This window comes from Streptomyces sp. NPDC020983 (assembly GCF_044333485.1).
GTDB lineage: Bacteria > Actinomycetota > Actinomycetes > Streptomycetales > Streptomycetaceae > Actinacidiphila.
In genome coordinates, this window is sequence record NZ_JBIRRA010000009.1 from 100,386 (window position 1) to 331,071 (window position 230,686).

Genomic DNA, 230,686 nt, shown 5'->3' on the forward strand with positions numbered 1-230,686 from the left:
GGCGGGGCCGGGGGTCCCCCGCGCCCCCGCACCCGCGTCCCCGCCCGCGCCCCCCCCGGCGCGGGGGGGGGCCGCCCCGGGGGTGCGCGGGGGGCCCCCCCCCCCGCAGCAGCCCGGGCCGGGCGGGGGGCGGCTACGGGCGGGGGTCCCGGTCGCGCGGGCGCCCGCGCGGGCGAGGGACCATGGAGGCGTGCCCGCTCAACCGCTGATCACCGTAGGCCACAGCAGCGCGGACCGTACCCGGCTGGCCGGCCTGCTGCTCGGCGCGCAGGTCACCAGCGTGGTGGACGTCCGTACCGCGCCGGGCAGCCGGCGCAATCCGGACATGGGCAGGGAGCAGCTCGCGCAGTGGCTGCCCGAGCGCGGCATCGGCTACCGCTGGGAGAAGGACCTCGGAGGTTTCCGGCGGCCCGCGGCCGACTCCCCCGACGTCGTGTGGCGCAACGACTCCTTCCGGGGCTACGCCGGATACACGCGCGATCCGCTCTTCCTCGCCGCCGTGGACCGCCTGCTGCCGCAGGCCGCCGAGCGGCGGACTGCGGTCATGTGCAGCGAGGCGGTGTGGTGGCGCTGCCACCGCCGGCTCATCGCGGACTTCGCCGTCCTGGTCAGGGGCGTCCCGGTGCTGCACCTGATGCCGGACGGACGCCTCGCCGGGCACCGCCCGACCCCGGGGGCGCGCGTGCGCGACGACGGCCTGCTCGTCTACGACGACACCTCTGCCTCCTCGCGTCCCTGACCCCCTCGCGGACGGCCGCGCGGGGCACCGGCCTGCGCGGACGGGCCCCGGCATCGGCGCCCCCGCCCCGCCGGCCGCGCCCCGCGGTGACGCACGTCATGTCAATGCGTGAACATATACCCGCTCGTGCAAGTATTATGGCGTCAGCCCGCGACGGGGCGGCCCTCCGCCCCGCGCCACGTCCGGCACTGCCGCACCCCCGGAGACCCGATGTCCAAGCTGTTCAAGCCCTTCACCCTGCGGTCGCTGACCGTGCGCAACCGCGCCTGGATGGCCCCCATGTGCCAGTACAGCGCCGCGCCCACGGGAGCGGGCACCGGCACCGTGAACGACTGGCACGTCACCCACCTCGCCGCACGGGCGGCCGGAGGCACCGGCCTGATCCTCGCCGAGGCCACGGCCGTCAGCCCCGAGGGCCGGATCACCCCGTACGACCTCGGCCTCTGGAACGACACCCAGGCCGACGCCTTCAGGCGGGTGACCGCGTTCCTCAAGGAGCAGGGCGCCGTGGCCGGCATCCAGCTCGCCCACGCCGGCCGCAAGGCGTCCACCGAGCGGCCCTGGGTGGACCGCGGCGCCCCGATCCCGGCTGACGCGCCGCTCGGATGGACGCCGGTCGGCCCGAGCCCCCTGCCCTTCTCGCCGGCGTCGACCGTGCCGGAGGAACTGACCGAGGACGGCATACGCCGGATCACCGGGGAGTTCGCCGACGCGGCGCGCAGGGCGCTCGCCGCCGGCTTCGAGGCCGTGGAGATCCACGGCGCGCACGGTTACCTGCTCCACCAGTTCCTCTCGCCGTACAGCAACCGCCGCACCGACGCCTACGGCGGCTCCTTCGAGAACCGGCTCCGCTTCCCGCTGGAGGTCGTCGAGGCGGTGCGTGCCGTGTGGCCGCAGGACCTGCCGGTCCTCTTCCGGGTCTCGGCGACGGACTGGCTCAGCGAGAACGCGGAGGACGGCCGCGAGGGCTGGACGGCCGACGACACCGTGGCCCTCGCCAAGGAACTGCACGCCCGCGGGGTGGACCTCCTGGACGTCTCCACCGGCGGCAACGCCCCCGACGCCCGTGTCCCGGCGGCCCCCGGCTTCCAGGTCCCGTTCGCCGAGCGTGTCCGCGAGGAGACGGGCATGCCCGTCGCCGCGGTCGGCCTGATCACCGAACCCGCCCAGGCCGAGGAGATCGTGGCCTCCGGCCGCGCGGACGCGGTGCTGCTGGGCCGGCAGCTCCTGCGCGACCCGTACTGGGCGCGCCACGCAGCGGAGGAACTCGGCGCCGGGCCGTACGTGCCCCAGCCGTACCACCGCTCCTGACGCCCTTCCCGCACCGGTCCCGGAGGCGGGTACGCCGGCCCGGCCGGGAGGTGCTCGCTACGGGGGCGCGGCCGCGGCCGGCGGACGGACGCGTGTGGCCTCGTCCCAGAGGGAGCGGTCAGGGCCGTCCGGGGCGCCGTCGAAGTGCGGGTGACCGCGCAGCCACTCCTGCAGCCGGGCGCGTATCCGGGGGTCGGCCAGCACCTCGTCCGGAGTGCGGACCAGGTGGCGCACCTGTGCGCGGGCGCGGGCGACGTCCAGGTCGTCACGGGCACAGGCGGGCATGGCCGCGCCGAGGAGGGCGTCACCGGTCACCACGGGCGGGGGTGCACCCCGGACGCCGGCCCTGAGCCGTTCCCGGCCGGCCCGGTCGGCCGCCACCTGGGCGTCGAACCACGGCCGCAGACGGCCGAGCCGCCACCGGTGATAGGAGGTGGGCAGGTCGGGATCGCCCGGGTCGTGGTGGGCGACCCAGCGGGCGGCCCGCAGGGCGAGAGGGATGCCCTGGCCGAGGGTGGGGTTGGTGTGGACGGCGCTGTCGCCGATGCCGATCAGGCCGGTGACCTGCGGGCCGTGCCCGTCGACGAGCGCCGTCCACTGGTTGTTCAGCCCCGCCATGACGTGCACGGGGCTCACCGGCCGGTGGTCCCGGGACAGCCACTCCCGTCCGGCGGGGAAGACCTTCGCCGCCGAGTCGAACACCCGCGGATCCCGCAGCGCGCCGCGCGTGGGGTCCGCGACCGACACGGTGAGCGCCAGGGCGAAGTAGCCGTTGTCGGAGGGGAAGACCCCGCAGTTCGCGTAGGGGGCCGCCGTCCCGAGAACGAGGGGTTCCGCGTCCCGGGCGCCGGGCGGCAGCCGGTACCAGCGGCAGAAGTACGCGATGCCGGTCTCCTGGCTCTCGCGGTGCGCGGGCCGGGCTCCGGCACGCGCCAGCCAGCGCGGGACGGGCGAGCGGCGGCCCGCGGCGTCGATCACCAGGTCGGCGCGGATGTCCCCGGCCGCCGTGCGGACCCCGGTGACGCGGGGAACCACTCCCGGCGCGACGAGCAGCCCTTCGGCGGCGGCGCCCGTGCGCAGCCGGACCGCCGGTTCCGCGCGGACGGCCTGCCCGAGCGCCGCCTCCAGCACGATGCGCCGCGCCCTCAGGGTGACCAGGTCCTCGTCGCCCGCTGCGGCCGGGAAGGGCCCGAACCGGGCGAGTTCGTGCCGCTCCACCGCGCCGCGCCGGAGCATCTCCGCGTAGACGTCGGGGGCGACGTCGCGCAGGACGGCGCGCACCGGCCCGAGGAGGGAATGGGGCTGGAGGGCCTGCGGGCTCCTGGGGCGCCGCCAGTGGAGGAAGTCCGCGTCGAGGTCGGTGCCCGCGCTGCGCGGCTCCCGCTCCAGGACGGTCACCCGCCGCCCCCGCCGGGCCAGGAAGAGGGCTGCGGCCAGGCCGCTCGTCCCACCGCCCACCACGGCCACGTGCACTCCCGGGTCACCCCTCCCCTGTGACGGCGGCACACGCTACCGCACCCTGATGCCGCCTCGGGCCGGGCGGGGACCGAGCCGTGACCGGCCGGAGGGCGCGTGCCCGGCCGCCGCCACGGGGCGGGCCGGTCGAAACCATTGACGACTTAACCGGATAAGTGCTTCGATCGGCTGCGCTCGGTTCACCGGCGTACCGCCGGCCGTTCAGCGCTGCGCACGCGTCGGCGTGCCGTCACCGTTCACTCCAGCCGCAGGAGCCGCCCATGTCCGCGTCCCATCGTCCCCCGCCCGAGGGGACCGCCTCCCGGGTGTCCAGGCGGGCCGTGCTCGGCACCGCGGCGGGCGCCACCGTCCTGGCGGCCGCGGGCGCGACGCCCGCCGCCGCCCAGTCGCCGGCCGTGTCGCGGAAGGCGCCGCGCGGATTCGTGGCCGCCCGGGACGGGCGCTTCGAGGTCGCCGGCCGCCCCTTCCGCTTCGGCGGGACCAACTGCTACTACCTGCACCAGCAGTCGCACTACATGATCGACGCGGTACTCGGCGACGCCGCCGTCATGGGGCTGACCGTGGTCCGCGCATGGGCGTTCGCGGACGGCTCCGGCGGCTCGTACAAGCCGCTCCAGTCCGCGCCGCACGTGTACGACGACGCCGCCTTCGACTCGCTGGACTACGCCGTCCACCGCGCGGGCCGGCTCGGCATCCGGCTCGTGCTCCCGCTCGTCAACAACTGGCCCGACTACGGCGGCATGCAGCAGTACGTGCAGTGGTTCCTCGGCCTCCCCGACGACTCGTACGGCGACGGGACGAACCACGACCGCTTCTACACCGACGCCCGGATCCGGGAGTGCTACATGGCCTACGCCGAGCACGTGACCCGGCACGTCAACCGGTACACCGGGGTGCGCTACCGCGACGACCCGACGATCATGGCCTTCGAGCTCGCGAACGAGCCCCGGTGCCGCAGCGACACGTCCGGCCGGACCCTGCTGGCGTGGGCCGCGGAGATGAGCGCGCACGTCAAACGGCTGGCCCCGCGCCAGCTCGTGGCCGTCGGGGACGAGGGCTTCTACGGCGAGGCCGGCAACGCCGACTACCCCTACTCCGACTACGAGGGCGTCCGGTGGGAGCAGCTGGTCGCCCTGCCGGCGGTGGACTACGGCACGGTGCACCTGTATCCGCAGGGCTGGGGCGAGAACCCCGGCAGCAGGCCGGGCACGGACCCGGTGCAGTGGGGCACGAAGTGGATCACCGACCACCTCGCGGACGGGCGGGCGCTGCGCAAGCCCGTCGTCCTGGAGGAGTTCGGCCTGTCCGTGGACCCGGCACGGGGCGTGGCCGACGAGGCGGCCAGGCTCGCGGGGTACACGGCGTGGACCGACGCGGTGCTCGACGGCGGAGGCGCCGGGGACCAGTTCTGGATCCTCACGTCCCGCGTGGACGACGGTTCCTTCTACCCCGACTACGACGGCTACCGGATCACGTGGAACGCCGATCCAGGGAACCCCGCCCGTGCCTCCGCCGCTCTTTCGCCGCGCACGCGAAGGCCATGGCCGCCCGCGCCTGACGGCGACGGCGGCGAGGACGTCCGGGTGCCGCCGCGAGCCGTGGCGGCACCCGGGAACCCGCCCGTGAATGAACCGCTTAAGTTGCCGTGGGCTCCTCCTCGTAGCGCTGTTCGGTCCAGATGACCTTTCCCCGGGGTGTGTGGCGGGTGCCCCAGCGGTCGGTCATCTGCGAGACCAGGAAGAGACCGCGTCCGCCCTCGTCGGTGGTGCGCGCGTGGCGCAGGTGCGGGTAGGTGCTGCTGGCGTCGGACACCTCGCAGATCAGCGAGGTGCCGCGCAGCAGCCGCAGCCCGATCGGGCCGGAGGCGTGGCGGATGGCGTTGGTGACCAGCTCGCTGGTCACCAGCTCCGTGGTGCAGGCCAGCTCCCCGAGCTGCCAGTCCTCCAGTTGCGCGGCGACCTTCCCGCGGGCCTGCGCGACGGCCGCCGGGTCGGCGGGGATGTCCCACGAGGCGCACCGGTCGGCGCCCAGGACGCGGGTCCGCACCAGCAGCAGGGTCGCGTCGTCGACGGGCCGGGCGGGCAGCATCGCGTCCACCGTCCGCCGGCACAGCTCGTCGAGGGACCGCGTCCGCACCCCCAGCGCCCGGCGGAGCTGCTCGCGCCGGGCCTCCGTGCTGTCGTGCGCAGGCCGCAGGGCGAGCAGGCCGTCGGTGTAGAGCACGAGGACACTGCCCTCCGCCAGTTCCCGCCCCGTGCACTCGAACGGCAGCCCGCCCACCCCCAGAGCGGGCCCCGTCGGCATGTCGGGGAAGTCGACCGTTCCGTCCGGGCCGACCACCGCGGGCGGCGGATGGCCGGCGCCGGCCATGGCGCACTGCCGGGTCACCGGGTCGTAGACCACGTACAGGCAGGTGGCGCCCGAGGTGTCGGCGCGTCCCTCGCGGGCGTCCCGGCCGACCGAGTCGTCGAGGCGGGCCAGCAGCTCCTCGGGCGACAGGTCGAGGTCGGCGAGCGCCTGCACGGTGGTGCGCAGCCGTCCCATGGCCGCCACCGCGTCGATGCCGTGCCCGCGGACGTCGCCGACGACCAGCCCGACGCGGGTCCCGGACAGCGGGATGACGTCGAACCAGTCCCCGCCGACGTCGGTGAGCTTCTCGGCCGGGCGGTAGTGCGAGGCGACGTCCACGGCCTGCTGCTGCGGGGTGCCCGCCGGCAGCAGGTTGCGCTGGAGCGTGAGGGCCGCGTTGCGCTCGCGGGTGTAGCGGCGGGCGTTGTCGATCGAGACCGCGGCCCGGTCGACGAGTTCCACGGCGAGCCGCATGTCGTCGTCGCCGAACGGCTCGTCGCGGCGGCTGCGGTAGAAGCAGGCGATGCCGAGCGTCGCCCCCCGTGCGCGCACCGGGACCACCATGCCGGTGTGCAGCCCGAGGTCGGCGAAACGCGCTTCGCCGTCACCCGCGAGGTCCGTGGCCCACGCCGGGGAGTCCCGGTCCAGCCGGGCCTCGCGCCAGGACATCCCGCTGGTCAGGCTCTGCAGCGGCGGCGACCCGGGCCGGTAGGCAGCGGGGCCGCCGGTCCGTTCGGACCCCGCGCGGCGGTCGTCGTCCACGGCGCGGTGGCCGGCGCGGCGCAGCGTGGCGGCGTCGCCCTCCGCGAGCCTGCCGGACGTGGTCTCACCGCCCTCGATCGCGGTTTCCAGCAGGTCGACGGTGACGAGGTCGGCGAGCTCGGGCACGGCGACGTCGGCGAGCTCCTGCGCGGTCCGCAGGGCGTCGAGGGTGCGGCCGATGTAGCGGCCGGCGCGGTCGAGCAGGGCCAGGCGGAGCCGTGCCCGGTGCCGGGGGGTGACGTCGGTGGCGGTCCAGAGCACGCCCTCGGGGCGCCCCTCGTCGTCGTCGAGGCGCACGAAGGACAGGGAGAAGGCCCGCCGGCGCGCCGGGTCCGAGCGCGTGCGGCCGAGGTGCTCGTAGCCGGTCACCGGCACGCCCGTCTCCAGCACCTGGCGCATCCTCGCCTCCAGGGCGCGCGCGTCCGGGCCGGGGTCGATCTCCGCGGGCCGCCGGCCGATCTGCTCCTGCGCAGGCCCGGCGCCGAGTTCCGCCATCGCGGCGTTCATCCAGGTGCACCGCAGCCCGCGGTCCACGACGGCCAGGCCCACCGGGGCGTGCGCGACGAGGCGGTCCAGCGCCGGGGGGCCCGGGCCCGGCCCGGGCTCGTTCTCAGCGTCACGCGCCATGACCACCCCTTCGTCCGCGTAAGGTCCATTTTCACCACGTTCCCTTCCGGGAGCAATGGAGACGAATTCGTGCGGTATGTTCCGTAACCGGATCCGCGGTCCGATCTCACGGAGGGCGACCGACCACCCCATGTCCCTGATCATGCGCCGTGCCCTGGTCGTCTGGGCGGCGGCCGTCCTGGCCGCGTCCGGTCTCACCGGCTGCACAGCGCGGTCGCCGTCCGCCGCGCACACCCTCACCTACTGGGCGAGCAACCAGGCGCCGAGCCCGGAGCTCGACCGGAAGGTGCTGCGGCCCGAGCTCGACAAGTTCCAGCGGCAGACGGGGCTGCACGTGGTGCTGGAGGTCATCCCGTGGGCTGACCTGCTCAACCGCATCATCGCCGCCGCCGTCTCCGGGCACGGCCCCGACGTGGTCAACATCGGCAACACCTGGTCCGCCTCGCTGCAGGCCACCGAGGCCCTGGTGCCCTTCGACCGGGCCACCCTGGCGGCGGTGGGCGGCCGCGGCCACTTCCTGGCCACGTCGATGTCCTCCACCGGGGCCCCCGGCCGGCCGCCCGCGGCCGTGCCGCTGTACGGGCAGGCGTACGGCCTGTACTACAACAAGCGGCTCTTCGCCGGGGCCGGCCTGCGGCCCCCCGCCACCTGGCAGGAGCTGGTCGACGACGGCCGGCGGCTCACCGACGCCGGCCGCGGGCGCTACGGGCTCGCGGTGGTCGGGGCCAGCTACACCGAGGGCTCGCACTTCGCCTTCATCTTCGGCAGGCAACACGGGGCGGAACCGTTCGTGCACGGCGAGCCGCGGTTCGACAGCCCGGGGATGGTGGCCGGCGTCCAGCAGTACACCGACCTGGTCGCACGGGACCGGATCGTCGACCCCTCCAGTGTCGAGTTCGCGATCGACACGCCCTTCGTCGCCGATTTCACCTCCGGCAAGGCTGCGATGATCATGGCGCAGTCGAACGTGGACACCGCCATCCGGGCGAACGGCATGAAGCCGGCGGACTTCGGTGTCGAGCCGATCCCGCTGCCCGACCCGCTGCCGGCCGGCGGGCAGCGCATCAACAGCCACGTGGCGGGGATCAACATCGCCGTCTTCGCCGGTACCGGCAACCGCGACGGCTCGCTGAGCCTCGTGAGGTTCCTGACCTCCGTGCCGGAGCAGCGCATCCTCAACAAGGCCTTCGGCACGCTGCCGATCACGACGGACGACTACTCCGACCCCGCCTTCAACACCCCCGCCGCCAGGACCTTCAGGAGCGTCCTCGCGCACACGTCGGCCCCCATGCCGATGGTCCCGGAGGAGGCGCAGTTCGAGACGCTGGTGGGCAACGCGGTCGCCGCGCTGCTCGCGGACGCCGGCTCCGGCAAGGCGGTCGGGCGGGCGCAGGTGAAGGCGAAACTGTCCGAGGCCCAGAGCCAGATGGAGGGCCTCGGATGACGGGCGCCCGGCGCTCCCCCACCACCGCCGCGCGCGCCCGGCGGCAGGCCGCCGTACCGTACCTCTTCCTCCTGCCGGCGCTGCTGCTGGAGCTGCTCGTCCACGTGGTGCCGATGCTGGCCGGCATCGGCATGAGCCTGCTGCGGCTGACGCAGTTCTACATCCGCGACTGGACCAGGGCCCCCTTCGCGGGCCTGGCGCACTACCGCCTCGCGCTGGACTTCCACGGTCCGGTGGGTGCGGCCCTGCTGCGGTCGCTCGGGACGACGCTGCTCTACACGCTGGTCGTGGTGGCCGGGTCGTGGGGCGTCGGCTTCGCCGCCGCCGTGCTCGCGCAGGACGCCCGCCGCGGCCGCGGGGTGATCCGCGCGCTGTTCCTCGTGCCGTACGCGCTGCCGGTCTACGCGGCCGTCATCACCTGGTCGTTCATGCTGCAGCGGGACTCCGGCGCGGTGAACGCCGTCCTCGTGGACGGCCTGCACCTCACCGGCAGCCGGCCGTTCTGGCTCATCGGCAGCCACGCCTTCTGGTCCGTGTCCGCCGTCGCGGTCTGGCGGACGTGGCCGTTCGTCTTCCTCGTCGTCACGGCCGGGCTCCAGCCCATCCCCCGCGAGCTGTACGAGGCCGCCGCCCTGGACGGCGCGGGGATGCTGCGGCAGATCCGGTCGGTCACGCTGCCCTGGCTCGCACCGGTCAACGGGGTGCTGCTCGTGGTGCTGGCGCTGTGGAGCTTCAACGACTTCACGACGCCTTTCACCCTCTTCGGCGCCTCGCCGCCGCAGTCGGCCGACCTGCTGCCGGTGCACATCTACCAGGCGTCTTTCATCACCTTCAACTTCGGTCTGGGATCAGCGATGTCCGTCCTCGTCATGGTGTTCCTGGCGGCCGTCGCGGGCCTGGGCGCGCTCGCCCTGCTCGCCACCCGGCGCGTGCGCGCGGCCCGCCCGTTCGCGGCGGGGCACCGGCAGCCGTCGTGATCACCCCCCCGTGGTTCCGCTGGGTGCGGCGCGCCGGCCTCGCGGTGCTCGCGGCGGCCGTCCTCTTCCCGCTGTACGTGATGGCCGTGTCGTCGCTGAAGCCGCTGGGCGACGTCGAGGGCCCCTTCACCTGGTGGCCCTCGCACCTGACGGTGCAGCCCTACGCCGACATGTGGCGGACGGTGCCGCTGGCCGACTACTTCGTGAACAGCCTCGTGGTGTCGGTCGGCGCCGCGGCCGCCTCCGTGGTGGTCGCGCTGTTCGCGGCGTACGCGATCAGCCGCTACCGCTTCGCCGGACGCCGCACCTTCCTCGGGGCGATGCTGTTCACCCAGATCCTGCCGGGCATCCTGTTCCTGCTGCCGCTCTATCTGATCTACGTCAACATCCACCGCAGGTTCGGACTCCAGCTCTTCGCCACCCGCACCGGGCTCGTCATCACCTACCTCACCTTCTCGCTGCCCTTCGCCGTGTGGCTGCTCGCCGGCTACCTGGACTCGATCCCGCGGGAGCTGGACGAGGCCGCGATGGTCGACGGGGCCGGACCGCTCGGCGTGCTGCTGCGGGTGATCGTGCCGGTGGCGGCGCCTGGCGTGGCGGCGGTGAGCGTCTACACCTTCATGACCGCCTGGGGGGAGGTCCTCTTCGCGTCCGTCCTGACCGACGAGCACACCCGTACGCTCGCGGTGGGCCTGCGCGCGTACGCGGGCCAGTCCGACGTCTTCTGGAACCAGGTCATGGCCGCGTCCCTGCTGGTCAGCGCCCCGGTGGTGATCGGTTTCCTGGCGCTCCAGCGCTTCTTCGCCCAGGGGCTCACGGCGGGCGCCGTCCAGTGACGGACCGGCGGGCGCGCGGCGTCACGCCGAGGCCCGGCGCACCAGTTCCGTGCCGAGGACGACCTCGCGGCGCGCGCGGTCCGGGTCGGCGATCTCGTCCAGCAGCAGCCGGGCCATGGCGCGCCCCAGCTCCTCCGTGGGCTGCCGCACGCTGGTCAGCGGCGGATCGGTGCCCCTGGCCACCTCCGAATCGTCCCAGCCGATGACCGCCACGTCGTCCGGGACGGCACGGCCGGTCTCGCGCAGTACGCGCAGTGCCCCGGCCGCCATCACGTCCGAGGCCGCGAAGACACCGTCCACGTCCGGCCTGCGGCCCAGCAGCGCGGTCATGGCGGCCGTCCCGGACTCCTCGCCGAAGTCGCCCTCCTCCACGAGGTCGTCCTCGGCGGCGAATCCGGCCTCCTCCAGCGCTCGCCGGTAGCCCTCCAGCCGGGCCTGGGCACCCTGCTGGCCCAGATCCCCCGTGATGGTGGCGACGGTGTGGCACCCGCGGGAGAGCAGGAGATCGACGGCGTTGTGGGCGCCCCCGACGTTCTCCGCGTAGACGCAGCTGAGCGTCTCGCCGTCCGCGCGGCGGCCGCCCAGGACCGCCGGGATCCCCAGCCGCTCCAGCATCCCCGGAAGGGGGTCACGGGCCTGGACGGACAGCAGCAGCGCCCCGTCCAGCGGACAGCCTTCGAGATAACGCAGGAGCCGCGCACGTTCACGCTCCGTACGCACCACGACCAGCAGCACCTGGAGGTCGGTGGCCGAGAGCCCCTCCACCGCACCCTCGGTGATCGCGGCGAAGTAGGGTTCGGCGAACAGCCGCGCGTGCGGCTCCGGCGCGATCAGGGCCACCGCCCCGCTGCGCGGCCGGCCGTCCCGGGGCGCTTTCCGGGAGTGACCGGGCAGCGCCTCGGGCGCGGAGGGTCGTCCGGTCGTCCGGCCCATCGCCTACGCCTCCCTCCGGTAGGGCTGCCCCCCTCCATTCTGACCCCTGCGCGCTCCGGCGGTACCGGAGCGGGCGGGAGCCCCGGGAACAGGGCACGGCGGCGTCCCCGCGCAGGTGCCCCGGTCAGGCTCCGTCCCGCGTTCCGGGCCGGAAGAGGGGGCCGGGGCGCCGGGGCACGGCCGTCGACCCGCGCGGCCGTACGGTCGCGGCGGCGGGCGGGACGGGCTCCGGGCCGGCGCCCCCGATGACCCGCAGCAGGCTCCGGGCGGCCCGTACCCCGTAGTCGTGCAGGTGGTGACGCGCCACGGCCAGCGGCGGCCGGGTGATCCGGCACAGGGCGGAGTCGTCCCAGGCGACGATGCTCAGCCCGTCCGGTACGTGGACTCCCAGCTCCTTCGCGACGCCGAGAGCGGCGATCGCGGCCATCGTGCTCTCGTAGATCACGGCGGTGGGGGCCTTCGCTCCCAGGAGCAGCGTCCGGGTGACCCGCGCCAGGTCGCCGCCCGCGCCCTGGGCCACCGTGACGGCCTCCACGCCCAGCTCCGCGCAGATTCCGGAGAAGGCCTCCGTGCGCACCGTCGTGTGGCCGAGGAGGAGGGAGTCGTCCGCGGCCCAGGCGATGTGCCGGTGGCCCAGCGCGGCGAGGTGGCGCACGAGGGTGTCCATGCAGGCGTCGTCGCCGCTCCACACCGCCGGCAGTCCGCCGGTGAGGTGCGGGGGCCCGGCGACGACGACGGGCAGGGACAGTTCGCGCAGGAGCGGCAGGCGCTCGTCGTCGTGCCGCACGTCCACCACGATCGCGCCGGACACGCGTTGCTGGAGCCACCACCGCCGGTACACCTGCATCTCGTGCCGGACGCCGGTGGCCAGGCACAGTTCGAGCGCGTGGCCGGTCGTCGCGAGCCCCTCGCCGATCCCGGCGATGAAGTGCGTCCAGAACGGCTCGTGGCCCAGCTCCCGTGGCGACCGGGTGAGCACGAGGCCGACGGCCGTGTCGCGGACCCCGCGCAGAGCGCGGGCGGAGTGGTTCGGACTCCACCCGAGCTCCGCGGCCGCCGCCAGCACCCGCGCCCGCGTGGCCGCGGAGACCCCGGGCCTGCCGTTGACGCTGAGCGACACCGCGCTCCTGGAGACTTCCGCCCGCCGCGCGACGTCCTGGATCGTGACGGAGCGACGGCCCGGTGGGACGCTCACCGCGCCCGCCGGTCCGGCCCCGCGTTGACGCAGAACAGTGCCGCCCGCGCCGCGGCCTCGCCGGGCCGGTCCCACCCCGTGACCCGGAAGACGGCCTCCTCGCCGGGGAGCAGCGTGACCCGCCCGCGGTCGGCCACGGCGCCGGGAGCGAGCCGGTCGGCCTGGAGGACGAGATCGCGCAGGACGGTCGCGGCGGTCACGGTGATCCGCACGGCGCCGTCCTCCCCGCCGGCGGCGTCCGCCGCGGAGATCTCGACGGCGAAGCGCGCCTCGGGGTAGGCGAAGTCCTTGTCCGCGGCGGTGAACCGGACGGCCCTGAGGCCCTCGCAGTCCGCGACCCAGAACTCCTTGCCCGCGTCGGCGTCCTGGGTGAGCCGTCCGGGAAGGGGCAGGTGCACCACCGACCGCGCCGCCGCCTCGAACGGCAGCGTGGCACGCGCGGTGACCGTGCCGTCGGCGCGCACCCGTGCGACCTCGGCCCGCGCCGCCCACGGCCGCGCGCCCTGGTTGACGACCGTGAGCACCGCGCCGTCCGCGGTGTCGCGCAGGACGGTCAGGCGGTCGGCGTAGAGGCGCTGCAGCTCGTAGTAGAGGGGCTTCGGCCGGCCGTCGCCGTCGACGGCCGCCCAGGACGTCACCGGCCAGCAGTCGTTGAGCTGCCAGACGACGCTGCCCGCGCACAGCGGCCAGTGCGACCGCCAGTGCTCGATGCCGGCGGCGACGGCCCGGGCCTGGTTGAGCTGGGTGAGGTAGTGCCATGCGTCGAAGGAGGCCGGTTCGCCGAAGTACGGGGCGACGCCCCGGGCGAGCTTGCCGTTGCCGTCCTCGGCCTTCTGGTGGTGCAGCATGCCGGGCGAGTCCGGGGTGAGCGGCCGGTCGCTGACGGAGCGGAGCACGGTCTCGTAGGCGGGCGGGGCCTGCCAGCCGAACTCGGCGACGAAGCGCGGTACCACGGTGAGGTAGTCGGTGTAGGGGCGGCGGTTCCACTCCTCCCACAGGTGGGTGGTGCCGTGCGCGGGGTCGTTGGGGTGGATGTCCTCGCTGCCCGACCACGGCGACCCGGCCCAGTACGGCCGGGTGGGGTCGAGTTCGGCGACGATGCGCGGGAGCAGGTCGAGGTAGTAGCCGCGCCCCCAGGTGGCACCGGCCAGCGGCTCCTTCCAGTCCCAGTCCTCGTGGCCCCACAGGTTCTCGTTGTTGCCGTTCCACAGGACCAGGGAGGCGTGCGGCATGAGCCGGACGACGTTCTCGCGCGCCTCCGCCTCGATCTCGGCGGGCAGCGGCCCTTCCTCCGGGTAGGCGGCGCAGGCGAAGAGGAAGTCCTGCCAGACCATCAGTCCCAGTTCGTCGCAGGCGGCGTAGAAGGCCGCGTCCTCGTAGATCCCGCCGCCCCACACCCGGACCAGGTCGACGTTCGCTTTCCTGGCCTGCTCCAGGCGGGTCCGGTAGCGCTCCGGGGTGATCCGGGCGGGCAGGGCGTCGTCGGGGATCCAGTTCACACCGCGGGCGAAGACGGGGATCCCGTTGACCCGCAGCGTGAAGGCGCTCCCCGCCTCGTCCTCGGACGTGTCGAGTTCGACGGTCCGGAAGCCCACCCTGCGCCGCCAGCGGTCCAGGACCTCTCCGGTGCCGGCGTCCTCCAGCCTGACCTCCAGGTCGTGGAGGCGGGGAGCGCCGAGGGTGTGCGGCCACCACAGCTCCGGGCCGGGCACGTGCAGCGTGCCGGCGGCGGTGGACTCCCCCGCCGGGACGGCGATCTCGGCGCAGTGGTCCCCGACGGCGGTGACCAGGCGCAGGGGACGCCCTTCGCCCGCGCCGGTGCGTTCCAGCGTGACGCCGACCGTCACCCGTCCGTCGCCGTCACGCACCGTCACCTGCGGCCGGACCACCGCGAGCCGGGCGGTGCTCCAGCTCTCCACGCGTACGGGCCGCCACACACCGGCGGTCACCAGGGTCGGCCCCCAGTCCCAGCCGAAACTCGACGCCATCTTGCGCACGTAGTTGAACGGCTCGGGATAGGCGTTGGGGCGGGGTCCCAGTTCGTCGCGCAGGGTCTCGGCCGCGGTGTAGGCGGAGTCGAAGGTGACGACGAGGTCGGACGGCCCGGCCGCGAGGTCGGCGGTGACGTCGAAGCGGTAGGAGCGGTGCATGTTCGCCGTGCGCCCGAGGGTCCTGCCGCCCAGGCGGACCTCGGCGAAGGTGTCCAGGCCTTCGAACACCAGGTCCGTGCGCTCGTGGGAGCCGTCCGAGCCGTCGAGGCGGGTGGCGTACTGCCACGCGCTCCGCCCCACCCACGCCACGGCGTGCTCGTTGGCGTCCAGGTACGGGTCGGGCAGCACACCCGCCGCCAGCAGGTCGGTGTGCACGCAGCCCGGCACCTGCGCGGCGAACACCGTGTCCCGTACCGCCGCCACCGGCAGGCCGCCGTCCGCGGGCGGGGTGTGCATCCGCACCGACCAGGGATGCGGCAGGGCTGATTCGACCAGCATGAGGACTCCAAGGGAAACGACAGGGCGACGAAGGGCCCGGTGTCCGTCCCGCCGCGGGGCCGGGTTCCGCCGGTCCGTGGCGTCGCGCGGCTCCAGGGCCTGGGCAGGCGACAGCCCTCCGGAGGGGCGGCCGAAACGGCGCCGCACCGGCTGGCTGCGCGCCAATGTAATCGGGCGATTCATGGATGTCTATTAACCGGTCTAGTTATGCTGTCCCGGCAAGTGAAGCGGTCTAGACACACCAGCCGCGGACATGCCGGTGCGCCGGGCCGGCCGCCTGCCCGTACGCCGCCCCGGCACACCGCACCCGCATCCCGGAAAGGCCTCGCCATGCTCGGACACCCCCCGGACACGCACCGCGGCGGTCCGCTGACCGCCGCCCTGGACATAGGCGGCACCAAGATCTCCGCGGCACTGGTCGACCCCGGCGGGACGCTCACCGCCCGCGCCCAGCGGCCCACCCCGCGCACCGCGGGGGCGGAGGACGTCCGCTCCGCGGTCGTCGCCTGCCTGCGCGACCTCGCCCGCCACGAGGACTGGCAGCACGTCGGAGCCCTCGGGGTGTGCAGCGCCGGGCCGGTCGACCGCGCACGGGGCACCGCGAGCCCGGTGAACATCCCGGCCTGGCGGGAATATCCGCTGCTCACCGCGCTCTCCGAGCTCCCGGAGCTCTCCGGGCTGCCCACCCGGTTCGGTGGCGACGCGGTCGCGATGACGGCGGGCGAACACCGGTACGGCGCCGCCAGGGGGCACCGGAACGCCCTGTGCATGGTGGTCTCCACCGGCGTGGGGGCCGGCCTGGTCCTCGACGGGCAGGTGCGCCTGGGACCCACCGGCAACGCGGGCCACCTCGGCCACGTCACGGTGGACCTCGACGGCGAGCAGTGCCCGTGCGGCTCGTCCGGGTGCCTGGAGCGGCTGGCGTCCGGCGAGGCCATCACCCGCCGCGCGCTGCACTCGGGCTGGCGCCCGCCGGAGGGCGGGGCGCCCACCACGGCCGCGGTCGCGGAAGCGGCGCGCGCGGGAGACCCGCCGGCACGGGAAGCCTTCGACCGGGCGGCGCGCGCCCTGGCCGCCGGGATCGCCGGCTGCGCCACCTTGCTGGAACTGGAGGTCGCCGTACTCGGCGGCGGTGTCATGCAGGCCTCCGACCTGCTCCTTCCTCGCATCAGGCGCTACATGGAGCGCTACGCGCCGCTGCCCTTCGCCGAGCTCACCCTCACCACCGCGGCCCTCGGCTCCGACGCCGGCCTGGTGGGCGCGGCCGCCCTCGCGCGCGCGGACTAAAGCGGTCCAGTCACAATCTGCGCTGGTAGACGCTGGTCTACCGCCATGTGTCGATACAAGACATGTAACGGTTAGGTATCGAGGAAGATTCCGGGGCTTTACCCTCCGAAAATCTCATGCAAGTCTTCCCACCAACTAAAGCGCTTAAGCGCTGGGGTCAGGGGCCCGTGTGCGGGCGTGAACAGGAGAGATACATGCGCAGAAGAGTCCTGTCGGCGGTGGCTCTGGCGGCCTCCGTCGCAGTCGTGGGCACGGCGTGTTCGTCGTCGGGCGGGGGGTCGACGTCGAACGCCGCGGCGACGGCCGCGTCCGACCCCTCGACGGTCTCCGGGGACATCACGGTGCTGACGAACCGCACGGACCTCATCGGCGACGGCACGATGAAGAAGTACGCCGCGGAGTTCACGAAGGCCTACCCGAAGGTCCACGTCAAGTTCCAGGGCCTGACGGACTACGAGGGGGAGGTCAAGATCCGGATGAACACCAAGAACTACGGTGACGTCCTGCTGATCCCCGCCGCCGTCGCCCGTACGGACTACCCGAAGTTCTTCGCGCCGCTCGGCAGCTCCGCCGACCTCACCCGCACGTACGACTTCGTCGACTCCGGCACGGTGGGCGGCAAGGTGTACGGCCTGGTCTCCTTCGCCTCCGCCAACGGCTTCGTCTACAACAAGAAGGTCTGGGAGCAGGCGGGCGTCACCAAGTGGCCCACCACTCCGGACGAGTTCCTCGACGACCTGAAGCTGATCAAGTCCAAGACCGGCGCCACGCCCTACTACACCAACTACAAGGACGGCTGGCCGCTGACGGCCTGGACGAACATCGTCGGCTCGGCGAGCTGCGACCCGGAGGCCAACGACAAGCTCGCCATCCAGGACCCGTGGAAGGCCGGGAGCGACCTGCGGACCGGTGACACGCTGCTCTACGACATCGTGCACCGGAAGCTGTCCGAGGACGACCCGACCACCACCAACTGGGAGAACTCCAAGAACCTGCTGGCCACCGGGAAGGCCGCCACCATGTGGCTGGGCACCTGGTCGGTGCCGCAGATGCAGCAGGCCGCCGAGAAGGCCGGTGCCGACCCGGCCGACATCGGCTACATGCCCTTCCCCGAGCAGATCGACGGCAGGTACTGCCCGGTGGAGGCCCCGGACTACAAGTACGCGGTCAACATCCACTCCTCGCACAAGGCGGCGGCGCGGGCCTGGATCGACTGGGTCCTGAACAAGTCCGGGTACGCCACCTCGGTCTCCGGCATCTCCTCCGTCAAGGGCAGCGCGCTGCCCGAGATCCTCCAGCCCTTCCAGGCGGCCGGCGCCAAGATGGTCATCGAGAGCCAGGCGAAGACGCAGCAGGTCAACGACATCGACAAGGCAGCCGAGGTCGGACTGCAGACCCCGGACTACCGCCAGAAGCTCATCGACGCCGCCCGCGGCGCCGGCGGCGGAAGCCTCGACTCGATCCTTGCCGACCTGTCCGAGAAGTGGCGTTCGGGCCAGCAGACCGCCGGCCTGTGAGCCCGCAGGTGACCGCCGAACGGCGGCCACCGCGCGGTGACCCACGCACGCGGGGGACGGCCGGGCGCCGTCCCCCGCGCAGCACGCGTCCGAAGCAGCAAGGAGCAGCCACGCCCATGAGCGACACCCGTACCCTTTCCGGCCCGGCGTCCCCGGACGCCGCCCGTCCGCCCGGCCCGCCGCGCCGCCGGCGCGCGAAACCGAGCAGGCCCCGCGGCCCCTGGTCGGTGCGGCTGACCCCGTGGCTGTTCCTCGTGCTGCCGGTCGGCTTCCTGGTCGTCTTCACCTACGTCCCCATCGCGAACATGGTGAGCTACAGCTTCACCGACTGGGACGGCGTCAGCCCGGACAAGGCGTGGGTGGGGCTGAAGAACTACACCGAGATCTTCACCCGCCCCGAGCTCTTCCAGGTCTTCTACGTCAGCATCTACTACCTGGTCGCGTCGGTCCTCCAGCTCGCGGTGGCCATCTACTTCGCCACCGTCCTCAGCTTCAGCACCAGGCTGCGCAACCTGTTCAAGGGGATCCTGTTCTTCCCCTACCTCATCAACGGTGTCGCCATCGGTTTCGTCTTCCTCTACTTCTTCCAGTCGGGCGGCACCCTGGACACCGTCCTCTCAGCCTTCGGTGTCCACGGCAAGCACTACTGGCTCGGAAATCCCGACCTCGTCAACATCTCGCTCTCCGGGGTCTCCGTCTGGCGTTACACGGGCCTGAACTTCGTGCTCTTCCTCGGCGGTATCCAGTCGATTCCCGGCGAGTTGTACGAGGCGGCCGAACTGGACGGCGCGAACCGCTGGAACCAGTTCCGCTTCATCATCGCCCCGAGTCTCCGTCCCCTCATCGGCCTGAGCGCGATCCTCGCCATCTCCGGTTCGCTCGCGGTGTTCGAGATCCCGTACGTCATGACCGGCGGATCGGGGAAGAGCGAGACGTTCGTCATCCAGACGATCAAGATGAACTTCGAATTCAACAAGACCGGTCTGGCCTCGGCGATGGCCGTGGTCCTGCTCGGTTTCGTACTGCTGGTGACCTGGGTGCAGCGCATTCTGGTTCCCGAGGAGAGGTCCGATCCGGCATGAGCAACACCCGCCTTTCCGCCGACCGCGGCAGCCTGTCCGGGCGGGTCGCCGCTCCGGCACTGAAGTACCTGTCGCTCGTGCTCGCGTCCCTCGTGGTCCTGCTCCCGCTCACGGCCGTGCTCCTGACGTCACTGAAGACCCACAAGGAGATCGCCAACGGCAGCGGCGCCCTCACACCGCCGCACGACTGGTTCAACTTCTCCAACTACAGGACGGCGTTCGTCCAGGGGCACATGCTGCGGGGAATGGCCAACACCCTCTTCATCCTGGTGTTCTCGGTCGCCGGCAGCGTCCTGATCGGCTCCATGGCCGCCTACGCCATCGACCGCTACCGCTTCCGTTTCCGCGGGCCGATCCTGGCGGCGTTCCTCGTCGCCACCCTCGTTCCCTCGGTGACGACGCAGGTCGGCACCTTCCAGGTGATCAACACGTTCGGCCTCTTCGACACCCGCTGGGCGCCGATCCTGCTCTACACCGGCACGGACATCGTGTCCATCTACATATTCCTCCAGTTCATGCGGTCGATCCCGGTGTCGCTGGACGAGGCGGCGCGCATCGACGGCGCGTCCCCGCTGCGGATCTACTGGACCGTCATCATGCCGCTGCTCAAACCGGCCGTCGCGACCGTGGTGATCGTCAAGGGAATCCTGGTCTACAACGACTTCTACTACCCCTTCCTCTACATGCCCTCCGACGAACTCGGAACCATCTCCACGTCGCTGTACAGGTTCAAGGGACCCTTCGGCGCCGAATGGCAGGACATCTGCGCGGGAGCGGTCCTGGTCATCGTCCCCACGCTGGTGGTCTTCCTCTTCCTCCAGCGCTTCATCTACAACGGGCTCACCCAGGGCGCGACGAAATGAGCCGGCTGCCGGGCCGTGGGGGCCCGGCAGCCGGCTCGTCCGGCGGGCCGGTTCAGGACGCGGGCGGAGCGGTGGACTCCCGCGGCACCAGAACCGGCCCGACGGCGGGCCTGGACGCCGTGTCGCCCCCGGCGAGCACCTCGAACAGCAGCGCCGCGGCCTGGGCGCCGAACCGGAACACGTCGTGGCTCATCGCCGAGAGCCGGGGCCGGACCAGTTCGCACAGCTGCGAGTCGTCCCACGCCAGCAGCGAAAGGTCGGCGGGAACGGCGAGGCGCATCTCCGTCGCCACGCCGAGCCCCGCCACGGCCATGATGTCGTTGTCGTAGACGATCGCCGTCGGCCGCCGGACGGACGTCAGCAGCGAGCGGGTGGCCCGCGACCCGTCGTCACCCGAGAAGTCGGTCGGCACCACCTTGGCGTCGTCGAGGCCCAGTTCATCCGCCGCGCCCAGGAACGCCCTCGTCCGGATGGCACTGTGCCCCAGTGCCTCCGGGCCGCCGACCCGCGCGATGCGGCGGTGCCCGAGGGCGGCGAGGTAGCGGACCGCCTCCGCTATGGCGACGCCGTCGTCGGTCCACACCGCCGGGAAGGGGCCGGCCAGCGTGGGGTGGCCCACGACCACGGCCGGCAGCCCGACGGCCGACAACGCCTCGACACGCGGGTCGTCGGCCTGCAGGTCGACCAGCAGGCTGCCGTCGACCCGGCGCCCCTGCCACCACTCCCGCTGCACCTTGACCTCGTCCTCGACGCTGTCGACGAGCCTGAGCAGCAGCGAGTAGCCCTCCTTGTGCAGCACCGACTCCACGCCCGCGATGAATTCCATGTAGAACGGCTCACGGCCGAGCATCGGGGCCGGCCGGGCCAGCACCAGCCCTACGGTGTGGACCTGCGCCGCCGACAGCGACACGGCCGCGGTGTTCGGCGTCCAGCCCAGCTCCCGGGCCACCCCCATGATCCGCTGACGCGTGGCGTCGGAGACACCGGACCTGTTGTTCAGAGCCAGCGACACCGCGGCTGACGACACCCCCGCCTCGCGTGCGACGTCGCGAATCGTCACCCTGCGTCCCATGTTCACTCGGCACCTTCCGCTGCGCGCATGGACCCCAGCCCATCCGGAATCAGGCTGATCACCGTCCTCGGACAAAACATAAGTCCCCACGTACCTGAATGTCCATAAACCGCTTGAGTTTTGCCGCGCCCACCACGGCGGAGTCGCGTACTCCCGCGCGGCCACGAGCGGGGCCGGCCCACGGCGTATCGCCTTACCGGGACAAACTGACCGAGATGGTCAGGCGGAGAATACGGAACCGAACAATACGCCCCGGCTGACACGGATGCCTGCGCGACCTCTTGACACACCCTCAACTCCCCGGCACCTTTCTCACACTTAACCGGTAAAGCTCAAAGAGCCGCCCCCGGCCGAGGATGGCGCGGGGCACCACCGGACCTTCCTCGTCGTGTCCATTTGTGCCTCAGAAGGAGCACGCACGACAGACAGCGCACGACGCACGACCCTGGCGGCCCTCGCCGCCGTTCTCACCGTTCTGGCCGCCGGACTCGTCCTCCTGACGACCACCGGCCTGGCCGGAGCAGCCACCGCGGCCTTCGCGCAGCGGTGCGGGACGCACTTCTGCGTCGGCGTCAGGACCGCCTACTTCGCCGGCGCCAACTCCTACGACCTGTTCACGTACGGCAGCGGCTCGGGCGACACCGAGACGCAGTACATGGACACGGCCGCGACCCGGCCGACAACACCGCCGGCGCCCCCCACCACCCCCGCAGGAACCTGCACCGTCCACTACGGGCCGGCCGACCGGGGCTCGTCCTTCAACGGTGACGTGACCGTCACCAACAACGCCTCGGCCCCGGGCACGAACGGGGTGCCCAGCACCTTCACGCTCAACGGCAGGGCCTGCGCGTCCGCGTAGCCGGTCGCAGGCGGGCGCTCCGCCCCCCGTTCCGCACCGGGGTCACTCCGGTGCGGAACGCGCCTTCACCGCCGGGCCCTCCCTCCGCGGCACGGGTCGGCTCCGCGAGCCGGACTCCGCCGCGGCCCGCGGTGCCGCGCCCTCGGGAACGCCCAGGTCCTGGCTTCCTATGACGGACAGCAGCTCCAGCTGCTCGGCCCCCCGGCTTCCGGGCGGCGCGGTGAACCACAGCAGGCGGTGGCGTCCGTCCTCGCTGAGCAGGTTGTAGCAGTCGAGTTCGATGACGCCGAGCGCGGGATGGACGATCTTCTTGCGGTCCGCACGGCGCACCGCGACGTCGTGGGTGTCCCAGAGGGCGGCGAACTCCCGGCTGCGGCGGCGCAGCGCGGCGACCGTCCTCGCGACCTCCGCGTCCCGGCCTCGCCGGGCGGCAGCCGCCTGGAGGTCGGACACGAAAACCCGGGAGTGGTGCGGGTGGTCCTCGGCCGGGTACCTCTCACGCGCCCGCGGGTCGGTGAACCACCGGTACACGAAGCTCGCCGCCGGGCCGCGCTGTGCCGGGGACTCGCCGAGCAGGTTCCGGGCCAGGTCGTTCTCCACCACGGTCTCGTGCAGATCGGTGATCACACGCGCGGGCGTGTCGGACAGCCGGTCCAGCAGTCCGAGGAGTGCGGGCTGCACATGGGCCGACGGTCCGTGCTGCGGCGGGGGAACCGGCCGTTCGGCCAGGTGGAACAGGTGGTCACGCTCGTCGGCGTTCAGGCGCAGGGCCCGGGCGAGCGCGGCCAGGGTCTGGGCCGAGGGCTGCACGCCGTTCTTCGTGCTGCCGCGTTCCAGCTCGGTGTAGTAGTCGGCGGACAGCCCTGCCAGCTGGGCGACCTCCTCGCGGCGCAGCCCGGGGACGCGCCGGCGCGGGCCCTGCGGGAGACCGGCCTCGGCGGGGCGGATGTGGTCGCGGCGTGTTCTGAGGAAGGCGCCGAGTTCGGGAAGGTTCACCCCCTCATGGTCGCTCGCGCGCCGGGCCGCAGCCAGGGGGTGGCAACCCCTGGGTGAACGCAGCCCTGGCTGCGGGCGGCGAACCGGCCGATCGTCGGGGACGCAGCAGGCCGACGGCGAGACCGCGGCCCCATCGCATCCACCACAGGAGCCGGTCATGTCCATCCCCCCTTCCCCCGACGGGACCACCGTCCCGCCCCGCGTCGCGATCGTCACCGGCGGCTCGCGCGGCATCGGCCGCCGGACCGTCGGCCGGCTGGCCGCAGACGGCTGCAGCGTCGTGGTCGGCTACGCCGGCAACCGGGCCGAGGCCGAAGCCGCCGTGAAGGAGGCCGTCGCCGGCGGCGTCCGGGCGATCGCGGTGCGCGCCGACGTCGCCGACGAGCACGCCGTCGCGGCCCTGTTCGACACGGCCGAAGCGGAATTCGGCGGTGTCGACGTCGTCGTGCACGCGGCCGGCCGGCTGCACACCGCGCCGGTCGCCGAGCTGGACCTGGCCGTTCTCGACGACCTGCACCGCACCAACGTGCGCGGCACCTTCGTCGTCGTCCAGCAGGCCGTCCGCCGGGTGCGCCCCGGCGGTGCGATCGTGACGTTCTCCACGTCCGTGGTGGGGCTGGCCCTCCCGAACTACGGCGCCTACTCCGCCGGCAAGGGTGCGGTCGAGGCGCTGACGCCGATCCTGGCCCGGGAGCTGCGGGGCCGGGACGTCACCGCCAACGCCGTCGCGCCCGGCCCCACGGCCACCGACCTGTTCCTGGACGGCAAGGACGAGGAGACCGTCGCCCGGCTGGCCGCGCAGCCCCCGCTGGAGCGGCTCGGTACCCCGTCCGACATCGCCGAGGTCGTCGCGTTCCTGGCCTCCCCGGCCGGCCACTGGATCAACGGGCAGGTGGTCCGCGCCAACGGCGGCATCGTGTGAACCGCCCGCAGCCACCGCGTCCGCAGCCCTCCGCAACACCCCACTGAGAGAAGGAAGAAGCAGTCATGCCGTTCGCGAACTTCAAGGTCCCCGAGAAGACCCTCACCCCGAAGCAGAAGGAGGAGATCGTCGCCCGCACCACCGAGCTGTACGTCGAGATCTACGGCGAGCGCGCCCGCGCCAACACCATGGTTCTGGTCGAAGAGGTCGCCGACGGCGGCTGGGGCGTCGCCGGCGACGTGCTGACTCTCGCCGTACTCGGCGAGGCGGCACCGACCGGCACCGGCGGCGCCTGACCGCGCCCGCCGGCCGGCGGGGACGGCCGTGGGACCGGGGCCGCCGACGGCCCCCGGCCGCCCCCGCCGCCCGCTCACCGCGTTCTTCCGCACCGGCGGCTGGAACACCTCCGGGGGCGGCCCGGGCGGCGAAGCGGCGCGTACCCGGACCGTGCGTGACCTCCGGCGGCCCCCGTCGGAGGTCACGGGGCCCGGCGGGTCACACGCTTTCGAGCAGCAGTTGCGAGCCCGCGGTGATGAGGCCGGGGACCTCGAAGTCCAGTTCCACCAGCGTCCGGGAGCCCGGCGGCAGCACGAAGGTGCCCAGCGGGCAGCGGGGGGCGGTGGGGCGGACGTAGACGGTGGTGAGCTGCGGCGTACCGCCGTCGACGGTCAGGGTCGCGGCCCCGTTCCAGGTGTCCCCGGGCACGTCGGTGGCGGCGGTGACGTTGGATCCGAAGGTCAGGGCCACCGTGCGCGTGCTCTGCGAGGGGTTCGCGAGCTGGAGCCGGACGGCGTAGCGCATTCCGTAGTTCCCCCAGCTGCGCTGCGAGGAGTCGGCCAGGGCCGCCACCGCCGGCACGGTCTGGTCGAGCGCGGCCACCTGGCGCTGGGTGGTGTTCACCGCCAGGCCGAGGAAGCTGCCGGCGGCGGGGACGTCGACGCCGACCAGGCCGGTGTCCCAGGTCGAGGCGGCGTAGACACCGGCCTCGCGGCCGTATGTCGTGTCGGTCTGCCGGGCGATGTTCCCGGGGGCCGCCGTCTCGTCGTGCTGGGTCGAGTTGATCGCGCCGTCGGTGTCGCCGTCGGCGGTGGCCGCCGTGTAGACGTAGACACCACCGCCCGTCGCGGTGACCTCCAGCAGGCCGTCGACGATGGACGAGGTGAGCGGGACGAGCGCCACCTGCGCCATGGCACCGGGGGCGAGGACGGTCGCGGGCAGGTAGGTCCGCACCGCGCCGGTCGCCCAGTCCTGGGAGGTCGCGTAGCAGGGGCCGGTCCCGGCCCGCTGGGTCGGGTCCTGCACCAGCGGCTTGTCGGCGTTGGTCCACACCGAGCCGCGCGCGGACACGGTCACCGGCGACGGTCCGGGGTTGGAGACGAGGACGTGCACGTACGCCGTCCGCCCGGTCCCGTTCTGGTGGTAGAGGTACACCGGGAACGTGCCGGTCAGCGGGTGGGCGGCTCCGCCGCGGTTGGCGGTGGTGCGGGCGCACTGGGCCAGCCAGCCCGTGCCGGTGAAGGTCTCCGGGTTGTTGGAGACGAACATCTGCGGGCCGCCGGCGGCGCCGGGCAGCTGCACCAGGTGGTCGCGGGGAACGGTGGGCCCGGGTGCGGACGGCACCCCGGAGGTCCAGGCGTCGGCACCGATCGCGGTGGTGACCTCCTGGTCGCCGGCCAGGCTCTGCACCGCCCGGCCTCCCCTCCGCGCCGACGAGTGGTCCGTACCACTTCGCGCCGCACTGGTCCCGGCAGCCACCAGCGGAAGTGCCGCACCAGCCATCAGCACACCTGCCGTTCGGCTCAGCAGGGCCCTGCGCGAGGGGGCGGCGTTGCTCAAGGGTTCCATGATGCTCCTGGTGAACGAGTAGTCCGGGCAAGAGGCGCGCCCGTCAGTCCAGTTGGATACCAGACTCGCAGCAGCACCGACAGTGGTAGGGATCAATTCGCGCTTCATTGCCACTGATCCCTTGACTAGCTGGGACTACCGATGAGAGCGTGCGGCAAGTGGTCGCTACCAGTTGGAGCGACATGACCGTGGACCTTGTGGTCTCCACTGTCCGAGGAGAGACATGCCCAGCAGCAGACGCCTGCCCCTTGCCGCCGTCGGGACCGTCGTGGCGCTGACCGCCACAGCCTGTGGCCTGGGGTCGGGCTCGTCGTCGCAGGACTCCGGCCCCGCCGCGGGCAGCGGAAAGGTCTCCGGCACGATCACGCTGGAGACGCTGCAGCTGAAGCCGACTTTCACCGACTACATGAACAAGGTGATCGCCTCCTACGAGAAGTCCCACCCGGGCACCAAGGTCAAGTGGGTGGACATCCCGTTCCAGGGCGCTCAGGAGAAGCTCACGACCGACGCGACGGCCGGCGCGCTGCCCGACGTGGTGAACCTCAACCCGCAGTTCGCCCAGGCGCTGGAGGCCAAGGGCCTGTTCGTCGACATGGACGCCGCCGCGGCCGGCGTCAAGTCCGAGTACGTGCCCGGCGCGTGGAGCGCCTTCACCGTGCCCGGCAGGTCCGGGGCGTACGCGATCCCGTGGTACCTGACCTCCGAGGTCACCATGTACAACAAGCAGCTGTTCAGCAAGGCGGGGCTGGACCCGGACACTCCGCCGTCGACGTTCGACGAACTGCTCGCCGACGGGCGCAAGCTCTCCGGGGCCGGGCACGGGTCGACCTACGGGCTGCACCCCGCGCTGGAGAACCGCTTCATCACCGACCTGGCCAAGCAGGGCGTGCCGCTGCTCGACGACTCCGGCACCAAGTGGACGTTCAACACCCCCGCGGCCGTCGCGTACCTGCAGAAGCTCGTCGACGCCTACAAGGGCGGGGTCTACCCGAAGGACTCGCTGACCCAGGACCACAGCAAGGAGACCGAGGCCTACCAGGCCGGCCGGATCGGGCTGTTCCCCTCGGGTCCCAACTTCCTGACCGTGGTCAAGCAGAACGCGCCGGCCGTCGCCGCCCAGACCGGGGTCGGCCCGCAGATCACCGGCTCCGACGGCACCACCAACATGTCCGTGATGGGTCTGCTGGTCCCCAAGAGCAGCAAGAACCGGACGACAGCGCTGAACTTCGCCGAGTTCCTCGGAAACGCCGAGAACCAGCTGGCCTTCAGCAAGATCGTGACGATCCTGCCGAGCACCCTGTCGTCCCTGAAGGACCCGTACTTCACCTCGGACGGCGACGGTTCGGTGGAGGCCCGGGCCCGCAAGATCTCGGCGGCCCAGATCGCCAAGGCCGAGAACCTCGTCCCCGTCCAGTACGACGCCCGTGTGACCGCGGCCGTCATCGGCAAGGTCCAGCTCGCCCTCCAGGGCAAGCTGTCCGCCAAGGACGCGCTGGACCAGGCAGTGGCCGCCGCCGACGCCATCACCTCGGCCGCCCGCTGACACCCGCCGCCCGTGCGCGACCGCCCCCGCCGCGCACGGGCGCCCTCCCCACGACACCGTGCACGCACGGTTCGGACCGCAGTCCCCCCAAGCCCCACCGGGTCAACCCAAGCCCGCACAAGCCCCACGAGCCCGACAAGGAGGCCCGCGTGACCGGCCGCCGCTGGTACGTACCCTGGCTTTTCCTCGCCCCGGCGCTGGCCATCGCTGTGGCCTTCTTCCTGGTCCCCTTCGCCAACACCGTGGTGCTGTCGTTCACCGACGCCAGCACGCTGGGCGGCGGCCGTTTCACCGGGCTCGCCAACTACCACCGGCTGTGGCACGACCCCCAGTTCTGGCAGTCGGTGCGCAACACCGCGCTGTACATCGTGGTGGTCGTGCCGTGCATGGTGGTGCTGCCGCTGCTGCTCGCGGTACTGGTGCAGCGGCGGGTCGCGGGCATCGGCTTCTTCCGTGCGGTGTTCTACTCGCCCGTGGTGGCGTCCATGGTGGTCGCCGGGCTCATCTGGTCGTGGCTGCTGTCCAGCGACGGCCTGGTCAACGCCGCGCTGCGCGGCCTGCACCTGGTGTCGGAGCCGGTGCCCTTCCTCACGGACTCGCGCTGGCTGCTGTTCAGCTCCATGGCGATGACCGTCTGGAAGGGCCTGGGCTACTACATGGTCATCTACCTCGCGGCCCTCGCCAACGTGCCGGCCTCGCTCCTGGAGGCCGCGCAGGTCGACGGGGCGGGCGCGGTGCGGCGCTTCCGCAGCGTCACCCTTCCACTGGTCCGGCCCACGATGGTGCTGGTGGCGACGCTGTCGGCGATCGCCTGCGCCAAGGTCTTCGCCGAGGTCTTCACCCTGAGCGACGGCAGCGCGGGCCCCGGCGGCCAGGCGCGCACCCTCGTCTACACCATCCGCGAGACGGGCCTCGGCCTCGGCGGCGAGGCCGGGTACGCCTCGGCCATGAGCCTGGTGCTCTTCCTGGGCACCCTCGGACTGTCGGTCGCCGTCACCCGGCTCAACACCCGGGAGGACCGGGCATGACCTCGCTGGACTCCCCCACCACCCGCCCGTCCCCGGGCGGCCCGCGGCGCGGCACCGGCCGCACCGCCCCCGCCCGGCCGGCCCGGGCGGACACCGCGCGGCGCCGGCGGCGAGCCGCCGGGCTCGCGGCGCGCTACGTGCTGCTGTGCTGCGTGCTCGCCCTGACCGTGGGCCCCTTCCTGTGGCAGCTGTCCACGTCGCTGAAGGGCGCCGGGGAACGGGTCTTCGGCTATCCGCCGCAGCTCCTGCCGCACCACCCCACCCTGCACCACTACACCGAGGTCCTGCACACCGTGCCGGTTCTCCACTACGCGGGCAACTCGCTGCTGGTGGCGCTCGGTTCGGTGATCACCAACTGCCTGTTCGGCTCGATGGCCGGATACGCGCTGGCACGGATGCGGTTCCGCGGACGCGGTATCGCCGTCGGCGTCTTCCTCGCCACCATGATCATCCCCTTCGAGAGCATCATGGTCTCGGAGTTCCTCGTGGCGAGGAACCTCCACCTGACGAACAGCCTCATCGGGGTGATGCTGCCGCTGGCCGCCTCCGGCCTGTCGGTGCTCCTGATGCGCAACGCCTTCAGCCGGCTCCCCCGTGAGGTCGAGGAGGCCGCGCTGCTGGACGGCGCGGGCGAGCTGCAGCGGTTCTTCCGCGTCGCCCTCCCCTCCGTCGGCGGCAGCCTGGCCGCGGTGGCGATCTTCAGCTTCGTCTTCGCCTGGGACGACTTCCTGTGGCCGCTGGTGGTCCTGTCCGACCCGGCCAAGTACACGCTGACGGTGGGCATCCAGTACCTGTCCGGCACCTTCACCGACGACCAGCGGGTGGTCGCCGCAGGCACGATGATGGCCGTCGTACCGCTGCTGGTGCTGTTCTTCGCCCTGCAGCGGTTCTTCTTCCGGGGCGTGGGTGAAGGAGCAGTCAAGGAATGACAGGGAACACCGAGCGGGAGCTTGCCACCGCCTCCGCGTCCGTACCGGCGCAGGTGCGTACCGTCCGCGAGCCGAAGCACGAGGTACTGCGCCGCAGGCTGCTCGACCTGGTCGAGGCGGCGGAGGCGCACCAGATGCTGCCGAGCGAGCGCGAGCTGATGCAGCGTTACGAGGTCAGCCGCGTCACCGTGCGCCGCGCCGTCGAGCGCCTGACCCAGGAAGGCCGGATCTACCGCGTGCAGGGTGCGGGCACCTTCGTCGCGGAGGCGGAGACCATCAGCAAGTCGCTGCGGCTGACGTCCTTCTCCGAGGACATCCGGGCCCGGCGCATGGTGCCCGCGGGAACCTTGCTGGTCATGGAGCGGGTGCCGGCCGACGTCGCCAACGCGCGGGACCTGTTCGTCGAGCCGGGGGCGCCCCTGGTGCACCTGGAACGGCTGCGGACCGCCGACGGCGTGCCGATGTGCCTGGAGAACGTGTGGCTCCCCGAGCACCTGGTGCCCGACCTGCTGGATGCCGGCGAGCCCGACTCGCTGTACGACGTGCTGGACCGCGTGGGCGCCGCGCCGGAGGCGGCCGACCAGACCGTACGGGCCACGGTCGTCGACGCGGCGCAGGCCCGGCTGCTGAAGGTCCCGCCGCAGTTCCCCGCCCTGCACGTCGAGCGGCTCACGCGCGACGCCCGCGGCCGCGCGGTCGAACGCGCCGTCAGCCTCTACCGGGCCGACCGGTACGACTTCCACTTCACCATCACCCGGGAACGGCATCCATGACATCCCCTCACCCCTCCTCCCCCGGCGAGGATCCCGGTGGCGCGCCCGTGCTGGCCGTGGACATCGGCGGCACCAAGACGACCGCCGCCGTGGTCACCGCCGGGCACCGGGTCACCGCGGCCGTGACGGAGCCGACCCCGGCCGAGGACGGCGGCCCGGCCGTCCTCGCCACGGCGCTGCGGCTGGCCCGGCAGGCGCTGGCGGAAGCCGCCGCGGTCCCGGTCGCCGTCGGCGTCGGGAGCGCCGGTGTCGTGGACGCGGCGGGCCGGACGGTCACCGCCGCCACGTCGGCGCTGCCCGGCTGGGCCGGTACGCCCGTCGCGGACGCCTTCGAGGGCGGGTTCGGCGTTCCGGCCACCGTCCTGGGCGACGTGCAGGCCTTCCTGGCCGGCGAACTGGCGGCGGGCGCGGCCCGCGGCTGCGGCAGCGCCGTCGCCGTCATGGCCGGGACCGGGATCGGCGGCGCGGTCGCGGTCGGCGGTGCGGTGGTGCGCGGGGCGCACGGTGCCGCTGGCCACCTGGGGCACGTCGGCGTCGGGGCCGCGGCCGGCCTGGTCTGCCCGTGCGGCGCCGCCGGCCACGTGGAGGCCGTCGCCTCCGGCCCCGCCATGGCCGTACGGGCCCGGGGTCTCCTCCCGGACCGGAGCATCGCCGGACTGCCGGACGTCTCGGCCCTCGCCCGCGCGGGGGTGGCGGAGGCACGCCAGGTCCTCTTCCAGGGCGGGGCCGCCCTCGGCGCCGCCGTCGCCGGCGTCGTGTCGGTCCTCGACCCCGAGGTGGTGGTACTGGGCGGCGGCGTACTGGCGTCCGGGCCGTGGTTCCCGCAGGCCGTCGCCGACGGCGTCCGGGCGCACACGCTGCCGTCGCTGGCCGGGGTGCGCGTGTCCGCTTCCTCGCTGGGCGGCGCCGCTGTGCTGGTCGGAGCCGCCGCCGAGGCGCGCCGGCCGGTCACCCGGCACCTCGCCCCGTCCGCGGGAGGCCGCTCATGAGCCCCGTCGCCGCCGGCACGGGCGCGGAACGCCCGCGCATCGCATTGCTGCCGCTGGACGAACGTCCCGCGTGCACCTCGCTGCCCCGGATGGTCGCCGCCGTCGCGGGCGTCGACCTCCTGCTACCGCCCGCCGGCACGCTGCCGTGCGTGCGGCGGCCGGGCGACCCGGAAGCGCTGGGCGCGTGGCTCGGCCGGCAGCCGGCGGACGCGGCCGTGGTGTCGCTGGAGATGCTCGGGTACGGGGGCCTGATCGCCTCGCGGACCTCGCCGGCCGACGCCGGGACGGTCGCCGCGCGCTGGCAGCCGCTGCGCGGCCTGAGCCGCCGCGGCACACCGGTGCACGCCGTCACGCTGGTCACCCGGACCCCCGACTCCGCCGACGCGATGGAGGAGCCGGACTACTGGGACCCTTACGGCCCCGCCCTGCACCGGCTCTCGGCCGCCCTCCACCGCGGCCTCACCCGGGACGGCGGACCGCGGCCCGGCACCGACGTCCCCGGCGAGGTGCGGGCCGACTTCCTCACCCGCAGGCTGCGCAACCACGCGCTCAACCTCGCCGCCCTGGAGCTGGCCGCCGACGGCACCGCCCGCTCCCTGGTGGTCGGGGCCGACGACACCGCCCCGCACGCACTGGCCACATGGGAGCTGGAGCACCTGAGGCACTGGACGTCGGTCGCGGGCCTGGCGGACAGGGTCTCCGTGCGGCCGGGGGCCGACGAGGCGTGCACGGTCCTGGTCGCCCGCACCGTACGCGACCTGCTCGGCACCGGACCGGTGCGGGTGGCGGTCGAGGCGGCCGACCCCGCGGGGCTGGCCCGGGTGGCGGCCTACGAGAACGTGCCCGTCGCGGACACCGCTGCCGGGCAGCTCCGGGCCGCGGGCGCGGTGCCGCTGCCGCCGGGCGGACCGGCCGGCGGGCGGGACGCCGTGCTGCTGATCCACACCCCGGCGCCCGGCGGCGACTGGGCCGTGAACCCGCCGGGCACCACGGACGCGCGGGCCGCCCGGGCGGTCGCCGACCGCGCGGTACGGCTGCTCGACGGCGGGGCGCGGGTCGCGGTCGCGGACTGCGCCCAGCCCAACGGCGCCGACCCGGCCCTGATCGCTGCGCTCGCCGAGGCGGGCGTGCTGGAGTGCCTGACGGCCTACGCGGGGTGGAACACCGCGGGGAACACGCTGGGCACGGTGGCCGCGCACCTGGTCGCAGCGGTCTGCGCCGAGCGTGCCGGGCGGCTGGACGCGTACGCCCACCAGCGGCTGCTGCTGCACCGGCTGCTGGAGGACTGGGGCTGGATGTCCGTGGCGCGCGGGCACACCCGTGCCGCCCTGGGCAGCGACCCCGCACGTCACGACCACGTCCCCGCCGGCCATCCGGCGCTGCGCGCCGCGGCGGCCGAACTGGCCGCGCTGCGCGGCCGGCTGCCCGCCTTCGGCGGGCTGGCGGTGGATCAGGCCTCGGTGCGCCTGCCCTGGCACCGCACCTTCGAAGTCGACTTCTCCCTCGTCCCCGGCGACCTGCCGCAGGAGCCCCAGCGATGACCTCTCCCTCCCCCCGGCGCACCGCCGCCGACGTCGCCGTGATCGGCGGCGGCCTCGGCGGGGTCTCCGCCGCCCTGGCCGCCTGCGCGGCGGGCCGCACCGTCGTCCTCACCACCGACCAGGACGTGCTCGGCGGGCAGATCACCACCCAGCTCGTCCCCGCGCTCGACGAGCACCCGCATGTCGAGCGCGGCGGGGTCTCGGCCTCCTACCGGCGGCTCCGCGAGGCCCTGCGGGCGCGCTACGGCGGCGTCGCCAACCCCGGCGGCGGATGGGTCAGCCGGCTGTGCTTCGAGCCCGCCGCCGCGGAGGCGGTCCTCGCGGACCTGCTCGCACCGCACGTGGCGGCGGGGCGGCTGACGGTCCTGACGGGCCTTCGCCCGGCCGCCGCACGGCGCGAGGCTGACCGCGTCGGCGAGGTCCGGCTGGAGCCGGTGGCGCGTTCCGGCGAGCCCCCTTCGGAGGGCTCCGTCCTGGTGAGCGCCGAGGTGTTCTGCGACGCCACCGAGACCGGGGAGCTGCTGCCGCTGGCCGGAGCGGCCTGGGTGGCCGGCTCCGAGGGGCGCGACGCCCACGGGGAGAGCCTGGCGCTGCCCGGCGGACCGCGGCCGTACGCCGTCCAGTCGTGCACGGTGGGCTTCACCGTCGAGCACCGGCCCGGCGAGGACCACACCGTGCCACGGCCCGAGGGGTACCTGCGCCGGCGGGACAGCCAGCCGTTCACCCTGGAGATCGACGGCTGGGACGGCCGGGCGCACCGCTACCGGATGTTCACCGAGGGGCCGGACGGCCACCCCCCGTTCTGGACCTACCGCCGGCTGCGCGAGGGCGGGGTGCTCGGCGGCCCCGACATCGCCCTGGTCAACTGGTCCGGCAACGACTACGCCGACAGCTCGCTGATCCACGAACCGCGCCGGGCGGCGGCGGAGGCCCGCACCCTGTCGCTGGCGTTCCTGCACTGGCTGCAGACCGAGTGCCCGCGCGACGACGGCAGCGGCCGCGGCTACCCGGGCCTGCGCCTGTCCCCCGAGGCCGCCGGCACCCCGGACGGGCTGGCCGCCGAACCGTACGTGCGCGAGTCGCGCCGCCTGGCCTCCCCCCGGCCGGTGCGCCAGCAGGACCTGCTGCCCGAGCCCGGCCGGGCGCGGGCGGCGAACATGCCCGACTCGTGCGGACCGGCCTTCTACCACATGGACCTGCACGCCCGGGTCGGACATCCCGGCTCGGCCTACGCGCCCACCGCGCCCTTCCAGATCCCGCTGTCGGCCCTGGTCGGCGAGCAGCCGGTGAACCTGGTGGCGGCGGCGAAGAACCTGGCCGCCACCCAGGTCGCCGCCTCGGCCTACCGCGTCCACCACGGCGAGTGGGCCGTCGGCGAGGCCGCGGGCACCCTCGCCGCGTACGCCGTGCGCCGCGGCCTGACCCCGCTCCGGGCCGCCACCGACCCGGCCGAAGTGACCGGGGTCCAGCGGGACCTGGTGCGCGCCGGGGTACCGCTGGCCTGGCTGCTGGACGTGCCGCCGGAGCACCCCGCGTTCGCGCACGCCCATCTGCTGGCCGTCGCCGGCGGCCTGGCGGGGACGCGTCTGGAGACCCTCGACGCCCAGCTCGCACGTCCCGTGGACGAGGCCGACGCCGCGGCCCTGACCGGCGCCGCCCGGCGGCTCGTACCCGGCCTCGAGCCGGCCCCGGTGGCCGTGGGCCGCACGTGGCCGGACGCGGTCACCGCGCTGGGTACGGCGGTCGACCGCGCACTCGACGTCAGCACCACACGCTGAGAAAGGCAATCTGTGCACCCCAACGAAGGATCACCGCCCCACCTCCCGGTCCCGGACCGCAAGTCCCTGGTGCCGGGTCTCGCCGGCAGGCTGGTGGTGTCCTGCCAGGCCCTGCCCGGTGAGCCGCTGCACGGCCCGGTCCACATGTCGGCCATGGCCCGGTCCGCGGTCATGGGCGGTGCGGCGGCCGTGCGCGTGAACGGCCCCGAGGACGTGGCCGCGGTGCGCGGTGCGGTGCGCGTGCCGGTCATCGGCCTGTGGAAGGACGGCGAGGAGGGCGTCTACATCACCCCGACGCTGCGCCACGCCCTGGCCGTCGCCGAGGCCGGTGCCGACATCGTCGCGCTGGACGCGACCGGCCGCCCGCGCGGCGACGGCCTGGACATCGCAGCCACGTTCGCGGCACTGCACGCCGCCGGGGTGCTGGTCATGGCGGACGTCTCGACCCTGGACGAGGGGCTGGCGGCGGCCGCGGCGGGCGCCGACCTGGTGGCGACGACGCTGTCCGGCTACACCGGGACGGGCGCGCCCCGCTCCGCGGCCGCCGGACCGGACCTGGACCTCGTCGCGTCGCTGGCGGCGCGGACCGGCACACCGGTGGCCGCCGAGGGCCGCATCACCACCCCCGAACAGGCCGCCGCCGTCCTCGCGGCCGGCGCCCACTGCGTCGTCGTCGGCGGCGCCATCACCCGACCCGCGGACCTGACCCGGCGGTTCGTCACCGCGCTGACCGCCCCTCGCACGGAGAGCCCCGCATGAGCACCACCGACACCCGCCCCGGCGCCGAGCACGCCGGCGCACCCGCCGTCACCTGCCACGTCCTCACCCATGTGCACTGGGACCGCGAGTGGTACCGCCCCTTCGAGGCGTTCCGCGCCCGGCTGGCCGAACTCGCCGAGCGGGTCTGCGACGAACTCGACGACGGCCGCATGGCGTCCTTCCACCTCGACGGACAGACCATCGTGCTGTCCGACGTGCAGGCGCTGCGCCCCGACCTCGCGGCACGGCTGCGCGCCCACGCCCGCGCCGGCCGGCTCACGCTCGGCCCCTGGCACGTCCTGGCCGACAACCAGCTGGTCTCGGGCGAGAACCTCATCCGCAACCTGCTCACCGCCCGCCGCTGGGGGGCGACGGCCGCGGGCCTGTCGTCCGTCGGCTACTGCCCCGACACCTTCGGCCACCCCGCCGACCTGCCGCGCATCCTCACCGGCTTCGGCATGGACACCGCCCTGGTGTGGCGCGGCGCGCCCGACGGCACGGCCCGCTTCCGGTGGCGCTCCCCCGACGGGTCGGAGGTCTTCGCCGTGAACCAGGGCTACCACGCGGCCGAGGTCCTGTGGCCGGAGCCGGACGGCGCGCAGGGCCGCGTTCTGCGCCTCAGGGAGTTCGCGCGCACCGAACGCGCCCGGCTTCCCGGGGGGCCGTGGCTGCTGATGAACGGCGGCGACCACCTGGCGCCGTCCGACCCGGTCGGCGCGCTGCGGGACCTCGCCGGGGTGGCGGCGGACGAGCGGATGACGCTGCGGCACAGCACCCTGGAGGAGTTCTTCGCCGCCGCGCGGGCCGGCGGCGAGGACGGCCTGCCGCTGGTCGAGGGCGCGCTGCGGCACCGGCCCGGCCGGCTGACGTTCATCCTGCCGGGCACGCTCTCGGCCCGCGCCTACCTCAAGCAGGCCAACGCCGAGGCCCAGATGCTCCTGGAGCAGCGCGCCGAACCGCTGGTCGCCCTGCACGCGCCGGACGACCCCGCGCTCGCCGCCGACCTGGGCCACGCCTGGGAGCTGCTGCTGCGCAACTCCCCGCACGACTCCATCTGCGGGTGCAGCGTGGACGAGGTGCACCGGGAGAACGTCACCCGCTTCGAGCGGGTGCGGGAGGCAGCCGGCCACGTGGTGCTGCGCGCCCTGGCCGCCGCCGGCCTCGACACCCGCCAGTACGGCGCCCCCGCCGAGCGCGAACTGCGCTTCGCCGTCCTCAACCCCCGCCCGCAGGAGGCCGGCGGACCGGTCACCGTCGAGGTACTGACCGCCCCGGGGACCCATCCGGCCGCCGTGCTCGACCCGGACGGCACGGAGATCCCCTTCGAGTCGGTACCTCTCGGCCCGGAGACCGCCTTCGAGGCGGACATCGACCTCATGCCCGACTCGCGGCCGGCCCTGCGGCACCGCCTGGCACTGATCGCCCACGGCGTGCCCGCCCTCGGCCACGCCGTCCACACCGTACGGCTCGCCGACGGCCCGGCCGAGGCGGCACTGCCGCACCCCGAACCGGACGCGCGCGTCCTGCCGCTCGCCGGTGGCGCCACCCTGACCGCCGCCGACGACGCCTCGCTGACGCTGCGCCTGCCGGACGGCACCGAACTGCCGGGCCTCGGGCGGCTCGTGGACGAGGGCGACCGCGGGGACACGTACAACTTCGACCCCGTGCCGGGCGACACCCCCGTCACGGCAGTCCTGCGCTCGGTGCGCCGCCACACCTCGCCGGTACGCACGCGCCTGGAACTCGGCGCCGAACTCACGCTGCCGCGCGGACTGAACACCGGGCGCGACGCCCGCAGCACCGAGGTGGCGACCGTCCCGGTCCGCATCACCGTCACCGCCTGGCGGGACCCGGCCGCGCCCCTGGAATGGGACATCCGCTTCGACAACACCGCCGACGACCACCGGCTGCGCCTGCACTTCCCCACCCCGTCGCCCACAGGGACCTGGACCGCCGACACCCACTTCAGCCTGCTCGACCACCCCGTCGGCCCGGACATGGGCCCGCTGCCCTCCGAGCCGGCGCACGAGGCGGAGTACGGCGCGGTGCCGGTGCAGACCGTCAGCGCGCTGGGCGAGGGCGCGGGGCGGGTCGCCGTCGCCGCCGCGGGACTGCACGAGCGGACCGGGCTGGGCGCCCCGCACACCGCCACCGGCAGCGAGGAACTCGCCGTCACACTGCTGCGATCGGTCGGCTGGCTCTCCCGCTTCGACCTGGCGGCCCGTACCACGGGGGCCGGCCCGATGCTCGCGACGCCGGAGGCGCAGTGCCGCGGCCCGCAGCACTTCCGGCTGCTGGTCTGCGCCGGGCGGCAGGCCGAGGGCGACGCCGGCCTCGTCCGGCTGGCCACCGCGGTCAAGGCCCCGCTGTACGCGGTGCCGCTGCGCCCCGGCACCGCGCCCGTGCCCCGGTCGCCGCAGCCGTTCACCGTCGCCGGCGCGCCGATCACCGCGCTCAAGCCGGCGGAGGACGGGCAGGGCCTGATCCTGCGCGTCTCCAACCCGACCCGCGAGGCGGTCACCGTACGCCTGGCGCTCGCGCCCGGCACGACGGCCCGGCCCGTACGGCTCGACGAGTCCGCCCTCCCCCACGCCGAGCCGGTGGGCTCCGAACTCCGCCTGGCGCCGTACGCTCTGGAGACCCTGCGGCTCCTTCCCCCGCCCGTCTCGGGCTGACGCCGGAGCGCCCGTGCCGGCCCCGCGGGCGCTGGGGGGAAGGCCGCGGAGAACCGCCGGTGCCCGCCGTCCCGGCAGACGGCGGGCACCGGACACCGTGACCGTCCCGGAGGAGACACATGCAGCGCCACGAGGAGGAAGCCGAGGCCCTGGAACTCCCGGCACGGCTGCGGCACGTCTACTGGATCGGCGGCGGGAGCGGGGCGGGCAAGTCCACCGTCGCCCGGCGGCTCGCCTCCCGCTTCGGCATGCGCCTCTACGCGACCGACGACGTGATGCGGGATCACGCGGGAAGGACCACTCCCGGTGAAGCCCCGCTCCTGCACGCCTTCATGGCGATGGACATGGACGAGCGCTGGGTGAACCGCTCCCCGGAGGTCATGCTCGAGACGTTCCACTGGTTCCGGGGCGAGGGCTTCGGCCTGATCGTCGAGGACCTGCTGCGGATGCCCGGGGACCGGGGCGTGATCGTCGAGGGCTTCCGGCTGCTCCCCCGCCTCGTGAAGCCCCTGCTCGCCGTTCCCGGGCACGCCGTCTGGCTCCTCCCCACACCGGACTTCCGCCGGGCCGCCGTCCGGAGCCGGTCCGCGCCGTCGGACGGCTTCGTACGGCGGACCAGCGATCCGGCGACGGCAGCCCGCAATCTCGCCGAACGCGACCGGATGTTCACCGAGCGCCTGGCGGGGGAGACAGAGCTCCTGCGCCTGCCCACCGTGAGGGTCGACACCACCGTGTCCGAGGACGCACTCTGCGCACGGGTGGCCGCGGCCTTCGGCCTCTGACCCGGCCGGGCGCGACCGGGCGGCCGGAACGGCCGTCGGGGGGGCGCCGAGGTTCCGTCCGGCGCGCCCACGTGGTTGCGCGGCCGGTCCGCGGTGCGCCGCCGCCCTCGGCCGGCGGGGACGTCACCGGCGGCACGGGCACACCACGCGCCGGTGCCCGGGCCGTGGGCGGTGCCCGCCGGGCCGGCGGGGACACCTCGCGGACGGTGGGCGTCAACGGCTGTTCACGGGGACCTCGTTCGGGGTGCCGAGCGTGTCTGCACCGGTGGAACGCGGCGGCGCCGCCGGGCCCTGCGCGGGCTCGGACCTCGCCAGCCACAGGCCGGTGAAGGCGGCAGCGGCCAAGGTGACGGCGCCGGCCACGGTGAAGGCGCTGGTGATGCCGGTCTCGAAGGAGGAGCCGCCGGACTGCCGGGTGCGGACGACGGCTCCGAGCACCGCCACACCGAGCACCGCGCCGATCTGGCGGGTGGTGCTGCTGATGCCGGAGGCGAGGCCGCCCTCCTGCGGGCTGACGGCCTGGATGGCGGCGCCGGTCAGGGGGGACAGGGCCAGGGCGAAGCCCGCGCCGGCGACCACCAGCCGCCACCACACGTTCCCGTAGCCGGTGTCGGCGTGCACCGCGCCCAGGGTGAGCAGCCCCAGGCCGGCGAGGGCCAGGCCGGTGGTGGTCACGATGCGGAAGCCGTAGCGGGCGGCGAGCCGGCCCGCGTACGGGCTGACGGCCACCATGGCGAGGGAGGTGGGGAGGGTCTGCAGGCCGGCGCGCAGGATCGAGCTGCCCTGGACGTAGACGAAGAACTGGGAGAAGAAGAACGACGAGCCCATGAGGGCGAACCCCACCACGGTCATGGCGGTGTTGGACACGGTGAACAGCCGCTGACGGAACAGCCGCAGCGGCAGCATCGGCGCGGAGCGGCGCGCTTCGACGGTGACGAAGGCGGCGAACAGGGCCGCTGCGGCGGTGAAGCCTCCCAGGATGAGCGGTGAGGTCCAGCCGCGGGCGCCGCCCTCGATCAGCCCGTAGGTCAGCGCCCCCACCGCCAGGACGGACAGCACCGTCCCCGGGACGTCGATCGCGGGGGCTTCCGGGTTGCGGGACTCCTCGAGGTGGCGCAGGCCGGCCAGCAGCAGGACGACGCCGACGGGCACGTTGACCAGGAAGATGGCGGGCCAGCCGAAGGCGTCGGTCAGCACGCCGCCCGCCACGGGGCCGGCGGCCAGGCCGATCCCGCTGAGCCCGGCCCACAGCCCGATCGCCCTGATGCGTTCCTGCGGTACGGGGTGGGCCGCGGCCAGCAGCGCCAGCGAGGCGGGGCTGAGCGCCGCGGCCCCGATCCCCTGCACCGCCCGTCCCGCGACCAGCCATCCGGCCGAGGGCGCGAGGCTGCACAGCGCGGACGCGGCGGTGAACACCACCACGCCGGCCAGGTACACCCGCTTGCGTCCGAACCGGTCGGCGAAGATGCCGCCGGACAGCAGGAGCATCGCGACGAGCAGGACGTACCCGTCGACGATCCACTGGAGGCCGGTCAGCCCGGTGTGCAGCCGGTGCTGCATGTCGGGCAGCGCCGCTCCGACGATCGTGTTGTCGAGCAGGACCATGAACTGGCCCAGGCAGGTCACCGTCAGCAGCGCGGTGCGGCCCGATCGGCCGCCTGCGGTCGCATGCGATGCGGTCATGGGGATTCCCCTCCCTCGGCGGCTCACCGGGCCGCGGTCGACGCGGGGGCGGTGCACACACCTGAACCTTTAACGCAGTCGTCGACTGCGTTAGGCGACTATAGGGAGAACCGCCCCACAAACGCAAGAGCCGACTGCGTTAAGGTGGCGGACATGAACGAGCAGCAGCGGGCCCGGCGGCCCGGCGGGCGCAGCGCGCGCGTCGCCGCGGAGGTGCACCGGGCCGTCACCGACCTGATCAGCGAGCGCGGCTACGGCAACTTCACCGTCGGCGAGGTCGCGGCGCGCGCGGGCGTGGCCGACAGCAGCATCTACCGCCGGTGGGGCGGCCTGGAGACCCTGCTCACCGACGTGGCGCTCACCCGCCTCAATGCGCGGTCGCCGATGCCCGACACCGGCAGCCTGGCCGGCGACCTGCACACCTACGCGGCCACCGTGGCCCGCGAGATCACCGGACCCGACGGTCTGGCGCTGGTACGCCTGGCCGTTGCGCTGTCGGGCAACGACCGGCGGGGCCTGCAGGCGCGCGACGACCTCCGCGACGAGCGCACCCGGCAGCTGCAGTCCATGCTCGACCGCTCGCGCGAACGCGGCGAGGACGCGCCCAGCGCGCTCGACGTGCTGGACCACATCCTGGCCCCGATGTACATCCGTGTCCTGTTCGGCATGGGCCCGCTCACCCCGGAGTACGTGAAGGGGCTCGTCGACCGGCTGCTGTGACCCGGCCCGGCCCCGCCCCGGATGCCGTACGAGGACGCCGCGAGGGGCGCAGGCGCCCCGGGAACGGTGGCCGCCCGGCCCCCGCGCACCCCGACGCCTGCGCCCCACTGTCCTCGCCGTACGCACCGCCGCCCGCGCCGCCGGGGACGGCGGCGTCCGCCTCCGGCCCCGGCGGCAGGGCCCGGCGGCCCTGCGGCGGTGCGGCTACTCCCGCAGGTAGGTCTCGCTGAAGCTGGTGCCGCCGGAGCCGAGCGCACCGGTCCGGGCCTCGTACGCGCCGTTCGACGGGTCGAGCGCGACCGGCCCGAAGGAGCCGAGGGAGCTTCCGTTGACGGTGGCCGAAGTGAAGTTGAGGGTGCCGAAGTTCGGGTAGGCCCCGGTCGGCGACTCGATGATGACCTCGGCGCTGACCCGCCGGGCCGAGAGGGACTTGGTGGTGCTGTAGGTCCAGCCGCGCGTGGAGTCGGTCAGCTTGAGGGTGTAGTTGTTGCTCCCCGCGTAGGTCACCAGCGCCGTGATGTGGTCGCCCGCCGAGACCGGGTACGAACTGACGCTCAGGTAGACCGGGTTCGCCGGGTACATCTCGTACCAGGCCTGGTGCACGGGCCTGCCGCTGGAGCAGTCGGTCGCCACACCCGTCTGCTCCACGGTCGACGAGCCGTACCCGTCGATGCCGACCCAGGGGGCGTAGAGGTCGTCGGTGGAGTTGCAGGTCGCGTTCGCCTCGGTCCAGCTCGCGGAGACCGAGGTGAAGCCGCTGCCCGTGGCGGCGTAACCGCCCCAGTTGTAGCCGTTGATGTTGTAGTGCAGGGGGCGGAAGGACAGCTCCGGTGCGGCCGCCGCGCCGGCCGGCACGGCGGGAGCGGCAAGGGTGGCCGCCGTCACCGCGACAGTGGCGGCGCGGGACAGGAATCTGCGCATGCTGGCTCCTTCGTGGGGTTCAGGATGCTCAAAACGCCACCCCCCGGGGCCTCTTGGGGAACGTGGGGCGGCAGTACAGCGTCACTGACCGGCATGCACCTGTCAATACGGCACATGATCTGCGGCGCGGCACACGGAAGGCGGGCAGCACCGCTCGGCGCGGCGGGGACAGGTGGCGTCCGCCGGGGAGGGGCCGGGACGGGGCATCCGGGCGCGGCGTCACGCGGGCGGGCGGAGCCGCGGCCGCGGGGCCGGCGCCGGGGTGGGCGGGCGGCGACCGCGAGGGGGGGCGCGGGAAGCCGCTCGCCGTCAGCGCAGGTGGACCAGGATCCGCCCGGGGTTGTCCGGGTCGACCTCGACGCGGGCGTAGAGCTTCTTCAGGTGCGCCTGCGCCAGCGTGGTCAGCACCCGCTGCCTGAGCGCGCCCGTCCCCTTCCCCGGGATGACCTGCAGCACGTCGACCCCGGTGGCGGCAGCCCTGAAGAGCGCCTGCCGCAGCGCGACGTCGAGGTCGCGGTTGTTGCGGAAGATCGGATGCAGATCCAGCGTGATCAGGGTGACCGCCTCCCACGGGTAGCCGTACGGACGCAGCGTACGGCAGGCGCCGCTCACCGGAACCCGGCCCGTGCCCGGCGGCGGCCGCCGCTTCCGGGACGGCCGGTTCGCGCTCCTTGCCCGCACGCGCCGCCGTGGCGAAACTGGCAGGAACATGACGACCCGTTGCGGACGGGCCGTCCCGTCCTTCTCGTGACGAAAGGACCACCATGAGCCCTGTGGCGCTGCACGTTCGCGACGCCGGCCCGCTGGACGTGGCCGTGGAGGAAGAAGAGATCCCCTTCGAGGACCAGGCCGACCCCGGCCGCGGTGTCGAGGCCTGCCTGCCCGAGCCCTTCCCGACCGCGACGACCCGCCTCGGCTGCGAATAGTCCCGGCATGACGGCCGGGACATCCCCGGCGGACGCGGGCGGGCCCGGGGCGCACGCCCCGGGGACGTCCGCGTCCGGCTCCCGGGAGGACGCCGGCTCCGGCTTCCCGGAGCGGCTCGCGGCGCTGCTCACCGGCAGCGGCCGGCGGCTCGTCCGCGACGGCCCGTGGCTCTGCCTGTTCGGCGGCGGCGACGGGCAACTCCCCGACCACGGCTGGAAGCTGCACGTCTCCGCCCGGGCGGGCGACCTCTCCCGGATCGCGGAGCTGGTCGTCCCGGTGCTGCTGCGGTACGCCTGCGACGCCAAGTTCGTTGCCGATGCCGGGGAGTTACGGGCGATGAACAGCGGAGAGCGGGATCCGGCGCTGGTCGGGAAGGCGGTCACCGTCTACCCGCGCCCGGCGGACGTGACGGCGCTGGGCGGCGAGCTCGCCGAGCTGCTGGCGGGCCGGCCGGCGCCCCGGGTGCTCAGCGACCGGCGGATCCGCCCCGACTCCCCCGTCTCCTACCGCTACGGCCCTTTCCGCACCACAGGCGCCGACGGCGCCGCGCTCACCATGACCGGCCCCGGCGGGGTGACCTTCCCCGGCCGCGCGGGCACCCGTTACCGCCGGCCGCCGTGGGCCACGGACCCGTTCCGGGCGGAGCCGCCGCGGCCGTCCCCCGCGGCCCGGCTGCTCGGCGGTCGCTACCGGCTCACGTCGGGCATCGCCCGCTCCCCGCACGGCGACGTCTACCGGGCCGTGGACACCGTCACCGGCGAGCCGGTGATCGTCAAACAGGCCAGGGCGTTCGCGGGCGAGGACGCCGACGGTGTCGACGCCCGCGGCCGGCTGCGGCACGAGCACGCCGTCCTCCTGACCCTGACCGGCCTGGACGGGGTACCCGCCGTCCGCGACCACTTCGGGCACGGCGGCGACGAGTACCTGGTCACCACCGACCGCGGCCCCCTCGACCTGCGCCGTGACGTGCTCGCCCACGGGCCGTACGAGCCCACGGATGCGCTGCCGGACGGCGGTGCCGCGACGGGCCGCGGAATCACCGCACTGGCCCGCCGCCTGCTCGCGGTGCTCGACGGTGTCCACGCCCGTGGCGTCGTGGTGGGCGACCTCAAGCCGTCCAACGTGGTGCTCGGCACGGACGGTGCGGTGTCCCTGGTGGACTTCGGGATCAGCGCGCTGCACGGCGAGCGGCCGGCCGGCGCGACGCCCGGCTACTCGATGCCGGCCCACCGCGCCGGGGGGCCGCCCCGGCCCGCCGACGACCACTACGCGCTCGGCGCGACGCTGCACTTCGCGCTGACCGGCATGGATCCGGTGGTGGTCGACCGGGACGACGCCGTCAACCGCGAACGCACCCTGGCCTGCCTGGCCGGTGCGCTCCCGGGCGCCGCGCACCGGCCGGCGCGTGAACTCGTCGCGGGGCTGACGGACCCCGACACCGTGCGGCGCACCGCCTGGGCACGGCGCCGGGGCGCACCTGAGCCGCCCGCCGCCGCCGGGCACACGCTCCCGGCCCCGCCGCGGATCACCCCCGGCCTGCTGGACGACCTGATCGCGCACACCGTCGAGACCTGCGTGGCCGCCGCCGCGGACCTTCCCGCCGCGGCGCGCTCCCGGGACGGTCGGCAGGGCTCCGGGACGACGCTCTACGACGGCGCGGCCGGCCTGGGCCTTGAGCTGCTCCACCACACCGGACATCCGGGCGTGCCGGAGGCGGTGGCGGAGCTGGCCCGCCGGACCGCCGGCGACCCGGACCTGCCGAAGCTGCCCGCCGGGCTGCACGTCGGCCGTACCGGCGTCGACCTCTTCCTCGAATCGGCCGCCGCGACGGCCGGCAGGAGCGCGGCCTTCGCAGCCCCGCGCGGGCAGCGCCCGTACGACAGCACCGGGGACCAGATCAGCGGCGCCGCGGGCACAGGGACCGGGCTGCTCGCACTGGCCCGACGCTCCTACGCCGCAGGGCGGGTCGCGGAGGGCGACGCGCGGACGGCCGCGGCGGGCGAGTGCGTACGGGCGCTGCCGGCAGCCCGGGGCCGGCAGGAGCGCGCCGTGCCGCCGGACTGCGCGGCGTCGTCCGAGGCGGCGTTCGCCTTCGGCTTCGCCCACGGCTCGGCGGGCGCCGTGCATTTCCTGTACGGCTACCACCGCCGCACCGGTGACCGGGCCGCCGGCGCCGCCGCCCGCCGCGGGCTCGACGAACTGGCCGCGCACACCCCGCGGTTGCTGGAACTGGCGGCCCGCCCCGAGGCGCACCGGCGGTACGGGTCCTGGTGCCGCGGGCTGGCCGGAATCGGAACGGTGCTGATCGAGGCGGGCGAGCACCACGCCGACCCGCTCCTGACCGGCCTGGGGGTGCGGTGTGCCCGGGCGTGCCACGCCCTGGCGCCCCGGATGAGCCCGGTGTCCCAGTGCTGCGGGCTGGCCGGTGTCGGTGAGCTGCTCGTCGACGCGGCGGCCGCGACCGGCGACGGCCGGCTGCACCGCGCCGCCGAGGAGGTGGCGGGGCTGATCCTGGCCCGCAGCGGCGGCACCCCGCGGCGTCCGGTCTTCCCCGACAACACGCTGACCGCGTCGGGACCGGGCTGGGCGACGGGCAGCGCGGGCGTGCTGTCCTTCCTGCGCCGGCTGCGCGACCACGGTGGCCCGCGGCTGTGGACCTAGGGCGTGTCCGCAAAGTCCCGCCTGGCACACGGCGCCTGGCACGCACGCTCGCTACGTTGTCGGGCTCGTCCGAGTAGGCCCACTACGAGGACGACCCTCCGCCTTGCGATCGCACGCACCAGACACCGTCTGCCCCGCCCTCCGGGCGGACGACGGGACTTTGCGGACACGCCCTAGCCGCCTCCGTCACACCGGCCGCACCCGTGTCCGGCGCCGGGTGACCCCGGGACGCGCCGCCAGGGCCGGGGCCCGGCCGCGCCGGGTGGGCGGGGGCCGCGTCTGCGCCCGCGCGGACTGCGGGACCGGCCGGGCGGCGGCGGTCGCGGCTGCCCGCCGGGATGCCCCTCCGGTCCCGCCCACGGCCTGCGCCTCCCTTCGCGGCCGGGCCACCGGGGGCGCGGGCCCGCAACGGGGGGCGGCCGCCGCCCCGGGCACCCCGGATCAGTCTGCTTCCGGCGGTACCAGCAGTTCGGCGGCCTCGGCGAAGTCCGTGGTCAGGGACGAGCTGCGGCCGGCGCTCCAGGCCAGGCAGACCCGGCCGGGCGCGATGTCCGTGACCGGACGGACCACCACGTCGGCGCGGGTGTAGAAGCCGGCGGTGGACAGCGGGATGACGCAGACGCCCGCCCCCGCCGCGACCAGTTCGAGCTTCTCCTCCACACTGTGGATCGGCGGCACCCCGGCGCGTCCGCCCTCGCGCAGCTCCACGGCCACGTCCCGCCACTCCGGTACCGCGTCGGGGTCCTGCAGCAGATGCTCCCCGGCCAGGTCGGCGACGGCGACGGCCGGCCTCCGGGCCAGCGGGTGGTCCGCGGGGAGCGCAACGACGCGCGGCTCGCTGAACAGCGGCCGGACCCGCAGACCCCGCTGGTCCAGGGGGAGGCGGACGATGCCGACGTCCGCACGGCCGTCGTGCAGGACCTCCGCCTGGTCGTGCCAGCCCGTCCGCAGCAGCCGGATCTCCAGACCGGGGTGGCGTCCGGTCATCGCCCGCACCGCCGGGGTCACGGTGATGCCCGGCATGAAGCCGATGGTGAAGGTGGGGGTGTCCGCGGCGGCGGCGACGGCCGCGCGGGCAACCGCCGCGGAGGCCGCCAGCAGCCGCGGGGCGTCCTGCAGCAGCTGCGCCCCGGCCGCCGTCAGCTCCGTCCCGCGCCGGTCCCGGCGGAAGAGCCGCACGCCCAGGTCGTCCTCCAGGGCCCGCATCTGCCGGGAGAGGGCCGGCTGGGCGATGTGCAGCCGCCCGGCGGCCCGCCCGAAGTGCAGTTCCTCGGCCACCGCCACGAAGTAGCGCAGTCTGCGCAGGTCCAGGTCCTGGTCCATGCCGGGGCCCCTCCGTTCCGTCCCGTCGCCGTGGCGGGCTGTGTTCTCCGTACCCGTCCTCCGTGGCGCTGCCACGGAGGACGGGACTCCGTTCACCCCCTGGCCAGCACGCCCGTGGGATCGGTGAAGGCCGGGGCCCAGCCGAGTTCGTCACGGGCGCGCTGCGGGGTGAGCTGCTGGTCCAGGGCGAAGGCGTCGGCGATCGGGCCCATGTCCGCACGTGCCTGCTCCAGCGTGAGGGACACGGTCCGGCCGTCCAGCCCCGCACCGTGGCTCAGCGCCTCCGCGACCTCCCGCGCGGTGGGGTTGCTTCCGCCCACTCCCGCGTAGACCGAACCGGGGCGGGCCCGCAGGGCCGCCACGTAGAGTCCGGCCAGGTCCTCGACGTGGACCAGGGCCCAGTGCTGCGTGCCGTCGCCGATGTAGGCGACGGCACCGGCCTCCAGGGCCGGCCGGACGAAGAAGATGTCGATGAGCCCGTTGCCGTCGCCGTACAGCAGGCCGGGGCGGATGACGACGGGCCGGCCGCCGCGGGAGGCACGTGCCAGGACGGCGTCCTCGACGGGGCGGCGCCAGGCGACCAGGGCCGGCGGGTCCCAGGGGGCGTCCTCGCCGACGACGCCGTGGGTGTCGCCGTACACCCAGGTGCCGCCGGTGTGGAGGTACGGGCCCGCGCCGATGCCGTCCTGCATGGCGGTGGCCGCGGCCAGGTCCTCCTCTCCCGTGCGTGCCTGCGCGAGGTGGACGACGGCCTCGGCCTGCGCGGCCGCGTCGTTGAGGACGGCCAGGTCGTCCAGGGCGCCGCGGACGGGGGTCGCCCCGAGGGCGCGCACCGCCCGCGCCGCGTTCTCGCTGCGGGCCAGCGCGTGCACGGTGTGGCCGTGGCGGTGCAGCGCCCGCAGGACCGCTGTGCCGAGGTAACCGGAGCCGCCGGTGACGAAGACCTTCATGAGTGTGGACCTTTCCTTTTCGCCGATCACCTCCACCCTCCTGCCGGGCACCCGTGCGCGTCCAAGACCTGTGCGCGGGCCTGTGATGCCGGTACGGCATCAGACCGGCGGGCCGCCGCAGCGGGCATTGGGCGGGCTTCGCGGGCCCGTGCCGTACCGGGGCCCCGTCCTTCCGCGGCCCCGGGCGGGGCGGGGAAAGACCCGTGCCCTCCTCCTGTTGACCGCCCCCGGCAGGCGGTGCTGGAGTCGGCACGTGGACAGCATCCCCGCCAACCGGCGGCTCTGGAACCGGATCAGCAGCGCCTACCAGCACGAGCACGACCCGCAGATCGGCGCCGCGCCCCGGCTGTGGGGCATGTACTCCATCCCCGACGCGCACCTGCACGCCCTGGGAGACGTCACCGGCAAGCGCGTGCTCGAACTCGGCTGCGGCGCCGGCCAGTGGTCCAGGGCGCTCGCCGCCGAGGGCGCCGCCGTCGTCGGGCTCGACCTGTCCGAGGCCCAACTCGCCGCAGCGGCCCGCGCGAGGGGATCGGCACGCTACCCGCTCGTGCAAGGCGCCGCCGAACACCTCCCCTTCGCCGCCGACAGCTTCGACCTGGTGTTCTGCGACTTCGGCGGGCTCAGCTGGGCGCCCCCGCACCTGGCCGTCCCGCAGGCCGCACGCGTCCTGGCCCGGGGCGGGCGCCTGGTGTTCAACGTCGCCAGCCCGTGGTTCGAGGCGTGCTACGACGAAGCCGCCGGCCGCGTGACCACGACCCTGCAGCGGGACTACTTCGGTCTGGACGCCGTCGACGAAACCGACGGCGCGACCAGCTACCAGCTCACCTACGGCGGCTGGGTCAGGGTCCTGCGCGGCGCGGGTCTCGTCATCGACGACCTCGTCGAGCCGCGGCCCGGCCCCGGAACGCCCAACGGCTACAACGAGACCGACCCACCCGACTGGGCACACCGCTGGCCGGCGGAACTGCTCTGGGTGACCCACAAGCCGTGAGGTCCTCCGGCCCGCACCCGTGTCCGCCACCGCGGATCCGCTATCCACCCGCGCCGATTACCACCGCGTCGCCCACCCGGACCGCGCCGGGCTCCAGCACGTCCAGGTACACGCCGAGGCAGGACAGCCGGCCGAGGCTGAGGACCGGGACCCGGTGCTCGCGGGCCACCGCGCGCATGATGCCGGAGTCGGCGGGCAGTTCGGCGTGGCCCAGGGCCGGAACCACACAGCGGGGCGTGGGCACCGTGACCTGGAACAGGGCCTCGCCGATCCGCAGCGTCGAGCCCGGCCAGGAGTCCTCGGGGAATCCGGGCCCGCCGGCGACGTCGACCACGAGGTTCGGCCGGAAGCGACGCGCGTCGAAGTCCCCCGCGGGGTGGATCCGGCGGAGCCGCCGCAGGCTCGCTGTGGTGACGAGGTGGACTCTGCCGTAGTCGAAGAAGGTGCCGGGGGCGACTCGCCCCGAGGTGATGGTGTCTCCGGTCTCGTCCACGCGTGCCTTGTCGCGCAGGACGTCCGGGACGCCGCCGTCGTACCGGGGAACGGCGCGTTCGAGCGTGCCGTGTTCCGGCGGGGCGTCCGACACGGACACCCGCCGGCCCAGCAGGTCGGACAGGCGCGCGTCCAGTTCCGCCGACCCGGCACGCAGGACGGAGCCGTCCGGCAGCTCCACCCGGGCCGTCGCGGGGCCGGTCAGCCGGCTCCGGCAGCGCAGCAGCCGCTCCCACTTGCGCGGGTGCTTGGCACTGCCGACGGCGCCCCCCTCGTCGAGCACCGCGAACACCCGGTCTCCGGACAGCCCCTCCTCCGTGACCCGCACGGACGTCAGTGCCTCGCCGAGCATGGATTTCACCGGATACCGGTGCAACGCTGCCACTGTTCCCATCGACCGATTATGCGATCTTGCTCCTTCGGCTGATCCACCGCATGAGCACCTCCGGTGGTGACGCATCGCGTTACCGGCGAAGAGATCGCCGCGGCGGAGCGGCCACGGGGGCGGTTCCCGTTGTCCGGGTCGCTGAGCGTCCGCCCGCGGCCGTGCGACGGACCGGTGAGCCCGCGTTGCACGCGGGAAGCACCGTCGGCCACCCGGCGCCCCGCCCGCCGCCGCACTCCGGGGCGAGACCCGCGGCGGCGACGCCCCCGCTAGCTCTGGGCCGCCCGGCCGACGGAGGTGACGTCCGGCGCGTCGGGAACCGCCCAACTGCACGCGCCCTGCGCGAGGCCGAAGGCGGCGGATTCCTCCAGGAACAGACTGTCGGCGTCGTTGTACTGCCCCACAGCTGTCGCGTAACCCCGGGCGTCCCTGGCCTCCGCGGCGGAGAGGGCGGCGGCCAGGAAATCACTCGCCGCGAAGTAGGAGTGCTTCATGGCCGTGAAGAGTTCGACGTCCTCGTCGGGCAGATCCGACGTGTTCAGACCTTCCCAGATGTAGTTGCGCGCGTCTCGTTCGACGAGAACGGACCGGTCGTAAGCGGCGAGAGCGCCGTAGTCGGCGCTCTTCGGCGGTACGGCACCTGACCGGTCCTTCGCGCACACGCTCTGCAAGGAATCGACGGCGCCGGCCGTGGCGGCGGCCGCCGCCCTGTCGCTCGCCGAGAAACGGTGCTGAAGATCCGCGAAAGTGCCGATACCGAAGAAGAAGGCCGCGAGCCCTACGTAGGTGCTCACCTTGCCGACCCAGTCGCTGCCCGATTTCTGCTGATCGCGTACGTAGGCGTCGATACGGGCGAGGCGGTCGCTGTCCGAATCGGCCCGCCGCTCTTCCGCGGCCGAGGCCGAGGCACTCGCCGTACCGCTCCCCGCCGGCCCGTCGGAGGGCCTCGCACCGTCACCCGCGCCCGCTGATGTCCCCTCGCCCATGCTTCCAGCCTTCCCGAGCCGCGCTCCCCCGCACAAGCCCCGCCCGCGCCGTGGCCCGCTGTCCCGCACCGCATGCCCCGGCACGGCGCCCGAGTCCCGCCTCGGGCCGGGAAGGTGACCGGACCGACCGCCTCGCCGCCCCGCATGACCTTCTCCGCCGCCGGGCTGCGTGCCGGTGGTTCCGAGGCCGGCGCCTTGTGCCCGGAGCGGGTCGCCCCGGAGGAAGTCCCCTCGGTGCCGCGGCACTTCGAGCACGCTGCCGTCCGCCTGCGCGCGTCCGGGTACCCGGCGTCCGGGGGCCGTGCGCCGGCCGCAGGGTGGTCCGCGCATCCGGCGTATGCAGGGGTCATGTGCCGCCGAACGCCGGTACGCTCATTGCGTCCTTGTCCGTACTTTGCCTGCTTCTGACGTTCCGTCCGCACGTTTCGGAGGAATTGGCAGTGAAGTCGACATGCTTTTCAGCCGAACAGCGACGGCCGTCGTCATGGCCGCGTCCAGTCGCGGCCCCCAGCCGATTCAGCGTCCCGACCTGAACGTGGAGGTTGTCGTTGCGAGTTCATGAGGTATTCCGGACCCGGTCCGGCGGTGTGGCGGCCGTGGTCGCAGCAGTCGCCGCCGTGCTTGCACTCTCGGTGGCGTCCACCGCACCGGTGGCCGCCGCGGGCACGTCCGCAGGCGCCGCGCACAGTGGGGCGGGGGCGGTGTCGAAGCCGTCACCCGGGCGTCAGGCGGCGCCCATGACCGACCCGGCCGCGTGGATGACCCTGGAGGCCGGTCCCAACACCGTGAACGGTCTGGTCCTGGCGGGCAGCCCGCCCCTGACCAGCACGCTCAGCGCCTACTCGTCCTTCGACGTCGGCCCGACCCTGTACTACATCCAGATCTGGGACCTCACCACCAACACCCGTGTGGCCTCCTGCGGGTGGGGCCAGACATGCTCGGTGAGCGTCACCCAGGGCTCCACCCCGAACACCCACCGCTACGTGGGGACCGTGGCGCAGGCCGCCACGGCCTACCCACCGACCGGCATCCAGGCGACGTCGAAGGCCACCTTCGTCACCTGGCAGTCGCACCTCGCCCCGTACTACAGCTTCACCTCCGTCACCGGACTGTCGTACAGCTTCCCCCCGTACGACAGCGCGTTCACGGTGAAGACCAACGTCGACGTCAGCTCCACGCCTTACTACATCGAGATCTTCGACGTGACGAAGGGCACGCTCGTGGCCGCCTGCGGTACGGGGACGCAGTGCACCGGCACCGTGTCGCACGCCGACAGCTTCGACGACCACGTCGCCTTCATCTCCCAGTACGGTTCGGCCCTGCTTCCGCCCGGCATCCAGGCCGTGTCCTCCAGCTTCTGAGGTCGTACCGACCGACACCGGCTCCGCTCCGCTCATCGGAGCTTCCCGGTCGTACACGCGGCCGCACGCGTACGACCGGGAAGCCGGGAGAAGTCTTCGGCCCGCCCCGACAGCCGCGGTGCCCGGTCCGTGAGGCTCCCGGGACCTGGCCGTAGCGCATTTCCTGTGGGTGCGTCCGACCGGGCGTCCGATACCCGTTCGACTCCCGTTGGGGTCCCGGTAATATGTTCGCACTCACGGCGATCGCCCTCTTCGGCCGGCGTCCGCCGGCAAAAGCGTGCCATCCGGCACGAAGAGTGCTCCGTGCGGCCGATATTCGACACATCGGCCAAAATTGATATCCAAGACATCGCGGACACCTTCGCGAACAAGCAGCAGACCAGCGGTCACCACGGGGCACCGGCCGGGTGCGGTGCTGTGGGGCACGGCGGGCGCCGTGGTCCTCGGATTCCTCGTCTCGCTGGAGATCACCGCGCGCCACTACGGTCTGCCCGGGCCTGTCACCAACCAGGCGCGCGAGGTGGTGTTCGCCCCCACCTCGGGGCCGCTGCTGTACGCCGGACTGGCACTGACGACGGTGGTGCTCACCTGGCGGCAGCGGTTCGTCGCGGTCGGCGCGGCGATCGGCATCGACATCGTTTTCTGCCTCGTACGGTGGGCGGCAGGCGCCGGGATGGCCTTCGGCAACGGCGCCCTGTGGGTGATCCTGGGCTGCGCGGTCATCGCCGTCACGCGCCGCGCCGGGCAGGAGCGCACCCTGCTGCTGAAGGGTGCCGGTCTGGGCCTGCTGCTGGTGACCGGCCACAAGACCGGCGACACCTGGTTGCTCATCACGTCGAAGACGCGCCCGATGGTGTTCGACCAGTACGTGGCGACCGCCGATCACGCGCTGGGCAACCCGTCATGGCTGGTGGGCCGGGCCGTGGCGGCCACCGGTCCGGTGGGCGGCCTCGTCCTGCACGTCGTCTACGGCCAGCTCCCGATGGCGGCGGCCCTCATCGCGCTGTACCAACTGCGCAACGTGGCGGTGGAGCGCCGCTTCCCGGGCCACCACCTGGTGCGTACGTTCCTGGTCATCGGCCTGCTCGGGCCGGCCGTCTACATGGTCTTCCCGGTGGTCGGCCCGGTCTTCGCGTTCGGCGCCGACGGCAGCCACTGGGCGGCGGCCAACCTGTGGCCGGACACGCCGACGCCCATCAGGCCCCCGCACCGGATGGCGTTCGACGGGATCACCCCGCGCAACTGCATGCCCAGCCTTCACACGGCATGGGCGACCACGCTCTTCATCCACTCGCGCAAGGGTCCGCGGTACGTGCGGGCCGCCGGGGCGTTCTGGCTGGTCGCCACGCTCGCGGCGACGCTGGGATTCGGTTACCACTACGGCGCGGACCTCGTCGCCGGCGTGGTGTTCGCACTCACCGTGGAGACGGCGATGCGCGCGCTCGGCCGCGGTTGGGACCGGCGGGCGTCGCGCCTGGTCGCCCACGGTGCGACGGTCTTCGTGGCGCTGCTGTTGTCCTACCGCTGCCTGCCGTTGGACATGGCCAGGCATCCGTGGGTGTTCGGACCGCTTCTCGTCCTGGCGCCGGCCTCGGTGGTCCTCCACTACGTGCGGACCACCAGGCGCTGGGACCCGGAACTCGCGGCGGAGCTGCCGCTGGAAACGCGACCGGCGGACCCGCGGCCCGAACTGGTCTGAGCCGCGCCCCGCCGGGCCATCCCAGCGCCTGCGGGACCACGGGAGGGCTGACCCGTCCGGCGCGTCCCAGCGAGGGTCGAGCGTTTCTCCCTCAGCTCTCTCCGGCACGGCCGGCGGCACGACGCCGGGCACGGCGGGTCAGACGTGGGGGGTGCCGGGGGGTGCGTGGGTGGCGATCCAGGCGTCCACGCGGGTCCATTGTGTGAGCAGCCACTCGCTGCGGGCTTCCCGTGTGCGGGGGATGTCGCCGGACCTGACGCGCCACCACTGGGCCTGCACCGGCTGGTGCAGGGGGATGCAGCTCCAGGCCGAGCGGACCGAGTCGATGACGTCCAGGCCGGAGTGCGCCACGAAGACCACGTCGGCGGCCGGTGCCGCCTCCAGGGCCGCGAGCACGCCCGCGTCGCGTGGCGGCAGGACGTAGTGCAGCCGCCCGGCTCGCGCGGCCCTCCGCAGGCGGCCGTGGCGGCGCAGGGTGTCCACCGCTCTGCGGTGGCGGCGCGGGGTGAAGTTGCCGCCTTCCGGGAAGAGGACGAGCGCGTCTCCCGGTCCGAGCGCCGCGGCCAGCGCGCCGATCGCCTCCTGGTCCCTGCCGTCCGGCGCGGGCAGGAAGCAGTGCGGGACCTCGCTGACCAGCAAGTCCAGGCACGGGTCCGCGCGCAGTGAGCCCTTGAGCACCGTGTACGGGCGCAGACCCGCCTCGCGGAGGAGCGCGTGGAGGACGAGGAAGGAGTCGCCGGGACCGGCGTGCCGGGCGAAGACCAGCAGCGGCGGGCCAGGCCGCTCCGGCGGTGCCGGTACCCGCGGGGTGATGCGCAGGTCGAGGCCGAACAGGGGGCGCGCCGCCGCGCGCAGGTACGTCAGCAGCCGGGTCAGCACCGCGTACGCGCCCGCGGCGCGTGCCTCGCGCGCGCCTCGGACGCCCGGCGGGTGGCGTACGTACAGCGCCGCCGCCGCGACCAGGCCCGCGCAGTCCGCCAGCAGGTAGAGGAGCAGGAAGCCGACGACGCGGGCGGGCCGGGCCGGTCTGCGGGCGGCGAGGGACACCGCACCGGCGAGGGCGGCGACGGCGAACAGCGCGGCCACGACCGGGATGAGCGCGAGCAGCAGCGGCACGGTGGTGGTGCGTCGCGCCACCGCGAGGGCCGCGGCACCCGCTCGCCGGCGCGTACCGGCCGCCGTACCGGTACGGCGGCCGGCTGCCGTGGGACCGGTGGCTGGTGGCGTGCTGCCCGCAGCGGCCGCCGGGCGCCTCCGGGGAGGGGCGGCGTCCCCAGCGGCCGCCGGGCGCCTCCCGGGAGGGGCGGCGTCCGCACCGGCCCCCGGGCGCTGGGTCCCAGGGGGCGTGCCGCCGGGGGCGCCTGGCACCCGCCGGGCCTCGGAGGGCGCCCCCTCCGCGCCCTCCGCCCCGGGAAACGCACCCGCGCCGCCCGCCGCCCGCCGAGCGCCCGGCACGGCCTCCGGCCCGGCCGCGACCTGCGTGCCCTCGGGGTCACGCCCCGCCGGCGCGCCCGGTGTCGGCGTGCCCTCGCGCGGGGACGTCACTGCGGCGGCTTTCCGCCGCCGGGGCCGGCGAGAGCGGCGTCCAGGTAGCGGGAGGACGCCGCGTACGCCGCCTCGATGCGCTGCGCCGTGCGGCCGAACGTGCGGTGGCGCAACTGTCCGAGGGGGCCGGGGGTCTCCTGCGCGGAGCCGCTGGGCAGGACGTGGACGGTCACACCGCCCGGCAGTTCCGCCATGTCACGGGCGAAACGGTGACGGCGGGCGATCTCGAAGGCGACGAGGGCGACCTCCCAGGGCAGCCGCGGCGGCCGCAGGGCGTGTTCGACCCGGCCCACCTGGAGGACGTAGACCTCCTGCGCTCCCAGGGCCACCGCCCGCGAGACGGGGATGCTGTTGACGAGTCCGCCGTCCACGAAGTGCTCGCCGTCCAGTTCGACGGGCGGCAGCAGGCCCGGTACGGCGCACGAGGCGAGGACCGCCTCGATGAGCGGACCGTCCTCGAACCAGTGCTCGGCGGCCTTCTCGATGCTGGCGGCCACGCACTGGAAGGGTACGGCCAGGTCCTCGACACGGCTGACGGGCAGGTGCGAGCGGAGCAGGTCGTCCAGCGGACCGGGTGCGTACAGGTGCGTGCCGCTGCGCACGGCGGTGGTGAGCCGGCCGAGCAGTGAGCCGGTGAACACGCCGGCCCGGCCGAGCCCGGTCCACAGGTCGGCGAGGCGGTCGATGGCCGCGGGCGCCGGCTCGGCGGCCACCGCCGCGCCGTTGATCGCGCCCACGGAGGTGCCGACGACCGCGTCGGGCCGGATCCCGGCGGCGAAGAGCGCCTTCAGCATGCCCACCTCGTGGGCGCCCAGCGCCCCGCCGCCACCCAGTACGAAAGCCCTTCTCGGCCCTCCGGCCGCTCCCTCGTCCATAGGTCCCCACTTGCCCCCGCCGGCCGCGTTCACGCCCGGGCGGCCCTGAAGTCCGCCCACCGGTTGCGGGGCAGGCCTGCCTTGGTGGTGCGCCCGGCCTCGACAGCGGTGCCGCCGGGACCGGAGGAGGACACACGCCGCCGGGATCGCTCATGCGTGCGAACCGATTCCCGGGGCAGATGCCTCCAGCCGGAGCAACCGCTCCGGCCGGTCCGCCGGGCGTCCCCGGCGGACTCCACCCGGAGAAGGGGATTCACCATGTACATCGGCCTGGGAACCGTCGTTCTGATCGTCATCGTCGTCGCCGTCGTGATGTTCCTGCGCCGCGGGTGACCCCGTCGCACCCGGCCGGCCCGTCGGTGTGGAGCCGGCCGGCCCCGCAACGGGAGGACGGCGTGGACGGACCCGCTCCCCGAACCGGCGGACGCCCCGGGGCCCGGTGGCCGCGGGGCGTCGGTGACCCGGAGGACGATGCGTGCTGAGCACCGGCCGGGCGTTCGCCGGGCCGATCCCGCTCCTCGCGTGGACGCCGGCGCCGGCGGGCGGAACGGTAGAGCGGCGGTTCCCGGCCCGCCGCCGCCCCGGCCCGCCGCCTACCGCGTGTCGGGTGCGTTGAAGCAGGCCGTGACCGTCTTCCCGTGGGCGCACGGATGGGCCTGCCAGGTGTCGGCCACGGCTTCGACGAGGAAGATGCCGCGCCCTCCCGCGGAGTCGTTGTCGGGCAGGCGTGGCCGGGGGAGTTCGGGCGAGTTGTCGTGGACGGTGACGTGCAGGCCCTGTCCGTCCCAGGCCAGCGTGAGCTGGGCATCACTGCGGGCGTGGACGTGGGCGTTGGTGACGAGTTCGGAGACGGTCAGGACCACGTCGTCGGCGGTCTCGGGCGCCGTCCGGGACCAGCCGAACGCGTCCAGGTGCCGGCGGGTCCAGTCGCGGGCCTCGCTGACCGGGGTGTCCATCGGCAGTGACCGCACCCAGCCCGCTGCGTAGAGGGACTGCCGGTGCTCTCTCTCCGGTTCTGCGCCCCGCGCATCGGACGGCTCGTGAAGGGCGTCGTTCTCCGGCATGGTGGCCCCTTTCCTTCTGCGGCCGGCCCGCGCCGCACGCGCGCGCCCGGGGTGTCCTGTTTCGCGCCTTCCCCGATCGGCCGTGCGCTCACCAGTTACCCGGGAGCGGGCGGAACCGGCGGCGGGCGGACCCGGGTCGGCGGCCGGGCTGAGCCGTCGGCCGGGAGCGTGCCGGAGGCCGTCACGACGGCGGAGTGTTCCGCCGGACCACCGGGGCAGGCCTGACGTATGGACCTTCAGGGCGGTCGCGCCTTCCCCTTCGGCGCCGAGTTCGACGGCACCGGTACGAATTTCGCACTCTTCTCCGAGGTCGCGGAGCGGGTGGAGCTGTGCCTCGTCGACGAGGACGGCACGGAGCGCCGGGTGGAACTGCCGGAGGTGGACGGCGCCGTCTGGCACGGCTACCTGCCCGGCGTCGGTCCCGGCCAGCGCTACGGTTACCGGGTGCACGGCCCGTTCGACCCGGCCGCCGGGCTGCGGTGCAACCCGGCGAAGCTCCTGCTGGATCCCTACGCCAAGGCGGTGGACGGCCAGATCGACGGCGACCCGTCGCTGTGCGGCCACCGGCCGGACGACCCCGGGGAACCGGACGGCCGCGACTCGCTCGGCCACGGGATGCTGGGGGTGGTGACGGACCCGCGGTCCTTCGACTGGGGCGACGACCGCCCGCCGCGGCGCTCGTACCACGATTCGGTGATCTACGAGGCGCACGTCAAGGGGATGACCGCGCTGCACCCGGACGTGCCGGAGGAGCTGCGCGGCACCTACGCGGGCCTGGCGCACCCGGCGGTGACGGAGCACCTGGTGGCCCTCGGGGTCACCGCGGTGGAGCTGATGCCGGTGCACCAGTTCACCCAGGACGGCTTCCTCGTCGACCGCGGTCTGTCGAACTACTGGGGCTACAACACCATCGGGTTCTTCGCCCCGCACAACGCCTACTCCCGCGGCGGCAGCCGGGGAGAGCAGGTGGACGAGTTCAAGGCCATGGTCAAGGCCCTCCACGCGGCCGGTCTCGAGGTGATCCTCGACGTCGTCTACAACCACACCGCCGAAGGAAACGAGCAGGGCCCGACGCTCTCCTTCCGCGGCATCGACAACCGGGCGTACTACCGCCTGGCGGAGGACGACCCGCGCCACCACGTCGACACCACCGGCACCGGCAACAGCCTGCTGATGCGCCACCCCAACGTGCTCCAGCTCATCATGGACAGCCTCCGCCACTGGGTCACCGAGATGCACGTCGACGGCTTCCGCTTCGACCTGGCCGCCACGCTGCTGCGCCAGTTCCACGAGGTCGACCGGCTCTCGGCGTTCCTCGACATCGTCCAGCAGGACCCGGTGATCGGCCGGGTCAAGCTCATCGCCGAGCCCTGGGACATCGGCGACGACGGCTACCAGGTCGGCAACTTCCCGCCGCTGTGGAGCGAGTGGAACGGCAAATACCGCGACACCGTCCGCAGCTTCTGGCGCGGTGACGAGGGGACGCTCGGCGAGCTGGCCGCACGCATCGCCGGTTCGCCCGACGTCTACGAGCACGACAGCCGGCGCCCCCGTGCGAGCGTCAACTTCGTCACGGCGCACGACGGTTTCACCCTGCGCGATCTGGTGACGTACACCGAGCGGCGCAACGGGGCCAACGGCGAGGACGGCGCCGACGGGGAGAGCGACAACCGCTCCTTCAACTGCGGAGCCGAGGGGCCGAGCGACGATCCCGCCGTCCGCGGGCTGCGGCTGCGCCAGCAGCGCAACATGCTCACCACCCTGCTGGTCTCGCAGGGCGTCCCGATGATCTCCCACGGCGACGAGCTGAGCCGCACCCAGGACGGCAACAACAACGTCTACTGCCAGGACAACGGCACCGCCTGGATGCACTGGGACCTGGACGAGGACCGGCGCTCCCTGCGCGACTTCACCGCCCGGCTGCTCGAACTGCGCCACGCCCACCCCGTACTGCGCCGCAGGCGGTTCCTGAGCGGCCCGACCGGCGACATCCCGGCGGAGCGCGCCGACGTCGCGTGGCTGCGGCCGGACGGCCGTCCCATGGCCGTGGAGGACTGGCGGCGCGGCGACGCCCACGCCCTCACCGTCCACCTCTGCGGCGACAGCGACATCGAACGGGCGCAGCGCGGCCCCTCCCCCGACGACTCCTTCCTGCTGCTGTTCAACGCCTACCACGAGCCGGTGGAATTCCGGCTGCCCACGGCGGGCTACGCCGGGAAGTGGCACTCCGTCGTCGACACCGCCGACCCCGCGGCCGCTCCCCGTGTCCGTGCGGCGGGGCAGTCCTTCGACCTGGCCGCCCACAGCATGCAGGTCCTGCGGGCTCCGCGCACCGGCTGAACCGGTACGAGGACGGAGGGCGCGGCGGCCACGGGTGCCCTCCGTCGCCCGCGTGGTGGTGGCGAGTGCCGGCGAAGATCGAGGGGATGCGGTCGAAGGCCGGGCGGCCGGCCGAGCGGGGCTGGCTGACCGCGACGCCCTCGGGCCGGTTCACACGGCGACGGCCCACCGGCTCCGGGGATGCGGTGTGTTCTGCGAGCGCCTCAGGGAACGATGTGGCCCGCGGCGCGGAACAGCTCGTACCACTCGGCCCGGGTGAGCGGCAGGTCGGAGCCCTGCGCGGCGCCTGCGACCCGCTCGGGGCTGGTGGTGCCGAGGACGACCTGCATCTGAGCGGGGTGGCGGGTGATCCACGCGGTCGCGATCGCGATGGCGGGGACGTCGTACTGGGCGGCGAGACGGTCGATGACGGCGTTGAGTTCGGGATAGTCCGGCGAGCCGAGGAAGACACCCGTGAAGAAGCCGGCCTGGAAGGGGGACCACGCCTGGACGGTGATGTCGTTCAGACGGCAGTAGTCGACGATCCCGCCGCCGTCGAGGGTGGCCGCCTGCTGCTCCGCGAGCATGTTCGCGGCGATCCCCTGGGCGACGATCGGCGCGTGGGTGACCGAGAGCTGGAGCTGGTTGGCCACGATGGGCTGGCGCACGTACCTGCGCAGCAGGTCGATCTGGTGCGGGGTGTGGTTCGAGACGCCGAAGGCGCGCACCTTGCCCGAGGACTCGAGCGCGTCGAAGGCGCGCGCGACCTCCTCGGGCTCGACGAGCGCGTCCGGGCGGTGCAGCAGCAGGATGTCGATGCGGTCGGTCCGCAGGGCCGCGAGCGAGCCCTCGACCGATTCGACGATGTGCTCGTAGGAGAAGTCGTAGTACCACCCGTCCGTCACGATCCCCGTCTTGGTCTGGATCGTGATCTCGTCGCGCTGCGAGGGGCTCAGCGCCATCGCCTCGGCGAAGCGGCGTTCGCAGGTGTGCAGCTCGCCGCCGTAGATGTCGGCGTGGTCGACGAAGTCGATACCCGCTTCGCGCCCGGTGCGGACGAGCTCCCGGATCTCCTCGTCGCTCTTGTCGGCGATACGCATCAGGCCGAGCACGACGTTGGGGGCGACGATGTCGGTACCGGGCAGGGTGAAGCTCTTCACGAGGGATTTCCCTTGCAGATGTCCAGGTCTGCACAGTACAAGCGGACATCCCCGCATCCTCGGGAGGGCTCGCGTCCATCAGGGGACATCCCGCGCCACCCCGGCCCGCCGCGTTCCGCCCGCCCCTCCCCCGCCCCTGCCCGCGCGCGGCGCCCGCGCCGCCGGTGGGGGCTGCGAGAAGGCGCGCGGGGAACGGTCCGAGGCCGTCCGTGAGCTGTCCGTCTCCACCACGTGGCTCCTGCCGAACGACAAGGCCCACGTGGACGGCGGATCGCGGGGCAGACACGGGCGCCCGCGTGGCCGAGCCGTACGGGCCGGAGCTGACGTTGCGCCAGAAGAACGCGAAGGCCTCCCGGCGACCACCGCCGGAGCCGACCGGCCCCACGCGTCGAGAGCCAGGGCAGATCTCCACCGCCCAGTCGAAGGCCGACGCCTTGCTGACCCTCGCCTTCCGGGCGAAGCGGTCGGTCGAGATCTACACGTTGAAGGACGAGGACGCCCACTTCCCCATCGACGCCGGACGGATCTGCCCCGACCTCTCGACCGACTCCTACAAGAGGGAGATCGACGACGTCAGGCTCGCGAGTGAGCTGACCTCGTCGTGGGGAGAGATACTCACCCTGGTCGACATGCAGACCGACTGCACGGACTACTTCGACGGGCCGCTCGACGCGGACTGGCTCAGGCGATCGTTCGAACTCGCCGACCCCCAGGTGGCCGAGCTGAAGTCGCAGCACCGCTTCACCTTCGCGATCGATCCGGTCGCCGACCTGCCGGACGACCGTGTCGAAACGAAGATCAAGAGCATCCGTCTGGCGCTCGTCGGAGCGTCTCACCCCGAGGACGAGATCTCGTGCGAGGTGCGCCACGAGGGGAAGTACCAGCAGCGCCGCCCCGACAGCAGCGTGACGACGCAGTGGCTGCTGCCGAAGGTCAGCACGCGCAGCGCCAAGACGGAGCCGCTGCCCCCCGCTGAGTTCGGCGACGACTCGCCCCTCGACGCCCCCAAGTCACTGGCGTTCTGGGGACGAGGCGTGGGCGGGGGCTGGCAGGTGACAATCCCCCAGCACGAGTTCGACACCGGACTCAACCTGGACGGGCTGGCGCAGATCCAGGTGTGGATCGGGTACCAGTTCCTCCACGGGTGACCCGGCCTCGGCTCCCCTCCGATCCCACCACGGCCCCGGCCACGGCCGTTCGCGCCCTGCGGGTGGGACGGCAGCCATCGGCACTGCAGCGGACATCGCCGCCGGCCGACCGGGGAATCCACCCCGAACCGGTGCGGCACCTGAACTCCGAGCACGTCAACGGAACGTGTGGGACCGCTGACCCGGACCGGGAGGGTCGAAGCTCACCCCGTTCTCGTCGAGTGCGTTGAAGAGGTCCCGGACCATCCAGACGCGCGTGAGCGTCCGGCGGGCGAGAGCACACAGACGATGCCCGTGCGCCTTCACGACGTCCCTACGGCCGTTCGGCCATGCCGGCCGGTAGCCCGCTGCCGTCTGGAGGCCGAGCCGCCGAGACCGGCTGCCGTCGGCGCCGCCGGGCAGACCCCGCGATGTCACGAAACCGTTGGCCAGGGCCGCTGCCCAACCAGTAGTCTCACCAGGCACATCGGCGTGTAGCTCAGTCAGAAGAGCACCGGGCTCCGGACCCGGAGGGCGCGGGGGCAGAGCCCGCCACGTCGGCTATGGACAACGACTCCGGCCGCGACGACGGCCACGATGCCACCACATCCGGTCGGGCACCTGCCGGTGTTCACCGTACCTACCCGCTGGGCGAGTTGGCCTCGGCGTTCACCACGGCTGCGACCCATCACGATCCTCGGGTGCGGGCCCGCGCCGAGGATCGTGCGGCCCGCTGGCGCAAGGTCCTGACCGGCATGACCGACGGCACGCTGACCATTGGATCGCGCACCCCGGTTGCCGGCCTGCCCGCCTGGGTCACACCGGAGGTCGTCCGTGGCGGCTTCGCCACCGGCACCCCGGCCGCGGGCGGGCCGATGCTTCCGCACGAAGCCCACGCCGCACGCCGCGCCGGCCTGCCTGCCGAGCGCCGTTCCTTGTTCGCGTACGCCCTGACCACCGCAGGCCAGGCCGAGCTGACGGACCTGCTGGCATCGGGCGCCTACAGTGTCGACCTGCCCGAAGAAGCGGCCCTGCTGACCGTCACCTGGCTCGCCAACCACGGGGAGACCGCGACCGCACTGGAACTCCTCGACGTGCTGGAGCCCTTCGCCGACCGCCTGCGATTCCTGCCGCGCCCGGTATCTGCCCCGCCGGCGGGGGCGAACAGCGGCATCGTGTTCCGCTGGACGGTCGGAGAAGTGCGCGAGCGCCTGCGGGAACGGCGCCCGCACGCCGATGTCGAGGCCATGAACGAGGCACTGTCCGTCTGGAACCCCTTTGCCGACGAACTGCTCGACCACTGGCTGAAGACCGTACGCGACGGCCGCATCCTGGCGGAGACCCCGGCGCCGGAGTGGAGGGAGCAGGCTGCCGCCCTGCTGGAGCGCTACCGTGCACTCGCCGCCGAGCACACCTTGTGCGGTAAGCACCGTCGCCCGAAGGAGAACGCGTTCATCCTTCGGACCGCACTGGAGGACCTGGTCCGCGGACGGGACCTCGATGCGCGGCGCCGCGGGATGGTGCAGCACGCCGTCGAGTCGATGGTGCGCCGCCGCGGGGCACCCGGCACGCCCGAGCACAGCGCGCTGCGCGCCCGCCAGGCCGCGGACGCCGCCCGCCCGACCCACCAGGCCATGGCCGAGCTTGCCGCCGGGCGTCTTGCAGATCTGCCGGCGGACACCGGCACACCGCAGGCCCGCGGCTTCACGGTTCCGGTCACCCCCGCCGAACACGCGACCACGGGCCTGCCCGTCGGCGCCGACGTGCCTGAGTCCGTCGCCCGCCTGGTACGCCGAGCGCTGGCCGCCGACGTCCCCACCCTCATCGGGGCCGGCGTCGTGCCGTCCGCCGAGGTACTGGCCGCTCTCGTGCCCCAGCTCGTCGCGACGGCGACCGCCGCCTCATACCCCGACCCCCATATGCGCCGGCTGATGGCCGCCGCGTACGGGGCGTTCCGCAACCGGCGCTCGCTGCTCCTGGTCGACCTCCACCACCAGGTCCGCTTCGAGGAGCTGCCCTGGGTACGGGCCGTCGAACGGCACCGACAGACCACTGACCCGGTACGCGCCACAGCACGACGCACCCTGGCCGATCTCGGCGAGCTCGCCCTGCAAGGCTGGCCCGGCACCGTCCTGCCCAACCCGCTGGTGAGCGAGCTCGCCACACTCTCCCGAACCGCGGGGCTCACGCTGCCGTGGACCGAGGAACTCGCCGCTGACATCTTCATGGGCACCTTCACGCCCAAGTTCCCCGACGCCGCGCGGGCCGCGGCCGAGCTCCTCGACGGCACCCTGTACGCGGCCTACTACGGCATTGACTGCGCGGCCGTCGCCGGTATCGGGCAGGAGGCCGCCGACGGCAGGGGACGCCGCGGTGCTTCGCAGTTCGCGGCGCTGTGTCACGAGCGGGCCGGTGTCGCGGGGACGAGCTGGCTGTCGGTCGCCGAAGGGGGCGCGGTGATCGAGCAGGCCCAAATCCTCACCACGCACAACCTCGCCCTGCTCGCCGGCCCGGTCGGTGTGACTCCACCGTCCGGCTGGGCGGCACTGGCCCGCGGGGCGTTCGCCACCACCTGCCGTCTGGCCGCGCGGATCCATGGCAACCCGCGGCCGCTGACGACCATCAAGGACATGGCCTACGCCTGGCGCCAGGTCCTGTTCTACCTGTCGATGGTCGCCTCCGACGAGTGCGATGCCGTCCTGGAGCAGTTCGACGGCGACGTGGCGCGGTGTCCCGACCACGCCCGTGGGCGCCTCGCGCCGGTCCTGGCGGGGGTGCGTCTCGTGCGTGAGGGCGGCGACTTCGGCCCCGGCGGCGGCCCGGTGGACGGCGGCGCACGCCGCCTCGTCGGCTGGACACCCGCCGGCCCCCACTGGCTCCAGGCATAGCGCGGGCGCCGCAGCCCGCACGCCGGACGGCCCTGCCCGGAATAACCGACCGCCGGATACCGCCCGCGCCGAGAACACGGAGGAAGCCGCTGCGGATCCTGGCCCGCGGCCTCGGGCAGGACCTCGGCTCCGTCCGCTCCGCACGAAGGGGATCAGAGCCGTTCCCCCCCCGGTTCGGGCCCGGAGGGCTCCGTGCGGCCCGCCGTCGGCGCGGCCGGGGGGAGGAGCGGGGCGAGAAGCGCGCGAAGCGGGGCGGCGGCTCGCTGCCGTCCCGTCCCGCGACGGCACTTGGGTCCTTTGAAGGTGTCCACCGGGATCAATCCCGCTCGAAGGGGGATCACTCCCGCACACGGCTCCTGTCATGGTGCGCCGGGCGTGCCAATTTTCCCTCAAATTCGGCGCCGGACCGCACATCTGACGGCCCCACGTGATCAACTCTGACGTGCACAGACCAATGCACAGACCAGCACCGCGCTACGCAAGGGGTTACCTGTTGCACGCTTCAGCCCGGAAAAGACACTGGCTCGCGGTACCGGTAGCTGCCGCGCTGGCCGCACTGTTCGCGGTCCCGGCGGGTGCCGCCCCCGGCGGCCACCCCACCCACCCGCGGCTGGCCACGGAGAAGGCCGCCACCCAGAACGCCACCGCGACGCCGTCCGGCGAGGACGACGGCGGTGACGACGACAGCGGTGAGGAGTCCGACGAGATCGCCGAGGGCGCGGCCCAGTACGCCGAGGCGCGCACCGCGCCCGGGGTCGTCGCGCCGGGCGCGTTCTCCGCGGCCTGGGAGCAGCTGAACAAGCTGCCCTCGACCGGCGGCAACTGGCAGCACCTCACCGGCCTGCCGTACGACTCCGACGACCCCCGCTACCGCGACTACGACTCCAACTCCAGCGGCGGAGCCGGCCTGGTGACCGGGCGGGCTGCGGCGCTGGCCGCGGACGACGGCGGCTACGTCTACGAGGGCAGCGCCGGCGGCGGCGTCTGGCGCTCGTCCACCGGCGGCGGGCACTGGCAGCCGATCAGCGACGCGCTGCCCACCCAGGCCACCGGCGCCCTCGCGCTCGACAAGGGCGGCCGGCTGTGGCTCGGCACCGGCGAGGCCACGACGAACGCCGACGCCTACGAGGGCAGCGGCGTGTACGTCCTCAGCCGCCCGCGGTCCGGCACCTTCACCCCGGCCGACCGGGTGGGCGGCAAGGAGCTCGACTCCACCACGATCCACACCCTGCGCTTCGGCGGCGACCGGGTGTGGGCGTCCACCAGCCGGGGCGTGTGGAGCCACTCCACCAGTGACCTGCGCGGCCCCTGGACGCTGGAGTTCGCCCCCAACCCCGACTACCTGCCCGGCGGCCCGCTGGCCCACGACCCGAACGCGCCGTACAAGAACATCGCCAACGACGTGGCCATCGACCCACGCGACCCCGGCAAGGTGATGCTGGCGATCGGGTGGCGCAGCGGTGACACCTACAACGGCTTCTACACCAAGCAGCACGGCACCTGGACGAGGGTCGACTCGCTCGGCGCCCTGCCGACCGACGCGGGCGACGTGGGCACCGTGACCTTCGCGCGGTCCGCCGACGGCTCGCGGTACTACGCCGTCGACCAGTCGCCGGAGAAGCTGAACGCCGGGGACGAGACCGTCCTGGACGGCATCTACGTCTCCAGGTCCGGCAGCCCGCTCGGTCCCTGGACCAGGATCGCCGACGCCGACACCCTGGGCGCCTCCGGCTCGGCCCTGGACCCGCCGGGCAGCCAGTCCTGGTACAACGAGTTCCTCCAGGTCGACCCGACGAATCCCGACCACGTGTACGCCGGTCTCGAAGAGGTCTTCGAGACCACGGACGGCGGTTCCAGCTGGTCGGCCGTCGGCGCGTACTGGAACTTCTACTTCCCCTGCTGGAGCATCGACCCGGCCAAGCAGACCGGGGACTGCCAGCCGACCACCCACCCCGACCAGCACGCGGTCGCGGTCGGCAGCTACCACGGGAAGTCCTGGGTCTACGTCGGCGACGACGGCGGCGTCTACAAGCGCCCGCTCAACGGCCACAAGGACGCCGACGGCCACGCCACCGACTGGACCTCCACCAACGACGGCACCATCGACACCCTGCAGTACTACTCGGTGGGCGTCGGCAAGGACCCGTCCGGGCACGGCCTGGCCGTCAACGGCGGCCTGCAGGACAACGGCCAGTCCCAGCTCCGCGCCGGCGACAAGGTCATGGGCTCCAACTTCGGCGGCGACGGCGGCGACACCCTCACCGACCCGGCGAACGGCTGCAACATCGCGCAGGAGTACGTCTACCTCGCCGTCAACGTCACGCAGAACTGCGCCGTCAACGACGGCGCCTGGGTGGACGACCCGGCCAGGGCCACCAGCTACGACGTGGCCCCGCCGGACAACGAGACCGGCGCCGCCCGCTTCACCGCGCCGCTGACCGCCGACACCGAGAACGGCGACGTGTGGGTCGCGGGCGGGCAGCACGTGTGGGTGCAGAGCCACGGCTACGCCATCCGCAGCGGGGACGAGTGGACGGACGCCTTCGACCTCGGCGCCGGCCACACCGCCACCGCGGTCGCGGCGCAGGGCGGCAAGGTGTACGCCGCCTGGTGCGGGCCCTGCAACAACCAGGGCTTCACGCGCGGGCTCGCCGTCGGGAACGCGGACGGCACCGGCTGGCACCAGGTCGACCTGCCCTCCACGGGCGCGCGGGGGGCGGTGCCCAACCGCTACCTCGCCGGGCTCGCCGTCGACCCGTCCGACTCCGCGCACGTCTACCTCGCCGTGAACGGCTTCTCACGGCAGTGGACGGAGGGCCCGGGCGCCGGCTTCGGCCACGTCTTCGAGTCGCACGACGGCGGCACCACCTGGCAGGACATCTCCGCGAACCTGCCGGACGTGCCGGCCAACGCGCTGCTGGCCCGGCCCGACGGCGGCCTCCTGCTCGCCACCGACATGGGCGTCGTCTACCGCGCCCCCCACCACACCGGCTGGGAGCGTGTCGGCCGCATGCCGGCGGTCGCGGTGCTCCAGCTCAAGCCCGGCCCCGACGGCCGCATCTACTCGGCCACCCACGGCCGCGGCCTGTACGCGATCAACGCCGGCTCCCTGAAGTAGCCCCACCGCACGCCGGCCCGAGCGCCCCGCCACCTCCGGGTGGCGGGGCGCTTCCGCGTCTCGCCTCCCCGCCGGCCGCGTCCCCGCCCCGGTGGTCGCCCGTGTCCTCCCGCCGCGCGGGTCCTTCACGGGCCGGAGTTCGTCCGGAGCAGCGCCGTACCCAGCGGGGTGAGCGTGTGCAGGATGGTGTTGCGAAGGCGTGTGGAGGTGGTCAGACCGGCCTCCCGCAGGGTGGTGGCGTGCTGGCTGGCCGTGGGAGGGGTGACGCCGGTACGCCGGGCCAGTTCCCCGGTGGTGCAGCCGCCTTCGATCACGCGCAGGCAGGCGGCGCGTGTCGGGCCCAGGAGGTTTCCCAGCGCCCGGGGGTGCGGGGGGGCTGTCGGGGGTGATCCACCAGGCCGGCGTCCGCGGAAGGGGGTAGACCAGCACCGGCGGCAGGGTGGGGTCGATGAGGGTGACCGGCCGGCGCCAGCAGAAGGCCGAGGGCACCATGACCAGCCCGCGCCCCCCCAGGACGATGTCGCGCTGCAGGTGGTAGTCGACCTCCAGCACCGGCGGGCGCCACCTCATGGTCGGTCCCAGGGTCGCCAGCAGCCCGTCGCAGCCGTGGTCGAGCACGGCGCGGGCCCTTACGGCACGCTCGGAGTCGACCAGGGCCTGCATACGGGACCAGTACGGGACCAGAGCGGCGCGGTGGTAGCCCCGCAGCGCCTCGCCGAGTTCGGCCAGCGCCTGGCTGCCGCCGGCCATCAGGGCACGGGCCCCGGGCGGCACGCGGGTGAGGACGGCAAGCTCCCTGCGCAGCCGGGCGCGTGGGGTGGCCAGTACCGCCTCGATGCCCTCCTCGAGTCCGAGGGCGGCCCGGGCCGGGGTGAGGAAGTCGGGGAAGTCGCCCACCGGCGGTGCCAGCCAGCGCAGTAGCCACAGGTGGTGCCGCGGCAACCGGCGCAGTCCGGTGCGGATCTGCGCCCGCCAGGGGTCGTACACCGCCCTGCCGCGTGTGGTGCCGAGCAGGTTGATGCTGAGCACCGTTTCCCAGAGGGGGTCCGGCTGCCGCGCGAAGCGGACCCGGGAGAGGTCTTCCTCGTTGAAGTGCACGCGCAGCACCGCTACCCCCCGGCTCACCCCCGATGTGTCGGCTCAGTGTGCGAGTCGCCGATGTGCGAGAGATAGCTCCTTTCAGGTCACAGCAGCCGCCCGGCCAGGCTCGAATGCACCGTCAGGCCCATGCGCCCCCGGGGGCCCTCCGGCCGTGCACGGCACCTCCCGACCCCCCGTGCGCAGGCTGTCCTGGGTGATTCGGCCGTGCTCGAAGCTGCTCGCCCCACGAGAACGGAGGACCGGAGACTGAGGGCCGCGCCAGGACGGACCGGAGTACGAACCGGAGCCCGCCGGGCGCGGAACGGGACAGGTGAAACGTCATCCACAGGAGGGAAGCCGGATCATGAAGCTCTGGACCAAGCGAATCGCCCTCGGTCTGTCAGCGACCGCGCTGTGCATGGGGGCCGCCGCGGGGACCGCCTCCGCCGCCGCTCCCAGCGGCAGTCCGGCGGCGAGCGCCGGCGGGATCGTGAAGCCCATGGACTGGAACGGCAACTGCTACGCCATCTCGTACACGTCCACCTCGTTCACGGGGTGGTGCGACGGCACGGGCCCGTACAACTACGGGACCTACGTCGTGTGCTCCAACGGGGGCACGTACGACAGCACCTACGTGCACTGGTACGGCGACCGGCGAGGCGTGACGGCGTACTGCCCGTCGGGAACGACGCGCGTCAGCCAGGGGTACGACCTGTACTGACCCGGAGCCGGGGGGGAGGATGAGGCCCGCCGCCCAGATGGGCGGCGGGCCCGCCGCCGTGCCCGCCGCACGGCCCACCGGGGCGTCCGCGCGCACCCCGTCACGCCGAAGTCCCCGGGGAGCTTCGGGAGTACGGCCGATCGCGGGTCGTGCCGGGACACGGAGGCGCGTCGCCGTCGATGACGCCGCGGGCGAACACCGCTGCCGATAGCATCGCGCTGGTCGTCGGCCTGTGCCTGCCCGGCGCCGCCGCACCGTACGAGAGGCGTTGCGACCTGCCGAGGAGGCGGAACATGCCCCACCAGCCCACCCGACGGACGGTTCTGCACAGCATGGCCGCGGGCGTGGGGGTGATCGCCTTCGACCCGCTGGCCCGCTCCTGGGTCACGGCCCCGGCCGGCCCGCGCTCCGCGGACACCGCGGGCAACGGCCTGGCGGGCGTGCCGAAGCTGGACGGCACGCTGCTGACCGACCCCGCGTCGCGCGCCGCCGACGCGGACGACTTCGGCCACTCCGTGCACCGCCTCCCGGCCGCCGTCCTGCGGCCCGGCTCGGTCGCCGACATCGTGGCGATGGTCCGGTTCTGCAACACCCATCACATCCAGGTCGCCGCCCGCGGCCAGGGCCACGGCACCAACGGCCAGGCGCAGGTGGCCGGCGGGCTGGTCATCGAGACCGCGCCGCTGGACGCGATCGGACCCGTACGCCCCGGTGCGGCCGGCACCGGAACCGTGTCGGTCGGCGCCGGCGCCGTGTGGAGCGCGGTCGTGCAGGCCACCCTCGCGCACGGCCTCACCCCGCCGGTCTTCACCGACTACCTGGAACTGTCGGTCGGCGGCACCCTGTCGGTCGGCGGGCTCGGCGGCCAGTCGCACCGGTACGGGGCCCAGGTGGACACCGTCACCGCTCTCCAGGTCGTCACCGGCGCCGGGGAACTGGTCAGCTGCTCCCCCACCCGCCGCCCCGACCTCTTCCGCGCGGTGCTCGCCGGACTCGGCCAGTGCGCCGTGATCGTCTCCGCAACCCTGCGGCTCGTCACCGCGCCCACGTCCGTACGCCACTTCCTGCTGCCGTACACCGACCTGGCCACCTACCTCGACGACCAGCGGCGCTTGGCGCGTGACGGGCGGTTCGCCTACGTGGAGGGCTCGATCGCACCCGACGCGACGGGGGCGTTCACCGGCTACGTCATCGAGGCGACCGCCTACGGCCCGCCCGCGGGGCCCGAACCGGACGACACCGCGCTGCTCCGCGGCCTGCGCTACGACCGGTCCGGTGCGGTCACCGCCGAGACCCTGGGCTATTTCGACTTCCTCGACCGGCTGGCCCCGGGCGTTGCGGCGCTGGAAGCGGCAGGCTTCTGGGCGTGGGCCCACCCCTGGTTGAATCTGCTGCTGCCCGGCGACCGCGCCGCCGCACTCGCCGGCACCCTGCTGGACCGGATGGCCGGGCAGGACACCGGCCCCGGCGGTGTCGTCCTGCTCTATCCGCTCTCCGCCGCCCGGCTGCACACCCCGTTGCTGCGGATGCCGGACGACCCGGTGCCGTACCTGTTCGCGGTGCTGTGGACGCTGGATCCGGCCGACCCCGCCGCGGTCGCCGCACGCGCGGCCGCCAACCACGCGGCGTACGAGACGGTGCGCGCGGCCGGCGGCACGCAGTACCCGGTGGGCACCATTCCCATGAGCGCCGCGGACTGGCGCCATCAGTACGGCCGCGCCTGGGCGGAGTTCACAGCCGCCAAGCGCCGCTACGACCCGCGCGGGCTGCTGGCCCCCGGCCAGCACGTCTTCCCGGCCTGACCGGCAGCCCCGTCGGCCCCGCGCGTCCGCGGCCGCCCGTGGGCAGGCGGCCTCCACCACGGAGGCCGCCCGCCGCCGCTCGGTGACGTCCCCCCGGCCCGGATCCACCGCGGGAGGCGCCGGGTGGTCCCGGGTGCTCCGGCCGGCTCACCGACGCCGCCGCCGGCCCGGTCAACGGCTCGCTCGCTCCGGCGGTACCCCGGCGCCGGACGGCGTACCGGCTGCGGCCCCGAGTGCCGCCTCGACCGCCGCCGCTTCCATGCAGCGGGCGAACGCCTCTGCCTGGGCGGGTGATACGTAGTGCGTGTCGATGCGGATGTCCAGCGCCAGCGCGCCGTCGGGCGCGTCGTCGGCGTAGACGAAGAACCGCTCCGAGGACGTGTCCTGGCGCCCGGTCCAGGTGAACACGGTCTCTTCAAGGGCCGCCCGGAGTTCCTCCGCCAGTTCGCCGGGGGCCGGCTGCCGGGCGGTGTCCGGCGCCAGGGCGTGCGTCGTGCGGTCGTTGAAGTAGGTCCCGATGACGATGTCCTCGCCGCGCTCGCGGGAGAGCAGGGCGATCAGCGCGTCCAGGTCCTCCGGCTGGTAGTAGGCGTGCTTCCAGGCGGAGACGGTGGCCCGCTCGGCCCGTTCGACGACCTCGGCGAGGGTGGCTCCCTCGACGTCGAGGGAGCACATGCCCGACTGCGAGACAGGGCACACCACATCCGACAGCGCCGACCGGAAGCGGTTGCTGACCACCGGCCGGACCACCACGGGGCTGATACCGGTGGCCCGGTGCAGGCCGAGCGCGAACAGCGCCATCAGAACTGCCGGCGTTCCGGCACCGGTTCGCGCGGCTATCCCCGGCAGGGCCGCTGCGAGCGCCGTGGAGCGGAACTCGCCCAGCCAGTGCCGCGGCGTGCGCGGGTCCGTGGGCCCCGGCAACTGCCGTGCGGGCACCGTCCGCAGTATGTTCTCGAAGAACCGCAGGGTCCGCCGGCTCTGCCGCTGCCCGGCGGGAGACCGCTGCCAGCGGGCCTGTTCGAGCTGCTGCATGCCCTGGACGGGCGCGGTCTCCCGGGACGCGACGTCGCGGAGCATGATCGCGCCGCCGCGCCCGTCCGTCACGAGGTGGTGGAGGATGGTCACCAGCCACGCCGGCCGGCCGTTCTGCCGCACCACCGCCATACGGATCGGCCAGTCCTTGGCGTAGTCGAAAGCCGTACGCCGGTAATGCGCCTCGACCGCCGCGGCGGCCTCGTCGGCGTCGCCGTCCGGGGCGGCGTCGTACACCTCGAGGGTGACCTCGCCGCTCGCGAAGAGCTGTTGCCGGGGCCGTCCCGTGGCGTCGAAGCGCAGCCGGGTACGCATGGCGGGGAAGCGGACCATCAGGTAGCGCAGTTCGTCGGCGATGTCCGCAAGCGTCCGGTCCGCCTCCAGCGGGGCCCGCCCGCCGATGGGCAGTGCCGACTCCTGCCGGCACATGGCGCCCCAGATCTCCCACATGCCCCAGGTCATCTCGCCCTCGCCCTCGCCCTCCCCCGCGAAGCCGACGGCCAGCCGCTCGGCAGGGAGCGGCACCGGCGCATCCTCGACGGCGCCCGTGCCGGAACCCGCCGTCCGCGCGCGGTGCCGTTCCCGCACCTGCGACTTGCGCGCCTCACCGGAGAAGTCCGCGGTCACGTCCGCCTCGTCCATCACCACGACCTTGCGCAGCGTGGCCGCGGCGGCGGGCTCGAGTGCGGCGTGCACCGCGCCCGTACGGTCGGCCCGCCGATCGGCGCCCGTGTGCAGCGCGAGCAGGACGTCGGTGACGACCTCGCCGCCGACCCGGTCGGCGACCACCACGCAGTCGTGCACCTCCGGGCACGCGGCGAGGATGCGCTCCTCCGCCACCGCCGGGTACAGCCACTTCCCCCCGCCCAGCGGCACCGCGTCCGCCGCCCGGCCGACGTGGTAATAAAAGCCCGCCTCGTCCTGGTACATCAGGTCACCGGAGATGTGGAAGCCGCCCTGCCGTCCGCGGTACGTCGCCCCCGAGTCGTTCCAGTGGCCCGGCGACAGTGTCGGGGCGCGCAGGCCCAGATGGCCGACCTCGCCGGCCGGGACCTCCCGGCCCGTCGCCAGGTCGAGCAGCGCCACCTCGGCGAAGCCGTGCGGGACGCCGACGCAACGCCCGTACCGCCCGGTCGTGGGGGTGTGGGTGATGTGGAAGGCGGAGTGGCCCATCTCTGCGGAGCCAAAGCCGTCCTCGAAGGCGGAGCCGGGGATCCGGCGGGGGCCGTCGGGGGTGGGGGCCTCGCGCGAGCCGTGGGCGACCAGCCGGCGGATGTGCGATTCCGGCGCGGGGCCCCCGCTGCCGGACCACAGCGCGACCGAGTCGAGGTCGTGCGCCGCCAGGTCCGTCCTGGCCAGCTGTGCCCAGGTGGCGGCGGTGCCGAGAACCCTGCCGGGCCTCCAGCGCCCGATCGCGGCCACGACCGCGGGACCGTCGTGCGGCGCCGACAGGAACAGGGTTTCGCCGCGCAGGCACAGCGCCGTGTTCAGCGCCTGGACGCAGTCCGCGTGGGCGGCGGGCAGGGCACTGAGCGTCCGCTCGTCGCCCGGGACGGGCGGGGCCGCCAGCCGGAGCACCCGCGTGGCCGCGAAGAGGCCGGCATGGGTGTGCACCACGGCCGCGGGTGTCCGGGCCGTGCTCGGGGAGTGGGTGACGGCCACCGGGTCGTCGGCGTGGTGGCGGTGGTGCGCCGGCGCGTCCGCCGGGTCCGCGGTGCCGGTGTCCGCCGCCTCCACGTGCCGGTCGACACCCCCCAGGTCGTGGCCGGCCAGCAGGGCGCGGTGCCCGGGATCGGTCATCAGCGCCACCGGACGCAGCCTCCGCAGGAACCCGGCGGCGACATCGCCCGCCAGGGACCGGTCCATCAGTGCGGGGACGGCCCCGAGCCAGGTCAGGGCCAGGAACGTCAGCAGGCAGTCCGCGGACCCCGACACGTACACCGCCACCGGGTCGCCCCGCCCGATGCCGTGCGCGTGCCACCACGCCGCCCGGGCGGCCACCCGCTCCCCCAGCTCGCCGAGCGTCAGCCGGTGCCCGGCGGGGTGGCCGTCGACGGGCGTGTCGAAGGCCGCCCCCGGACCCGCCGGATCCGCTCCGAGCGCTAACAGCGTGGGCAGCACGTTGCCCGCTCCCACGTCCGGGTCGGCCACGAGCACGGCCCGGATACCCTCGCTGTCCACGGCGTTCTCCTTCATGTCGGCCTGGCGCCACGTCGTCCCGCCCCCACCGCTGCGCGGCGCCTCAGGAGCGCGCCCGGCAGCGGCATGACGGGACAGGACTACACCGCGGGATTTGGCTGCACAAGGCGTCGCGCACGGCTACGCAGGGGCTCCGCCGACGCCGCGGCACAGGCCCGTGGAGGGATCGCGCGACGGGGACCGGTGCGCCGGCCCGAGCCGCGCCTGGCGGCCGGCAGCCGAGAGGAGTTCACCGAAAGCCTCGCCGCCGAGGTGACGTGCCGTTCCATGGACCGGCTCGTCGGCGACGGCCGCCAGGTCCTTCCCGTGGCAGGCGGGTACTCCGCCCACCGGTCCTCGGGGACACACCGTGGAAGCAGTTCGGCACCACGCACCGGCGCTGCCGCCATTCGGCCGGATTCAGCAGAGCAGAATGGCACCGTGGCCAACTCCTACGCGCAGTCCATCCTGAGGACCACGAGCACGGCGGAGGCGCTGGACATCGTGCGCCGACTGCTCGACCTTGCCGACACCAGCGTTCTCAGCGTGGACTTCGACGCGCGTGTCTCCGAGGAACCTGTCCTCGATGCACTGCTCGAGCTCCTGCCGGACACGGGCTGGTGGACGGAGACGGACGGCGCGGACGGCGCGTCGTCCGACGCCGGGGACGATCCGCACGCCCACCTCCCCCTGTACATCAGCGGGTGCGGGTTGCCGCCGGAAGCCGTCGACCGCCTGATCGCGGCATCGGGGACGAGCCCTGCCTGCATCCGCTGGGATTTCTGGGCCTGGCCCGCAGCACCCGAAGCAGGTCTGGACCGCGGCGGCCCCCGCGGCGCGTACGTCACCTTGTGCCTGAACGCACAGGACATCGACCTCACCGAGCCCGCCGCGGATCACAGCCTCTTCGTGCACGTGGCCCAGGTGGAAGCCGAGCGCGCCCCCTGGCTGGCCGCCCGGGTCGGGCTGCGGGTGATCGGGGAACTGGTCATGGCGCCTGTCTGACGCGGCCACGGCCCGCCGCCAGCGCGTGGTGCCGTCGGGCACACGCACGGACGGCCGGTCAGAAGCAGCCGGTCCTGGTGGCCTCGCTCGCGTACGGGCTCGCTGCCGGGGAACAACTCGAGGCTCACGCCGACGCCGTGGACCGCGCGGGCCGGCCGGACGGCTGAGACGGAGCTTGCGGGGATCGGCCGGACTGCCCGGCGTACGCACCCTGGGGCGGGGGTCGAGGACCGGTCGGAGCAGGCGGGGGGCGCTGCTGTGGGCTGCGGATGAGCCGATCCGGGTTGTCGGCCCAGGTCGTGGCGCCGGCCCGAGCCGTCTTCGGCTTGCCGCTGACGCTCCTGGGAAGCCGGTCGGGTCATGTGGCCTCACGGTGCAGCCCGGGTGACTGGGCGATCTCCTTTTCGGCCGCTTCGATGACGGCCAGTACCGCGGCCGCCGCGGCCGCGGGATCGCCGGCCGCCACGGCTTCCACGATGGCGCGGTGGCCGGGCAGCGAGGCCTCCACCGCGCCCGGGGTCTGGGTGCTGACGAGGAAACTGTGCTCCAGGGCGATCCCGATGGCACGGCCCAGTGAGCCGAGCAGACGGTTGCCGCCGGCGTCGAGCAGTGCCCGGTGGAAGGCGATGTCGGCCTCGACGTACCCGCTGCGGCCGGGTTCCGCCGCGGCGGCCTCCATGGCGGCCAGGGTGTCGTACAGGGCTCGTACGTCGTCGGGACAGGCCCTGCCGGCGGCGAGCCGGGCTGCCTCCGGCTCGACGATCCGGCGCAGTTCACTCGTGTCGCGCAGCAGTGCCGTGGCGTCCCCGGCCTGTTTCCAGCGCAGCACGTCGCGGTCCAGGTGGTTCCAGTGCCCGGGGGGCAGGACACGCGTGCCGGTGCGCGGGCGTACACGCAGCATCCCCTTGGCCACCAGAGCCTTGACCGCTTCCCGCAACACGCCCCGGCTGACGCCGATCTCGGCCGCGAGCAGGTCCTCGACCGGCAGCGGCTGCCCCGGTTCCCACACTCCGCCCACGATGCGGCGGCCGAGCTCGTCGACCACGCGCTCGTGCGTGGTCGGGAAATGCGCCACGATCTCTGCTCTCCCCTGGACGCCATTCATCGAATCATTGAATGATTACTCCCAAGGCTACGGCCTGCGGGCCCCCGCCCGACACCGCCCCACCGCGAACCAGCCGACGCGAGAGCCACAGGAGTACTCACATGACCGACGGGAACCGCACGAGCCGTCGCAGCCAGGCATGGTTCGGTGCGCGTGGCCGCAGCGGGATGCTGTACCGCTCCTGGATGCGCAACCAGGGATTCGGGCACGAGGTGTTCGACGGCCGCCCCGTCATCGGCATCGCGACCAGCGCCTCCGAACTCGCCCCGTGCAACGCCCACCTGACCCGCGTCGCCGAAGCCGTCAAGCGCGGTGTGTGGCAGGCCGGCGGCTTCCCGCTCCAGTTCCCCACCATGGCCACCGGCGAGACCCTGATGCGCCCCACCGCCATGCTGTACCGCAACCTCATGGCCATGGAGGTCGAGGAGCTGATCCGGGCCAACCCGCTCGACGGCGTCGTGCTCCTGTCCGGCTGCGACAAGACCACTCCCGCCATGCTCATGGGCGCCGCCAGTGTCGACCTGCCCGCCGTCATGGTCACCGGCGGGCCGATGCTCAACGGCAAGTACCGGGGCCAGGACGTGGGATCCGGTACCCACGTGTGGAAGTTCGAGGAGGACCTGAAGACCGGCCGGATGACCGAGGAGGAGTGCTTCTTCGCCGAGGGCTGCATGGCGCGCTCCAACGGCCACTGCATGACCATGGGCACCGCCTCCACGATGGCCTGCATGGCCGAGGCGCTCGGCATGCAGCTGCCGGGCTCGGCAGCCTGGCCCGCGGTCGACTCCCGGCGGATGGAGACCGCGCAGTCGGCGGGGCAGCGCATCGTGCGGATGGTGGAGGAGGAACTGCGCCCCTCGCGGATCCTGACGCGGGAGGCGTTCGAGAACGCCGTCCGGGTCAACGCGGCCATCGGCGGCTCCACCAACGCCATCATCCATCTCACCGCCATCGCCGGACGCGTCGGCGTCGGCCTGGACCTCGAGGACTTCGACGAGCTGGCCCGCGCGGTGCCGACCCTGGTCAACCTGATGCCCAGCGGCACGTACCTCATGGAGGACTTCTGCTACGCGGGCGGGCTGCCCGCCGTCATGGCCGAGCTGCTCCGCGGCGGGCTGCTGCACGGCGAGCAGATCACCGTCACCGGACGCGGCATCGCCGAGAACGTCGGCAGCGCCGAGAACCACAACACCGACGTCATCACCGGTCTCGACGCCCCCTTCCAGCCGGCCGGCACCGGTACGGCCGTCCTGCGCGGCAACCTGTGCCCCGACGGCGCCGTGATCAAGCAGTCCGCCGCGTCACCGCACCTGCTCACCCACCGCGGCCCCGCACGGGTCTTCGACTCCCCCGAGGCCTACCACGCCGTCGCCGACGACCCGGATCTCGACGTCGACGAGAACACCGTCATCGTCATTCGCAACGCCGGCCCCAAGGGCTACCCCGGCATGCCCGAAGTCTCCAACGTCCCGCTGCCCGCCAAGCTGTTGAAGGCCGGGTTCACCGACATGGTGCGCATCTGCGACGGCCGGATGAGCGGCACGGGGTACGGCACCGTCGTACTGCACGTGGCGCCCGAGGCCGCCGTCGGCGGACCCCTCGCCCTGGTGCGCGACGGCGACCCGGTCGTCCTCGACGTCCCGAACCGCACCTTGGACCTGGACGTGGACGACGCCGAGCTCACCCGGCGGCAGGAAGAGTGGCGGGCACCCGCCGAACGGCACACCAGCGGCTACGCCTGGCTCTACACCCAGCACGTGGAACAGGCCGACCGGGGCGCCGACTTCGGCTTCCTGCGCGGAAGCCGTGGACACGAGGTTCCCCGCGACTCCCACTGAGCCCGCTCTCGGAGACCGGCCCCCCGAATCCAGGAGAACACCGATCATGGAATCAGCAGCAGCGCGTCCTCGCCCTGTCCTCACCGCCGCGTCCGTCCTGCCGGAGGACGCCGACCGGGCCGCCCTCGTCGCACGCGTCCACGCCCCGGAGTGGGACGGGCCGTGTGTGGCCGCGATCCGCGGCGAGCAGGTCGTCGACCTGACGTCCCTCGCGCCCACCGTCTCCGACCTGCTGGAACGAGACGACGCGGCGGCGGTCGTCCGCGAGGCCGACGGCGGATCCACATGGAATCTGGACGAACTGCTGCAGGCCCCCGCCAACCGCCGTGACGTTCCGCATCTGCTGGCCCCCATCGATCTGCAGGTGATCAAGGCCGCGGGCGTCACCTTCGCCCGGAGCCTGCTGGAGCGCGTCATCGAGGAACGCACGGGCGGCGATCCGGCGCAGGCCGCCCGGGTGCGCGAGCGCGTCGGGCAGGTGGTGGGCGGCGCGCTCGACGGTATCCGTCCCGGATCGCCGGAGGCGGCCAAAGCCAGGGAACTGCTGGTCTCCGAAGGGCTCTGGTCGCAGTATCTGGAGGTCGGCATCGGGCCGGACCCGGAGGTGTTCACCAAGGCCCCGGTGCTGTCCGCCGTCGGCACCGGAGCCGAGGTCGGAGTGCTCGGCGCCTCGGTGTGGAACAACCCCGAGCCCGAGGCCGTCCTCGTCGTGGACTCGCGCGGCCGGGTGCGCGGCGCCACACTCGGCAACGACGTCAACCTCCGCGACGTCGAGGGACGCAGTGCGCTGCTGCTGTCCCGCGCCAAGGACAACAACGCGTCGTGCGCGATCGGCCCGTTCGTCCGCCTGTTCGACGACGACTTCGGTCTCGACACCGTTCGCGGGCTGGACATCGACCTGCGGATCGACGGCACGGACGGCTACGTACTGCACGGCAGCAGTTCCATGAGCGAGATCAGCCGCGACATCCTGGAGCTGGTGGCCGCCACGCACGGTTCGCACCACCAGTACCCGGACGGTTTCGTGCTGTTCACCGGAACCCTCTTCGCCCCCACCGAGGACCGGCACGCACCCGGTGCGGGCTTCACCCACGAGTACGGCGACATCGTGCGGATCTCCAGCCCTCGTCTCGGTGCTCTCGTCAACACCGTGGTCACCAGCGAGCAGGCCGCGCCGTGGACGTTCGGCGTAAGGGCGTTGATGCACTACCTCGCCCGGCGCGGCCTTCTGTGAGCTGCACAACTCGGGTCGGAACCGGAGACGGGCAAGGGCTCCGGGCGCGGAAGCCGCCGCACAGACCTCGAAGACGGCGCCGGCGCACGGCCCGGTGTGCGCAGCGGCGCCGCCGTTGCGGCGGGCGCTGCGCACACCCTGTTCAGGTCCGCCCCACCGGCTCCTGCCCGAATGTGGCATGGAGGCACCGCGTGTGGTCCACGTGCCGTTCGGCTCCGGTCAGCGTGACCCTGGCCGTCAGGCGCGCGTCCGCGCTGGAGGCTGCCAACCGCATTTCCAGTGCGCCCGGTTCGACGACGCGCCGCCCGTCGCGGCCGGTGAAGGATGCGAGGTCGGCCGGGACCGCGACACGAACGCGGCGGGCCTCGCCCGGCTCCAGTTCGAGGCGGGTGTAGCCGACGAGGCGCTGCACCGGCTGGACGACGGAGGCGACCGGGTCGTGCAGGTAGAGCTGGACGACCTCGGTGCCCGACCGGTCGCCGGTGTTGCGCACGGTGAAGGCGAGGGTGAACTCTCCGTCCGTCGGGGCCTCCTGGGTGTCCACGGTCAGGTCGCTCCAGTCGAACTCCGTGTAGGACAGACCGTGGCCGAAGGCGAACGCCGGGGTCGGGTCAACGTCGGACACCTCGCCGGCGTGCGCCAGCCGCGCACCGAGGTACGAGGTCGGCTGGGTGCCGGGGCGGCGCGGCACGCTGACCGGGAGGCGACCGGAGGGGTTGACACGGCCGCTGAGAACCCCGGCGATCGCGTGGGTTCCCTCCTCCCCCGGGAAGAAGGACTGCACGATCGCGGCGGACTCCTCCACGGCGCGGCCGAGGGCATACGGCCGTCCCGCGAGCAGCACCGTGACCACGGGTGTGTCCAGATCGAGCAGGGTGTCGAGGAGGTGCTGCTGCGCACCGGGCAGCACCAGCAGTTCGGCGTCGCAGCCCTCGCCGCTCGTGCCCCGCCCGAACAGCCCGGCGCGGTCGCCGAGCACCACCACGGCGACGTCGGCCTCGCGCGCCACCTGGGCGGCCTCGGGGATTCCGGAGAGGTCTCCGTCGTCGATTCCGGTACCGCGGGCGACCGTGATCCCGGCGGCGGGGAACTCGGCGGCGAGAGTGTCGAGAAGCGTGGGCAGCTCGATGCCGGCCGGGGTGCCGGGGTGGCGAACGCCGATGTGCTGGGGGAAGGAGTAGCAGCCCAGCACCGCAGTGGGCTCGGTCGCGTTGGGTCCGATCAGGGCGATACGGCGGGGCCCGGCGAGCGGCAGGGTGCCGTCGTTGGTGAGCAGCACGATCGCCTTCTCGGCGATCTCGCGGGCCAGTCGGCGGTTTTCGGGCCGGTCCAGGTCGACCGTGCCCCGCAGCGCCTCCGGGTCGCCGAGATCTGCGCCGTCGAGCGCGGCCGGCATCGGGCTCCAGTCGGGGTCCAGCAGGCCGAGCGCCGCCTTCTGGACGAGGACGTGGCGCAGGGCACGGTCGATGAGCTCTTCCGGTACGCGGCCCTCGGTGACGGCCTGCACGAGGGGGGCGCCGAAGGTCTTGACGTTGGGCAGTTCGACGTCGATTCCCGCCGCGAGTGCGGTGCCGGCGGCTCCGGCCCAGTCGGCTGCGACGCCGTGCAGCGTCTTCAGGAAGGCGATGGCGAAGTAGTCGGCGACGACGGTGCCGTCGAAGCCCCAGGTGTCGCGCAGCAGTCCGGTGAGCAGGTCCTCGTCGGCGGCGGAGGGCATGCCGTCGGTGTCGGTGTAGGCGTTCATCACCGAGCGGGCGCCGCCCTCGCGGACGGCCATCTCGAAGGGGGGCAGCAGGACGTCGGCGCGTTCGCGCAGACCCACGGAGGAGGGGGCGAGGTTGCGGCCGGCCCGTGAGGCCGAGTAGCCGACGAGGTGCTTGAGGGTGGCGACGGCACCGGCAGACTCAAGGCCCTGCACGTACGCCGTACCGATGCTGCCGACGAGGTAGGGGTCCTCGCCGATGGTCTCCTCCACCCGGCCCCAGCGGGCGTCGCGTACGACGTCGAGGACGGGTGCGAGGCCCTGGTGGACGCCGACGGACCGCATGTCGCGGCCGATGGCGGCTGCCATGCGGCGCACCGTGTCCGGGTCGAAGGTGGCGCCCCAGGACAGCGGAACGGGATAGGCCGTCGCGCCCCAGGCGGCGAACCCGGCCAGACACTCGTCATGCGCCAGAGCGGGGATGCCGAAACGGTTCGCCGAGGCGATGCGGGCCTGGGTGCGGGCCAGGGAGAGGGCACCGAGGGCGGGATCGACGGGGACGGTGCCGAAGGGACGCGTCAGCTGACCAAGTCCGGTGGGCAGCAGCGCCTCGAGGTCGACGGCCTCCTCCATGTCGTGCTGGTGGGGCGCCACTTCGCCTCCCTGGTCGGAGGCGCCGACCCACACGCCGAACAGCTGGCCGGTCTTCTCCTGAAGGGTCATCGCGTCGATCAGGGCCTCGGCCCTGGTGGTGGCGGGAAGGGTGGGATCGTTCCAGGGGGGCATCTCGGGGGTGGTCTCCGCGGCCACGGTGGCGTTCACTTTCCTCCGGTGCCCGTCGGGCCCGGTCCGCGTGCCGATCACCGGCTGAATCCGGCGGTCAGACCGCTGAGCAGCTGCCGGCGGCCGAACGCGTACAGGACCAGGACGGGCAGTGTGGTGAGGACGACGGCCGCGAGAACGGCGGGGACGTTGACGCCGTACTGGCCCTGGAAGGACCACAGCGCGAGCGGCAGGGTCCGGCGGCCGGGGCTCTGGGTGAGGACCAGGGGCAGCAGGAACCCGTTCCAGATCGTCAGTCCGTTGAAGATGGTCACGGTGAGCAGGGCCGGGCGGGTGAGAGGTACCGCCAGCCGCCACAGTGTCGTCCACTCTCCGGCGCCGTCGACCCGCATCGAGTCGAACAGCTCCTTGGGTATGTCGCGGACGAAGTTGGCGAGCACCAGCACCGACAGCGGGATGGCGAAAGCCATCGACGGGAGCACCAGCGCCAGCAGGCTGTCGTACAACCTCAGCTTGATGATGATCAGGTAGACCGGGATCACCGTCGCCTGCAGCGGGATGGCCAACCCCATGAGGAAGAGCCCGTTCGTCACGCGCAGGGCCCGCATGCGCCAGCCGCGTACGATCGCGTAGGCGGCCATGACGGAGAAGACGACCGCCGGCACCACGGCGCCGACGGTGACCACGACGCTGTTCGCGAAATAGCGGATGAAGTCGGATTCGATGACCAGCCGGTAGTTGGCCAGCGTGGGGTCGCTCGAGGGCACCAGCGGGTTGCTCGCGTAGTAGCGGCTCTGGGCCTTGAGACTGGTGATGAGGATCCAGTACAGGGGTACGGCGACGACGACGAGCCAGGCCCAGCCGGCCGCGCCGGCGACCCAGTTGTGCCGACGGGCCGCCATGCGGGAGGGGCGTCGCCTCTCGTGGCGGGCGTCCTTCTCCGGATGCTGCGTCCTGGTGAGCGTGGTGGTCACGTCAGGCCCCCTCGAGTTGGCTCTCACCGGCGTCCCGGCCTCCGAGCCGGCGCAGCAGCAGGGCGAGGGCGAGGCCGATCAGGACCAGGATGGTCGCGATGGCGCTGGCCGGCCCCATCTGGCTGCCCCGCCAACCCCGCTTGTACATGTCCAGCGCGAGGACCCGGGTGGCGTCTCCGGGGCCGCCCTCCGTCAGGACCCAGATGAGGTCGAAGAAGGTCAGCGACCCGACCACCATCAGCGTGGACGAGGTGATGACGGTGTATTTCAGCTGGGGCAGCGTGATGCCGAAGAACTGCCGGATCCGCCCGGCTCCGTCCAACTGCGCCGCCTCGTAGAGCGACTTCGGAATCTGCTGGACCCCGGCCTGGTAGATCAGCGAGTGGAACGGGATGAACTGCCAGGAGACGACGAAGACGATGACACCGAACGCGAGCCCGGGCCTGCCCAGCCAGTCCTTGCTGAGCGCCCCGATCTTGAGCCCGGCGCCCAGGCCGAAATTGGGGTCGAGCAGGGCCTTGTACGCGACCGCGATCGCCGCGGAGCTGAGCAGCAGAGGGATGAAGTACACCACGCCCAGCGCCGCACGGTAGCGCGGGCGGCCGGCCAGGAAGGTGCCGAGCAGGATGCTCAAGGGGGTCTGGACGGCCCAGGACGCGATCATCACGAGGAACGTCACCCGGAGGGCGTGCGGCAGCCCGGGGTCGGCGAGGACCGTACGCCAGCTGGTCAGTCCGGACGCGTGGATGGCGCCGATCCCGTCCCATGTGGTGAAGCTCAGCACGAGGACGCCGACGAGGGGAACCACGGCGAAGCAGACGAAGACCACCAGCGCCGGCGCCGCCAGCCACGGCAGGATGCTGCGCGGTCCGCGACGCTGCGGATGGCTGGTGAGGGCGCTCATTTGCCGAGGACCGCGTTGAGGTTGCCGGCGAACTGCTCGGGCGAGATGGACAGCTGGAACAACTTCGAGATGTTGTCCAGCAGCGTCTCGGCGGCCATCGGGCTGAGCGCCTGGTCCCAGGACTGGCCGAACGCCTTCGCCTTGGTGGCGATGTTGTAGGTGAGTTGCAGGAAATCCGCGCTCTTGGAGGCGGCCAGCAACTTCTCCGTGCCCAGCCGGATCGGCACCGAGCCGATGTCGATCCACTGCTTCACCTCGGCGTCCTGCAGCACGCCGTTGGCGAAGAACTCCTTGGCGACCTTCTTCTCCTCGTCACTGGCCTTCGAGGAGATGGACAGGTACTGGGCGGGGTTGCCGAAGCTGTTGCTCGGATCGCCCTTGCCGCCTTCGACGGGCGGGAAGTTCATGTAGCCCAGCCCGCCGCTGGAGACGAAGTCCCCGCCCTCAGCCTGCTGGATGCCGTACGACCAGGCGCCGTGCAGCATCATCGCGGCCTTGCCGGTGTACAGCAGCGCCTGGTCGGCGTTGGAGTCCGCGGTGATCGAGGAGAAGCCCTTGATGAACCCGTTGGCCTTGACCAGCTCCTGCAGCTTGGTCAGCGCGGTGATGGCGGCCGGGTTGGACCAGGCGTTCTTCTCGCCCTCGACGACGGCCGAGAACACCTCGGGTCCGCCTATGCGGTCGAACAGGAACTCCAGCCACATCATGTTCGTCCACTGGGACTGGCCGCCCAGGGCGAACGGTGCGATGCCCTTCGCGTTGAACCTGGGCACCAGCGCCATGATGTCGTCCCAGGACTGCGGCGGGTTCACACCGACCTGCTCGAAGAGCCTCTTGTTGTAGTAGAGGATGATCGGCTGCACGCACTCGCACGGCATCGCGTAGATCTTGCCGTTGACGGTCGCCGCGCCGAACGCGGTCGGGAGCACCCGCTGCTTGACCTCGGAGTGCTCGCCGAACCACGAGGTGAGGTCCTCGACCTGGCCCGCCTCCGCGTAGGTGCGCAGCGTCCCGCCGCCCCAGCCGTAGATGATGGTCGGCGCCTGCCCGGCGCCGATAGCAGTCTTGATCTTCGTCTTGTACGCGTCGTTCTGGAAGGTCGTGTCCTTGATCCGCGTCTTGGGGTGGGCCTCGTTGAAGGCCTTCACCGCGCGGGCCCGCACGCCTTCCTGTGGCTGGCTGCTCAGGTACCAGTAGGTGGCGCCGACCTTGCCGCCGCCGGGACCGGAGGAGCCGCAGGCCGTCAGCGCCGCCGACACCGGCACGCCGGCGGCCAGGCCGAGCAGGGTCCGCCGGGACAAGGTACGTCGAGAGACAGGAATCTCCATGGTGTTCTCCGCACTCGAGGGCCACCGGCGTCTCAGAGGTCATGCCGAAAACGTTTCGAAACCACCGGCTGACTTTTCAGTGAGTGCACGTTAGATTTCGAGGTGATGCCGCGTCAAGGGATGCGCAAGTACACCTCTGAGCACCCGCCAACGCTCTGTAACATCAGGCCAGCACGGCACCGTCCAGTCCCGGCGTTGACCGAAAGGTTTTCGAAACGTCGAAGGTGAGAGGACGGTGGAGTGGGGAGGCGATGACCGTGGCTGATGCACCGCCGGTGACGGACGAGGACGACGGCCTCCAGGCCGCGATGCCTGCACCGGCGACGACGGCCGGCTCCGGCCCGCGGCAGGCCGCGCGTGCGACTCCCTGTCGCCGCGCCCCCTGCGGGTTGCCGTACGGTTGGGCGGGCCCACCCGCGTGGCCGGCCATGGCCGGCGGCTCACCACACCGGTGGACGTACAGCTGAGAGGAACCGATGCCACCGAACGCCAGGCGTGCCACTTTGGCTGACATCGCCCAAGCAGCTGGGGTCTCCGTCGCCACCGTGTCCAAAGTGGTCAACGGTCGCGGTGACGTGGCGGCGCAGACCCGCGCCCGGGTGCAGGAACTGCTGTACCAGCACGACTACCTCGCACCGGTGTTCCGCCACACCGACGCCCTGGAGAGCCCGATCATCGAGGTGCAGTTCCAGGGCGACGTCAAGTCCTACGTGGCCCGGGCCCTGGAAGGCATCATCGACTCCGCCGCCGAGGCAGGAGCCTCGGTGGTGATCAGCAAGGCATCCCGCACCCCGCACTGGGCACGGGATCTCGTCTCAGCCGGACGCCGCGCCCTCATCGTGGTCACCAGCGTGTACACCGCCGAGCACCTGAAGGAGCTGGCTCGGGCCGGGCTGCCGATGGTCGTGCTGGACCCGCTTCACCTGCCCGACAGCCGGGTCCACAGCGTCGGGGCGACCAACTTCTCCGGCGGCCTGGCTGCGACCCGGCACCTGCTCTCCCTCGGCCACCGCCGTGTCGCCTATCTCGGCGGACCGGCCATGGCCGTGTGCAACCAGGCACGCATGCACGGCTATCGCGCCGCCATGGAGGAGGCGGAAGGAGCGCGTGTACCCGACGCCTACGTCCGGCCCGGAGAATTCACGTACGAGACCGGCCTGCTCGGCGCCTCGGCACTGCTGGACCTGGAGGAGCCGCCGACGGCGATCTTCACCGGCAACGACGAGATCGCCCTCGGTGTCATCGAGGCTGCCCGCGCCCGGGGCCTGCGCGTCCCCGAGGACCTGAGCGTGGTCGGCTTCGACGACACGGACATCGCTCGGATGGCGTCACCGCCACTGACCACCGTGCGCCAGCCGTTGAGGGAGATGGGCGGTGCCGCCCTCCGTACCGCCCTCCGGCTGGTGAACGGAGACAAGGTCGAGTCCCACCACATCGAACTCGCCACCGAACTGGTGGTACGCGCCTCAACGGCACCGCCCCGGGAACGGGACGTCACCACGTAGGTCATCGCAGGCGGGGACCCTTCGGACGGGACCGGCGATCCACTCAGGGGTGTCCTGCGCGCGGGCCGCCGCGAGTTGGAGACAGGGGTCTGGAGGCCTCGACGGGCCGGAAGCGGTTTCCCGGTCGGGTTGATCGTGGGGCTGTGTTCAACTCGAAACACCGGGAACGTAGAAGTCGGCAGGCCGTCCCGGGACGTCCACGTCGGCCGCGAACAGCAGTCCCGCGTCCGGTTCCTCCGCGATGCGGCGGGGGCTGTAGTCCTCCTGCGACGTGGTGATGAACAGAGTCTGCAGCTCCGGACCGCCGAAGCAGCAACTGCTCACCTGCCGTGCGGGCAGGTCGATCCGTGCGACGACTTCGCCGCTCTGTGTGAAGCGCAAAACGGCACCTGCTCCCCACATGGCGATCCACACACAGCCCTCCTGGTCAATGGTCATCCCGTCCGGCGCGCCCGCACCGGGTGCGATGGCGAACGCGGTTTCCTGCGCGGCAATACGTCCGTCTGCGGCAACGCGGAGCCGGTCGACCCGCTGGGTGGGCGTGTCGATGTACAGGAATTCGTCGGGACCTGTCCAGGCCATGCCGTTGGAGATGGTGACCTGCTCGAGCACGGGAGTGCTGACGTCGCCCGCCAAGCAGTGCAGGGTGCCGGCACCGGGGGTCCGGTCGTGAGCCATGCTGCCCGCCCAAAACCGCCCCCGCGGATCGCACTTGCCGTCGTTCATCCGGGTAGCGGGCCGCCGCTCGCGCTCTGGTTCGGTGAGGGTCCGAAACGTGCCGTCGGAGCGCAGCCGGGAGAAGCCGAACTCGGTGGCCACGATCCAGCCTTGGCCGGCATCCGTGCACGGGACCACGGCAGCGACCGCTTGGCCCGCGTGGTAGGTGCGTTCCAGGTGCAACTGCCGGCCGCGGGGGTTCCACCGCGCGCTGTGGATCAGTCCGCGGTAGACGTCGACCCACATCAGCTCTGATCGGGTGTGGTCCCACACCGGCCCCTCCGCGTGGTGGGCCCGGTGTTCCGTGCACGGGCCGGCCGGGTAGGCGCGCACGCCGCTACCCCCGGCCCGTCGTGGCTGCGCCATGGAGCCCTGCAACATCTGGCGTCAGCGAGGAATCGAGGGGCCGGGGGGGGAGCGGGTCGGTCGAGGTATGCGTGGTGCGAGGGTGGGCGCTCAGCGTGGTTGCCGCGATCTCGCCTGCCGGGGCGCAGGCGTGTGTGGTCGGGGCCGTGGTGCGGTCTGCGGAGCGGGCGGTGGCAGGGGCTGCGGCCGCGCCGTCGACCGGCGCCCGCAGAGCAGCGAATCGGGTCAGCGTGCGTGTCATCGTTGTTTCCTTTCGTCGGGGCGTGCGCGTAGCCGGTCTGCGACGACGGCGACCGCCAGGACTGCGCGGAGAAGAATCTGCCGGTGGTAGGGGAAAGGCTGCATGATCACGTGGCCGCTGTTCATCAGACCAGGAGGATCGCGCCCAGGGCAACGCCCGGGCTCGGAGCGTCACCTCTTTGTCCTTTGGCAGAGCCCGCCCACACTCCCCGTCCGACCACCCACCCCGGCCGAGGGTGCAGCCGCCATCGCCCGAAGCCCACTACCGAAGGACCGTTGAACCACCATGTCGGCAACGCAACCGGCCGACCCCTTGAACCCCAAGATCATAGGTTCAAGGGTTTCCACAGGTCAGTGGCGCATCGGGTCACATCTGACCGTTCACCTGAGCTGGGGTTGCTCGTCTGCCCGCATGGCGTGTGGTCCCAAAGTGGTCCCAGGGGTATGCGCACGCTGATTGCACGGCAGACTGCGCCTGTGCAGATTGGGACACGACAGGCGGAAGCCGCTCGACTGGGCGCCACGGTCGCCGCTGTGATCCTGTCTCCGCTCCTCATCCTCGTGGGTGGCCCACTCGTGTACCGCTTCCTCCGCCACGTGTACCGAGAGGACGGGCCGGGTCTCTTCGACAAGGAGCGGGGCTGGGTACACCCCGGATACTTCCTGGTGATGAACCCTCTCCTTCGTACGCTTACCTGGCCTACGGAGAGGCTCTGCGACACCTACCAGGCTCTGCGGGGTTGGCCAGTACGTCGGCCGTAGCCAACCGCTCCGCTACCAGGCCGGCCCCAGGCCGGAAGACCAGTGCGGTGCCCCCGCCGTGGCCTCGTACGGCCCCGTCCAGCGCGGCCTTCGTCCGCATGGACGGCATGCGATTCGGCCGATGCGGCGTGCCCGCGGCGCAGGGGTGCTGGGGGCACCGGCCGGGTCAGGCCGGCTCACGTGTCGCCGAGGCGCGCCTGATGATCTCGTCGACGGGGAGGCGTTCGATGTGCGTGGACACCATCCAGCGGTGGCCGAAGGGGTCTTCGAACATGCCGACGCGGTCTCCGTATGTCTCGTCGGCGACCTCGCGCAGTGCGCGGGAGCCGCCCGCGAGGGCGCGGTGGAAGACCTCGTCGACGTCGTCCACGTGGACGCTGATCGCCACCGGAGTCCCGCCCACGGATCGCGGTCCGGGCGCACCGTGTTCGGGGAACTCGTCGGCCAGCATGACCACGGAGTCCCCGATCTGCAGCTCGGCGTGACCGATCCTGCCGTCGGGCTCCAGCACCCTGATGCGTTCCGTGGCGTCGAAGACGCCACGGTAGAAATCGATGGCCGTATCGGCGCCCGCGATGAAGAGGAACGGCGAGACGGAGGGGTAGTGCAGCACTCCGGAGTTTTCCATCATTTACCTGTCGTTCCGGGGCGTTCGCCCTGTGGGAGCGCCATGCGCCTGCCCGGGGCCCGACCGGGCGTGGGGACACGCCCACCGGGCGGGATCGCGGCGGGGAATGCGAATTCGGCGTCCCGCAGCGTGGACACCATGCCCCGCCAGCACAGGACCACGTAGCGGCTGAAGGAGTAGTGCGGGTGGTGGTCGGCGAGCAGTTTCGCCGGTGCGCTGACGCGCCCGGTGACCTCGCCCCCATCCGGGTGGGGCAGCCGGGGAGGCAGATCTCCCGCCTCGCTCAGCGCGGCCAGTGTCTCGACCGGGACGGTGAAGACCGCCTGCTCGGCCTCACCCGTGATCATGGAGCGGAACACCGAACCGGCAGCGAGGTCGAGTCCGACGACGGGCCGGAGGCCGTCACGGTCGGGTCGGGCCTCCTCCGGGAGCCGGCTGAGCAGGAAGTCGACGGCTGCGTCGACGAACCGGGCCAGCCGGGCCGGGTCCTGCACCAGGCGGTGCAGGATCGCCTCGTAATGGATCTCCTGTCGGCCGTAGAGGTCGCCGTTCCCCACTTCGAGGCCCAGCTCGCCCTGGAGCAGATCACGGTCCAGGCTCTCCGGGTCGGTCCAGGCGGCCCGGTAGTTCTGCGCGATGGCGTGCGTGACGTCGTCCGCGGCCCCGTCGAAGAGGAAGTCGCGAAGGAGGTCGCAGAGGTCCACCAGCCGCACCCCGGCGTCCTTCGCGAGGACCCGCAGGGTGCAGCGCAGCAGGGATTTCTGGAAGACGTGCAGGCAGAGCCGGAACTCCAGCCCTCGCAGCCAGTCCTCCTCGGTCATGTCGGCATGTGCCACCACCACGTCGCCCGTCAGCTCGGGATCGCTGACGTCGAACGGGAGGTTGCGCACGACGATCTTCTGCTCCTCGCGGAAGCTCTCCCGGGTGTAGTCGGTGTTGTTCAGGAGGAGCAGCGGGAACATGACCGGTGCCCCGCCCGCAGCGAGGGTCTCCTCCACACCGGCCAGGAAGCTGCCGTAGGTCTCCCCCGGCATGCCCCAGATCAGGTCGGTGTAGGTGGGGATACCGAGCTTGCGGAACTCCGACTGGAGCCGGCGGAAGTTGTCCAGCCGAATGTTGGAGCGCTGGGCCAGGTCGAGGACGGTGGGGCTGAAGGACTGGGTGGAGATGGTGACGGGCGCGAGCAGGCCCCCGTCGCGCAGCAGTGCTGCCGTCTCCAGGATCCGCTTGTTGCAGTTCTTCGCCCAGGTGACGAAGAAGTCCAGCTTTTTGCCGTACCGCTCGCAGATCTCGACGAGCATCCGGGCGATCTCCACGTCCCTGGGGAGGATGCCGAAGTTCGCGTCCGCCAGGGCAAGCATCATGTTCGGGCCTGCCAGCCGTACGGCCCGGTCGAGGTCCGCCGCGATGCGTTCCATGGGGAACTGCCGGACCTTCGAGTTGACCGCTCCTCCCCAGTAGCAGAACGCGCAGCTGTACGGGCACCCGCGATTCGTCTCGTACACCAGCAGGCTGGTCGACGCCAGTTCGGCGTCCGGGTAGACGGACAGCGGCGAGGGCACGGTCGACAGGTCCGCGATGCGGGCGGGCGGCCTGGTGGTGACGGGCCGGCGGTCGCCGCCGGGCTCCGACCAGTAGGTGAGGCCGTCGATGGACGCGAGCCCTTCCCCGTCGTGCAGGAAGGATCGCAGGAGGTCGACGAACCGCAACTCGCCCTCGCCGTGGACCAGTACGTCCACCCAGGGGGCTTCGGCGAAGAGCGCGTCCTGCTGGTAGCTCACGTCGTTGCCGCCGGCGACGATGCGGCAGCGCGGCCACCGCTCCTTCACTCGCCGGGCGAGTTCCAGGGACTGGGCGCGGTTCCAGAAGTAGATGGTGAAGGCCACCGCCAGGGGGTCGTCCAGCGCCGAGAGCAACTCCTCGCAGGCACGCTCGAACCACCGGCCTCTGGAGAGCAGCGCGTGGCGGCGGAAGGTGCACCGGGCCGACACCTCGCTGTCGGCTTCTGCCGCCGCTTGCAGGTAGCCCAGTGTCGGGCTGTACGTCGCTCCGGCGATCGTCGTCAGGTCGACGAGGTGTACCTCGCGACGCCCTGCCCCGGGGCCGGCGGACGCGCTCATACGCTCGGCTCGACGGCTTGGGCGGCTTCAGCGGATCGGGGTGCGGCGATCCCCGCGCGCCCCTCGGCGGGGGCTTCGGCGCGGCGCAGGCCCAGCCGGGGTGAGGTGACCAGCCGCAGTCTGGAAGCCGTGTCGTAGAGGTCCTTCGGCGCGATGTCGACGAGGCCGAGGGCGGTGTCGTCCGGACCGGTGTCGGCGGCGGCTTCGGCGGGTGCGGGCGCGCCGCGGTCGACGGCCCTGCCGTGCTCGGCGTCGTACAGGTCGGACAGTCCGCCGACGACCTCGACGAAGGCCGCGTCGGATCGCTCGGACGTCTCGGGGGCGCCCGTGAGCCGCTGGGCGAGCCAGAAGTAGTTCGCCTTGCCCTGGTACTGGTGGTACATGCGGCCGACCATCGCGAACAGGCGGGTGTAGGCGTTGCGGAAGAGGGACTCGTAAAAGGCCAGCGCCTCGCTCTCGTCGACCGTGCCGTCGGCCACCGCGACGATGGAGGCGGCGGCGAGCAGGGCGCTGTACGACGCCACGTGGACGCCGGTGGAGAGCAGCGGGTCGAGGAAGCAGGCCGCGTCGCCGGCCACGAAGTACCCCGGGCCGCAGAACGAGCGGGCCGTGTAGGAGTAGTCCTGCTCGACCCGGGCCGAGGCGATCTGCCGGTCGCCGTCGAGCAGCGTGCGGACGGTCTCGGACTCCTGGACCAGCTCGCCCAGCAGGTCGTCGAGCGAGCCGCCGGACTTCCGCCGCTCCCGGAAGGCGGTCTCGTGCATGACGAATCCGACGCTGCGGCGGCCCTCGCGCACCGGGATCACCCAGTACCAGCCGTCGGGCGCGGAGATGATGTTGCTGCCGCCGCGCGGGGTCTGCGGGAGGAGGGTGTCACCGTCCCAGTACCCCCAGATCGCGACGTTGCGGAAGACCTCGTGCCGGGTGCGGTTCTTCAGCGTCTGCGCCGTGAGCAGCCCGGCCCGGCCCGAGGCGTCCACCAGGTGGGTGAAGCGGGAGGTGCGGACGCGTCCGGGCTCCTCCGCCGTCGTCCATTCCGCGGCGACGGGCCGGTCGCCTTCGAAGACGACGCGCTTGACGGTGGCGCCCTGCACGACCCGGGCGCCCCGCTCGGCGGCGTTGTTCAGCAGGAGGTGGTCGAACTCGCCTCGCTCGACGGACCAGGAGCGTACTTCGGGCCCGAAGAGCGCCGACCAATCGGCGATCCAGTCCTGCTCGGCGCCCCAGCGGAACAGGCCGCCGTGCTTGCGGAGGAACCCGGCCGCGTCCACCTTCTCGGCGGCGCCGGCGAGTTCCAGCACGGGCCGGCAGGAAGAAGCCAGGGCCTCCCCGATGTGGTAGCGGGGAAAGACCTCCTTCTCCAGCAGCAGGACGTCGACGCCCGACCCGGCCAGCAGGGCTGCGGTCAGGGAACCGGCCGGGCCGCCTCCGACCACGAGGACGGTCGGATCGTCAGTGGGTTCGGTCATGGTGCACTCCCGGTGCGTTCGGTGCGGCTCCGGCGCACACGGGTCCGGTCAGCGGCCCGTGCGCACGGAGTTCGTTGGGGTGGATGAACTGTCGTTGCTCTTCGCGGGCGGTCATCGGCCCGTACCGGTGGCCGCCACGAGATGGGCCGAAACGCTGCGCAGCTTCTCGCAGGTCTCCTCCAGCTCCCGCCCGGGATCGGACTGCTGGACGATGCCGGCACCGGCACGCAGCCAGGCGCGGCCGGATTTCTCGAAGACGGTGCGCAGCGCGAGGGCGGCGTCGAGGGAGCCGTCGCTGTCGACGGCCAGCACCGCCCCGCCGTACACCTCGCGCCGGGTCTGCTCGTGGCGCCGGATCGCTTCGAGCGCCGCCGGTTTGGGCACGCCGGAGACGGTGATGGCGGGGAAGGTGGCGGCGAGGGCGTGCCAGCAGTTCGCCCCGGGGGCGAGCGTGCCGGAGATCCGGGAGGCGAGGTGGTGGACGCTGCCGCGTTCCTTGACGACCATGTCCTCGTCAAGGGAGATGCTGCCCGGCCGGCACACGGCCGCCAACTCCTCGACGGCCGCGGCCACCGAGATCCGGTGCTCGTGAATCTCCTTGGGGTCGCTCAGCAGTTCGGCGCGCAGCCGTTCGTTCTCGGCGGCGTCGGTGGTCCGGGCCCGGGTGCCGGCGAGCGGCTGGCTCTGCACGCGACCGTCCGCACCGACCGAGACCACCACCTCCGGGCTGAAGCCGGCGGCGCGCACACCCCCGGCGTCGAACAGGAAGGACCGGGCCGGGGTGTTGTGGCGACGGCCGAGGACGAAGGTCGCCACCAGGTCCACGGGGTGGGGTACGGGCACGGTCCGGCTCAGGACGACCTTGTCCAGCAGTCCGTCGGCGATGTCGGCCACCGCGTCGGCGGCGGCCTTCCGGTACAGCTCGCCGTCCAGGTAGAGGTCCGGCCCCGCGGCGGCCCGCAGCGGTTCCGGCCTGTCCCGGGGCCGGGTGACGTCGGCGGCCAGCCGGTGCAGCGCGTCCGGGTCCACGCTGCGCAGGACGGCCCGTCCGCCGGTGATCCGGACCTCGTCGCGCGGTACGACCAGGTGCAGCAGCGGCCGGGCCGCCGCCCCGGGGGCCTGCGCGCCGGGCACGAAGGTCTCGGCGAGTTCGAAGGCGGCCCAGCCGTACGCGCGCCACCCTGCGATCGGCAGGTCGTCCAGCAGCCGGGACAGGACGTCCAGCGGTCCGTTCCGGAGCGGCTCCCCCGTCGGGGTCCGGTCCCGGCCCGGGCCCGGGTCCGGGTCCGGCCAGGCGACGCTGCGCCGGTCCGTACCGCAGGTGTAGTGCACGTGGCAGGCGTCGATCGTGAGTTCCGCCAGGGCGCCCGCGCAGAACGTCCAGGTGCCGTCCCGCTCGTGGACGACGTGTGTCTCGCCCTGATGTGCGGCGGCCAGTCCGGCAACGGTGAGCAGCGGGTCGTGCGGTGCGGCGGCCTCGGTCTGCCGATAGTGCTGTCGTGGAGGCATCGGTCTCTCCCTCGGGCGGTTCGCCCGGGTGGTCGGCGGGGCGGGAAGTCGGTGTGCCGCGCTGGTCAGGCCGGCGTCAGCGGCGCGCCGGGCACCGGGAGTCCGGCCGCGAGGTCCGCGGTGAGCCGGCGCTTGTCGACCTTTCCCGCGCCGGTGCGCGGCAGCGCGCCCACGATCTCCAGCCGGTCGGGGATCTTGTACGCCGCCAGGCCCCGGTCCCGCAGGAAACAGGCCAGGTCGGCAAGGCTCGGAGCCGCTCCGTCGGGGACGACGCAGGCGCAGGTGCGTTCGCCGAGCAGGGGGTCCGGAAGCCCGACCAGCGCCGCGTGGGCCACCTGGGGGTGAGCGGTCAGGTGGTCCTCGACCTCGGCCGCCGGGACCTTCTCGCCGCCGCGGTTGACGACGTCCTTGATCCGTCCCTCGACGACGAGGTGCCCGGTCGGGACGGCCCGGACCAGGTCCCCGGTGCGGAACCAGCCGTCGGCGGTGAACGCGGTGGCGTTCTGCTCGGCTGCCCCGTAGTAGCCGCGCACGGTGTACGGGCCGCGGGTCAGCAGCTGGCCGACCTCCCCCGGCGGCACGTCACGGTCGTCGTCGCCCACCACTTTGATCTCGTCGGCTGCGGAGAGCGGGCGGCCCTGGGTGGAGAGCACGAGGTCGTCCGGGTCGTCGTCCCGGGTGAAGCACAGCAGGCCCTCCGCCATGCCGAACACCTGCTGGAGCCGGCAGCCCAGCTCCGGCCCGACGCGGGCGGCGTCGGCGCGGCTGAGCCGGGCGCCGCCCACCTGGAGTGTGCGCAGGCTCGACAGGTCGCGGTCGCTCCAGGCGGCTTCGGCGAGCCAGAGCTTGAGCAGCGGCGGGGTGAGTGCGGTGATCGTCACCCTTTCCTGCTCGATCAGCCGGAAGGCCCGGCCGGGATCGGCGTCCGCGGCGAGGACGACCGTGCCGCCGGTGGCCAGTGTGCCGAGCACACCGGGGCAGCCGAGGGCGAAGTTGTGCGCTGCCGGAAGGGCGGCGAGGTAGACGCTGTCCTGGTCGAGACCGCAGACCTCGGCGCTGGCGAGGACGTTGTAGGCGTAGTCCCCGTGGGTGCGCGGGATCAGTTTCGGCGTTCCGGTGGTGCCCCCGGACAGCAGCAGCAGCGCGAGGTCCGCGGGACCGGCTGCGGCGGCCGTCTCCTCGCCGGCTCCCGCCGGGTCGGCGTCGGGGAGGCGCGTGCCGCCGAGAAGGCGGAAGGGGTCGTCGTCGGCGGCGGCGCCGTCCGCCCCCGCCGTGAGAACGTGGCGCAGCGCCGGGTTCGACGCCCGGACGGCTTCGGCGAGAACGGAGATGTCGCTGTCGGCCGACTGCCGGGGAACGGCATATCCCACGGCTCCCGACAGCCGGCAGAGGTGGTCGATCTCGTTCTTCCGGTGACCGGGCAGAGCGAGGACCGCAATGGCCCGCATACGCAGCAGCCCGACGATAAGAAGTATGAATTCCAGGCCATTCGGAAGCTGGACGACGACACGATCCCCGGCGGTAAAGCCGAGACCACGGAGCCGTTGGGCCAATCGGTTCACCGCAGCATCCAACTGCCCATAAGTGATCATCTGACCGGAGGAGATCAGTGCAGGCCGGAAGGGGTTTCGCTGAGCCTGCACGCGCAATGCGGCATCGATCGAATCCGTGCTGAGTTTCATTCCGTTGATCCGAAAATTATATGGGTGGCCGACGCGGTGCAGCATGCGCTGCAAACCCTCCGCCCTGGAACCCGCGTCACGATAGCAGGGATCTGGCCTCCGGCAGTTTCCAGGCGAATTTTGCCGCGGACACACGACTGGTGTATGTCTTTCTGGCTATCCAATCGAACAGCGATGGGTGAGGGATGATTTCACCGGGTCAGGAATCCTCGGAAACCCGAGAGGCGGAGTCGTCGGCCGTCGGTGCGGAGGCGGTCAGGAACGCGGTTGCCGGGCTCCTCGGCCTCGCTCCGGAGGAGCTGCCCGAGGACGCGGATCTGACGGCGTACGGGATGGACTCGATCCGTCTGATGAGCCTGGCCGGGTGGTTCCGGCGCCACGGAATCGCGGTCGACTTCCCCGTTCTGGCCGAACGCCCCACCCTGGCGGCCTGGATCGCACTGGCAGGCACGGCCCGTCTGCCGGCCAGGCGCGCACCCGGCCCCACGGTCCCCGCCCCGGGTGAACCCTTCGACCTGACCCCGGTCCAGCACGCGTACTGGATCGGCCGCCGCGACGACCAGCCCCTCGGCGGTGTCGGCTGCCACGCCTACTTCGAGTTCGACGGCGCCGCCGTGCAGCCGGACCGTCTGGAAGCGGCCTTCCGTGCCGTCCTCGCCCGGCACGGCATGCTGCGGGCCTGCTTCCGGGAGGACGGCCGGCAGCAGATCCTGCCCGAGAGCCCCTGGCCCGGTCTGACCGTCCACGACCTGCGGGAGGAGAGCGCCGCGGAGGACCGGCTGGCGGCGCTGCGCGAGGAGTTGTCGCACCGCCGGCTCCGGGTCGGGAGCGGCGAGGTGATCGATGTCGCGCTCTCCCTGCTGCCCGGCAACCGCACACGCGTCCACCTCGGGGTCGACCTGCTGGTCGCCGATGTCGCGAGCCTCTCGCTCGTGCTGGCCGACCTCACCACCGCCTACGCCTCCGGTGCGCTCCCGCCGCTCGCTCCCGGCCGGGGGGACGCCGACTTCCCGCGTTATCTCGCGGCGCGTGCCGGGGCCCGGGCAGCGGAGCGTGAGCGGGCCCGCGCCCACTGGCGCGCACGCCTCGCGGACCTGCCCGGTGGTCCGGCCCTGCCGCTCGCCACCGACCCGGAGCAGTCGGGCGCTCCGCGCTTCACCCGCCGCCGGCACCGGCTGGACCCGGATGCCTGGCAGCGGTTCAGCGGCCGGGCGCGCAGTCTCGGCGCCACCCCGGCGATGGCTCTGGGAGCCGCGTACGCCGAGGTGCTCGGAGCGTGGAGCGAGAGCCCGCGCTTTCTGCTCTGCCTGCCGGTCTTCGACCGGGACGGCGAATTCCCCGAGGCCGAGGGCCTGGTGGCCGACTTCACCGACCTGCTCCTGGTCACCGCCGACACGACCGGGGAGGCGCCTTTCGTCGATCGCGTCCGCGCCCTCCGGTCGGACTTCCGGGAAGCCGCCGCCCACCGCGCCTACTCCGGCGTCGAGGTGCTGCGCGACCTCGCGCGTACCGAGCCCGACCGGATGCGACGCGCGCCGGTCGTCTTCGCCTGCACGCTGGGCAGCGAGCTCGTACCCGAGCAGGTGGGCGCGGTGCTCGGCGATCTGGGCTGGATGGTCTCGCAGACACCGCAGGTCTGGCTGGACCACCAGGTGTACGAGTCGGCGGGCGGTGTCGACCTGTGCTGGGACTCGGTCGACGCGCTCTTCCCGCCGGGCCTGGTGGACGACATGTTCGCCGCCTACCGCGACGTCGTCGACCGGCTGTCCGCGGACACCGCCGACTGGTCGGCGCCCGCCCGCCCCGGGCTGCCCGTACGCCAGCGGGCGGCGCGGGAGCGGGCCAACGCCACCTTCCGGCCACGCGCGCCCCGCACGCTGCACCAGCAGTTCTTCGCCCTCGCCGAAGTGACCCCCGACCGCCCGGCCCTGCTGTTCGCGGACGACGGGCTCATGACGTACGGGGAGCTGGCGCACCGGGCACTCGGCGCGGCCGCAGCACTGACCGGACGCGGGCTGCGGAGGGGCGAGCCCGTCGCCGTAACGGCACGGCGGGGCGCCGACCAGGTCGCGGCCGTCCTGGGTGTCCTGGCCGCGGGGGGCGCCTATGTACCGGTCGGTGCCGGGCAGCCCGTCGAGCGGCGCCGCCGGATCCTGCGACGGGCGGGTGTCCGCCTGGTATTGGGCGACTGTGCCGACGGGGCCGCGGCGGATCCCGCCGTCCTCGGCATCGGCGACCTGTGCGGGCACGAGCCGCTCCCCGGCCCCCTGCCGGTGGATGCCGCCGAAGCCGCGTACGTGGTCTTCACCTCCGGTACGACCGGCGATCCCAAGGGCGTCAGCGTCTCCCACGCGGCCGCGGCCAACACCGTCGACGACGTCACCGAGAGGTTCGCGGTGGGCCCGGCGGACCGGGTGCTCGCGGTGTCGGCCCTCGACTTCGACCTGTCCGTCTACGACGTCTTCGGGCCGCTGTCCGTGGGCGGCGCGCTGGTGCTGGTCGGTGAGGAGCAGACGCGTGACCCGCGGGCATGGGCGGAGCTGATCTCCCGGCACCGCGTCACCGTGTGGAATTCGGTCCCACTGCTGATGGACATGCTGCTCACGGGGACGCCGGACGGCGGGAGGGGCGCCGACGACCCGGCACTCGGCTCGCTGCGGCTGGCGCTGCTGTCCGGCGACTGGGTCCCGCTCGACCTCCCGGAGCGCCTCACCCGCCGGGCCGGCGGCTGCCGTGTCGTCGCCCTGGGCGGTGCGACGGAGGCATCCATCTGGTCGAACTTCCACGAGGTGACAGGACCGCTGCCCGGGTGGACCTCGGTGCCGTACGGATTCCCCCTGGGCAACCAGCGCTTCCGCGTGGTCGGTCCCGACGGGGCCGACCGGCCGGACTGGGTCGCCGGGGAACTGCTGATCGGCGGCGCGGGTGTGGCCCTCGGGTATCTCGGAGATCCCGAGCTGACCGCCCGCCGCTTCCCCGTTCTGGAGGGTGAGCGCTGGTACCGGACCGGCGACCGCGGTCGCTACCGCCCGGGCGGCATGCTGGAATTCCTCGGCCGCCTCGACCAGCAGGTCAAGATCCGGGGCGTGCGGACCGAGCCGGGTGAGATCGAGGCCGCCCTCGTCTCGCACCCGGCGGTGGGCCACTGCGTGGTGACCGTCGTCGGCAGGGGCGGCGCGAAGGGCCTGGCCGCGGTGGTGACGCCCGCGGGAGGCGACACGGCGCCGCGGAGCGCGCTGCCCGCCCAGCGGCCGGCCGTAGCCGACGATCCCGGGGCCGGCTCCGGCGGCGGACGGCTCACCGTCGTTACCGGCGTCGAGGACGAGGCCCGTCTCGTCGAGTCGGTGCTGGCCGGCTTGCTGGCCGCGGAGACCGGGATCGCGGACACGCCCGTCTCCCTCGCCGGTCTGGCCCGGCGGTGGGGCGCGGCCGAGGAGTGGCTCCCCCTGCTCGGGCTCTGGTGCGACTGGCTCACCGACCGCGGGGTGCTCGTCCGGAGCAGCGCCGGGTACGCCGCCGGGCCGCGTCTGGCCGAGGCCGTCCGCGCGGACGCGGCCGACGGGCGCCTGGCGGATGTGGCGGTGCGGCTGAGAGCCAGGAGCGCCGAACTGTCCGCCGTCGTACGAGGAGAGGCGGACGCGGGCCTCCTGCTGGACGACCCCGTACTCGCCCCCGCCGCCCTGCCTCCCGCACCGGGCGGCCCCGCCGACGTGCTCGCCGCGGAAGTCGGCGCACTCGGCGCGGCCAGGCCGCTGGAGATCGCCGTCCTCGGGGGCGGCCTGCGCGGCGGCTTCCCCGGCCCGCACACGTACACGCTGGTCGACGGGCCGGGCAGGGCCCAGCCACCCGCGCATGCGGGTGCCCCGTCCGGCCGGGTGCGCTCCCGGCGGCTGACCGGAGGGCTCGTACCGGACGACCTGCTGGCCGCGTTCGACGTCGTGGTGGCGGACAACACGCTGCACGCCTTCCCCGACCCCGCGACGGGTGCGGGCCTCGCCGCCCTGCTGCTGGCTCCCGGCGGCACCCTGCTGGCCCTGGAGCGGACCGGGCTGCCGCCGCTCGCGCTCATCGCGGCGGCCGTACCGACCCGCGGGTTCAGCACTCTCGACCCCCGCCGCAGGGAGCGGCGCACCGCGCTGCTGCGGGCGGACGAGTGGGAGCGGGTACTGACCGCCCAGGGGCTCGGCCCGGCCTGCGCCGCCCGGCACCTGCCCGGCGGGCAGCTGCTGCTCCGCGCGGCGAAGTCCGCGGGCGCCGGGCTGCCGCCGGGACGGGAGCTGCGGGAGTGGCTGGCCGACCGGTTGCCCGCGGCCATGCTCCCCGAGCAGGTGCTGGGCACGCCGGTCCTGCCCGTCACGGCCAACGGCAAGCTGGACCGGGCGGCCCTGGCCCGCACGCTCCCCGAACCCGCGGACGCCGCGGCGGGCGGCGAGCCGCCGCGCGGCCGGGCGGAGAACGCGCTGGCCGCCGCGTGGCGCGAGCTGCTGGGGATCTCCCGGGTGGGCCGCGACCAGAACTTCTTCGGCCTCGGCGGCGACTCGCTGCTCGCCACCCGGCTGGTGAGCCGGCTGCGGGCGGACGGCTTCGGCGTGGACCTGAGCGCGGTCTTCGCCTCCCCCGTGCTCCGCGAGCTGGCACGGCGGCTCACCGTCGAACCCGACGCCCGCCCGCAGGGGCCCGCCGTGACCCCGGACCCGGCGCACCGCCACGACCCCTTCCCCCTCACCGACGTACAGCGTGCGTACTGGACGGGCCGGGCCTCCGGGATGCCGCTGGGCGGCGTGGGCGCCCACTACTACCTGGAGTTCGACGGCACGGGCCTGGACCTGGGACGGCTGGAGAAGGCCTACAACCAGCTGATCGCCCGCCACGAGATGCTGCGGTGCGTCGTCGACGAGCACGGTGACCAGCGCATTCTCCCCGAGGTGCCGCAGGCGGTGATCGCCGTGACGCACGCGGCGGCAGGCGGCGCCGGGACCGCGCTCGCCGACCTGCGCGCGGCCATGTCGCACCAGGTGCGCGACCCGGGCCGGTGGCCGCTGCTCGACCTGCGCGCCGTGCTCTACGAGCGGGACGGCGAGCAGCGGGTACGGCTCGGCGTCAGCCTGGAGAACCTCGTCCTCGACGGCCGCAGCATGTCGACCGTGCTGGCCGAACTCGGCCGGCTCTACCGCGATCCGGGCGCCGCGCTGCCGCCCGTCGACGGGCTGTCCTTCCGCGACTACCTGCTCGGGACCGCCCCCTCGGACACCGAGGCGGAGGCGGCCGAAAGGTACTGGACCGGGCGGCTCGCCGACCTGCCCCCTGCCCCCGCGCTGCCGCTCGCCGTCCACCCGTCCGCGGTCCGCGCACCGCGGTTCGTACGACGCTCGGGCCTGCTGCCCGCCGACCGCTGGCAGGCGGTCACCGACCGCGCGAGGGCCCACGGTCTGACCCCCTCCGCCGTGCTGCTCACCTGCTACGCCGAGGTGCTCGGCGTCTGGAGCGGCCGCCGCGACCTCACCGTGAACCTGACGCTCTTCGACCGCCGCGAGGTCCATCCCGCCGTCCACGACATCGTGGGCGACTTCACCTCACTGCTGCCGCTCGCCTACCAGCCGGAGCAGAACACCGGCTTCCTCGCGCGCGCCCGCGCCCTCCAGCACCGGCTCGGCCAGGACCTCGGCCACCGCGCCTGGTCGTCGGTGCGGGTGGCACGCGAGCTGGCCAAGGCGGGCGGAGCGGCGGACGGCGGGCTGCCGGTGGTGTTCACCAGCGCCCTGGGCACCGCGCCCGAGCTGTCGTTCGACCTCGCGCAGTGGCTGCTGCCCAAGGTGTGGTCGGTGTCGCAGACCCCGCAGACCTGGCTCGACAACCAGGTCTACGACTCCCCGTCCGGCCTGCACTACGACTGGGACGCCGTGGAGCAGCTTCTGCCGCCCGCCGTACTGGACCCGATGTTCGCGGCGTACGGGCGCCTGCTCGACTGGATTTCCGCAGCCGAGTGGAACGACCCCGTTCCCGACCTGCTGCCGCCCGGGCAGCGGGCCGTACGCGAACGGGTCAACGCGACCGCGGCGGCCCTGCCGGCGCTCACCCTGCACGAGGGGTTCTTCGCGCGGGCACGCCGGGAACCGGACCGGACCGCCTGCGTGGGCGCGGACGGGGCCCTGACGTACGGCGAACTGGCCGGCCGGGCGCTGCGGTTGGCCGCACGGCTGCGCGCCGCGGGTGTCGCCCCGGGCGCCGCCGTCGCCGTGAGCGTGCCCCGTGGGGCGGAGCAGCTCGTGGCGGTGCTCGGGATCCTCGCGGCCGGTGCCGCGTACGTCCCGGTCGGGGTCGGTCTGCCGGCCCTGCGCCGGGAGGGCCTGTACCGCAACTCGGGCGCCGGCTGCGTGGTGACGGCGGGCGGCTGCCCTGCGCGCGAGGCCGTACCGGACGGCGTCGTGGTCGTCGACGTCACGGAGCACTCCGGGGCGCGGGCGGCGGAGGGGCCCGTGCCGGTGGGCCCGGAGGCGACAGCGTACGTCGTGTTCACGTCCGGTTCGACGGGTGAGCCCAAGGGCGTGGAGATGACGCACCGGGCGGCGATGAACACCGTCACCGACATCGTCCGCCGATTCGGCATCGGCCCCGACGACCGCGTCCTGACCGTCTCCGCCCTCGACTTCGACCTGTCCGTCTTCGACGTCTTCGGCATCCTCGGCCAGGGCGGGACGCTGGTCCTCGTCGGCGAGGGCGAGCGGCGCGACCCCGGGCGGTGGGTGGAGCTGGCCAACGCCCACCAGGTCACCGTGTGGAACAGCGCTCCCACCCTGCTGGACATGCTGCTGGCCGCCGCCGAGACCGCCGCGCTGACCGCGCCGCTGCGCCTCGCCCTCGTCTCCGGCGACTGGGTCCCCCTCGACCTCCGCGAACGGCTCACCGCCCACCGGCCCGGCTGCCGGCTGATCGCCCTCGGCGGTGCCACCGAAGCGGGCATCTGGTCGAATTTCTGGGACGTCACCCGTGTGGACCCGGCCTGGACGTCCATCCCCTACGGCCGTCCGCTGGCCAACCAGCGCTTCCGGGTCGTCGATCCCTTCGGGCAGGACTGCCCCGACCTGGTTCCGGGCGAGTTGTGGATCGGCGGTGCGAGCCTGGCTTCCGGGTACCGCGGGGATCCCGGGCAGACCGCCCGGAGGTTCGTGCACCACGCCGGGAGCCGCTGGTACCGCACCGGCGACCTCGCCCGCTACTGGCCCGACGGCACCGTCGAGTTCCTCGGCCGCACCGACCACCAGCTCAAGATCAACGGCCACCGCACCGAACCCGGCGAGATCGAGGCCACCCTCGAAAGCCACCCGGCCATCCGTCGCGCCGTGGTGACGGCCGCTCAGGCCGGTCCCCGGCGGCACCTGGTGGCCCACGCCGTACCGGCCGACGGCCCGGCCGCGCCGGACGACCTGCTGGCCTTCCTCCGCGAGCGCCTCCCCCGGCACGCGGTGCCCGAGGCCGTTCTGCTGTACGAGGAGCTGCCGCTCACGGCGAACGGCAAGGTCGACCGGACGGCGATGGCGGCGCGGGCCGCCGCCGTCGGCGAGAAAGCTGCGGGCGAGGCGCCGCGTACGGAGGCCGAGCGGCTCGTGGCCACGGTCTGGTCCGAGCTGCTGGCCGTACCGGAACCGACCCGCGAGCAGGACTTCTTCCGGCTCGGCGGCGATTCGCTGCTCGCGACGAAGGCCGTCGCCCGGCTGCGTACAGCGGGTGCGGCAGGCGCTGAACTCGGGGCGCTGTTCACCTCGCCGGTCCTCGCCGATTTCGCCGCCACCCTCACCCTCGGGCTCGCGCGGACACCGGAGCGGGCCGTCAATGCGGAGCCCGCCGCGCGGCACCGGCCCTTCCCGCCGACCGAGCTGCAGCGCGCGTACTGGGTCGGCCGTTCCGCCGCCTTCACCCTCGGCGGCGTCGGGTCGTACTACTACTGCGAGTTCGACGACGAGGATCTCGACCTCGACCGCCTCGAAGCGGCCTGGAACCGGCTGATCGCCCGGCACGAGATGCTGCGCGCGGTGTTCGACGAGAACGGCGACCAGCGGATCCTTCCCGAGGTGCCGCCGCTGGCCATCCCGGTGACCGAGGCGGCGGAGGGCCGCGCCGGCACCGAACTGGCCGCGCTGCGGGACGCGATGTCCCACCAGGTGCTCGACCCGGTGCGCTGGCCCCTGTTCGACGTACGGGCCGTCCGTTACGACGGCAACCGCACCCGGGTCGGCATCGGGCTGGACTACCTGCTCGTCGACGGGCTGAGCATGATGATCCTCTTCGCCGAACTCGACCAGCTCCAGCGGGACCCGGACGCGGAACTGCCGCCCATCGGCGTGTCCTTCCGGGACTACGTCCAGCAGGTGAGCCCCCCTGCCGCCGAAGCAGAGCGCTCACGCCGCTACTGGACCCGGCACATTCCCGAACTGCCGCCCCCGCCCCGGCTGCCGCTCGCCACCGACCCCGCGCGGATCCGCCGCCCGCGCTTCGGGCGTCGCGAGACCTGGCTACCGCCCGCCCGGTGGCAGGCCCTTCAGGACCGGGCACGTCAGCACGGCTGCACACCGTCCGCGGTGCTCCTCACCTGCTTCGCCGAGGTGCTGGGGGCGTGGGGCGACCGCCAGGACCTCACCGTGGCGCTCACCCTGTTCGACCGCCGGGAAGTCCATCCCGACATCGACCGGGTCCTGGGCGACTTCACGTCGCTGCTGCCGGTGGCGCACCGCCCGTCGCCCGGGGAGTCCTTCGGGCAGCGGCTGCGGGGGCTGCAGGAGCGCCTGTGGCGCGACCTCGACCACCGGGGAGCGCCCGTCCTCGAACTGCTCCGCGGGAGCGCGCACCCGCGGACCGGCACCGAAGCGGCGCTGCCCGTGGTCTTCACGAGCGCCCTCGGGGTCGACGACGCACTCGGCGACGGCCTGCGCCGGCCGGTGTGGAGCGTGTCGCAGACGCCGCAGGTCTGGCTGGACGAGCAGGTCATGGCGCGCGGCGGCGGACTGCTGCTGACCTGGGACGCGCTGGAGGAGCTCTTCCCCGAAGGGATGCTCGACGCGATGTTCGACGCCCACGGCCGGCTCCTGGAGTGGGTCTGCTCGTCGGATTGGTCCGAGCCCGCCCCGCCGTTGCTGCCCGGCTCCCAGCGCGCCGTGCGGGACGCCGTCAACGCCACCGCCGCGCCGCTCCCGGACAGCACCCTCCATGCGGGCTTCTTCGGCCAGGCGGCGCGCCACCCCGAACGCTGCGCGCTGCGCTGGGACGGCGGCCGGCTCTCCTACGGGGAACTCGCCGACCGCGCCCTGCGGATCGCCGCCGGGCTCGCGGCGCGGGGTGTCCGGGCGGGCGAGCCGGTGGCCGTGACCCTGCCGAAGGGCCCCGGGCAGATCGCCGCCGTGCTGGGCGTGCTCGCGGCGGGGGCCACCTATGTGCCGGTGGGGCCGGACCAGCCCGCGGCCCGCCGAGAGCGGATGCTGGCCTCCTGCGAGGTCCGGCTGACGATCGGCGAGGAGGACTCCGCCACCGGTGCGGAGGCCTGGGCGGGGCCGGTGGCGGCGGATCCCGGCGCTCCGGCCTACGTGATCTTCACCTCCGGCTCGACCGGTGAGCCCAAGGGCGTGGAGATGACGCACCGGGCCGCCATGAACACCGTCACCGACATCGTCCGGCGCTACGGCATCGGCCCCGACGACCGCGTCCTGACCGTCTCCGCCCTCGACTTCGACCTGTCCGTCTTCGACGTCTTCGGCATCCTCGGCCAGGGCGGCACGCTCGTCCTCGTCGGCGAGGACGAACGGCGCGACCCCGAACGCTGGCTCCACCTCGCCAACACCCACCACGTGACCGTCTGGAACAGCGTCCCCACCCTCCTCGACATGCTCCTCACGGGCGCCGACGCCTATCCGCTGACCGCCCCTCTGCGCCTCGCTCTCGTCTCCGGCGACTGGGTCCCCCTCGGCCTCCGCGAACGGCTCACCGCCCACCGGCCCGGCTGCCGACTCGTCGCTCTCGGCGGCGCCACCGAAGCGGGCATCTGGTCCAACCACTTCGACGTCACCCGCGTCGATCCCGCCTGGACCTCCGTCCCCTACGGCCGCCCCCTCGCCAACCAGCACTTCCGCGTCGTCAACAGCCACGGCCACGACTGCCCTGACCTCGTCCCCGGCGAGCTGTGGATCGGCGGCGCCAGCCTCGCCGCCGGCTACCGCAACGACCCCGCCCACACCACCGACCGCTTCGTCCACCACGACGACCGCCGCTGGTACCGCACCGGCGACCTCGCCCGCTACCGGCCCGACGGCACGCTGGAATTCCTCGGCCGCACCGACCACCAGCTCAAGATCAACGGCCACCGCACCGAACCCGCGGAGATCGAAGCCACCCTGCACACGCACCCCGCCGTCCACCGCGCCGTCGTCGTCCCGTCCGGCGAGCGCGGCAACTACCGTCTGCACGCGTTCGTGACCACCACGGCGGACGGGATCGCCCCGGACGAGCTGCACGACTTCATGCGGCAGCGGCAGCCCCGGCACGCCTGCCCGTCCGGTTACACCGTGCTGGACGAACTGCCGCTCACCGCCAACGGCAAGGTCGACCGGAAGGCCCTCCGGCCTCCCGCCCCCGGCAGCGCGGGCCCGGGAGACGAGCCGCCGCGCGGACCGGTCGAGGAAGCCCTCGCCGCGGTGTGGGCCGGCGTCCTCGGGCTGGCCTCCGTGCCCCGGGACACCACCTTCTTCGCACTCGGCGGCGACAGCCTCCAGGCCACCCGCCTCGTACAGCGGCTGCGCCAGGAATTCCGCTGCGACATCTCCCTGCGGCAGCTGCTCGGCGAACCCACCGTCGCCGGAGTCGCCCGGCTCATCGAGAGCCGGAACCCCGGTTCAGACCACCACGACATGGAGGACGGCTCCCTGTGACGGCCCGCGAACTCATCGACGAACTCCACCACATCGGCGTCCGGTTGTGGGAAGAGGACGGCCTCCTTCGCTACCGGGCGCCGCGCCAGGCGATGACCGAGTCACGGCTCGAACGGCTGCGGCAGCACAAGCCGGACGTCCTGGCCGAACTGCGCCGCGCCGGTACCGTACTGGCCGCCGACCCGGACGGCCGGCACGAGCCCTTCCCGCTCACCGACGTCCAGTCCTCCTACCTGCTGGGCCGCAGTTCGGCCTACGAGTACGGCGGCACCGGCTGCCACGCCTACCTGGAGGTGCGCCTCCCCCGCTTCGATCCCCTGCGGGTACGCGACGCGTGGCGCCACCTCGTGGAGCGCCACGACGCGCTGCGGACCGTCGTCCACCGGGACGGCTACCAGCAGGTCTTGCGGGAGCTGCCCGCGGCGGAGGCGGAGGTCACCGACCTGCCGGACGGGCCGGCGGCAGCGCTGCGGAAGGCACGCGAGCAGGTCAGGTCCGAGCTGGCCGCGCGGGACTTCCGCCCCGACCGGTGGCCGCTGCACGACCTTCGGGTCACCGCGGGACCCGACGACGTCCACCTCCACCTCGCCATCGACCTGCTGATCTGCGACTACGGCAGCGTCCAGCTCCTGCTGGGCGAACTGGAGCAGCTGTGCCTGCGCCCGGCCGAGCCGCTGCCACCGCTCGGCATCCGCTACCGCGACTACCTGCTGGCCCAGCGCCGCCAGGCGGAGGCCCGGAGCGAGCGCGACCGTGCCTACTGGTGGAAGCGGCTGGACGAGCCTTGCGCCGGGGACGCCGTGCCGCTCGCCCCGGCCCCCGCCCTGCCCGTCCGGCCAGTCCCTGCCGGAGCCGAAGGCGGCGCACCCGACTTCGTACGGCTCCAGTCGGCGTTGCCGGGCGACGCCTGGGAGCGGCTGCGGCAGCGGGCCGCGGCCCGGGACGTCACGCCGACGGTCGCCCTGCTCGCGGCGTACGCCGAGGTGATGGCGCGGTGGAGCGGCAAGCGGCGGTTCACGCTCGACCTGCCGATGTTCCACCGCCTTCCGCTGCACCCGGAGGCCGGCCGCCTGGTCGGCGACTTCACCTCGGTCGAGTTGCTGACCGTGGACTGGACGTCGGGCGGCCCTTTCGCAGCCCGCGCCGCCGCGGTGCAGTCGCAGCTGTGGGAGGACATGGACCACGCGGCCTGCTCCGGGGTGGAGGTGCTGCGCGAACTCGCCCGCCGCCGGGGGCAGCAGGAGGCCGTGATGCCGGTGGTCTTCACCAGCACCGTGGGCCTCGCGGACGGCGGCCGCGAGGAGCTGCCGCGGCTGCGCGAGGGCGAGATCCTCCGCGGCAGCAGCCGCACCCCGCACGTGTGGATCGACTGCCAGGTGATGGAGCACCGCGGCGGCCTGCTGCTCGGCTGGGACGTGCGGCGCGAGGTCTTCCCCGACGGGCTGGCCGAGGACGCCTTCACCGCGTTCGAGGCGGCGGTGCGGCGCCTGGCCGACTCCGACGCGGCGTGGGAGGAGACCTCGCTCGTCACGCTGCCGGACGCCCAGCGCGGGCGCCGCGAGTCGGCGAACCGGACGGCGTGCCCGATCCCGGCACGCACCCTGCACGAGGCGGTTCTCGCCCAGGCGCTCGCCACCCCCAACCGCACCGCCGTGATCGCCGGTACCTCCGAGCTGACCTACTCGCAACTGCTGGAGCGGGCGTACGCCGTGGCCCGCGCGCTGGCCTCCGAGGGGGACGTGACGGGGCAGCTGGTCGGCGTCGTGATGGACAAGGGCTGGGAGCAGGTGGCCGCCGTGCTCGGCACCCTGCTGGCGGGCGCGGCCTACGTGCCGGTCGACACCGACCAGCCCGCCGCCCGCCGCGACGCGGTCCTGGCGGACGCCGGTGTCGCGGCGGTGCTCACCCAGCCGTGGCTCGACGTCGCCACGCCCGGTGTGCGCGTCGTGACCGTCGACGCCGCGCCGGCGCCGGGCGCGGCGGTGCCGCCGCCCCGCACCACGCCGGACGATCTCGCCTACGTCATCCACACCTCCGGCTCGACCGGCACCCCGAAGGGGGTGATGGTCAGCCACCGGGCGGCCTGGAACACGATCGCGGACATCAACGAGCGCTTCGCCGTCGGCCCCGGCGACCGTGTCCTCGGACTGGCCGCACTCGGCTTCGACCTGTCGGTGTACGACATCTTCGGCCCGCTCTCCCGCGGCGGCTGCCTCGTCCTCCCGGAGGCCGAGCGGCGTGCCGATCCCGCCCACTGGGCGGCGCTCGCCGACCGGCACGCCGTCACGCTGTGGAATTCGGTCCCCGCACAGCTCCAGATGCTCGACAGCTACCTGGCCGCAGAGCGGGCGGCCGCGCCGCCGTCGCTCCGCCTGGCGCTGCTCTCCGGTGACTGGCTCCCGGTCCCGCTGGCCCGGTCGGTCGGTGAGCGGCTGCCGGACTGCCGGCTGGTCAGCCTCGGCGGTGCCACGGAGGCGGCGATCTGGTCGATCGCCCACCCCGTCGACCACCGGCGCCTGACCGGCCCCACCGTCCCGTACGGCACCCCGCTCGCCAACCAGGGCTGGCACGTCCTCGACGACGCCTTCCAGGACTGCCCGGACCTGGTCCCGGGGGAGCTCTACATCACCGGCGCCGGGCTGGCCCTGGGCTACCTGGGCGACCCCGTACGCACCGGCGAGCGCTTCCTCACCCACCCGCTGACCGGGGAGCGGATGTACCGCACCGGTGACGTGGGCCGCTACCTCCCCGACGGCTCCGTCGAACTGCTCGGGCGGATCGACGACCAGGTCAAGATCCGCGGCCATCGCGTCGAGCCCGCGGAACTTGTGGCGGCCGCGGAGTCGCACCCCGCGGTGGCCTCGGCGGTCGCCTTGGTGACGGGCGACGACGTGACGGCCCGCCGCCTGGTGGCCTTCGCGGCCACCGCGCCCGGCGAGCAGCCGCTCACCGACGCGGGCCGGGCCGCCCTGACCGCGGCGCGGGCCGCGGGCACCGAAGTGCGGGCGTTGGTCGACTCCGCGCTCCTCGGTGACTTCCTGGCGCTGGCCGACGACGTCGCCCTGGCGGCCATGGCCCGCACGCTGCGCGGGGCGGGCCTCTTCACCGCGCCGGACGCCGGGCACACCGTGGCGGAGGCGGTGTCCGCGCTGGGTGCGCACACCAAGCACACGCGCACGGTCCGGCGCTGGCTGCGCGCCCTGGCCGGGGCGGGCCTGCTCCGCCACGACGGGGCCACCGGCCGCTACGCCGGGCCGCTCGCCGCGGACCCCGCGGACCCGGAGCACGACTGGCCGCGGCTGGAGGAGCTGGCCCGGCGCCTGGACTACGGCTCCGACCTGCTGCGGCTGGTGCGCACCAGCAGCGAGCACCTGCCCGAGCTGCTGCGCGGCGAGGAGGACCCGCTGGCCCTGCTCTTCCCGCACGGCAGCCTCGACGTGGCGCAGGCCGCGTACCGCGACAACCTGGTCAGCCGTACGCTGAACCGGGTCGCGGTCGCGGGCCTGCGCGAACTCGCCGCAGGCCACCGGGGACCCGGGCCGCTGCGGGTGCTGGAGGTCGGCGCGGGCGTCGGCGGCACCAGCACCGATCTGGTCCCCGCCCTTGCGGACTTCGACGTGGACTACCTCTTCACCGACGTCTCGCAGTTCTTCCTCGCCGAGGCCCGCGAGCGCTTCACGCCCCACCCGTGGGTGCGCTACGGCCTCTTCGACATCAACGAGGACCCCTCCTGCCAGGGCCTGACGGCGAACTCCTTCGACGTCGTCCTGTGCGCGAACGTCCTGCACAACTCCAAGGACGCCGCCCGGACCCTGGCGCGGCTTCGCGAGCTGCTGACGCCCGGCGGCTGGCTGGTGTTCATGGAGGCCACCGTGGAACGCCATCCGCTGCTGGTGTCGATGGAGTTCGTCGACGGGCTGAGCGCGGGCTTCACCGACGTACGCGAGGCGGAGGACCGTACCTTCCTGACGACCGGCCAGTGGACCGGCCTGCTGACGGCGGCCGGTGCGGAGACGGAACTGTGCTTCCCGCCGGCCGATGACGTCCTCGCGCAGGCCGGGCAGCAGATCTTCTTCGCCCGCATGAAGACGGACCGGGCCCGGGTGACCGCGGACGAGCTGGCACGCCACCTCGCCGAGCGGCTGCCGGACTACCTGCTGCCCGAACGCCTGGAGATCCTGGACGACCTCCCCCTCACCCCCAACGGCAAGGTCGACCGCGCGCGCCTGCGGCTGCGCCTGCCCGAGCCCGGCGGGGCCTCCACCGCGCCGCCCGCCACGCGGCCACCCGCCGACGCACTCGAACGCCGCCTCACCGAGCTGTGGGCGCAGGTGCTGCAACGCCCGCAGGTGAGCCCTGAAGAGGACTTCTTCCAGCTCGGCGGCGACTCGCTGCTGGTCGCCCGGCTCGTCGGCCGGCTGCGCGAGGCCGAGCCGAGCGCCCAGGGCGTCGAATGGGAGCACCTCCTGCGGCAGGTCCTCCAGCAGCCCACGGTCGCGGCGCTCGCGAACTACCTCCGCGGCGCGGCCGCCGATCCGCGCGTCCCGGAACCGCGGGCCGACGACAGCCGGAGCGCACCGGCGCTTCTGCTCGACGGGCCCGCGGTCGGACCGGTCACCGTACTGGTGCACGACGGCAGCGGCACGCTGCTGCCCTACCAGGCGCTGCTGGAGGAATTCCGGCGGCGGCCCGCGGGGGGCCGGCTGCTCGGCGTCGAGGCGACTTCGCCGGAGCGCTACCTCGGTTCCGATCCGGCCCGGCTCATCCACCGCCTCGGCGGCGAGTACGCGCAGGCGCTGCTGGCCGGCGGCGCCCGGCGCTTCCGGGTCGTCGGCTACTGCATGGGCGGCCTCATCGCGACCGAGGCCGCGCGGGCGCTCACCGAAGCCGGCGCCGACGTCGAGGGCCTGACCGTCATCAGCTGCTACCGACCGCCGTTCGAGGTGCACGAGGACCTGATCGCCGAATACACCTTCGCGCTGTCCCTCGGACTCGATCCGGCCGCGGTCGGCTTCCCGGCGGACACCCGCGCCCTGGGCGACGCGATCACCGCCGCGCTCGGCGCCGCGCCGGGACGGCTGGAGTCCGGGGCGCTCGCCGCGCTCGGCGGCGCCCACGAGGAGGTCGGACGCTCCTTCCGGGAACTGGCGGACCGGTCGCCCGAGGAGCGCCTGGAGAACCTCGCGGCGACCGCCGAGCGGTTCGGCGGGCCGATGGACAGGGCCCGTCTCTCCCGCCGCTACCAGGTCTTCCGGCACAGCCTCTTCGCCGTCACCCGGTACCGCCCCGACCCGTACGCGGGCGACATCACCTTCCTGCGGCACACCGGCCGCTACGGCTTCCTGCCCGGGCTCCAGCAGGACATGACGGCGTACTGGCAGGACGTCTGCCTCGGGCGCCTGCGCGTGCACGACATCGACGGCGACCACTTCGGCTGCATCGCCGGCGACCGCGCGGGCGCCGTGCGCGCCCTGCTGGAGGGTGAGGGGCGATGAGCGTCCGTGTCGGTGTGCTGGGCGCCTCGGGCGCGGTCGGGGCCGACGCCGTCCGGGCCCTGCGGGCCGCCGGGGTCGGGGAACTCCGGCTCGGGGCGCGGCGGACCGCCGGCCTCGCCGGGCAGGCCGCGGAGGTGGTGGCCGTGGATCTCGAACGGCCGGACCGGCTCGCCCGGTTCTGCGCGGACTGCACGGTGGTGCTGAACTGCGCGGGTCCTTCCTACCGGGTGCGCGGCCGGGTGGCCAGGGCAGCGGTGGCCGCGGGCGCCGACTACGTGGACGTAGCCGGTGACGAACCGGCGTACGCCGACCTGTCCGGACTGGGCCTGGCAGGGCTCGGGCGGCGCGCCGTGCTGTCGGCGGGCATGCTGCCGGGGCTGTCCGGGCTGCTGCCCCGGTGGCTGGCCGAACAGCGCCAGGAGGGCCCGCACGGCGGGGAGCTGACGGTGTGGAGCGGCGGCCTGGAACGGTGCAGCCGGACGGTCGCCGCCGACCTGGTGCTGTCCCTCGGCGGGCACGCGCCCGACGGCCGCCCGCCGTACGGCGAGCCGCTCGCGGCCTGGCGGGCAGGGCGCCGGGAGAGCCGGGCCCTGCAACCGCGTGACGACGCCGAGCTGCCCTCCTTCCCCGGGCCCGTCGCCCTGCGGCCGGTTCTGAGCGCAGAGGCCGAACGCCTGGCGCGGGCGCTGCGGCTGGACCGGCTCGACTGGTTCAACGTCTTCCCCGGGCGCCGGGTCCGGGACGTGCTGGCCGCGCTGGCCGGCTCCGGCGGGCCGACGGACGAGGCCGCCGAACGGCTGGCCAGGGCGTGCGCGATGGACCTCACCGGCCGGCGACCGTACTACCGGATGGTCTTCGCCTTCCGGACCGCCGCGGGCTCAGCCGTGACGGCGACGCTCGGCACCGAGGACAGCTGCCGGCTCACCGGCGCCGTCGGCGCGCTGGCGGTCACCGAGACGCTGGCCGGACGCGTACCGCCGGGCCTGCACTTCGCCGCCGAGGTCCTCGACCCCGGCCGGGCCGCCGGGCTCGCCGGCCCGGCCCACGGCGCGACCCTCGACGTGGCCCATGCGCCGCTCGAACCGGCCGTCGTGACGGGGGCGCTGTGACGAGCCCACTGCCCGAGGACCCTCCCCTGCGGACCGTGGTGTGCGGCGCCGTCTTCGGCCGGTTCTACCTGGACGCGCTGCACCCCGCCCCGCCCGGTTTCGAGCTTGCCGGGGTACTGGCCGGCGGCGGCGCGCGTTCGCGGGCCACGGCCGCGCGGTACGGGGTGCCGTACTACACCGCCGTCGACCAGCTTCCGGCCGACGTGGACGCCGCCTGCGTGGTGGTACGTGCCGGGGCAGCCGGCGGCCCCGGGACCGAACTGGCCCGCGCGCTGCTGGAGCGCGGCGTGCACGTCCTCCAGGAGCAGCCCGCCCACCCCGAGGAGGTGGCGGGCTGCCTCCGGATCGCCCGGGACAAGGACGTCCAGTACCGCGTCAACGCCTTCTACTCGCACCTCGCCCCGGTCCGCCGCTTCGTCGCGCGCGCCCGTACGCTGAGGGCCCGGCGGCCCCTGCGTTACGCCGAGGCGGCCTGCTCGAGCCAGGTGCTCTTCCCGCTGCTCGACATGCTCGGGCGGGCCCTCGGTGGCCTCGGCCCGTGGGCCTTCGCCGATCCCGCCCCGGTCGCGGCCGTCCGCGCGGCCACCGGGGCGGCGGTGCCCTTCCGCATCCTGCACGGCGCGATCGCCGGGGTCCCGCTCACTCTGCGGGTGCAGAACCAGATCGACCCCGGCGACCCGGACAACCACGCGCATCTGCTGCACCGCATCACGATCGGTACGGACGCGGGCGCGCTGACCCTGGCCGATACCCACGGCCCTGTGCTCTGGACCCCCCGGATGCACGTCAACCGCGGCGCCGACGGCCTGCCGGCGCTGGACGGCCCGGGCACCGGGCGGCTGGACCAGCCGAGCACCACCGTCCTCGACGTCGCAGTGCCGCTGTCCTTCCGGCAGACCTTCGGCACGCTGTGGCCCGACGGGATCCGGCACGCCCTGGCGGACCTGAGGGCGGCGGTCGCCGACCCGGCCGGCCGGGCAGCCGATGCGCAGTACGCGCTGACCGTCAGCCGTATGTGGCTCGACCTGACCGGGCGGCTGGGCCGCCCCGAACTGGTGGCGGACGAGGAATGCCCGCCGCTGGAGCTGAGCGACCTCGCGGTGGAGTGCCCGCCGCCCCTTCCCGCCACGGAGGTGACGCGATGAACCGGAGCTGGCTGCGCTGCCCCGCGCCCAGGCCCGGTGCCGCGCTGCGGCTGGTCTGCTTCCCGCACGCGGGCGGCGGGGCCAGTACGTACCGAAGCTGGCCGGACCTGCTGCCGCCATGGATCGAGATGCTGGCGGTGCAGTACCCGGGCCGGGAGGACCGCTTCTGCGAACCACCGGTCACCGAGCTGCCCGCGATGGCCCAGGCGGTCGCCGCCGAACTGGCGGTCCCGGACGCCCGTCCCATGGCCTTCTTCGGCCACAGTATGGGCGGCGCGGTCGCCCACGAGGTCGCGCTGTCACTGGCCGGGGCAGGCTCTGCCGAGCCCGTCCACCTGATCGTCTCGGCCCGCGAACCGGTCGAGCACGTGGCGCCGGGCAGCGTCCACCTCGGCGGCGACGCGGCGCTGCGGGCCGAGCTGACGCGCCTGGGCGGCACCAGCGGCGAGCTGCTCGACAACGCCGAGCTGTGGCAGCTGGTGGCGCCGGTGCTACGGGCCGACTACCGGCTCATCGAGACCTACCGGCCCGTGCCCGGCCGCCGGCTCGACTGCCCGCTGACGGCGTTCGCCGCCGAGGACGACAGCGAGCTGACGCTCGCGCAGGCCGCCGACTGGGCACACGCGACCGTGGGGCCGTTCGCGCTGCGGAGCTTCCCCGGCGGCCACTTCTATCTGATCCCGCACCGCGAACGCGTACTCCAGGCGCTGGCCGACTGCCTGCTCCCGGCCCTGGACGCCACCGCATCCACCGGCCGGTGACTCCCGAGCCACCGCCTTTCCGTCATCCGTCGAACGAGGAGCCCCGTGATCGACTACTACTCCCCCACCGCCGAGTTCTACGACCTTGTCGGCGGCCAGCACTGGGCGCACAGCGACCCCGCACTGGCATCAGCACTCGCCGGCACCGACACCGGCCACGGCCCCGTCCTCGACCTGGGCGCGGGAACGGGGCGTACGACGGAGGTCATCGCACGCGCGCTCCCCGGCGCCCGGATCCTCGCCGTCGAGCCCTCACCCGGTATGCGGGCGGCGCTGACCAGCCGGGTGGTGCGGGACGAGGACCTGCGGCCCCGCGTCACCGTCGTCGCCGACCGCGCCCAGGACGTCGAGCTGCCCGACCGGCTGTCCGCGGCGGTGATCTGCGGCGTGCTCGGCTACCTCGACCGCGAGGAGCGCGCCACACTGTGGGACCGCCTGCTGGAACGCCTGCCCGCGGGCGCCCCTGTCGTCGTGGAGCTGATGGCCCTCAGCACGCCGCAGCCCGTCGCCCCGATGCGGATCGCCCGTCAGCGGCTCGGCGACCAGGAGTACGAGGCGTGGCTCTCCGGAGAGCCGTGCGGCACAGGGCAGATGCGCTGGTCGGCGACGTGGCGGGTGCTGAACGGGAAGAAAGTGGTGCGTGAGGTGGACGTCACCCACAAGTGGTACACCTTCGGGATCCAGGATCTGGCCGCCGAGACGGGCATGACAGCGAAGCAGTTGACCCCGGAGCTGGGCGTCCTGATGCGCTGACCGCGCCCACCCGGCACGATGGGCCCTCCGCCGGATCGGTGGAGGGCCCATCGGCCGAACGGACTCGCGGTGCGCAGTCCTACGAGGTACGCGTCACGGTGAACGGGTAGGTCACCGTGCCGGTCTCCGTCGGGGCGACGACCTCGCCGCGCAGCGTCTCGGCCTCGGTCGTGCCTGCCGCGCAGGTGACGGACGTGACGCGGTAGGTCTCCGTGTCAACGCCGGTGGCGGGGCCGCTGACGGTGTCGGCGTTGATCCACTCCACCCCGCCGCCCGTGACCTCGTAGGAGCCGCGGCCGGCGCCCTGCCAGCCTTCGACCGTCCAGCTGGTCTCGACCGACTGCGGCGCGTCGAAGCTCACCGTGAGCGTGTCGCCGGGAGCGTTGTCGAAGGCGCCTTCGAAAGTGCCGGAGTAGTCCGCGGCCGAGGCGCCGCAGGCTGCCTGGGCCGACGCGGGGTCGGCGGCGACGGCCGGGGTCGCCGTCATCAGCGCGGCGGTGAGGGGGGCGGCGGCGCACAGCAGCGACAGCGCGAGCCGTCGGGTTGCCATCATGGGGAAAGCCTCTCTGCACAAATGCTCATGCCGGTGGGGGGATTGATCGGATGCGGGGCCATTCCCGTCGCTCGCAGGGCGGCGGTCAGGCAGGAGGTCAGCCGCGCCCGATCACGAAGGGGATCTGCGCGTCACCGGAGTCGACGACACCGGCGATCGAGGTGACACGGCTTCCGCCGCCGTCGCACTGGACCTGCACACTCCGGTAGACCTCGGAGTCCACACCGGTGAGCGGCCCGGAGATGGCGCCGGAGTTCGTCCACTGCACACCGCTCGGGCCGACATCGAACTTGCCGTGGCCCTCGCCCTCCCAGCCCTCCACGTTCCACTGCGTCAGGGCGGAGTTCGGCGCGGCGAACTGGACTCGGAGGGTGTCGCCGGAGTCGTTCGCGAAGACCCCGTGGAAGGTGCCGGCGTAGTCGGCGGCCGTGGCGCCGCATGCGGCTTCGGACTGTGCCGTGTCGTCGGCGATGGCCGGAGTCGCCGTCATCAGCGCGGCGCTGAGCGGAGCGGCGGCGCACAGCAGCGACAGCGCGAGCCGTCGGGTTGCCATCATGAAGGAAGGCCTTTCTTTCGATTGCACATGCCGGTTGAACGGGATGCACGCACCGTCACCTTCACCGGAAATTTGAACGACGCGCGCAGATTCGTTGGAACTATATCCCGCGCCGACCGGCTCGACGCCATGAATCCTTAGCCCAAGAGAATGAACACGTGCAACGCATAATCCGCTCACCTTTTTAGAGCGACGAGCCGCTAAGCTATTGGGGTTCGCAATGCACTCCGGCGCCGATCACGGACCTCGGGCCGGTCCCGTGATCAACGACCTGACCAGCATGGACACCGCGTGCTCCCAACCTCCGACCCGACGACGCATCGTCGGAACGGGGAACATCCGGAATTCAGATTCCGTGACCAGGCTCCGTCGTTTTCGTTCCAGTTCCGAGGCCTGCCCCACCTGCTCGCCGCCGCAAGCCGATGCGGCAGAATTCGACGGAGCCCGTCCGCGAAGCCTGCCCGATTCCGGCGGTGTCAGGACAGGCAGCCGACCTCACGGGTGTCCAACGATTAACGAGCTCGTGCAGGGTTGGCCGCGGCCTCGGTCGGCACGGTTCGTCGAACCTGTCGTGGTGGGGGCCGCAGCGCGTGAGGTGATCGTGTCTGAACGGCGGATCACGGGTCTGTCGCAGGGCGTGATCGCAGATCTGGTGGCCGAGGTGGGCCCGGGCTGGCAGGCCCGGCGCGATGCGGAGGTGTGTGCCCGGCCTCGGCGGCGGGCTGTCGGGGCGGGCGCGAAGTACAAGCCGGTGTTCGTCGACCGCCCGCCGGCGACGCCGGTACACCTACGACACGCAAGTACCTCATGTCGTGTACAACGCCGCGCTCGTCCGCGCGGACGGGCTGGGCGAGCTGTCGGTGCGGGATCGCATGGAAGCGTGGGCGGTCAACGTGGTCGGCGCACTGAATGCCGCGGCGCGCCTCGCGCCGGCAATGGCAGCACGGGGCAGCGGAACGTTCCTTGTCACGGGTGGCACGCCTGAGCCCAAGCCGCAGTATGTGAGCCTCTCCCTGGGCAAAGCGGGCGTCCGGACCCTGATCGCGCTGCTCGATCAGCAGTACGGCTCCTTCGGAGTCCACGCGGCGAGCGTCACCGTGGACGGCCCGGTCGCCCCCGGCACCGACTTCGACCCCGACGACATTGCCGAGCACTACTGGCACCTGCACACGCAGCCACGCCACCTGTGGGATCACGAGGCGCTGCACACCAGCCGCCCCTGACAGCGCGCGGCCGACAAGAACCGGCGAGCTGCCCGTCTCGTCAAACGGTCCACTTCACGGACTGCCGCTCACGACCAGCGCGAACGCCCTGAGGGGGCCGTCACGCCGGTCCTGGGGGTTGCCGCCTCAGACCTCGTCGCCGGTGACCCAGGTCGCCAGGTGGCCGGCATCCAGGAACCGGGCGACCACGCGGGCTGCCAGCTCCGGCTTGATGGCGAAGGCGGTGTCCTCGGCAAGGCCGGCGGCGCGGCAGCGGGCGGGATCGGAGATCCAGGAGCGCGGAACGCAGAGTTCCCGGAGCACTGCGGCGTGGCCGCGGTGACCTGCGTGGACCGGGTAGACGGCGACTCTCGATCCAACCAGCGGTGCCGGTGTATTGCCGCTGGACGCCGACCGTCCCTCGAACGCAACCCGCCAACGGGCGGAATCTATGCTGTGACCTGCGGCCACCGTCTCTTCGTCAGTCCACACAACTCACGATGATCAACGGTGGCCGCACCATGTCGCCTCAAACGCCATCGGCCCTGCAAACGCAAGGAGACCGCCTGTGCCGGCCACCGCATACGAAGCACTGCTCATCGGGGGCCGCGCCGGGGTCGGCAAAACCACGGTCGGCTGGGAGATCTCCGCGCAACTGCAAGCCCTGCGCATCGCCCACTGCCTGATCGAGGGCGACAACCTGGACCAGGCATTCCCCGCTCCGGCCGACGACCCCGCCCGCACCAGGATGACCGAGGCGAACCTCGCCGCGCTCTGGCGCAACTACGCCGCTCTGGGATATCGCAGGCTGATCTACACCAACACCGTCTCCGTTCTGGAACCCGACCTGATCGCCCGCGCCATGGGCAGCACACCCCGCATCACCGCAGTCCTCCTGACCGCCGACGACGCAACCGCCCGGCAACGCCTCGGCACCCGCGAAATCGGCAGCCAACTCGACGCCCACCTCACCCGAAGCACCGCCATGGCCCACCATCTGGAAGCCACCGCGCCTTCATGGGTCGCACGGATATCCACCGACAGCCGCTCCGTCACCGACATCGCACGCGATGCCGTCGCAGCAACCAACTGGGCAGCCCAACCGCCACGGACCGCAGATCACGATGTACGGCTGGAGTATTAGTTGCGGCATGCGTTGAGCCTTGACAGCCGACCGCATCGGTATTTGCCGATCCTTGGAGAGACGACACTGACGGTCGTCGCACTGAGGGCACCACTGGGGAGTACCCCAGCATTGATCGCGGTTTGAGCAAGTTCGAGTTTCGATCTGCGGATCCTCCTGTTCAGGAGCTGTTCCGCGCGTCAGAGGGCGAACTCGGTTTGACCACATGCATCGGCATGGGTCGGACCGAGCCCCCGCCCGGTCCGACCCCAATCGCGAGGGGTAGGGACCGTGGAAACCATTTGGGTGGGCTACTGCTGTCGTAAGCTCGATCACGGGCGTCGTCTGGATCGTTGCGCGCGCACTGGACCAGGTACCGGTTATCTGCCGCAGGACGGCGAAAGCGGCACGCTCGGTACGGGCACTTCGTCAGGAGCTGACGGCGTTACGCAGTGGACCGCCGCCTTCCCCAGGAGACCCCGAATGAGGCCGGCGACGGTTGCCAATGACCGGCGTGTCGGCATTGCGGGTGCCGATACATCATCCGCGCGGGTAACGGCCTTGACCACCGGTCTGCTGCTGGCCTGCTCCCGGCCCTCGATGTCTTCCTCTGCGCAGGGCGTCGAGGCATCATGATCGATCGTGCTGCTGCACCTGTCCTCCCTTGCCGGACCAATCCCTTCGCCTTCCTTCGCCTGCTACCGATGAGCGATCGGGACAAGGACATCGACTGTCGGCGTTCAGTACCAGTACACCGGTTCGGCCGGCCGCATCGGCCAGGAAGCAGGGACTGCCGCCTACGCGGGACCGGGGCTCTGGCACAGATCTTGGGGAGCGGTCGCGGAGGGTGACGTTCGAGTTCGATTTACTCAGAGTGCGATCGGCCGGTACTTCAGAGCCTCATCGACGATCTGCTCGGGAGACGGGTCCTGATGGATGTCCGAGGGGTGGAAGATCAGGTCACTCACCCGGGGATGCGACACGTTTGCTTCCAGTAGACGCAGATAGTAGCCGCTCTCCTCTGAGGCAGTCAGGAGTCTGCGGACGATCTCAACGAGCTCGTCCCGGGTGATGTCAGCGTTCGCGGGGCGAGCCGGCCGGGCCGCCTCCCTCGCGAACTCCTCCAGGCTCCTGCTGCCGTCGTATTCGGCAAAGTCGAGAGCCACGTAGTCGTGACCGGTCATCGCGTTGAACGCCTCGATCTCCCCGCCCGCCGCCTCTGGGTGGGCGGTTAGCAGCTCAGCGATCCGCTCAACCTCAGTGCACAGCTCGTTCAGTCGCTGCCGACTCACGGGTGGGGGCAACAACTCCGGTCTCAGGTCCACAGCGGCATTATGTCCGTCGGTGCCGACACGCCCTAACTGGCTCCCCAGGGCGCTGTCTTTCGGACCTTGGCGAAGGATCGGAGGGCTTGGAGTGCTACTGGAGCAGGATCATCTTGCGGAGTAGTTCGAATCCAGCGCGGCCGTAGAGCTGCCGCTTGATCTTCTTGATGCGGTTGACGGCGCCCTCGATACTGCCGGAGCTCCAGTCGAGAGTGAGCCCGGCGGTCACGGCGTCGAGGCCTCGGAGCAGGTGGAGTGCGAAGCCGGTGAGGCCGGGCAGTTGGCTGGCATCGACTGCGTTGATCCAGGCGGGGAGTGTGGAGCCGAGGCGGTCGGTGAGTGTCTCGCCGAAGTCGCGGACGAGTCCGGCAGCCTTCTCCAGTTCGGGGCAGCGGGCCAGGACCTCCTTCAGGCCGGCCCGGTCTTCCTCGGTCAGAGCCGTGGGGTGCCGGGTGAGCCAGCCGGTCACCTGCCGCACAGACGGCGGCCGCGGGGCCGCGCCGGCCGGAGCCCCGCGGAGGCTCGCAATGTGGGCGCGGACCATCTGGTAAGTGACGGGCGCGTTGGCGGCAATGAGTTCACCGTGCAGTCGCGTGACGCTGGTGCATCCTTCGGCGAATCGCCGCTCCAGGTAGGGCTTGTAAGGGTCCAGTCTGCTGGGCCGGGGCCGGTTCTCGCGGATGGTGTCCTGCCAGCGTGTGGCGTTCGCGTACCGGAGCACGGTGTTGAGACCCCAGCCCAGGTGCCGGGCAATCGCCCGGCGGGAGTGGCCTTGGGCGAGGAGCTCGTGGACCAGGGCGTGCGCTGCCTTCTTCCGTTCGGCCCGCCGGCCGAGGGGCGCCGAGTCGTTCTGCGGCATACCGGGGCCGGGACTGGTCGCGCCTGCCAGCGTGCCAGCGGGCGACGGATTGCGCAGGCACTCGCAGTAGGCGGCGACGCAGGTGTCAACAGCTCGGCCGAGGCCCTGCCACAGGTGGAACCGGTCGGCAACCTGCAGAGCGTCGGGGGCACCGCGGCGGGCGCCCTCGGCGTACGCGCCGGCTCGGTCCCGGCAAATTACCTCCACGCCTGGGTGCTGGGTCAGCCAGGTGGCCAGTGGCCCGGCTTCGCGGGTCGGAAGCACATCGACCACGCGATGGTCTTCGACGCTGGTCAAGACGGTGGAGTAGGTCTGGCCGCGACGGATCGCGAAGTCGTCGACTCCCAGCACCCGTGGCGTGCTGAACCGTGGATCGGGCAATGCCATGATCCTGCGTAACAAGGTCATCCGTCCCGCGCCGAAGCCCAGCAGGGCGGCCAGTCGAGCTCCGGCCCGCCCGGCCAGGGCGAGCCCCACTTGCTCCAGGGCGTGGTTGAGCCGGGTGGTGAACCGTGCGTGCGGGGCGGCGAGCCGGGAGAAGGGCTCGGCGAACGTCCGGCGGGGACAGTCCGCCACTCCGCAGATGAAACGCCGGACCGTCAACCGGATCACGAAGCCCTGTTCAGCGAGCGGAAGGTCCTTGAGCCTGCGCTGATAGCGGTCGTGGACTCGGTCCGAGAAACGACCGCAGTCCGGACATGCCGCCCCCACCGCGCGGCCTCTCGCCATCACCTCGACCGTGCCGAACGCGGCCGTAACAGCCTCGATGTCCACCTCGTCGATCCCGTCGAACACCAGCGAGTCCCAGAACGGTGCATCGGTTTGCATGACCAGAACCATCACGGTCAACATCTGGCCACGGCAGTGGCCGACGCGAACTTGAGGGAGCGTCAATTCCGATGGGGACGACAGGGCGTACGCGGTCTCGCGCGAACCAGTCTTCTCGCAATCGAACAGCGAGGTAACGCTCCGAGACGACTCCCCAAGATCTGTGCCAGAGCCGGGACCGGAGTGCACCGGCCAAGCCCGGTGTTGCACGGCTCCACAGCCGCGCCCCTTCGCCACAACCCAGGTCCGCAGCAGGAAGGCCCGTGCTCCGCAGAATCAGTGGAGTACGCACTCCCACGGTTCGATGTCCGGCTCACCCGGCGGAAGCTCTCCCTTGCAGTACTTGTAGAGCCACGTGGCTGCCCTGCGCTCAGCGTGCTTCGCGTTGACCGGCTCCCCCTGTTCGTCCAGTTCAAGGACGTTGGCGAATATGGCGAAGCAGATCTCCGCTTGCGATGGGGACTCACGGAGCTCTTCCCAGTAGTCAACCCCCTCCAGCATCGGATGGCCCAACGAGCCATGAGCGAGCCATCCGGCAAAGCGCCGGAAGGCACCCGAAGTACCAGGACTGAGGTGTGAAGGCATGCCACGAATCTAGCCTCAGCCGGCCGTGGTCACGGCTCCGGCCTCCCGCCAACTGGTCAAGGGCCGACAGCGGCGACCACGTCAGTCCTTACGGACAGCCTTCAGATTCTGGAGACGGTCGGGTGGCGGGTGGCGAGGTGGTCGAAGATGCCGTCGGTCTGCCATTTCGCGAAGTAGCCGTAGACGCTTTGCCATGGTGGGAAGTTGTGGGGGAGGCAGCGCCAGGTGATGCCTGTGCGGTCGACGTAGAAGATGGCGTCCATGAGGGGGCGCAGGTCGTGGGTGGGTTGTCGGATGCCGGTTCGGGCATCACGCACCACCTGCGGTGCCTGGGTACGTGCCCAGCTCAGAGTTCGAACGGCGGGGTTTGGGTGGCGGGGGCAGCTGGTCGGCTGCTGCTTGGCACCGCACCCGGCTCATCTTCGGTGCGGTGAGGCTCCGTCCTGCCAGCGGTAGAGGTCGCGCAGCAGGGAGATTTCGGCGCCGTGATGGATCAGCTCCCTGTTGACGTGCAGGACCCTGTTCTCCATAGGAAACGGCTCGGGACTCATCGCGGGCGGATTGTCCAGGTCGGCGTCCGAGAGTTCGCGGACCCCCGCGTTCCATCTCCCGTACATCTCGTCGAGCTGTTTCAGCGCCTCGTCAGCGGTCCCCGCGTAGGCGAACGCCTCGGCGTCGAAGTCCTGGCCGTCGAAGTACCACTCCACCCGATAGGCCAGGCACGAGACGATGATGTGCGCCAGCCGCCAGGCAATCGTGGTCACCGGCGCCGGCTCCGGGACAGAGGACGCGAAGTCCATCGTCCACTCCCCTGAACCCGCCGACATCGGTGCGGCCGACGTGCCACGTGGGCGGATGCTCCAACAGCCGCGCACCGGCTCCCAGAAGTACTCCTCGTCGGTAAGACCGTCCAGCCGTGGCCGCAGGTTATTGCACCAGTACCAGTCCAACTGCTCCGCGAGCCGCTCGCTTCTTGTCATCGCCCGCACACTACAGACCCGTCGAGCAGAGCGTGCCGGCTTGGCGGACGCAGGAAGACTCCAGCTGCCGTCCGGCGGCGTCCTGGGATTTCCGGGCGACAGGACACCGGTCTCGACGTTGCCGGTTCATCTCGTCGATCGGGCGCTCGATCACCCGACCGGTCATCCGGTGGATCTCGACCTTGTGCCGCAGCTCCAGGAACAGGAAGTACGTAGCCAGCGCCTGAGAACGCCCCAGCCGGGTGCCGCGCGGCGAAGCCCGCAGCGCCTTCCGCTTCAGGAATTGCGAAGTTACGTCAGCCCGCGAACTGCTACGAGAGAGGACGAACGGCCCGGCCATGCGGTCAAGGACTCGGGGGGCTCAGAGCAACCCACGGGATGTCGCACAGAGGGCGCGGATCGGTCGGACGGTGGGTGGTCGTCCGCGCCGCCTGGGTGCACAGGCCGCAGCGTGGCGCCGTTTGAGTAGGTTGCGATGCCAGCGCCAGGATCGTGTCGGGTCGTATCAGGAGAAGTAAGTTCCGGAGCTTGTGCATCGGGAGGCAAGGGAGCAGGCCGGAGAGGATTGCCCGGTCGGTCTCGGTGAAGGCACTCGGACCTGAGCTTCACCAAGCGGACGTACGTCCACCCCGGTCCGGGCAGCCTGCGTGCGGGTCGAAGAAGTTCAGGAAGCTTCTCGGCTGACCAAGATCAACAACGTTTGTGAGAGCTTGTGAGAGGCAGAGGCCGAAAATGACTCAAGGCCCCGCCTCACCGAAGTGAGACAAGGCCCTGACCTGGGCGTTAAGCCCGCTGCACCGTCGGGACGACAGGATTTGAACCTGCGACCCCTTGACCCCCAGGTCATAGGTTCAAGGATCTCCGCAGGTCAGAGGCGTTCTGAGTCACGATCAGTCGTTCGCGCGAGCTGGGGTTGTGCGGCTGCGTGCACAGCGTGTGGTCCCAAAGTGGTCCCAGGGGTGTACCCGTCACCGCTTGCCCCGGCGACTATGGCCAGACCCTTGCCTCAGTTCCCGGCCACGCCAGAACGATGCCGGCCCGTTCGCAGATGCCAATCCATCGATCCTCGGTCGGCGCTCGCTCTACCCAGAGAACCCCACGCACCTGCGGGGAACGCGCGCTTAGTTGATCCACGTAGTCAAGCAACTGGCCGACTCCAGTCCGCAACTGGTGCGACTCGTTCTCCAGCCGCAGGGACTTCACCTCGGTCACTGTCAGGGTGTCTTCTTGGTGCCACGCCAGGTCGAAAGCTGGGTCCGTGGCTGTGGGCGACAGTGGGTGATATCCGCGGTCGCGGACTTGCTGGGCGAGTGCGTTTTGCAACTGGCGGTGTTTACTCAGAGTCTGTGCCATGAGCGCGGGATCGGGTGCGCTTGGCAAAGCCGGCGCAGGTATCGTGGTCTCGTCCTCGACGCGATACTCAGCCCCTACAGGCACGTCCGGGGCCGTGACTGCCGCGCCAATGCGGATCATGTGGAAGTGAATGACCTGGCGTTCGTCGCCGCCGCCGGTTGATGGGGCTTGTCCCCACGAGTAGGGACGGCTCTGATCGAGGATCCATTCACCGGAGTAGCGAACCACTCCTCGACTGCCAATGAACAGTCGCAGGCGTCGGCCCTCTTGAAGGTGATCTCGGATCGCCTTGTTGCCGCGGGAGAAAACTTGGTCACCCACCTGGCCTTCGCCGGTGTATCGGAAGTGATCGTCCGATTCCCAGACGTCTTGGTAGCCGTGCTGCTCACCTGTGCCGGGGTCCGTGAAGAAGATGACGTTGTTACTAGTCCTTGACGGGCTGATCCCACCCTGGCGGCTACCGCCATACCGGTCGTGCAGCTCGACTCGACGGATCTGGTCGCCCGGCCGCAGGTCCCATATGCCGTCGCCTTCAGGTTGCCATCCCTCCGTCGGGTGAGTGAGTGCCTGCTCGACCTCTGCAGCCAACGCTCCCCACTGCTCGTCGGAAAGCCGATGGGGATTGGTGGCGAACGGCTGCGTCAGCACAGTGGCTGCGGCAAAGTCGCCGTGGGTCTTGAACCAGGAACGCGGCACCGGAGCTTGTAGCCACTGCTCGACGCGAAGCGGAACGACGTTTCGTGGACCTGGCGGCTCGGCCCAGTAGCCGTCATCGTCCTCGTCGTCATCAGTCCAGTACGGCTCGCCGGTGAGCTCACCAGTCGCCACAACCCCCGCGCCCTGACCGGTAAGCCACAAGGCGAAATGGTCCCCTTTGTGCATATCGCGCAAATATCTGCCTACGGACCAGTTCGTCAACTCTCCGCCATCATCCAGCATTGCTTTCAGCCGGAACTTCATTGGATTGCACACCAACAGCCACGCCGTCACGGAACCCGCCCCCTTCGCACGGAGTTGACGCAAGGCTACCGATCACCAACGACAACCGGGCCGCGCTCCTCGCTTCCTCAGCCGAGTCTCCCTGCTTCCATCCCGTCTGCCGTCGGCCCGCACTCCTGTGGAGCGGGCGTGGTTCAGGGCGTCAAGGTGGAGCGCGCCACTGTACGAACGACCTTGACGCCCTGGGCCGCGTCTGCTCGGCTTTGCCCGGGTCGATGGCAGGCGGGATGGAAGCTCCCACCTCCACCACGACGCTCCCGCACCCGCCAGTCGTGCCCTGTCCATCTCGGAGCCTGAGCGCCCCCGCCGGAGGCACCACCACCCACTCACCTCCGCCTTCCCCACCCTCCTTTTCCCCTGGTCGCCGTGGTTCCCGGGTGCTGGTTGACGCACCCCCTTGGGCCTGGATGGCTGGTGGTGCGGCACCTGGGGTGGGACGTGGAGCTTCTGCCGGGCCGGGGTTGCCGTGCTGCTGGTGGAGTGGGTTGTCGGCGTGTTTGTGCTCGGTCCGGCGGTGGGGGTCGGGCAAAGCGTGTAGCGGGGAACCCCGTGGCATTCCTGGCGCGGGGCCGGGGGCCGCGCGGCGCGGGCCGGAGGCAGGAGCGCAAGCGCGAGCCCCCGAGCCCCCGAGCGGCCGCGGTGGCGGCCGATGGGGTGTTTCCCGTAGCGACGGCTGGAAGCCGATTGCACCGGCCAGCCGGGTACCCGAAGGGTAAGAGCTGCCGAACAACCACCACCCACCCCGGGGCGGAAGGCCGTCCCCGTGGGCCTGGGCGGCAGCCCCCGCCAGCACCTCCCGGGAAGTTCGCCAATCACCTCCGCCGACCCCGGACGGGACGGGGATGATCACCACGCAGGCCCGTAAGGCCCGGGAGCTCCGCGCTCGCGACACCCCACCCGAGGGAACGACCGGCGCCCCTCCTCCCTCCCCTCTCCCCGCCAACGGCGGGGAGCTTGATGAGGTAGGGAAATCTGTAACACTCCCAACTCCCGGCCGGCGGGAAGCTGAGTGCCGCGTGGCTCGTGACCTGGACGATTGAACTCGCCTGCGAGGGATGCGTAGCTCCGTCCCCGGGGTACGTTCGGTTCATGAACCTGTCTGGGGAGGATGCCCGCCGCCGCTTCGTCGCGTCGCCGGTCGCGCGTCTGGCGACCGCTGATGCCGCCGGCGTGCCGCACGTCGTGCCGGTGACCTTCGCGGTCGAGGACGACATGGTCCTCTTCGCCATCGACCACAAGCCGAAGCGCTCGACCAATCTCCGGCGCTTGCGCAACATCGCGGAGAACCCTGCCGTCGCGGTCATCGCCGACCAATACGCGGATGACTGGTCCACCTTGTGGTGGGTTCGCGCGGATGGTCGAGCGGAGCTGTGGGCGGAGGGCGAGGCCCGGGAACACGCGGTCGGGCTGTTGCAGGCGAAGTACCAGCAGTACGTGGACACGCCCCCGGAGGGTCCCGTCGTCGCCATCCGTGTCACGACGTGGAGCGGCTGGGCCTTCGCCGGGTGACCTTGTCGGACCTGGGCCGTAAGCTTGCTTGCATAGCCAAGCTGAGGTGACCTACATGACCGAGAAGGATCTTCCTCCGTACAGGAAGATCGCCGACGAACTTCGCGCCCGCATCCTGTCAGGCGAGCTGCGCGCTGGCGAGAAACTCAGGTCGGAGAACGAACTCAAGGACGACTACGCCACGACCCGCGTCACGGTCCGGAAAGCGTTGGCGCTGCTCAAGGCGGACGGCCTGCTCATCAGCGAACAGGGTCGCGGCGTCTTCGTACGGCCACGGCCCAACGTGCAGATGCTCACCACCGGGGCGAACTTCCGCCAGCGCCGTGACACGGGCGTGAGCAACTTCAACGCAGAAGCAGCCGCTCAAGGACTGCGTCCCGAACAGCGCATCCTCTCCGTAGACACCGTCGCGGCACCTGCGGACGTGGCCTCCCGGCTCGGGCTCGACGAGGGCGCCGACGTGATCGTGCGCCGCCGAGCGTTCTTCGTGAACGACGAACCCATGCAGCTTGTGGACGGCTACTACCCGGCTGCAATCTTCGCCGGCACCGAGGTGGCGGAGCTGCGCCGTATCCGCGGTGGGGTGAGCAGGCTGATCGAGGACCCGGAGGGGCCTGTCAAGCAGCGGATCACGCAGTTCGTGGAGGACTTGGAGATCCGGATGCCGACCCCGGCCGAGACCGACGCGCTCAAGATTCCGCCGGGCGTGCCGCTGGCGCGGGTGCTTCGTACGGCGCACACGTCGGTCGGCCGCACCGTGGAAGTGCTTGACTCCCGCGTGCCGTGTGACCGGCATGTCTTCCGGTACGTGATCGACGTGCCGTAGCTCAACTCCGCACCGCCAAGGGGACCTTCGGGTCCCCTTTTTCAACTCCCCACTTGCATATCCAAGTTGCCTGCCTTACCGTGAGGACACGGCTTGGATATACAAGCTACCGCTGTGGGGGAGATCCCTCACCCTGCGATGGAGTGTCTGATGGCTTCCTTCAAGATCGACCTTTCGACGGCCGCGGTGTTCGTGGCGACGCCTCCGGTGTCCAAGCTGGTCAGCAAGCAGACCGGTGAGGTCGCGGTGGACCGCGAGACGGGTGCCCCGCTGATGACGGTGGGCCTGCTGGTGTCCGACGAGGGGCAGGGTGACCTGTACCAGGTGACCGTGCCGAACACGGGGATCGACGCGACGCTCACGCCGGGCACGCTGGTCGCGGTGACGGGGCTGCGGGCGCGGGACTGGGAGAACGAGTTCAACGGGCAGAAGCGGCACGGGATCAGCTTCCGCGCGGTGGCCGTCACCTCGCTGATGCCCGCGGCCGCTGCGAACGGCAAGGCCTGATCGCCGTGGGCGTGACCGTGCTCGTGCTGACCGGCGGGGGGATCGCCGCGGTGCTGATCCTCCGCCGGGTCCGGCCCGACCTGTACTGGATGGTCGTCGGCGGCCCCGCGGCCCGCATCCGGGTCACCTGGTCCTACGCGTCGGTCATGGACGCCTGCGGGCTCACAGTCCCCCCGTCCCGGGCCCGGATCGCGGTCGCCAGGGCGATGGGCAGGGAGCTGCCGGCGAACCGTCCGCCGAAGCTGCTGCGGATGCGGACCACCCGCACCGGCCTGGTCGCCCGGATTCGGCTCCAGCCGGGACAGGACGCCTTCGACGTCACCTCGGCGACCGACCGGCTGCGGCACGCGTTCCGGATGCATCAGGTCGTGGCCAAGGAGGTCCGCCCTGGTGTGCTGGAACTGGTGATGACCGGTTATGACGGCCTGACAAGGGTGCGTGTTCCGGCTCGCGCCAAGCGGTCGGCGCTGCGAGTGCCGGTGGCAATGCGGGCAGACGGGTTACCGCACTTCCGCGACTACCGGACCGTGCCGCACAGCCTGAACGTCGGTGCGAATGGGTCGGGCAAGTCGGTCTACCAGCGCAACCTGGTGCGGGAACTTGCGGCTCAGCCGGTCGCGCTGGTCGGGATCGACTGCAAGGAAGGCGTGGAGCTGTCCCCGCTGGCCCGCCGGTTCTCCGCCCTGGCCGACAACCCCGACACCGCCGCCGATCTCCTCGAAGCCCTGGTGGCGGAGATGGCGGCCCGGTTCCAGGTCATCCGCGACCACCAGCGCATCAGCGCCAGCACCCCGGACACGGAGATCACCTCCGACATCTGGGGCCTGCCCGACACGGTCCGGCCCGTGCCCGTGGTCGTGGTGATCGACGAGATCGCCGAACTCCTGCTCACCTCCGCCGCGCACAAGAAGCGCCGGGAGCGGATCATCACCTCCCTGATCCGGCTGGCCCAGCTCGCCCGCGCCGCCGGGATCTACCTGGAAGTCTGCGGGCAGCGCTTCGGCTCCGAACTCGGCGACGGCGTCACCATGCTGCGCGCCCAGCTCACCGGCCGGGTCTGCCACCGCGTCAACGACGAGTCCTCCGCGAAGATGGCCTTCGGCGACATCGCCCCCGAAGCCCTCGCCTCCGTCCTGGCCATCGCCCCGGACGCGCCCGGCATGGCCATCGCCGCCGACACCACCGGGAGCTGGTCCCGGATCCGCACCCCGCACACGTCCCTGTCCGATGCGGTGGCGGTCTGCAACCAGTACGCCGACCTGACCCCGGACCTGCCCGCCCTCGCAGCCTTCCGCCCGGCCCTGCCGCTGCTGGCGCCGGGCACCCCGCCGGCCAAGCCGGTCCCGGCTCCCGCGACCGCCTGACCCCACCCCACCCCTGCTCGCCGGTCGGCGCGACCGCCCTCGCGCCACGTCCCTACCCCGCCATGCCCAAAACCCCGGAAGGGAGGCCCGCCCATGGCCCGCAAGACCCCCGCCAAGCCCGCCCCGGCCGAACCGGTCCCGGCCCCGTGCGAGGCGTGCAAGGGCACCGGAACCGTCGCCGTGACCGTCCGCGTCGGCCGCAGGCACCGCGTCGTCGGCCGGCAGGACGGCATGTGCCTGAACTGCTTCGGCTCCGGCACCACCTGACCGCCTCGACCCCGGGGCCGCCAGCCACCTGCCCGGCCCCGGGCCTGCTCCCCAGACAAGGAGGTATCGCCGTGACCAAGCCGGAAGCCGAACGCGCGGCCGTGATCGCCGCCGGTCTCGCGATCGTGATCCTGACCGCTGCCGCGTTCTGGCTCTCCTACGCCCACCTCGCCGACGTCGCCCGCACCAACGGCCTCGCTGCGTCCCCGGCCCGCCGCTGGGCCTGGCCCGCAACCCTCGACCTGTTCATCGTCGCCGGCGAAGTCCTGATGTTCCTCGCCGCCCTGCGGGGCCGTACCGACTGGTGGGCCATCGGCCTGACCGTCACCGGCTCACTCGGCTCCATCGGCCTCAACGTCGCCGGCGTCGGCGCCCGGCAACCCCTGCTGCACTACGTCGTCGCCGCGGTACCGCCGTTCGCCGCGCTGCTCGCCTTCGGCGCCCTCATGCGCCAAGTCCACCGCCTCATCCCCGACACCACCCCCGCCCCCGCTGCCGTGGTGCCGCTCCCGGCCCCGGAACCGGCCGCGCCCGTCACCCTCGAACGCGCCGACCCCGACCCGGAACCGGCCCTTGAACTCCCCCCGGCCCCGGTGCCCGTGGCGGTCGAGGCGCCGGTGCCCGCGGTCCCGGCCGCGCTGGTCGAACACGCCCGGAAGATCGCCGACACCCACCAAGCCGCCACCGGCACCCCGATCGACCCGGCCACGCTGCGGGCCCGCCTCGGCGTCCCGCCCGCGCTCGCCAACGCCATCGCCGCACAACTCACCTGACCTGGAAGGAGGTAACCCCGTGGCCCGTCCCAAGCGCTTCACCAACGTCGCCAAGATCGGCCCCGTCGAGGTCGGCGACCACCGCGACCGGCACGGCCGTGACGCCACCGTCGCCGCTTGCACCGCCGCCCGCTGCGGCTGGTCCAGCGACTACACCAGCCGCGCCGCGGCCGAACTCGCCGCCCGCACTCACACCTGCACCACGACCTGACCGGAAAGGAAGTGATCCCCATGCGGCACCCCAGCTCGCAACTCGCCGCAGGCCACCGGCCCGCCGACCTGATCCCGCCCGGCACCCACCCCGGCGAGGTCGTCATCGTCCAGACCACCGGCCCGAACTACGCCGGACGCATCCTGCTCACCATCGCGATCGCCGGTGGAACCGCCCTGGTCATCGTCGTCCTGGCCTACGCCTTCCAGACCATGACCGCCGCCGCTGCCGCCGCCGTGCCCGCCGTGGGCGGCGCCGGAGTCACCGTGAAGCTCACCCGGAAGGGCCGGTGACCGGAATGGACCTGGCTGCGCTCTCGCCCGCCTTACCGGCACTGGGCTGGGCCGTGCACAGCAGTCTGCTGATCCGCCGCCTTGGCGCCGCCCGCCGCGACCCGCTCACCGGCCTTCACACCCGCGCGGGATGGACCGACCGCGCCAACCACCTACTGCGCCGAGCCCCCCACACCGTGGTGCTGCTGATCGACCTGGACGACTTCAAAGCCGTCAACGACACCCACGGCCACGCTGCGGGCGACGCCGTACTCGCCGCCACCGGCCGCCGCCTGGCCGACTGGTGCAGCACCGCCGGATTCGCCGCCCGCCTCGGCGGTGACGAGTTCGCCGCGATCATCACCATCCCCGGCCCCGCACTGCCCGCCCTCCGCACCACCCTGCAACGGCCCGTCGCCCACGCCGGGACCCTGCTCCCGGTCTCTGCATCGGTCGGCATCTGCCACTGCGACGCGCTGCCCGTCCCGACACTCACCGACGCGCTGTCTGCCGCCGACGCCGACATGTACCAGGCCAAAGGACACGCCCGCCGCTGACAGCCCCCGGGGCGGCCTCAACCGCCAAGTTTCCGCCGCCCCGGGCGCCCTTCCACTTCCTGATCCAACGGACCCGAAAGGGACACCCATCATGCCCCAGCACACCCACGCCCCGGGCCACATCTGCTCCCACTGCGACGGCTTCCCCCGCGTGGCCATCGCCACCGGCCCCCGCCACCCCAACGGGGCCCTGCCCACGATCACCGTGGACTGCCCCGCCTGCCACGGCACCGGCACCACCACCCACCGCCGCGCCCTCGCCACGGCCGGGAGGTGACTGGCATGGGCAAGAGCCTCCGCCCCTCCGCCGACTTCCCCGGTCTGCACATCGCCTCCGGCTCCTACTCCGGCGCCCCCACTGCTGAGTACGTCTGCCGTTGCGGTGCCTCCGACTCCGCTACTGGCACCGCCGCCGTGCAGAACCTCGTCGCGGAGTACGACGACCACAAGGCCGCCCACGCCAAGGACAGGCGGCGCTGATGACCCTCACCGCCGAGGCCCCGGCGGGCCTGGACCCGGTCACCTGGGGGGACTTCCTCCGGGTGGCCGGGCAACCGGGCTTCGACCGCTGGCAAGAGCAGGTCACCCGCACCGGCGGCTGCTCCGACCCCATCCACCTGACCGGCTCGACCACCACCCTCGACCCCACCACCGGACAGGTCCTCCACACCTACGACACCAGCGCCGAGCCGGGCGGACGGCTCCGCGTCGCCTGCGGCAACCGCCGCGCCTCCCGCTGCCCGGCCTGCGCCTGGACCTACGCCGGAGACACCTACCAACTCATCCTCTCCGGCCTCACCGGCGGCAAGGGCGTCCCCGACACCGTCACCGACCACCCGCGGGTCTTCGCCACCTTCACCGCCCCCTCGTTCGGGCCGGTCCACAACCGCCCCGCCCGCGGCCGGTGCCGCTGCGGCCACGCCCACCCCGAGGACGCGCCGGAGTTGGGCACGCCGCTCGACCCCGCCTCGTACGACTACGCCGGCGCGGTGCTGTGGAACAACCACGCCTCCGAACTGTGGCGCTACATCACCATCTACCTGCCCCGCGAACTCGCCGCCCGCACCGGCATCACTCAACGGGAGCTCCGCGAACGCCTCCGCGTGGCGTACGGCAAGGTCGCCGAGTACCAAAAGCGCGGCGCAATCCACTTCCACGCCGTGATCCGCTTCGACGGGCCTGACGGACCCGACACCGCCCCGCCTGCCTGGGCCACCGCCAGCCTGCTGGAAGGCGCGTTACGGGCCGCTGCCGCCCGCGCCAAGGTCACCATCCCCCCCGCAGGGGACCAGCCGGAACGGGTGCTGCGCTGGGGCACGCAGCTCGACGTGCAGCCCATCGGCGCCTTCGGTCACGGCGAAGACCTCACCGAGCAGGCCGTCGCCTCCTACGTCGCCAAGTACGCCACCAAAGCCGCCGAGACCACCGGCACGGTCGACCGCCGCATCGGCGAACTCGCCGAACTCGACAAGCTCCCCGACCTGCCCGACCACACCCGCCGGCTCATCCGGGCCTGCTGGGACCTCGACGCCCTCTACCCGGACCGGCGGCTGTGGCAGTGGGCTCACATGCTCGGCTTCCGCGGCCACTTCTCGACCAAAGCCCGCCGGTACTCCACCACCCTCGGCAAGCTCCGCCAGGCCCGCGCCGACTACCGCGCCCACCAGGAACGCCGCGCCCTCGGCCTGCCCGACCCCGACGCCAACCCCGAGGCCACCACCCTCGTGATCGCCCACTGGACCTACGCCGGCCACGGTCACACCCCGGGCGAATCCTGGCGCGCACAACAGATCCACCGCGACATCACCCAAGCACGCGACACCGCACGCCAAGCTCGCGCGGAGTTCATTGATGAGGAGGACTGGACGTGAAGCGGCTCTTGACGACTGCTCAGGTCGGTGGCCTGCTGCGGGTGCTGCCTGCCCAGCAGGAAGCTGGTGGCGGCGGGCCGGACTTGCTCCACAGCGGGTGGTACACGACCGAGGACGTAGCGGACCTGCTCGGCGTGGATGCCTCGACGCTGCGGCGGTGGCGTACCTCCAAGCCCGTCCAGGGGCCGCCTTTTGTCCGGCTCACCTCGCGGGTGACCATGTACAGCGTGCCGGACGTGGAAGCCTGGCTCGCCTCCTGCCGTGTCGTCCCGGGGACGGCGGCCTGATGCCCGCGCAGACGCCCCCGGTCGGCGTGAAGATCGCCACGGACATCGAGTACCGGCCCGGCAATCCGAACCCTCATCGGGCGCGGGTGCGCTGGGTTGATCCCGAGACGAAGAGGCGAGTTTCCCGCTCCGAAATGCTGCCGAGCGAGGATGCCGCGAATGCGTGGCTCGACCGGATGCGCAAGGCGGCAAGCCGCGGGATCACACCGGCCACCGCCACGATGACGCTCGCGGAGTACGGCAACTCCGTGTGGGACCTGGCCATGCGCGGGTTGGAGGCCAAGACCCTCGACCCGTACAGGGCCGGTTGGCGGCTGCGGGTAGTGCCTGCGCTCGGGCATCTCCAGGTCCCGACGGTCGTGAACGGGCTGGTGGACCGGGCTGTGTACGGGTGGATCGCCGACGAGTGCGGCCGGTCCACGGTGAAGAACAGCCTCGCCGTGCTGGTCCGCGTGATGGAACAGGCCCTACGAGACGGCCTGGTGGACGTCAACCCCGCCCGAGTGAGCGGCTGGCAGCAGGAGTACAAGCGCGCGGAAGACGAGTTGGACGATCCCCGCTCACTCGCGCTGCCGAACTGGGACGCGCTCGATCGCCTCGCCGTGGCGCTCGTTGCCCGGTCGGCCGACGAGTTCGAGGGCTGGGGTGATGTCGTCCGGTTCGAGGCGTGCACCGCCTCGCGTATCGGGGAGGTCTCCGGCGTCCGCGTCAAGGACATCAACCGCGATGCATGGACCTGGGACCTGTGCCGACAGACCACCACCGGCCCCGGCGGGCTGATCGACAAGGGCACCAAGGGCAAGCGGCGCCGCACCGTGCCGATCATTCCGGAGATCCGGCCCATGGTCGCCCGGCGGCTCGACGCGGCCGGTCGCGACCCCATGGCCCGGCTGTTCACCGGCCCCCGCGGCGGGCGCATCACCACCGCCGTACTCCGCGACGCCACCCACTGGGATGAGGTCGTGGTCCGGCTCGGGTACGAGCACCTGCGGCGGCACGACCTGAGGCACACGGGCCTGACGTGGATGGCCGACGCCGGCGTACCGCTGCACGTCCTCCGCAAGATCGCCGGACACGGCTCGCTCACCACGACGCAGCGCTACCTTCACCCCGACCGACGATCCATCGACCTGGCCGGGGCCGCGCTCTCCGCGCACCTGAGCGGAGCGGAGATCCACTCCCAGATGGCACCCGAAACGGCCCTTGGTCCCAAAGTGGTCCCAGAGGAACAGCCCCGGCGGCACCTGCGAGTCGTCCGCTGACCACACGCAAAAGCCCGCTGAGCTGGAGCGATACGCTCCCTCAGCGGGCTTCTTGCACCGTCGGGACGACAGGATTTGAACCTGCGACCCCTTGACCCCCAGTCAAGTGCGCTACCAAGCTGCGCCACGTCCCGGTGCCTGGCCGTTCCGGGGGCTTCCCGGGTGGCCGTGCACGAGAAGAATACCGCACCTCGGGGGGTGTTCGCTCGCACCCCCGGGGTGGGGGTCACGCAGGGTCGGCGGGGGGTGACGCCGGGGGTGAGGCGGGGTGGGGCGGGGTGGGGTTCGCGGGGGTGGGGGCGGGGATGCTGCGGCGGGCGTCCTCCGCGCTGTTCTGGGCGCCGAGGGTGCCGAAGTAGAAGCCGGCGACCGTGGCCAGCACGGTCATCAGGGCGGTCACGATGGTCTTGCGCAGGTCGCCCGCGTCCGCGTCGGTGGAGAGCATCGCGACGGCCAGGGCGAAGCCGACGAGGGCCAGGATCAGGACGGCGATGATGCTGCGGGTCAGGCCGCGGACGCCGCGGGGTTCGCGCAGGTCGCGGAGGAAGTCGCGGACCTCCTCGTCGGTGGCCGCGCGGTCGATCAGCTGGTCGGTGAGCTGCTGGCGCCAGGCGGTGGCCCGGCGGACGTCCATGATCAGCGGTGTGACGGCGATCGCCGCGACGACCACGACGACCGCCGCGATCAGGACGAAGGCCGGCCCGCCCGTGAGGCCGTGGATCGGCTCCCCGGTGCCGGACGCCGTCGTGACGGCGGTCACGGCGGGTGAGTACGTCATGGTGGTCCCCCCAGTGGTTCCGGGCGGGCAGGATCCCAGTGCCCGGCAGGGCGGTCAAGCCGCAACGGCCCGGGAGGGCGCCGGCAACTGCCCGCTCTCGCGGGGTCGTCGGACATCGGTGGCCGGTACATCTGGCCTTATCGGCTCCGGCTCAGCAGAATCGGTGCTGCGGATCTTCACTGCGCCCCCCGCGAGCGGGGGAGCAGCGTCCGCGGCACGGCCGAGCGACGAAGGAGCAGCAGGGATGCACGAGGCGGAACCGTCGGAGGGCCTGCCGTACTACGAGGATCCCGGGCCCGGCTCGGGAGCGCTCCCGCCGCGCGCGTGGTGGGCGGTGTCCGACGCCCGCCGTGTGTCGCTCGGCGGCGACTGGCGCTTCCGGCTCTCCCCCACCGCACGCTCCGCGGACGACTCCTTCGCCGGGCCGGGCTTCGACGCGGCCGACTGGGACGTGCTGCCGGTGCCCTCGCACTGGGTGCTGCACGGCGAGGGCCGGTACGGGCTCCCGGCGTACACCAATGTGCGCTACCCCTTCCCCGTGGACCCGCCGCACGTGCCGGACGAGAATCCGACCGGCGACCACCTGCGTACCTTCGACCTGCCCGACGACTGGCCCGGGGGCGCCGCCGTACTGCGCTTCGAGGGCGTGGAGTCCTGCGCCCGGGTGTGGCTCAACGGGCAGGAGCTGGGCACCTTCAAGGGCAGCCGGCTGCCGGTGGAGTTCGAGGTCGGCGAGGTCCTGCGGCCGCGTGGCAACGTGCTGGCGGTGCGTGTGCACCAGTGGTCGTCCGGCAGCTACCTGGAGGACCAGGACATGTGGTGGATGCCCGGCATCTTCCGCGAGGTCACGCTCATCGAGCGGCCGGAGGGCGCGGTCGCGGACTTCTTCGTGCACTGCGGCTACGACCACACCACCGGCACGGGCACCCTGCGGGTGGACTGCGAGCCGGCCGGCACCCTGACGGTGCCGGAGCTGGGCCTCGACATTCCGACCGGCGAGCCGGTGACCGTGCCCGTCGAGCCGTGGTCGGCCGAGCAGCCGCGGCTGTACGACGCGGAGCTGGCGACGGAGGGCGAGCGCATCCCGCTGCGGATCGGCTTCCGTACGGTCGCCGTCGAGAACGGCGTGCTCACGGTCAACGGGCGGCGGATCTGCTTCCGCGGGGTGAACCGGCACGAGTTCGACCCGGACCGCGGGCGCGCGCTGGACCAGGAGACGATGCGCGAGGACCTGCTGCTGATGAAGCGGCACAACATCAACGCCGTGCGCACCAGCCACTACCCTCCGCACCCCGCCTTCCTCGACCTGTGCGACGAGCTGGGCATGTGGGTCGTCGACGAGTGCGACCTGGAGACCCACGGCTTCCAGGAGGTCGGCTGGCGCCGCAACCCGGTCGACGACGAGCGCTGGACCCCGGCGCTGCTGGACCGGGCGGCCCGGATGGTGGAGCGCGACAAGAACCACCCGTCGGTGGTCATGTGGTCGCTCGGCAACGAGTGCGGCACCGGCGCGGGGCTGTCGGCGATGGCCTCCTGGATCCGCGAGCGCGACCCCGCCCGGCCCCTCCACTACGAGGGCGACCTCTCCTGCGCGGACACGGACGTCTACTCGCGGATGTACGCCGACCACGCCGAGTCCGAGCTGATCGGCCGCCGCGCCGAGCCGCCGCTGGCCGACGCGGTGCTGGACGAGCGGCGGCGCGCGATGCCGTACGTGCTGTGCGAGTACGCGCACGCGATGGGCAACGGGCCCGGCGGGCTGTCGGAGTACCAGCGGATATTCGAGACGTACGAGCGCTGCCAGGGCGGCTTCGTGTGGGAGTGGATCGACCACGGGCTGCGCCGCACCGCCGCCGACGGCACCTCCTACTTCGCCTACGGCGGGGACTTCGGGGAGGAGCTGCACGACGGGAACTTCGTGTGCGACGGCCTGGTCTTCCCCGACCGGACGCCCTCGCCGGGGCTCACGGAGTACAAGAAGGTGATCGAGCCGGTCGCGATCAGCGGCGACGCGGAGCGCGGCGAGCTGACCGTGGCCAACCGGCAGGACTTCGCGGACCTCTCGGCGCTGGCCTTCCGCTGGGCGTACGAGGTCGAGGGCGTGGCGGTGGCGTCCGGGCGGCTGGAGGTGCCGCCCACCGGGCCCGGGGAGAGCGCGCTCCTGAAGCTGCCGGAGCAGCCGGTGCCGGCTGACGGCCGTGAGGCGTTCTGGACGGTGCGGGCGGTGCTCGCCGAGGACACCGCGTGGGCGCCGGCCGGGCACGAGGTGGCCTGGGGGCAGTTCCCCGCGGCCGCCGCCCCGGGCACGGGGGCCCCGCGCGCGCACCCGGGCCTCCCCCGCGCGCCGCGGACCGGACCGGACGGCCTGCTCCTCCTCGGCCCGGGCGCCTTCGACCCGGCCACCGGCGCCCTGCGCTCCCTCGGCGGCGTACCGGTCGACGCGCCCCGGCTGGACGTGTGGCGGGCGCCCACCGACAACGACCGCGGCATGCCCTGGTTCGCCGAGTCCCGGCTCGCCGAGGGGTGGCGGGCGGCCGGCCTGGACCGCCTGCGGCACCGGGTGGTACGGGTCGCGGTGGGCGGCGACACGCTGACGGTCGCCTCCCGCCTCGCGCCCGCCGCCGCCGACCACGCCCTCGACACGGTCCTGACCTGGAGCGCGACCGGTGACCGGCTGCGCCTGGACGTCGAGGTCACCCCCCGGGGCGACTGGAGCCTGCCGCTCCCCCGGCTCGGCGTGCGCCTGGGCCTGCCCGCGCGGCTGGACCGCGTCGAGTGGTACGGGGGCGGACCGGGCGAGGCCTACCCCGACAGCCGCGCCGCCGCCCGCCTCGGCCGCTGGCAGGCGGCGGCGGACGAGCTGCTGACCCCGTACGTCCGCCCGCAGGAGAACGGCGCCCGGGCGGGGGTGCGCTGGGCCGAGCTGCGCGGCGCCGACGGGACCGGCGTGCGGATCGAGGACGCCGCGCGGCCGGGCGCGGACACCGCCCGGCCGGCGGGCGGCCCGGGCTTCTGGCTGACCGTCCGGCCGTGGACCACCGAGGCGCTGGACGCCGCGGAGCACACGACCGACCTGGTGCCGGACGGCCGGCTCTGGCTGCACCTGGACCACGCCCTGCACGGCCTCGGCAGCGCCTCGTGCGGGCCCGGCGTGCTGCCGGGGCACCGGCTGGACGCGGCACCCGCCGCCTTCTCCTTCCTCTTCGCGCCGCTCGGCCCCGCCGCCGAGCCGGACGTACCGCCGACCCAGCAGGAGCAGCAGTGACCGTCACGATCCGCCCGTACCGGCCCTCCGACCTGCCGGCGCTGTACGACATATGCCTGCGCACCGGCGCCGCGGGCGGCGACGCCTCGGCGGACTACCCGCCCGAGGACCACGACCTGCTGGGCACGCTCTTCGCCGCGCCCTACGCGGTGCTGGAGCCGGAGTCGGCGTTCGTGGCCGACGACGGCACGGGGCAGCCGGTCGGCTACGTCCTCGGCACGGCGGACACCCCGGCCTTCGTCGGGCGCTTCCGCGACGAGTGGCTGCCGACGGTCGCGGACCGGTGGCCCGCGCCGAAGGGCGAGCCGGGGACGCCGAGCGAGGTGATGGCGTGGCTGCTGCACTGGCCGGAGCGGATGATCGTGCCGGCCCTGGCCGGCTACCCGGCGCATCTGCACATCGACCTGCTGCCCGGCTACCAGGGGCAGGGCCACGGGCGGGCGCTGATGAACGCCTTCCTCGGCTCGCTCGCGGACCGGGGGGTGCCCGCGGTGCACCTCGGCATGCTGACGGCGAACGTCTCCGCGCGGGCCTTCTACGACCGGCTCGGCTTCCATGTGATCGACGTGCCGGACGCGGGCGAGCTGACGTACCTCGGGCGCGCCACCTCGTAGGGCGCGGGCGGCGCGCCCCTCAGTGGCTGTGGCCCGCCCGGGGGGCGGTGGGCGGGCGCCAGGCCGGCGGGTTGCGCCTGCCGCCCCGCATGAGGCCGAGGACGTCCTGGACGGTGATCATCCCGACGACCCGCCGGTCCTCCAGGACCAGGATCGGCCGTGCGGCGGTCAGGGGGCCGTGCTGCAGGACGTCGCCGAGCTGCTCGTCGGGCCCGGCGAGGGTGCAGGTGCCCAGCGGCGCGGCCAGGTCCCGTACGCGTACCTCCGCCGTACGGCCGGCGAGGCCCGCGCGCAGGGCGGCGGGTTCGATCACGCCGGTCGGGCGGCCGTCGAGGTCGGTCACGGGGACGACGGGCTGGCCGGCGGCGCCGGGGGCGGTGTCGGTGAGGAAGCGGTCGACGGTCTGCCAGTCCTGGCCGGTGACCGCGGGCCGCATCGCGTCGCCGACGCGCACCCCGCGCACCGCGGCCGCGAGGGCGGAGCGACGCACCTCCGCTCCGGCGGACGCGGCGACGAACAGGCCCAGCAGGGCGAGCCACAGGCCCGATCCGCTGCCCGCGAGGAATTCCAGCCAGCCGCCGGCGACCATGAGCGCGCCCGCCACCTGCCCGCACCGTCCGGCGATCCGGGCCGCCCGGTCGCGGTCGCCGCGGACGCGCCAGATCACCGCCTGGAGGATGCGGCCTCCGTCGAGCGGGGCGGCGGGCAGCAGGTTGAAGGCGGCGAGCAGGAGGTTGGCCCATCCGCTCCAGGCCAGGACGGCGGCCGGGAGGAGGCCGTGCGGGGCGGCGCCGGCGCCGACGGCCGCGGCGAGGAAGATCCCGCCGAGCAGCGCGCTGGTCAGCGGGCCGACCGCGGCGATCAGGCCGGCGGTGCGCGCTCTCGTGGCCGTTCCCATCCGGGTGACCCCGCCGAGCGCGAAGACGGTCACGTCCTGGACGTCGACGCCGGCCCGGCGGGCGGCGAGGGCGTGCGCGGCCTCGTGCGCGAGCAGGCTCAGGGTCAGCAGCAGCGCTCCGGCCACCGCCCACAGCCCGTAGGCCGCCGCGGAGTGGCCGGGGGCCCAGTCGGGGAGCACCCCGGCGGCCAGCCCGTAGGCGAGGACGGCGACGAGCAGCGGCGCGCTCCAGTGCAGCCGCAGCGGCACGCCGGCGATCCGGCCCAGCGGCAGCGATCCGTTCATCGCACCTCCCGCGCCCGGCCGGCGCTGCCGGGCCGGACCGGCCGACTTCCCCGCCGCACGGGCGGGGCTTCCCTTCCAGTCTGCTCCGCCGTACGCCCGGGCGCAGTCCTCAGCGGGCCCGCGGGGCGCCTCCGGTGCCGTCGCGGGTGCGGGTGATGGCGAGCAGGGCGGCGTCGTCGCCGAGGCGGCCGCCGCTGTACGCGAGCAGGTCCTCGCAGAGGTACCGCAGCAGGGAGTCGGGGTCGGCGGCGGACGGGAAGCCGGCGAGGCGCTCGGCGAGCGGGTAGAAGGCGCCCTGCCGGGAGCGGGCCTCGATCAGGCCGTCGGTGTAGAGCAGGAGCGTGTCGCCGTCGCCGTACGGGATCGGCACGTCCGCGGCGCCGCCGGCCGCCAGCAGGCCGGAGCCCAGCGGCGGCGCGGGGTCGGCGCAGTGCGTGGCCGTGACGGCGCCGTCCGCGCGGATCAGCAGCGGCGGCGGGTGGCCGCAGCAGGCCATCCGGGCCTGGCCGCCGGCGCCGGGCACTTCCAGCAGGAGCGCGGTGACGAAGTGCTCGCCCGGGTCCTCGCGGTCGTCGGCGACCTCCTCCATGTCGCGCACGATGCGCTCCTCCAGGGATTCGGCGAGCTCCGGCAGTGTCGGGCAGTACCGCGCGGTCTCCCGGAAGGCGCCGAGGACGGCCGACGCCTCGGCGATGGCGGGCAGGCCCTTGCCGCGGACGTCGCCGATGAGCACCCGGACGAGGTCGGGGCGCCGACGGGTGACGGCGAAGAGGTCGCCGCCGATCTGGGCGTCGTCCTCGGCGGCGAGGTAGCGCCAGGCGATCCGCAGCTCGCCGAGCCGGCCGGGCGGGGGCCGCAGCAGGACCCGCTGGGCGGTCTCGGCGACGAGTCTGGCGCGGGTGAGCTGCCGGGAGCGGCGCTCGCGGACGTAGCTGAAGAAGACGAGCAGGACCGACAGCAGGATCAGGGCGGCGAACTGCCACTCCCTGGCCACCGTGCCCGCCCCGCCGCCCGCCCAGGTCACGACGGCCTGTCCGCCGACCGCCACGAGGGCGATCAGCGCCGTACGCCCCGGCCCGGCGAACGACGCCGTCAGCGCGGGTGCGACGACCAGCATGGGGCTGAGGAAGACCTCCTTGGGCGACACCAGGTCGGCGACGGTGATGACGACGACGAGGGCGAACGGGACCACGAGCGCCAGGCCGGGTGTCCGTTCCGGCAGGTTTTCGAGCCGGCTGAGGTCCATACGGCCGATTTTAGGAGGTCCGGCACATGACGGACAGGCGATTGCCAGGCGGCCGGCGTAGGGCCGCCCTCACGCCTCCGCGGCCAGCTCGGGCACCTCCGCGGCACCGGGCGCGCCGGGGGGCCAGGGGGTCCAGCCGGCTGCGGGGGTCACCGCCACGGCGCGCCACCAGGGGTCGGGGGCCGGGCAGGCGGCGGGCTCGAAGGGCTGGCCGACGCGCGGGGTCGCGGAGGGCTGCGCGGCCGCGTGGGCGGCGAGCATGGTGCGCTCGGCGGGTTCGGCCCAGGGGTGGAAGGCGAGGTTGAAGGTGCCCCAGTGGATGGGGAGCAGGACGCCGCCGGGGCGGCCGCCCTGGAGGTCGAGGTGGGCGCGCAGGCCCTCGTCGGGGGTCATGTGGATGTCGGGCCACTGGCCCGGATCGGGTGTGCAGTCGCACGGCTCGCCCGGCGGGCAGCTCGCGTGGGCCTTGGGCCAGAACTCGCTGTAGGCGCCGATCTGGATCATCGTGGCGTCGAACGGGCCGTGCTCGGCGCCGATGGCGGCGAAACCGGGGAAGTAGCCGGTGTCGCCGCTGTGGAAGATGCGGTGGGTGCCGTCCGTCACGGCCCAGGACGCCCACAGGGTCTGCTGGCGGCCGCGCAGCCCGCGGCCGCAGAAGTGCCGGGCGGGGGTCGCGGTGAGGGTGAGCCCGGCGACCTCCGCCGACTCGTTCCAGTCCAGCTCGCGCAGCCGCGCGGCGGGCACGCCCCAGTGCTCCAGATGCGCGCCGACGCCCAGCGGGACGGCGAACACCGCGTCGCTGCGCACCAGCTCCACGACGGTGGGCATGTCGAGGTGGTCGTAGTGGTCGTGGGAGATCACCACCACGTCGACGTCGAGCCGGTTGACCGACGACAGCGGCAGCGGTGCGGGGTGGACGCGCCTGGGGCCCGCGAACGGGAAGGGCGAGCAGCGCTCTCCCCACACCGGGTCGAACAGCACGCGCCGGCCGCCGATCTCGGCGAGCACGGTGGAGTGGCCCATCCACGTCAGCCGCAGGCCGGAGGCCGGCGGGGTCGCGATGTCGGCGAGCGTCGTGGGGTGGACGGGGACGCGCCGGGCCGGCCTGCGCGGGATCCGCGCCTCCTTGCGGAGGTTGGCCGGCAGGGAGGTGAAGAAGTCGGCGCCGGGTCCCTGGCTGGTCGCCGTGGGGTTGACGAAGGCACCGTTCGCGTAGTTCGGCGAGTTCAGGATGCGTTCCAGGCGGGCGCCCGTGGGGTCGGCCCCGAACGGCGCGGGGCGCGCCCTCACGAGGCGGGACGGCGGGCGGCCGGCGCTGGTCACGAGTCCTCCAGGCACACAATCGTATGGTCGGCGGAATATCCGCCTGCTCCATTATGCGGGGGCGTGCCGCTCCTGCCGGGGCACACCCCGCCCCTCGCCGCCCTCGCCGGCGCCGAGGGCCACGCGCAGCCCGTCGCGAACGGGACGGTAACCGAGCCTGTGGTAAAGGCCGTTGCTGACCGGGTTCGCCAGGTCGGTGATCAGCAGGACACGGTGCACGCCCGCGTCGAGCGCGGCCTGCGACACGGCGGTCACCGCGCCCGCCGCGTAGCCCCTGCCGCGGTGCTCGGGCGGGGTGTAGACGGCCACGACCCGGACGGAGCCGGCCACTTCGAGGGTGCGGCCGGCCATCGCGACGGGCTCGCCGCCGGGACCGATCCACAGGGTGCGCAGGCCGTGCAGGATCGCGTCGTCGGCGACTGTGGGACGGCCCGGCAGGCCGTGGCCCATCTCGGCGTCCGCCGCCTCGTGCCAGCGGATCAGCAGCTCCCGGTCGGCCGCGTCGGCGATCCTCGCGTGCCCGGGCGGCCCCGGCACGCGCGGGGTCAGCGTGCCGAGTTCGTGGTAGCGGGTGCGCTCCACGACGCGGTACGCGGCCCCGGCCCGCGCGGACCAGGCGGCCGCGAACGCCGTGACGGCCTCGTGGTCGCCGCGCACCTCGGCGAGCGGCTCGCCCGCCCACGCGGCGGCCAGCTCGGCGGCCGCGGCGGCGGGGGCGCGGCTCAGCAGCGGGGGGTGCGGGGGCGTCCGCAGGAACGCGGCCCTGACGGCGGGGGTGTCCGGGTCGCCGTCGCCGTCCGCGGCCCCCGCCGCGGGCGGGCGCCACCAGCCGAGGACGGGCGGCTCCTCGCCGTACGCCGACGGGCCGCGGCGGCGCAGGGTGTCGGTCACCGTCAGCAGGACGGAGTTCTCCACGGGGGCGGCGAGCAGGAAGGGCTCGGCCGCGCGGAGGAAGTCGGCGGGGCTGTGGCTGAAGGTCCATCCCATGGGGCCATCCTCACGCGCCCGGCGCCCGCGGCGCACCCAGCTTTCCGTGGCCGCGGGTGGCGGAAGTTCCCGGCGGTGCACCGGAATGCCTGGTCAGCGGCCTGCGGACGGCACGTCAGATGGCGCAACACAGCAGCAACACCACCGGACGGCGGCCGTCGGTATGGTCCGTGTGCGGCGGTACGAGGCCGCCGTCCACCGACCGCGCCGAGACGACGCAGGAGCCCCCACATGGCAGCCGACGGCACGCGGGAGCACACCGCACCGGTCGCCGCCGCGCGGCGGCGCAGACTGCGCGCGGACCAGGCGCGGCAGCTCGCCGACCTGCTGCGGCGGCAGGTGCTGGCGCAGGGGTTCGGGGACGGGGTGCTGCCGCACGAGGACGCGCTCGTCGCCGAGTACGGGGTGTCCCGCAACACCGTGCGGCAGGCGCTGGACCTGCTGCGGGCCGAGCGGCTGGTGGAGCGGGTGCCGGGGCTCGGCACGGTCGTGGTCGGGCAGAAGTACCCGCACGGGCTCGACCGGCTGATGGGCCTGGCGGAGACGCTGCACGGGCACGGCCGGGTCAGCAACGAGGTGCGCGCGATCGGCCCGGTGCGCGCCCCGGCCGCGGTGGCCTCGCGGCTGCGGGTCGAGGAGCACGACGACGTGCTCTACGTGGAGCGCCTGCGGCGGCTGGACGGTCTGCCGCTGTCGCTCGACCTCACCTACGTACCGATGGACCTCGGCGCCGGGCTGATGACCGCGGACCTGGAGAACACCGACGTCTTCCGGCTGCTGGAGGAGCTGTCGGGGCAGCCGCTGGGCACCGCGGAGATCACCCTGGAGGCCGTCAGCGCCGACGTGCACTCCGCGGCGGTGCTGGAGGCCCCGCGCGGCTCCGCCCTGCTGATGCTGGAGCGGCTCAGCCACCTGTCCGACGGCCGCCCGGTGGACCTGGAGTTCGTGCGCTTCCGCGGCGACCGGATCACCATGCGCGGCCTGCTGCACCGGAGCGCCTGACCCGGCCGTCACCCGCCCCCGCCGTCACCGGCCGCCCCCGCGCGACCTGTTCCCGTCCTCACCCGACCTCCCGTCTGGAGACCGCCATGCCCGTGGTGCCGCAGCGCGCCGACGTACCCGTGACCATCGACGAGTCCCTGTGCATCGACGGCTGCACGCTGTGCGTCGACGTCTGCCCGCTGGACTCGCTGGCGATCGACCCGGACACCGGCAAGGCCTACATGCACGTCGACGAGTGCTGGTACTGCGGCCCGTGCGCCGCGCGCTGCCCGACCGGTGCGGTGACCGTCAACATGCCCTACCTGCTGCGATGAGAGGTGTCCTGATGCGCAAGCTCCTCGCCGTGGCGGGTGCCGCCGCGGCCCTGCTGCCGCTCGCCGCGTGCGGCTCGAACGCCGGCGGCGGCAGCGGCGGCCGGACGGTCACCGTGCACGTCGGCTACCAGTCCAAGACCATCAACACCGTGACCGCGGGCACCCTGCTGCGCTCGCGCGGCTACTTCGAGCAGCAGCTGGCCGCGCTCGGCAGACGCGACGGGACCACGTACACGGTGGACTGGCAGGACTACGCGACCGGGGCGCCGATCACCGCGCAGATGGTCGCCGGGAAGATCGACATCGGCTCGATGGGCGACTTCCCCCTGCTCATCAACGCCGCTCGCGGGCAGCAGCTGCGGCAGCCCACCGAGCTGGTGTCGGTGACCGGCTACAACCTGCGCGGCGGGCTCAACACCGTGGTGACCGCTCCCGGTTCGAAGCTCACCGGCCTCGACGACCTCAAGGGCGCGAAGGTCTCCACCAGCATCGGCTCGGCCGCCGACGGCACACTCGTGCGCGCGCTGCAGCAGCGCGGCCTCGACCCGGACAAGGACCTGCACAAGCTCAACCAGCAGCCCGCGGTGGGTGCTTCGGCGCTCCAGGCCGGCAGCGTGGACGCGCTGTCGCAGTTCGTCGCCTGGCCGGGGCAGCTGGTCTTCGAGGGCAGGGCGAAGGCCCTCTACGACGGTGCCGCGCTGAACGTGCCCACCTTCCACGGGGTCACCGTCCGCAAGGGCTTCGCGAAGCAGCGGCCCGCGGTCGTCGACGCCTTCCTGGCCGCGCAGATCCAGGCCACCGACTACCTGCACGCCCACCCGCTCGCGGCCGCGCGGTCCGTCGCGGACGCCACCGGGCTGCCCGCCGAGGTGGTCTACCTCTACAACGGGCCGGGCGGCATCGCGGCCTTCGACCCGACGCTCAAGCCGCAGCTGCTGGACGCCTTCGCCCGGGACGTGCCGGTGCTGGCGTCGGAGAAGCTCGTCGGGAAGATCGACATCAGCCACTTCGCCGACGACTCGTTCATCCGGCGGGCCGTCGGCGCCGGTTACGGCCGGCAGGTCGCCTCGCTCGCCAACCCGGCGCCGGTGCGGGGCACCGACCCGGTGTGCGGCGGCGCCGTCACCGACCCGGCGACGGCCAGCGAGGCGTGGCCGGCCGGGAAGGACACGACCGTGCCGCTGCGCACCCCGGCGTGCCTGCTGCGCTACCTCGCGGCCCACCCGGACAAGGGCGCGGTGCGCGCCTCGTACGTGCCGGACGCGCTGACCGGCACCCGCTGGTTCGCCGACCGGGCGGTGTGGGCGGTGGACCCGGCGGCCGCGCCGGACGCCCGCTACCAGCCCTTCACCACCCCCGACAACGCCCGCGCCTGGCTCGCGAAGCACCCCGGCGCGCGGCTCGTGGACCTCGCGCAGGCCGTGCGGGGCGCCGCCGCGGCGGGAGGGGCGGCATGAGCGCCCGTGCCGAGGGGGTCCTGCGCAGGCTGCTGCGCGCGGTCTCGCTGCTCGGCTTCCTCGGGCTGTGGCAGCTGCTGACCGCCGAACGCGTACGGCTGTGGGTGCACTTCGACCAGCTGCCGACCGTCGTCGACGTGGCCCGCGAATTCCGCCGCCGGCTCGGCACGTCCGTCTACTGGCAGGACCTGGGCGACAGCCTGGGGCGGATCCTGACCGGTTTCGGGATCGCCGCCGTGCTGGGGGTGGCCGCCGGGACCGCGATCGGGCGCTCGCGCGTGGCGGCCGACCTGCTCGGGCCGGTCGTCGAACTCCTGCGCCCCATACCGGCGATCGCGCTCGTCCCGGTGGCGATCCTGGTCTTCCCGGGCAACGAGCAGGGCATCGTCTTCATCACCTTCTGCGCCGCCTTCTTCCCGGTGCTGGTGAGCACCCGGCACGCGGTGCGCGCGCTGGCCCCGGTGTGGGAGGAGGCCGTGCTCACCATGGGCGGCGGACGGTGGCGGGTGCTGGCGCAGGTGGTGCTGCCGGGCGCGCTGCCGGGGATCTTCGGCGGGCTGTCGGTCGGCATCGGGGTGGCGTGGATCTGCGTGATCTCCGCCGAGATGATCTCCGGCGACTACGGGGTCGGCTACCGGACCTGGCAGGACTACACGGTGGTCGACTACCCGGGGGTGCTGGTCGGCATGGTCACCATCGGCCTGCTGGGCCATCTGACCTCCTCCGCCGTGGAGTTCGCCGGCCGCCGGGCGACCCGGTGGCTGCCGCGCACCGAACGGGCCGCGGACCGGGGGGCCTTCGGCCGCCGCACCGCGCGCCGGGGCCGTCCGGGGCCCGCCGCCGCACCGGCCGCCGGGCCCGTGTCCGTACCCGACTCCCTGACGCAGGCGAGGTGACCGCGATGACCGGTACGTCCGCTCCCTCCACCCCCTCCCCGACGACCGCGGGCGCCGCGGGCCCGCCGCCCGGGGAGGGGGCCCGGATCGCGCTGCGCGGGGCCGTGCTGGGGCGCCCCGGGGCGCCGGTGCTCGCCGGGGTGCGGCTCGACGTGGCGCCCGGCGAGGTGCTGGCCGTCGTCGGCGCCTCCGGGTGCGGCAAGTCGACGCTGCTGCGCACGCTCGCCGGGCTGCTGCCGCCGCTGGACGGCGAGGTGACCGCGGACGGCGCCCCCTTGCGCGGGCCGGGCGGCGGGCGGGCGCTGGTCTTCCAGGAGGACGGGCTGCTGCCGTGGCGCACCGCGCTGGGCAACGTCGAACTGCCGCTCGCCATTGCCCGGGTGGGCAGGGCCGAGCGGCGGCGGCGTGCGGCGGAATGGCTCGGGAGGGTGGGACTCGCGGGCTGCGAGGGCCGGCTGCCGCACCGGCTGTCCGGCGGCCAGCGGCAGCGCGTGCAGCTCGCCCGCGCGCTGGCCGGGCAGCCGCGGGCACTGCTGATGGACGAGCCGTTCGGCGCACTCGACGCGCAGACCCGGGCGGGCATGCAGCAGCTGCTCGTGGACGTGCTCCACGGCACCCGCGCCACCGTCGTGTTCGTCACCCACGACGTGGACGAGGCGCTCTTCCTCGGCGACCGCGTCGCCCTGCTCGGCGCGGCCGAGGGCGAGGCGGTGCGGCTCTTCACCGTGCCGCGGCCCCGCGACCGCGCCGCCCACGGCCTGCCCGCCACCACCGCCGTACGCCGTGACCTCCTTGCCGCACTCGGCAGTTGACGACCTCCGAAGGGCCCTCTCGATGGACATCCCCGAGCTGACCGACGCCACCGAGCTGAGCTGCGGCGTCCTGGTGATCGGCGGCGGCACCGCCGGGACCATGGCGGCGCTCACCGCCGCCGAGCACGGCGCCGACGTGCTGCTGCTGGAGAAGGCGCACGTACGGCACTCCGGGGCGCTGGCGATGGGCATGGACGGCGTCAACAACGCGGTCGTGCCCGGGCGCGCCACGCCCGAGGACTACGTCGCCGAGATCACCCGTGCCAACGACGGCGTCGTCAACCAGGCGACCGTGCGGCAGACCGCGACCCGCGGCCACGCCATGGTGCGGCGGCTGGAGCGCTACGGCGTGAAGTTCGAGAAGGACGAGCACGGCGACTACGCGGTGCGCCAGGTGCACCGCTCCGGCAGCTACGTGCTGCCGATGCCGGAGGGCAAGGACGTCAAGAAGGTCCTCTACCGGGTGCTGCGGCGGCGCGAGATGCGCGAACGGATCCGGATCGAGAACCGGGTCATGCCGGTGCGGGTGCTGACGGCGGGCGGCCGGGCGGTGGGCGCGGCCGGCTTCGACACCCGCACCGGCCGCTTCGTGACCGTACGGGCCGGCGCGGTGATCCTCGCGACGGGCGCGGCCGGGCGGCTCGGCCTGCCCGCGAGCGGCTACCTCTACGGCACCTACGAGAACCCCACGAACGCCGGGGACGGCCACGCGATGGCCTACCACGCCGGCGCGGAGCTCAGCGGCATCGAGTGCTTCCAGGTCAACCCGCTGATCAAGGACTACAACGGGCCCGCGTGCGCCTACGTGGCCAACCCCTTCGGCGGCTACCAGGTCAACCGGCACGGCGAGCGCTTCGTCGACTCCGACTACTGGTCGGGGCAGATGATGAGCGAGTTCGCCGCCGAGGTGGCCTCCGAACGCGGCCCGGTCTACCTGAAGCTGAGCCACCTGCCGGAGGAGTCGGTGGCCGCGCTGGAGACCATCCTGCACTCCACCGAGCGGCCCACCCGCGGCACCTTCCACGCCGGGCGCGGCCACGACTACCGCACCCACGACGTGGAGATGCACATCTCCGAGATCGGCCTGTGCGGCGGCCACTCGGCGTCCGGGGTGTGGGTCGACGAGCACGCCCGCACCACGGTCCCGGGGCTCTACGCCGCCGGCGACCTGGCGTGCGTGCCGCACAACTACATGATCGGGGCCTTCGTCTACGGGGAGCTGGCCGGGGAGGACGCGGCCGCCCTCCCGCCGTACACGGGGCCGCTCCCCGCCGAGCAGGTCGCGGCCGCGCACGAGCTCGTCTACCGGCCGCTGCGGAACCCCGACGGGCCGCCGCAGCCGCAGGTGGAGTACAAGCTGCGGCGCTTCGTCAACGACTACGTGGCGCCGCCCAAGAGCGGGGCCCGCCTCTCCCTCGCCGTCGAGACCTTCGACCGCATGCGCGGCGAGATCGCGGCGATGGGGGCGCGCACCCCGCACGAGCTGATGCGCTGCGCCGAGGTCGGCTTCATCCGCGACTGCGCGGAGATGGCCGCGCGGGCGTCGCTCGCGCGCACCGAGAGCCGCTGGGGGCTCTACCACGAGCGGACCGACCGCCCCGGGCGGGACGACACGCAGTGGCTCGTGCACCTCAACCTCCGCCGGGCACCGAACGGCTCGATGGAGTTCCTCACCCGGCCGGTCGCGCCCTACCTGGTGCCCGTCGAGGGCTACGCGCCCGGCGGCGGCGACGTGCGCGTCATCGGCGAGGTGCTGCCCGAGCAGGTGGCGACCGCCGGCCCGCGCGAGGTGCCGCCCGTCGACCCCGGCGCGGTCGCCCGCGGACCCGCCGCCCCCGCCCCCGCCGCCGGCTCCCCGCGCATCCTGGAGGTCCTGGAACTCGCCGAGGACGCACCGGAGACGGCCGACCTCGCCGGCTACCTCGGCGACCCGGACCCCGCGGTGCGGCGCGCCGCGGTCGGGGTGCTCACCGAGACAGCGCCGGACGGCACCGGTCCCGCGCTCGCCGCCGCGCTCGGCGACAGCGACCCCCTGGTCCGCGCCGCCGCCGGCGCGGGACTCCTGGAACTCGTCGAGGTGCTCCCCGCCACCCCCGGCCTGGAGGCCGCCCTCACGACCGCGCTCGACTCCCCCGACCCGACCGCCCGGGCCGCCGCCGCGGGCACCCTGCGGGCGCTGCGGCTCGGCGGCAGGGCGCTCTACGCGCGGGCACTGGGCGACCCCGAACCCCGCGTGCGCATCGAGGCGGTACGCGCGCTGGTCGCCCTCGCCGCCCCGGGCGACCTCGCCCCCGCCGCCGCGGACGCCTCCCGCGAGGTGCGGGTGGCCCTCGCCAAGAGCCTCGCCGCGGTGCCGCCGGACGCCCCCGAAGGCCCCGGCCCGCTCCTCACGCGGCTCGCCCGCGACGCCGACCCCCTCGTGCGGGCCGCCGCCCTGGAGACCGCGGGCGCGGCCGGCTGCCCCCCGCCGCTCGACGCCCTCGCCGGCGAGGCGATCCGCGAGACCGCCTGGCGGGTGCGCCGCGGGGCCGCGGTCGCCCTCGGGGCGGCCCCGCCGGACCTCGCCGTGCCGGCGCTCCTGCGTGCCGCCGCCGACCCGCACGCCGACGTCCGCCGCGCCGCCGTCACCTCTCTCGCGGCCCATCCCCCCACGCCCGAGGCCACGACCGCTCTCCGGGCCGCCTCGGCATCCGACCCCGACCCCGACGTCCGCGCCTACGCCCGCCGGGCCCTCCACGGGCGGTGACCCGCCGTCCCCGCACCCGGCGTACGGCGGGTGCGGCGGAGATTCCCGCCTCCACCACCCGTGCGGGCCACGGCACCGGCTGACGGCACACGCCCGCGGGGGTGACTCACCGCGGAGGGGCGCTCCGGCAGTGCCCCTCCGCCCCCGGGGCAGGCGGAAGCGCCCCGCGGCCGGGGGGCCGCGGGGCGCGGGGGCTGCGGAGCCGGGAGCTCAGCCGCTCTTGCGGCGGAATTCGCGCGGGCCCCCGGCCCGCCCGTGCGCACCGTGGATCTTCGAGGAGTCGGGCCCGGCCCCGCCCCCCGCCTGCGCGCGGCCCCCGCCGCGCTTGCGCTCGAGCGCCTCGCGGAACTTCCGCTTCACCTCGTCCTCGGCCGCTGCCTCCTCCACCGGGGCGTCGGTGGCGGAGGTGGCGGTTTCCGCGGCGGCTTCGGTCGTCTCTTCGGCCGCGGGGGCCTGCTGTTGGTCGGTCATGTCACAAGAGTCGCACGCCGGGGCCGCAGAACCCACCCGATATCGCCGGCGCGGGCGGCGCGTGTACGGTTCCGGTCACGCCCTCGCGAGGAGGATCAGATCCATGACCTGGCTGTTGTACGGCGCCACCGGCTACACCGGCCGCCTCATCGCCCGCCGTGCCGTCGCCCTCGGCATGCGGCCCGTGCTGGCCGGCCGCAGTGCCGCGAAGGTGGTTCCGCTCGCAGCCGAACTCGGTCTGGAGCACCGGGTGTTCGGGCTGGAGGACGCGGCCGGGGTGCGCCGCGGACTCGCCGGGGTGGAGAGTGTGGCGCACTGCGCGGGCCCGTTCGCGCGGACGGCGCTGCCGATGGCGCGGGCGTGCGTCGAGACGGGTACGGGGTACCTGGACATCACCGGGGAGATCGACGTCTTCGAGTCGCTGCACGCGCTGGGCGCGCGGGCCGCGGCAGCGGGCGTGACGCTGCTGCCGGGCGCGGGCTTCGACGTCGTGCCCACGGACTGCGTGGCGGCGCTGCTGGCGGCCCGGCTGCCGGACGCGACGCAGCTGGACCTCGCCTTCCTGACCGGCGGCGGGGCGAGCCCGGGCACGGTGCGCACGGTGGTGGAGAGCGCGGCGGAGGGCGGGCGGCTGCGGTCGGGCGGTGAGATCCGCACGGTGCCGTTCGGCTCGCGGCAGGTGCGGGCGGCCTTCCCGTCGGGCGCGCGGAACGTGGTGTCGGTGCCGTGGGGCGACGTCAGCACCGCCTACCACTCGACGGGCATCCCGGACGTCACGACGTACACGGCGGTGCCCGCACCGGCGCTGGCGGCCGGCCGGGTGCTGCGGTTCGGGCCGCTGCGCGGGGTCGTGGGCGGCGCGGCGGGGCGGCTGGTGCGCGGCCCGGGCGAGCGGGCGCTGAACGGTACGGGCTGCGAGGTGTGGGGCCGGGCGCGGGACGCGGCCGGCAACACCGTCACCGCGACGCTCACCGGCCCCAACCCGTACCGCCTGACGGTGGATTCGGTGCTGCGGATCGTGCCGCAACTGGCGGAGCTGCCGGACGGCTTCCAGACGCCGTCCCGCGCGCTCGGCGCGGGTTTCGCGGGCACCCTGGACGGCGTGTCGGTGACGGTCACGACGCTGCACTGAGGCGGGAGCGGTGCGGGGGCCCTTGCGGGCGGGCGGTGGGCGGCGGCCGGGCGGTACGAGAAACCCCCCGGCCGCCACCCTCCTTTTTCTTCCCCGGTGATGGTTGGTTCGTGGGCCCGCGGATCAGGCGGGCGCGCGGCTCACGCGGGCTTGCGCCCGACGCCGCCGTAGACGCCGATCGACGCGAGCTCGTCCGGCCCGGGCGGCGGCCCGTCCGGGCGCCACAGCGGCACCCGCACGAGGCCGGGCGCGAGCAGGTCGAAGCCGTCGAAGAGGTCCAGTACCCGGTCGTAGGGGCGCAGGGTCAGCTCGGCGGTCGCGGTGCGGTAGACGGAGACGGCCTCGCCGACCCGGTCGGCGTGGAAGTCGTCGGTGCCGTGCGAGAGCACCAGGTGGCTGCCGGCGGGCAGCGCGTCCCGCAGCGTGCCGACGATGCCCGCCGGGTCCTCGGCGTCCCCGACGAAGTGCAGGACGGAGGCGAGGAGGATCGCGACCGGTCGGCGTAAGTCGATCACCCGGGTGACCTCCCGCATGGCCAGCAGTGCGGCCGGGTCGCGCAGGTCGGCGAGGGCGAAGGAGGTGTTGCCCGTGCCGAGCAGCCGGGCGGCGGCGTGCGCGGCCACGATCGGGTCGTTGTCGACGTACGCGACGCGCGCGCCGGGGGCCACCGCCTGGGCGATCTCGTGGGTGTTGGGTGAGGTCGGGATGCCGGTGCCGATGTCGAGGAACTGCCGGACCCCGCTCTCGGCCAGGTGCCCGACGGCACGGCGCAGGAAGTCGCGGTTGGCACGGGCGCTGTCCACCACGTCGGGCGCGGAGGTGATCACCTGCTGCGCCGCCTCGCGGTCGACGTGGTAGTTGTCCTTGCCGCCCAGATAGAAGTCGTACATGCGGGCCGGGTGCGGCCTGCTGGTGTCGATGCCGCCGTACCACCTGGTGGTCTGCTGCTGAGTCACCACGGCTCTCCCCCCTCGTCTCGGTTCCCTCGCTGCTGTACGGTGCTGGTCCGGCCGCCGGTGCGGCCGGTGGTTCGCGGTGCGGGTCAGAGCTTCGTGCCGACGCCGGCGTACCCCCCGACGCGCGCGAGTTGCGCCGCGGTCGGCAGCGGGCTGTCCGGGCGCCACAGCGACGGCTGGACGAGCCCGGGGTCCTCCAGGTCGAAGCCGTCGAAGAAGCCCAGGATCTGCTCGTACGGCCGGGTCACGGTGGCGGCGGCGCGGTGGTCGCGGTGGACGCGGCGGGCCTCCTCGATACCGGACTCCGGCGAGTGGAAGTCGGCGGTGGCGTGGCTGAGGACCAGCCGGCTGCCGGCCGGCAGCCGGTCCCGGTAGGCGGCCACGAGCGCGGCGGGGCGGGCCTCGTCCGGCACGAAGTGCAGGACGGCCGACATCATGAGCCCGATGGGCCGGTCGAAGTCGATGAGCTTGCCGATCGTCGGGTGTCCCAGCACGGTCTGCGGGTCGCGCAGGTCGGCCAGGAAGAAGCCGGTGTTGGCCACGCCCAGCAGGTGCGACCCGGCGTGCGCGGCGACGATCGGGTCGTTGTCGATGTACGCGACCCGGACGTCCGGCGAGACCGCGTGCGCGACCTGGTGGGTGCTGGGCGCGGTCGGGATGCCGGTGCCGATGTCGACGATCTGCCGGATGCCGTTCTCCACCATGTACCGCACGGCCCGGCGCATGAAGGCCCGGCTCGCCCGCGCGGTGGGCACGATGTCCGGGAAGACGTCGATCATCCGCCGGGCGGCGTCGCGGTCCGCCGCGAAGTGGTCGCCGCCGCCGAGGTAGTAGTCGTAGATGCGTGCCGGGTGCGGCCTGGCGGCGTCCGGCTCCGCGACGGTGGATACCACGGTGGAAACCTGGGACATCAACGGCCCTCCTCCGGTTGCTTCGTGACAGGACGGTGCGGGCGGTACTGATGGTGCGGTTCGTACGGGTGGTGCCGGTCGTGCGGGTGGTGCCGGTCGTGCGGGGCCGCGGTCAGCGCTTGACGCCGACGCCGCCGTAGAAGCCGATGCGCGCGAGCTCCTCCTCCGGCGGCACCGGCCCGTCCGGGCGCCACAGCGGCGGCTGGACGAGACCGGGCTCGACCAGCTCGAAGCCGTCGAAGAACTCCAGCACCCGGGCGTGCGAGCGCAGGGTGAGGGTCGCTGTGGCCTGCCGGTCCTCGTAGACGTCCCGGGCCTCCCCCGCGTCGCCGTCGAGTTCGTGGAAGTCGCCGGTGGTGTGGCTGAGGATCAGGTGGCTGCCCTTGGGCAGGGCGTCCCGGAAGGCCGCGACGAGGGCAGCGGGGTCCTCGTCGTCCCTGACGAAGTGCAGGATGGCGACGAGCATCAGTCCGACCGGCTTGCCGAAGTCGATCAGGTCGCCGATGGTCGGGTGCCGCAGGATGCTCTCCGGGTCGCGCACGTCGCCCAGGAAGAAACCGGTGCTGCCCGCGCCCAGCAGATGCGCCCCCGCGTACGTCGCCACGATCGGGTCGTTGTCCACGTAGGCCACCCGGGCACCGGGGGCCGCTTCCTGTGCCACCTGGTGCGTGTTGGGCGCCGTGGGGATGCCCGTGCCGATGTCGATGAACTGCCGGATCCCGCTCTCCGCCGCGAACCGCACGGCCCGGTGCATGAAGGTCCGGTTGCTCCGCGCCATGGCGACGATGTCCGGGAAGAGGTCGATGACGCGCTGCGCCGCCTCCCGGTCCACCTCGTAGTTGTCCCGTCCGCCGAGGTAGTAGTCGTACATGCGGGCCGGGTGCGGCCTGCTGGTGTCGATGTCCTCGGCGGTGAATCCCTGGTCGGTCAAGGCCGTCCTCCGGTCAGTGGCCTCGCTGGTGTGCGGGCTCTCACATGCTGTGGCGCGGTGCTGCGGGTCTCGCGGTGGTGCGGGTCGTGCGGTCCTGCGGGTGGAGCGGGTCGTGCGGGACGGTCGTCAGCCGAGCAGGAAGTCCGCTTCGCCGGCCTTGGCGCCCATGATGAAGGTCGCGATCTCGTGGTTGGTGTAGATCAGCGCCGGCCCGTCGGGGTCGGTGGACTGGCGGATGGCCACCCGGCCGTCGTTGAGCCGCTTCGCCTCGACGCAGGAGCCGCCGTTGCCGCCGCTCCACGGCTTGCGCCAGCCGTCGACCCCGAGTTCGTTGGCGGGCATCCCGTTGTAGATGCCGTCGTACACGTCCTCGTAGCCACGTATGCCGTCATTGCCGACGCGATCCATCGTTCAGATCTCCTTGCGCATGCCATCGAGGATGGCTTTGGTGCTGTGTGCTGGCGCGGCTTGCGCGCACATCCGGTCCAGTGCCTCCAGAAAGGCCGAGACGTCGTCGCGCTCGTCGAAGTAGACGCCGCTGACCAGGCTCTCGGAGTACGCGATGTCCGGGATCTCCTGGAGCTGGAACCGGAAGATGTGGAAGGGCCCGTACATGGCCGGGTGCGGGCCCGCCGCGAAGGGCATGACCTGGAGCCGGACGTTGGGCAGTTCGGTGGCCTCGATGAGCCGGTCGATCTGCTCGCGCATGACCCTGCGGCCGCCGATGGGGCGGCGCAGGACCGTCTCGTCCATGACGACCCACAGCAGCGGCGCCTTCTCCTTGCGCAGCAGTGACTGGCGTTCGGCGCGCAGCGTGACCAGCCGGTCGATCTCGGCCGCCGCGGTGTGCGGCTGGCCGGCGTGCAGCGTGGCGCGGGCGTAGTCGGGGGTCTGGAGCAGGCCCGGCACGTAGTGGGGCTCGTAGGCGCGGATGACCGAGGCCTCGCCCTCCAGGCTGACGAACGCGCTGAACCAGTCCGGCAGCACGTCGCGGAAGCTGTGCCACCAGCCGGGGCGGTTGGCCTCGCGGGCCAGTGCGAGGAAGCCCGAGACCTCTTCGGGGGAGGTGATGCCGTAGGTGTGGAGCAGCTTCTCCACATAGGGGATCTTGAGCCCGACCTCGGCCTTCTCCATGCGGCGGATGGTCGCGTGCGTGACGTCCAGCGCCCGGCCGGCCTGCTCGAAGCTGAGTCCGGCCTGCTCGCGCAGGTCCTGCAGGCGCTTGCCCAGCACCATGCGCAGGACGGTGGGGGCACCGCCCGGCCGGGGGTCCATCACGGTGTCCTCCTCCAACTCCCGTGGCTGATACGCAGTCTGTCATGTTGTCAGCGCACACAACAGCATGTAGCGCCGATTCTGTAAATTACAGATCGGACCTTGCCATGTGTCCCACGCGACCCCCATAGTTACAGAGTGGTTCCTTCACCTGATGCCCTCCGGTGTGAACACCGAGACGGTGTCGGCCTCCCCGGTCGCCGTGACGTGTTCCGGCTGCCCGCGCTGAGCGCGTCCGTCGCGGACGCCCGCGGGCGGATACGCGCTCGCCTGCACGAGTGGGGGCTGTGCGCGGAGACGCGCGACGACGCGAGCCTCGTCGTGACGGAACTGTTCACCAACGCCGTACGGCACACCGACAGCGAGAAGATCACCTGCGTGCTGCACGACGCGGGGAGCGTCGTACGGGTCGAGGTGACCGACCAGGGCCGGGGCGACGCGGTCCCGGCGGCCGGGGTCGCGCGGGCCGACGAGGAGGGCGGGCGGGGGCTGCTGCTGGTCAGCGTGCTCTCGCTGGCATGGGGGTCGGATCCGGCGGAGGACGGTACGGGGCGGGTGGTGTGGGCCGAACTGGACTCGCACCGCCCGCCCCGCTGACGTACCGCCTCCGCCGGGTCCGGCGGCCTCGCCGCCCGGGGAACGGCCCTCAGCGGGCCGTACGCGTCCCGGTGAGCGGCAGCAGGTCGGGCCGCTTGGGCGTGACGTGGTCGCCCGAGGACTCGCCGCGCAGCCGGCGGCCGATCCACGGCACCAGGTACTCCTTCGCCCACTGGATGTTCTCCCGCCGCACCGCCGACTGCGGGCGGCGGCCTTGCGGCGGCCAGGGCGCGTCCGGGTCCGCGGGCGTGTCGAGGCCCAGCACCTGGGCGGCGCGCAGCGCGACGCGGGTGTGCCCCTCGGGTGACAGGTGCAGCCGGTCCTCGCTCCAGGCCCGGCGGTCCTGCACCGAGCGCAGCGACCACAGGTCGAGCACGGGGCAGCCGTGCCGGTCGGCGATGGCCCGCACATGGGCGGTGTACGTGGCGATCTTGCCCCGCAGATGGCGCAGCACCGGCACCCCGCGGGTGTCGAAGCCGGTGCAGACCAGGACCGTGCCGACCGCGCCCGCCAGATCGGCGACGGCGGCCTCGAACCGCTCGGCGATGGCGTCCGGATCGCTGCCGGGGCGCAGGATGTCGTTGCCGCCGGCGCAGAAGCTCACCAGGTCGGGGCGCAGTTCGACGGCCCGCGGCACCTGCTCGGCGACGATCCGGTCCAGCAGCCGGCCGCGCACCGCGAGGTTGGCGTAGCGGAACCCCCGCCCCGCGTGCCCCGCCGCGGCTCCCCCGTCCGGCCCGTCCAGCTCCTTCAGCCCGTCCGCCGCCACCCGCTCCAGGCCGTCCTCGTAGCGGTCGGCGAGCAGGACGGCCAGCCGGTCCGCCCAGCCGGTGAAGGTGCCGTCCGGGCCGGGGTCGCCGACGCCCTCGGTGAAGCTGTCCCCGACGGCCGCGTACGAGCCGATCGGCCCGGCGCCGGTGCCGCCGCCGCGGCCGGTCCGCCCCTGCCGTCCGGCTCCGTCCTGCCGTTCCTGCCGGTCCTGCCGTCCCTGCGCAACATCAGCCACGCGTGGCATCCTTCTCCTCCGGCTGTGGCCTACGCGACCGTAAGGAGGGGTTGACGGGACGTGATTCATCCCACCCGGTCATATCCGCCGCAGATGGAATACGGCCGCGTCCAGGTCGCCGGACAGCGTGGTGCGCAGGCCGCGCTCGGCCAGGACCGCCCCGCGCTGCACGACGCCGGTGGTCACGTCGCGGTAGCGGGCGCCGCGGTCGAGGCCGCGCAGCCGCAGCGGCGGGACGGGGGTGCCGAAGCCCTGCGCGGGCAGCCAGGCGAGGACGGCGGTCTCGGGGCCGCGCACGTACTGCACGGCGGTCAGGCCGCCGCCGCCCGGCGGACGCAGCCGGTACAGCTGGCCGAACTGCACGACCGGCCGCACCGCCCGGTAGAGGGCGATCCAGCTGGCCGCCTCGGCGCGTTCCTCGGGACCCAGCTCCAGCAGGTCGGCGCCGATACCGAGGGCGCCGGCCATGGCGCTGACGAAGCGGAAGCGCAGCGAGCTGCGGCGGTGGTTGAGGCCGGGGGCGGGGCCGCCGGTGACCAGGGTGGCCATGACGCGCGCGGGGTGCAGCTGGCCGAAACCGTGCTGGATGGGGAGCCGGTCGAGCGGGTCGGTGTTGTCGGAGGTGCCGAGCCGGTCGGTACGGGCGAGGATGCCGAGGTCCACCCGGGTGCCGGAGGCGCAGGACTCGACGGTCAGTCCCGGGTGCTCGGCCCGGACGCGGTCGAGCAGCGCGTAGAGGCCCGCGGTGCGGGCGCCCCAGCCGGCCCCGGGAGCGGAGGCCTCCGCGCCGTCCGCCGCGGCCGGGTGCGCGTCCAGGTCCCACACCAGGTGGTCCACGGGGGCGCTGTGCAGCAGGGCGCCGACCGCGCCGGCGAGGTGGTCGCGGACGTCGGGCCGCGCGAGGTCGAGCAGCAGTCTGCCGCCCGTCCCGGCGCCGCCGTCCGGGGGCCGCACGATCCACTCCGGGCGCGTGCGGACGAGGTCGGCGTCGGGGCTCACGGTCTCCGGGGCGATCCGCACGCCGAAGCGCATGCCGAGCGCGTGCACCTCGTCGGACAGCGGTTTCAGGCCGTCCGGCGCGTCCCCCACGGCCGGTCCGGCGTCGCCGGACGCGGCGCGGTCGCCGAGCCGCGCGCCGGGCGGACCATCGTCGACGACGTACAGCTCGACCCCCATCGCCGCGGCCCGCCGGGCGAGTTCGCCCTGCCCCGGGAAGCCGCGGCGGGAAGTGCCGTACGGGTCGGGGTACGGGTCGTACGGCCCCTCGGCGTCGGCGGCGTCCACGGTGTCGGCGTCCTCCGCCGGGCCCGCGGACGTACCGCCGTCGGCGCCGGCGCCCCGTGGGCCGCGCGCCCCGCCGTAGCAGGCGACCGGGCGCAGCTCCCAGGCGCCGGGCACCACGTGGTCGAGCTGGTGGGCGTGCCATGCGCGGCTGGCCGCGCCGAAGCCGCCGTCGCTCCACAGGGCGGCGAAGACCGGGCTGGTGAAGCTCGCCCCCGGCTCCAGCTCCAGCGGCGCCGCGCCCTCGCCCCCGGCGCCCCCGGTGGCACGGACCTGGCCGTCCGGCAGCCGGGAGACCGTGATCCGCCACGGCCCCGACCAGGCCAGCGCGGCCGTCCACACCTCCCCGTGCTCCTCCCCCGCGTCGCCCGCGTCGAGGGCGAACCACGGCAGGTGGCGCTGCCCGGCGGATCCTGAACCGCCGCCGAGCAGCTGGTCGCCGGCCGGCAGCGGGGCGCGCTCGAGCCGGGACTCGCCGCCCCAGCGGCCGTGCAGCCGGGACATCCGCCAGTCGTCGCGGTGCGGCAGCGTCCAGCAGGCGGCGTCGGCGCGCAGCAGCTCCAGCCGCCCGCCGGGCCCGCCGGCGACGCGGGTCGTGGTGGTCCAGCGCTCCACGACGTCGCTGCCGCGGCGCATCCGGTAGTGCAGGGTGAGGTCGAGGTGGTGGCGGGAGTCGTGGAAGTGCAGCCGCAGCTCCTGCCCGGCGGCCGGGTCCGGCTCGGCGGCGATCTCGTACTCCTCGAAGCACCACTCGGCGCCGCCCGCGTGCCGGGAGCGTACGGCGAGGGCGGCGGGCGGGGCCCCCGCGGCGCACCCGGCGGGGAATTCCGCCCGGGGGCCGGAGGGTGGCCCGAAGGAGCGCTGCCCGCACGGCTGTTCGGCGGCGAGGGCCTCGGCGTCGCCGAGGGCGATACGGCGTCCCCAGTGCAGGTGCAGCAGTTCGTCCCGCTCGGTCAGGTGCAGGGCGTAGCTGCTGTCCGGTCCCGAGAGCAGCCACAGCCGGCCGGAGCCGCCCGTCTCGATCATTCGCACTCCCCCACTTTCCGGCCGCCGCAGGGCCGGATCCGGACATCATCGGCCAGGCCCGGCGGGAGGGGCAATGGTTGCACCGGCGGGAGTCCCCACCGGCCGCGTACCGGGCAGTACGCGGCGGCGGAGCTGCCGTATCGTCGGGAGTGCCCCAGCATGACCCAGCCGCGAGCGACGAGGAGCGCCGGTGACGCAGGAAGTGCGGCAGACCGTTCCGACAGGATCCGAGCCCGAGCCACAGCTGACCGGTGTGCGGAACTTCCGCGACGTCGGGGGCCTGCCGACCGAGGACGGCCGCCGGGTCCGGCGCGGTGTGCTCTTCCGCAGCGGCCACCTGGCGCACGCGACGGCGGAGGACGCCGCGTTCCTGGCGGGCCTGGGCCTGCACACCGTCTTCGACTTCCGCAACCCCGACGACATCGCGCTGGAGGGCCCGGACACCGCCCTGCCGGGCACCCGCAACCTCAACATGCCGCTCAGCGACCCGGCCGAGGGCGCCGACTTCTGGACGACCGTACGCAACGGCGACCTCGCCGCCCTGCGGGCCGTGCTCGGCGAGGGCCGCGGCGCGCAGCGCATGACGCTCGCCTACCGCAAGCTCGTCCTGGAACGCACCGCCGAGCACGGCCGGATGCTGGCGCTGCTGTCCGAGCCGGACGGCCCCGCCGTCCCGGCGCTGCTGCACTGCGCGGCGGGCAAGGACCGCGCGGGCACCTCGATCGCGATCATCCTGCTGGCGCTGGGCGTCGAGCGGTCCGCGATCGAGGCGGACTACCTGGAGAGCAACGCCAGGCACCGCCGCTACAAGGTGGTGCGCGGCGACGGCAGCACGGGCACCGCGATCGCCCCGGAGATCCGGGAACTGCTCGACCCGCTGTTCGAGGCGCGGGTCGACTACCTGCGGGCCGCCTTCGCGACCATCGACGAGCAGTGGGGCTCGGTCGACCGCTACCTCACCAGCGGCCTGGGCCTGACCCCGGCGCGCCGGGACGTGCTGCGCACGCACCTGCTCGACGGCTGACCCGCCGCGCGGCGGGGGGCCGGGCGGCGCACGCGCGCCCGGCCCGTACCGCTAGCGGTTGGCGACCGCCTGCTTGATCAGCGTCTTCCCGAAGTCCCACACCAGGCCGCCGCCCCCGTGGGCGTCGTCCATCACCGCGGTGAAGGCGGTCACGAAGCGGTCGACATCCGCCTCGTCCACCACCAGCGGCGGGATCAGCTTGATGATCTCGACGTGGTCGCCGGAGACCTGGGTGAGGATGTGGTGCCGCTGGAGCAGCGGGACGACGACCATCTGCGCGAAAAGCCCCTTGCGGGCGGTCTGGAGCATCGTCCAGCGGCTGCGCAGCCCGAGCGACTTGGGGCGGCCGAACTCGATCGCGACCATCAGCCCGCGGCCGCGCACCTCCTTGAGCATCTCGTACTTCCCCGTGAGCGCGGCCAGCCGGTCGCGCAGCAGATCACCCATCGCCCGGGAGTTCTCGACCAGCCGCTCGTCCTCGACCACCGAGAGGGTGGCCAGGCCCGCGGTCATCGCCTGGGCGTTGGAGCCGAAGCTCGCGGAGTGCACGAGCACCCTGTCCATCGAGGAGTAGACCTTCTTGAAGATCCAGTCCCTTCCGAGGGTGGCGCCGACCGGGACGTAGCCGCCGGACAGCGTCTTGGCGACGGTGACGAGGTCCGGCTCGACGCCCTCCTCGTGCTCGTACGCCCAGAACCTGCCCGTGCGGCCGATGCCCGTCTGCACCTCGTCGCAGATCAGCAGCGCCTTGTGCTTGCGCAGCAGCTCCTGGGCCGCGCGCAGGTAGCCGGGCTCGGGGATGTAGACGCCGTGGCCCTGGATGGGCTCGACGATGAGCGCGGCGACGTCGCCCCGCTTGAGCTCCCGGGCCAGCGCGTCCAGGTCGCCCATCGGGACGGCGGTGTCGGGCAGCAGCGGGGCGAAGCCGTCCTGGAAGCCCGCCTCGCCGTTGACGGACAGCGAGCCGGTGGTGAGGCCGTGGAAGGAGTGCGTGCAGTACAGGACGCGCGGCTTGCCGGTGGCGTAGCGGGCGAACTTCAGCGCGGTCTCGACGGCCTCGGTGCCGCTGTTGCCGAAGAACACCCGGTCCAGGTGCGGGGTGCGCGAGAGCAGCTTCTCGGCGAGCAGGCCGGGCAGCGGCTGGCAGTCGAAACGGGTCAGGTCGGCGAGCCCGGCGTCCAGGACGTCGTGCAGCGCCTTGCGGACCACCGGGTGGTGCCGGCCCACGCCCATCACGCCGAAGCCGGCGAGCATGTCGAGGTAGTCGTTGCCCTCGGCGTCCCAGAAGTGGGCGCCCTCGGCACGCTCGTAGACCCGGTCGAAGCCGATGGTGTGCAGCATGCGCGGCAGCTGGTGGTTGACGTACTTCGCCTGCAGCTCGTAGCGCTCGGCGCCGCGTTCGGCCAGCAGCGTGGCCAGGTCGAAGCCCTTGGGACGGGTGCCCGAGGCGTCCGGTGCGCCGTTCGGTACGCCGTCCGCCGGCCCGGCGGCGGACGCCGCGTCCCCGGGCTGCGCCGGTTCGGTGTCGGTCGGCTCGGACGATGTCATCGCTCACCTGCTCCTTGCGTGCGTTGCTGCTGCTCCCCGCTGCTCCCGGCAGTATGCGGGGCGGGGATCGTCGGGGTGTTCCCGGGGCCCCGGGCGCGCAGGCGCAGCAGCGCCCCGCCGATGCCGCCGGCGATCTCGGCGGGCGTCAGGCCGAGGTCGGCCAGCAGTTCGCCGCGCTTGGCGTGCGCCAGGAACTGCTGCGGGATGCCGAAGTCGCGTACGGGCACGTCCACGCCCGCGTCGCGCAGCGCCTGCGCGACGGCCGAACCGACGCCGCTGGCCCGCCCGTTGTCCTCGACGACGGCCACCATGCGGTGCCGCGCGGCGAGCGCGGGCAGCGCCGGGTCGACGGGCTTGACCCAGCGCGGGTCGACGACGGTGACGCCGATCCGGCGCCCGGCGAGCAGCTCGGCGGCCGCCGCACCGCAGCCGGCGAGCGCGCCGACCGCGACCAGCAGCACGTCCTCGGCGTGGCCCTCGCCGGGGCGGCGCAGGACGTCCATGCCGCCGACACGCTCCAGGGCGGGCAGCGGCGCGCCCGCGGTCTCCTTGGGGAAGCGGACGACGGTGGGCGCGTCCGCGACGTCGACGGCCTCGCGCAGCTGGGCGCGCAGCTGGTCGGCGTCGCGCGGCGCGGCGATCCGCAGGCCCGGGACGACCTGGAGGATCGACATGTCCCACATGCCGTTGTGCGAGGCGCCGTCGACGCCGGTGACGCCGGCCCGGTCCAGGACGAAGGTGACGCCGCACCTGTGCAGCGCGACGTCCATGAGGACCTGGTCGAAGGCGCGGTTGAGGAAGGTCGCGTAGACCGCGACGACGGGGTGCAGCCCGCCGGTGGCGAGCCCGGCCGCGGAGGTGGCGGCGTGCTGCTCGGCGATGCCGACGTCGAAGACCCGCTCGGGGAAGGCCTCGGCGAACTTGCCCAGCCCCACCGGCTGGAGCATGGCCGCGGTGACGGCGACGACGTCGGGGCGCTCCTTGCCGAGCGCGAGCATCTCGTCGCCGAAGACCGACGTCCAGGACGGCCCGCCGGAGGGCGCGAGCGGGGCGAGGGTCGCGGGGTCCATGGCGCCCACGGCGTGGAAGCGGTCGGCCTCGTCCTGTTCGGCGGCGGGGTAGCCGCGGCCCTTCTCCGTCAGGCAGTGCACGACGACGGGCCCGTGGAAGCGCTTGGCGCGGCGCAGCGCGGACTCCACTTCGGCGACGTCGTGGCCGTCGATCGGGCCCAGGTACTTCAGGCCGAGGTCCTCGAACATGCCCTGCGGCGCGAAGGCGTCCTTGAAGCCCTTCTTGGCGCCGTGCAGCGACTCGTAGAGCTGCTGGCCGATCACCGGCGTCTGCTGGAGGACCTGCTTGCCCCAGGACAGGAAGCGCTCGTAGCCGTCGGTGGTGCGCAGGGTCGTCAGGTGGTTGGCGAGGCCGCCGATGGTCGGCGCGTAGGAGCGCTCGTTGTCGTTGACGACGACGATCAGCGGGCGGTCCTTGGCGGCGGCGATGTTGTTGAGCGCCTCCCAGGCCATGCCGCCGGTCAGCGCCCCGTCGCCGATGACGGCCACGACGTGGTCGTCGCGGCGCAGCAGCTCGTTGGCCTTGGCCAGCCCGTCCGCCCAGCCCAGCACCGTGGACGCGTGGCTGTTCTCGATCACGTCGTGCTCGGACTCGGCCCGCGAGGGGTAGCCGGACAGGCCGCCCTTGGAGCGCAGCTTGGAGAAGTCCTGCCGGCCGGTCAGCAGCTTGTGCACGTAGGACTGGTGCCCGGTGTCCCACAGGACGCGGTCGCGCGGGGAGTCGAAGACCCGGTGCAGGGCGATGGTCAGCTCCACCACGCCCAGGTTGGGGCCGAGGTGGCCACCGGTCCTGGCGACGGCCTGCACCAGGAAGTGGCGGATGTCGGCCGCCAGCTCGTCGAGCCTGCCGTCGGGCAGCGCCTTCAGGTCGTCAGGGCCGGTGATGCTCTCCAGCAACGACACGTCTGCACCTCGTTCCTGCCGGGGTTCCTGCCGGGATATCTGCCGGGATTGCCGGGGTCCCCCGCCGCGCGCAGGCCGGTGGCGGCCGGGTGCGGCGGTTCACCGGCCCGGTCCGGCCGGTGGCGCCCGCGGGCGAGCCACCGGCCGCGTACCCCGGCCGGTGGCTCGTACCCTCTCACCGCTGGATCACTTCGCGCGGTTGGATGCGACCGTCTCCCGGGCGGCGCGGATCGACTCCTTGAGCGAGCCCATGGTCGCGAGGACCGCGGTCGGCTCGTAGCCGCAGTGCGCCATGCAGTTGTCGCAGCGCTCGTCCTTGCCGCGGCCGTACTTGTCCCAGTCGGTCTTCTCGATCAGCTCGCGGTACGTCGGCACGTAGCCGTCCGCCATCAGGTAGCAGGGGCGCTGCCACCCGAAGAGCGAGTAGTTCGGGATCGCCCACGCGGTGCAGGGGAAGTCGGCCTTGCCCTCCAGGAAGTCCAGGAAGAGCGGGCTGTGGTTGAGCCGCCACTTGCGCCGGTTGCCGTGGTCGAAGGCCTTCTTGAACAGCTCGCGCGTCTGCGACACGCCCAGGAAGTGGTCCTGGTCGGGAGCCTTCTCGTAGGCGTAGGCGGGCGACAGCATCATCTCGTCGACCTGGAGGTCGTCGTTGAGGAAGTTCATCACCTCGATGATGGTCTGCGGCGTGTCGGTGTTGAAGAAGGTCGAGTTGGTGGTGACCCGGAAACCGCGGCGCTTGGCCTCCTTGATCGCCTCGACCGCCTCGTCGAAGGTGCCTTCCTTGGCCACCGACTCGTCGTGCCGCTCGCGCATGCCGTCGATGTGGACGGTGAAGGCGAAGTAGGGCGAGGGGGTGAATTTGTCGATCTTCTTACGCAGCAGCAGCGCATTGGTGCAGAGGAACACGTACCTCTTCTTCGCCACCAGCTGGCGCACGATCTCGTCGATCTGCGGGTGCATCAGCGGCTCGCCGCCGGCGATCGACACCATGGGCGCGCCGGACTCCAGCACGGCGCCCACGGCCTGCGCGACCGGCATGCGCTGCTTGAGCACTCCCGCCGGGTGCTGGATCTTGCCGCAGCCCTCGCATTTGAGGTTGCACGCGAAGAGTGGTTCCAGCTCCACGATGAGCGGGAACTTTTCGCGCCGCCGGACCATTTTCTGTTCGAAGAGGTACGACGCGACACGGATGGTCTGACGAAGCGGCATAGCCATCTAGCTCACCTCCGGGGGAGCAGCGGTAGTGCGGTGCCAATCGAGAAAGGCAGGAACAAGATCTCTGAGCACGCGGAATGCGATGATCCCGGTGCGCAGTGTGCCGACGCGCACGAGTTCGTATTCGGGCGTGTCGACGACGACGCGTGCCGCGGCGATGTGCCGCACCCCCTGGGCGAGTGCGGCGCGCCGCATGGCGGCCGATTCCATGTCCACGGCGATGGCACCCTTCGCCGCGAGCGCGGTGCGCTCGGCACCCCGCACGACATGGTCGGACTCGGCCAGCGGACCGATGTGCACGGTGTGGCCCGCGGCCTTGAGCGCGGCGGCGAGCGCCTCGCTCTCGTGCCCCTCGTCGGAGACCACGACGTCGCCCGGCCGCATGCCCGGGGCGAGGCCCGCGCAGAAGCCGGTCGTGAGGACGGCCGCACCGCGCCGCGCGGGGTCGCGCAGCGCGTCGTGTACGGCCGCTTCCGCGGCTGTCGGCCCCATGCCGGTACGCAGCACGGTGACCGGGTGTGCGGCGGCGGCCCGCACCGCGCCCCTGCGCAGCGCGAAACGCTCGATGCGCAGGGCGCACACCACCAGCAGCGGAGGTCGGGAACGGCCCACGCCCTAGGCCCCCTTCCCGGCGCCCGCGGTGGCCGGGGCGGTGTGCGCGGCGGCCCCCAGCGGCTCGCGGCGGACATAGCGTCCCAGCGCGGTGAGCGGGAAGACCATCCGGTAGAGGTGGTAGTTGATGGAGAAGTCCCGCGGGAAACCGGTCCCGGTGAAGTACGGCTCGTCCCACGAGCCGTCCGGCAGCTGGGTCTCGGCCAGCCAGCGCACCCCGCGCTCCACGGCCTCGGTGTCCCGCCGCCCGGCCGCCAGCAGCGCCATCAGCGCCCAGGCGGTCTGCGAGGCGGTGGAGGCGCCCCGGCCGGCCCATTCGAGGTCGGAGTACGAGCGCAGGTCCTCGCCCCAGCCGCCGTCGGCGTTCTGCACCGACTCCAGCCAGTCGACGGCCCGGCGGATCGCCGGGTGGTCGGGGCTCAGGCCGGCCGCGGCGAGCGCCGGGACGGCCGAACCGGTGCCGTAGATGTAGTTGACCCCCCAGCGGCCGAACCAGGCGCCGTTGTCCTCCTGCTCGGCGAGCAGCCACTCGATGCCGGTACGGGCGTGCCGGTCGTGCTGGATGCCGAGCGCGGCCATCATCTCGACCACGTGCGCGGTGACGTCGGCGGACGGCGGGTCGATGACCTCGCCGAAGTCGCAGAAGGGCAGCCGGTTGGGGAAAGGGCTGGTGTTGTCGGCGTCGAAGGCGCCCCAGGCGCCGTTGCGGGACTGCATGCCGACCGTCCAGCGCACCGCCCGGTCCACGGCGGTGTCGATGCGCGCCCGGTCCGGATGGGCGACCCGGCGCAGCGCGAGCACCACCTCGGCGGTGTCGTCGATGTCCGGGTAGTTGTCGTTGTGGAACTCGAAGGCCCAGCCGCCCGGGGGAAGCTCCGGACGCTGGACGGACCAGTCGCCGGGACGGGTGATCTGCTCGTCCAGCAGCCAGTCGGCGGACTTGACGAGCGCCGGATGGTCGGCGGGCAGACCGGCGTCCGCGAGGGCGATGGTGGCGAGACAGGTGTCCCACACCGGGGACTGGCAGGCCTCGATCATCCGCACGCCCTCCTGGGGCCACACGGCGAAACGATCCAGCGACTCGAGTCCGGCCTTGAGCACCGGGTGGTCGAGCTCGTAGCCGAGCAGGTGCAGCGCGATGACCGAGTAGACGGCCGGCGGCTGGATGCCGCCCCAGCAGCCGTCGGCCTCCTGACGCTCGATGATCCAGCGGGCGCAGGCGTTCATGGCGCTGCGCCGCAGCGGGCGCGGGCTGAAGCGGCGGTAGGCGTGCAGCACCTGGTCGAGACGCTGGAAGACGCCGTCCCAGCTGGCGATCGAGGCACGGCGCTGCTTGGGGTTGGGCCGTTCCGGGTCCAGGTGCAGCTCGTCGATGCCGAACGGCGCCGGGCGCACGGGCCGCAGCGCGCCCACGACGGTGAGCGGCACGATGGTCTGCCGGGCCCAGCAGCCGAACGAGTAGATGTTCAGCGGCATCCACTTGGGCAGGTAGATGACCTCCGGCGGCATCTCCGGCAGGTCCTCCCAGTCCCACCAGCCGAAGAGGGCGAGCCAGATCCGGGTGAAGACCCGGCTGGCGGCCACCCCGCCCTCGCCGCGGGACCACTTGGCGGCCTGGGACATGTGCGCCTCGTCCGGCGAGTCGCCGGCGAGCCGCAGCGCGACGTAGGCCTCGACGGTCGCCGACAGGTCGCCCGGACCGCCGTGGAAGGTGGGCCAGGAGCCGTCCTCACGCTGCTGGGAGCGGATCCAGCGGGCGGAGGCCGCGGTCGTGCGCGCGTCCAGGATGCCGAGGAACTGCCGCAGCAGCAGGTCCTCGGCATCCATGGTCACGTTGGTCTCGAGGTCGCCTTTCCACCATCCGTCAGGGTGCTGCCGTGCCAGAAGGTGGTCGGCGGCGCGCTGCACGGCACGCTGCGCCGCCGCCTCGGTGTCGCCGGCTGGAAGAGACTCCGGGTCCGAGGTGCTGGCCGAAGGTGTCCGGTGGGTTGGCGAACCTGGACTGCCATCGGTCGTCGCTGTCATGGCTTCCCCTTTGCAGTTGAGACTTCTGCGGTGTTGGGGCGGCCGTCGGCCGTCACATGCGAGGGACCGGCGACGTCAGCGCTCCACGTTGGTGCTTCTTTACTTCTCGCGGACCACCACAAAATCCGCAAGACCCACGAGTTTACGTTTGATTCCTTCCGGCATGTCCATTTTGTCCAGTGCGGCGATGGCAGTCGCATACTGCCGCCTGGCCTCTTCCGAGGTCCATTCGCGCCCACCGGCCTCTTCGATCAACGCCGCACGCAGGGCGAACTCTTCCTCGCTGAAGGCACCGGTTTCAGGATTCTTCGCATCCGCCGCGAGCAGTTCACCCAGCCGCTCGGACGCCGGGCCGCCGGCGGCCAGCGCGGCGACCACCGGGAGCGACTTCTTGCGCTGCCGCAGATCGCTCCAGGTCTGCTTTCCGGTGCTCGCCGGATCGCCCCAGATGCCCAGCAGGTCGTCGATCGCCTGGAAGGCCAGTCCCAGGTGGTAGCCGTACTCCTCCAGCGCGTCCGCGTCCGCCTCGGAGGCGCCGCCGAGCACCGCTCCGATGGAGGAGGCGCAGGCCAGCAGCGCGCCGGTCTTCTTGCCCTCCATGTCCAGGCACTCCTGGACGCTGACACGCTCGCGGTGCTCGAAGGAGATGTCCTCGGCCTGACCGTCGATCAGCCGGCGGGTGGCGGTGGTCAGCCGGCGCGTCGCGCGGCCGGCCTCCGCGGTGCCCTGCTCCAGCAGGATCTCGTTGGCGAGCGCGAAGAGCGCGTCGCCGACCAGGATCGCCTGGGCCGGGCCGTGCACCTTCCAGACCGTGTCGCGGTGCCGGCGCTGCTCGTCACCGTCCATCAGGTCGTCGTGCAGCAGAGAGAAGTTGTGCACCAGCTCCGTCGCGACCGCACCGGGGATGCCCACCTCGGCGGGCGCGCCCGCGGCCTGCGCCGACAGCAGGGCGAGCGCGGGGCGGACGGCCTTGCCGCCGTCACCGTCCGCGGGCTGCCCGGTCTGGTCGATCCAGCCGAAGTGGTAGGACGCGACGGTGTCCATCGGGGGTGCGAGGCGTGCGACTGCCGCGCGGAGCACTGGTGTGGTCAGGGTGCGGCCGTCTTCCAGTAGCGCGATGACGCCGGCAGCGGTCACGATTTCTCCTCGGGTTGCACCAATAGCACTCATGCCGCCTCCAGGACGCCGTTGTCAACGGGCAGGCCGAGGGCGGACAACGCTTCTGCGGAGGCGTGCAGCCCGCTGCGCACCGCGCCCTCCATGGTCGCGGGCCAGCCCGTCGCGGTCCACGCCCCGGCCAGGTAGAGGCCCGGGGCGCGGGTGACGGGGCCGGGCCGCAGCGCGCCCACCCCGGGGGCGGGCGCGAAGGTGGCGGTGCGCTCGCGGGTCACGAAGACCTCGCGCACCGCGGCACCGCGGGCGTCGGGCAGGACGCGTTCGAGTTCGGGCAGGTAGCGGTCGCGCAGGGCGGCCACCGGCAGGTCGATCTCGTCCTCGACGGCCGACTGGGACACGGCCACGTACTGGCCGCCGCCGGTGAGGCCCGAGCTCTCCGTGCGGTCGAAGACCCACTGGACGGGGCTGCCGAGAGCCGCGACGAACGGCTCGTGGAGCACCTTCCTGTCGTAGATCACATGGACATTCAGGATGGGCGCGGTACCGATCTGCAACAGCTTTTCCGGATGCTGGACGGCACCTTCGGGCAGCAGGCCGTGCGCCTCGCGCTGAGGCACCGCCAGGACCACCGTGTCGGCCGCGAGTTCGGCGGCACGCCCCGGGCCCGTCTCCAGCTCCACCTGCCAGCCGCCGGCGGCCGCGGGGCGCAGGGCGGTGGCGCGGGTGCGCAGCATCGTGACGACGCCGGCCTTGTCCAGCGCGGTGCGTCCGCGGCCGTCGTGCAGGTCGCCGAGCGGGGCCTTGGCCCAGCCGATGTCGGACGCGCCGGGGTCGGTCAGCAGGCCGGTCTTGAACACCATCGCGGCCAGCGCCAGCGAGGAGCGCGCGGCCGTCGCGTTGAGCGTGGCGACGCCGACCAGGTCCCACAGCGCCTCGACCGTCCGGGCGGACTGGCCGCGGGCGGCGAGCCAGCTGCCGAAGTCGACGTCGTCCAGCGCCGGGTCGGCCAGGTCCAGGCCCCGCAGCGCCAGCGCGGCGCGGCCGACCGAGGCGCGTTCGCGCAGCGACAGGTGCGGGTAGCGGGCCAGGCTCGCCGCCAGGTGCAGCGGCACCGGCAGGCCGGCCCGGCTCAGCCGCCCGGTGCGGCCGTTCGCGGCGTCGTACACGGGGACGTCGAGGCGGTCCTGGAGGTGCACCAGGTCGCGGGCGTCGATCCGGTCCAGGAACCACTGGTAGGCGGTGCAGCAGCGCAGGAAGACGTGCTGCCCGTTGTCCACCGTCAGGTCGCCGCGCCTGAAGGAGAAGGCGAGGCCGCCCAGCCGGGGCCGGGCCTCGGCGAGGGTGACGGACACCCCGGCGTCGGCCAGCCGCAGGGCCGCGGTGACGCCCGCGAGGCCGCCGCCGACGACGACGGCCGTACGGCCGGGCGCCTGCCCGGCCGTGCCGTGTGGCGCGGTCATTCACCCTCCCCTCGTGCCCGGTGCCCGGCCCGGTCTCTGACCTGGACTTCCGCCGTGTGCCGCGGGCTGCGGCACACCGTCGCGGGTGGGGACGCGAAGGAGCGGTGGGAGGTTGCCTGGCGCCGCGCCGGCGCCGGGTGGTGACGATCCGTCTGCTGTGCCGCGTGCCGTGGACCCGCGCATCCGCGGGTGGGCCTCATCTGCCACCCCGCGGGGCACGGGAGGCGACCAGGCGCGCGTCGAGGCCGGCGAGGCCGCGGACGGCGACGTAGGCCTTCTCCCGGCCGGGCAGCGACACCCGGCCGCGCAGCACGGCGTCGGGGTCGGCCGCGATCCGCTCCAGCAGCCGGCGGTAGATGCCCGCCATGGCCGACACGCAGGCGCCGCTGCGCCGGTCGAGCATGGGCAGCAGCCGGTAGCCGGTGGCGAAGAGCGCGCGGGCCCGGCGCACCTCGAATTCCACCAGGCCGGCGAAATCCGATCCGGGCGGGGCGACGTCGCTGTGAAAACCTGCGGCGCAGCCGAATTTCGCCAGATCCTGGGCAGGAAGATAGGTGCGTCCGTTGCCGGCGTCCTCTCGGACGTCGCGCAGGATGTTGGTGAGTTGCAGAGCGAGGCCGAGCGTGTCGGCGTATTCGGCGGCACGTACGTGATCGTGCCCATTTACGGTGCCGAACACGCCCAGCGACAGCCGTCCGATGGCACCTGCCACACAGCGGCAGTAGACGGCCAGATCGTCCCAGGTCTCGTAGGACTCGCCCCGGACATCCATCAGAACGCCGTCGATGAGTTCGTCCAGGCCTTCGAGCGGAATGGGGAACACCCGCGCCGCGTCGGCGAGGGCGACCGCCACCGGATCGGTGTCGTCCTCCCGGACCTCACCGCCGCGCACCCGGGTGAGCAGTGCGCGGGTGGACTCCAGGCGTTCGATTTTCTCGGCCGGTGCGAGATCGCCGTCACCGATGTCGTCGACCCTCCGCGAGAAGGCGTAGAGGGCCGACATGGCCTGCCGCTTTGCGGCGGGCAGCAGCCGGATCCCATAGGCGAAGTTGCGGGCCTCGTGGCCGGTCACGGCCTCACAGTACCTGTATGCAGCAAGTACCGGACCGGACGTGTGGGCGGAACCGCTCACGGTCCTGCTCACCCCTCTCTTCGCAATGTCGACCCCACTTCGCGCAGCAGGCCGCTCTTGGTGGCTTTGGGCGAACCCGCAAGCACGTCGTATCCGGCCAGCTCGACCGATTTCAGCGCCGCGCGCCCGCCGCCTACGAATCCCGCGAGCAACAGCCGAAGCCTGCCACGGACGCTACCCACCAGGGGAGCACCTTCATACAACAGCTCGCGGGCGCGTTCGGCCTCGAACGCGACCAGTTGCCTCACCTGCGGACCGGCCTGCGGTTGTGCGAGGTCGGCCTCGTCCACCGCGTAGCGTTTCATGTCCTCCGCAGGCAGATACACCCGGTCCCGGGCGAGATCCTCCGCGACGTCCTGGATATGCTCGACGATTTGCAGTGCGGTGCACACCGCGTCGGAGCGCCGCACCCTTTCCGGCGTCGAGGTGCCGGTGATGGACAGCACGAGGCGGCCCACCGGATTGGCGGACAGCTCGCAGTACGCGAGCAGGTCGGCGTACGTCGCGTAGCGGGTGACGAGCTGGTCCTGGCGGTTGGCCGCGATCAGGCCGAGGAAGGGCTCGGGCGTCAGCGCGTGCTTGCGCACCGTCGGCCGCAGGGCCCGCAGCAGCGGGTGCGACGGCTCGGCCGCACCGGTGAAGACGCGCCGCAGGTCGGCCTCGAAGGCGTCCAGCATCGCGGTCCGGTCGCCGGCCGCCTCCGGCTCCAGGCCCAGCAGCACGGCGTCGGGGCGGCCGCCGTCGGCGAGGTCGCCGTCGCCGATGTCGTCCACCAGGCGGGCGAAGCCGTAGACCGCCATGAGGTCCTCGCGCCAGGCGCGGGGCAGGAAGACCGGGGCCACGGGGAAGTTCTCGCGCGCAGCCTTGTCCAGAACGGCCCGGGACGTGTCGGCCGCGGTCATCGCGGGCTGCCCGGCAGACAGGCGGGACAGGTGCCCCGGAGCAGGATGGTCCCATTCGTCATGGCCGCCACATCCCCCGTTCTACACCGCCCGGACGAATCTTCCCATTTCGGACACGCCGCCGCGCCGGGCGTCCGGCACCCGGTTTCGATCTTGAAAGGGCTCCCCAGCACCGGTACAGCTTACGTCGGGCAACCCTCAGGCGTACGCCGGGGGCGCCCCGGGCGGTACGGGGCCGCGGCGCACGACGGACGCCGTCACGGCACGCGCCCCCCGCCGGAAGCTCCGGCGGGGGGCGGAAGCGGCGGCGGCCCGTCCCCGGGCCCGCGGCGGCTACTTGCCGGTGTGCGCCTCGTAGGCCTCCAGGACCTCCTCGGTCGGGCCGTCCATCAGCAGCTCGCCCTTCTCCAGCCACACCACGCGGTCGCAGGTGTCGCGGATGGCGCCGTTGCTGTGGCTGACCAGGAAGACCGTGCCGGCCTCCTTGCGGAGCTCCCGGATACGGGCCTCGGACCGCTTCTGGAACTGCCGGTCACCGGTGGCCAGCGCCTCGTCGATGAGCAGCACGTCGTGGTTCTTGGCCGCGGCGATCGAGAAGCGCAGCCGGGCCCCCATGCCGGAGGAGTACGTGCGCATCGGCAGCGAGATGAAGTCGCCCTTGTCGTTGATCCCGGAGAAGTCGACGATCTGGCGGTAGCGCGAGCGGATCTCCTCCGGTGTCATGCCCATCGCCAGGCCGCCGAGGATGACGTTCTTCTCACCGGTCAGATCGCCCATGAGCGCGGCGTTGACGCCGAGCAGCGACGGCTGGCCGTCGGTGTAGATCTTGCCGCTCTCCGGCGGCAGCAGGCCGGCGATGGAGCGCAGCAGGGTCGACTTGCCCGAGCCGTTGGAGCCGATGATGCCGATCGCCTCGCCGCGGTAGGCGGTGAAGCTCACTCCCTTGACCGCGTGCACCCGGCGGACGTTCGGGTTGCCGCCGCGGCGCAGCACCAGCCGGGCGAGCGCGGTTGCCGCGTTGCCCTTGCCCGTGCCGGCGCCGTACACCTTGTAGACGATGTGGACGTCGTCCACGATCACGGTGGGCACGCGCGGGCCGGCCGCCGCCGGCTGCGGACGGGACGCGACGGGCTGCGGTTCAGCCACGGCCATACTGCTCCTCCGCCTTCCAGAAGTAGATGTAGCCGCCGACACCGGCCAGGATCGCCCACCCCAGGGCGCTCGCCCACACGTGCGGCGGGAGCTGCGCGGAGGTGAAGCTGTCGATCAGGGCGAACCGCGCGAGGTCGATGTAGACCGCGACGGGGTTGATGTCGAGCAGGACCTTGATGTAGTGCGGGGAGTGCGCGGTCAGGTTGTCGATGCTGTACATGACACCCGAGGTGTACATCCAGGTGCGCAGGATGAACGGCATCAGCTGGGCCAGGTCGGTCATCTTACTGCCGAGCCGGGCCATGACCATCGCCAGGCCGGTGTTGAAGATCCACTGGGTGAGCAGCGCGGGGATCAGGATCAGCCAGGACGCGTCCGGTGTCTCACCGGTCATGAGGACGATGGCGATCAGCACGAACATCGACATCATCAGCTGCTGGAGCTGCATCAGCGTGAACGCGATCGGCATGGACGCGCGCGGGAAGTGCAGCGCCCGGATCAGGCCGATGTTGCCCGCCACCGACCGCACGCCGGACATCACGGACGTCTGCGTGAAGGTGTAGATGAAGATGCCGGTGACCAGGAAGGCGATGAAGTTGTCGACGCCCTTCCGGGTGCCGATCAGCACGCCGAAGATCAGGTAGTAGACCGCCGCGTTCAGCAGCGGGGTCATGACCTGCCAGAGCTGGCCGAGGCGGGCCTGCGTGTACTGCGCGGCCGTGCGGGCCTTGGCGAACTCGTTGATGAAATGTCGGCGGCCCCACAGCTGCCGGGTGTACTCCGCCAGCCCCGGACGGGCACCGCTGACGGTCAGCCCGTACTTTGCGGCGAGCTGGGAGGGACTGAGGCCGTCATCGGCCGTGGGCGCCGGTGGCGCTCCGACGGCGACCGCACCATTGTGCGTTGTCTCGCTCACAGTTGACACTTTCGTCCTCAATGTGCGCGCCGGGTGCAGGGGGTCCCGGGCTGCGCCTGATGCTCTCAGGTCCGAGCTTGTCAGATGATCGGCGGTCGGCCCAGCCGGGTCAACCGCCAGACCGTCCGCCACTTCATCGGCCGCCGCTCTCCGGCGGGCTTTGCCCAGCCCTCACGGAAGCCGCCGAGCCACGCGCGCAGCGCCGCGCCCGACGGCCGCCGCAGCAGCGTCAGGGCGAACCACACGCCGAGGTACACGGGGACCAGCAGCCACGGCAGGTTGCGCCGGGCCAGCCACACCCGGTTACGGGCCACCATGCGGTGGTAGACCGCGTGCCGGGCCGGCGAGGTCGCCGGATGGTGCAGTACGAGGTCGGAACGGTAGTCGATCATCCAGCCGGCGTCGAGTGCGCGCCAGGCCAGGTCCGTCTCCTCGTGGGCGTAGAAGAACTCCGCCGGCAGCAGCCCGACCTCTTCGAGGACCGCGGTGCGGACGGCGTTCGCACCGCCCAGGAAGGTCGTCACGCGAGAGCTGCGCATCGGGTCGGAGGCGCGCAGCCGTGGGACGTGGCGGCGCTGGGTGACCCCGGTGTCCGGGTCGGCGATCCGGAAGCTGATGATGCCGAGCCGCGGGTCGGCCGCGAACGCGGCGCGTACCAGCTCGGCGGTGTCGTCGCCGGGCAGCAGCCCGTCGTCGTCGAGGAAGAGCAGCACGTCGACCTCGCGGCCACCGGGCCCGAACAGCTCGATGCCGACGTTGCGGCCGCCGGGGATGCCCAGGTTCTCCGGCAGCTCCACGGAGCGCACGCCGGGCGGCAGCGGCGGCAGCGGGGCGCCGTTGCCGACCACCGCGACCTCGATCCGGGGGCCCTGCTGCTTGGCCACGGAGTCCAGCAGCGCCTGCAGCTCGACCGGCCGGTTGCCCATCGTCAGGACGACCGCGCCGACCGTGAGCGGCTCGCTCATGCCCGCCATGCCCGCCTCACTTCAGCCTGCTGGAGACGAGGACCGACACCAGGTGCAGCAGCGTCTGCAGAAGAGCGATTCCGGCCAGAACCGCGACGCCGAGCCGGGTGAAGAACAGGTCCCCGCGGATCTGGTCGGCGACGGCCAGCACCAGGATCAGCAGCGACGCCTCGATGCCCAGGATCAGCCGGTGGAACTTCAGCGCGGAGGCCGCCCGGCGGGCGAGCGCGACACCGGAGGAGCGCGGCTCGGAGGCGGCCTCCTTGACCGGCGGCAGCCCGCCCTGGTGCCGGGCGACGCCGACCAGGTCGGTCTCGGCCTTGATCAGGACGGCGCCGAGCGCGGCCAGGGTGCCCAGGAAGGCCCACAGCCAGTCGATCCGGCCGTCGCCGAAGAGGTCCGCGGCCCGCAGCCCGAAGCCGACCAGCACGGCGGCGTCGGTGAGGTAGGCGCCGACCCGGTCGAGGTAGACACCGCTCAGCGAGTACTGCTTCTTCCAGCGGGCGATCTCGCCGTCCACGCAGTCGAGCAGCAGGTACAGCTGGACCATCAGCACGCCGAGGACCGCGCCGGTGATGCCGGGCACCAGCAGGGCCGGGGCGGCGAGCACGCCGAAGACGGTCATCAGGTACGTCAGCTGGTTGGGCGTGACGGAGGTCGGCACGAGGTGCCGGTCTATGCGCAGGGAGACCTCGCGCATGTAGAGCCGCCCGGCCCAGTGCTCGCCGCTGCGCCGGTCCTTCACCCCCGGCGGGTGAACGACCGGGCGCAGTTCAGCTACTGATGGTTTTGGCATAGTCGGCGTACGCGTCCCTGATCTCGGTGGCGGACAGGTCGAGGTGTTCCAGGATCGTGAAGCGGCCGGGGCGGGTCTGCGGCGCGAAGGCCACCGCCTCGACGAATTCCGCCTCGGTGAAGCCCATCTCCGTGGGCAGCACGGGCAGGCCGTGCCGCCGCAGCGTCTCCGCGATCAGGCCGGAGACCCCGGGCTCGCCGCGCAGGTGCATCGCGAAGGCGGCGCCGAGGCCGACCTGCTCGCCGTGCGCGGCCGCGCGCGCGGGGAAGAGCAGGTCGAAGGCGTGGCTGATCTCGTGGCAGGCTCCGGAGGAGGGCCGCGAGTCGCCGCTGATGGACATCGCGATCCCCGAGAGCACCAGGCCCTCGGCGAGGACGCCGAGGAAGTCGTCGTCGCCGATCCCGCCGGGGTGGCGCAGTATGGCCTCGCCCGCGCTGCGGGCCATCGCCGCGGCGAGGCCGTCGATGCGCTCACCGGTCTCGCGGTGGGACAGCTCCCAGTCGGCGATGGCCGAGAGGTTGGAGACCGCGTCGCCGATCCCGGCCCGCACGTAGCGGGGCGGCGCCTCCCGGATGACGTCCGTGTCGACGACCACCGCGATGGGCGTGGGCACACCGTACGAGCCGCGGCCGTTGTCGTTGTCCAGGGTGGACACCGGCGAGCAGATGCCGTCGTGCGACAGGTTGGTCGCCACGGCCACCATGGGCAGGCCGACCCGGGCGGCGGCGTACTTCGTGACGTCGATGATCTTGCCGCCGCCCAGGCCCACCACCGCGTCGTAGCGCTTGCCGCGCATGGCGTCGGCGAGCGTGACGGCCGCGTCGATGGTGCCGCCGGCGACCGGGAACCAGTCGGCGCCGGGCATCTCGGGGGCCAGCGACTCCCGCAGCCGGGCGCCCGAGCCGTCGCTGACGGCGAAGGCGAGCTTGCCCGACGTGGAGATCCGCTGGTCGGCCAGCAGCGGCGACAGGTGGGCCAGCGCGCCGGCCCGGATGTCGACGACGACCGGCGAGGGGATCAGCCGGGTCAGTACTGGCACGCGATCTCCCGGCCCTTGGCGAGGTCGGCGTGGTTGTCGATCTCGACCCACGCCACGTCGCCGATCGGGGCCACGTCGACGGTCAGGCCGCGGTCGACCATCTCCTGGTAGCCGTCCTCGTAGTACAGGCCGGGGTCGCGCTCGAAGGTCGTCCGGAGGGCGTCGGCGAGGTCCGCGGCCGCCTCCGGCTCGATGAGGGTCACCCCGATGTACTCGCCGGTGGCCTCGGCCGGGTCCATGAGCTTGGTGATCCGGCGCACCCCGCGGCCCGGCTCGGCGACGACCTTCATCTCCTCGTCGGCGAGCCGCTTGGCGGTGTCCAGCGCGAGGATCATGCGCCGGCCCTCACCGCGCGCCGCGAGCAGCGTGCGCTCGACGGAGACGGGGTGGACGGTGTCGCCGTTGGCCAGAATCACCCCCTGGTCGAACAGGCCGCGCGCGCACCACAGGGAGTACGCGTTGTTCCACTCCTCGGCCTTGTCGTTGTCGACCAGGGTCAGCTTGAGCCCGTAGGCCGCCTCCAGCGCGGCCTGGCGCGCGTAGACGGCCTCCTTGCGGTAGCCGACGACGATCGCGGCCTCGGTGAGGCCCACCTCGGCGAAGTTGCGCAGCGTGAGGTCGAGCACGGTCAGGCTGTCCGGCGCGTCCTGCGGGCCGACGGGCACCAGGGCCTTGGGCAGGGTGTCCGTGTGGGGACGCAGGCGCCTGCCTGCGCCGGCTGCCAGCACGAGGCCGATCATGCGGGTTCTCCTGATTCGTCGTGTACGGCCGCGGCGGTCCCCGAGGTCACCCAGAAGCGGATGCTCTCGGACGCGACCAGCAGCGCGATGGCGCCGGCGAGCACCGCCAGCGTGGCCGTGAGGCCGGTGTGGTGCGCGGCGACGGCCGCCGTCAGGGCCACGGCCAGCGTGCGGCCCTCGTGCCCGCCCGCGGCCAGCACCACGGCCCGCGGCGGCGCCCCGGCGCCCCCGCGTATGCGGTACACCGTGTCGTAGTGATGGTAGGCGACGGCGGCGACCAGGCAGAAAGCGGCGGGCAGCGCCCCGTCCACCCCGCAGACGGCGGCGAGCGCCAGCGCGGTGCCGTACTCCCCCGCCCGCAGCAGCGGCGGCACGAGCCAGTCCAGCGCCCCCTTGAGGGGCAGCGCGACGGCCAGCCCCGACGTGACGGCGTAGACCACGGCGGCGAGGACCGGGTACCAGCTGCCGGCCGGGGACAGCGCGGCGGTGGCCGTCACGGCGCCCGCGCCGGCCAGCGCGGCGGCGGGGGCGGCGAAGCCGGGCAGCCGGCGGGCGAGCGGGCGCAGCGCGGCCGCCAGGGCCTCGGCGACGGGGCCGCTGTCGGCCAGGTCGGCGAGCGCCCGGGCGGCGCGGTCGGTACGGGTGGCCCGCCGGGTGAGCGAGCGCAGGACGCGCCCCGCGGTGGTGTAGCAGGCGGCGAGCGCACAGCCGGCGAGCAGTACCACGAAGGTGATCCGGGGGGTGCTGACCGCGGTCAGCACCGCTATCAGGGCCCACCGCTCGCCGATCGGCAGCACTATCATCCGGCGCGCCCACACCGTCCAGCCGACGCTGTCGAGCTTGTCGGACAGCGCGGCGGTGGGGCTGGTGTTGGCGGTGGCGTCGTGGTTGGCCTCGTTGAAGGCGAAGTCGACGACGTGCCGGCAGGTCTGGAGCACCATCGCGCCGAGCGCGAGCGCCCACACGTCGTCGCCGCCGCGGGCGGCGCCGAGGGCGAGGCCCGCGTAGTAGGCGTACTCCTTGGCCCGGTCGAAGGTCGCGTCGAGCCAGGCGCCGAGCGTGGAGTACTGGAGCGAGTAGCGGGCGAGCTGTCCGTCGGTGCAGTCCAGCACGAACGAGGCGATCAGCAGCACGCCGGCGGCCACGAAGCCGCCGCGCGTCCCGGTGGCCGCGCAGCCCGCGGCGATCAGCGCGACCAGCAGCGAGGCGGTCGTCACCTGGTTCGGGGTGAGGCCGCGGCGGGCGCACCAGCGCGCGATGTAGCGCGAGTACGGGCTGATGAAGTGGGTGGTGAAGAAGCCGTCGCGCGACTTGACGGCGCTGCGCAGCCGTACCGACTCCTCGTCGACGGCGGCGACGGCGCCTGCGGCGGCCTCGGCGGCGGCGGCGTCGGCGGGCACCTCGGCGACCAGGACGCCCAGCTCGGGGCGGTGGACGGGCTCGCCCAGCGCCGCCAGCCGGACGGCGAGCGCGTCGGGCAGTACGTCCCGCGCGTCCCCGCGGCGCGGGCCGGGCAGCGACACGGCTCCCGCCTGGGCCTCCACGGCGAGGGATCCCGCCGCGCCGGCCGCCGTCGCGGTGCCGCCGTCCGGCGTGCCCGGGGCGGCCGCGGCGCCGCCCGGCTGCCCGGCGGGGCGCGGCGCGCCCCCGGCAGCGGCGGCCGGGCCGCCCGGCGCCGCGAGGGCGCGCAGCAGGGCGGGGCGGGCGGCGGGGCGTACGGTCAGGGCGCCGGTGACGGCGGCGGCGTCGAAGCGCGGGTCGGTCAGGGCCAGCCGCAGCGCGTGCCGGTGCCCGCGGAAGCGGCGGTCCACCACGGCCACCCGCTCGCCCGCGGCAGCCCCGGCGATCCGGGCCGCCACGGCGTCGGACGTGTCCGCCTCGACGACCTGGAACCCCAGCGCGCGCAGGTCGTCCACCAGCGGGGACGGACCTGCGGCGGGCGGGCCGGTGAGAATAGCGGTCGGCAGAGGAACCCACTCCCTGAACGTGTGCGAAGGCCGTGCCCGCAGGCGGTTTGCGGCGGCGCGGAGGACCGCCCGGCTCGACGGCCGAGGCTATCGGATGGACGACGAGAGCCGTTCACCGAGTATTGGCCCAAACTTGGCGCGTACGGCGTGATCATCATGCGCGATCCGCGGCGCCCCGACAACCACCCCCCCGGGTACTGCGTACGGGTGACCTCGGCGGTCTTTCCCGCGGGCCCGCCGCGTGGCATGTCGTCGCAGGTCACCGCACATGACAACGGTCTCCAGTGCCGGCTTGCCCACCACGGGTGACCGGTGTTGACTGGCCGCCGCGGCCGGAGGTCGTCCGTACCCCGGGTACCTTCCGCGTCAGCCGGCTCCGGAACGGCACACGGCAGCGCACGAGGGAAGGGGACGCGCCGATGGGGGCAGCACGCAGCGAGCACGCCGGGGCCACCCGGCAGGGCCGGCCCGGCCACGGGCACGGCGGCGGCCGCGTGCACGACCACGGTCACGGGCACGGCGGGCACGGCCACGCGCACGGGCTCGGCACGGCGACCGCCGAGCACCGCGGACGGCTGCTGGTGGCGCTCGGCATCACCGTGCTGGTGCTGGCCACCGAGGTGGTCGGCAGCCTGGTCACGGGCTCGCTCGCGCTGCTCGCCGACGCCGGGCACATGGCCACCGACGCCGCGGGGATCGCGATGGCGCTGCTGGCCGTGCACATCGCCGCCCGCCCGCCGAGCGAGCGCCGGACCTTCGGCTACGCGCGTGCCGAGATCCTGGCCGCGGTGATCAACGCGGTGCTGCTCTTCGGCGTCGGGGCCTTCATCTTCGCCGAGGGCATCTCCCGGCTGGTGTCCCCGCAGCACTTCGCGGGCGGCGCCACGATCGTGTTCGGCCTGGTCGGCATGGCCGCGAACACCGTCTCGCTGCTGGTGCTGATGGGCGGCCAGCGCGAGAGCCTGAACGTGCGCGGGGCGTTCCTGGAGGTGATGGCCGACGCGCTGGGCTCCTTCGCGGTCGTGGTGGCGGCCGTGGTCTTCCTCACCACCGGCTGGCGGGAGGCCGACGCGGTGGCGTCGCTGCTGATCGGCGTGCTGATCGTGCCGCGGACCTGGCGGCTGCTGCGCGAGGCGGTGGACGTGCTGCTGGAGGCCGCGCCCAAGGACGTCGACATGGCGGCGGTACGGCACCACATCGAGGGTCTCAAGGGCGTGGAGGGCCTGCACGACCTGCACGCCTGGACCATCACCTCGGGGCTGCCGGTGCTGTCGGCGCACGTGGTGGTCAGCCAGGACGTGCTGGAGGAGGTGGGGTACGAGAAGATGCTGCACGATCTCCAGGGGTGCCTGGGCACCCACTTCGACGTCGAGCACTGCACCTTCCAGCTGGAGCCGGCCGGCCACGCCGAGCACGAGGCGCGGCTGTGCCACTGACGGCGCCGCGCGCCCCCGCACGCCGCTCCCGTACCACCCCCGCACCACCGTGCGGCGGTGCCGCCGGCATATCCCCGCGTACGCCCTGACGTGCGGGTAGAGCTCCGCCATGGACGGGTGTGGTGGAGTGCGCGATCAGCCGGTCCCCGGGTGAGGCAGACTGAGGACCCGTCGTCGAAACACGAAGGATGGTTATGCCTACCAGCCCTGCCGCCGGCATCCCCGCCACGCCGCCGTCCACGGCCGAGGCCGCGGAGCCGATCATGCTGGAACTGGTCGACGAGGGCGGTGTGACGATCGGCACGGCCGAGAAGCTGTCGGCGCACACGGCGCCGGGCCGGCTGCACCGGGCGTTCTCGGTCTTCCTCTTCGACGACGAGGGCCGGCTGCTGCTCCAGCGCAGGGCGCTGGGCAAGTACCACTCCCCCGGGGTGTGGTCCAACACCTGCTGCGGCCACCCCTACCCCGGCGAGCCGCCGTTCGTCGCCGCGGCGCGGCGCACCGCGGAGGAGCTGGGGGCCGCGCCGGTGCTCATGCGGGAGGCCGGCACGGTGCGCTACAACCACCCCGACCCGGCGTCGGGCCTGGTGGAGCAGGAATTCAACCACCTCTTCGTGGGTCTGGCCGGCGGGGAGCTGCGGCCGGATCCGGAAGAGATCGACGACATCGCCTTCGTCACGCCCGAGGAGCTGGCCAAGCGGCGGGCCGACGGGACGTTCTCGGCGTGGTTCGGCACGGTGCTGGACGCTGCGCTGCCCGCGGTGCGCGAGGTCACCGGGGGCGGCGCGGGCTGGTAGCCGGTCCGCCCGCGGGCCGGGCGCGCGGCGGGTCAGCGGACGGCGGGCCGCAGCGGCACGGCCGCCCAGATCACCTTGCCGCCGGTGGCGGTCTGGGCCACGTCGCAGCTGCCGCCGGCCTCGGCGGTGATCGTCTTGACCAGGAGCAGCCCGCGGCCGCCGGTCCTGGCGTGGTCGGTCTCCAGCGCCTTGGGCCGGTAGGGGTGCTGGTCCTCGACCGCGACCCTGATCCAGTCCGGCCCGACGGCGACCTCGACGCCCAGCTCGGGCGACAGCACGGCCGCGTGCCGGACGGCATTGGTGACCAGCTCGGAGACGATCACCAGCAGCCCGTAGAGGATGTCCTCGTCGATCGGCACCCCGAGGTCCGCGACGAGGCTGCGGACCCCGTGCCGCACCTGGGGCACCGAGGAGTCCACGGCGGCGGCGGTGAAGCGCCAGACGCCTTCGTACGACCCAGGAGCCGGGATCTGGTCGTGCGCGATCCTCCCGCGGACGTCCATGACCGTACCCACCATCGCCTTCGGTTGTGAGTCCCCGCAGGCGCCACCGGTCCTCCGGCGGCTTCCGCCCTCATGCCACGAGTGTCGTGAACGCCGCACCGCGGCAGCGCGGGAAACCGCAAGGTCCACATGTTTGGACGCTTTCCGACCGCTTCCGATCGCTTGTGCCAGCGGTTTGAGGGTTTACGACCTTCTCCTCGCCAGATATCACCGCGGCCGCCGCGGACCGCGGCGCGTACGGCGGCACGGCGGGCGCGGCGGCGGTACGGCGGCACGGCGGGCACGGCGGGGCACGGCGGTGGTACGGGCCGGGCGCGGGTGCCTCAGCGCAGGCGGGTGGCGCCGACGGGCTCGCGCTCGGCGGCGCCGGCGGGCATCGCCGGGTGCCGCCCGAGCAGCACCACGCCCACCACGATCGCCGCCAGGCCCGCGGCCTCCCAGGCCAGCGCGCCGGCGGTGAAGCGCAGCCGGTCGCCGAGGAAGCCCACTCCGCAGACGATGCCGGCGATCGGCTGGGCGGCGGTGAGCGACGGCAGCGACATCCGCAGCGGGGCCATCTCGAAGGCGCTCTGCACCAGCAGCATGCCGGTCAGGCCGAGCCCGCCGACCGCGTACGGCTGCCAGGACACCAGGAGCCGGTCGATCCCCTCGTCCTGGACGATCTGGCCGCACACCCGGGTCAGCGAGTCCTGCAGGCCGTAGAGCAGCCCGGCGGCGAGGCCGAGCAGGGCCGCCTCGCCGGAGCGGGACAGCCGGCGCGCCTTGAGGGTGAGCACCAGGGCGATCCCGGCGACCGTGCCGAAGACCAGCCAGTGCCGCAGCGCGCCGGCCTCCGCACCGCCGCCCGTGGGGCGCCCGGCCACGATGAAGGCGGTCACCCCGAGCGCGAGCAGGGCGACGCCCAGCCAGCCGTTCCAGCCGAGCGGCTGGCCGGTCAGCCGGCGGGACAGCGCCATGGCGAAGAGCAGGTTGGTCGCGGTGAGCGGTTCGACGAGGGAGATCTCGCCGTAACCGAGGGCGATCGCGCCGAGCACCTGGCCGCACACCATGAGCCCGACGCCGAGCAGCCAGTCGGGCATGTGGATCAGGTCGAGCAGCAGCCGGAAGGACAGGAAGTCCGCCAGCGGGGCACGGGCGGCCGCGCGCTGCTGCAGCACGAAACCGAAGCCGAGGCAGCAGGCGGCGCCCAAGCCGAGCAGGAACACGGCCACATGCTCACTCTAGCCCCGGATGTCGTGGTCAAACGTGTGTCAGGAGGGAACGGCCCCCGTGTCGGGCGCAAGGGCGCTGGAGGCCGTACGGGCGCCCTCCCACACGGTCAGGAACGCCAGCCGCAGGCACGCGGCCAGCGCGGGGTGCTCGATGTAGAGCGCGGTGGTCGCCCCGGTGCCGGCCACCGGGTCGGGCATGTCGCACAGCACGAGGCGGGCGTCGGCGACGATGAGCTTGAGCGGCAGCTCGTCGGTGAAGCGGCACTCCTCGCCGGCCGCGCCGAAGCGCCGCACGTTCTCCAGCACCTCGCCGTCGTCGAGGGCGTCGCGGGTGTAGATGGCCCGCACGGTGCCGCCGGAGCGGTGCAGCCGACGGGTGGCGCGGATGCCGGCGGTGTTGGCGGCGGGGGCGACGAAGGGAGGCTTGCAGAAGCTGAGCAGCTCCTCGCGGGCGTGCGCCTGGATGTCGGCGAAGGCCTCGGCGATGGCCTTGGGGTCGCGCAGGATCTCGACGTAGTCCAGCGGCACGGTCTGGTCCCGGCCGTCCGTCCAGACCGGGACGAGTGCGGTGGTCAGCGCGGTGGACACCCGGTCGAGGCGCTCCAGCTGCTCGCGCTGAAGGGTCATCAGCCGGGCGACGGCCAGCTCGGGGTCGACGGCGGAGAAGGTCGCGACACGCCCGGGGTGCGCGACGGCGAGCCGCCGCCGTACGAGGGTGTCCAGCACGTCGTAGACCCGCTGCCGGGGCACGTCGGCGGCGCGCGCGACCTCGGCGGCGGTGTAGGACTCGCGGCGCACCAGGGCGAGGTAGACCCGCGCCTCGTAGCGCGCGAGCCCCAGCGCGACAAGGTCTCCCACGGTCTCTTCCTCGGTGTCCATGGCGTCACAACGTATACGTCCGCGGCCGGTCGCGGCAGCGGGCGGGAGAACTGTGACCACGGTTTCGAGGGAAAGGCTTTGCCATTACCCGGTGGTCCCTTGGGGCAGGTTTCACTACGTTCAGCGTGGCCACCACTGAACGTGGTGGCAGTGAACGGGCGTTGACAACTCTCGTCGACGTGATCACCGGTGAACGTGCGCCACACGAATGTCCCAGTCGGAACCGTTCGATGGTCTGTTGTCATGACCCTGACAGATTTGACCGTCCGGCGGACCCCCGGGAGCCGATCCCCCACGGAGGGCAGTTCATTGCAGCTGACAAGTCCCGGCCCGATCAGACGAGCCGTCCGCCGCGCCGCGGTGGCGATCGTCGCCTCGGGCGCGCTGATCACCGGCGGCATGCTCGCCGCCGCGGCCCCGTCGTCGGCGGCCGCCGTACCCACCACCGGGACCGCCGCCACCGGTGCGACCGGCAGCGCGGCGAGCTCCACCACCGCGCACCTGTGCGCCAGGCCGTCCACGCCCGGCGGGATGTCCTGCCTGGCGCTGGCACGTACCGACGTCGTGCACCACCTCGGCATCAGCCCCGACGCCACACCCTCCGGCTACGGCCCCACCGATCTGCAGAGCGCCTACGCCCTGCCGTCGTCGGCCGGCTCCGGCGCCACCGTGGCCATCGTCGACGCCCAGGACGACCCGAACGCCGAGGCGGACCTGGCGACGTACCGCAGCCAGTACGGACTGCCGGCCTGCACCACGGCCAACGGCTGCTTCAAGAAGGTCAACCAGACCGGCGGCACCAGCTACCCCACCGCCGACTCCGGCTGGGCCGGCGAGATCTCGCTCGACCTCGACATGGTCAGCGCGGTCTGCCCGCAGTGCCACATCCTGCTGGTCGAGGCCACCAGCGCCAGCATGTCCAACCTGGGCATCGCGGTGAACGAGGCGGTCAGCCTCGGCGCGAAGTACGTCTCGAACAGCTACGGCGGCAGCGAGTCGTCCTCCGACACCAGCTACGACTCGTCGTACTTCAACCACCCGGGCGTCGCCATCACCGTCAGCTCCGGTGACGAGGGCTACGGCGCGGAGTACCCGGCCGCCTCGAAGTACGTCACCGCCGTCGGCGGCACGGCGCTGAAGCGCGCCACCGGCACCAGCCGCGGCTGGACCGAGAGCGTCTGGAACACCTCCAGCACCGAGGGCACCGGCTCCGGCTGCTCGTCCTACGACGCCAAGCCCACCTGGCAGAGCGACTCCGGCTGCTCCAAGCGCACCATCGCCGACGTCTCCGCCGTCGCCGACCCGGCCACCGGCCTGGCCGTCTACGACAGCTACCAGGCCAGCGGCTGGCAGGTCTACGGCGGCACCAGCGCCTCGTCGCCGATCATCGCCTCCGTCTACGCCCTGGCCGGCACCCCGGCCTCCGGCACCACCCCGGCGTCGTACCCGTACGCGCACACCGGCGCGCTCAACGACGTCACCAGCGGCAGCAACGGCTCGTGCGGCGGCAGCTACCTCTGCACCGCGGCGGCCGGCTACGACGGCCCGACCGGCCTCGGCACCCCGAACGGCACGTCCGCCTTCACCAACGGCACCTCCACGGGCGGCAACACCGTGACCGTGACCAGCCCCGGCAACCAGTCCACCGTCGTGGGCACCGCCGTCAGCCTCCAGGTGCACGCCAGCGACTCCGCGTCCGGCCAGAGCCTGACCTACTCGGCGTCCGGTCTGCCCGCGGGCCTGAGCATCAACTCCTCCACCGGCGTCATCTCCGGCACCCCGACCACCGCCGGCACCTCCTCCGTGACCGTCAGCGCCTCGGACTCCACCGGCGCGTCGGGCTCGGCGTCCTTCAGCTGGGCGGTCACCACCTCGGGCGGCGGCACCTGCACCGCGGGCCAGCTGCTGGCCAACCCCGGCTTCGAGAGCGGCAGCACCGGCTGGACGGCCTCCACCGGCGTCATCGACAACAGCACCGACGCCCCGGCCCACTCCGGCTCCTACAAGGCCTGGTTCGACGGCTACGGCACCACCCACACCGACACCGTCTCCCAGTCGGTCACCATCCCGGCGAGCTGCTCCACCGCGACCCTGAGCTTCTACCTCTACATCTCCTCCGACGAGGGCACGACCGCGGCCTACGACAAGTTCACCGTCACGGCCAACGGCACGACCGTCGCCAGCTACAGCAACGTCAACCAGGGCACCGGCTACGTCCAGCGGAGCGTCAACCTCAGCTCCTACGCCGGCAAGACCGTCACCCTGAAGTTCACCGGCACCGAGGACTCCTCGTACGCCACGTCCTTCCTGCTCGACGACACCGCTCTCAACGCGAGCTGATCCCGCCTCCTGACGGGACGCCGCACCGCTGAACGCGCGACGGGCCCGGACCGGCCCCCACTGCCGGTCCGGGCCCGCCGCCGTCCCCGCCGGCGTCAGCGGACGTCGACGGCCAGCCGCCAGTGCGTGATCGCCAGGCAGCTCATCCTGCCGGGCTCCACAGGGCAGGCCCGCCTGGTGCCGGCCACCTCGGCGCGGCCCGCGGACACCCCGCGGTAGACGCCCGTGCCGATCTCCCGCAGCGCGGTGCCGGTCACGGTGCCGTCCTGCGCGGCCGCTCCGTTGCGCACCCGCAGCGTCGCCCCGACGTGCAGGCAGACGGTGCCGCCTGCCGTGCCCGGGCGGGTGAGGTCGACCACGGCGTCCCCGCAGGCCGCCCCCGTGCCCCCGGCGGACGGGCTCGTCGGATCCGGCGCCGGGAGCGTGCGGACGCCGCCCGGGCCGGAGCCGCCGGAGCCCGGGCCGGACGCGGAGCCGCACCCCGCCGCCAGCACCGCCACCGCCGCGAGCACCACCGGCAGCACGGTCCGGGTACGCATCCGAGGGCACATCGCGATCCCCTCTCCCACCGCTTCTCCGCCCCTGCGGCGGATCCTCGGCGATGGGACGCAGGCGCGTCCGATCGGGTTCCCCCCCGGCGGCCGGGCGGCGGGGTCAGTGCTCGGTGATCCGCCCGTCCGCGACCTCGATCCGCCGGGTGGTGCGCACCGCGCCGAGCATCCGCCGGTCGTGGGTGACCAGCAGCAGCGTGCCCTCGTACGCCGCCAGGGCCGACTCCAGCTGCTCGATCGCGGGCAGGTCGAGGTGGTTGGTCGGCTCGTCCAGGACCAGCAGGTTGACCCCGCGGGCCTGGAGCAGGGCCAGCGCCGCCCGGGTGCGCTCGCCGGGCGACAGGGTGGCCGCCGGGCGCATCACGTGGTCGGCCCTCAGCCCGAACTTCGCCAGCAGGGTGCGGATGTCGGCCGGCTCCAGGTCGGGCGCCGGGGCGCGGAAGGCGTCGAGCAGCGGCTCGTCGCCGCGGAAGAGGCCGCGAGCCTGGTCGACCTCGCCGATCCGCACGCCGGGGCCGAGCGCGGCGGTGCCCTCGTCGAGCGGCAGGCGGCCCAGCAGCGCGGCGAGCAGGGTGGACTTGCCGGAGCCGTTCGCACCGGTGATCGCGACGCGGTCGGCCCAGTCGATCTGCAGGTCGACCGGTCCGAGGCGGAAGCCGCCGCGGGTGACGGCCGCGCCGTGCAGCGTGGCCACGACCGCGCCGGAGCGCGGGGCGGCGGCGATCGACATCCGCAGCTCCCACTCCTTGCGCGGCTCCTCGACCTTCTCCATCCGCTCGATCATCCGGTCGGTCTGCCGTGCCTTGGCCGCCTGCTTCTCGCTGCCCTCGGCACGCGCTCTGCGGGCGATCTTGTCGTTGTCCGGGGCCTTGCGCAGCGCGTTGCGGGTGCCCTTGTCCATCCAGCCGCGCTGCATCCGCGCCCGCGCCTCGAGGCCCGCCCTGGTCTCGGCGTACTCCTCGTACTCCTCGCGGGCGTGCCGGCGCGCGGTCGCGCGCTCCTCCAGATACGCGTCGTAGCCGCCGCCGAAGACCGCGACCTGCTGCTGTGCGAGGTCCAGCTCGACGACGCGGGTGACCGTACGGGCCAGGAACTCCCGGTCGTGGCTGACCAGGACCGTGCCGGCGCGCAGGCCCGAGACGAACTTCTCCAGCCGCTCCAGCCCGTCGAGGTCCAGGTCGTTGGTCGGCTCGTCGAGCAGGAAGACGTCGTAGCGGCTCAGCAGCAGCGAGGCGAGCCCGGCACGGGCGGCCTGGCCGCCGGACAGCGCCGGCATCCGCCGGTCGAGCCCGACGCCCAGGCGGAGCGCCTCGGCCGCCTCCTCGGCGCGCTCGTCGAGGTCCGCGCCGCCGAGGGCGAGCCAGCGCTCCAGGCTCTCGGCGTAGGCGTCGTCGGCGCCCGGCGCCTCCTCGACGAGGGCCTGCGTCGCCGCGTCCAGCGCCTGCTGGGCGGCGGTCACGCCGGTCCTGCGGGCCAGGAAGTCACGGACGGACTCGTCCCTGCGGTCCGGCTCCTGCGGCAGGTAGCCGACGGTGGCGTTCACCGGGCTCAGCGTCACGGCCCCCTGCTCCGGGGCCTCCAGCCCGGCGAGCAGCCGCAGCAGCGTGGACTTGCCGGCGCCGTTGACGCCCACGAGGCCGACGACGTCGCCGGGTGCGACGACGAGGTCCAGGCCGTCGAAGAGCCGGCGGGCGCCGTGGCCGGCGGCGATGTCTTTTGCATGGAGAGTGGCACTCACGGCCCCCCAACCTACCGGCCGCCCGGCACCGGGTCGTCCCCCTCCGCGGGGAGGGGCCGTCCCGCCTCGGGTACCGACCGGTGCGGACGGGGAACCCCGGCGGCCGGAACGGTGGCCGCCTGGGCTTCCGCCGGGCGCGGCGGAGAGAGAGCCTGGAAGGAGGGAGACGACATGCGAAGGACCGGATACGAACCGACGCAGGCCCGCAGCCCGCTGCGGCTGCGGTTCGGCCTGGCACTGTGCGGCCTGCTCTGGGGCGCCGCCGCGGCCGTGGTCTTCGCCGTCTACGGCCACCCCGGCTGGGCCGCCTTCTGCGCGGCCGTGGCGGCGGTCGCGGCGGCGGACTGCGTCCTCGTCGTCCGGCGCATACGGCAGGGGGCGCACTTCCAGCCGGGACGCGACGTACCGCCGTACGAGCCGGTGCGCGAGCGGGACCGCGCGGACCACGGACAGCGGCGGGGGCCGTGAGACGACGACGGGGCCCGGTGCCTTGACGGCACCGGGCCCCGGTCTTCGAGTAGCGGGGACAGGATTTGAACCTGCGACCTCTGGGTTATGAGCCCAGCGAGCTACCGAGCTGCTCCACCCCGCGTCGGTGAACACCACCTTACGGGGTCGGCACGCCTGCGCCAAATCGTTTGCCCGGCACCCCCCGCCCCCGCCGGCCGCGGAGACCGCGACAGGCCCCGGCCGGGGCCTGCCGGGCCGGTCGCCTGCGGCGATATGCTGGGCCGCACAGAGTGACGGGGGCAGTGGATGGACAACCTGTGGTGGATCATTCCCCTGGTGCTGTTCGGCGGCGGCACCATCGGTGAACGGATCAAGGACGCGACCGACCGGCGGCACAGGCGCAAGCTCGACCTGATCAAGGCCGAGGAGCTCAGGCAGAGCGCCCTGGCCTCCGCGAACCGCCCGCCGGAGCCCATCTGCGGCTGCACCCACCACCTCGCGATGCACGGCAGGGACGACGCCAGGTGCCACGCGGTGGTGGAGACACCCTCACTGTGGGACGCCGACCGCCGGCCGCTCCAGTACGCGTCGCAGCAGTGCAACTGCCAGCAGTACGTGGGGCCCGAGCCGCTCGGCACCGTCTACGCCCCCGAGATCACCGACCTCCGCTGACGCCCCTGCCCCCCGCCCCGGCGCTCGCCGACCGCCTGCGCCGTCCCGGCGGCGGGGCCGGGCAGGCGCCCGGAAACGCTCGGGGGGACAGCCCGAAAAACAGAAAAACCCCAGATCACCTGGGGTTCTGCTGGTGTCCGAGGGGGGACTTGAACTCTCCACTCGGGCACCAGCCCTTTAGTTCGCTGACCTGCGAGAACTGAGCCTTCCGGCCTCAGAAAGCCCGTGAGCAGTGGTGCCCGTCACCTGCGGTTTCTGTCCGTTCCGGCCCGCTGTTGGTCATGCGTTGGTCACGTGGCCAACGGCGGTGGCAAGACCCACAAGACACCCTCTCGGGCGGTACATCGAAAGGGTCTCGGCAGGTGCCCGGCCGGTGTGCCAGCATCGAAGCATGCAGCCAGAGGACGGGACGGTTGGGCGAAGGGTGCGACGGCAGCGCCTTCGTCTGGGCATGGCGCAGGCTGATTTGGCCGCCGTGATGCGCCGTACCCAAGGATGGGTGTCGAAGGTCGAGAACGGCCGGGTCGAACTGGACCGGGCCAGCACGATCAATGAACTGGCCGCCGCGTTGCACTGCCATCCGAACGACTTGATCGGACGTCCGTACCCGGCCAAGGGCGAAGACAGCGCCTGGCGAACTTCTGCGGCGTCCATCGTTCGTGAGCTGCGCCGTTACGACCTGACCCCCGTCTTCGACGGGCCCGCCCGGCCCTCGGTGGTCCTCTGGGCTGAGCTTGAGAAGCTTCACGCCAAGCGTGATCAGGCTGACTACATCGGGATCATGCAGCAGCTTCCCGACCTCTTCCGAGAGAGCCGCGCGCTGGCAGAGCAGTCCTCCGGGCACGAACGCGAGGAAGCCTTCGCGATCTACACGATCTGCTGCAAGACCGCCCACAACGCGGCTCATTCGCTGGGCCATCCCGAACTGATCGCGATGGCCTGCGAGCGCGCTGCCTGGTCCGCCGCAGCTTCCGGCGACGCCATGATGCCCGCCGTGGCAAACAGCCTGCGTGCGTGGGACATGTGGGCCACCGCCGACTGGGACGATGCAACGGCCCTGCTGGACAAGTCGCTGGACGGCATCCAGCACGAGCACGGCCGGGGGGATCAGTTGGCGCTCCGCACCTGGGGCTCCCTCCAGCTTCGTGCGGCGGTAAGCGCAGCGCGAGCAGGGAACGGCGACGAGGCCAGGCACCGAGTCTCGCTTGCCCGCGAGACCAGCGCGCGCATGGATGCCTACTCCGGCCCTCCGGTACACGACAGGCACTCGCTCACGTTCTCCACCGGGAACGTCCTGGTCCACTCGGTATCCATCTCGGTGGAGATGGGTCACCACAACGAAGCGCTTCGGGAAGATGCCCGCATGGGGAAGGACAAGACGGAGACGCTGCGGTCTCTCCAGAAGTCGCGTCGCGGGCACCACCACATGGATCTGGCAAGGGCATGGCTCTGGGACGGCAACCGGGACAGGGCCGTGGACGAGTTGGAGAAGGCCGAGAGGATCGCACCGCAACTCGTTCGCAACCACCCCATCGCGCGTGCGACCCTCCGCCGCATTGTCTATGCCGAGCGGGTGGCGACCCGAGAGCGTCTGCGCCGCATGTCCAACCGCTTCCACCTGGACGAAGACCAGGTATTCCTCTGATTCATATTCATCTGTAGCCCTCTCCCTACGCTCAGTGCTGAGCCGAAGCAGACTCGGTAGCTGGGGAGGGGCACATGGGCATGACGATTGCCGTGTATCGGATCGACGTGGGGTCCGGAAAGCGCACCATCGTGCAGGACCGCTACGACGTCCGCCCCGCGACCGAGCCGACGCCCTTAAGCGCTGCTCTGCCCCCGTGCGGCTGTGAACGGTGTCAGAAGGGCGAGCAGGCCGGTGCCTCACGCGATAAGTGGGGGACGGTGCAGGCACCGTGACGACAGACCTCCGGCCGTGGCTTGGGCCGCTGTCCGCACCCCGTATCGCTCGGCTGCCTCCGCATGCGGAAGACGGTGACGGTAACCCCTGGACCATTGGACGCTGCTGGTTCTGGTGCGGCCGGGAGTCGGCCCGGGTGCTGTGGATCGGCACGGGTGCGGCGTCGGGCGGCATCACTGCGGATCTGTTCGCCTGTGAAGCGTGCGTGCAGATGCTCAACGACCAGATTCTTTGTTCGGTCATGTCCCGCGACATAGGCGGGCACGATCTGTCCGGGCTGGCGGCTGTCGGTGCTCCAACGCCGCAGCATCCTGCCTTTCCCGACGTTCCGGCTGGCCGCCGCAGACGGCAGCCCCAGAGACCCCGCTCCGGTCACGAGAGCCCACGAGGAAGGTCCCCGCCGCGGCGGCGGGGAAGGGCTCAACCGTTCCCCCCGCGTGGCCGGAGCGGTTCCAAGCCCCCTGGAGTCAGAATCCCAGGGGGCGCACACCGAATGTGTCACTAGCAGAGGAGATCCTTTATGAGGACGCTCGGAACGATCTGTGCCCAGGGCGGGGGCGACGATGACGACAACCTTCCCGGTACCCCCTGGACGCCTCCGGAGCCCAGCCCCGACGGCGGCAGCCCGGAAGGTGACGGGAAGCACCGCAAGTGACGAACGGCTCTACTGAGCAGGACGAGCGGCCCGGTCGCACGGAACTGGGCCGCTCCCTCCTGGAAAACGGATTCATGACCTCAGACTGGGCACCGGCGTTCGCCGCCGTGCCCCGTACCGCTTTCCTCCCTGACCTGATGTGGCCGCACGATGCCGCGACGGGCCAGGCGGCCACCGTGCTCAAGACGGTGGACTCATCGGCGTGGTACGGGTACGCCAACTCCAATGTCCCAATCGTCACGCAGTGGGACGACGGGGAGCACACCGGAACCGAACCGGGTAAGACGTTCACCTCTTCGTCGTCCATGCCGAGCGTGGTCTTCTCGATGCTCGCTGATCTCGATGCCCAGGCAGGCCACAAGGTGTTGGAGATCGGCACCGGCACTGGATGGAATGCGGGCCTGCTGGCCCACCGGGTGGGCGCGGGCAACGTCGTCTCGGTGGAAGTGGACCCGGCCGTGTCGGAGGCTGCGTGCGCGGCGCTGCGGCGCATCGGGTACGGCGACGTGAAGGTGATCACGGGTGACGGTCTGCTCGGCTACCCGCCGGACGCTCCCTATGACCGCGTGATCGCCACGTGCGGCCTGCGGTCCGGACTGTTCGCGTGGGTGCGGCAGACCACCCCGGGCGGGGTGATCGTCGCCCCCTGGGGCACGCACTACACCTATACCGAGGCGACGGTACGTCTGGTCGTGGCCGACGACGGCGACAGCGCGTCCGGGCACTTCACCCGGCCGGTCAATTTCATGCGCATGCGCTCGCAACGCCTGGTCCGCCCCGAGCACAGCAGCTATGTCCCGGCGCAGGGCACCGGGGACGCGGAGAGGTCGACGACAACGATCACCGAGCCGGAGTTCCTGACCGGCAGTCTGGACGTGGAAGCGTTCGCAGTCGGCTTGCAGGTGCCGAACTGCGTCCACGTCCCCGACCGCAAGCAGGCGGGAAAGCGACCGGTGTGGCTCTACAGCCTCACCGACAGGTCATGGGCGGTGGTCATCTTCCGCGACGGTCACGACACCGCCACCGTGTACCAGTCGGGAAACCGGCGGCTGTGGGACGAGGTGGAAGCCGCCTTCCGATGGTGGCAAGACCAGGGACGCCCCGGCTTCCATCGCTTCGGTCTGACCGTCACAGCAGATCACCAAGTCCCCTGGCTGGACGCACCATCCAACGCCCTCAGTGGATGAGGCGCACCACGAACCGAAGCAAAGCCCCCGCTTTCGGCGGGGGCATTGCTGATTTCCTCGCCGGATCAGAGCAGGTCACGGAAGGGGTTGCGGACCACGGGTGCGGACGGTGCGGGGTCCGACCGCTGCGACTGCTCAACCGGCGTTACCGGGAGGCCCACACCGGGCCGTTCCAGGGCCGACTCGGCCTGGCGTCCCTGGTCCGGCCTGGGGAATCGACGGACTGTTGGTGGTGTGGTTGATCACGCCACAGCCCGAAAAAACAGAAAAACCCCAGATCACCTGGGGTTCTGCTGGTGTCCGAGGGGGGACTTGAACCCCCACGCCCGATAAAGGGCACTAGCACCTCAAGCTAGCGCGTCTGCCATTCCGCCACCCGGACCGGGTCGACCGCCCCGGCCTGCTGGGCCGGGGTGACTGCGTCAACAATACCAAGGATCCGAGGTGCTTCTCACCTGGGATTCGCGCCGGGCTGCTGGGGGCGGGCGGCGATGGCGCGGTGGTGGCGCACGACCTCGTCGATGATGAAGTTCAGGAACTTCTCGGCGAAGGCCGGGTCGAGGCGGGCGTCCTCGGCGAGGCGGCGGAGACGGGCGATCTGGGCGGCCTCGCGGGCCGGGTCGGCCGGGGGGAGGTCGTGGGCGGCCTTGAGCTCACCGACCTGCTGGGTGCACTTGAAGCGCTCGGCGAGCAGATGGACGAGGGCCGCGTCGAGGTTGTCGATGCTGCCGCGCAGCTCCCGCAGCCGCCGCAGGGCCTGCTCGTCGCCTTCCAGGGTGTGCTCGGCGGTGGGCTGGTCGCTCATCTCGGTTCTGCCATCCTGGGTGTCCGTGGTGCACGCTGCGCGGTCCGGATCACCCTATGACACCGCCGTGTGGTGCAGGGGCGGGACCGCGGGGCGCACGGGCGGCCCGCGGGGCGCGGCGGGAGCGCGGGAGGAGTGGGGCCGATGGGACGGGTCACGGAGCGGCGGCGGGTGCTGCGGATCCGCGGGACGGCGGCCGCGCACCGGGCGGACACGCTGGTGGCGGAGGAGCCGCTGGAGATCCGGCTGAACGGCCGCCCGCTGGCGATCACGATGCGCACGCCGGGCGACGACTTCGCCCTGGCCCTGGGTTTCCTGGTCAGCGAGGGCGTGCTGGCCGCGGCGGACGACGTGGCGAACGTCGTCTACTGCGCCGGCGCGACGGACGACGGGGCCAACACGTACAACGTCGTGGACGTGCGGCTCGCGCCCGGGGTGCCGGTGCCGGACATCACGCTGGAGCGGAACGTCTACACGACGTCGTCGTGCGGGCTGTGCGGCAAGGCCAGCCTGGAGGCCGTGCGCACCGCGACCCGGCTGCCGGTGGACCCCGCCGGCGGCCCCCGGCTGACGCCCAGGCTGCTGGCGGCGCTGCCCGGGCGGCTGCGCGGCGCGCAGGCGGTCTTCGACCGCACCGGCGGGCTGCACGCCGCGGGGCTGTTCGACGCCGGCGGCGCCCTGCTGGACGTGGCCGAGGACGTCGGACGGCACAACGCCGTGGACAAACTGGTCGGGCGGGCGCTGCGGGAGGGCCGGCTGCCGCTCGCGGACCGGATCCTGATGGTGTCCGGACGGGCGTCCTTCGAGCTGGCCCAGAAGGCGGTGATGGCGGGGGCGCCGGTGCTGGCCGCGGTGTCGGCGCCGTCCTCGCTCGCGGTCGACCTCGCCCGGGAGAACGGGCTGACGCTGGTCGGCTTCCTGCGCGGCGACTCCATGAACGTCTACGCGGGCGAGGGCCGTATCGTACTGGCGTCCGATCCGGCACTCTGAGCGGCGGCCGGGAGCAGCCGGCCACCCGCAGGCCCGCCGGCCGCTTCCCGCCCGCAAGGAGCCCCCGCGGTGTTCGTCCTCAGCGCCGTCCTGACAGCACTCCTGCTCCTGGAGGTGGTGCCGTCGGCCCTCGCGGCACTGACCCGGTTCGGGCCCGGGGTCGAACGGCTGGACGGCCTGACGCGGCTGGGACTGCGGCAGGGCCGCCACCTGTGGGTGCTCACCGGCGCCGGGGTGCTGCACAGCGCCGCGGCCGTGGCCGTCGTCGTGGGTGTGTGGCGCCCGGTCTGCGGGGTCGCGGGCGCGGGCGCGGAGGCGCTGTTCTTCGGCTGGGTGCTGCTGCGGCAGCTGCGCGCCGGGGACCGGGGGCGGGAGCTGTTCGCGTACGCGCTCTTCACCTCGTGGTCGCTGGCGGTGCTGGCGGTGGCCGCCGTTCGGCTGTGACGCCGCGGGCGGCGCACCGGCCCCTTCCCTCCTCCGCACGCCGCCGCGGGGAGCGCCAGGGATGGCCGGTAACCGACGCGACCGCCATCACGCCCCGCGATAACGTGCCGCCATGTTCGAGCCCGCCCAGTTGCGGACCTTCCTCGCCGTCGCGCAGACGCTGAGCTTCACCCAGGCGGCGCACCGGCTCGGCCTGCGCCAGTCCACCGTCAGCCAGCACGTGCGGCGGCTGGAGGAGGCCGCGGGCTGCCGGCTCTTCCTGCGCGACACGCACGCCGTCGAGCTGACCGACGACGGCGAGGCCATGGTGCGCTTCGCCCGGCCGATCCTGGAGGCCAACGAGCGGGCCGCGGCGTACTTCACCGGCACCCGGCTGCGCGGGCGGCTGCGGTTCGGGGTGTCGGAGGACTTCGTGCCGACCCGGCTGCCGGAGATCCTGGCCGCCTTCCGGCACGACCACCCCGAGGTCGACCTGGAGCTGACCGTGGAGCTCTCGGGCGCGCTGCACGAGCGGCTGGACGCCGGCGGGCTGGACCTGTGCCTGGCCAAGCGGTCGGGCCCGGAGGGGCCGGGGCGGCTGGTGTGGCGGGACAAACTGGTGTGGATAGGCGGCGATCGGCTGCGGCTCGACCCGCGCCGCCCGGTGCCGCTGATCGCCCACCCGCCGCCGGCGCTGACCCGGGTGCGGGTGCTGGACGTGCTGGAGCGGCACGGACGGGACTGGCAGCTCGCGGGCACCAGCGGCTCGCTGGGCGGCCTGGTCGCGGCGGCCCGGGCCGGTCTGGGGGTGATGGCGCATCCGCAAGGGCTGATTCCGGCCGGGCTGGCGCGCGTGCCGGCGCGGGCCGGCGGCCTGCCGGACCTGGGCGGGGTGGACTTCGTCCTGCGGCACGGGCGGCGGGCCTCGCGCGTCCAGGAGTCGGCGGACGCGCTGGCCGGCGCGATCCTCGCGGGCGGCGGCCTCCTCCACCGCCCGCTGCTCTGACCGGGGACCGGGCGGCGCAGCCGTACGCACGGGAGGGGTGGGACGCACGGGGTGGGAGCCGACCGGTGGGGTGGAGCGGGCGTGGGCGGGGCGGGCAGATTTGGTGGAGATCCGCGGCCGCCCTCCGCCGCCGCCGGGGCACGGGATCGCGCCGGTTTCCTTGTGACCGCCGGAAACCCCCGCCCCACCAGCACAGACGTCCGATTCGGCGAAACTTTCGGCCCTCTCCCGCCGGGGCCGGGGATCGGGTAGCTTACGGCCGCACCGAGCCCCCTAGGAGAGCACCCGTTGCGTCAGTTCACCGTCCCCCCGCTGGCCACAGCGCCCCAGGCCGGCGGTCTGGCGGATGCCGTGTTCGGGAACGCGCGGCAGGCCCCGGACCAGGTGGTGCTCGGGCGCGCCGACGAGCGGGGCGACTGGCGGGACGTGACGGCCGCGGAGTTCCGCGACCAGGTGCTCGCGGTCGCCAAGGGGCTGCTGGCGCAGGGGATCCGGTTCGGCGACCGGGTCGCGATCATGTCGCGCACCAGGTACGAGTGGACGCTCTTCGACTTCGCGCTGTGGTCGATCGGCGCGCAGCCGGTGCCGGTGTACCCGACGTCGTCGTCCGAGCAGGTCCGCTGGATGCTGCACGACTCGGAGGCCGTCGCGGCGGTCGTGGAGCACGAGGACCACGCGATGACGGTCGGCGCGGCCCTGGGCGAGCTGCCGCGGCTGCACCGGCTGTGGCAGCTCGACGCGGGCTGCGTCGAGGAGCTCACCGCGGCCGGGCGCCACATCGGCGACGACGTCGTCGAGCGGCACCGGCTCGCCGTGACGCCCGGCGCGACCGCGACGGTCATCTACACGTCCGGCACCACCGGCCGCCCCAAGGGCTGCGTCATCACGCACGGCAACTTCATGGCCGAGACGGACAACGTCGTCGCCCGCTGGGAGCCGGTCTTCTCCAGCAAGCCCGGGGAGGAGCCGTCCACCCTGCTCTTCCTGCCGCTCGCGCACGTCTTCGGGCGGATGGTGGAGGTGGCGTGCGTACGGCACCGCATCCGGCTCGGCCACCAGCCCGGTATGACGGCCGCCGAGCTGATCCCGTCACTCGCGTCCTTCCGGCCGACCTTCGTCCTGGCCGTGCCGTACGTCTTCGAGAAGGTCTTCCAGGCGGCGCGGCGCAAGGCGGAGGCCGGCGGGAAGCTGGCGCCGTTCGAGAAGGCGGTGGAGGTCGCGGTACGGCACGCCGAGGCGGTCGAGGCACGCGCCTTCGGCATGGGACCGGGCCCGAGCGCCTCCCTGCGGATGCAGCACCAGCTGTACGAGAAGCTCGTCTACAGCAAGGTGCGCGGGGCGCTGGGCGGCCGCGTCCGGCACGCGATCTCCGGCGGCTCGGCCATGGAGCGGCGCCTCGGGCTGTTCTTCTGCGGCGCGGGCGTGACGATCTACGAGGGCTACGGCCTGACGGAGACCACCGCCGCCGCGACCGCGAACCCACCCGAGCAGACCCGCTTCGGCACCGTCGGCCTGCCGGTGCCCGGCACCTCCGTGCTGATCGCCGAGGACGGCGAGATCTGGCTGCGCGGCGGGCAGGTCTTCTCCGGCTACCTCAACAACCCCAAGGCGACCGAGGAGGTCCTCAAGGACGGCTGGCTCGCCACCGGGGACCTGGGCATGCTCGACGAGGACGGCTACCTGACGATCACCGGGCGCAAGAAGGAGATCCTGGTGACGAGCGGCGGCAAGAGCGTGTCGCCGGTCGCGCTGGAGGAGCGGGTGCGGGCGCATCCGCTGGTCGGGCAGTGCGTGGTCGTCGGCAACGACCGGCCGTACGTGGCCGCGCTCGTCACGCTGGACCCGGAGGCGGTGGCGCACTGGCTGGCCATCCGCGGCAAGCCGCGGCTGCCGGCGGTGGAGCTGGTGCACGACACCGACCTGGAGAACGAGATCCGGCGGGCCGTCGTCGCGGCGAACACGCGGGTGTCGCAGGCCGAGTCGATCCGCACCTTCCGGATCCTGGCGGCGCAGTTCAGTGAGGAGCGCGGGCTGCTGACGCCGTCCCTGAAGCTGAAGCGGCGGGCGATCGAATCCGCCTACGCCCGGGAGATCGAGGCGCTCTACCGGGCGTGAGGACCCGCGGCCCCCGTGTCCGCGCACAGCGCCGCGAGATCGTGCTCCTCGGCGGCGCCGGGGCGGAAGGCGTGCGCCGGCCCCGGCGTCCACCGGCCGCCTTCGAGCCGGACGGTGCGCAGCGCGAGGACGTGGTCGCCGCCCTCGCGGGCCACGAACAGCTCGTTGTAGCCGTGGCACCCGTCCGTCCCGCGACCGCCCAGCGCGGGGGCGCCCGCGATCCGCAGGGTCCAGGGCGGGCCCGCGCCGAGCAGCCGCTCGGCGGCCGCGAAGCCCAGGCGGGTGCGGCCGTGCAGGACGAGCGAGGTGCGGGCGGCGGCCAGCGCGCGCTTGGCCTCCCCCGCGTTGACGGCACCGGAGCAGGGCGCGGCCCCGGCCGCAGGGACGGGCGAGAGGGGGTGGTGCAGCGCGGCGACGGTGACGGCGCCCGGTTCCGGTGCGAGCCGGTCGAGCACCCCGCGGGCGACGACGCCGGGGTCGTGCCGCTCGAAGTCCCCTACGGCGGCGGCGCCCGCGGCTCCCCCGGTGCCCGCGGCCTCGTACCGCTCCTGGCGTGCGCGCAGCCGCTCACGGCCGGCGGCGGGGGCGGCGCCGGATTCGGTGCTGCCGAGCAGCGCGAAGCGCAGGCCGGCGTCCGGGTAGGTGACGTAGAGGCGGCGCCGGGCGGGGTCGGCGAGGTGCAGGTCGGGGTGCGGCAGCCCGTCGAAGGCGGCCGCGAACCAGCGGTGCCGGGCCTGCGGGGAGGCGTCGGGGGCGAGATCCCAGGAGACGTCGTGGCTGCCGCCGACCAGCAGCACCCGCGGGTCGTCGTCGCGCAGGTCGCGGTGCGGGGCCAGGAGGGCGGCCACCTCGGCGAGCCACGCGCGGGCCCGCTCGCCGTACGCGTCGAGGGGGCGCTCGACCAGGCCGCCGGTGACGACGAGCAGGTGCGGGGCGCGGCCCCGGGCGGCGAGCCGGCGCACGTGGCCGAGGTAGCCGTCGAGGGCGTCACCGGCGCCGGGGACCGGGGACCGTCCGCCGTGCCGCAGGTCGGAGACGTGGTGGACGCGCAGCACCTCGGGCAGGTGCCGGCCGAGCACCGGGTCGCCGGCGAGCGAGCCGCCGGGCCGCGGGGCGCCGGGGACGGGGCCGGGGCCGTCCTGCGCGGCGGCGTACACGTACAGCGCCGCGTCCGGCGCGGGCCGGCCGGCGGCGGTGACGGGCGGCAGGCCCGCGGCGCGCCAGCGGGAGGCCCGCAGGGCGGCGCGGTGCCTGCCGGCGAGGCCGTTGACGAACCACTGGCGGATGTACTCGTGCCCCGCGTCGGCCTCCTCGGCAGCGGCGCGCAGCAGCGCGCGGCACCCGTCCCCGGCGGCGCGCAGCGCGGGGTGGACCTCGGCGGTGTGCAGGAGGAGTTCGAGCAGGAAGGTGGTGTGCAGCCAGCCGGGGTCGGCGGCGCGCACCCGCTCGACGAGCGCGGGCGCCCACTGCGGGGCCCGCGCGGCCATCCGCGCGCACTCCTCCGCGTCGAGCACGGGCGGGCGCAGCAGGCCCCCGAGGATGTCGGGCCCGAGGTGCGGGGTGAGCAGCGCGCTCTCCGCGGGGGTGGCGAGGACCAGCGCGGTGGCGCCGGTGCCGCGTATCCGGTGCAGGCCGGCGGCGAGGACGGCGGGATCGACACCGGGGCCGCCGGGCCTGGCGAGCGCGGGCTCGTCGACGATGACGAGCTGCCCCGGGCCGGTCGGCGGCGCGGGCCTGCCCTCGGTCAGGCAGCCGAGCCGGGTCCTGCGGACCGACGCCGGCGACCGCAGGTCGACCCGGACGGTGCCGCCGTCCGGGCGGGCGGCGGCGATGCCCTGGGCCAGCCAGGTCTTGCCGGCCCGGCGCGGCATGACGGCCAGCCAGGCGGCGCCGTCCGGCGCGGCGCCCTCGGCGGTGGGGCGGATCCAGCTGGGCATCCGCCCGTTGCCGAGCCTGACGTCCAGGTCGGCGCGGTAGGACTGGCTCGGCCGGAAGACGCTCATACGGCCCACTCCCCTGTCTGCCCGTCACGTAACGAGATGCCGTTCCCGGTGGCCCGGCCGGGAAACGGCGGATGCGCGCCGCCGCCGGCGGCCCGGCCGCGGCGGCCGCGCGTCGCGCGGTCCCCGGCGCCGCGCGGGGGCGGCGCCGGCCCGCGGCCCCCCGGCAGCTCCGGCAGGCCCGCGGGCAGCGGGCCCGGCCCGCGCGCCCCGCTGCGCCAGGCGGCCGTCCGGACGGCGGGTCCTGCGGCGCCGGGCGGGAGGGCACGGCGTACGTGCGGGGCACCGCGGTACGCGCGCACGCGGCGGAACGAGCCGGTGCCGCACACGCGCACGTGGCGGAACGGACCGGTACCGCACACGCGCACGCGGCGGAACAGACCGGCGCCGCACACGCGCACGCGCACGCGGCGGAACGGACCGGTACCGCAGACGGGGCCGCCCGGGGCCACCGCGGTGGGGGTCGCGCTCATCGGCCCGCCGGGGCGCCCGTGGCTGCCGCGCGGCCCGGGGCCGTCCCGCTCAGCGCTCCACTCCCGGCACCGTGCCCCAGCCCTGCAGTTCGCTGGTGTTCGAGCTGAACTCGGCCCGCCACTCGGCTGTCTCGCCTTCGATACGGGCGCGCACCGAGCCGGCGAGCCGGGCGACGAGGGCCAGCTGCCGTTCCAGCTCGGCCGGTTCCAGCAGCAGCGCCGGATCGGCGGCGGAGGGCCGGCCACGCAGCACGTCGGCGGCCCATTCCAGCCGTACGGCGTCGAGTTCGGTGCGCAGCGCGTGGGCGGCGGCGATGTCCCGCATCCAGGTCGCGGACATCCCGAAGAAGTGGTCGAAGCCCTTGCAGCCCGCGGCGACCGCCAGCAGCACGTAGCCCCAGCCCTGGCCGGATCCGCCGGCCGCGGCCGTGCCGAGCGGCACCGCGGCGCCCGCGACGGCGCAGGCGATCGCGAAGCCCTGGAGCAGCCGCGAGCCGACGCGCTTGGACCGCTTGTCGTCGAGGTACCAGGCGATGGCGGCCTCGGCGTCCCGCTCGGCCCATTCGCGCAGGCGCGCCAGGGTCTCGCGCTGTACGGCCGGGTCGGACGCGGCCGCCGCGGGAACGGCCGGGAAGGGCTGCGCCCGGAGGTCCCGTCCGCGCCACCGCGCGCGCGGCGCCGCGGGCACGCCGCCCTGCCGCGCACCCTGTTCCGCCATGGGTTCTGGCCCCGCCATCGGTCCCGCTCCCCTCACCGCCGGGCCCGGCCCGGTCCACGCGCGTGAGGGTAGCGGCTGGGATCACCGCCGGGCGGGGGAATGCGGCGATCGGGCGCCGGGTTGTACGTGCTCGGTCCGCTCCGGCCCGCCGGCCGCCCGCGGTCCCGGCCGTACGGCCCGACGGCCGTGCGGTCCCCGTTCCCGACGCAAGGAAGGCTCCACCCCCTGTGAGCAAGGTCCCCGACGTAACCCTCAACAACGGCGTCACGATGCCGCAGCTCGGCTTCGGCGTCTGGCAGGTGCCGGACGACGAAGCCGAGTCGGCGGTCGCGACCGCGCTGGACGCCGGATACCGCAGCATCGACACCGCGGCGTTGTATGCGAACGAGGAGGGCACGGGCCGCGCGCTGGCCGCCTCCGGGCTGCCGCGCGAGGAGCTGTTCGTCACGACGAAGCTGTGGAACAGCGACCAGGGCTACGACTCCGCGCTGCGCGCCTTCGACACCTCGCTGGCCAAGCTCGGGCTCGACTACGTCGACCTCTACCTGATCCACTGGCCGCAGCCGCGGCGCGACGCGTACGAGGAGACCTGGCGCGCGCTGGAGCGGATCGCGGCCGACGGGCGGGCCCGGGCGATCGGTGTGTCCAACTTCCAGCCCGCGCACCTGCGGCGCCTCGTCGACGGCTCGGCGACCGTGCCCGCGGTGAACCAGATCGAGCTGCACCCGCAGCTGGCGCAGTCCGAGCTGCGCGCGGTGCACGCCGAGCTGGGTGTCGTCACCGAGGCCTGGTCGCCGCTCGGCCAGGGCAAGGGCCTGCTCGCCAGCCCGGTGATCGCCCGCGTCGCCGAGCGGCACGGCCGGACGGCCGCGCAGGTCGTGCTGCGCTGGCATCTCCAGCTGGGCAACGTGGTGATCCCCAAGTCCGTGACCCCGTCGCGGATCCGGGAGAACATCGACGTCTTCGACTTCGCGCTGTCGCCGGAGGACCTGGCGGAGCTGGCGGCCCTCGACGACGGCACGCGCCTGGGCCCGGACCCGGACGCCTTCGGCTGAGCCGGCCGCGGCCCCGGGGCCTCCGGCCCGGGGCCGCGCGCACCGGTACGTAACACGGCTGCAAGACCCCGGGCAGCCGGGTGTTCACCTGCGGCCTCTACCATCGTCCGCATGCTGGACTACGAGGTGGAGGCGGCGCGCTACGACGCGACGCGCGGCGGTGAACCGCGAGCGCGGGCGGCGGCGCGCGCCGTGCTCGCGCTCGTGCCCGAACGGGCGCGCACCCTGCTGGACGTCGGGTGCGGCACGGGACTGGTGACGGAGCGTCTGACGCGGCCGGGCCTGCGGGTCTTCGGTGTGGACGCCGCGCGCGGGATGGCCCGGCTCGCGGCGCGCCGGACCGGCGGCTCGGTGGTGCTGGGCGACTGCCACCGGCTGCCCTTCGCCGACGCCTCGCTGGACGCGGTGTCGGCGGTGTGGCTGCTGCACCTGCTGCCGGACGCCCCGCGGGTGATAGCCGAGTGCGCCCGGGTGCTGCGGCCGGGCGGGGTGTTCGTGACGACGGTCGACAAGGACGCGGGCCACGACGTGGACAGCGACGTCGACCAGCTGATGGCGCCCTTCCGGGGGCGGCGGACGGCGTACGACGCGGACGTGCGTGTACGGGCGGTGGCCTGCGAGCACGGGCTCGACCGGGCGGGCGAGGCGCGCTTCACCGGGCACGGGCAGGGCAAGTCCCCGGTGCGGGCCGCGGACGAGGTGGCGCGCGGCTACTTCGCCTCGGCGCTGAGTCTGGACACGGTCGAGCAGCAGGCGCTGGCCGCCCGCATCGCCGAGCTGCCCGACCCGGACGTACCGCGCGGCGACCCGGTCTACCGGCTGCTGGCGCTGCGCAAGAGCTGAGCGGGAGCGCCGCACCGGGCTCTCCCGCACGGCCTCCGGCGGTGCCGGGCGCGGCGGCGGTCCTCGGTCGGGCCGCCGCCGCGCCGGGCGCGGGGCGTTCGCGCCGGGCGGTCAGGGGGCGTCGCTCCCCGCGGGCCCGGGCTTCTGGTCGCTCTTCCAGGAGATCCGCGCCAGGGTCGCCAGGACCCACTCCTCCACGGCCCGGTGCGTGACACCGATGCCGGTGAGCGCCCGGGCGGCCGGTTCCTGGTCGTCGCTGAGGACGCCGAGCAGGATGTGCTCGGTGCCGATGTAGTTGTGGCCGAGGCGCAGTGCCTCGCGCAGGATCAGTTGCAGGGTCTTCTTGGCCGCGGCGCCGACCGGCAGGTTCCCGGTGGGCGGGGCGTCCTCGGTGCCGGGCGTCGTGACGGCGGCGCGTACCGCCTCGGGGGTGGCGCCGAGGTCGGCGAGCGCCTGGATGGCGAGCGTGTCGGGCTGGGCCAGGAGCCCGAGGACGAGGTGCTCGGGCCCGATGGCGGCGTGCCGTCCGGCGCGGGCCTCCTCCTGGGCGGCGCTGACCGCGTTGCGGGCGCGCGGGGTGAAGCGGGTGAAGCCGGACTCGGTGAGGTCGAAGTCCTCCGGGCCCTTGGGGACGAAGCGTTTCTGGGCGGCCTGCTTGGTCACGCCCATGTGCCGCCCGATGTCCGTCCACGACGCGCCCGCCCGCCGGGCCTGGTCGACGAAGTGGCCGATGAGGTGGTCGGCGACGTCGTCGAGGTGCGCGGCGACGGTCACGGCGTGTTCGAGGTGCTGGAGCGGGTCGCTCCCGGGGTGCTGGTTCTTGACGAAGTCGATGAGGTCGTCGAGCCGTACGGCGTGTGTGTCCATGCGTCAACGGTAGGTTGACGCCCGCGGCATCGTCAACCACGCGTTGACGAATGGACAGTTCTTGACCGCTCGTTCTGCTATGGCCTAGGGTCGCGATCATGGCGAGGACCAAGGAGTTCGACCCCGACACCGCGCTCCTCGCGGCGCTCGAACTGTTCTGGGAGCGGGGCTACGAGGCGACCACCATGTCCATGCTCGTCGAACGCCTCGGCGTGGCACGGGCGGGCATCTACGCGGCCTTCGGCAGCAAGCACGACCTCTACCTGCTCGCACTGCGCCGCTACGGCGAGCAGCGCGACCCGGTGCTGCTGGAGGAGCTGTCCCGGCCCGGCCCCGCACTCCCCGCCGTCCGCGCGCTGGTCGAGCGCTTCGCCGCGGAGTCCGCGGACGACGGGCTGCGCCGCGGCTGCTTCGTGACCAACACCGCCGTCGAGCTGGCCCCGCGCGACAGCGCCGCCGCACGCCAGGTGGAGGCCGGCTGGGCCGTCCTGGAGACCGCACTGACCTCCGCGCTGCTGCGCGCCCGGGCGCAGGGCGAGCTGCCCGCCGGGCGGGACCCGCGGGGGCTCGCCAGGATGCTGCTGGTGCTGCTCCAGGGGATGCGGGTCGTGGGCAGGGCCGGCGCGGACCCGGAGCGGTCGCGGGACGCGGCGGCGCAGGCGCTCGCCCTCATCGGCTGAGACCCCGCCCCCCCGACTCCTCCCCGCTCCCCACCGATCCCCCTTCGCCCCTCAGGCGCGCCGGCCCCCGGATCCGGGTCGGCGTGCGCCCTCTTTCAAGAATGTTCGTTCTCATACCAGGAGACGCAATGTCCGACAGGTTCACCGGCCAGGCCGTGCTCGTCACCGGCGGCGGCAGCGGTATCGGGCGGGAGGTCGCCCTCGCCTTCGCCCGCGAGGGCGCCCGGGTCGCGGTCGCCGGCCGCACCCGCGAGACTCTCGACGAGACCGCCGCGCTCGTCGCGGCCGCCGGTGGCACGGCGGTCGCCGTCACCGCCGACATCACCGCCGCGGCGGACGCCGAGCGCATGGTCGCCGAGGCAGCCGGCCGGCTCGGCGGCCTGGACGTCGCCGTCAACGGCGTCGGCGTCCTCCTCGCGCCAGGCCCCGTGGGCGACATGGCCGAGGACGTCTGGCGGCGCACCCTGGACACCAATCTCACCGGGCTGTGGCTGTCGATGAAGTACGAGATCGCGCGCATGCGCGAGGCCGGCGGCGGCGCCATCGTCAACATCGCCTCCAACATCGGCGCCCACCGCCGGGCTGCGGGCCTGGGCGCCTACGCGGCGAGCAAGGCCGCGGTCAGCGTGCTGACGCGCACCGCGGCGCTCGACCACATCGCGGAGGGCATCCGCATCAACGCCGTCAGCCCCGGCCCGGTCGACACCCCGATGTCCACCCGCCCCGGCGAGACCGCGGCCCGGAAGGCGGAGCGGCTGCGCGCGCAAGTGCCGCTCGGCCGGGCCGCGAGCACCGCGGAGGTCGCCTCGGCGGTGCTCCACCTGGCCTCCCGCGAGGCGGGGGCCACCGTCGGCACCGACCTGGTCCTGGACGGGGGCGCCACCGCGTAGGGCCGGGAGGGACCGGGGCGGATCAGGGGCGGGCCGCGGTGTCCGGGGCGCGCGGGACCGGGCGCCGTGCCGCGGGCACGCACCCGCGGGCGGTCCGGGCGGCGGGCTCCACGGCGGGTCCGGCCACGGCGGGCTCCGCCGCGGGGACCGGTACCGGTCCGGCCACGGCGGGCTCCACAACCGGTGCCAGCCAGCCGTGGAAGAGCGCGTGCAGCGCCTCCGCCCCGACCAGCGGCCCCTGCGGCAGCGGCAGATCGGCCGGCGAGAGGAGGAAGGGGTGCGACTGCGGGCCGCCCAGCCCGCCGTGCGAGCCGGCCTGCTCCTCGAAGGCGTGCACGCTGCCGCGCGCGTCCACCGCGGAGTTGACCATCAGATCGGCGGTGTGCGGGAAGCCGTCCGCCCGCAGCACCGCCGCCGCGGCACCGGGCCCGAAGCGGGCCAGCGGATCGGGCCCCGTGACCCGGCCGGTGGCGAGTTCGTGCTCGCCGCCGTCCGCGCCGAGCACCAGCGGACCGCGCTCGGCGCTGCGCACCAGCACGAAGCCGACACCCGGGTGCGCGGTCAGCGCGGGCAGCAGACCGGGGCTGCGGCGGCTGATCTCCTCCAGCGTCGCCCGCCCCGGGATGTCCGGGAAGGCCACCAGGCCGAGGTTGCCCGACGCGAGCACGACCGGCTCGGACCGCGGGCCCCCGCACTCCGCCTCCTCCGGCGCCCGCCGCCCGCGCTCCGGCCGGCGCAGCGCGCTGCGGGCCGCCGCACGCGCCTCCGTGCCCGTGCGCCGCCGGTGCCCGTGGCTCGCCGGCGGCAGCCCGCACCCGCGGCGGACCACCTCGCGCAGCCCCTCGCCGTACGTGTCCTCGAACGTCGCGCCACCGCTCTGCCCGTGGTCGGACAGCAGCACGAAGCGGTAGGCGCGGGGGGCGTAGCGCGCGGCGCCGGCGATCAGCCGGATCGAGCGGTCCAGCCGCGCGAGGACCTTGCGGGCGTCCCGGCTGTGCGGGCCCGAGTGGTGCGCCACCTCGTCGTAGGCGACCAGGTCGGCGTACACGGCTGTGCGCCCGGCGAGCATGTCGCCGACCACCGCGGCCACCGCCACGTCCCGCTCCACGACGGTGGCGAAGGCCCGCAGCACCGGGTACAGCCCGCCGCGGCCGATCCGCGGCCGGTCCCCGCGCAGCCGCGACGCCGTCGACTCGCCGATCTCCCGCCCCACCTCGGCGGCGAAGGACCAGGCCGTGCGGACCGCGTTCGCCGGGTCCGAGAAGTACGCGAAGTAGCCGGAGCGCGAGCGGCTGAACTTGCCGCGCTGCGCCGCGACCGACATCACGAGGGCCGACTGCTCGGCCCCGCCGGTGAAGAGGTTGCCGCGGCTCGCGCCGTCCGCCGCCAGCAGCCCCGGGCAGCCGGTGCGGGCCACCGCCCGGCGCTCCAGCTCGGCCGCGCTGGACGGGCGGTTGCACACCATGACCTGCCCGGTCTCCTTCTCGAACCACCGGAAGGCGGGCACGTCGTGGTTGCTGCCGTGCAGGATCGCGAGCTGGCTCGCGCCCGTCTGGCTGCTCCAGTCCGTACGCCACGCGGTCAGCCGGTGGGTGCCGTCCGCGAGCCAGCCCGCGAGCGTCGGCATCGCCGGGGAGCCGCCGGTGAGCGCGTCGCGCAGCACGTCGTGGCCGACGCCGTCGAGCTGGAGGAAGACCGTGCCGGGCGACACCGGCGGCGGCGGGTCGCCCGCCCGGCGCCGCCGCCGGCCCGCGAGCCGTGCCAGCCGCCGCCCGTAGGCGGCGTCGTCCCGCACGGCGAGCGCGGTGCTCGTCGCGGACGAGGCCGCGGACATCACCGCCGCGATCACCACGGCCGTCGCGGGCGTGACCTCGCCGCGGCCGCCCGGCGTGAGGTCGAGCGCGACCAGCAGCAGGGAGCCGTTGAGGAAGAACACGAGCGCGCCCAGCACCAGCGCGGGCACCAGCAGCAGCGCTCTGACCAGCAGCGGCCACACCAGGGCGCTCAGCACGCCGAAGGCGCCCGCGCCGTACGCCGCCGTCACGGCGATCTGCGTCGGGCTGTCCCCGCTCGGCGCCTCGATCCGGAAGTCCGGCAGCAGCCAGGCCAGCACGGCGAGGGTGGCGGTGGCGACCGTCCACACGACGACGACACGCCCGGCCGCCCGCAGAGCAGCGCGCCCCGCGGCCCGTTCCCGCTTCCCACCCGGCTGAGGCACGGCTCCACCCTGCCACATGCCCCGCGGGACCTGCGCGGACGTCCCCGCGGCTCGCTCCTCCCGGCCCGTGGGCGGGGCGGAAGGGCCCGGGGCGGAGGGGGGACCCGCGGCCGTTCCCGGGCCGTCCCGCGCCCCCGGGCCGGCCTCCGCGCGGCCCGCACGGAGGGCCGGGCAGGCCGTGCGGGCCTGGTGGGAACGGGCTGCGGGGCGCGGCGTACGGTGCGGGGAGGGGTGGTGAGAGGAGTGGGGCCGTGGGCGTGGAGATCACGTGGTGGGGGCACGCGACGGTGGGCGTGCGGGACTCCGGGGTGACGGTGCTGACCGATCCGGTGTTCGCGCGGCGGCTCGCGCACCTGCGGCGGCGCCGTGGGGACGTGCCGCCGGCCGGGGCGGCGCGGGCCGACGTCGTCCTCGTCTCGCACCTGCACGCCGACCACCTGCACGTCGGATCGCTGGCCCGGCTCGCCCCCGGCACACCGGTGCTGCTGCCGCGGGGCGCCGGCGCGGCCGTGCCGGCGCTGCGGCGGGTACGGGACCGGCTGCGGCTGACCGAGGTGGCGCCCGGTGACACCTTCGCCGCCGGTGCGGTGACCGTGCGCGTCGTGCCCGCCGCGCACGACGGGCGGCGCGTGCCGTTCGGGCCGCAGCGGGCGCCCGCGCTCGGATACGTCGTGGAGGGCGCCGCGCGCACGTACTTCGCCGGTGACACCGGGCTCTTCGACGGCATGGCCGAGGCCGTGGGGCCGTGCGACGCCGCGCTGCTCCCGGTCGGCGGCTGGGGCCCCTTCCTCGGCCACGGCCACCTCGACCCCGCGCGCGCCGCCCGGGCCGTCGCCCGGCTGCGGCCGCGGGTCGCGGTGCCGGTGCACTACGGGACGTTCTGGCCGATCGGGATGGACGCCGTGCGGCCGCACGAATTCCACTCGCCCGGCGAGGAATTCGCGCGGCTCGCCGCCCGGACGGCGCCGCGCGTCGCCGTGCACTGCCTCGCACACGGCGGGAGCGTGGTCCTCCCCGACGCCGCGGGGCGGGGGACGTCCGGGTGATCGCGTTCCTGGCCACGGCCGCGGCCACCCGCCCGCCGTCCTCCGAGAGCACCCAGCAGGCCGTCGGCTACCCCTCGCTCTTCCTGCTCGTGGTGCTGGGCTCGCTGGTGCCCGTCGTGCCGACCGGGGCGATCGTGTCCGGCGCCGCGGTGGTCGCCTTCCACCAGACCGACCCCTTCGCCCTGCTCGGCGTCTTCTGCGTCGCCTCGTTCGCGGCGCTCACCGGCGACGTGGGCCTCTATCTGCTGGGGCTGCGCGGTGCGCGGTCCCGCGGCGGGTCGCGGTGGCTGCGGCGGCTCCAGGAGCGGGCGGACGAGCGGACGCTCGCGACGGCGCAGCGGCGGCTGGAGGAGCACGGGGCCGCCGTGCTCGTGCTCTCCCGGCTGGTGCCGGCGGGGCGGATCCCGGTCATGGTCGCGTGCCTGCTCGCGGGGATGCCGCTGCGGAGGTTCGTGCGGGGTGACGTCTTCGCGTGCGTGGCGTGGGCGGCGACGTACCAGCTCATCGGGATCCTGGGCGGCTCCCTCTTCCCCGAGCCCTGGCAGGGCGTGGCCCTCGCCGTCGGCCTGACCTTCGCGATCGCCGGCGTCCCGGCCCTCCTCCGCCGCGTGCGGTCCTGACGGCCGGGAGGCCCCGGGCCCGCCCCCACGGCCTTCCCGCCGTCGCGGCTCGCGGGGTTCACCGCCGCCCCGGGCCGCCCCCTGCGCGGCACGCGCCGCCCTCTCCCGCTCCGGCGGCGCGGGGACAAAAGCGCCCGCGTACCGCGCCTCAGGGGGTGGCCCGGGGCGTCCTCGGCGTCCCGTGGACGACACGGGACGCCCCGACGGGGAGGTCCCAGAGGGAGGCGCGGGGCAGGCCGGCGGCGTCCCAGGCGGCGTGGAGGCGGGTGAGCGGTTCGAGCGGCGGCTCCCCGGAGAGCAGGAACGTCGCCCAGTGCATGGGCGCCATGACCGCGGCCCCGAGGTCGAGGAAGGCCTGCACGGCTTCCTCCGGGTCGACGTGCACCGCCTTGAGCAGCCGGCGCGGCGCGTACGCCCCGATGGGCAGCAGCGCCACGTCGATCCCGGGATAGGCGCGCCCGATCCGCGCGAAGCAGTCCCCGTACCCGGTGTCCCCGGCGAAGTAGAGCCGGGGCCCGGCGGGGTCGGTGATGACCCAGCCGCCCCACAGCGAGCGGCAGGTGTCGGTGAGGGCGCGCCTGCTCCAGTGGTGGGCGGGCACGAAGCCGAAGCGGACGCCGCCGATCTCGGTGGCCTCCCACCAGTCGAGTTCCGTGACCCGGGAGAAGCCCCGGCGGCGGCACCAGGCGCCGAGCCCGGCGGGCACGAGCAGCGGGGTGCTGCGCGGGAGCCGGCGCAGGGTGGGGGCGTCGAGGTGGTCGTAGTGGTTGTGGCTGATGACGACCGCGTCGACGGGCGGCAGCTCCTCCCAGGGCACGCCCACCGGTGTGACACGGGCGGGCGTCGCCGGGATGCGGCGCGACCAGACGGGGTCGGTGAGCACGGTCAGGCCCCCGACACGCAGCACCCAGCTGGCGTGTCCGGCCCAGGTCACCGCGAGGGTTCCGGGCCCGGCGTCGGGCAGCGGGCCGGGGTCCACGGGCAGCAGCGGCACCTGGCGCAGGGTGTCGGCGGGCGGGCGGACGACGCATTCGCGGACGGCGCGGACGAGCGTGCGCAGCCCCGGCCGGGGCTCGGTGAGCCGGTCGGCGAAGGATTTCGGCCAGGTCCTGCGCTCGCCCTGCGGGCGCGGCGCGGGCGCGGTGGTGGCCGGCATCCGTTCGCTCTGATCGGTCATCGGGACTCCGTGCGGGGTGCGGGTTCGTGCGGTCGGTGCTCCGGCGGGTCGGTTTGCCGCGGGGATACGCGCTGACGCCTCGAACGTAAGTCAGGCCGGGCCGCCCCGCGATCCCACGCCCGCCGAACCGCTGACCGCGTCCGTGCCGGTCAGCGCCGCGACGGCGGCGCCGAGCGCGGCGAGGGCCGCCGCCACGTGGGGGACGGCGAGCGGGTCGGCGGCGGTGAGCGCGGTGCGGCGCTCGTGGTCGGTGCGGCCGTGCAGCGCGCCGGTGGCGATCCTGACCCGGGGCTCGGCGGGGTCGTCGCCGAAGCGGTGGCCGCCGGGGACGGCGCGGCCCAGGGCCGCGCCGAGGCGCGCTTCGAGGGCGGGCGCGTCAAGCCCGGGGGCGTCGAGCCGCGGGTAGAGGGAGAAGCCGGCCTTCGGGGGCCGGCACACGCCGCCCGCGCCGGTGACCGCCCGGTGCGCGGCGGCGGCGGTGCGGGCGTGCAGGCGGTTCGCGGCGGCGGCGAAGGCGGTGACCTCGGCCGGCTCGGTGAGGACGTACGCGGCCGCGGCGGCGACGGGCGCGGGCAGGACGGCGCGCAGCGCGGCGAGGGCGGCGGCGGTGCGCTGCCGCCACGCGGTGCCGTGCGCGGTGGCGGGGAAGCGGGCGAGGGCGCACGGCACGCCGGCGGGGACGAGGGTGGCGCCCAGGTCGGTGAGCACCACCGTGTGGTCGGGGAGCATCTCGGCGGGGCTGAGCAGCACGGTGTCGCGGTGGTGCAGGGTGCCGGAGTAGGTCTCGTCGGAGACGATCAGGAGCCCGGCCTCCGCGGCCGCCTCGCACGTCTCGTGCAGCAGTTCGGGCGCGGTGACGGTGCCGGTGGGGTCGTCGGCCGCGGACAGCACGAGCATCCGCGGGTCCGCACCGGCGGCGCGCGCCCGGCGGACGGCCTCCAGCAGCGCGAACGGGTCGGGCACCCCGCCGCCCTCCGGCGCGCTCGGCACGGCGTGCACGGGCCGGCCGACGACCGCGGCGACGGGGGCCTGCCACGCGGGCGCGGGGCGCGCGAGGACGGGATCGCCGCCGGCGGCGGCGAGCAGCGCGAGCAGCAGCGGTTCCGCGCCGGGTGCGGCGAGCACCTGGGAGGGGCCGCTCCACAGGCCCCGCCGGGTGAAGTAGCCGCAGGCGGCGTCCAGCAGCCGGGACCCGCCGCCCGGTGCGTCGCTGCCCGAGGCGGCGGACAGGTGGGCGTCCCAGTACGCGGGCACCGGCAGGCCGGGGTCGGGCCGGCCTCCGTACGGCACGCTGATCGCCATGTGCGCACCTCCGCTCGGCGCTCCGCGGGGTCGCCCCCGAGGAGGTGGACGCCCCACGAGGCCACCCTCCCTCGCTCCGGCGCTTCCTGCCACCGGCGGGGCGGGGCGCCCCCGGGCCGCCCTTCCCCGCCGTCGTGGCCGGTCGCGCGGTCCCCGCCGCCCCCGCGCCCACCGGTGGCGGGGGTTCCGGGGGCTCCGGGCGGGGTCAGAGGCCCAGGAGGGCGGGGAGGGCGCGCATGTCGGTGAAGAGGGTGGTGCCGGGGCCGGCGAGGCGGGGGGCGGGGATGAGGCCGCCGACGTACGCGAAGGCGGGGATGCCGGCGGCGCGGGCGGCGGCGATGCCGTGGGGGCTGTCCTCGACGACGGCGCAGCGGGCGGGCGGGACGCCGAGGGTGCGGGCGGCGTGCAGGAAGAGGTCGGGGGCGGGTTTGCCGCGGGGGACGTCTTCGGCGCTGAAGATGCGGCCCGCGAAGCGGTCGTGGAGGCCGGTCCGGCCGAGGGTGCGGCGCAGCCCCTCGTGACCGGTGCTGGACGCGACACACATGGGCACCCCGCGGGCGGCGAGCGCGTCGAGGGCGGCCTCGATGCCGTCGACGGCCGTCAGCCCGGCGTCGAGGGCGGCGCGCACCCGGCGGCGCCATTCGGTGTCCCAGCCGTCCGGTAGCGGGCGGCCGAGGTGCGCGGCGATGTCGGCGCCGATGTCCGCGAAGGACCGGCCGACGAGGAGCTCGACGGCCTCCTCCCGGGACACGGGCCGGCCCAGGGCGGCGAGCATCTCCACGTCGATGTCGACGACGAGCCGCTCACTGTCGACGAGAACGCCGTCGCAGTCGAAGATGACCAGGTCGGGGGGCTGCACGGGGCCGTGGTTCACCCGCGTGAGCGTACCGGGTGCGTGCGCGGCCCGGCGCAGGGTAACCGATCCCGCATGGTTGCACAGGGACACCCTGCCCGCGGTGGACGCGGCTGGAAGGCGTGGGACGCGGCGCTGTTCGCCGCAGTGGCTCGGCAGCGCTGGCCCGGTGCCGAGCCGGTGCTGCCCCGGCTGAGCCGGGCGGCGGACCACGGCCGGCTGTGGGGCGCGGTGGCGGCGGGCATGGCGGTCGCCGGCGGGCGCGACGGGCGGCGGGCGGCGCTGCGGGCCGCGGGGTCGCTGGCCCTGGCGTCGCTGGTCGCGAACACGGCCGGCAAGGGCGCCTTCCGCCGGGCGCGGCCGCTGCTGGACGCCGTCCCGGTGATACGTCAGCTGCGCAGGCAGCCCGTGACCTCGTCCTTCCCCTCGGGGCACTCGGCGTCGGCGGCCGCCTTCGCGGCCGGGGCGGCACTGGAGTCGCCGGGGTGGGGCGCGGCCGTCGCGCCGGTCGCCGCGAGCGTGGCCTTCTCCCGCGTCTACACCGGTGTCCACTATCCGAGTGACGTCCTGGCGGGCTGCGCGCTCGGCGTGGGGGCCGCGCTGGTGGTGCGGGCGCTGCTGCCGCCCGCGCCGGGCACCCCGGACCAGGGGCCCGCCACGCGGGTGCCGTTCCTGCCCGAGGGGCGCGGGCTGCACGTGGTGGTGAACACCGCCTCCGGCCCTCCGCCCCTGCTGACGGCGCCCGCGGTGCGGATCGCCGGGGCGCTGCCGCAGGCCTGCGTCGACGAGTGCACCGAGGACGACGACCTGGCGGAGCTGCTGGAGAAGGCGGCGACCGCCGCCGCGGCGCGGGACGGCGCGCTGGGGGTGTGCGGCGGCGACGGCACGGTGCGGCTCGCGGCGGCGGTCGCGCTGCGGCACGGGCTGCCGCTGGCGGTCTTCCCGGGCGGGACGTTCAACCACTTCGCCGGGGATCTGGGCCTGCGCAGCGTGGAGGAGACGGCGGCGGCGGTCCTGGAGCAGCGGGCCGGGAAGGTGGACGTGGCGGCCACCACGGCGCTGGGCACCGGTTCGGTGGAGGTGGCCGAGCCCTTCCTGAACACCTTCAGCATCGGCTCGTACCCGGATCTGGTGCGGGTGCGCGAGCGCTGGTCGCGGCGGGTCGGGGCGTGGCCGGCGAGCGTGCTGGCCGCCGTCCACGTGCTGCGGACGTGCCGTCCGGTGGATGTGGAGATCAACGGCCGCAGGCGCTCGGTGTGGCTCCTCTTCGCGGGGAACTGCCGGTACTCGAGCCTGGGCCCGGCGCCGGTGCGCCGCCGCGACCTGACCGACGGGCGGCTGGACGTGCGGATCGTCTCCGGCGGGAGGTTCGCCAGGACGCGGCTGCTGGGCGCGGCCCTGACGGGCGTGCTCGCCCGGACCCCGGTGTACGAGACCGCGCTGGTGCGGCGGCTGCGGGTGCGGGTGCCGGGTGACGGAGTGCACCTGGCGTGCGACGGGGAGGTGACCGCGGCGCCGCGGGAACTGCTGCTCGACAAGGTGCCGGGCGGTCTCGTGGTCTACCGCGGACGCGGCTGAGCGCGGCGGTCCGGCCCCGCGGGGCCGGACCGCCGGCCGGGGTCAGTTGCTGCCGCCGATGAGCCCGGCGAGGGCGCGCACACCCTGGCCGGAGATGCTGAGGGAGTCGGCGTTGCCGGTGTCGATGGACAGGATCAGGTCGTCGGAGGGCCAGGCGCCGCTGAGCGCCGCGAGCTGGACCAGCCGGTAGCGGCGGGTGGTGGGCAGGGCCTCGGCCATCCGGGTCTCCGAGGTGAAGACGGGGACGAGCTGCCGGCCGTCGTCCTGCTCGTAGACGGGCAGCTGGATCTCCCGCGGGAGTTCGGCGCCGCCGGGCTGCTCGTCGCCGCCCGGCACCGGCAGCAGCACGTCGCTCACCGCAAGGGTGCTGAGGGCGACGACGTTCTCGCTGCCGCTCGCGATCTCGTGCAGCGCGCGCTGGGCGGGGGGAAGGGCGCCGTCGGGGCTCATGTCGTCGGTCATCGCTGAGGTCCTCTCGCCGCGGGGGCGGGTCTGCGGCCGCCGGCCGGACCCGCGGCCGCGTGGTCGGGCTTACGCGTGCGGTTGTCTCGCTGACCCCCGCCGCGTACCCGTCCCCGGCCCGTCCATGCGGGACCGGGCGCCGGAAACGGCGCGGGCCCGGCCCGGGCGTGCCGGTGCCGGGCCCGCGCGGGGCCTCACTCGTACTCGGTACCGCCCTTGCGGGTCAGGTACGCGTCGCCGACCACCTTGGCGATGGCCCGGCCGCCGACGACGGGGCTGTACGTGCCGTCTGCGGTACGGACGACCACGCCCTCGCGGATGTGCACCTCGCGGCCGGAGACCGTCTCACGGCCCTGCGCGAGCTCCAGCACCCGGTCCAGGTCGAAGGGGCCGTGGTAGAGCCGCGGGACGAGCGGCAGGTCGCCGACCGGCAGCTCCGCCGGATCCAGCCAGCACAGCCGGCCGTCGATGTCGGCGCACACGTCGAAGGCGGCGTAGCCGGGCAGTTCGCGGCGCGCGTCGACGCCGTAGCCGAGGTCCTGGACACCGCCGCCGTAGACCTCGCCGTAGATGCCGATCCGGGCCGCGCCGAGGGTGCGGGCCAGCTCCGCGGCGAGTTCGGGCAGGCCGTAGCCGCGGACGGCGCGCCAGTAGAGGTTGCCGGGGGCCTCGGTGAGGGCGAGGCGCTGCGAGCCGAGGCCCTTGGACGTCACGTGGACGGCGCCGTCTTCCGCGTAGTACGTGAGGCAGCAGGCGGTGCCGTGCAGCTTCTCGGTGACGGTGACGAGGTCGCCGGCGGCGAAGATGCCGGGGTGGCGCTTGAGGTTCTCGATGTCGGTCCAGGGCAGCAGGTCGGGCGCGGACTCGACGTCGCCGCTCATCGACACCGGCACCGGCGGCACCCACTTGGTGATGCCGAGCGCCTCCGCGAAGTCCTCGCCCTCGGCGGCGGCGCGTTCCAGGTCGGTGCCGCCCAGTGCGGCCGGGCGGCAGACGATGCCCTGCGACAGCTCCCCGCGCAGCCGTACCGCCTTGACGCGGTTGGCGGCGCTGCCCGCGAGCCGTCCGGTCAGGCCCAGCTCGCCGATCAGCGGATCGGGCAGGACGGCCTGCTCGGGGATGTAGACGGCGAAGTCCCCGGTGCGGAAGGCACCCTTGGCGACGACCGCGCGGTACAGGCCGACCTGCGCCAGCTCCAGTGCGTCGGCGTTCGGATGCTCCGTGACGGTGAGCCGCTCGGCGGTCACCCGCAGTGTGGACATGGCTGTCCCCTCCCCCGGTGGTGTGCTGGTGGTCGCCCCCGGACCGGCCGGGGGCGCGCAGACCACTGTGGCCGCACGGGTCACGCGCGGGCCAACGGTTTTCCCCGTGGGAGGGGCGGCAGGTGACGGCCGGTCAGCTCCCCTCGGGGCGCATCAGGAAGTCGTAGTGCGCCGGCAGCGGGTGCGCGGCGCGGGCCTTCGCCCGTACCGCGTCGGTGACCACGCCCTCCCCGGCGACCAGCCGCTCGGCCACCGCGGCCCAGGTGTCGCTCAGCTCCTCGGCGCCTTCCCGCAGGTCGGCGACGACGATGCCCTCGTCCAGCAGGGCGCGGGCGGCGGGGGCGTCGCCGAGGGCCAGCGCGGTACGGGCGCGCAGCAGCCGGATCCGGCCGTCGTCGAACGGGGCGCCGCCGTCGAGGGCGGGCGCGGCGAGCAGCCGCGCCGCCTCGTGCGCGCGGCCGGCGTCCAGCAGCACGGGGACGGCCTCGGCGAGCAGCGCGCGCTGCACGTCGCGCACCTGCGGACCGTACTGCGCGGCGGTGGCGGCCAGGTCGTCCCAGGCGGCGGTGTAGCGGTCGGCGGCCTGGCCGGCGCGGCCCTCGGTGACGTCGGCGACGGCGAGCGCGCGGGCCGCCCACGGCGAGGGGTGGGCGGCGAGCGAGCGCTCCCAGCTGCGCACGGCCTGCGCACGGTCGCCGGCGGCCCACTGGGCGATGCCGAGGTAGTAGTCGCGGAACCACTCGTTGCCGGGGTAGGTGTCGGCGGATTCCAGCAGCTCGCGCCACTGCGGGGCGACCAGGGCGGGGCCGGGCGCGGCGCCGGCCGGGGGCCGCGGGAAGACGCCGGCCAGCAGCAGTTCGAGCCAGGGCTTCTGCTGCTCGCCGAGCGTCGTGGCGTCGAAGGGCGTGCCGGGCAGCCGCAGGTGGCCGCGCTCGGCCTCCAGCGCACCCCAGCCGGATCCGGTGCGCAGGATCTCCTTGGGCTCGGCGTCGGCGTGCCCGAGCCAGTCGGCGTAGGCCGTGTCGACGGCGGCGCGGGGCAGCGCGGCCTCCAGCCGGGCCGCGGCCTCGGCGCGCGCGGCGCCCCAGTCGGCGCCGTGCACCGGCCCGGGATCGGCGGCCAGCGGGCCGTAGGCCTCAAGCCAGGACAGGTCGGTGTCGGCGGGCATCGGGATGTGCTCGAACTGGGTACGGGCCAGGCCCGCCTGGATCTCCAGGTAGCCGCCGGTGCCCGGTTCGGTGAGCCACTCCTGCCAGCGGCTGCCGCCGCGCCCGCGGCCCCACCAGAAGATCTTCCGGCCGCGCAGCAGGTCGGTGGAGGTCTGGACGAGGCCCTGCCCGTCGCCGTCGAGGGCCGCGATCCAGCGGCGGTCGTCACCGCGGATGTCGAGGAAGTAGTCGGCGGCGTGCTCCGAGCCACCGGGGTAGCTGACGTCGGCGCCGCCGGGCACGGGCACCGGCATGCCGACCTGCCGCAGCCGGCGCTCGTGCCCGAAGTGCCAGGCCGCCTGCGCGGGCGCCAGGACGCGGGTGCGGTCGGTGTCCGGCACCGCGGTGTTGGACCACCAGTACGCGGGCACGGTGCGGTCGTGCGGGTTGCGCACCCGGATGCCGACGTAGAGGAAGTCGGAGTCCTCCGGCAGCCAGAAGTCGATCTGGAAGGCCAGGTCGCGCAGCCGCTCCCACTCCCACAGCCGCAGCATCTCGCCGCCGTCCGGGGCGGGCACCTTGGCGGCGTGCAGCGGGGCGCAGGTGTGCGCGGCGTGGCCGGTGGCGCCGAGGTTCCACTCGACCCCGCCGGAGAACCAGGCGCCGGCCAGTGCGAAGTCGGCGGGCTGGAACACCGGGTTGCGGTAGAGGAGTTCGCGCCCGGTGGCCTTGTGGACGAGCGAGTACAGCCGGCCGCCGAGGCCGGGCAGCACGGTGGCGCGCAGCCGGCCGTTCTCGATCACGAGCGCGTCCAGGTCGGCGGGCGCGCGGTCCCGGCCGTAGGCGTCGAGGACGCGCACGGGCAGCACCGTGCGCAGCGGCGCGTAGCCGATCTGCCGGGCCATGTCGGCGGGCAGCCCCGCGAGGTCGGCCGGGTCGATCCGGTGCAGCTCGCTGTTCGGGTGCAGGGCGGGCAGCGGATTCTCCGGGCCGAGCGGGGCGGCCGGTATGCGCACCGTCGTGCTGGTCACGGTCGTAGCCAAGGCCACCTCATCCGGTTCTCGCTGGTGGGCCGCACCGCGCGGCTGCGGTGGGCCGCCCGCGGGGCGGGTGTGCCCCGCGGGTTGGACGATCACCATGGAACAGCCTCGGCGGCGCTGTGAACAGGCCCCCCTTGGCCGGGTTCGGTCAAAGCCCCGGGAGCCGCCCCTCGTTGCGGGGCGCGGGCGGACCGGACGAGCCGGGCGGCGGGGGACGGTGTGTCGTACGTCACTGCTACAACGGAGTACATGAAGACGCCCCCGCCGTCGTCGCCGTTGCCGTCCCGGCCCTCGCCTCCGTCGTCCTCCTCCCCCGGCTCCCCCGGCTCCCCCGGCAGCCCCGGCAGCCTGTCCGGCACCCCGTCCGCCGCAACGCCGCACCGGCCGGACGCCTTCGACGGCCGGCTCCGGCTGATCGAGGAGCGGTCCGCCGCGCTGCGGTCGGCGGTGCGCGCGGCGCCGGCGGGCGCGGGCGTCCCCGGCTGCCCGGACTGGACGGTGGCGGATCTGGTGGCGCACGTGGGGGCGACGCAGCGCTTCTGGGCCGCGGTCGTCGCCGCGAGCCCGGCCCGGCGGCCGCTCGCCGACCGGGAGGTGCCGCGGCGCGCCCCCGAGGGCGACCTGCTGGAGTGGTCGGCGGCCGGCACCGCGGAGCTGGTCGGGGCGCTGCGCGCCGCGGGGCCCGGGGCGCCGTGCTGGACGTGGTGGGCGGAGTCGGGGACCCGCGCCACGGCGGGGGCGGTGGCGCGGCAGCAGGTCCGGGAGGCGGCCGTGCACGCACGGGACGCGCAGGGGGCCGCGGGGGCGCCCGAGCCGGTGCCGGCGGAAGTGGCGCTGGACGCGCTGGACGAGATGCTGCACGCCGCCTTCGGCGCGATGGACGGCTGGCCGGACTCCCCCGCCCGGGTCGCCCTGGTGGCCGACGAGGGCCGCGCCTGGACGCTGATACTCGACGCGACGGGCGCCTCGGCGATCCGCGGCTCGGCGGGCGCGGGCCGCCCGGAGGCGGACGCGACGGTGTCCGCGCCCGCGAGCGACCTGCTGCTGGCGCTGCACCGCCGGCTGCCCTGGGACGAGGACGGCGCGCTGCGGGTCACCGGGGAGGCCGCCCTGGTCCGGCAACTGGCGGTCTGGTCGCCGCTGGGCTGACCACGTAATGTCCTGAGTGGGGGTGATGTCCATGTCAGGACGGCACCGGCACACGGCCCCGGCGGGCCGGGCGGTCCTCGTGTGGTTAGGGGCGGCGTGGCTGCCCCTGGCGGCAGCCTGCTCGGCGGGCGGCCACGGCGCCGCGCGGGACCCGGCGCCCCCCGCGGCCTCCCCCGGCCCGCCGGTCGGCAGCATCGCCCACCCCCGGCCAGTGACCTGCGCCGACGGCCGCACGACGGGAGCCGGCGGCAGCGCCGTGGACCGCCCGTGGGCCCCTGCCGTGCCGGCGGCGCCCACCGCGAAGGACGTCACGGTGGGCCCGCTCACCCTGCACGGCCTGCGGGCGCTGGAGGACGGCGACCAGGACGCGTACGGCGTCCACGACGCGGACGGCTGGCACTACACGACCGGCGCGACCCTCGGTTCCGGCGGCCCGGTCACCGTGCTGATCGGGGCCGAGCAGCGGGCCCGCGCCGGCCTGGAGTTCGGCGGGGACCAGGGCCTGGCGCCGGCCCCCGCGGTGACCTTCCAGGGCTGCCCCGGCGGGGCCACCTCCTACCTGGGGGCCTTCTTCGTCGCGGGCGACGGCCGGGCGTGCGTGCCGCTGGACATCCGAGCGGGTGACGGCGCGCCGCAGCGCGTGGTGATCTCCTTCTTCGCGGGCCCCTGCCCCGCTTAGTCTGAGCCCATGACGGAGCCGACCCCCGAGCAGGAACCCGCGCACGACCCGGAGGTCCTGCAACTCGCCTCCCAGGTCTTCGACCTGGCGCGGCAGGGCGACACCGACCGGCTCGCCGCCTACGTCGACGCGGGGGTCCCGGCGAACCTGACCAACGACCGCGGCGACACCCTGCTCATGCTGGCCGCCTACCACGGCCACGCGCCCGCCGTCAGGGCGCTGCTGGAGCGCGGGGCGGAGCCCGACCGGGCCAACGACCGCGGCCAGACCCCGCTGGCGGGGGCGGTCTTCAAGGGCGAGGACGACGTGGTCGCCGCGCTCGTCCAGGCGGGCGCCGACCCGGAGGCGGGAGCGCCCTCGGCCGTGGACACCGCCCGGATGTTCGGCAAGGACGCGCTGCTGGAGCTGTTCGGGGCCCGCTGACGGCCGGCCCCCTCGCGTGCGCCCGCCCTCAGGAGAGCGCGGCGTGGCGGGCGGCGAGCCGCCGCGCGCCCGCTCCGGTCAGCGAGCCGTGCAGCCGCAGCCGGGCGACACCGCCGTCCGGGAGGATGTCGAGCCGGGCGTGGGTCGCGGGCGTCGGGGGCGTCAGGAAGCGGTGGACGGTGTCCGGTTGCAGCCGTACCCGGCCGAGGAGCCGGGTCCAGGACGTGCTGTCACCGTCCGCGGCCTGCGGGGAGTCCCGGTCCTGCGGGGATTCACGGTCCTGCGGCGAGTCCCGGTCCTGCGGGGAGTTCTTGACCCACAGCTCGGCCCATCCGGCGGCGTTGCCCTTGAGGTAGCCGGTGTCGATCTCGACGGCGCGTATCTCACCCTGCTCCGCGAGCCGGTAGCAGATCCAGTCGTGGCCGCCGTCCCGCCGCCGCCGGGTCTCCCAGGCCTCGTCCATCCGCTGCGGGCGGCCGGGCAGCAGGGTGTTCTCGGGCGGCGAGTAGAAGCGGTCGGAGGCGTCCAGCACCCTGCCGCCGTTCTCCAGCGCCGCCAGGTCGAACGTCCCGAGCGCCGCGAGCCACGACGGGTCGGGCACCACCTCGCCGAGCACCCGCAGCCGGGCGACGCCGCCGTCCGGGTGCTGACGCAGCCGCAGGTGGGTGACACGGCGCTCGTGGTGGACGGCGAAGACGTTCTCCGCGTGCCCGCCCACGGGGGCGTGCCCGATCAGCCCGGTCCAGCGCACCGCCGGGTCGAGCAGCTCCTCGGGTGCGGCCGCCGGGTCGGCGGCGACCGCGTCCACGGAGACGGCCTGCGGGTGGTTGCCGCGGAAGTGCGCGGTGTCGACGACGACGGCGCGTACGACGCCGGGCGCGCCGAGCCGGATCAGCGCCCAGTCGTGGTCGCCCGGCAGGGGGTGCGGCAGGTCGGCGGACGGGCCGCGCCGGCGCCGGGTCTCCCAGCCGTCCATCACCTTGCCCTTGTGCCCGAAGCGCTCCGGGTCGAAGACGGCGGGGGCACGCAGCAGCAGGTTCTCGCGCTCGGCGAAGAACTCGTCGTTGGCGGCGGCCACCCCGGCGCCGAGCCGGCGGTCGGCGAGGTCCACCAGCCCTGTGAGGTCCGCGCGCGCGGCGGCGGCCGCGCGGTAGTCGGCGTAGGGGTTGCCGCCCGCGTAGGGGAGCGCGCCGCCGGTGAAGCCGGTCAGCGCGGTGAAGGTGGCCGCGGAGGCCGATCCCGTGCCCGGCCCCGCGTCCGGCCCCTTGCCCGATCCCGTGCCCGTCATACCGTGCCGCCTTCCGTCGCGTCGCTGCTGTCCGTGATCCCGTGCCGTGGCTCCCGTGCGCGTGCCTCCCGGGCGCGGTGCGTGCGGCCGCGGGCTACGAGGCCGCGGCGGTGCGTTCCCGGTACTGCTGCGGGCTGATGCCGCGTACCCGCTTGAAGGCCGCGCTGAGCGCGAACGGGCTGCCGTAGCCGACCTTGCGCGCGACCGCGGCGATCGTGGCGTCCGGCTCGCGCAGCAGGTCGGCGGCCAGGGCGAGGCGCCAGCCGGTGAGGTAGGCCATGGGCGGCTCGCCGACCAGCTCGGTGAAGCGGCGGCCGAGCGCGGCCCGCGAGACGCCGGTGCGCGCGGCGAGGTCCGCGACCGTCCAGGGGTGCGCGGGGTCGTCGTGCAGCAGCCGCAGCGTCGGCCCGACGACCGGGTCGGCCTGCGCGGCGTACCAGGCGGGGGCGGCGGCCTCGGGGCGCGCGAACCAGGCCCGCAGGACCGCGATGAGCAGCAGGTCCAGCAGCCGGTCGAGCACCACCTCCTGGCCGGGTTCGTCGCGTACGACCTCCTCGCCCAGCAGCGCGGGCAGCGGGCTGGACCAGGCCCCGGCGGGCAGCACCAGCACGCGCGGCAGCGCGGACAGCAGCCGACCGCCGATCTCGCCGCCCATCTCGTACGTGCCGGTGACCAGGACACCGCAGCCGGGCGGCAGTTCGCCGGGCCGGGCGGGGTCGGCGGGGACGTCGCCCCAGGTGCGCACCCCGAGGTCCATCCGCTCGCACAGCTCGACGCCCTCGGCCGTGGTGGACACCTGCCCGGGGTGGATGACGATCCGCGGCTCGGTGTCGGGGTCGCCCGCGATCGTGTAGGGCTCGGGGCCGCGGACCACGGCGATGTCGCCGGCGCCCAGCCGGCGCGGGGGGACGTCCCCGGTGCGTATCCACGCGTCGTTCTGCACGACGTGCACGAGCGTCAGCGGCGCCTCGTCGGCGATCCGCAGCGACCAGGGCGGCGTGAGGACGGAGCGCAGCAGGAAGGCGCCGTGCGCGCGCGGACCGTCCAGCAGGCTGGCCAGGGCATCCATGCGCACAGCCTAAGGGGTGTCCCGTGACCCCCGGCGGGCGTGCGGCGACGGCCACGGCACCTCACGGCGTCGCCGGGCCGGGCGGAACGCGGCCCGTGACGAGGACGCCCCTCCGCCGTGCGGGGCACGGCATCCGGCGCCGCTCGCCGCTCCGCCGGGGATCCCGGGACATCCCCCGGGCCTGGACGCACGCGTATGCGGATGAGCTTCTCGGCGATGGCCGGGCGGCGGGGGCCGCGGGTTGACTGGGGTCATGACGCAGACGCCGCAGACGGCCCCGCACGCACCGTGGAAGTCCCCCGCGGGGACCGCTCCGTTCACGCCGACGTCCTACGGCCCGCCGCCGGGGGCCGCACACGCCGCACAGGACCCCCGCACCGCGTACGGCGCCGCCCCCGGCGCCGGGCGGTGGGTGCCCGCGCCCCGGCCCGGCCGCCGCCCGACCACCCGAGGAGCTGCCGTGAACGGCACCCTGAGCGGCCTCGTCCTGCTCGCCGCGACCCTGACCACCGGTCTGATGGCCGGCCTCTACTTCGCCTTCTCCGTGGCGGTGATGCCGGGCCTCGGCAGGTCCGGCGACCGCACGCTCGTGGAGGCGATGCAGCGCATCAACGTCGCCATCCTCAACGGCTGGTTCACCCTCGCCTTCGGCGGCGCCCTGGTGCTCGGCATCGCCGCGGCGGTGCTGCACCGCGGCGGTACCGGCCGCCCGGCGCTGCCGTGGATCGTCGCCGGCGTGGTGCTCTACGCCCTGTCGCTGCTGATCACCATGGGCTTCAGCGTCCCGCTCAACAACAGGCTCGCGGACGCGGGCACGCCCGGGCGCATCCACGACCTCGCGGCGGTCCGGGCGCGCTTCGAATCCGCCTGGATCCACTGGAACATCGCGCGGACCCTGGTCAGCACCGCCGCGCTGGGCTGCCTGGCCTGGGCGATGCGGGTGGCGGCCGGCGCCGGCCGGGCGTGAACCCCGGCGGGCCGGGCCCCGCGGGGCCCGGCCGGCGACCCGCCCTCGATCGTGCGCCTTGCCCACCGCGGTGCGGCACGGCGCCGACAATGGTCGGCATGACGACTCCTGATGCGCATTCACCTCGCACGGACGGCCCCGTCACCGCGGGGATGTCGCTGCTGCCGCTGGACGGCGGCGACATCCACGTCTGCCAGGACGGGCCCCGCGACGCCCCCGCCCTGCTGCTGATCCACGGGTCGGGGGCGTCGTCGCTGTCGTGGCAGGCGATGGTGCCGCCGCTGGCCGCCGCCCACCGTGTCGTCCGCATCGACCTGCTGGGCCACGGGCGGTCCGCGCAGCCCGCGGACGGCGCCTACGGCATCCCGGAGCAGGCCGAACGGGCGGCGCGCGTCCTGGAGTTGCTGGACGCCGCGCCGGCCGTCGTCGTGGGCCACTCCAGTGGCGGCTACACCGCGGTCGCCCTCGCCGAGCGGCACCCGGAACTGGTGCGCGCGCTGGTGCTCGTCAACACCGGGCCGCGCCGCGACGCCCTCCTCGCGCAGGACGCGGGGGCCGCCGGTGCGCAGGTGCAGTGGCCGCCGACCGACGAGCAGATCCGCGCCTTCTCCGGCGGCGGCTTCCCCGCGGGCAGCGACGCGCCGCGGATACTGGCCGAGGAGCTGCGCCTGATGAGCTTCCGCTCCTTCCTCACGACCATGCGCGCCTCCTACGCCTACCTGGCGGAGCAGCCGGTGCCGGACCGGCTGGCGGCCCTCGGCGCACCGGTCCAGGTGGTGTACGGGGAGCAGGACGGGCGCTGGGTGCCCGAGTCGTACGGCGACTACCGGGCGGTGCCGGGGGTGCGGGTCGATCCGCTGCCGGGTGTGGGGCACACCTCGATCCTGGAGGCCCCGGAACGGGTCGCCGAGCTGGTGCTGTCCTTCGCCGGCGACGGGCACGGGGACGGCCGCGCGCGGCCCGGGGGGCCGACGCCCGCGGGCGGGTGAGCCCGGCGGCGCGGTCGGGGGACGCTCACGCTCCCAGGTGGACGTAGCCGGCCCACATCCGCGGGTCGCCCGGGTAGCGCTCGCGAAGCACCTCCACCGCTTCGTCGAGGGCCTGCGCGGTGCGGGACGCGTCGGGTGCGCCGCCGTTCAGGAGGCGGGGGTAGAGCGCCCGGGCCAGCCTCGGTGCGGCGGCGTCCGGGACGGCCCAGAGCGTGCCGACGACGTGCCGGTAGCCGATGAACTGCATCGCCGCGGCGAGATGCGCGGCCTCGTCGGGGAGCCGGGCGCTGCCCGACGAGGTCTGGCACGCGGAGAGGACGGCCAGCTCGGCGTGCTCCAGGCGCAGGGCGGCGAGGTCACCGAGGGTCAGCGGATCCGTCTGCCAGTCCCACAGGCGGAAGGCGCTGTCGGCGGGATGGCGGTGGTCCTGCTCGGCGTGGCAGGCGAAGTGCACCCAGGCGCAGCGGCCGAGTTCCGTACGGACGGCGCCCGCCGTGGCCTGCGCGTCGAGGAGCCGGCGCAGCGACGTCGCCGGGGTCAGCTCCGCCACGGCCGCGGCCTCGCGGGCGACCGCGGGCAGCGCGTCGCCCTCGGGCGAGTGCGGCAGGGCGACGACGAGCTGGGTGGTCCCGGACGGCCGGTGCGGGCGGCGGGCCCGGGCCAGTGCCCCGAGGGTCGGCGCGTACGAGGAGACGACGTGCGTGCGGGCCCCGTCGAGCAGGTCGCCGGCGGCATGCAGCGGGAGCAGCGACAGCGGGCCGACCGGCAGCCACCACACCCTCGGGCGCTCCTGCCGGGCGCCGTCGCCGAGCAGTCCGGCGGCGCGCAACGACGGTCCGGCGACGGTCTTCCACAGCCACGCGAGCGCGTCGCGGAGCACGGCCGCCGGATCCTCGACGTCCCCGTCCGGAT

General features: G+C 73.7%; 183 protein-coding genes, 4 tRNA genes and 2 pseudogenes (1 of these 189 running past the window's edge). 96 read left to right on the plus strand and 93 right to left on the minus strand.

Features of this window, described 5'->3' with window-relative positions; translation table 11 throughout:
- Nucleotides 1–190: 190 nt before the first annotated feature.
- Both ACH4SE_RS21475 and ACH4SE_RS21480 read left to right on the plus strand, forming a co-directional pair.
- Nucleotides 191–739: a DUF488 family protein gene (locus ACH4SE_RS21475; RefSeq protein ID WP_398545008.1), complete on the plus strand. Its 549-nt coding sequence runs from the start codon at nt 191–193 to the stop codon at nt 737–739.
- Between the two features lie 210 nt (nt 740–949).
- Complete coding sequence (locus ACH4SE_RS21480) at nt 950–2,050, plus strand: NADH:flavin oxidoreductase/NADH oxidase (RefSeq protein ID WP_398545009.1); 1,101 nt, start codon at nt 950–952, stop codon at nt 2,048–2,050.
- Nucleotides 2,051–2,107: 57 nt separating this feature from the next.
- Here the strand turns inward: ACH4SE_RS21480 and ACH4SE_RS21485 are convergent, their stop codons facing one another.
- Nucleotides 2,108–3,517: an NAD(P)/FAD-dependent oxidoreductase gene (locus ACH4SE_RS21485; RefSeq protein WP_398545010.1), complete on the minus strand. Its 1,410-nt coding sequence runs from the start codon at nt 3,515–3,517 to the stop codon at nt 2,108–2,110.
- Nucleotides 3,518–3,786: 269 nt separating this feature from the next.
- Here ACH4SE_RS21485 and ACH4SE_RS21490 point away from each other — a divergent pair, with 269 nt between their 5' ends.
- Nucleotides 3,787–5,208 carry a cellulase family glycosylhydrolase gene (locus tag ACH4SE_RS21490; protein WP_398545011.1) on the plus strand — a complete coding sequence of 474 codons (1,422 nt, stop codon included), beginning with the start codon at nt 3,787–3,789 and terminating at the stop codon, nt 5,206–5,208.
- Here the strand turns inward: ACH4SE_RS21490 and ACH4SE_RS21495 are convergent.
- Nucleotides 5,162–7,264, minus strand: coding sequence for a SpoIIE family protein phosphatase (locus ACH4SE_RS21495; protein WP_398545012.1), 2,103 nt, complete (start codon nt 7,262–7,264; stop codon nt 5,162–5,164). The genes ACH4SE_RS21490 and ACH4SE_RS21495 overlap by 47 nt on opposite strands.
- A 130-nt stretch (nt 7,265–7,394) precedes the next feature.
- Between ACH4SE_RS21495 and ACH4SE_RS21500 the strand changes: the two genes are divergently transcribed.
- The 3 genes from ACH4SE_RS21500 to ACH4SE_RS21510 are packed head-to-tail and all read left to right on the plus strand — an operon-like array spanning nt 7,395 to nt 10,521.
- Nucleotides 7,395–8,708 (plus strand): ABC transporter substrate-binding protein, encoded by a 1,314-nt coding sequence (locus ACH4SE_RS21500; RefSeq protein WP_398545013.1) that lies wholly within the window; start codon nt 7,395–7,397, stop codon nt 8,706–8,708.
- Nucleotides 8,705–9,685, plus strand: coding sequence for a carbohydrate ABC transporter permease (locus ACH4SE_RS21505; protein WP_398545014.1), 981 nt, complete (start codon nt 8,705–8,707; stop codon nt 9,683–9,685). The genes ACH4SE_RS21500 and ACH4SE_RS21505 overlap by 4 nt, the downstream gene beginning before the upstream one ends.
- On the plus strand, nt 9,682–10,521 hold the full coding sequence (locus ACH4SE_RS21510; RefSeq protein ID WP_398545015.1) for a carbohydrate ABC transporter permease: 840 nt from the start codon (nt 9,682–9,684) through the stop codon (nt 10,519–10,521). The genes ACH4SE_RS21505 and ACH4SE_RS21510 overlap by 4 nt, the downstream gene beginning before the upstream one ends.
- Nucleotides 10,522–10,542: 21 nt before the next feature.
- Here ACH4SE_RS21510 and ACH4SE_RS21515 read toward each other — a convergent pair whose 3' ends face one another.
- From ACH4SE_RS21515 to ACH4SE_RS21525, 3 genes are all read right to left on the minus strand, one after another.
- Nucleotides 10,543–11,454, minus strand: a complete 912-nt coding sequence (locus ACH4SE_RS21515; protein ID WP_398545016.1) for a LacI family DNA-binding transcriptional regulator — start codon at nt 11,452–11,454, stop codon at nt 10,543–10,545.
- 124 nt (nt 11,455–11,578) lie between these two features.
- Nucleotides 11,579–12,649 (minus strand): LacI family DNA-binding transcriptional regulator, encoded by a 1,071-nt coding sequence (locus ACH4SE_RS21520; RefSeq protein WP_398545017.1) that lies wholly within the window; start codon nt 12,647–12,649, stop codon nt 11,579–11,581.
- Nucleotides 12,646–15,138 (minus strand): glycoside hydrolase family 2 protein, encoded by a 2,493-nt coding sequence (locus ACH4SE_RS21525; protein WP_398545018.1) that lies wholly within the window; start codon nt 15,136–15,138, stop codon nt 12,646–12,648. The genes ACH4SE_RS21520 and ACH4SE_RS21525 overlap by 4 nt, the downstream gene beginning before the upstream one ends.
- Nucleotides 15,139–15,468: 330 nt before the next feature.
- On the opposite strand from ACH4SE_RS21525, the gene ACH4SE_RS21530 reads away from it, so the two are divergent.
- The 4 genes from ACH4SE_RS21530 (at nt 15,469) to ACH4SE_RS21545 (ending at nt 19,887) form a co-directional block, all read left to right on the plus strand.
- Nucleotides 15,469–16,425 (plus strand): ROK family protein, encoded by a 957-nt coding sequence (locus ACH4SE_RS21530; protein ID WP_398545019.1) that lies wholly within the window; start codon nt 15,469–15,471, stop codon nt 16,423–16,425.
- 194 nt (nt 16,426–16,619) lie between these two features.
- Nucleotides 16,620–17,942 carry an ABC transporter substrate-binding protein gene (locus tag ACH4SE_RS21535; protein WP_398545020.1) on the plus strand — a complete coding sequence of 441 codons (1,323 nt, stop codon included), beginning with the start codon at nt 16,620–16,622 and terminating at the stop codon, nt 17,940–17,942.
- Nucleotides 17,943–18,058: 116 nt separating this feature from the next.
- Complete coding sequence (locus ACH4SE_RS21540; protein WP_398545021.1) at nt 18,059–19,024, plus strand: carbohydrate ABC transporter permease; 966 nt, start codon at nt 18,059–18,061, stop codon at nt 19,022–19,024.
- Nucleotides 19,021–19,887, plus strand: a complete 867-nt coding sequence (locus ACH4SE_RS21545) for a carbohydrate ABC transporter permease (protein ID WP_398545022.1) — start codon at nt 19,021–19,023, stop codon at nt 19,885–19,887. Before ACH4SE_RS21540 ends, ACH4SE_RS21545 begins: the two co-directional genes overlap by 4 nt.
- 52 nt (nt 19,888–19,939) lie before the next feature.
- On the opposite strand, the gene ACH4SE_RS21550 is transcribed toward ACH4SE_RS21545, so the two are convergent.
- A complete protein-coding gene (locus tag ACH4SE_RS21550; RefSeq protein WP_398545023.1) occupies nt 19,940–20,959 on the minus strand; it encodes a LacI family DNA-binding transcriptional regulator in 1,020 nt (339 codons plus the stop codon).
- A gap of 388 nt (nt 20,960–21,347) precedes the next feature.
- Here ACH4SE_RS21550 and ACH4SE_RS21555 point away from each other — a divergent pair, with 388 nt between their 5' ends.
- A complete protein-coding gene (locus ACH4SE_RS21555; protein WP_398545024.1) occupies nt 21,348–21,818 on the plus strand; it encodes a hypothetical protein in 471 nt (156 codons plus the stop codon).
- A gap of 42 nt (nt 21,819–21,860) precedes the next feature.
- Here ACH4SE_RS21555 and ACH4SE_RS21560 read toward each other — a convergent pair whose 3' ends face one another.
- Nucleotides 21,861–22,814, minus strand: coding sequence for a helix-turn-helix domain-containing protein (locus ACH4SE_RS21560; RefSeq protein WP_398545025.1), 954 nt, complete (start codon nt 22,812–22,814; stop codon nt 21,861–21,863).
- 157 nt (nt 22,815–22,971) lie between these two features.
- On the opposite strand from ACH4SE_RS21560, the gene ACH4SE_RS21565 reads away from it, so the two are divergent.
- Nucleotides 22,972–23,736: an SDR family oxidoreductase gene (locus tag ACH4SE_RS21565; protein ID WP_398545026.1), complete on the plus strand. Its 765-nt coding sequence runs from the start codon at nt 22,972–22,974 to the stop codon at nt 23,734–23,736.
- Between the two features lie 65 nt (nt 23,737–23,801).
- Nucleotides 23,802–24,032 (plus strand): tautomerase family protein, encoded by a 231-nt coding sequence (locus tag ACH4SE_RS21570; RefSeq protein WP_398545027.1) that lies wholly within the window; start codon nt 23,802–23,804, stop codon nt 24,030–24,032.
- A gap of 199 nt (nt 24,033–24,231) precedes the next feature.
- Here the strand turns inward: ACH4SE_RS21570 and ACH4SE_RS21575 are convergent, their stop codons facing one another.
- The gene (locus ACH4SE_RS21575; protein WP_398545028.1) at nt 24,232–25,422 is read right to left on the minus strand and encodes a DUF3370 family protein; all 1,191 of its coding nucleotides are present in this window, start codon (nt 25,420–25,422) and stop codon (nt 24,232–24,234) included.
- Nucleotides 25,423–25,804: 382 nt separating this feature from the next.
- Here ACH4SE_RS21575 and ACH4SE_RS21580 point away from each other — a divergent pair, with 382 nt between their 5' ends.
- The 10 genes from ACH4SE_RS21580 (at nt 25,805) to ACH4SE_RS21625 (ending at nt 38,378) form a co-directional block, all read left to right on the plus strand.
- Nucleotides 25,805–27,124: an ABC transporter substrate-binding protein gene (locus ACH4SE_RS21580; protein ID WP_398545029.1), complete on the plus strand. Its 1,320-nt coding sequence runs from the start codon at nt 25,805–25,807 to the stop codon at nt 27,122–27,124.
- 149 nt (nt 27,125–27,273) lie between these two features.
- On the plus strand, nt 27,274–28,152 hold the full coding sequence (locus ACH4SE_RS21585) for a carbohydrate ABC transporter permease (protein ID WP_398545030.1): 879 nt from the start codon (nt 27,274–27,276) through the stop codon (nt 28,150–28,152).
- Nucleotides 28,149–29,081 carry a carbohydrate ABC transporter permease gene (locus ACH4SE_RS21590; protein ID WP_398545031.1) on the plus strand — a complete coding sequence of 311 codons (933 nt, stop codon included), beginning with the start codon at nt 28,149–28,151 and terminating at the stop codon, nt 29,079–29,081. Before ACH4SE_RS21585 ends, ACH4SE_RS21590 begins: the two co-directional genes overlap by 4 nt.
- Nucleotides 29,078–29,854 carry a GntR family transcriptional regulator gene (locus ACH4SE_RS21595; protein WP_398545032.1) on the plus strand — a complete coding sequence of 259 codons (777 nt, stop codon included), beginning with the start codon at nt 29,078–29,080 and terminating at the stop codon, nt 29,852–29,854. The genes ACH4SE_RS21590 and ACH4SE_RS21595 overlap by 4 nt, the downstream gene beginning before the upstream one ends.
- Nucleotides 29,851–30,843, plus strand: coding sequence for an ROK family protein (locus ACH4SE_RS21600; RefSeq protein WP_398545033.1), 993 nt, complete (start codon nt 29,851–29,853; stop codon nt 30,841–30,843). Before ACH4SE_RS21595 ends, ACH4SE_RS21600 begins: the two co-directional genes overlap by 4 nt.
- Nucleotides 30,840–32,384 (plus strand): DUF4127 family protein, encoded by a 1,545-nt coding sequence (locus tag ACH4SE_RS21605; protein WP_398545034.1) that lies wholly within the window; start codon nt 30,840–30,842, stop codon nt 32,382–32,384. The genes ACH4SE_RS21600 and ACH4SE_RS21605 overlap by 4 nt, the downstream gene beginning before the upstream one ends.
- On the plus strand, nt 32,381–34,162 hold the full coding sequence (locus ACH4SE_RS21610) for an FAD-dependent oxidoreductase (protein ID WP_398545035.1): 1,782 nt from the start codon (nt 32,381–32,383) through the stop codon (nt 34,160–34,162). Before ACH4SE_RS21605 ends, ACH4SE_RS21610 begins: the two co-directional genes overlap by 4 nt.
- Nucleotides 34,163–34,174: 12 nt before the next feature.
- A complete protein-coding gene (locus ACH4SE_RS21615) occupies nt 34,175–34,921 on the plus strand; it encodes an N-acetylmannosamine-6-phosphate 2-epimerase (RefSeq protein WP_398545036.1) in 747 nt (248 codons plus the stop codon).
- Nucleotides 34,918–37,596 carry a glycosyl hydrolase-related protein gene (locus ACH4SE_RS21620; protein ID WP_398545037.1) on the plus strand — a complete coding sequence of 893 codons (2,679 nt, stop codon included), beginning with the start codon at nt 34,918–34,920 and terminating at the stop codon, nt 37,594–37,596. Before ACH4SE_RS21615 ends, ACH4SE_RS21620 begins: the two co-directional genes overlap by 4 nt.
- Before the next feature lie 119 nt (nt 37,597–37,715).
- Nucleotides 37,716–38,378 carry a hypothetical protein gene (locus tag ACH4SE_RS21625; RefSeq protein ID WP_398545038.1) on the plus strand — a complete coding sequence of 221 codons (663 nt, stop codon included), beginning with the start codon at nt 37,716–37,718 and terminating at the stop codon, nt 38,376–38,378.
- A 213-nt stretch (nt 38,379–38,591) separates the two neighbouring features.
- Here the strand turns inward: ACH4SE_RS21625 and ACH4SE_RS21630 are convergent, their stop codons facing one another.
- Nucleotides 38,592–40,061, minus strand: coding sequence for an MFS transporter (locus ACH4SE_RS21630; RefSeq protein WP_398545039.1), 1,470 nt, complete (start codon nt 40,059–40,061; stop codon nt 38,592–38,594).
- Between the two features lie 153 nt (nt 40,062–40,214).
- On the opposite strand from ACH4SE_RS21630, the gene ACH4SE_RS21635 reads away from it, so the two are divergent.
- On the plus strand, nt 40,215–40,781 hold the full coding sequence (locus tag ACH4SE_RS21635) for a TetR/AcrR family transcriptional regulator (protein ID WP_398545040.1): 567 nt from the start codon (nt 40,215–40,217) through the stop codon (nt 40,779–40,781).
- 204 nt (nt 40,782–40,985) lie between these two features.
- On the opposite strand, the gene ACH4SE_RS21640 is transcribed toward ACH4SE_RS21635, so the two are convergent.
- The gene (locus ACH4SE_RS21640) at nt 40,986–41,702 is read right to left on the minus strand and encodes a G1 family glutamic endopeptidase (protein WP_398545041.1); all 717 of its coding nucleotides are present in this window, start codon (nt 41,700–41,702) and stop codon (nt 40,986–40,988) included.
- A gap of 309 nt (nt 41,703–42,011) precedes the next feature.
- A complete protein-coding gene (locus tag ACH4SE_RS21645; protein ID WP_398545042.1) occupies nt 42,012–42,314 on the minus strand; it encodes a Smr/MutS family protein in 303 nt (100 codons plus the stop codon).
- 161 nt (nt 42,315–42,475) lie between these two features.
- Between ACH4SE_RS21645 and ACH4SE_RS21650 the strand changes: the two genes are divergently transcribed.
- Nucleotides 42,476–42,628, plus strand: a complete 153-nt coding sequence (locus tag ACH4SE_RS21650) for an SflA family class IV lanthipeptide (protein ID WP_398545043.1) — start codon at nt 42,476–42,478, stop codon at nt 42,626–42,628.
- 7 nt (nt 42,629–42,635) lie between these two features.
- Nucleotides 42,636–45,290 (plus strand): class IV lanthionine synthetase LanL, encoded by a 2,655-nt coding sequence (lanL, locus tag ACH4SE_RS21655; RefSeq protein ID WP_398545044.1) that lies wholly within the window; start codon nt 42,636–42,638, stop codon nt 45,288–45,290.
- Between the two features lie 441 nt (nt 45,291–45,731).
- On the opposite strand, the gene ACH4SE_RS21660 is transcribed toward lanL, so the two are convergent.
- Nucleotides 45,732–46,613, minus strand: coding sequence for a LysR family transcriptional regulator (locus ACH4SE_RS21660; protein ID WP_398545045.1), 882 nt, complete (start codon nt 46,611–46,613; stop codon nt 45,732–45,734).
- Between the two features lie 92 nt (nt 46,614–46,705).
- Nucleotides 46,706–47,563, minus strand: coding sequence for an NAD-dependent epimerase/dehydratase family protein (locus tag ACH4SE_RS21665; RefSeq protein ID WP_398545046.1), 858 nt, complete (start codon nt 47,561–47,563; stop codon nt 46,706–46,708).
- A gap of 253 nt (nt 47,564–47,816) precedes the next feature.
- On the opposite strand from ACH4SE_RS21665, the gene ACH4SE_RS21670 reads away from it, so the two are divergent.
- The gene (locus tag ACH4SE_RS21670; protein WP_398545047.1) at nt 47,817–48,557 is read left to right on the plus strand and encodes a class I SAM-dependent methyltransferase; all 741 of its coding nucleotides are present in this window, start codon (nt 47,817–47,819) and stop codon (nt 48,555–48,557) included.
- A gap of 40 nt (nt 48,558–48,597) precedes the next feature.
- On the opposite strand, the gene ACH4SE_RS21675 is transcribed toward ACH4SE_RS21670, so the two are convergent.
- Together ACH4SE_RS21675 and ACH4SE_RS21680 are read right to left on the minus strand one after the other, a co-directional pair.
- Nucleotides 48,598–49,443: an MOSC domain-containing protein gene (locus tag ACH4SE_RS21675; protein ID WP_398545048.1), complete on the minus strand. Its 846-nt coding sequence runs from the start codon at nt 49,441–49,443 to the stop codon at nt 48,598–48,600.
- 260 nt (nt 49,444–49,703) lie between these two features.
- Nucleotides 49,704–50,420: a hypothetical protein gene (locus tag ACH4SE_RS21680; RefSeq protein ID WP_398545049.1), complete on the minus strand. Its 717-nt coding sequence runs from the start codon at nt 50,418–50,420 to the stop codon at nt 49,704–49,706.
- Nucleotides 50,421–51,157: 737 nt separating this feature from the next.
- Here ACH4SE_RS21680 and ACH4SE_RS21685 point away from each other — a divergent pair.
- The gene (locus tag ACH4SE_RS21685) at nt 51,158–51,781 is read left to right on the plus strand and encodes a hypothetical protein (RefSeq protein WP_398545050.1); all 624 of its coding nucleotides are present in this window, start codon (nt 51,158–51,160) and stop codon (nt 51,779–51,781) included.
- Between the two features lie 412 nt (nt 51,782–52,193).
- Nucleotides 52,194–53,480 carry a phosphatase PAP2 family protein gene (locus ACH4SE_RS21690; RefSeq protein WP_398545051.1) on the plus strand — a complete coding sequence of 429 codons (1,287 nt, stop codon included), beginning with the start codon at nt 52,194–52,196 and terminating at the stop codon, nt 53,478–53,480.
- 138 nt (nt 53,481–53,618) lie between these two features.
- Here the strand turns inward: ACH4SE_RS21690 and ACH4SE_RS21695 are convergent, their stop codons facing one another.
- From ACH4SE_RS21695 to ACH4SE_RS21705, 3 genes are all read right to left on the minus strand, one after another.
- The gene (locus tag ACH4SE_RS21695; protein ID WP_398545052.1) at nt 53,619–54,617 is read right to left on the minus strand and encodes a 1-acyl-sn-glycerol-3-phosphate acyltransferase; all 999 of its coding nucleotides are present in this window, start codon (nt 54,615–54,617) and stop codon (nt 53,619–53,621) included.
- 404 nt (nt 54,618–55,021) lie between these two features.
- Nucleotides 55,022–55,900 carry a patatin-like phospholipase family protein gene (locus ACH4SE_RS21700; protein WP_398545053.1) on the minus strand — a complete coding sequence of 293 codons (879 nt, stop codon included), beginning with the start codon at nt 55,898–55,900 and terminating at the stop codon, nt 55,022–55,024.
- Between the two features lie 593 nt (nt 55,901–56,493).
- Nucleotides 56,494–56,856, minus strand: a complete 363-nt coding sequence (locus ACH4SE_RS21705) for an ATP-binding protein (RefSeq protein WP_398545261.1) — start codon at nt 56,854–56,856, stop codon at nt 56,494–56,496.
- Nucleotides 56,857–57,192: 336 nt separating this feature from the next.
- Here ACH4SE_RS21705 and glgX point away from each other — a divergent pair, with 336 nt between their 5' ends.
- Nucleotides 57,193–59,304: a glycogen debranching protein GlgX gene (gene glgX / locus ACH4SE_RS21710; RefSeq protein WP_398545054.1), complete on the plus strand. Its 2,112-nt coding sequence runs from the start codon at nt 57,193–57,195 to the stop codon at nt 59,302–59,304.
- A gap of 203 nt (nt 59,305–59,507) precedes the next feature.
- On the opposite strand, the gene ACH4SE_RS21715 is transcribed toward glgX, so the two are convergent.
- Complete coding sequence (locus tag ACH4SE_RS21715; protein ID WP_398545055.1) at nt 59,508–60,443, minus strand: aldo/keto reductase family oxidoreductase; 936 nt, start codon at nt 60,441–60,443, stop codon at nt 59,508–59,510.
- Between the two features lie 296 nt (nt 60,444–60,739).
- Between ACH4SE_RS21715 and ACH4SE_RS21720 the strand changes: the two genes are divergently transcribed.
- From ACH4SE_RS21720 to ACH4SE_RS21735, 4 genes are all read left to right on the plus strand, one after another.
- On the plus strand, nt 60,740–61,591 hold the full coding sequence (locus tag ACH4SE_RS21720) for a hypothetical protein (protein WP_398545056.1): 852 nt from the start codon (nt 60,740–60,742) through the stop codon (nt 61,589–61,591).
- Nucleotides 61,592–62,058: 467 nt separating this feature from the next.
- Nucleotides 62,059–62,131 (plus strand) — tRNA-Arg (locus ACH4SE_RS21725).
- Nucleotides 62,132–62,325: 194 nt separating this feature from the next.
- On the plus strand, nt 62,326–64,458 hold the full coding sequence (locus ACH4SE_RS21730) for a hypothetical protein (RefSeq protein ID WP_398545057.1): 2,133 nt from the start codon (nt 62,326–62,328) through the stop codon (nt 64,456–64,458).
- A 454-nt stretch (nt 64,459–64,912) separates the two neighbouring features.
- Nucleotides 64,913–67,576: a glycosyl hydrolase gene (locus tag ACH4SE_RS21735; RefSeq protein WP_398545058.1), complete on the plus strand. Its 2,664-nt coding sequence runs from the start codon at nt 64,913–64,915 to the stop codon at nt 67,574–67,576.
- Between the two features lie 125 nt (nt 67,577–67,701).
- Here ACH4SE_RS21735 and ACH4SE_RS21740 read toward each other — a convergent pair whose 3' ends face one another.
- Nucleotides 67,702–67,890, minus strand: a complete 189-nt coding sequence (locus ACH4SE_RS21740) for an ArsR/SmtB family transcription factor (protein ID WP_398545059.1) — start codon at nt 67,888–67,890, stop codon at nt 67,702–67,704.
- A 1,130-nt stretch (nt 67,891–69,020) separates the two neighbouring features.
- On the opposite strand from ACH4SE_RS21740, the gene ACH4SE_RS21745 reads away from it, so the two are divergent.
- Nucleotides 69,021–69,377 carry a hypothetical protein gene (locus ACH4SE_RS21745; RefSeq protein WP_398545060.1) on the plus strand — a complete coding sequence of 119 codons (357 nt, stop codon included), beginning with the start codon at nt 69,021–69,023 and terminating at the stop codon, nt 69,375–69,377.
- Between the two features lie 293 nt (nt 69,378–69,670).
- Nucleotides 69,671–71,179: an FAD-binding protein gene (locus tag ACH4SE_RS21750; RefSeq protein ID WP_398545061.1), complete on the plus strand. Its 1,509-nt coding sequence runs from the start codon at nt 69,671–69,673 to the stop codon at nt 71,177–71,179.
- A gap of 171 nt (nt 71,180–71,350) precedes the next feature.
- Here the strand turns inward: ACH4SE_RS21750 and ACH4SE_RS21755 are convergent, their stop codons facing one another.
- Entirely contained in the window at nt 71,351–74,395 is a 3,045-nt protein-coding gene (locus tag ACH4SE_RS21755; protein WP_398545062.1) for an AMP-binding protein, read from the minus strand.
- A gap of 438 nt (nt 74,396–74,833) precedes the next feature.
- Between ACH4SE_RS21755 and ACH4SE_RS21760 the strand changes: the two genes are divergently transcribed.
- Nucleotides 74,834–75,397, plus strand: a complete 564-nt coding sequence (locus tag ACH4SE_RS21760; protein ID WP_398545063.1) for a hypothetical protein — start codon at nt 74,834–74,836, stop codon at nt 75,395–75,397.
- Nucleotides 75,398–75,755: 358 nt separating this feature from the next.
- Here the strand turns inward: ACH4SE_RS21760 and ACH4SE_RS21765 are convergent, their stop codons facing one another.
- Nucleotides 75,756–76,502 (minus strand): FadR/GntR family transcriptional regulator, encoded by a 747-nt coding sequence (locus ACH4SE_RS21765; RefSeq protein WP_398545064.1) that lies wholly within the window; start codon nt 76,500–76,502, stop codon nt 75,756–75,758.
- 101 nt (nt 76,503–76,603) lie between these two features.
- Here ACH4SE_RS21765 and ACH4SE_RS21770 point away from each other — a divergent pair, with 101 nt between their 5' ends.
- Both ACH4SE_RS21770 and ACH4SE_RS21775 read left to right on the plus strand, forming a co-directional pair.
- Nucleotides 76,604–78,340: an IlvD/Edd family dehydratase gene (locus ACH4SE_RS21770; protein ID WP_398545065.1), complete on the plus strand. Its 1,737-nt coding sequence runs from the start codon at nt 76,604–76,606 to the stop codon at nt 78,338–78,340.
- Nucleotides 78,341–78,386: 46 nt separating this feature from the next.
- Nucleotides 78,387–79,574, plus strand: coding sequence for a fumarylacetoacetate hydrolase family protein (locus ACH4SE_RS21775; RefSeq protein ID WP_398545066.1), 1,188 nt, complete (start codon nt 78,387–78,389; stop codon nt 79,572–79,574).
- A 142-nt stretch (nt 79,575–79,716) separates the two neighbouring features.
- On the opposite strand, the gene ACH4SE_RS21780 is transcribed toward ACH4SE_RS21775, so the two are convergent.
- The 4 genes from ACH4SE_RS21780 to ACH4SE_RS21795 form a co-directional block, all read right to left on the minus strand.
- Entirely contained in the window at nt 79,717–82,062 is a 2,346-nt protein-coding gene (locus tag ACH4SE_RS21780) for a beta-glucosidase (protein ID WP_398545262.1), read from the minus strand.
- A gap of 74 nt (nt 82,063–82,136) precedes the next feature.
- On the minus strand, nt 82,137–83,033 hold the full coding sequence (locus ACH4SE_RS21785) for a carbohydrate ABC transporter permease (protein WP_398545067.1): 897 nt from the start codon (nt 83,031–83,033) through the stop codon (nt 82,137–82,139).
- Between the two features lies 1 nt (nt 83,034).
- Nucleotides 83,035–83,937 (minus strand): carbohydrate ABC transporter permease, encoded by a 903-nt coding sequence (locus tag ACH4SE_RS21790; RefSeq protein ID WP_398545068.1) that lies wholly within the window; start codon nt 83,935–83,937, stop codon nt 83,035–83,037.
- Complete coding sequence (locus tag ACH4SE_RS21795) at nt 83,934–85,265, minus strand: extracellular solute-binding protein (RefSeq protein ID WP_398545069.1); 1,332 nt, start codon at nt 85,263–85,265, stop codon at nt 83,934–83,936. The genes ACH4SE_RS21790 and ACH4SE_RS21795 overlap by 4 nt, the downstream gene beginning before the upstream one ends.
- A 476-nt stretch (nt 85,266–85,741) precedes the next feature.
- On the opposite strand from ACH4SE_RS21795, the gene ACH4SE_RS21800 reads away from it, so the two are divergent.
- Entirely contained in the window at nt 85,742–86,770 is a 1,029-nt protein-coding gene (locus ACH4SE_RS21800; protein WP_398545070.1) for a LacI family DNA-binding transcriptional regulator, read from the plus strand.
- A 147-nt stretch (nt 86,771–86,917) separates the two neighbouring features.
- On the opposite strand, the gene ACH4SE_RS21805 is transcribed toward ACH4SE_RS21800, so the two are convergent.
- From ACH4SE_RS21805 to ACH4SE_RS21830, 6 genes are all read right to left on the minus strand, one after another.
- The gene (locus ACH4SE_RS21805; protein WP_398545071.1) at nt 86,918–87,760 is read right to left on the minus strand and encodes an SMP-30/gluconolactonase/LRE family protein; all 843 of its coding nucleotides are present in this window, start codon (nt 87,758–87,760) and stop codon (nt 86,918–86,920) included.
- 1,261 nt (nt 87,761–89,021) lie between these two features.
- On the minus strand, nt 89,022–89,486 hold the full coding sequence (locus tag ACH4SE_RS21810) for a VOC family protein (RefSeq protein WP_398545072.1): 465 nt from the start codon (nt 89,484–89,486) through the stop codon (nt 89,022–89,024).
- Nucleotides 89,483–91,603 (minus strand): radical SAM protein, encoded by a 2,121-nt coding sequence (locus ACH4SE_RS21815; protein WP_398545073.1) that lies wholly within the window; start codon nt 91,601–91,603, stop codon nt 89,483–89,485. The genes ACH4SE_RS21810 and ACH4SE_RS21815 overlap by 4 nt, the downstream gene beginning before the upstream one ends.
- Entirely contained in the window at nt 91,600–93,072 is a 1,473-nt protein-coding gene (locus ACH4SE_RS21820) for an NAD(P)/FAD-dependent oxidoreductase (RefSeq protein ID WP_398545074.1), read from the minus strand. The genes ACH4SE_RS21815 and ACH4SE_RS21820 overlap by 4 nt, the downstream gene beginning before the upstream one ends.
- A 111-nt stretch (nt 93,073–93,183) precedes the next feature.
- The gene (locus tag ACH4SE_RS21825; protein ID WP_398545075.1) at nt 93,184–94,581 is read right to left on the minus strand and encodes a salicylate synthase; all 1,398 of its coding nucleotides are present in this window, start codon (nt 94,579–94,581) and stop codon (nt 93,184–93,186) included.
- Between the two features lie 65 nt (nt 94,582–94,646).
- Nucleotides 94,647–96,308, minus strand: coding sequence for a (2,3-dihydroxybenzoyl)adenylate synthase (locus ACH4SE_RS21830; RefSeq protein ID WP_398545076.1), 1,662 nt, complete (start codon nt 96,306–96,308; stop codon nt 94,647–94,649).
- Between the two features lie 140 nt (nt 96,309–96,448).
- Between ACH4SE_RS21830 and ACH4SE_RS21835 the strand changes: the two genes are divergently transcribed.
- Genes ACH4SE_RS21835 through ACH4SE_RS21860 form a run of 6 tightly spaced genes read left to right on the plus strand, consistent with a single transcriptional unit; the run spans nt 96,449 to nt 116,439 of the window.
- The gene (locus ACH4SE_RS21835; protein WP_398545077.1) at nt 96,449–107,176 is read left to right on the plus strand and encodes an amino acid adenylation domain-containing protein; all 10,728 of its coding nucleotides are present in this window, start codon (nt 96,449–96,451) and stop codon (nt 107,174–107,176) included.
- Entirely contained in the window at nt 107,173–112,671 is a 5,499-nt protein-coding gene (locus ACH4SE_RS21840; RefSeq protein ID WP_398545078.1) for an amino acid adenylation domain-containing protein, read from the plus strand. Before ACH4SE_RS21835 ends, ACH4SE_RS21840 begins: the two co-directional genes overlap by 4 nt.
- Nucleotides 112,668–113,780, plus strand: coding sequence for a saccharopine dehydrogenase NADP-binding domain-containing protein (locus ACH4SE_RS21845; RefSeq protein ID WP_398545079.1), 1,113 nt, complete (start codon nt 112,668–112,670; stop codon nt 113,778–113,780). Before ACH4SE_RS21840 ends, ACH4SE_RS21845 begins: the two co-directional genes overlap by 4 nt.
- Nucleotides 113,777–114,925, plus strand: a complete 1,149-nt coding sequence (locus ACH4SE_RS21850; RefSeq protein ID WP_398545080.1) for a Gfo/Idh/MocA family oxidoreductase — start codon at nt 113,777–113,779, stop codon at nt 114,923–114,925. Before ACH4SE_RS21845 ends, ACH4SE_RS21850 begins: the two co-directional genes overlap by 4 nt.
- On the plus strand, nt 114,922–115,686 hold the full coding sequence (locus ACH4SE_RS21855) for a thioesterase II family protein (protein ID WP_398545081.1): 765 nt from the start codon (nt 114,922–114,924) through the stop codon (nt 115,684–115,686). The genes ACH4SE_RS21850 and ACH4SE_RS21855 overlap by 4 nt, the downstream gene beginning before the upstream one ends.
- A 45-nt stretch (nt 115,687–115,731) precedes the next feature.
- On the plus strand, nt 115,732–116,439 hold the full coding sequence (locus ACH4SE_RS21860) for a class I SAM-dependent methyltransferase (protein ID WP_398545082.1): 708 nt from the start codon (nt 115,732–115,734) through the stop codon (nt 116,437–116,439).
- Nucleotides 116,440–116,518: 79 nt separating this feature from the next.
- Here ACH4SE_RS21860 and ACH4SE_RS21865 read toward each other — a convergent pair whose 3' ends face one another.
- Both ACH4SE_RS21865 and ACH4SE_RS21870 read right to left on the minus strand, forming a co-directional pair.
- Nucleotides 116,519–116,992 carry a hypothetical protein gene (locus ACH4SE_RS21865; protein ID WP_398545083.1) on the minus strand — a complete coding sequence of 158 codons (474 nt, stop codon included), beginning with the start codon at nt 116,990–116,992 and terminating at the stop codon, nt 116,519–116,521.
- A gap of 97 nt (nt 116,993–117,089) precedes the next feature.
- Nucleotides 117,090–117,548, minus strand: a complete 459-nt coding sequence (locus ACH4SE_RS21870; RefSeq protein ID WP_398545084.1) for a hypothetical protein — start codon at nt 117,546–117,548, stop codon at nt 117,090–117,092.
- A gap of 812 nt (nt 117,549–118,360) precedes the next feature.
- Between ACH4SE_RS21870 and ACH4SE_RS21875 the strand changes: the two genes are divergently transcribed.
- Nucleotides 118,361–118,771, plus strand: coding sequence for a short-chain dehydrogenase (locus ACH4SE_RS21875; protein WP_398545085.1), 411 nt, complete (start codon nt 118,361–118,363; stop codon nt 118,769–118,771).
- 129 nt (nt 118,772–118,900) lie between these two features.
- On the opposite strand, the pseudogene ACH4SE_RS21880 reads toward ACH4SE_RS21875, so the two are convergent.
- A pseudogene (locus tag ACH4SE_RS21880) lies at nt 118,901–119,168 on the minus strand (transposase); the annotation flags it as partial.
- Nucleotides 119,169–119,318: 150 nt separating this feature from the next.
- On the opposite strand from ACH4SE_RS21880, the gene ACH4SE_RS21885 reads away from it, so the two are divergent.
- Nucleotides 119,319–119,894 (plus strand): hypothetical protein, encoded by a 576-nt coding sequence (locus ACH4SE_RS21885; protein ID WP_398545086.1) that lies wholly within the window; start codon nt 119,319–119,321, stop codon nt 119,892–119,894.
- Between the two features lie 848 nt (nt 119,895–120,742).
- Here the strand turns inward: ACH4SE_RS21885 and ACH4SE_RS21890 are convergent.
- The 7 genes and pseudogenes from ACH4SE_RS21890 to ACH4SE_RS21920 all read right to left on the minus strand — a co-directional run bounded on the left by ACH4SE_RS21890 (nt 120,743) and on the right by ACH4SE_RS21920 (nt 126,793).
- Nucleotides 120,743–121,198 (minus strand): bacteriocin immunity protein, encoded by a 456-nt coding sequence (locus tag ACH4SE_RS21890; protein ID WP_398545087.1) that lies wholly within the window; start codon nt 121,196–121,198, stop codon nt 120,743–120,745.
- Between the two features lie 94 nt (nt 121,199–121,292).
- Entirely contained in the window at nt 121,293–122,909 is a 1,617-nt protein-coding gene (locus tag ACH4SE_RS21895; protein WP_398545088.1) for an ISL3 family transposase, read from the minus strand.
- Between the two features lie 252 nt (nt 122,910–123,161).
- A complete protein-coding gene (locus ACH4SE_RS21900; protein ID WP_398545089.1) occupies nt 123,162–123,470 on the minus strand; it encodes a hypothetical protein in 309 nt (102 codons plus the stop codon).
- Between the two features lie 134 nt (nt 123,471–123,604).
- Nucleotides 123,605–123,763 (minus strand): annotated as a pseudogene (locus ACH4SE_RS21905) (transposase); the annotation flags it as partial.
- 123 nt (nt 123,764–123,886) lie between these two features.
- Nucleotides 123,887–124,450: a DinB family protein gene (locus ACH4SE_RS21910; RefSeq protein ID WP_398545090.1), complete on the minus strand. Its 564-nt coding sequence runs from the start codon at nt 124,448–124,450 to the stop codon at nt 123,887–123,889.
- A gap of 10 nt (nt 124,451–124,460) precedes the next feature.
- Entirely contained in the window at nt 124,461–124,790 is a 330-nt protein-coding gene (locus tag ACH4SE_RS21915; protein ID WP_398545091.1) for a hypothetical protein, read from the minus strand.
- A 647-nt stretch (nt 124,791–125,437) separates the two neighbouring features.
- On the minus strand, nt 125,438–126,793 hold the full coding sequence (locus tag ACH4SE_RS21920; RefSeq protein ID WP_398545092.1) for an EVE domain-containing protein: 1,356 nt from the start codon (nt 126,791–126,793) through the stop codon (nt 125,438–125,440).
- Nucleotides 126,794–127,891: 1,098 nt separating this feature from the next.
- Here ACH4SE_RS21920 and ACH4SE_RS21925 point away from each other — a divergent pair.
- The 14 genes from ACH4SE_RS21925 (at nt 127,892) to xerC (ending at nt 136,508) form a co-directional block, all read left to right on the plus strand.
- Nucleotides 127,892–128,311: a TIGR03668 family PPOX class F420-dependent oxidoreductase gene (locus tag ACH4SE_RS21925; protein WP_398545093.1), complete on the plus strand. Its 420-nt coding sequence runs from the start codon at nt 127,892–127,894 to the stop codon at nt 128,309–128,311.
- A 55-nt stretch (nt 128,312–128,366) separates the two neighbouring features.
- Complete coding sequence (locus tag ACH4SE_RS21930) at nt 128,367–129,137, plus strand: GntR family transcriptional regulator (RefSeq protein ID WP_398545094.1); 771 nt, start codon at nt 128,367–128,369, stop codon at nt 129,135–129,137.
- 150 nt (nt 129,138–129,287) lie between these two features.
- Nucleotides 129,288–129,644 (plus strand): hypothetical protein, encoded by a 357-nt coding sequence (locus ACH4SE_RS21935; RefSeq protein WP_398545095.1) that lies wholly within the window; start codon nt 129,288–129,290, stop codon nt 129,642–129,644.
- An 89-nt stretch (nt 129,645–129,733) separates the two neighbouring features.
- On the plus strand, nt 129,734–131,008 hold the full coding sequence (locus ACH4SE_RS21940) for an FtsK/SpoIIIE domain-containing protein (RefSeq protein WP_398545263.1): 1,275 nt from the start codon (nt 129,734–129,736) through the stop codon (nt 131,006–131,008).
- Between the two features lie 93 nt (nt 131,009–131,101).
- The gene (locus ACH4SE_RS21945) at nt 131,102–131,275 is read left to right on the plus strand and encodes a hypothetical protein (RefSeq protein ID WP_398545096.1); all 174 of its coding nucleotides are present in this window, start codon (nt 131,102–131,104) and stop codon (nt 131,273–131,275) included.
- A gap of 71 nt (nt 131,276–131,346) precedes the next feature.
- Nucleotides 131,347–132,048 carry a DUF2637 domain-containing protein gene (locus ACH4SE_RS21950; protein ID WP_398545097.1) on the plus strand — a complete coding sequence of 234 codons (702 nt, stop codon included), beginning with the start codon at nt 131,347–131,349 and terminating at the stop codon, nt 132,046–132,048.
- A gap of 19 nt (nt 132,049–132,067) precedes the next feature.
- Nucleotides 132,068–132,259 carry a mobile element transfer protein gene (locus ACH4SE_RS21955; protein ID WP_398545098.1) on the plus strand — a complete coding sequence of 64 codons (192 nt, stop codon included), beginning with the start codon at nt 132,068–132,070 and terminating at the stop codon, nt 132,257–132,259.
- 20 nt (nt 132,260–132,279) lie between these two features.
- Nucleotides 132,280–132,552, plus strand: a complete 273-nt coding sequence (locus ACH4SE_RS21960; RefSeq protein WP_398545099.1) for a hypothetical protein — start codon at nt 132,280–132,282, stop codon at nt 132,550–132,552.
- Between the two features lie 5 nt (nt 132,553–132,557).
- Nucleotides 132,558–133,088 (plus strand): GGDEF domain-containing protein, encoded by a 531-nt coding sequence (locus tag ACH4SE_RS21965; RefSeq protein ID WP_398545100.1) that lies wholly within the window; start codon nt 132,558–132,560, stop codon nt 133,086–133,088.
- A gap of 91 nt (nt 133,089–133,179) precedes the next feature.
- Nucleotides 133,180–133,365, plus strand: a complete 186-nt coding sequence (locus ACH4SE_RS21970) for a hypothetical protein (protein ID WP_398545101.1) — start codon at nt 133,180–133,182, stop codon at nt 133,363–133,365.
- Nucleotides 133,366–133,370: 5 nt separating this feature from the next.
- Entirely contained in the window at nt 133,371–133,568 is a 198-nt protein-coding gene (locus tag ACH4SE_RS21975; protein ID WP_398545102.1) for a hypothetical protein, read from the plus strand.
- A complete protein-coding gene (gene repSA, locus ACH4SE_RS21980; RefSeq protein WP_398545103.1) occupies nt 133,568–134,959 on the plus strand; it encodes a replication initiator protein RepSA in 1,392 nt (463 codons plus the stop codon). Before ACH4SE_RS21975 ends, repSA begins: the two co-directional genes overlap by 1 nt.
- Complete coding sequence (locus ACH4SE_RS21985) at nt 134,956–135,246, plus strand: helix-turn-helix transcriptional regulator (protein WP_398545104.1); 291 nt, start codon at nt 134,956–134,958, stop codon at nt 135,244–135,246. Before repSA ends, ACH4SE_RS21985 begins: the two co-directional genes overlap by 4 nt.
- On the plus strand, nt 135,246–136,508 hold the full coding sequence (gene xerC, locus ACH4SE_RS21990) for a tyrosine recombinase XerC (protein ID WP_398545105.1): 1,263 nt from the start codon (nt 135,246–135,248) through the stop codon (nt 136,506–136,508). The genes ACH4SE_RS21985 and xerC overlap by 1 nt, the downstream gene beginning before the upstream one ends.
- Nucleotides 136,509–136,568: 60 nt before the next feature.
- Here xerC and ACH4SE_RS21995 read toward each other — a convergent pair.
- Together ACH4SE_RS21995 and ACH4SE_RS22000 are read right to left on the minus strand one after the other, a co-directional pair.
- Nucleotides 136,569–136,642 (minus strand) — tRNA-Pro (locus ACH4SE_RS21995).
- A gap of 92 nt (nt 136,643–136,734) precedes the next feature.
- Entirely contained in the window at nt 136,735–137,286 is a 552-nt protein-coding gene (locus ACH4SE_RS22000) for a hypothetical protein (protein ID WP_398545106.1), read from the minus strand.
- 244 nt (nt 137,287–137,530) lie between these two features.
- Here ACH4SE_RS22000 and ACH4SE_RS22005 point away from each other — a divergent pair, with 244 nt between their 5' ends.
- Nucleotides 137,531–140,551 (plus strand): glycoside hydrolase family 2 TIM barrel-domain containing protein, encoded by a 3,021-nt coding sequence (locus ACH4SE_RS22005; protein ID WP_398545107.1) that lies wholly within the window; start codon nt 137,531–137,533, stop codon nt 140,549–140,551.
- Nucleotides 140,548–141,165, plus strand: coding sequence for a GNAT family N-acetyltransferase (locus ACH4SE_RS22010; RefSeq protein ID WP_398545108.1), 618 nt, complete (start codon nt 140,548–140,550; stop codon nt 141,163–141,165). The genes ACH4SE_RS22005 and ACH4SE_RS22010 overlap by 4 nt, the downstream gene beginning before the upstream one ends.
- Before the next feature lie 19 nt (nt 141,166–141,184).
- Here the strand turns inward: ACH4SE_RS22010 and ACH4SE_RS22015 are convergent, their stop codons facing one another.
- The 4 genes from ACH4SE_RS22015 to ACH4SE_RS22030 form a co-directional block, all read right to left on the minus strand.
- Entirely contained in the window at nt 141,185–142,348 is a 1,164-nt protein-coding gene (locus tag ACH4SE_RS22015) for a site-2 protease family protein (RefSeq protein WP_398545109.1), read from the minus strand.
- Between the two features lie 109 nt (nt 142,349–142,457).
- Nucleotides 142,458–143,594 (minus strand): PP2C family protein-serine/threonine phosphatase, encoded by a 1,137-nt coding sequence (locus ACH4SE_RS22020; protein ID WP_398545110.1) that lies wholly within the window; start codon nt 143,592–143,594, stop codon nt 142,458–142,460.
- Between the two features lie 69 nt (nt 143,595–143,663).
- A complete protein-coding gene (locus ACH4SE_RS22025; RefSeq protein ID WP_398545111.1) occupies nt 143,664–144,917 on the minus strand; it encodes an MBL fold metallo-hydrolase in 1,254 nt (417 codons plus the stop codon).
- 51 nt (nt 144,918–144,968) lie between these two features.
- Nucleotides 144,969–145,904 carry a GNAT family N-acetyltransferase gene (locus tag ACH4SE_RS22030; protein WP_398545112.1) on the minus strand — a complete coding sequence of 312 codons (936 nt, stop codon included), beginning with the start codon at nt 145,902–145,904 and terminating at the stop codon, nt 144,969–144,971.
- Nucleotides 145,905–146,135: 231 nt separating this feature from the next.
- Here ACH4SE_RS22030 and ACH4SE_RS22035 point away from each other — a divergent pair, with 231 nt between their 5' ends.
- The 6 genes from ACH4SE_RS22035 (at nt 146,136) to ACH4SE_RS22060 (ending at nt 153,131) form a co-directional block, all read left to right on the plus strand.
- A complete protein-coding gene (locus tag ACH4SE_RS22035; protein ID WP_398545113.1) occupies nt 146,136–146,906 on the plus strand; it encodes a GntR family transcriptional regulator in 771 nt (256 codons plus the stop codon).
- Between the two features lie 86 nt (nt 146,907–146,992).
- A complete protein-coding gene (locus ACH4SE_RS22040; protein WP_398545114.1) occupies nt 146,993–147,220 on the plus strand; it encodes a ferredoxin family protein in 228 nt (75 codons plus the stop codon).
- Nucleotides 147,221–147,231: 11 nt separating this feature from the next.
- Nucleotides 147,232–148,677 carry an ABC transporter substrate-binding protein gene (locus tag ACH4SE_RS22045; protein ID WP_398545115.1) on the plus strand — a complete coding sequence of 482 codons (1,446 nt, stop codon included), beginning with the start codon at nt 147,232–147,234 and terminating at the stop codon, nt 148,675–148,677.
- Nucleotides 148,674–149,573 carry an ABC transporter permease gene (locus ACH4SE_RS22050; protein ID WP_398545116.1) on the plus strand — a complete coding sequence of 300 codons (900 nt, stop codon included), beginning with the start codon at nt 148,674–148,676 and terminating at the stop codon, nt 149,571–149,573. Before ACH4SE_RS22045 ends, ACH4SE_RS22050 begins: the two co-directional genes overlap by 4 nt.
- 5 nt (nt 149,574–149,578) lie before the next feature.
- Nucleotides 149,579–150,385 (plus strand): ABC transporter ATP-binding protein, encoded by an 807-nt coding sequence (locus tag ACH4SE_RS22055; RefSeq protein WP_398545117.1) that lies wholly within the window; start codon nt 149,579–149,581, stop codon nt 150,383–150,385.
- 22 nt (nt 150,386–150,407) lie between these two features.
- A complete protein-coding gene (locus ACH4SE_RS22060; protein WP_398545118.1) occupies nt 150,408–153,131 on the plus strand; it encodes a fumarate reductase/succinate dehydrogenase flavoprotein subunit in 2,724 nt (907 codons plus the stop codon).
- A gap of 210 nt (nt 153,132–153,341) precedes the next feature.
- Here ACH4SE_RS22060 and ACH4SE_RS22065 read toward each other — a convergent pair whose 3' ends face one another.
- Complete coding sequence (locus ACH4SE_RS22065) at nt 153,342–153,602, minus strand: DUF5302 domain-containing protein (RefSeq protein ID WP_398545119.1); 261 nt, start codon at nt 153,600–153,602, stop codon at nt 153,342–153,344.
- Nucleotides 153,603–153,705: 103 nt separating this feature from the next.
- Between ACH4SE_RS22065 and ACH4SE_RS22070 the strand changes: the two genes are divergently transcribed.
- Nucleotides 153,706–154,734, plus strand: a complete 1,029-nt coding sequence (locus tag ACH4SE_RS22070) for a saccharopine dehydrogenase family protein (RefSeq protein WP_398545120.1) — start codon at nt 153,706–153,708, stop codon at nt 154,732–154,734.
- A gap of 140 nt (nt 154,735–154,874) precedes the next feature.
- Here ACH4SE_RS22070 and ACH4SE_RS22075 read toward each other — a convergent pair whose 3' ends face one another.
- From ACH4SE_RS22075 to ACH4SE_RS22095, 5 genes are all read right to left on the minus strand, one after another.
- A complete protein-coding gene (locus ACH4SE_RS22075) occupies nt 154,875–155,690 on the minus strand; it encodes an SAM-dependent methyltransferase (RefSeq protein WP_398545121.1) in 816 nt (271 codons plus the stop codon).
- A gap of 86 nt (nt 155,691–155,776) precedes the next feature.
- The gene (locus ACH4SE_RS22080) at nt 155,777–156,601 is read right to left on the minus strand and encodes an SAM-dependent methyltransferase (RefSeq protein ID WP_398545122.1); all 825 of its coding nucleotides are present in this window, start codon (nt 156,599–156,601) and stop codon (nt 155,777–155,779) included.
- A gap of 112 nt (nt 156,602–156,713) precedes the next feature.
- Nucleotides 156,714–157,532 carry an SAM-dependent methyltransferase gene (locus tag ACH4SE_RS22085; protein ID WP_398545123.1) on the minus strand — a complete coding sequence of 273 codons (819 nt, stop codon included), beginning with the start codon at nt 157,530–157,532 and terminating at the stop codon, nt 156,714–156,716.
- Nucleotides 157,533–157,658: 126 nt separating this feature from the next.
- Nucleotides 157,659–157,940, minus strand: coding sequence for a DUF397 domain-containing protein (locus ACH4SE_RS22090; protein ID WP_398545124.1), 282 nt, complete (start codon nt 157,938–157,940; stop codon nt 157,659–157,661).
- Between the two features lie 3 nt (nt 157,941–157,943).
- On the minus strand, nt 157,944–158,768 hold the full coding sequence (locus ACH4SE_RS22095; RefSeq protein WP_398545264.1) for a helix-turn-helix domain-containing protein: 825 nt from the start codon (nt 158,766–158,768) through the stop codon (nt 157,944–157,946).
- Nucleotides 158,769–159,014: 246 nt separating this feature from the next.
- Between ACH4SE_RS22095 and ACH4SE_RS22100 the strand changes: the two genes are divergently transcribed.
- Nucleotides 159,015–159,404: an ATP-binding protein gene (locus tag ACH4SE_RS22100; protein WP_398545125.1), complete on the plus strand. Its 390-nt coding sequence runs from the start codon at nt 159,015–159,017 to the stop codon at nt 159,402–159,404.
- A gap of 49 nt (nt 159,405–159,453) precedes the next feature.
- Here ACH4SE_RS22100 and ACH4SE_RS22105 read toward each other — a convergent pair whose 3' ends face one another.
- Nucleotides 159,454–160,308 (minus strand): SGNH/GDSL hydrolase family protein, encoded by an 855-nt coding sequence (locus ACH4SE_RS22105; RefSeq protein WP_398545265.1) that lies wholly within the window; start codon nt 160,306–160,308, stop codon nt 159,454–159,456.
- 180 nt (nt 160,309–160,488) lie between these two features.
- A complete protein-coding gene (locus tag ACH4SE_RS22110; protein ID WP_398545126.1) occupies nt 160,489–162,717 on the minus strand; it encodes an alpha-galactosidase in 2,229 nt (742 codons plus the stop codon).
- Nucleotides 162,718–162,907: 190 nt separating this feature from the next.
- On the opposite strand from ACH4SE_RS22110, the gene ACH4SE_RS22115 reads away from it, so the two are divergent.
- On the plus strand, nt 162,908–163,741 hold the full coding sequence (locus ACH4SE_RS22115; protein WP_398545127.1) for a tyrosine-protein phosphatase: 834 nt from the start codon (nt 162,908–162,910) through the stop codon (nt 163,739–163,741).
- A 51-nt stretch (nt 163,742–163,792) separates the two neighbouring features.
- Here the strand turns inward: ACH4SE_RS22115 and ACH4SE_RS22120 are convergent, their stop codons facing one another.
- The 16 genes from ACH4SE_RS22120 to ACH4SE_RS22195 form a co-directional block, all read right to left on the minus strand.
- Entirely contained in the window at nt 163,793–165,289 is a 1,497-nt protein-coding gene (locus ACH4SE_RS22120; protein ID WP_398545128.1) for an aspartate aminotransferase family protein, read from the minus strand.
- On the minus strand, nt 165,286–167,262 hold the full coding sequence (gene dxs / locus ACH4SE_RS22125; RefSeq protein ID WP_398545129.1) for a 1-deoxy-D-xylulose-5-phosphate synthase: 1,977 nt from the start codon (nt 167,260–167,262) through the stop codon (nt 165,286–165,288). Before dxs ends, ACH4SE_RS22120 begins: the two co-directional genes overlap by 4 nt.
- 186 nt (nt 167,263–167,448) lie before the next feature.
- The gene (hpnH, locus tag ACH4SE_RS22130; RefSeq protein ID WP_398179070.1) at nt 167,449–168,477 is read right to left on the minus strand and encodes an adenosyl-hopene transferase HpnH; all 1,029 of its coding nucleotides are present in this window, start codon (nt 168,475–168,477) and stop codon (nt 167,449–167,451) included.
- Nucleotides 168,478–169,089: a 1-hydroxy-2-methyl-2-butenyl 4-diphosphate reductase gene (locus ACH4SE_RS22135; protein WP_398545130.1), complete on the minus strand. Its 612-nt coding sequence runs from the start codon at nt 169,087–169,089 to the stop codon at nt 168,478–168,480. It lies immediately after the preceding gene.
- Between the two features lie 3 nt (nt 169,090–169,092).
- A complete protein-coding gene (gene shc, locus ACH4SE_RS22140; protein WP_398545131.1) occupies nt 169,093–171,114 on the minus strand; it encodes a squalene--hopene cyclase in 2,022 nt (673 codons plus the stop codon).
- A gap of 99 nt (nt 171,115–171,213) precedes the next feature.
- Nucleotides 171,214–172,284, minus strand: a complete 1,071-nt coding sequence (locus tag ACH4SE_RS22145; RefSeq protein ID WP_398545132.1) for a polyprenyl synthetase family protein — start codon at nt 172,282–172,284, stop codon at nt 171,214–171,216.
- Nucleotides 172,281–173,690: a hydroxysqualene dehydroxylase HpnE gene (gene hpnE, locus ACH4SE_RS22150; RefSeq protein ID WP_398545133.1), complete on the minus strand. Its 1,410-nt coding sequence runs from the start codon at nt 173,688–173,690 to the stop codon at nt 172,281–172,283. The genes ACH4SE_RS22145 and hpnE overlap by 4 nt, the downstream gene beginning before the upstream one ends.
- 196 nt (nt 173,691–173,886) lie before the next feature.
- Nucleotides 173,887–174,834 (minus strand): presqualene diphosphate synthase HpnD, encoded by a 948-nt coding sequence (hpnD, locus tag ACH4SE_RS22155; RefSeq protein ID WP_398545134.1) that lies wholly within the window; start codon nt 174,832–174,834, stop codon nt 173,887–173,889.
- On the minus strand, nt 174,831–175,724 hold the full coding sequence (gene hpnC, locus ACH4SE_RS22160; RefSeq protein ID WP_398545135.1) for a squalene synthase HpnC: 894 nt from the start codon (nt 175,722–175,724) through the stop codon (nt 174,831–174,833). Before hpnC ends, hpnD begins: the two co-directional genes overlap by 4 nt.
- 333 nt (nt 175,725–176,057) lie before the next feature.
- Nucleotides 176,058–176,876 carry an ABC transporter ATP-binding protein gene (locus ACH4SE_RS22165; RefSeq protein WP_398545136.1) on the minus strand — a complete coding sequence of 273 codons (819 nt, stop codon included), beginning with the start codon at nt 176,874–176,876 and terminating at the stop codon, nt 176,058–176,060.
- Nucleotides 176,863–177,792, minus strand: coding sequence for an ABC transporter permease (locus ACH4SE_RS22170; protein WP_398545137.1), 930 nt, complete (start codon nt 177,790–177,792; stop codon nt 176,863–176,865). The genes ACH4SE_RS22165 and ACH4SE_RS22170 overlap by 14 nt, the downstream gene beginning before the upstream one ends.
- A gap of 80 nt (nt 177,793–177,872) precedes the next feature.
- Nucleotides 177,873–178,757: a glycosyltransferase family 2 protein gene (locus ACH4SE_RS22175; protein ID WP_398545138.1), complete on the minus strand. Its 885-nt coding sequence runs from the start codon at nt 178,755–178,757 to the stop codon at nt 177,873–177,875.
- 16 nt (nt 178,758–178,773) lie between these two features.
- Nucleotides 178,774–179,553: a CDP-alcohol phosphatidyltransferase family protein gene (locus tag ACH4SE_RS22180; protein ID WP_398545139.1), complete on the minus strand. Its 780-nt coding sequence runs from the start codon at nt 179,551–179,553 to the stop codon at nt 178,774–178,776.
- On the minus strand, nt 179,531–180,592 hold the full coding sequence (locus ACH4SE_RS22185; RefSeq protein WP_398545140.1) for an iron-containing alcohol dehydrogenase family protein: 1,062 nt from the start codon (nt 180,590–180,592) through the stop codon (nt 179,531–179,533). Before ACH4SE_RS22185 ends, ACH4SE_RS22180 begins: the two co-directional genes overlap by 23 nt.
- Complete coding sequence (locus tag ACH4SE_RS22190) at nt 180,580–181,332, minus strand: sugar phosphate nucleotidyltransferase (protein ID WP_398545141.1); 753 nt, start codon at nt 181,330–181,332, stop codon at nt 180,580–180,582. The genes ACH4SE_RS22185 and ACH4SE_RS22190 overlap by 13 nt, the downstream gene beginning before the upstream one ends.
- Entirely contained in the window at nt 181,329–183,239 is a 1,911-nt protein-coding gene (locus ACH4SE_RS22195) for a DUF5941 domain-containing protein (RefSeq protein ID WP_398545266.1), read from the minus strand. The genes ACH4SE_RS22190 and ACH4SE_RS22195 overlap by 4 nt, the downstream gene beginning before the upstream one ends.
- A 479-nt stretch (nt 183,240–183,718) precedes the next feature.
- On the opposite strand from ACH4SE_RS22195, the gene ACH4SE_RS22200 reads away from it, so the two are divergent.
- Both ACH4SE_RS22200 and idi read left to right on the plus strand, forming a co-directional pair.
- The gene (locus tag ACH4SE_RS22200) at nt 183,719–184,735 is read left to right on the plus strand and encodes a cation diffusion facilitator family transporter (protein WP_398545142.1); all 1,017 of its coding nucleotides are present in this window, start codon (nt 183,719–183,721) and stop codon (nt 184,733–184,735) included.
- Nucleotides 184,736–184,929: 194 nt separating this feature from the next.
- Entirely contained in the window at nt 184,930–185,532 is a 603-nt protein-coding gene (idi, locus tag ACH4SE_RS22205) for an isopentenyl-diphosphate Delta-isomerase (RefSeq protein ID WP_398545143.1), read from the plus strand.
- A gap of 32 nt (nt 185,533–185,564) precedes the next feature.
- On the opposite strand, the gene ACH4SE_RS22210 is transcribed toward idi, so the two are convergent.
- The 3 genes from ACH4SE_RS22210 to ACH4SE_RS22220 form a co-directional block, all read right to left on the minus strand.
- Nucleotides 185,565–186,050, minus strand: a complete 486-nt coding sequence (locus tag ACH4SE_RS22210) for an ATP-binding protein (protein ID WP_398545144.1) — start codon at nt 186,048–186,050, stop codon at nt 185,565–185,567.
- 308 nt (nt 186,051–186,358) lie between these two features.
- Nucleotides 186,359–187,246: a DMT family transporter gene (locus ACH4SE_RS22215; RefSeq protein ID WP_398545145.1), complete on the minus strand. Its 888-nt coding sequence runs from the start codon at nt 187,244–187,246 to the stop codon at nt 186,359–186,361.
- 39 nt (nt 187,247–187,285) lie between these two features.
- Nucleotides 187,286–188,125: a TrmB family transcriptional regulator gene (locus ACH4SE_RS22220; RefSeq protein ID WP_398545146.1), complete on the minus strand. Its 840-nt coding sequence runs from the start codon at nt 188,123–188,125 to the stop codon at nt 187,286–187,288.
- A 399-nt stretch (nt 188,126–188,524) separates the two neighbouring features.
- Here ACH4SE_RS22220 and ACH4SE_RS22225 point away from each other — a divergent pair, with 399 nt between their 5' ends.
- Complete coding sequence (locus ACH4SE_RS22225; RefSeq protein ID WP_398545267.1) at nt 188,525–190,465, plus strand: putative Ig domain-containing protein; 1,941 nt, start codon at nt 188,525–188,527, stop codon at nt 190,463–190,465.
- 95 nt (nt 190,466–190,560) lie between these two features.
- On the opposite strand, the gene ACH4SE_RS22230 is transcribed toward ACH4SE_RS22225, so the two are convergent.
- Nucleotides 190,561–191,004, minus strand: a complete 444-nt coding sequence (locus ACH4SE_RS22230; protein WP_398545147.1) for a hypothetical protein — start codon at nt 191,002–191,004, stop codon at nt 190,561–190,563.
- A 115-nt stretch (nt 191,005–191,119) separates the two neighbouring features.
- Entirely contained in the window at nt 191,120–192,754 is a 1,635-nt protein-coding gene (locus tag ACH4SE_RS22235) for an ABC-F family ATP-binding cassette domain-containing protein (RefSeq protein ID WP_398545148.1), read from the minus strand.
- Between the two features lie 171 nt (nt 192,755–192,925).
- On the opposite strand from ACH4SE_RS22235, the gene ACH4SE_RS22240 reads away from it, so the two are divergent.
- Entirely contained in the window at nt 192,926–193,222 is a 297-nt protein-coding gene (locus ACH4SE_RS22240) for a DUF6343 family protein (protein ID WP_398545149.1), read from the plus strand.
- A gap of 50 nt (nt 193,223–193,272) precedes the next feature.
- Here ACH4SE_RS22240 and ACH4SE_RS22245 read toward each other — a convergent pair.
- Nucleotides 193,273–193,346, minus strand: a tRNA-Met gene (locus tag ACH4SE_RS22245).
- A 164-nt stretch (nt 193,347–193,510) separates the two neighbouring features.
- Here ACH4SE_RS22245 and ACH4SE_RS22250 point away from each other — a divergent pair.
- From ACH4SE_RS22250 to ACH4SE_RS22260, 3 genes are all read left to right on the plus strand, one after another.
- A complete protein-coding gene (locus tag ACH4SE_RS22250) occupies nt 193,511–193,876 on the plus strand; it encodes a hypothetical protein (RefSeq protein ID WP_398545150.1) in 366 nt (121 codons plus the stop codon).
- A gap of 391 nt (nt 193,877–194,267) precedes the next feature.
- Nucleotides 194,268–195,521, plus strand: a complete 1,254-nt coding sequence (locus ACH4SE_RS22255) for a helix-turn-helix domain-containing protein (RefSeq protein WP_398545151.1) — start codon at nt 194,268–194,270, stop codon at nt 195,519–195,521.
- Between the two features lie 927 nt (nt 195,522–196,448).
- On the plus strand, nt 196,449–197,639 hold the full coding sequence (locus tag ACH4SE_RS22260; RefSeq protein WP_398545152.1) for a methyltransferase domain-containing protein: 1,191 nt from the start codon (nt 196,449–196,451) through the stop codon (nt 197,637–197,639).
- 294 nt (nt 197,640–197,933) lie between these two features.
- Here ACH4SE_RS22260 and ACH4SE_RS22265 read toward each other — a convergent pair.
- Nucleotides 197,934–198,021, minus strand: a tRNA-Leu gene (locus tag ACH4SE_RS22265).
- Nucleotides 198,022–198,090: 69 nt separating this feature from the next.
- Nucleotides 198,091–198,444 (minus strand): chorismate mutase, encoded by a 354-nt coding sequence (locus tag ACH4SE_RS22270; RefSeq protein WP_398545153.1) that lies wholly within the window; start codon nt 198,442–198,444, stop codon nt 198,091–198,093.
- Between the two features lie 144 nt (nt 198,445–198,588).
- On the opposite strand from ACH4SE_RS22270, the gene fdhD reads away from it, so the two are divergent.
- From fdhD to ACH4SE_RS22290, 4 genes are all read left to right on the plus strand, one after another.
- Complete coding sequence (gene fdhD, locus ACH4SE_RS22275) at nt 198,589–199,434, plus strand: formate dehydrogenase accessory sulfurtransferase FdhD (RefSeq protein WP_398545154.1); 846 nt, start codon at nt 198,589–198,591, stop codon at nt 199,432–199,434.
- A 69-nt stretch (nt 199,435–199,503) separates the two neighbouring features.
- The gene (locus ACH4SE_RS22280; RefSeq protein ID WP_398545155.1) at nt 199,504–199,878 is read left to right on the plus strand and encodes a hypothetical protein; all 375 of its coding nucleotides are present in this window, start codon (nt 199,504–199,506) and stop codon (nt 199,876–199,878) included.
- A 112-nt stretch (nt 199,879–199,990) separates the two neighbouring features.
- Nucleotides 199,991–200,863, plus strand: coding sequence for a LysR family transcriptional regulator (locus ACH4SE_RS22285; RefSeq protein WP_398545156.1), 873 nt, complete (start codon nt 199,991–199,993; stop codon nt 200,861–200,863).
- Nucleotides 200,864–201,151: 288 nt separating this feature from the next.
- On the plus strand, nt 201,152–202,978 hold the full coding sequence (locus ACH4SE_RS22290; protein ID WP_398545157.1) for an AMP-dependent synthetase/ligase: 1,827 nt from the start codon (nt 201,152–201,154) through the stop codon (nt 202,976–202,978).
- On the opposite strand, the gene ACH4SE_RS22295 is transcribed toward ACH4SE_RS22290, so the two are convergent.
- Nucleotides 202,966–204,981 (minus strand): hypothetical protein, encoded by a 2,016-nt coding sequence (locus tag ACH4SE_RS22295; protein ID WP_398545158.1) that lies wholly within the window; start codon nt 204,979–204,981, stop codon nt 202,966–202,968. The two genes, ACH4SE_RS22290 and ACH4SE_RS22295, sit on opposite strands and share 13 nt — an antisense overlap.
- 519 nt (nt 204,982–205,500) lie before the next feature.
- Complete coding sequence (locus ACH4SE_RS22300; protein ID WP_398545159.1) at nt 205,501–206,187, minus strand: SLATT domain-containing protein; 687 nt, start codon at nt 206,185–206,187, stop codon at nt 205,501–205,503.
- 209 nt (nt 206,188–206,396) lie between these two features.
- Between ACH4SE_RS22300 and ACH4SE_RS22305 the strand changes: the two genes are divergently transcribed.
- Entirely contained in the window at nt 206,397–207,224 is an 828-nt protein-coding gene (locus ACH4SE_RS22305; RefSeq protein WP_398545160.1) for an aldo/keto reductase, read from the plus strand.
- Between the two features lie 111 nt (nt 207,225–207,335).
- Complete coding sequence (locus tag ACH4SE_RS22310) at nt 207,336–208,067, plus strand: class I SAM-dependent methyltransferase (protein WP_398545161.1); 732 nt, start codon at nt 207,336–207,338, stop codon at nt 208,065–208,067.
- A 111-nt stretch (nt 208,068–208,178) separates the two neighbouring features.
- On the opposite strand, the gene ACH4SE_RS22315 is transcribed toward ACH4SE_RS22310, so the two are convergent.
- Nucleotides 208,179–208,934, minus strand: coding sequence for a Clp protease N-terminal domain-containing protein (locus ACH4SE_RS22315; RefSeq protein WP_398545162.1), 756 nt, complete (start codon nt 208,932–208,934; stop codon nt 208,179–208,181).
- Between the two features lie 98 nt (nt 208,935–209,032).
- Between ACH4SE_RS22315 and ACH4SE_RS22320 the strand changes: the two genes are divergently transcribed.
- Nucleotides 209,033–209,614, plus strand: coding sequence for a TetR/AcrR family transcriptional regulator (locus ACH4SE_RS22320; RefSeq protein ID WP_398545163.1), 582 nt, complete (start codon nt 209,033–209,035; stop codon nt 209,612–209,614).
- A gap of 128 nt (nt 209,615–209,742) precedes the next feature.
- Nucleotides 209,743–210,504 carry an SDR family NAD(P)-dependent oxidoreductase gene (locus ACH4SE_RS22325; protein ID WP_398545164.1) on the plus strand — a complete coding sequence of 254 codons (762 nt, stop codon included), beginning with the start codon at nt 209,743–209,745 and terminating at the stop codon, nt 210,502–210,504.
- Nucleotides 210,505–210,526: 22 nt separating this feature from the next.
- On the opposite strand, the gene ACH4SE_RS22330 is transcribed toward ACH4SE_RS22325, so the two are convergent.
- Nucleotides 210,527–212,740, minus strand: coding sequence for an alkaline phosphatase family protein (locus ACH4SE_RS22330; protein WP_398545165.1), 2,214 nt, complete (start codon nt 212,738–212,740; stop codon nt 210,527–210,529).
- A gap of 233 nt (nt 212,741–212,973) precedes the next feature.
- Between ACH4SE_RS22330 and ACH4SE_RS22335 the strand changes: the two genes are divergently transcribed.
- Together ACH4SE_RS22335 and ACH4SE_RS22340 are read left to right on the plus strand one after the other, a co-directional pair.
- Nucleotides 212,974–213,768 carry an MBL fold metallo-hydrolase gene (locus tag ACH4SE_RS22335; RefSeq protein WP_398545166.1) on the plus strand — a complete coding sequence of 265 codons (795 nt, stop codon included), beginning with the start codon at nt 212,974–212,976 and terminating at the stop codon, nt 213,766–213,768.
- Nucleotides 213,765–214,388, plus strand: coding sequence for a DedA family protein (locus ACH4SE_RS22340; protein WP_398545167.1), 624 nt, complete (start codon nt 213,765–213,767; stop codon nt 214,386–214,388). The genes ACH4SE_RS22335 and ACH4SE_RS22340 overlap by 4 nt, the downstream gene beginning before the upstream one ends.
- A 148-nt stretch (nt 214,389–214,536) precedes the next feature.
- On the opposite strand, the gene ACH4SE_RS22345 is transcribed toward ACH4SE_RS22340, so the two are convergent.
- The 3 genes from ACH4SE_RS22345 to ACH4SE_RS22355 all read right to left on the minus strand — a co-directional run bounded on the left by ACH4SE_RS22345 (nt 214,537) and on the right by ACH4SE_RS22355 (nt 217,741).
- Nucleotides 214,537–215,565 (minus strand): MBL fold metallo-hydrolase, encoded by a 1,029-nt coding sequence (locus tag ACH4SE_RS22345; protein WP_398545168.1) that lies wholly within the window; start codon nt 215,563–215,565, stop codon nt 214,537–214,539.
- A gap of 90 nt (nt 215,566–215,655) precedes the next feature.
- Nucleotides 215,656–216,867 (minus strand): aminotransferase class I/II-fold pyridoxal phosphate-dependent enzyme, encoded by a 1,212-nt coding sequence (locus ACH4SE_RS22350; RefSeq protein ID WP_398545169.1) that lies wholly within the window; start codon nt 216,865–216,867, stop codon nt 215,656–215,658.
- Between the two features lie 205 nt (nt 216,868–217,072).
- Nucleotides 217,073–217,741: an HAD family hydrolase gene (locus ACH4SE_RS22355; RefSeq protein ID WP_398545170.1), complete on the minus strand. Its 669-nt coding sequence runs from the start codon at nt 217,739–217,741 to the stop codon at nt 217,073–217,075.
- A 54-nt stretch (nt 217,742–217,795) separates the two neighbouring features.
- Here ACH4SE_RS22355 and ACH4SE_RS22360 point away from each other — a divergent pair, with 54 nt between their 5' ends.
- Nucleotides 217,796–219,298 carry a phosphatase PAP2 family protein gene (locus tag ACH4SE_RS22360; RefSeq protein ID WP_398545171.1) on the plus strand — a complete coding sequence of 501 codons (1,503 nt, stop codon included), beginning with the start codon at nt 217,796–217,798 and terminating at the stop codon, nt 219,296–219,298.
- Between the two features lie 42 nt (nt 219,299–219,340).
- Here ACH4SE_RS22360 and ACH4SE_RS22365 read toward each other — a convergent pair whose 3' ends face one another.
- From ACH4SE_RS22365 to ACH4SE_RS22375, 3 genes are all read right to left on the minus strand, one after another.
- Nucleotides 219,341–219,760 carry an SseB family protein gene (locus tag ACH4SE_RS22365; protein ID WP_398545172.1) on the minus strand — a complete coding sequence of 140 codons (420 nt, stop codon included), beginning with the start codon at nt 219,758–219,760 and terminating at the stop codon, nt 219,341–219,343.
- A 194-nt stretch (nt 219,761–219,954) separates the two neighbouring features.
- Nucleotides 219,955–221,022, minus strand: a complete 1,068-nt coding sequence (locus ACH4SE_RS22370) for an RNA ligase (ATP) (protein WP_398545173.1) — start codon at nt 221,020–221,022, stop codon at nt 219,955–219,957.
- A gap of 133 nt (nt 221,023–221,155) precedes the next feature.
- Complete coding sequence (locus tag ACH4SE_RS22375) at nt 221,156–223,213, minus strand: DUF5107 domain-containing protein (protein ID WP_398545174.1); 2,058 nt, start codon at nt 223,211–223,213, stop codon at nt 221,156–221,158.
- A 246-nt stretch (nt 223,214–223,459) separates the two neighbouring features.
- Between ACH4SE_RS22375 and ACH4SE_RS22380 the strand changes: the two genes are divergently transcribed.
- The 3 genes from ACH4SE_RS22380 to ACH4SE_RS22390 all read left to right on the plus strand — a co-directional run bounded on the left by ACH4SE_RS22380 (nt 223,460) and on the right by ACH4SE_RS22390 (nt 225,461).
- Nucleotides 223,460–224,359 carry a maleylpyruvate isomerase N-terminal domain-containing protein gene (locus ACH4SE_RS22380; protein ID WP_398545175.1) on the plus strand — a complete coding sequence of 300 codons (900 nt, stop codon included), beginning with the start codon at nt 223,460–223,462 and terminating at the stop codon, nt 224,357–224,359.
- A 211-nt stretch (nt 224,360–224,570) separates the two neighbouring features.
- Entirely contained in the window at nt 224,571–225,038 is a 468-nt protein-coding gene (locus ACH4SE_RS22385) for a hypothetical protein (protein WP_398545176.1), read from the plus strand.
- Nucleotides 225,039–225,047: 9 nt separating this feature from the next.
- Nucleotides 225,048–225,461: an ankyrin repeat domain-containing protein gene (locus ACH4SE_RS22390; RefSeq protein ID WP_398545177.1), complete on the plus strand. Its 414-nt coding sequence runs from the start codon at nt 225,048–225,050 to the stop codon at nt 225,459–225,461.
- 28 nt (nt 225,462–225,489) lie between these two features.
- Here ACH4SE_RS22390 and alc read toward each other — a convergent pair whose 3' ends face one another.
- The gene (gene alc / locus ACH4SE_RS22395) at nt 225,490–226,749 is read right to left on the minus strand and encodes an allantoicase (RefSeq protein WP_398545178.1); all 1,260 of its coding nucleotides are present in this window, start codon (nt 226,747–226,749) and stop codon (nt 225,490–225,492) included.
- A gap of 94 nt (nt 226,750–226,843) precedes the next feature.
- Nucleotides 226,844–227,818: an AraC family transcriptional regulator gene (locus tag ACH4SE_RS22400; RefSeq protein WP_398545179.1), complete on the minus strand. Its 975-nt coding sequence runs from the start codon at nt 227,816–227,818 to the stop codon at nt 226,844–226,846.
- 460 nt (nt 227,819–228,278) lie between these two features.
- Between ACH4SE_RS22400 and ACH4SE_RS22405 the strand changes: the two genes are divergently transcribed.
- Both ACH4SE_RS22405 and ACH4SE_RS22410 read left to right on the plus strand, forming a co-directional pair.
- A complete protein-coding gene (locus ACH4SE_RS22405) occupies nt 228,279–228,785 on the plus strand; it encodes a DUF1772 domain-containing protein (RefSeq protein WP_398545180.1) in 507 nt (168 codons plus the stop codon).
- Between the two features lie 98 nt (nt 228,786–228,883).
- The gene (locus ACH4SE_RS22410; protein ID WP_398545181.1) at nt 228,884–229,774 is read left to right on the plus strand and encodes an alpha/beta fold hydrolase; all 891 of its coding nucleotides are present in this window, start codon (nt 228,884–228,886) and stop codon (nt 229,772–229,774) included.
- Nucleotides 229,775–229,799: 25 nt separating this feature from the next.
- Here the strand turns inward: ACH4SE_RS22410 and ACH4SE_RS22415 are convergent, their stop codons facing one another.
- Nucleotides 229,800–230,686, minus strand: partial view of a CHAT domain-containing protein gene (locus ACH4SE_RS22415; RefSeq protein ID WP_398545182.1) — the 3' portion only. 2,626 nt of this gene lie beyond the right edge of the window; the window shows 887 of its 3,513 coding nt (coding positions 2,627–3,513); its start codon lies beyond the right edge, outside the window — the gene reads right to left on this strand; its stop codon occupies nt 229,800–229,802.

Coding starts and splice junctions, on each gene's coding strand:
- ACH4SE_RS21965 (WP_398545100.1), top strand. CDS start 132,558: ATGGACCTGGCTGCGCTCTCGCCCGCCTTACCGGCACTGGGCTGGGCC.
- ACH4SE_RS22360 (WP_398545171.1), top strand. CDS start 217,796: ATGGTTGCACAGGGACACCCTGCCCGCGGTGGACGCGGCTGGAAGGCG.
- ACH4SE_RS21960 (WP_398545099.1), top strand. CDS start 132,280: ATGCGGCACCCCAGCTCGCAACTCGCCGCAGGCCACCGGCCCGCCGAC.
- ACH4SE_RS21660 (WP_398545045.1), bottom strand. CDS start 46,613: ATGGACCAGGACCTGGACCTGCGCAGACTGCGCTACTTCGTGGCGGTG.
- ACH4SE_RS21745 (WP_398545060.1), top strand. CDS start 69,021: ATGAAGCTCTGGACCAAGCGAATCGCCCTCGGTCTGTCAGCGACCGCG.
- ACH4SE_RS22270 (WP_398545153.1), bottom strand. CDS start 198,444: ATGAGCGACCAGCCCACCGCCGAGCACACCCTGGAAGGCGACGAGCAG.
- ACH4SE_RS22225 (WP_398545267.1), top strand. CDS start 188,525: ATGCTCGCCGCCGCGGCCCCGTCGTCGGCGGCCGCCGTACCCACCACC.
- ACH4SE_RS21815 (WP_398545073.1), bottom strand. CDS start 91,603: ATGAGCGCGTCCGCCGGCCCCGGGGCAGGGCGTCGCGAGGTACACCTC.
- ACH4SE_RS21855 (WP_398545081.1), top strand. CDS start 114,922: ATGAACCGGAGCTGGCTGCGCTGCCCCGCGCCCAGGCCCGGTGCCGCG.
- ACH4SE_RS22055 (WP_398545117.1), top strand. CDS start 149,579: ATGACCGGTACGTCCGCTCCCTCCACCCCCTCCCCGACGACCGCGGGC.
- ACH4SE_RS22050 (WP_398545116.1), top strand. CDS start 148,674: ATGAGCGCCCGTGCCGAGGGGGTCCTGCGCAGGCTGCTGCGCGCGGTC.
- ACH4SE_RS22005 (WP_398545107.1), top strand. CDS start 137,531: ATGCACGAGGCGGAACCGTCGGAGGGCCTGCCGTACTACGAGGATCCC.
- ACH4SE_RS21820 (WP_398545074.1), bottom strand. CDS start 93,072: ATGACCGAACCCACTGACGATCCGACCGTCCTCGTGGTCGGAGGCGGC.
- ACH4SE_RS22110 (WP_398545126.1), bottom strand. CDS start 162,717: ATGATCGAGACGGGCGGCTCCGGCCGGCTGTGGCTGCTCTCGGGACCG.
- ACH4SE_RS22400 (WP_398545179.1), bottom strand. CDS start 227,818: ATGGATGCCCTGGCCAGCCTGCTGGACGGTCCGCGCGCGCACGGCGCC.
- ACH4SE_RS21775 (WP_398545066.1), top strand. CDS start 78,387: ATGGAATCAGCAGCAGCGCGTCCTCGCCCTGTCCTCACCGCCGCGTCC.
- xerC (WP_398545105.1), top strand. CDS start 135,246: ATGCCCGCGCAGACGCCCCCGGTCGGCGTGAAGATCGCCACGGACATC.
- ACH4SE_RS21515 (WP_398545016.1), bottom strand. CDS start 11,454: ATGGGCCGGACGACCGGACGACCCTCCGCGCCCGAGGCGCTGCCCGGT.
- ACH4SE_RS22175 (WP_398545138.1), bottom strand. CDS start 178,757: ATGAGCGAGCCGCTCACGGTCGGCGCGGTCGTCCTGACGATGGGCAAC.
- ACH4SE_RS21945 (WP_398545096.1), top strand. CDS start 131,102: ATGGCCCGCAAGACCCCCGCCAAGCCCGCCCCGGCCGAACCGGTCCCG.
- ACH4SE_RS21535 (WP_398545020.1), top strand. CDS start 16,620: ATGCGCAGAAGAGTCCTGTCGGCGGTGGCTCTGGCGGCCTCCGTCGCA.
- ACH4SE_RS21750 (WP_398545061.1), top strand. CDS start 69,671: ATGCCCCACCAGCCCACCCGACGGACGGTTCTGCACAGCATGGCCGCG.
- ACH4SE_RS21910 (WP_398545090.1), bottom strand. CDS start 124,450: ATGACAAGAAGCGAGCGGCTCGCGGAGCAGTTGGACTGGTACTGGTGC.
- ACH4SE_RS21620 (WP_398545037.1), top strand. CDS start 34,918: ATGAGCACCACCGACACCCGCCCCGGCGCCGAGCACGCCGGCGCACCC.
- ACH4SE_RS21545 (WP_398545022.1), top strand. CDS start 19,021: ATGAGCAACACCCGCCTTTCCGCCGACCGCGGCAGCCTGTCCGGGCGG.
- ACH4SE_RS22070 (WP_398545120.1), top strand. CDS start 153,706: ATGACCTGGCTGTTGTACGGCGCCACCGGCTACACCGGCCGCCTCATC.
- ACH4SE_RS22320 (WP_398545163.1), top strand. CDS start 209,033: ATGGCGAGGACCAAGGAGTTCGACCCCGACACCGCGCTCCTCGCGGCG.
- ACH4SE_RS21825 (WP_398545075.1), bottom strand. CDS start 94,581: ATGCCTCCACGACAGCACTATCGGCAGACCGAGGCCGCCGCACCGCAC.
- ACH4SE_RS21925 (WP_398545093.1), top strand. CDS start 127,892: ATGAACCTGTCTGGGGAGGATGCCCGCCGCCGCTTCGTCGCGTCGCCG.
- ACH4SE_RS21870 (WP_398545084.1), bottom strand. CDS start 117,548: ATGATGGCAACCCGACGGCTCGCGCTGTCGCTGCTGTGCGCCGCCGCT.
- ACH4SE_RS21480 (WP_398545009.1), top strand. CDS start 950: ATGTCCAAGCTGTTCAAGCCCTTCACCCTGCGGTCGCTGACCGTGCGC.
- ACH4SE_RS22310 (WP_398545161.1), top strand. CDS start 207,336: ATGCTGGACTACGAGGTGGAGGCGGCGCGCTACGACGCGACGCGCGGC.
- ACH4SE_RS21735 (WP_398545058.1), top strand. CDS start 64,913: ATGCACAGACCAGCACCGCGCTACGCAAGGGGTTACCTGTTGCACGCT.
- ACH4SE_RS22315 (WP_398545162.1), bottom strand. CDS start 208,934: ATGGACACACACGCCGTACGGCTCGACGACCTCATCGACTTCGTCAAG.
- hpnC (WP_398545135.1), bottom strand. CDS start 175,724: ATGACCGCGGCCGACACGTCCCGGGCCGTTCTGGACAAGGCTGCGCGC.
- ACH4SE_RS21685 (WP_398545050.1), top strand. CDS start 51,158: ATGACCGACCCGGCCGCGTGGATGACCCTGGAGGCCGGTCCCAACACC.
- hpnE (WP_398545133.1), bottom strand. CDS start 173,690: ATGACCGCGCCACACGGCACGGCCGGGCAGGCGCCCGGCCGTACGGCC.
- repSA (WP_398545103.1), top strand. CDS start 133,568: ATGACCCTCACCGCCGAGGCCCCGGCGGGCCTGGACCCGGTCACCTGG.
- ACH4SE_RS21780 (WP_398545262.1), bottom strand. CDS start 82,062: ATGCCCCCCTGGAACGATCCCACCCTTCCCGCCACCACCAGGGCCGAG.
- ACH4SE_RS22350 (WP_398545169.1), bottom strand. CDS start 216,867: ATGGCGATCAGCGTGCCGTACGGAGGCCGGCCCGACCCCGGCCTGCCG.
- ACH4SE_RS21640 (WP_398545041.1), bottom strand. CDS start 41,702: ATGCGCAGATTCCTGTCCCGCGCCGCCACTGTCGCGGTGACGGCGGCC.
- ACH4SE_RS21705 (WP_398545261.1), bottom strand. CDS start 56,856: ATGGACACCCCGGTCAGCGAGGCCCGCGACTGGACCCGCCGGCACCTG.
- ACH4SE_RS22220 (WP_398545146.1), bottom strand. CDS start 188,125: ATGGACACCGAGGAAGAGACCGTGGGAGACCTTGTCGCGCTGGGGCTC.
- ACH4SE_RS21930 (WP_398545094.1), top strand. CDS start 128,367: ATGACCGAGAAGGATCTTCCTCCGTACAGGAAGATCGCCGACGAACTT.
- ACH4SE_RS21700 (WP_398545053.1), bottom strand. CDS start 55,900: ATGGACGAGGGAGCGGCCGGAGGGCCGAGAAGGGCTTTCGTACTGGGT.
- ACH4SE_RS22035 (WP_398545113.1), top strand. CDS start 146,136: ATGGCAGCCGACGGCACGCGGGAGCACACCGCACCGGTCGCCGCCGCG.
- ACH4SE_RS21630 (WP_398545039.1), bottom strand. CDS start 40,061: ATGACCGCATCGCATGCGACCGCAGGCGGCCGATCGGGCCGCACCGCG.
- ACH4SE_RS21625 (WP_398545038.1), top strand. CDS start 37,716: ATGCAGCGCCACGAGGAGGAAGCCGAGGCCCTGGAACTCCCGGCACGG.
- ACH4SE_RS21580 (WP_398545029.1), top strand. CDS start 25,805: ATGCCCAGCAGCAGACGCCTGCCCCTTGCCGCCGTCGGGACCGTCGTG.
- glgX (WP_398545054.1), top strand. CDS start 57,193: ATGGACCTTCAGGGCGGTCGCGCCTTCCCCTTCGGCGCCGAGTTCGAC.
- ACH4SE_RS22370 (WP_398545173.1), bottom strand. CDS start 221,022: ATGTCCACACTGCGGGTGACCGCCGAGCGGCTCACCGTCACGGAGCAT.
- ACH4SE_RS22120 (WP_398545128.1), bottom strand. CDS start 165,289: ATGACATCGTCCGAGCCGACCGACACCGAACCGGCGCAGCCCGGGGAC.
- ACH4SE_RS21675 (WP_398545048.1), bottom strand. CDS start 49,443: ATGGGAACAGTGGCAGCGTTGCACCGGTATCCGGTGAAATCCATGCTC.
- ACH4SE_RS22380 (WP_398545175.1), top strand. CDS start 223,460: ATGAAGACGCCCCCGCCGTCGTCGCCGTTGCCGTCCCGGCCCTCGCCT.
- ACH4SE_RS21600 (WP_398545033.1), top strand. CDS start 29,851: ATGACATCCCCTCACCCCTCCTCCCCCGGCGAGGATCCCGGTGGCGCG.
- ACH4SE_RS21680 (WP_398545049.1), bottom strand. CDS start 50,420: ATGGGCGAGGGGACATCAGCGGGCGCGGGTGACGGTGCGAGGCCCTCC.
- ACH4SE_RS21830 (WP_398545076.1), bottom strand. CDS start 96,308: ATGCTGCACCGCGTCGGCCACCCATATAATTTTCGGATCAACGGAATG.
- ACH4SE_RS22365 (WP_398545172.1), bottom strand. CDS start 219,760: ATGACCGACGACATGAGCCCCGACGGCGCCCTTCCCCCCGCCCAGCGC.
- ACH4SE_RS22325 (WP_398545164.1), top strand. CDS start 209,743: ATGTCCGACAGGTTCACCGGCCAGGCCGTGCTCGTCACCGGCGGCGGC.
- ACH4SE_RS21915 (WP_398545091.1), bottom strand. CDS start 124,790: ATGGCCGGGCCGTTCGTCCTCTCTCGTAGCAGTTCGCGGGCTGACGTA.
- ACH4SE_RS22015 (WP_398545109.1), bottom strand. CDS start 142,348: ATGAACGGATCGCTGCCGCTGGGCCGGATCGCCGGCGTGCCGCTGCGG.
- ACH4SE_RS21800 (WP_398545070.1), top strand. CDS start 85,742: ATGCCACCGAACGCCAGGCGTGCCACTTTGGCTGACATCGCCCAAGCA.
- ACH4SE_RS21635 (WP_398545040.1), top strand. CDS start 40,215: ATGAACGAGCAGCAGCGGGCCCGGCGGCCCGGCGGGCGCAGCGCGCGC.
- ACH4SE_RS22230 (WP_398545147.1), bottom strand. CDS start 191,004: ATGCGTACCCGGACCGTGCTGCCGGTGGTGCTCGCGGCGGTGGCGGTG.
- ACH4SE_RS22180 (WP_398545139.1), bottom strand. CDS start 179,553: ATGCCAAAACCATCAGTAGCTGAACTGCGCCCGGTCGTTCACCCGCCG.
- ACH4SE_RS22095 (WP_398545264.1), bottom strand. CDS start 158,768: ATGGTGCTGGGCAAGCGCCTGCAGGACCTGCGCGAGCAGGCCGGACTC.
- ACH4SE_RS21835 (WP_398545077.1), top strand. CDS start 96,449: ATGATTTCACCGGGTCAGGAATCCTCGGAAACCCGAGAGGCGGAGTCG.
- ACH4SE_RS21495 (WP_398545012.1), bottom strand. CDS start 7,264: ATGGCGCGTGACGCTGAGAACGAGCCCGGGCCGGGCCCGGGCCCCCCG.
- ACH4SE_RS21865 (WP_398545083.1), bottom strand. CDS start 116,992: ATGATGGCAACCCGACGGCTCGCGCTGTCGCTGCTGTGCGCCGCCGCC.
- ACH4SE_RS22020 (WP_398545110.1), bottom strand. CDS start 143,594: ATGGACCTCAGCCGGCTCGAAAACCTGCCGGAACGGACACCCGGCCTG.
- ACH4SE_RS21935 (WP_398545095.1), top strand. CDS start 129,288: ATGGCTTCCTTCAAGATCGACCTTTCGACGGCCGCGGTGTTCGTGGCG.
- ACH4SE_RS21565 (WP_398545026.1), top strand. CDS start 22,972: ATGTCCATCCCCCCTTCCCCCGACGGGACCACCGTCCCGCCCCGCGTC.
- ACH4SE_RS21790 (WP_398545068.1), bottom strand. CDS start 83,937: ATGAGCGCCCTCACCAGCCATCCGCAGCGTCGCGGACCGCGCAGCATC.
- ACH4SE_RS22090 (WP_398545124.1), bottom strand. CDS start 157,940: ATGGATCGCGTCGGCAATGACGGCATACGTGGCTACGAGGACGTGTAC.
- ACH4SE_RS22165 (WP_398545136.1), bottom strand. CDS start 176,876: ATGGCCGTGGCTGAACCGCAGCCCGTCGCGTCCCGTCCGCAGCCGGCG.
- lanL (WP_398545044.1), top strand. CDS start 42,636: ATGACGGCCGGGACATCCCCGGCGGACGCGGGCGGGCCCGGGGCGCAC.
- fdhD (WP_398545154.1), top strand. CDS start 198,589: ATGGGACGGGTCACGGAGCGGCGGCGGGTGCTGCGGATCCGCGGGACG.
- ACH4SE_RS21665 (WP_398545046.1), bottom strand. CDS start 47,563: ATGAAGGTCTTCGTCACCGGCGGCTCCGGTTACCTCGGCACAGCGGTC.
- ACH4SE_RS22190 (WP_398545141.1), bottom strand. CDS start 181,332: ATGATCGGCCTCGTGCTGGCAGCCGGCGCAGGCAGGCGCCTGCGTCCC.
- alc (WP_398545178.1), bottom strand. CDS start 226,749: ATGACGGGCACGGGATCGGGCAAGGGGCCGGACGCGGGGCCGGGCACG.
- ACH4SE_RS22045 (WP_398545115.1), top strand. CDS start 147,232: ATGCGCAAGCTCCTCGCCGTGGCGGGTGCCGCCGCGGCCCTGCTGCCG.
- ACH4SE_RS21595 (WP_398545032.1), top strand. CDS start 29,078: ATGACAGGGAACACCGAGCGGGAGCTTGCCACCGCCTCCGCGTCCGTA.
- ACH4SE_RS22250 (WP_398545150.1), top strand. CDS start 193,511: ATGGACAACCTGTGGTGGATCATTCCCCTGGTGCTGTTCGGCGGCGGC.
- ACH4SE_RS22060 (WP_398545118.1), top strand. CDS start 150,408: ATGGACATCCCCGAGCTGACCGACGCCACCGAGCTGAGCTGCGGCGTC.
- ACH4SE_RS21730 (WP_398545057.1), top strand. CDS start 62,326: ATGACCGACGGCACGCTGACCATTGGATCGCGCACCCCGGTTGCCGGC.
- ACH4SE_RS21940 (WP_398545263.1), top strand. CDS start 129,734: ATGGTCGTCGGCGGCCCCGCGGCCCGCATCCGGGTCACCTGGTCCTAC.
- ACH4SE_RS22240 (WP_398545149.1), top strand. CDS start 192,926: ATGCGAAGGACCGGATACGAACCGACGCAGGCCCGCAGCCCGCTGCGG.
- ACH4SE_RS21900 (WP_398545089.1), bottom strand. CDS start 123,470: ATGCCTTCACACCTCAGTCCTGGTACTTCGGGTGCCTTCCGGCGCTTT.
- ACH4SE_RS22000 (WP_398545106.1), bottom strand. CDS start 137,286: ATGACGTACTCACCCGCCGTGACCGCCGTCACGACGGCGTCCGGCACC.
- ACH4SE_RS21500 (WP_398545013.1), top strand. CDS start 7,395: ATGTCCCTGATCATGCGCCGTGCCCTGGTCGTCTGGGCGGCGGCCGTC.
- ACH4SE_RS21765 (WP_398545064.1), bottom strand. CDS start 76,502: ATGAATGGCGTCCAGGGGAGAGCAGAGATCGTGGCGCATTTCCCGACC.
- ACH4SE_RS22345 (WP_398545168.1), bottom strand. CDS start 215,565: ATGACCGATCAGAGCGAACGGATGCCGGCCACCACCGCGCCCGCGCCG.
- ACH4SE_RS22255 (WP_398545151.1), top strand. CDS start 194,268: ATGCAGCCAGAGGACGGGACGGTTGGGCGAAGGGTGCGACGGCAGCGC.
- ACH4SE_RS22330 (WP_398545165.1), bottom strand. CDS start 212,740: ATGTGGCAGGGTGGAGCCGTGCCTCAGCCGGGTGGGAAGCGGGAACGG.
- ACH4SE_RS22065 (WP_398545119.1), bottom strand. CDS start 153,602: ATGACCGACCAACAGCAGGCCCCCGCGGCCGAAGAGACGACCGAAGCC.
- ACH4SE_RS21530 (WP_398545019.1), top strand. CDS start 15,469: ATGCTCGGACACCCCCCGGACACGCACCGCGGCGGTCCGCTGACCGCC.
- ACH4SE_RS21975 (WP_398545102.1), top strand. CDS start 133,371: ATGGGCAAGAGCCTCCGCCCCTCCGCCGACTTCCCCGGTCTGCACATC.
- ACH4SE_RS21570 (WP_398545027.1), top strand. CDS start 23,802: ATGCCGTTCGCGAACTTCAAGGTCCCCGAGAAGACCCTCACCCCGAAG.
- hpnH (WP_398179070.1), bottom strand. CDS start 168,477: ATGGCTATGCCGCTTCGTCAGACCATCCGTGTCGCGTCGTACCTCTTC.
- ACH4SE_RS21525 (WP_398545018.1), bottom strand. CDS start 15,138: ATGCTGGTCGAATCAGCCCTGCCGCATCCCTGGTCGGTGCGGATGCAC.
- ACH4SE_RS21490 (WP_398545011.1), top strand. CDS start 3,787: ATGTCCGCGTCCCATCGTCCCCCGCCCGAGGGGACCGCCTCCCGGGTG.
- ACH4SE_RS22285 (WP_398545156.1), top strand. CDS start 199,991: ATGTTCGAGCCCGCCCAGTTGCGGACCTTCCTCGCCGTCGCGCAGACG.
- ACH4SE_RS21590 (WP_398545031.1), top strand. CDS start 28,149: ATGACCTCGCTGGACTCCCCCACCACCCGCCCGTCCCCGGGCGGCCCG.
- ACH4SE_RS21550 (WP_398545023.1), bottom strand. CDS start 20,959: ATGGGACGCAGGGTGACGATTCGCGACGTCGCACGCGAGGCGGGGGTG.
- ACH4SE_RS21610 (WP_398545035.1), top strand. CDS start 32,381: ATGACCTCTCCCTCCCCCCGGCGCACCGCCGCCGACGTCGCCGTGATC.
- ACH4SE_RS21845 (WP_398545079.1), top strand. CDS start 112,668: ATGAGCGTCCGTGTCGGTGTGCTGGGCGCCTCGGGCGCGGTCGGGGCC.
- ACH4SE_RS22145 (WP_398545132.1), bottom strand. CDS start 172,284: ATGAGTGCTATTGGTGCAACCCGAGGAGAAATCGTGACCGCTGCCGGC.
- ACH4SE_RS22295 (WP_398545158.1), bottom strand. CDS start 204,981: ATGAGCGTCTTCCGGCCGAGCCAGTCCTACCGCGCCGACCTGGACGTC.
- ACH4SE_RS22040 (WP_398545114.1), top strand. CDS start 146,993: ATGCCCGTGGTGCCGCAGCGCGCCGACGTACCCGTGACCATCGACGAG.
- ACH4SE_RS22030 (WP_398545112.1), bottom strand. CDS start 145,904: ATGGGATGGACCTTCAGCCACAGCCCCGCCGACTTCCTCCGCGCGGCC.
- idi (WP_398545143.1), top strand. CDS start 184,930: ATGCCTACCAGCCCTGCCGCCGGCATCCCCGCCACGCCGCCGTCCACG.
- ACH4SE_RS21770 (WP_398545065.1), top strand. CDS start 76,604: ATGACCGACGGGAACCGCACGAGCCGTCGCAGCCAGGCATGGTTCGGT.
- ACH4SE_RS21970 (WP_398545101.1), top strand. CDS start 133,180: ATGCCCCAGCACACCCACGCCCCGGGCCACATCTGCTCCCACTGCGAC.
- ACH4SE_RS22080 (WP_398545122.1), bottom strand. CDS start 156,601: ATGTCCCAGGTTTCCACCGTGGTATCCACCGTCGCGGAGCCGGACGCC.
- ACH4SE_RS21810 (WP_398545072.1), bottom strand. CDS start 89,486: ATGATGGAAAACTCCGGAGTGCTGCACTACCCCTCCGTCTCGCCGTTC.
- ACH4SE_RS21540 (WP_398545021.1), top strand. CDS start 18,059: ATGAGCGACACCCGTACCCTTTCCGGCCCGGCGTCCCCGGACGCCGCC.
- ACH4SE_RS22200 (WP_398545142.1), top strand. CDS start 183,719: ATGGGGGCAGCACGCAGCGAGCACGCCGGGGCCACCCGGCAGGGCCGG.
- shc (WP_398545131.1), bottom strand. CDS start 171,114: ATGACAGCGACGACCGATGGCAGTCCAGGTTCGCCAACCCACCGGACA.
- ACH4SE_RS21505 (WP_398545014.1), top strand. CDS start 8,705: ATGACGGGCGCCCGGCGCTCCCCCACCACCGCCGCGCGCGCCCGGCGG.
- ACH4SE_RS22300 (WP_398545159.1), bottom strand. CDS start 206,187: ATGGCGGGGCCAGAACCCATGGCGGAACAGGGTGCGCGGCAGGGCGGC.
- ACH4SE_RS22210 (WP_398545144.1), bottom strand. CDS start 186,050: ATGGTGGGTACGGTCATGGACGTCCGCGGGAGGATCGCGCACGACCAG.
- ACH4SE_RS21605 (WP_398545034.1), top strand. CDS start 30,840: ATGAGCCCCGTCGCCGCCGGCACGGGCGCGGAACGCCCGCGCATCGCA.
- ACH4SE_RS21795 (WP_398545069.1), bottom strand. CDS start 85,265: ATGGAGATTCCTGTCTCTCGACGTACCTTGTCCCGGCGGACCCTGCTC.
- ACH4SE_RS22390 (WP_398545177.1), top strand. CDS start 225,048: ATGACGGAGCCGACCCCCGAGCAGGAACCCGCGCACGACCCGGAGGTC.
- ACH4SE_RS22410 (WP_398545181.1), top strand. CDS start 228,884: ATGACGACTCCTGATGCGCATTCACCTCGCACGGACGGCCCCGTCACC.
- ACH4SE_RS21895 (WP_398545088.1), bottom strand. CDS start 122,909: ATGTTGACCGTGATGGTTCTGGTCATGCAAACCGATGCACCGTTCTGG.